The 230,686-nt window shown below is 58.9% G+C and carries 188 protein-coding genes and 4 tRNA genes (2 of these 192 running past the window's edge); 102 read left to right on the top strand and 90 right to left on the bottom strand.

Features of this window, described 5'->3' with window-relative positions; all coding sequences use genetic code 11:
* Nucleotides 1-861, bottom strand: partial view of a sugar phosphate isomerase/epimerase family protein gene (locus ACFQY0_RS06330; RefSeq protein WP_379710441.1) — the 5' portion only. The gene continues 192 nt to the left of window position 1, outside the view; 861 of the gene's 1,053 nt are visible here — the first part of the coding sequence; the start codon lies at nucleotides 859-861; its stop codon lies beyond the left edge, outside the window.
* A gap of 121 nt (nucleotides 862-982) precedes the next feature.
* Nucleotides 983-1,810, bottom strand: a complete 828-nt coding sequence (locus tag ACFQY0_RS06325) for an aminotransferase class IV (protein ID WP_379710439.1) — start codon at nucleotides 1,808-1,810, stop codon at nucleotides 983-985.
* 279 nt (nucleotides 1,811-2,089) lie between these two features.
* Between ACFQY0_RS06325 and ACFQY0_RS06320 the strand changes: the two genes are divergently transcribed.
* Together ACFQY0_RS06320 and ACFQY0_RS06315 are read left to right on the top strand one after the other, a co-directional pair.
* Nucleotides 2,090-2,710, top strand: a complete 621-nt coding sequence (locus ACFQY0_RS06320; RefSeq protein WP_379710437.1) for an acyl carrier protein phosphodiesterase — start codon at nucleotides 2,090-2,092, stop codon at nucleotides 2,708-2,710.
* Between the two features lie 16 nt (nucleotides 2,711-2,726).
* Nucleotides 2,727-3,095: a hypothetical protein gene (locus ACFQY0_RS06315; protein ID WP_379710435.1), complete on the top strand. Its 369-nt coding sequence runs from the start codon at nucleotides 2,727-2,729 to the stop codon at nucleotides 3,093-3,095.
* Between the two features lie 96 nt (nucleotides 3,096-3,191).
* Here the strand turns inward: ACFQY0_RS06315 and ACFQY0_RS06310 are convergent, their stop codons facing one another.
* The 3 genes from ACFQY0_RS06310 to ilvD all read right to left on the bottom strand — a co-directional run bounded on the left by ACFQY0_RS06310 (nucleotide 3,192) and on the right by ilvD (nucleotide 8,050).
* Nucleotides 3,192-5,117, bottom strand: coding sequence for an amidophosphoribosyltransferase (locus ACFQY0_RS06310; protein WP_379710433.1), 1,926 nt, complete (start codon nucleotides 5,115-5,117; stop codon nucleotides 3,192-3,194).
* Between the two features lie 13 nt (nucleotides 5,118-5,130).
* Complete coding sequence (purM, locus tag ACFQY0_RS06305) at nucleotides 5,131-6,126, bottom strand: phosphoribosylformylglycinamidine cyclo-ligase (protein ID WP_379710430.1); 996 nt, start codon at nucleotides 6,124-6,126, stop codon at nucleotides 5,131-5,133.
* Nucleotides 6,127-6,349: 223 nt separating this feature from the next.
* A complete protein-coding gene (gene ilvD, locus ACFQY0_RS06300; RefSeq protein WP_379710428.1) occupies nucleotides 6,350-8,050 on the bottom strand; it encodes a dihydroxy-acid dehydratase in 1,701 nt (566 codons plus the stop codon).
* 180 nt (nucleotides 8,051-8,230) lie between these two features.
* On the opposite strand from ilvD, the gene serA reads away from it, so the two are divergent.
* The 3 genes from serA to ACFQY0_RS06285 all read left to right on the top strand — a co-directional run bounded on the left by serA (nucleotide 8,231) and on the right by ACFQY0_RS06285 (nucleotide 11,386).
* Entirely contained in the window at nucleotides 8,231-9,844 is a 1,614-nt protein-coding gene (serA, locus tag ACFQY0_RS06295; protein WP_379710425.1) for a phosphoglycerate dehydrogenase, read from the top strand.
* A 154-nt stretch (nucleotides 9,845-9,998) separates the two neighbouring features.
* Nucleotides 9,999-10,430 carry an exosortase system-associated protein, TIGR04073 family gene (locus ACFQY0_RS06290; RefSeq protein WP_379710422.1) on the top strand — a complete coding sequence of 144 codons (432 nt, stop codon included), beginning with the start codon at nucleotides 9,999-10,001 and terminating at the stop codon, nucleotides 10,428-10,430.
* A gap of 206 nt (nucleotides 10,431-10,636) precedes the next feature.
* Nucleotides 10,637-11,386 carry a hypothetical protein gene (locus ACFQY0_RS06285; RefSeq protein ID WP_379710420.1) on the top strand — a complete coding sequence of 250 codons (750 nt, stop codon included), beginning with the start codon at nucleotides 10,637-10,639 and terminating at the stop codon, nucleotides 11,384-11,386.
* Between the two features lie 115 nt (nucleotides 11,387-11,501).
* Here the strand turns inward: ACFQY0_RS06285 and ACFQY0_RS06280 are convergent.
* Both ACFQY0_RS06280 and ACFQY0_RS06275 read right to left on the bottom strand, forming a co-directional pair.
* Nucleotides 11,502-11,587: transfer RNA gene (locus ACFQY0_RS06280), tRNA-Leu, on the bottom strand.
* 32 nt (nucleotides 11,588-11,619) lie between these two features.
* Nucleotides 11,620-13,074, bottom strand: a complete 1,455-nt coding sequence (locus ACFQY0_RS06275; RefSeq protein ID WP_379710417.1) for a hypothetical protein — start codon at nucleotides 13,072-13,074, stop codon at nucleotides 11,620-11,622.
* A gap of 232 nt (nucleotides 13,075-13,306) precedes the next feature.
* Between ACFQY0_RS06275 and ACFQY0_RS06270 the strand changes: the two genes are divergently transcribed.
* Nucleotides 13,307-14,011: a zinc ribbon domain-containing protein gene (locus tag ACFQY0_RS06270; RefSeq protein ID WP_379710415.1), complete on the top strand. Its 705-nt coding sequence runs from the start codon at nucleotides 13,307-13,309 to the stop codon at nucleotides 14,009-14,011.
* A 343-nt stretch (nucleotides 14,012-14,354) separates the two neighbouring features.
* Here ACFQY0_RS06270 and mutL read toward each other — a convergent pair whose 3' ends face one another.
* Nucleotides 14,355-16,085 (bottom strand): DNA mismatch repair endonuclease MutL, encoded by a 1,731-nt coding sequence (gene mutL / locus ACFQY0_RS06265; protein ID WP_379710412.1) that lies wholly within the window; start codon nucleotides 16,083-16,085, stop codon nucleotides 14,355-14,357.
* Nucleotides 16,086-16,402: 317 nt separating this feature from the next.
* Here mutL and ACFQY0_RS06260 point away from each other — a divergent pair, with 317 nt between their 5' ends.
* The 4 genes from ACFQY0_RS06260 to ACFQY0_RS06245 all read left to right on the top strand — a co-directional run bounded on the left by ACFQY0_RS06260 (nucleotide 16,403) and on the right by ACFQY0_RS06245 (nucleotide 19,612).
* Complete coding sequence (locus ACFQY0_RS06260; RefSeq protein ID WP_379710410.1) at nucleotides 16,403-17,245, top strand: PEP-CTERM sorting domain-containing protein; 843 nt, start codon at nucleotides 16,403-16,405, stop codon at nucleotides 17,243-17,245.
* Between the two features lies 1 nt (nucleotide 17,246).
* Nucleotides 17,247-18,389, top strand: a complete 1,143-nt coding sequence (locus ACFQY0_RS06255) for a glycosyltransferase (protein ID WP_379710408.1) — start codon at nucleotides 17,247-17,249, stop codon at nucleotides 18,387-18,389.
* 87 nt (nucleotides 18,390-18,476) lie between these two features.
* Nucleotides 18,477-18,854, top strand: a complete 378-nt coding sequence (locus ACFQY0_RS06250; RefSeq protein WP_379710405.1) for a HesB/IscA family protein — start codon at nucleotides 18,477-18,479, stop codon at nucleotides 18,852-18,854.
* Nucleotides 18,839-19,612: a hypothetical protein gene (locus ACFQY0_RS06245; RefSeq protein WP_379710403.1), complete on the top strand. Its 774-nt coding sequence runs from the start codon at nucleotides 18,839-18,841 to the stop codon at nucleotides 19,610-19,612. The genes ACFQY0_RS06250 and ACFQY0_RS06245 overlap by 16 nt, the downstream gene beginning before the upstream one ends.
* Before the next feature lie 18 nt (nucleotides 19,613-19,630).
* Here the strand turns inward: ACFQY0_RS06245 and asnS are convergent, their stop codons facing one another.
* A complete protein-coding gene (gene asnS, locus ACFQY0_RS06240) occupies nucleotides 19,631-20,998 on the bottom strand; it encodes an asparagine--tRNA ligase (RefSeq protein WP_379710401.1) in 1,368 nt (455 codons plus the stop codon).
* Between the two features lie 123 nt (nucleotides 20,999-21,121).
* On the opposite strand from asnS, the gene ACFQY0_RS06235 reads away from it, so the two are divergent.
* Entirely contained in the window at nucleotides 21,122-23,815 is a 2,694-nt protein-coding gene (locus ACFQY0_RS06235; protein ID WP_379710399.1) for a PVC-type heme-binding CxxCH protein, read from the top strand.
* Here the strand turns inward: ACFQY0_RS06235 and ACFQY0_RS06230 are convergent, their stop codons facing one another.
* Entirely contained in the window at nucleotides 23,816-24,928 is a 1,113-nt protein-coding gene (locus ACFQY0_RS06230) for a metal-dependent hydrolase (RefSeq protein WP_379710397.1), read from the bottom strand. It lies immediately after the preceding gene.
* A gap of 106 nt (nucleotides 24,929-25,034) precedes the next feature.
* On the opposite strand from ACFQY0_RS06230, the gene rpmI reads away from it, so the two are divergent.
* The 7 genes from rpmI to ACFQY0_RS06195 all read left to right on the top strand — a co-directional run bounded on the left by rpmI (nucleotide 25,035) and on the right by ACFQY0_RS06195 (nucleotide 30,728).
* A complete protein-coding gene (gene rpmI / locus ACFQY0_RS06225; RefSeq protein ID WP_379710395.1) occupies nucleotides 25,035-25,244 on the top strand; it encodes a 50S ribosomal protein L35 in 210 nt (69 codons plus the stop codon).
* Between the two features lie 146 nt (nucleotides 25,245-25,390).
* The gene (gene rplT, locus ACFQY0_RS06220) at nucleotides 25,391-25,768 is read left to right on the top strand and encodes a 50S ribosomal protein L20 (RefSeq protein ID WP_379710392.1); all 378 of its coding nucleotides are present in this window, start codon (nucleotides 25,391-25,393) and stop codon (nucleotides 25,766-25,768) included.
* A gap of 133 nt (nucleotides 25,769-25,901) precedes the next feature.
* Nucleotides 25,902-26,918, top strand: a complete 1,017-nt coding sequence (pheS, locus tag ACFQY0_RS06215) for a phenylalanine--tRNA ligase subunit alpha (protein ID WP_379710390.1) — start codon at nucleotides 25,902-25,904, stop codon at nucleotides 26,916-26,918.
* 31 nt (nucleotides 26,919-26,949) lie between these two features.
* A complete protein-coding gene (locus ACFQY0_RS06210) occupies nucleotides 26,950-27,345 on the top strand; it encodes a four helix bundle protein (protein WP_379710388.1) in 396 nt (131 codons plus the stop codon).
* A 37-nt stretch (nucleotides 27,346-27,382) separates the two neighbouring features.
* Nucleotides 27,383-29,758, top strand: a complete 2,376-nt coding sequence (pheT, locus tag ACFQY0_RS06205; protein WP_379710386.1) for a phenylalanine--tRNA ligase subunit beta — start codon at nucleotides 27,383-27,385, stop codon at nucleotides 29,756-29,758.
* Between the two features lie 44 nt (nucleotides 29,759-29,802).
* Nucleotides 29,803-30,267: a type II RES/Xre toxin-antitoxin system antitoxin gene (gene parS, locus ACFQY0_RS06200; protein WP_379710384.1), complete on the top strand. Its 465-nt coding sequence runs from the start codon at nucleotides 29,803-29,805 to the stop codon at nucleotides 30,265-30,267.
* 2 nt (nucleotides 30,268-30,269) lie between these two features.
* Complete coding sequence (locus tag ACFQY0_RS06195; protein ID WP_379710381.1) at nucleotides 30,270-30,728, top strand: RES family NAD+ phosphorylase; 459 nt, start codon at nucleotides 30,270-30,272, stop codon at nucleotides 30,726-30,728.
* Here ACFQY0_RS06195 and ACFQY0_RS06190 read toward each other — a convergent pair.
* The 4 genes from ACFQY0_RS06190 to ACFQY0_RS06175 all read right to left on the bottom strand — a co-directional run bounded on the left by ACFQY0_RS06190 (nucleotide 30,725) and on the right by ACFQY0_RS06175 (nucleotide 33,535).
* Nucleotides 30,725-30,958, bottom strand: coding sequence for a hypothetical protein (locus tag ACFQY0_RS06190; protein ID WP_379710378.1), 234 nt, complete (start codon nucleotides 30,956-30,958; stop codon nucleotides 30,725-30,727). The genes ACFQY0_RS06195 and ACFQY0_RS06190 overlap by 4 nt on opposite strands.
* 66 nt (nucleotides 30,959-31,024) lie before the next feature.
* A complete protein-coding gene (gene rpsT / locus ACFQY0_RS06185) occupies nucleotides 31,025-31,288 on the bottom strand; it encodes a 30S ribosomal protein S20 (RefSeq protein WP_379710375.1) in 264 nt (87 codons plus the stop codon).
* Nucleotides 31,289-31,395: 107 nt separating this feature from the next.
* Complete coding sequence (locus ACFQY0_RS06180; protein ID WP_379710373.1) at nucleotides 31,396-32,016, bottom strand: L,D-transpeptidase family protein; 621 nt, start codon at nucleotides 32,014-32,016, stop codon at nucleotides 31,396-31,398.
* Between the two features lie 7 nt (nucleotides 32,017-32,023).
* Complete coding sequence (locus tag ACFQY0_RS06175; RefSeq protein ID WP_379710371.1) at nucleotides 32,024-33,535, bottom strand: cellulose synthase family protein; 1,512 nt, start codon at nucleotides 33,533-33,535, stop codon at nucleotides 32,024-32,026.
* A gap of 229 nt (nucleotides 33,536-33,764) precedes the next feature.
* Between ACFQY0_RS06175 and ACFQY0_RS06170 the strand changes: the two genes are divergently transcribed.
* Genes ACFQY0_RS06170 through ygfZ form a run of 3 tightly spaced genes read left to right on the top strand, consistent with a single transcriptional unit; the run spans nucleotide 33,765 to nucleotide 36,294 of the window.
* Nucleotides 33,765-34,631, top strand: coding sequence for a hypothetical protein (locus ACFQY0_RS06170; protein ID WP_379710369.1), 867 nt, complete (start codon nucleotides 33,765-33,767; stop codon nucleotides 34,629-34,631).
* On the top strand, nucleotides 34,628-35,458 hold the full coding sequence (locus ACFQY0_RS06165; protein ID WP_379710367.1) for an NAD(P)-dependent oxidoreductase: 831 nt from the start codon (nucleotides 34,628-34,630) through the stop codon (nucleotides 35,456-35,458). The genes ACFQY0_RS06170 and ACFQY0_RS06165 overlap by 4 nt, the downstream gene beginning before the upstream one ends.
* Nucleotides 35,455-36,294 (top strand): CAF17-like 4Fe-4S cluster assembly/insertion protein YgfZ, encoded by an 840-nt coding sequence (gene ygfZ, locus ACFQY0_RS06160; protein ID WP_379710365.1) that lies wholly within the window; start codon nucleotides 35,455-35,457, stop codon nucleotides 36,292-36,294. The genes ACFQY0_RS06165 and ygfZ overlap by 4 nt, the downstream gene beginning before the upstream one ends.
* Nucleotides 36,295-36,364: 70 nt before the next feature.
* On the opposite strand, the gene bamA is transcribed toward ygfZ, so the two are convergent.
* Complete coding sequence (gene bamA, locus ACFQY0_RS06155; protein ID WP_379710363.1) at nucleotides 36,365-38,698, bottom strand: outer membrane protein assembly factor BamA; 2,334 nt, start codon at nucleotides 38,696-38,698, stop codon at nucleotides 36,365-36,367.
* Between the two features lie 215 nt (nucleotides 38,699-38,913).
* On the opposite strand from bamA, the gene tig reads away from it, so the two are divergent.
* The 9 genes from tig (at nucleotide 38,914) to ACFQY0_RS06110 (ending at nucleotide 49,692) form a co-directional block, all read left to right on the top strand.
* The gene (tig, locus tag ACFQY0_RS06150; protein ID WP_379710360.1) at nucleotides 38,914-40,257 is read left to right on the top strand and encodes a trigger factor; all 1,344 of its coding nucleotides are present in this window, start codon (nucleotides 38,914-38,916) and stop codon (nucleotides 40,255-40,257) included.
* Nucleotides 40,254-40,949, top strand: coding sequence for an ATP-dependent Clp protease proteolytic subunit (locus ACFQY0_RS06145; RefSeq protein ID WP_379710357.1), 696 nt, complete (start codon nucleotides 40,254-40,256; stop codon nucleotides 40,947-40,949). Before tig ends, ACFQY0_RS06145 begins: the two co-directional genes overlap by 4 nt.
* 77 nt (nucleotides 40,950-41,026) lie before the next feature.
* Nucleotides 41,027-42,304 carry an ATP-dependent Clp protease ATP-binding subunit ClpX gene (clpX, locus tag ACFQY0_RS06140; protein ID WP_379710355.1) on the top strand — a complete coding sequence of 426 codons (1,278 nt, stop codon included), beginning with the start codon at nucleotides 41,027-41,029 and terminating at the stop codon, nucleotides 42,302-42,304.
* A gap of 125 nt (nucleotides 42,305-42,429) precedes the next feature.
* Nucleotides 42,430-43,641, top strand: a complete 1,212-nt coding sequence (locus ACFQY0_RS06135) for a S41 family peptidase (protein ID WP_379710353.1) — start codon at nucleotides 42,430-42,432, stop codon at nucleotides 43,639-43,641.
* Between the two features lie 130 nt (nucleotides 43,642-43,771).
* Nucleotides 43,772-45,418 (top strand): RNA polymerase sigma factor, encoded by a 1,647-nt coding sequence (locus ACFQY0_RS06130; RefSeq protein WP_379710351.1) that lies wholly within the window; start codon nucleotides 43,772-43,774, stop codon nucleotides 45,416-45,418.
* 230 nt (nucleotides 45,419-45,648) lie between these two features.
* On the top strand, nucleotides 45,649-46,677 hold the full coding sequence (locus ACFQY0_RS06125) for a hypothetical protein (protein WP_379710349.1): 1,029 nt from the start codon (nucleotides 45,649-45,651) through the stop codon (nucleotides 46,675-46,677).
* A gap of 66 nt (nucleotides 46,678-46,743) precedes the next feature.
* A complete protein-coding gene (gene tsaD, locus ACFQY0_RS06120; RefSeq protein ID WP_379710347.1) occupies nucleotides 46,744-47,769 on the top strand; it encodes a tRNA (adenosine(37)-N6)-threonylcarbamoyltransferase complex transferase subunit TsaD in 1,026 nt (341 codons plus the stop codon).
* A 63-nt stretch (nucleotides 47,770-47,832) separates the two neighbouring features.
* Nucleotides 47,833-48,468, top strand: coding sequence for an HAD hydrolase-like protein (locus ACFQY0_RS06115; protein ID WP_379710344.1), 636 nt, complete (start codon nucleotides 47,833-47,835; stop codon nucleotides 48,466-48,468).
* 54 nt (nucleotides 48,469-48,522) lie between these two features.
* Nucleotides 48,523-49,692 (top strand): OmpA family protein, encoded by a 1,170-nt coding sequence (locus ACFQY0_RS06110; RefSeq protein ID WP_379710342.1) that lies wholly within the window; start codon nucleotides 48,523-48,525, stop codon nucleotides 49,690-49,692.
* Between the two features lie 269 nt (nucleotides 49,693-49,961).
* Here ACFQY0_RS06110 and ACFQY0_RS06105 read toward each other — a convergent pair whose 3' ends face one another.
* The 3 genes from ACFQY0_RS06105 to ACFQY0_RS06095 form a co-directional block, all read right to left on the bottom strand.
* Complete coding sequence (locus ACFQY0_RS06105; protein WP_379710339.1) at nucleotides 49,962-50,963, bottom strand: HupE/UreJ family protein; 1,002 nt, start codon at nucleotides 50,961-50,963, stop codon at nucleotides 49,962-49,964.
* Nucleotides 50,960-51,745 carry a peptidylprolyl isomerase gene (locus tag ACFQY0_RS06100; RefSeq protein WP_379710337.1) on the bottom strand — a complete coding sequence of 262 codons (786 nt, stop codon included), beginning with the start codon at nucleotides 51,743-51,745 and terminating at the stop codon, nucleotides 50,960-50,962. Before ACFQY0_RS06100 ends, ACFQY0_RS06105 begins: the two co-directional genes overlap by 4 nt.
* Nucleotides 51,746-51,919: 174 nt before the next feature.
* The gene (locus tag ACFQY0_RS06095) at nucleotides 51,920-60,613 is read right to left on the bottom strand and encodes an SUMF1/EgtB/PvdO family nonheme iron enzyme (protein ID WP_379710335.1); all 8,694 of its coding nucleotides are present in this window, start codon (nucleotides 60,611-60,613) and stop codon (nucleotides 51,920-51,922) included.
* Nucleotides 60,614-60,840: 227 nt separating this feature from the next.
* Between ACFQY0_RS06095 and ACFQY0_RS06090 the strand changes: the two genes are divergently transcribed.
* Nucleotides 60,841-61,785, top strand: a complete 945-nt coding sequence (locus tag ACFQY0_RS06090; protein ID WP_379710333.1) for a helix-turn-helix transcriptional regulator — start codon at nucleotides 60,841-60,843, stop codon at nucleotides 61,783-61,785.
* A 141-nt stretch (nucleotides 61,786-61,926) separates the two neighbouring features.
* On the opposite strand, the gene ACFQY0_RS06085 is transcribed toward ACFQY0_RS06090, so the two are convergent.
* The 3 genes from ACFQY0_RS06085 to ACFQY0_RS06075 all read right to left on the bottom strand — a co-directional run bounded on the left by ACFQY0_RS06085 (nucleotide 61,927) and on the right by ACFQY0_RS06075 (nucleotide 64,060).
* A complete protein-coding gene (locus ACFQY0_RS06085; protein WP_417398462.1) occupies nucleotides 61,927-62,994 on the bottom strand; it encodes a prepilin peptidase in 1,068 nt (355 codons plus the stop codon).
* A 132-nt stretch (nucleotides 62,995-63,126) separates the two neighbouring features.
* Nucleotides 63,127-63,588, bottom strand: coding sequence for an SRPBCC family protein (locus ACFQY0_RS06080; protein WP_379710330.1), 462 nt, complete (start codon nucleotides 63,586-63,588; stop codon nucleotides 63,127-63,129).
* A 64-nt stretch (nucleotides 63,589-63,652) separates the two neighbouring features.
* Nucleotides 63,653-64,060, bottom strand: coding sequence for an NINE protein (locus tag ACFQY0_RS06075; RefSeq protein ID WP_379710329.1), 408 nt, complete (start codon nucleotides 64,058-64,060; stop codon nucleotides 63,653-63,655).
* A 265-nt stretch (nucleotides 64,061-64,325) separates the two neighbouring features.
* On the opposite strand from ACFQY0_RS06075, the gene ACFQY0_RS06070 reads away from it, so the two are divergent.
* On the top strand, nucleotides 64,326-64,487 hold the full coding sequence (locus ACFQY0_RS06070; RefSeq protein ID WP_379710328.1) for a hypothetical protein: 162 nt from the start codon (nucleotides 64,326-64,328) through the stop codon (nucleotides 64,485-64,487).
* Here the strand turns inward: ACFQY0_RS06070 and ACFQY0_RS06065 are convergent.
* The 3 genes from ACFQY0_RS06065 to ACFQY0_RS06055 form a co-directional block, all read right to left on the bottom strand.
* A complete protein-coding gene (locus ACFQY0_RS06065; RefSeq protein WP_379710326.1) occupies nucleotides 64,484-64,681 on the bottom strand; it encodes a hypothetical protein in 198 nt (65 codons plus the stop codon). The two genes, ACFQY0_RS06070 and ACFQY0_RS06065, sit on opposite strands and share 4 nt — an antisense overlap.
* Nucleotides 64,682-64,740: 59 nt before the next feature.
* A complete protein-coding gene (typA, locus tag ACFQY0_RS06060; protein WP_379710324.1) occupies nucleotides 64,741-66,564 on the bottom strand; it encodes a translational GTPase TypA in 1,824 nt (607 codons plus the stop codon).
* A 131-nt stretch (nucleotides 66,565-66,695) separates the two neighbouring features.
* A complete protein-coding gene (locus ACFQY0_RS06055) occupies nucleotides 66,696-67,571 on the bottom strand; it encodes an NAD(P)/FAD-dependent oxidoreductase (protein ID WP_379710322.1) in 876 nt (291 codons plus the stop codon).
* Between the two features lie 231 nt (nucleotides 67,572-67,802).
* Here ACFQY0_RS06055 and ACFQY0_RS06050 point away from each other — a divergent pair, with 231 nt between their 5' ends.
* The 6 genes from ACFQY0_RS06050 (at nucleotide 67,803) to ACFQY0_RS06025 (ending at nucleotide 73,405) form a co-directional block, all read left to right on the top strand.
* Entirely contained in the window at nucleotides 67,803-68,336 is a 534-nt protein-coding gene (locus tag ACFQY0_RS06050) for a helix-turn-helix domain-containing protein (RefSeq protein WP_379710320.1), read from the top strand.
* A gap of 40 nt (nucleotides 68,337-68,376) precedes the next feature.
* Nucleotides 68,377-69,750: a glycosyl hydrolase gene (locus ACFQY0_RS06045; RefSeq protein ID WP_379710318.1), complete on the top strand. Its 1,374-nt coding sequence runs from the start codon at nucleotides 68,377-68,379 to the stop codon at nucleotides 69,748-69,750.
* Complete coding sequence (locus ACFQY0_RS06040) at nucleotides 69,747-70,553, top strand: sugar phosphate isomerase/epimerase family protein (protein ID WP_379710316.1); 807 nt, start codon at nucleotides 69,747-69,749, stop codon at nucleotides 70,551-70,553. The genes ACFQY0_RS06045 and ACFQY0_RS06040 overlap by 4 nt, the downstream gene beginning before the upstream one ends.
* A gap of 111 nt (nucleotides 70,554-70,664) precedes the next feature.
* On the top strand, nucleotides 70,665-71,816 hold the full coding sequence (locus tag ACFQY0_RS06035) for a Gfo/Idh/MocA family protein (RefSeq protein ID WP_379710313.1): 1,152 nt from the start codon (nucleotides 70,665-70,667) through the stop codon (nucleotides 71,814-71,816).
* Between the two features lie 109 nt (nucleotides 71,817-71,925).
* Nucleotides 71,926-72,693, top strand: coding sequence for a 3-ketoacyl-ACP reductase (locus tag ACFQY0_RS06030; protein WP_379710311.1), 768 nt, complete (start codon nucleotides 71,926-71,928; stop codon nucleotides 72,691-72,693).
* A 91-nt stretch (nucleotides 72,694-72,784) separates the two neighbouring features.
* Nucleotides 72,785-73,405, top strand: coding sequence for a C40 family peptidase (locus ACFQY0_RS06025; protein ID WP_379710309.1), 621 nt, complete (start codon nucleotides 72,785-72,787; stop codon nucleotides 73,403-73,405).
* Between the two features lie 29 nt (nucleotides 73,406-73,434).
* Here the strand turns inward: ACFQY0_RS06025 and ACFQY0_RS06020 are convergent, their stop codons facing one another.
* Nucleotides 73,435-74,733, bottom strand: coding sequence for a phospholipase D-like domain-containing protein (locus ACFQY0_RS06020; RefSeq protein WP_379710307.1), 1,299 nt, complete (start codon nucleotides 74,731-74,733; stop codon nucleotides 73,435-73,437).
* 83 nt (nucleotides 74,734-74,816) lie between these two features.
* Entirely contained in the window at nucleotides 74,817-75,173 is a 357-nt protein-coding gene (locus ACFQY0_RS06015; RefSeq protein ID WP_379710305.1) for a hypothetical protein, read from the bottom strand.
* 61 nt (nucleotides 75,174-75,234) lie between these two features.
* Here ACFQY0_RS06015 and ACFQY0_RS06010 point away from each other — a divergent pair, with 61 nt between their 5' ends.
* The 3 genes from ACFQY0_RS06010 to ACFQY0_RS06000 all read left to right on the top strand — a co-directional run bounded on the left by ACFQY0_RS06010 (nucleotide 75,235) and on the right by ACFQY0_RS06000 (nucleotide 76,835).
* Nucleotides 75,235-75,507, top strand: a complete 273-nt coding sequence (locus ACFQY0_RS06010; RefSeq protein WP_379710303.1) for a hypothetical protein — start codon at nucleotides 75,235-75,237, stop codon at nucleotides 75,505-75,507.
* Complete coding sequence (locus tag ACFQY0_RS06005) at nucleotides 75,504-76,307, top strand: TatD family hydrolase (protein ID WP_379710301.1); 804 nt, start codon at nucleotides 75,504-75,506, stop codon at nucleotides 76,305-76,307. The genes ACFQY0_RS06010 and ACFQY0_RS06005 overlap by 4 nt, the downstream gene beginning before the upstream one ends.
* 63 nt (nucleotides 76,308-76,370) lie before the next feature.
* Nucleotides 76,371-76,835 carry an MEKHLA domain-containing protein gene (locus ACFQY0_RS06000; protein WP_379710299.1) on the top strand — a complete coding sequence of 155 codons (465 nt, stop codon included), beginning with the start codon at nucleotides 76,371-76,373 and terminating at the stop codon, nucleotides 76,833-76,835.
* 8 nt (nucleotides 76,836-76,843) lie between these two features.
* Here ACFQY0_RS06000 and ACFQY0_RS05995 read toward each other — a convergent pair whose 3' ends face one another.
* Nucleotides 76,844-77,440, bottom strand: coding sequence for a GNAT family N-acetyltransferase (locus ACFQY0_RS05995; protein ID WP_379710297.1), 597 nt, complete (start codon nucleotides 77,438-77,440; stop codon nucleotides 76,844-76,846).
* Between the two features lie 107 nt (nucleotides 77,441-77,547).
* Here ACFQY0_RS05995 and creB point away from each other — a divergent pair, with 107 nt between their 5' ends.
* From creB to ACFQY0_RS05940, 11 genes are all read left to right on the top strand, one after another.
* Nucleotides 77,548-78,246, top strand: coding sequence for a two-component system response regulator CreB (creB, locus tag ACFQY0_RS05990; protein WP_379710295.1), 699 nt, complete (start codon nucleotides 77,548-77,550; stop codon nucleotides 78,244-78,246).
* Between the two features lie 162 nt (nucleotides 78,247-78,408).
* On the top strand, nucleotides 78,409-79,881 hold the full coding sequence (gene creC / locus ACFQY0_RS05985) for a two-component system sensor histidine kinase CreC (protein ID WP_379710293.1): 1,473 nt from the start codon (nucleotides 78,409-78,411) through the stop codon (nucleotides 79,879-79,881).
* A 434-nt stretch (nucleotides 79,882-80,315) separates the two neighbouring features.
* Nucleotides 80,316-82,019, top strand: coding sequence for a hypothetical protein (locus ACFQY0_RS05980; protein WP_379710291.1), 1,704 nt, complete (start codon nucleotides 80,316-80,318; stop codon nucleotides 82,017-82,019).
* A 42-nt stretch (nucleotides 82,020-82,061) separates the two neighbouring features.
* Entirely contained in the window at nucleotides 82,062-83,231 is a 1,170-nt protein-coding gene (locus ACFQY0_RS05975; protein WP_379710289.1) for a hypothetical protein, read from the top strand.
* A 19-nt stretch (nucleotides 83,232-83,250) separates the two neighbouring features.
* The gene (locus ACFQY0_RS05970) at nucleotides 83,251-91,194 is read left to right on the top strand and encodes a hypothetical protein (protein ID WP_379710287.1); all 7,944 of its coding nucleotides are present in this window, start codon (nucleotides 83,251-83,253) and stop codon (nucleotides 91,192-91,194) included.
* Nucleotides 91,195-92,031: a hypothetical protein gene (locus tag ACFQY0_RS05965; protein WP_379710285.1), complete on the top strand. Its 837-nt coding sequence runs from the start codon at nucleotides 91,195-91,197 to the stop codon at nucleotides 92,029-92,031.
* Between the two features lie 157 nt (nucleotides 92,032-92,188).
* Entirely contained in the window at nucleotides 92,189-92,653 is a 465-nt protein-coding gene (locus ACFQY0_RS05960) for a toxin-antitoxin system YwqK family antitoxin (RefSeq protein WP_379710282.1), read from the top strand.
* A gap of 7 nt (nucleotides 92,654-92,660) precedes the next feature.
* Nucleotides 92,661-93,353, top strand: a complete 693-nt coding sequence (locus tag ACFQY0_RS05955) for a hypothetical protein (RefSeq protein WP_379710279.1) — start codon at nucleotides 92,661-92,663, stop codon at nucleotides 93,351-93,353.
* A 78-nt stretch (nucleotides 93,354-93,431) separates the two neighbouring features.
* A complete protein-coding gene (locus ACFQY0_RS05950) occupies nucleotides 93,432-94,208 on the top strand; it encodes a hypothetical protein (protein ID WP_379710277.1) in 777 nt (258 codons plus the stop codon).
* A complete protein-coding gene (locus tag ACFQY0_RS05945; RefSeq protein WP_379710274.1) occupies nucleotides 94,205-95,002 on the top strand; it encodes a hypothetical protein in 798 nt (265 codons plus the stop codon). Before ACFQY0_RS05950 ends, ACFQY0_RS05945 begins: the two co-directional genes overlap by 4 nt.
* Nucleotides 94,999-95,199 carry a hypothetical protein gene (locus ACFQY0_RS05940; protein WP_379710271.1) on the top strand — a complete coding sequence of 67 codons (201 nt, stop codon included), beginning with the start codon at nucleotides 94,999-95,001 and terminating at the stop codon, nucleotides 95,197-95,199. The genes ACFQY0_RS05945 and ACFQY0_RS05940 overlap by 4 nt, the downstream gene beginning before the upstream one ends.
* Nucleotides 95,200-95,240: 41 nt before the next feature.
* Here the strand turns inward: ACFQY0_RS05940 and ACFQY0_RS05935 are convergent, their stop codons facing one another.
* The 16 genes from ACFQY0_RS05935 to ACFQY0_RS05860 all read right to left on the bottom strand — a co-directional run bounded on the left by ACFQY0_RS05935 (nucleotide 95,241) and on the right by ACFQY0_RS05860 (nucleotide 117,992).
* Nucleotides 95,241-96,218: a hypothetical protein gene (locus tag ACFQY0_RS05935; protein WP_379710269.1), complete on the bottom strand. Its 978-nt coding sequence runs from the start codon at nucleotides 96,216-96,218 to the stop codon at nucleotides 95,241-95,243.
* Between the two features lie 5 nt (nucleotides 96,219-96,223).
* Entirely contained in the window at nucleotides 96,224-98,515 is a 2,292-nt protein-coding gene (locus tag ACFQY0_RS05930; protein ID WP_379710267.1) for a hypothetical protein, read from the bottom strand.
* 8 nt (nucleotides 98,516-98,523) lie between these two features.
* Complete coding sequence (locus tag ACFQY0_RS05925) at nucleotides 98,524-102,429, bottom strand: coiled-coil domain-containing protein (protein WP_379710265.1); 3,906 nt, start codon at nucleotides 102,427-102,429, stop codon at nucleotides 98,524-98,526.
* Complete coding sequence (locus tag ACFQY0_RS05920; RefSeq protein WP_379710262.1) at nucleotides 102,426-104,432, bottom strand: BatA domain-containing protein; 2,007 nt, start codon at nucleotides 104,430-104,432, stop codon at nucleotides 102,426-102,428. The genes ACFQY0_RS05925 and ACFQY0_RS05920 overlap by 4 nt, the downstream gene beginning before the upstream one ends.
* Nucleotides 104,432-105,379, bottom strand: a complete 948-nt coding sequence (locus ACFQY0_RS05915) for a DUF58 domain-containing protein (RefSeq protein WP_379710260.1) — start codon at nucleotides 105,377-105,379, stop codon at nucleotides 104,432-104,434. The genes ACFQY0_RS05920 and ACFQY0_RS05915 overlap by 1 nt, the downstream gene beginning before the upstream one ends.
* A 4-nt stretch (nucleotides 105,380-105,383) precedes the next feature.
* The gene (locus tag ACFQY0_RS05910; RefSeq protein WP_379710257.1) at nucleotides 105,384-106,439 is read right to left on the bottom strand and encodes an AAA family ATPase; all 1,056 of its coding nucleotides are present in this window, start codon (nucleotides 106,437-106,439) and stop codon (nucleotides 105,384-105,386) included.
* Between the two features lie 21 nt (nucleotides 106,440-106,460).
* Nucleotides 106,461-107,318: a DUF4159 domain-containing protein gene (locus ACFQY0_RS05905; protein WP_379710255.1), complete on the bottom strand. Its 858-nt coding sequence runs from the start codon at nucleotides 107,316-107,318 to the stop codon at nucleotides 106,461-106,463.
* A complete protein-coding gene (locus ACFQY0_RS05900; RefSeq protein ID WP_379710253.1) occupies nucleotides 107,315-109,876 on the bottom strand; it encodes a tetratricopeptide repeat protein in 2,562 nt (853 codons plus the stop codon). The genes ACFQY0_RS05905 and ACFQY0_RS05900 overlap by 4 nt, the downstream gene beginning before the upstream one ends.
* An 84-nt stretch (nucleotides 109,877-109,960) precedes the next feature.
* Nucleotides 109,961-111,037 (bottom strand): alkene reductase, encoded by a 1,077-nt coding sequence (locus tag ACFQY0_RS05895; protein ID WP_379710251.1) that lies wholly within the window; start codon nucleotides 111,035-111,037, stop codon nucleotides 109,961-109,963.
* 82 nt (nucleotides 111,038-111,119) lie between these two features.
* Nucleotides 111,120-113,435 (bottom strand): Tex family protein, encoded by a 2,316-nt coding sequence (locus ACFQY0_RS05890; RefSeq protein WP_379710249.1) that lies wholly within the window; start codon nucleotides 113,433-113,435, stop codon nucleotides 111,120-111,122.
* A gap of 114 nt (nucleotides 113,436-113,549) precedes the next feature.
* Complete coding sequence (locus ACFQY0_RS05885; RefSeq protein ID WP_379710246.1) at nucleotides 113,550-114,404, bottom strand: endonuclease/exonuclease/phosphatase family protein; 855 nt, start codon at nucleotides 114,402-114,404, stop codon at nucleotides 113,550-113,552.
* A gap of 234 nt (nucleotides 114,405-114,638) precedes the next feature.
* Nucleotides 114,639-115,697 carry a CAP domain-containing protein gene (locus ACFQY0_RS05880; protein ID WP_379710244.1) on the bottom strand — a complete coding sequence of 353 codons (1,059 nt, stop codon included), beginning with the start codon at nucleotides 115,695-115,697 and terminating at the stop codon, nucleotides 114,639-114,641.
* An 89-nt stretch (nucleotides 115,698-115,786) separates the two neighbouring features.
* Complete coding sequence (locus tag ACFQY0_RS05875) at nucleotides 115,787-116,683, bottom strand: MBOAT family protein (RefSeq protein WP_379710242.1); 897 nt, start codon at nucleotides 116,681-116,683, stop codon at nucleotides 115,787-115,789.
* Nucleotides 116,680-117,123: a hypothetical protein gene (locus ACFQY0_RS05870; RefSeq protein WP_379710239.1), complete on the bottom strand. Its 444-nt coding sequence runs from the start codon at nucleotides 117,121-117,123 to the stop codon at nucleotides 116,680-116,682. Before ACFQY0_RS05870 ends, ACFQY0_RS05875 begins: the two co-directional genes overlap by 4 nt.
* Nucleotides 117,120-117,524, bottom strand: a complete 405-nt coding sequence (locus ACFQY0_RS05865; protein ID WP_379710237.1) for a hypothetical protein — start codon at nucleotides 117,522-117,524, stop codon at nucleotides 117,120-117,122. Before ACFQY0_RS05865 ends, ACFQY0_RS05870 begins: the two co-directional genes overlap by 4 nt.
* Nucleotides 117,525-117,536: 12 nt before the next feature.
* Complete coding sequence (locus tag ACFQY0_RS05860; RefSeq protein ID WP_379710235.1) at nucleotides 117,537-117,992, bottom strand: thiol-disulfide oxidoreductase DCC family protein; 456 nt, start codon at nucleotides 117,990-117,992, stop codon at nucleotides 117,537-117,539.
* Nucleotides 117,993-118,146: 154 nt separating this feature from the next.
* Here ACFQY0_RS05860 and gluQRS point away from each other — a divergent pair, with 154 nt between their 5' ends.
* The gene (gluQRS, locus tag ACFQY0_RS05855) at nucleotides 118,147-118,980 is read left to right on the top strand and encodes a tRNA glutamyl-Q(34) synthetase GluQRS (protein ID WP_379710233.1); all 834 of its coding nucleotides are present in this window, start codon (nucleotides 118,147-118,149) and stop codon (nucleotides 118,978-118,980) included.
* Nucleotides 118,981-119,180: 200 nt separating this feature from the next.
* Entirely contained in the window at nucleotides 119,181-119,681 is a 501-nt protein-coding gene (locus ACFQY0_RS05850; RefSeq protein WP_379710231.1) for a peptidylprolyl isomerase, read from the top strand.
* A gap of 163 nt (nucleotides 119,682-119,844) precedes the next feature.
* Here the strand turns inward: ACFQY0_RS05850 and ACFQY0_RS05845 are convergent, their stop codons facing one another.
* The gene (locus ACFQY0_RS05845; protein ID WP_379710229.1) at nucleotides 119,845-121,080 is read right to left on the bottom strand and encodes a hypothetical protein; all 1,236 of its coding nucleotides are present in this window, start codon (nucleotides 121,078-121,080) and stop codon (nucleotides 119,845-119,847) included.
* A 114-nt stretch (nucleotides 121,081-121,194) separates the two neighbouring features.
* Between ACFQY0_RS05845 and ACFQY0_RS05840 the strand changes: the two genes are divergently transcribed.
* Genes ACFQY0_RS05840 through ACFQY0_RS05820 form a run of 5 tightly spaced genes read left to right on the top strand, consistent with a single transcriptional unit; the run spans nucleotide 121,195 to nucleotide 126,780 of the window.
* On the top strand, nucleotides 121,195-123,174 hold the full coding sequence (locus tag ACFQY0_RS05840) for an ABC-F family ATP-binding cassette domain-containing protein (protein ID WP_379710226.1): 1,980 nt from the start codon (nucleotides 121,195-121,197) through the stop codon (nucleotides 123,172-123,174).
* Nucleotides 123,175-123,222: 48 nt separating this feature from the next.
* Complete coding sequence (locus ACFQY0_RS05835; protein WP_379710223.1) at nucleotides 123,223-124,065, top strand: transglutaminase-like domain-containing protein; 843 nt, start codon at nucleotides 123,223-123,225, stop codon at nucleotides 124,063-124,065.
* Nucleotides 124,062-124,973 (top strand): transglutaminase family protein, encoded by a 912-nt coding sequence (locus ACFQY0_RS05830; RefSeq protein WP_379710220.1) that lies wholly within the window; start codon nucleotides 124,062-124,064, stop codon nucleotides 124,971-124,973. The genes ACFQY0_RS05835 and ACFQY0_RS05830 overlap by 4 nt, the downstream gene beginning before the upstream one ends.
* 28 nt (nucleotides 124,974-125,001) lie before the next feature.
* Entirely contained in the window at nucleotides 125,002-125,493 is a 492-nt protein-coding gene (locus tag ACFQY0_RS05825) for a hypothetical protein (protein ID WP_379710218.1), read from the top strand.
* A 36-nt stretch (nucleotides 125,494-125,529) separates the two neighbouring features.
* Entirely contained in the window at nucleotides 125,530-126,780 is a 1,251-nt protein-coding gene (locus ACFQY0_RS05820; RefSeq protein ID WP_379710215.1) for a hypothetical protein, read from the top strand.
* A gap of 66 nt (nucleotides 126,781-126,846) precedes the next feature.
* On the opposite strand, the gene ACFQY0_RS05815 is transcribed toward ACFQY0_RS05820, so the two are convergent.
* A complete protein-coding gene (locus tag ACFQY0_RS05815; RefSeq protein ID WP_379710212.1) occupies nucleotides 126,847-127,281 on the bottom strand; it encodes a YlbF/YmcA family competence regulator in 435 nt (144 codons plus the stop codon).
* A 126-nt stretch (nucleotides 127,282-127,407) separates the two neighbouring features.
* On the opposite strand from ACFQY0_RS05815, the gene ACFQY0_RS05810 reads away from it, so the two are divergent.
* The gene (locus ACFQY0_RS05810; protein ID WP_379710209.1) at nucleotides 127,408-128,412 is read left to right on the top strand and encodes an alpha/beta hydrolase; all 1,005 of its coding nucleotides are present in this window, start codon (nucleotides 127,408-127,410) and stop codon (nucleotides 128,410-128,412) included.
* A gap of 51 nt (nucleotides 128,413-128,463) precedes the next feature.
* Here ACFQY0_RS05810 and ACFQY0_RS05805 read toward each other — a convergent pair whose 3' ends face one another.
* The gene (locus ACFQY0_RS05805; RefSeq protein WP_379710206.1) at nucleotides 128,464-129,240 is read right to left on the bottom strand and encodes a glycine-rich domain-containing protein; all 777 of its coding nucleotides are present in this window, start codon (nucleotides 129,238-129,240) and stop codon (nucleotides 128,464-128,466) included.
* A 79-nt stretch (nucleotides 129,241-129,319) separates the two neighbouring features.
* Nucleotides 129,320-130,042, bottom strand: coding sequence for a phosphodiester glycosidase family protein (locus tag ACFQY0_RS05800; protein WP_379710203.1), 723 nt, complete (start codon nucleotides 130,040-130,042; stop codon nucleotides 129,320-129,322).
* A gap of 251 nt (nucleotides 130,043-130,293) precedes the next feature.
* Between ACFQY0_RS05800 and ACFQY0_RS05795 the strand changes: the two genes are divergently transcribed.
* From ACFQY0_RS05795 to ACFQY0_RS05785, 3 genes are all read left to right on the top strand, one after another.
* Nucleotides 130,294-131,061, top strand: coding sequence for a succinate dehydrogenase/fumarate reductase iron-sulfur subunit (locus tag ACFQY0_RS05795; RefSeq protein WP_379710200.1), 768 nt, complete (start codon nucleotides 130,294-130,296; stop codon nucleotides 131,059-131,061).
* Between the two features lie 18 nt (nucleotides 131,062-131,079).
* Nucleotides 131,080-131,556: a hypothetical protein gene (locus tag ACFQY0_RS05790; RefSeq protein WP_379710197.1), complete on the top strand. Its 477-nt coding sequence runs from the start codon at nucleotides 131,080-131,082 to the stop codon at nucleotides 131,554-131,556.
* A gap of 164 nt (nucleotides 131,557-131,720) precedes the next feature.
* The gene (locus tag ACFQY0_RS05785) at nucleotides 131,721-135,065 is read left to right on the top strand and encodes a S41 family peptidase (protein ID WP_379710194.1); all 3,345 of its coding nucleotides are present in this window, start codon (nucleotides 131,721-131,723) and stop codon (nucleotides 135,063-135,065) included.
* Nucleotides 135,066-135,076: 11 nt separating this feature from the next.
* Here ACFQY0_RS05785 and ACFQY0_RS05780 read toward each other — a convergent pair whose 3' ends face one another.
* From ACFQY0_RS05780 to ACFQY0_RS05765, 4 genes are all read right to left on the bottom strand, one after another.
* Nucleotides 135,077-135,622: a TFIIB-type zinc ribbon-containing protein gene (locus tag ACFQY0_RS05780; RefSeq protein WP_379710191.1), complete on the bottom strand. Its 546-nt coding sequence runs from the start codon at nucleotides 135,620-135,622 to the stop codon at nucleotides 135,077-135,079.
* An 80-nt stretch (nucleotides 135,623-135,702) separates the two neighbouring features.
* The gene (gene cimA / locus ACFQY0_RS05775; protein ID WP_379710189.1) at nucleotides 135,703-137,268 is read right to left on the bottom strand and encodes a citramalate synthase; all 1,566 of its coding nucleotides are present in this window, start codon (nucleotides 137,266-137,268) and stop codon (nucleotides 135,703-135,705) included.
* A 112-nt stretch (nucleotides 137,269-137,380) separates the two neighbouring features.
* The gene (locus ACFQY0_RS05770) at nucleotides 137,381-138,583 is read right to left on the bottom strand and encodes a hypothetical protein (RefSeq protein ID WP_379710186.1); all 1,203 of its coding nucleotides are present in this window, start codon (nucleotides 138,581-138,583) and stop codon (nucleotides 137,381-137,383) included.
* Between the two features lie 66 nt (nucleotides 138,584-138,649).
* Nucleotides 138,650-138,721: transfer RNA gene (locus ACFQY0_RS05765), tRNA-Arg, on the bottom strand.
* Between the two features lie 56 nt (nucleotides 138,722-138,777).
* Between ACFQY0_RS05765 and ACFQY0_RS05760 the strand changes: the two genes are divergently transcribed.
* The 3 genes from ACFQY0_RS05760 to ACFQY0_RS05750 are packed head-to-tail and all read left to right on the top strand — an operon-like array spanning nucleotide 138,778 to nucleotide 142,180.
* On the top strand, nucleotides 138,778-140,163 hold the full coding sequence (locus ACFQY0_RS05760) for a lysophospholipid acyltransferase family protein (protein ID WP_379710184.1): 1,386 nt from the start codon (nucleotides 138,778-138,780) through the stop codon (nucleotides 140,161-140,163).
* Nucleotides 140,160-141,089 (top strand): mitochondrial fission ELM1 family protein, encoded by a 930-nt coding sequence (locus tag ACFQY0_RS05755; protein WP_379710181.1) that lies wholly within the window; start codon nucleotides 140,160-140,162, stop codon nucleotides 141,087-141,089. Before ACFQY0_RS05760 ends, ACFQY0_RS05755 begins: the two co-directional genes overlap by 4 nt.
* Nucleotides 141,086-142,180, top strand: a complete 1,095-nt coding sequence (locus tag ACFQY0_RS05750; protein ID WP_379710179.1) for a glycosyltransferase family 4 protein — start codon at nucleotides 141,086-141,088, stop codon at nucleotides 142,178-142,180. Before ACFQY0_RS05755 ends, ACFQY0_RS05750 begins: the two co-directional genes overlap by 4 nt.
* A 24-nt stretch (nucleotides 142,181-142,204) precedes the next feature.
* On the opposite strand, the gene ACFQY0_RS05745 is transcribed toward ACFQY0_RS05750, so the two are convergent.
* From ACFQY0_RS05745 to ACFQY0_RS05735, 3 genes are read right to left on the bottom strand one after another with little or no spacing between them, the layout of a single operon-like run.
* Nucleotides 142,205-142,708 carry a P-loop nucleotide/nucleoside kinase family protein gene (locus ACFQY0_RS05745; protein WP_379710177.1) on the bottom strand — a complete coding sequence of 168 codons (504 nt, stop codon included), beginning with the start codon at nucleotides 142,706-142,708 and terminating at the stop codon, nucleotides 142,205-142,207.
* Nucleotides 142,709-142,719: 11 nt separating this feature from the next.
* Nucleotides 142,720-144,906: an HAD family hydrolase gene (locus ACFQY0_RS05740; protein WP_379710174.1), complete on the bottom strand. Its 2,187-nt coding sequence runs from the start codon at nucleotides 144,904-144,906 to the stop codon at nucleotides 142,720-142,722.
* Nucleotides 144,903-145,670, bottom strand: a complete 768-nt coding sequence (locus ACFQY0_RS05735; RefSeq protein WP_379710171.1) for an HAD-IIB family hydrolase — start codon at nucleotides 145,668-145,670, stop codon at nucleotides 144,903-144,905. The genes ACFQY0_RS05740 and ACFQY0_RS05735 overlap by 4 nt, the downstream gene beginning before the upstream one ends.
* An 85-nt stretch (nucleotides 145,671-145,755) precedes the next feature.
* Between ACFQY0_RS05735 and trhA the strand changes: the two genes are divergently transcribed.
* Both trhA and mutM read left to right on the top strand, forming a co-directional pair.
* Complete coding sequence (gene trhA / locus ACFQY0_RS05730) at nucleotides 145,756-146,415, top strand: PAQR family membrane homeostasis protein TrhA (RefSeq protein WP_379710169.1); 660 nt, start codon at nucleotides 145,756-145,758, stop codon at nucleotides 146,413-146,415.
* Nucleotides 146,416-146,417: 2 nt separating this feature from the next.
* Complete coding sequence (mutM, locus tag ACFQY0_RS05725; RefSeq protein ID WP_379710167.1) at nucleotides 146,418-147,236, top strand: bifunctional DNA-formamidopyrimidine glycosylase/DNA-(apurinic or apyrimidinic site) lyase; 819 nt, start codon at nucleotides 146,418-146,420, stop codon at nucleotides 147,234-147,236.
* Nucleotides 147,237-147,281: 45 nt separating this feature from the next.
* On the opposite strand, the gene ACFQY0_RS05720 is transcribed toward mutM, so the two are convergent.
* Nucleotides 147,282-147,899 (bottom strand): RDD family protein, encoded by a 618-nt coding sequence (locus ACFQY0_RS05720; RefSeq protein ID WP_379710164.1) that lies wholly within the window; start codon nucleotides 147,897-147,899, stop codon nucleotides 147,282-147,284.
* 133 nt (nucleotides 147,900-148,032) lie between these two features.
* On the opposite strand from ACFQY0_RS05720, the gene rplI reads away from it, so the two are divergent.
* The 3 genes from rplI to ACFQY0_RS05705 all read left to right on the top strand — a co-directional run bounded on the left by rplI (nucleotide 148,033) and on the right by ACFQY0_RS05705 (nucleotide 151,285).
* Entirely contained in the window at nucleotides 148,033-148,503 is a 471-nt protein-coding gene (rplI, locus tag ACFQY0_RS05715; RefSeq protein WP_379710162.1) for a 50S ribosomal protein L9, read from the top strand.
* A 161-nt stretch (nucleotides 148,504-148,664) separates the two neighbouring features.
* The gene (dnaB, locus tag ACFQY0_RS05710; RefSeq protein ID WP_379710160.1) at nucleotides 148,665-150,101 is read left to right on the top strand and encodes a replicative DNA helicase; all 1,437 of its coding nucleotides are present in this window, start codon (nucleotides 148,665-148,667) and stop codon (nucleotides 150,099-150,101) included.
* A gap of 578 nt (nucleotides 150,102-150,679) precedes the next feature.
* Nucleotides 150,680-151,285, top strand: coding sequence for an LON peptidase substrate-binding domain-containing protein (locus ACFQY0_RS05705; RefSeq protein WP_379710157.1), 606 nt, complete (start codon nucleotides 150,680-150,682; stop codon nucleotides 151,283-151,285).
* 133 nt (nucleotides 151,286-151,418) lie between these two features.
* On the opposite strand, the gene ACFQY0_RS05700 is transcribed toward ACFQY0_RS05705, so the two are convergent.
* Entirely contained in the window at nucleotides 151,419-151,739 is a 321-nt protein-coding gene (locus ACFQY0_RS05700; RefSeq protein ID WP_379710155.1) for a bactofilin family protein, read from the bottom strand.
* 132 nt (nucleotides 151,740-151,871) lie between these two features.
* Here ACFQY0_RS05700 and ACFQY0_RS05695 point away from each other — a divergent pair, with 132 nt between their 5' ends.
* Nucleotides 151,872-152,510 carry an FHA domain-containing protein gene (locus ACFQY0_RS05695; protein ID WP_379710152.1) on the top strand — a complete coding sequence of 213 codons (639 nt, stop codon included), beginning with the start codon at nucleotides 151,872-151,874 and terminating at the stop codon, nucleotides 152,508-152,510.
* A 108-nt stretch (nucleotides 152,511-152,618) separates the two neighbouring features.
* Here the strand turns inward: ACFQY0_RS05695 and guaA are convergent, their stop codons facing one another.
* The 3 genes from guaA to ACFQY0_RS05680 form a co-directional block, all read right to left on the bottom strand.
* Nucleotides 152,619-154,142 (bottom strand): glutamine-hydrolyzing GMP synthase, encoded by a 1,524-nt coding sequence (gene guaA / locus ACFQY0_RS05690; RefSeq protein WP_379710150.1) that lies wholly within the window; start codon nucleotides 154,140-154,142, stop codon nucleotides 152,619-152,621.
* An 18-nt stretch (nucleotides 154,143-154,160) separates the two neighbouring features.
* Nucleotides 154,161-155,615 carry an IMP dehydrogenase gene (guaB, locus tag ACFQY0_RS05685; RefSeq protein ID WP_379710148.1) on the bottom strand — a complete coding sequence of 485 codons (1,455 nt, stop codon included), beginning with the start codon at nucleotides 155,613-155,615 and terminating at the stop codon, nucleotides 154,161-154,163.
* A 102-nt stretch (nucleotides 155,616-155,717) separates the two neighbouring features.
* Nucleotides 155,718-156,704 (bottom strand): PhoH family protein, encoded by a 987-nt coding sequence (locus ACFQY0_RS05680; RefSeq protein ID WP_379710145.1) that lies wholly within the window; start codon nucleotides 156,702-156,704, stop codon nucleotides 155,718-155,720.
* Between the two features lie 140 nt (nucleotides 156,705-156,844).
* On the opposite strand from ACFQY0_RS05680, the gene ACFQY0_RS05675 reads away from it, so the two are divergent.
* From ACFQY0_RS05675 to ACFQY0_RS05655, 5 genes are all read left to right on the top strand, one after another.
* Nucleotides 156,845-157,576 (top strand): ABC transporter ATP-binding protein, encoded by a 732-nt coding sequence (locus tag ACFQY0_RS05675; protein ID WP_379710143.1) that lies wholly within the window; start codon nucleotides 156,845-156,847, stop codon nucleotides 157,574-157,576.
* 42 nt (nucleotides 157,577-157,618) lie between these two features.
* Nucleotides 157,619-158,353: an ABC transporter permease gene (locus ACFQY0_RS05670; protein WP_379710140.1), complete on the top strand. Its 735-nt coding sequence runs from the start codon at nucleotides 157,619-157,621 to the stop codon at nucleotides 158,351-158,353.
* Nucleotides 158,354-158,394: 41 nt separating this feature from the next.
* Complete coding sequence (locus tag ACFQY0_RS05665; RefSeq protein ID WP_379710137.1) at nucleotides 158,395-160,338, top strand: Gldg family protein; 1,944 nt, start codon at nucleotides 158,395-158,397, stop codon at nucleotides 160,336-160,338.
* Between the two features lie 31 nt (nucleotides 160,339-160,369).
* Nucleotides 160,370-161,641 carry a DUF4340 domain-containing protein gene (locus ACFQY0_RS05660; protein WP_379710135.1) on the top strand — a complete coding sequence of 424 codons (1,272 nt, stop codon included), beginning with the start codon at nucleotides 160,370-160,372 and terminating at the stop codon, nucleotides 161,639-161,641.
* Nucleotides 161,642-161,776: 135 nt separating this feature from the next.
* Nucleotides 161,777-163,405 (top strand): NAD(P)/FAD-dependent oxidoreductase, encoded by a 1,629-nt coding sequence (locus tag ACFQY0_RS05655; RefSeq protein ID WP_379710133.1) that lies wholly within the window; start codon nucleotides 161,777-161,779, stop codon nucleotides 163,403-163,405.
* A 91-nt stretch (nucleotides 163,406-163,496) separates the two neighbouring features.
* On the opposite strand, the gene ACFQY0_RS05650 is transcribed toward ACFQY0_RS05655, so the two are convergent.
* Entirely contained in the window at nucleotides 163,497-165,863 is a 2,367-nt protein-coding gene (locus ACFQY0_RS05650) for an MMPL family transporter (RefSeq protein WP_379710131.1), read from the bottom strand.
* Between the two features lie 109 nt (nucleotides 165,864-165,972).
* Here ACFQY0_RS05650 and ACFQY0_RS05645 point away from each other — a divergent pair, with 109 nt between their 5' ends.
* Complete coding sequence (locus tag ACFQY0_RS05645) at nucleotides 165,973-166,608, top strand: LolA family protein (protein ID WP_379710128.1); 636 nt, start codon at nucleotides 165,973-165,975, stop codon at nucleotides 166,606-166,608.
* 94 nt (nucleotides 166,609-166,702) lie between these two features.
* On the opposite strand, the gene ACFQY0_RS05640 is transcribed toward ACFQY0_RS05645, so the two are convergent.
* The gene (locus ACFQY0_RS05640; RefSeq protein ID WP_379710126.1) at nucleotides 166,703-167,536 is read right to left on the bottom strand and encodes a hypothetical protein; all 834 of its coding nucleotides are present in this window, start codon (nucleotides 167,534-167,536) and stop codon (nucleotides 166,703-166,705) included.
* A gap of 108 nt (nucleotides 167,537-167,644) precedes the next feature.
* Here ACFQY0_RS05640 and ACFQY0_RS05635 point away from each other — a divergent pair, with 108 nt between their 5' ends.
* Both ACFQY0_RS05635 and ACFQY0_RS05630 read left to right on the top strand, forming a co-directional pair.
* The gene (locus ACFQY0_RS05635) at nucleotides 167,645-168,025 is read left to right on the top strand and encodes a BlaI/MecI/CopY family transcriptional regulator (RefSeq protein WP_379710124.1); all 381 of its coding nucleotides are present in this window, start codon (nucleotides 167,645-167,647) and stop codon (nucleotides 168,023-168,025) included.
* A 12-nt stretch (nucleotides 168,026-168,037) separates the two neighbouring features.
* Complete coding sequence (locus ACFQY0_RS05630; protein WP_379710122.1) at nucleotides 168,038-168,940, top strand: M56 family metallopeptidase; 903 nt, start codon at nucleotides 168,038-168,040, stop codon at nucleotides 168,938-168,940.
* A gap of 15 nt (nucleotides 168,941-168,955) precedes the next feature.
* Here ACFQY0_RS05630 and ACFQY0_RS05625 read toward each other — a convergent pair whose 3' ends face one another.
* The 5 genes from ACFQY0_RS05625 to ACFQY0_RS05605 form a co-directional block, all read right to left on the bottom strand.
* A complete protein-coding gene (locus ACFQY0_RS05625) occupies nucleotides 168,956-170,311 on the bottom strand; it encodes a hypothetical protein (RefSeq protein ID WP_379710121.1) in 1,356 nt (451 codons plus the stop codon).
* A gap of 80 nt (nucleotides 170,312-170,391) precedes the next feature.
* Nucleotides 170,392-170,883, bottom strand: a complete 492-nt coding sequence (locus ACFQY0_RS05620; RefSeq protein ID WP_379710120.1) for a response regulator — start codon at nucleotides 170,881-170,883, stop codon at nucleotides 170,392-170,394.
* Nucleotides 170,880-172,877 (bottom strand): ATP-binding protein, encoded by a 1,998-nt coding sequence (locus ACFQY0_RS05615; RefSeq protein WP_379710117.1) that lies wholly within the window; start codon nucleotides 172,875-172,877, stop codon nucleotides 170,880-170,882. The genes ACFQY0_RS05620 and ACFQY0_RS05615 overlap by 4 nt, the downstream gene beginning before the upstream one ends.
* 30 nt (nucleotides 172,878-172,907) lie before the next feature.
* A complete protein-coding gene (locus ACFQY0_RS05610; protein WP_379710115.1) occupies nucleotides 172,908-174,350 on the bottom strand; it encodes an SLC13 family permease in 1,443 nt (480 codons plus the stop codon).
* A 224-nt stretch (nucleotides 174,351-174,574) separates the two neighbouring features.
* Nucleotides 174,575-175,171: a hypothetical protein gene (locus ACFQY0_RS05605; protein ID WP_379710112.1), complete on the bottom strand. Its 597-nt coding sequence runs from the start codon at nucleotides 175,169-175,171 to the stop codon at nucleotides 174,575-174,577.
* Between the two features lie 237 nt (nucleotides 175,172-175,408).
* On the opposite strand from ACFQY0_RS05605, the gene ACFQY0_RS05600 reads away from it, so the two are divergent.
* Nucleotides 175,409-178,630, top strand: a complete 3,222-nt coding sequence (locus ACFQY0_RS05600; protein WP_379710109.1) for a DUF1553 domain-containing protein — start codon at nucleotides 175,409-175,411, stop codon at nucleotides 178,628-178,630.
* Nucleotides 178,631-178,693: 63 nt separating this feature from the next.
* Complete coding sequence (locus tag ACFQY0_RS05595) at nucleotides 178,694-180,160, top strand: DUF1501 domain-containing protein (protein WP_379710106.1); 1,467 nt, start codon at nucleotides 178,694-178,696, stop codon at nucleotides 180,158-180,160.
* A gap of 97 nt (nucleotides 180,161-180,257) precedes the next feature.
* On the opposite strand, the gene ACFQY0_RS05590 is transcribed toward ACFQY0_RS05595, so the two are convergent.
* From ACFQY0_RS05590 to ACFQY0_RS05580, 3 genes are read right to left on the bottom strand one after another with little or no spacing between them, the layout of a single operon-like run.
* Nucleotides 180,258-181,001, bottom strand: coding sequence for a prepilin-type N-terminal cleavage/methylation domain-containing protein (locus ACFQY0_RS05590; protein WP_379710593.1), 744 nt, complete (start codon nucleotides 180,999-181,001; stop codon nucleotides 180,258-180,260).
* A 23-nt stretch (nucleotides 181,002-181,024) separates the two neighbouring features.
* Nucleotides 181,025-181,711 carry a DUF4956 domain-containing protein gene (locus tag ACFQY0_RS05585; RefSeq protein WP_379710103.1) on the bottom strand — a complete coding sequence of 229 codons (687 nt, stop codon included), beginning with the start codon at nucleotides 181,709-181,711 and terminating at the stop codon, nucleotides 181,025-181,027.
* Between the two features lie 13 nt (nucleotides 181,712-181,724).
* Nucleotides 181,725-182,507, bottom strand: coding sequence for a polyphosphate polymerase domain-containing protein (locus ACFQY0_RS05580; RefSeq protein WP_379710100.1), 783 nt, complete (start codon nucleotides 182,505-182,507; stop codon nucleotides 181,725-181,727).
* Nucleotides 182,508-182,859: 352 nt separating this feature from the next.
* On the opposite strand from ACFQY0_RS05580, the gene ACFQY0_RS05575 reads away from it, so the two are divergent.
* Entirely contained in the window at nucleotides 182,860-183,774 is a 915-nt protein-coding gene (locus ACFQY0_RS05575) for a hypothetical protein (protein WP_379710098.1), read from the top strand.
* A gap of 9 nt (nucleotides 183,775-183,783) precedes the next feature.
* On the opposite strand, the gene queD is transcribed toward ACFQY0_RS05575, so the two are convergent.
* On the bottom strand, nucleotides 183,784-184,149 hold the full coding sequence (queD, locus tag ACFQY0_RS05570; RefSeq protein ID WP_379710095.1) for a 6-carboxytetrahydropterin synthase QueD: 366 nt from the start codon (nucleotides 184,147-184,149) through the stop codon (nucleotides 183,784-183,786).
* Between the two features lie 104 nt (nucleotides 184,150-184,253).
* Here queD and ACFQY0_RS05565 point away from each other — a divergent pair, with 104 nt between their 5' ends.
* Complete coding sequence (locus tag ACFQY0_RS05565) at nucleotides 184,254-185,030, top strand: glycosyltransferase family 2 protein (RefSeq protein ID WP_379710092.1); 777 nt, start codon at nucleotides 184,254-184,256, stop codon at nucleotides 185,028-185,030.
* Entirely contained in the window at nucleotides 185,027-185,677 is a 651-nt protein-coding gene (locus ACFQY0_RS05560) for a class I SAM-dependent methyltransferase (protein WP_379710090.1), read from the top strand. Before ACFQY0_RS05565 ends, ACFQY0_RS05560 begins: the two co-directional genes overlap by 4 nt.
* Here the strand turns inward: ACFQY0_RS05560 and ACFQY0_RS05555 are convergent, their stop codons facing one another.
* From ACFQY0_RS05555 to ACFQY0_RS05545, 3 genes are read right to left on the bottom strand one after another with little or no spacing between them, the layout of a single operon-like run.
* Nucleotides 185,678-188,233: a glycoside hydrolase family 2 TIM barrel-domain containing protein gene (locus ACFQY0_RS05555; RefSeq protein WP_379710087.1), complete on the bottom strand. Its 2,556-nt coding sequence runs from the start codon at nucleotides 188,231-188,233 to the stop codon at nucleotides 185,678-185,680. It lies immediately after the preceding gene.
* Nucleotides 188,234-188,250: 17 nt separating this feature from the next.
* Complete coding sequence (locus ACFQY0_RS05550) at nucleotides 188,251-189,399, bottom strand: cytochrome P450 (protein ID WP_379710085.1); 1,149 nt, start codon at nucleotides 189,397-189,399, stop codon at nucleotides 188,251-188,253.
* 19 nt (nucleotides 189,400-189,418) lie between these two features.
* Nucleotides 189,419-189,733: a 2Fe-2S iron-sulfur cluster-binding protein gene (locus ACFQY0_RS05545; protein WP_379710083.1), complete on the bottom strand. Its 315-nt coding sequence runs from the start codon at nucleotides 189,731-189,733 to the stop codon at nucleotides 189,419-189,421.
* A 167-nt stretch (nucleotides 189,734-189,900) separates the two neighbouring features.
* On the opposite strand from ACFQY0_RS05545, the gene ACFQY0_RS05540 reads away from it, so the two are divergent.
* The 3 genes from ACFQY0_RS05540 (at nucleotide 189,901) to ACFQY0_RS05530 (ending at nucleotide 192,868) form a co-directional block, all read left to right on the top strand.
* Nucleotides 189,901-190,746, top strand: coding sequence for a helix-turn-helix domain-containing protein (locus tag ACFQY0_RS05540; RefSeq protein WP_379710081.1), 846 nt, complete (start codon nucleotides 189,901-189,903; stop codon nucleotides 190,744-190,746).
* A gap of 197 nt (nucleotides 190,747-190,943) precedes the next feature.
* Nucleotides 190,944-192,050 carry a Zn-dependent alcohol dehydrogenase gene (locus tag ACFQY0_RS05535; RefSeq protein ID WP_379710078.1) on the top strand — a complete coding sequence of 369 codons (1,107 nt, stop codon included), beginning with the start codon at nucleotides 190,944-190,946 and terminating at the stop codon, nucleotides 192,048-192,050.
* 2 nt (nucleotides 192,051-192,052) lie between these two features.
* Nucleotides 192,053-192,868: an alpha/beta hydrolase gene (locus tag ACFQY0_RS05530; protein WP_379710075.1), complete on the top strand. Its 816-nt coding sequence runs from the start codon at nucleotides 192,053-192,055 to the stop codon at nucleotides 192,866-192,868.
* Here the strand turns inward: ACFQY0_RS05530 and ACFQY0_RS05525 are convergent.
* The 10 genes from ACFQY0_RS05525 to ACFQY0_RS05480 all read right to left on the bottom strand — a co-directional run bounded on the left by ACFQY0_RS05525 (nucleotide 192,865) and on the right by ACFQY0_RS05480 (nucleotide 204,131).
* Complete coding sequence (locus ACFQY0_RS05525) at nucleotides 192,865-194,052, bottom strand: polysaccharide deacetylase family protein (RefSeq protein WP_379710072.1); 1,188 nt, start codon at nucleotides 194,050-194,052, stop codon at nucleotides 192,865-192,867. The genes ACFQY0_RS05530 and ACFQY0_RS05525 overlap by 4 nt on opposite strands.
* Nucleotides 194,049-194,987: an LpxL/LpxP family acyltransferase gene (locus ACFQY0_RS05520; RefSeq protein ID WP_379710069.1), complete on the bottom strand. Its 939-nt coding sequence runs from the start codon at nucleotides 194,985-194,987 to the stop codon at nucleotides 194,049-194,051. Before ACFQY0_RS05520 ends, ACFQY0_RS05525 begins: the two co-directional genes overlap by 4 nt.
* A 61-nt stretch (nucleotides 194,988-195,048) precedes the next feature.
* Nucleotides 195,049-195,330 (bottom strand): hypothetical protein, encoded by a 282-nt coding sequence (locus tag ACFQY0_RS05515; protein ID WP_379710066.1) that lies wholly within the window; start codon nucleotides 195,328-195,330, stop codon nucleotides 195,049-195,051.
* A gap of 720 nt (nucleotides 195,331-196,050) precedes the next feature.
* Nucleotides 196,051-197,610: a hypothetical protein gene (locus ACFQY0_RS05510; protein WP_379710063.1), complete on the bottom strand. Its 1,560-nt coding sequence runs from the start codon at nucleotides 197,608-197,610 to the stop codon at nucleotides 196,051-196,053.
* A gap of 51 nt (nucleotides 197,611-197,661) precedes the next feature.
* A complete protein-coding gene (locus tag ACFQY0_RS05505; RefSeq protein ID WP_379710061.1) occupies nucleotides 197,662-198,912 on the bottom strand; it encodes a 3-deoxy-D-manno-octulosonic acid transferase in 1,251 nt (416 codons plus the stop codon).
* Between the two features lie 10 nt (nucleotides 198,913-198,922).
* Entirely contained in the window at nucleotides 198,923-199,480 is a 558-nt protein-coding gene (rsmD, locus tag ACFQY0_RS05500) for a 16S rRNA (guanine(966)-N(2))-methyltransferase RsmD (RefSeq protein ID WP_379710058.1), read from the bottom strand.
* Between the two features lie 1,012 nt (nucleotides 199,481-200,492).
* Nucleotides 200,493-201,965, bottom strand: a complete 1,473-nt coding sequence (locus ACFQY0_RS05495; RefSeq protein WP_379710055.1) for an AsmA family protein — start codon at nucleotides 201,963-201,965, stop codon at nucleotides 200,493-200,495.
* 4 nt (nucleotides 201,966-201,969) lie between these two features.
* The gene (locus tag ACFQY0_RS05490; RefSeq protein ID WP_379710052.1) at nucleotides 201,970-202,713 is read right to left on the bottom strand and encodes a hypothetical protein; all 744 of its coding nucleotides are present in this window, start codon (nucleotides 202,711-202,713) and stop codon (nucleotides 201,970-201,972) included.
* 267 nt (nucleotides 202,714-202,980) lie between these two features.
* Nucleotides 202,981-203,379, bottom strand: coding sequence for a YkgJ family cysteine cluster protein (locus ACFQY0_RS05485; RefSeq protein WP_379710049.1), 399 nt, complete (start codon nucleotides 203,377-203,379; stop codon nucleotides 202,981-202,983).
* Complete coding sequence (locus ACFQY0_RS05480; RefSeq protein ID WP_379710047.1) at nucleotides 203,379-204,131, bottom strand: peptidoglycan recognition protein family protein; 753 nt, start codon at nucleotides 204,129-204,131, stop codon at nucleotides 203,379-203,381. The genes ACFQY0_RS05485 and ACFQY0_RS05480 overlap by 1 nt, the downstream gene beginning before the upstream one ends.
* Nucleotides 204,132-204,666: 535 nt before the next feature.
* Here ACFQY0_RS05480 and mfd point away from each other — a divergent pair.
* The 12 genes from mfd to ACFQY0_RS05420 all read left to right on the top strand — a co-directional run bounded on the left by mfd (nucleotide 204,667) and on the right by ACFQY0_RS05420 (nucleotide 217,288).
* On the top strand, nucleotides 204,667-207,828 hold the full coding sequence (gene mfd / locus ACFQY0_RS05475; protein ID WP_379710044.1) for a transcription-repair coupling factor: 3,162 nt from the start codon (nucleotides 204,667-204,669) through the stop codon (nucleotides 207,826-207,828).
* A 120-nt stretch (nucleotides 207,829-207,948) separates the two neighbouring features.
* Nucleotides 207,949-208,389, top strand: a complete 441-nt coding sequence (locus ACFQY0_RS05470) for a host attachment protein (protein WP_379710042.1) — start codon at nucleotides 207,949-207,951, stop codon at nucleotides 208,387-208,389.
* A gap of 72 nt (nucleotides 208,390-208,461) precedes the next feature.
* Nucleotides 208,462-209,109 (top strand): phosphoribosylanthranilate isomerase, encoded by a 648-nt coding sequence (locus ACFQY0_RS05465; RefSeq protein WP_379710039.1) that lies wholly within the window; start codon nucleotides 208,462-208,464, stop codon nucleotides 209,107-209,109.
* Between the two features lie 463 nt (nucleotides 209,110-209,572).
* Nucleotides 209,573-210,022, top strand: a complete 450-nt coding sequence (locus ACFQY0_RS05460; protein WP_379710037.1) for a hypothetical protein — start codon at nucleotides 209,573-209,575, stop codon at nucleotides 210,020-210,022.
* Complete coding sequence (locus ACFQY0_RS05455) at nucleotides 210,015-210,758, top strand: metal ABC transporter ATP-binding protein (protein ID WP_379710035.1); 744 nt, start codon at nucleotides 210,015-210,017, stop codon at nucleotides 210,756-210,758. The genes ACFQY0_RS05460 and ACFQY0_RS05455 overlap by 8 nt, the downstream gene beginning before the upstream one ends.
* Nucleotides 210,759-211,061: 303 nt before the next feature.
* Nucleotides 211,062-211,904 carry a metal ABC transporter permease gene (locus ACFQY0_RS05450; RefSeq protein WP_379710033.1) on the top strand — a complete coding sequence of 281 codons (843 nt, stop codon included), beginning with the start codon at nucleotides 211,062-211,064 and terminating at the stop codon, nucleotides 211,902-211,904.
* 107 nt (nucleotides 211,905-212,011) lie between these two features.
* Nucleotides 212,012-213,316 carry a xylose isomerase gene (gene xylA / locus ACFQY0_RS05445; protein ID WP_379710030.1) on the top strand — a complete coding sequence of 435 codons (1,305 nt, stop codon included), beginning with the start codon at nucleotides 212,012-212,014 and terminating at the stop codon, nucleotides 213,314-213,316.
* A gap of 120 nt (nucleotides 213,317-213,436) precedes the next feature.
* Nucleotides 213,437-213,826: a fluoride efflux transporter FluC gene (locus tag ACFQY0_RS05440; protein WP_379710028.1), complete on the top strand. Its 390-nt coding sequence runs from the start codon at nucleotides 213,437-213,439 to the stop codon at nucleotides 213,824-213,826.
* Nucleotides 213,827-213,870: 44 nt separating this feature from the next.
* A complete protein-coding gene (locus ACFQY0_RS05435) occupies nucleotides 213,871-214,761 on the top strand; it encodes a glucosyl-3-phosphoglycerate synthase (RefSeq protein ID WP_379710026.1) in 891 nt (296 codons plus the stop codon).
* A complete protein-coding gene (locus tag ACFQY0_RS05430; RefSeq protein ID WP_379710024.1) occupies nucleotides 214,758-215,204 on the top strand; it encodes a GNAT family N-acetyltransferase in 447 nt (148 codons plus the stop codon). Before ACFQY0_RS05435 ends, ACFQY0_RS05430 begins: the two co-directional genes overlap by 4 nt.
* Nucleotides 215,205-215,210: 6 nt before the next feature.
* Nucleotides 215,211-216,680, top strand: coding sequence for a glycosyltransferase family protein (locus tag ACFQY0_RS05425; protein WP_379710021.1), 1,470 nt, complete (start codon nucleotides 215,211-215,213; stop codon nucleotides 216,678-216,680).
* Entirely contained in the window at nucleotides 216,677-217,288 is a 612-nt protein-coding gene (locus ACFQY0_RS05420; RefSeq protein ID WP_379710019.1) for an HAD family hydrolase, read from the top strand. The genes ACFQY0_RS05425 and ACFQY0_RS05420 overlap by 4 nt, the downstream gene beginning before the upstream one ends.
* 34 nt (nucleotides 217,289-217,322) lie before the next feature.
* Here the strand turns inward: ACFQY0_RS05420 and ACFQY0_RS05415 are convergent, their stop codons facing one another.
* The 3 genes from ACFQY0_RS05415 to fabD form a co-directional block, all read right to left on the bottom strand.
* Nucleotides 217,323-217,577 carry a GIY-YIG nuclease family protein gene (locus ACFQY0_RS05415; RefSeq protein ID WP_379710017.1) on the bottom strand — a complete coding sequence of 85 codons (255 nt, stop codon included), beginning with the start codon at nucleotides 217,575-217,577 and terminating at the stop codon, nucleotides 217,323-217,325.
* A gap of 973 nt (nucleotides 217,578-218,550) precedes the next feature.
* Nucleotides 218,551-218,627, bottom strand: a tRNA-Asp gene (locus tag ACFQY0_RS05410).
* A 122-nt stretch (nucleotides 218,628-218,749) separates the two neighbouring features.
* Nucleotides 218,750-219,676 (bottom strand): ACP S-malonyltransferase, encoded by a 927-nt coding sequence (gene fabD / locus ACFQY0_RS05405; protein ID WP_379710015.1) that lies wholly within the window; start codon nucleotides 219,674-219,676, stop codon nucleotides 218,750-218,752.
* Nucleotides 219,677-219,816: 140 nt separating this feature from the next.
* On the opposite strand from fabD, the gene ACFQY0_RS05400 reads away from it, so the two are divergent.
* Nucleotides 219,817-220,452 (top strand): methyltransferase domain-containing protein, encoded by a 636-nt coding sequence (locus ACFQY0_RS05400; RefSeq protein WP_379710013.1) that lies wholly within the window; start codon nucleotides 219,817-219,819, stop codon nucleotides 220,450-220,452.
* Nucleotides 220,453-220,690: 238 nt separating this feature from the next.
* Nucleotides 220,691-221,374 (top strand): PEP-CTERM sorting domain-containing protein, encoded by a 684-nt coding sequence (locus tag ACFQY0_RS05395; protein ID WP_379710010.1) that lies wholly within the window; start codon nucleotides 220,691-220,693, stop codon nucleotides 221,372-221,374.
* A 193-nt stretch (nucleotides 221,375-221,567) separates the two neighbouring features.
* Here ACFQY0_RS05395 and ACFQY0_RS05390 read toward each other — a convergent pair whose 3' ends face one another.
* From ACFQY0_RS05390 to rpoC, 4 genes are all read right to left on the bottom strand, one after another.
* A complete protein-coding gene (locus tag ACFQY0_RS05390; RefSeq protein ID WP_379710008.1) occupies nucleotides 221,568-225,671 on the bottom strand; it encodes a CotH kinase family protein in 4,104 nt (1,367 codons plus the stop codon).
* A gap of 23 nt (nucleotides 225,672-225,694) precedes the next feature.
* The gene (locus ACFQY0_RS05385; protein WP_379710006.1) at nucleotides 225,695-228,073 is read right to left on the bottom strand and encodes a LamG domain-containing protein; all 2,379 of its coding nucleotides are present in this window, start codon (nucleotides 228,071-228,073) and stop codon (nucleotides 225,695-225,697) included.
* 372 nt (nucleotides 228,074-228,445) lie between these two features.
* Nucleotides 228,446-228,533: transfer RNA gene (locus ACFQY0_RS05380), tRNA-Ser, on the bottom strand.
* Between the two features lie 151 nt (nucleotides 228,534-228,684).
* Nucleotides 228,685-230,686: the 3' end of a DNA-directed RNA polymerase subunit beta' gene (rpoC, locus tag ACFQY0_RS05375; protein WP_379710591.1), read on the bottom strand. The gene runs 2,264 nt beyond the window's last position; the window shows 2,002 of its 4,266 coding nt (coding positions 2,265-4,266); its start codon lies off the right edge, out of view; it ends in the stop codon at nucleotides 228,685-228,687.

Below are 230,686 nucleotides of genomic sequence, written 5' to 3'. Positions count from 1 at the left end.
ACCCCGCCCGACACTGCGGAAGTCCCAGTAGCGACGCGCATCGCAGAAATCGGTGTGACCGCCGAACACGCCGACGTCGCCATTTCCGTGACCCCACCAGGCATCCTTCATGTGCGCATGGAAAATGCGCTCGGAGAAGTGGCGGATGAACTTCACGTAGTCGACCCCCTGATAGCCGAGGTGCGAGGGATCGTAGTTGAAGCCAAAACGCTCGTGCCCTCCCACGGCTTCGATCGCACGTTCGGCACTCGCGATGTCGAACGCGATCTCCGTCGGGTGCACTTCGAGCGCAAAGTAAACGTCTTCCTTTTCAAAGGCATCGAGGATCGGGGCGAAGCGCTTGCCGAAGTCATCGAAGCCGGCCTGGAGGTACTCCTGACTGGTCGGCGGGAAAGCGTAGAGTGCGTGCCAGATCGAGGACCCGGTGAAACCATTGACGACCGCCTTGCCGGTGCCGGCTGGCTTGTCCGCCATGTAGTCTTTTCCTGCATCGAGGAATTTGCGACAGGCCTTTCCGGTATCGATCATTTCCTGCGCGGCACGCTGCCGCACGCCTTCCGCATCACCATCGCCCCACACATGGGGTGGCAAAATCGCCTGATGGCGGGCATCGATCGGATCACAGATCGCCTGGCCGACGAGGTGAGCGGAGATCGAATAGGCAACGAGCTCGTGCTTCTTGAGCAGGTCCCAAACGCCTTCGACATAGCCGTCCTGTGTCAGCGCCGACTGCACGTCGAAGTGGTCGCCCCAGCAGGCAAGCTCGACGCCATCAAAGCCCATGGCTTTGACTTTCGGCAGCAGTTCAGCGATTGGAATATCGGCCCATTGGCCGGTGAAGAGTGTGACGGGACGTGGCATGGTTTTACTTGGTTTCTTGAGTTAAAAAAGGATGCGTCAGCCTAGGGCGCAGTCTTTCAGGGAGGCGACGGCAAAATCCATATTTCACCCCGAAAATGCGACATGATCGCTGCGCAGGACCTCATTTCCCCGTGAAGACATCCCGCAGGCTCTTGGTGACCGTTCCAACCTCGATTTTCAATCCCTCGAGGCGCGTCAAAGGCACCACCCCCTGGGTTGCGGAGGTCAGGAAAATCTCGTCCGCGAACTCCAGGTCATCGCGCGTCAAAACCGCCTCCTCCGCCTCGACTCCGAGCATCCGAGCGACATTGAAAACCCGTCCGCGGGTCACCCCCGGCAAGCATCCCGAATTCAGTGCCGGTGTCCGGATCTTGCCGGCGTGCACGAGGAACAAGTTTGCCGTTGCCGCCTCGCACAGTTCGCGTCGTGTGTTCAGAAAGATGGCCGTCGTCACCCCTTCCTGCCTGGCCAGATCGAGAGCCAGCAGGTTTTCCGCGTAGTTCACGCATTTCAGCCCGACCAATGGTGATCGTTCATTGCGTGGCCACGGCGACCACACTGCGGAAGCCGCTTCCGGTGGAGCCTCCGCCTCAGAGATCAGCAAGCTCACGATCTCGCTTCCGCCACCCAGGCGATTCAGTGGTCCGGGACCTGCAGAGACCTGTAGGCGGACCCGCTGCCTCCCTTTTTTCTTCAGCAGTGTTTCAATCGCTGAATCCAATCCTTCCGGAAGAAGCAGACCTAGTCGCCCACAGCTCGCCTCCAGGCGTTTGAAGTGTTGATCGCGCGCGTCGAGATGACCGTCGACCGCCAGCATCGTTTCGAAGACCCCCAAGCCATGCGTGAAGCCACGAGCCTCAATCGGCACCCCTGCCGATTCCTCGCAAAACCTTCCATCGCACCAGACCCATCCCTGCATACCAAAACCCTGCCCCAGCGATCCCGCCACGACAAGCCTCTGGGAAGCTCCCAATCCCCAGCAACGAAGTCGCGCGAACCTTCGGGAAAATTTGAGGCAGGGAGAACCACGGAATACACAGAATACACGGAAAAAATCAGATGGATCCCGAATCTAAACTTCCGTGTGTTTCGTGGGTTCCGTGGTTTATCCATCATTCCTCAATAAATTTCGCGCGATTTGGCCTGCCGCTTCCATAGCTTCAGCCTCGGAGGGTTGCTCCGCGAATCCAGGCCGCCAAGTTTCGCTTCCCCCGCTGGCGAATCCAGAGTGCCATCACTCGTCTTGAACTACCTCGCCCATCTCTTCCTCGCAGAAAACAACGCCGCTTCACGCATCGGCAACTTGCTCGGTGACTTCGTGACCGGCCGGCCCGAGGAAATTCAACTTCCTCCCGAGATCGTCGCTGGCATCATCCGTCATCGGACCATCGACCGCCTCACCGACGATCATCCTGCCGTCATCGCAGCCCGCGATCTTTTCACCGACGAGCGACGCCGCTTTTCGAATGCCATCCTCGACATCTGTTTCGATCACTTTCTCGCCAACTCATGGAGTCAACTCCACCCGCTCCCGCTGCGCGACTTTCTCGATCAGTCCTACGACGATCTGCGCACCCATCGCAAGTGGCTCCCCGCCTCCCTTTCCGACACCCTCGACGAGCGAATTGCTGACGACTGGCTCGGCCATTACGCCACCGAAACCGGCCTTCAGAAAGTCTTCAACCGGGTCGCCGAACGCCGACCTGCCTGCGCTGCCGTTGCCACCGCGATGATCGACTTTCGTGCGAATCGCGAGGTCTTTGAAAGCGTCTTTCACACGCTGATTCCTGATTTGAGGGCCCAGCTTGTCGATCTTGGTCCCGAGCGGCTTGCCGTCGAGGCCCTCTGACCCCAGCATCCCGCCCATGCGTCCTCTGATTTTCACCGCCGGTTCCCTGATCTCCGCCCTCGGCTTCGTGGCCGATGCCAGGATCAGCGATCCCGCCCTCTTCCAGGGAGCCCTTACCCTCGGTGGCGGCTACATCATTTGCGGTCTCGTCTCGCGTATTCCTGATTGGAAATGGCACGGCATCATCACCGCCGGCGTGCTTTCGCTGCTCGCCGCTGCCCGTTGTGCGCCCGCCTTGCTTGAACTGCCTAACAAAACGAATGCCGCCCCGTATCAAGCGCTCGCCTTCCTCATTACTTCCATCGTCCTCATCGCGGTCATCCGCACGCTCAAAGCCGAACGCGCCAGACGCCAGATGGAGGAGTTCGAGAAGATGGATTCCTAGGCCTTCGAGCCCCTAGCTTGGAAGCAGCACTGGCACCCGAGGCGATGAATCATCTCACCGCCTCGCCCTATCTTGCGCCATATATCTGCTACTTGATTAAAGCGGCAGGTCATAGCTCCGACCGCCGATCCCATCGAACCAGCGCACGTAGGCAGCATTGACCGTCGCGTAACCGCCGGGTGTCGGGTAGTCGCCGGTGAAATACCAGTCGCCGCACGGCCCCTTCACCGCCGCATGGAGGTTCTCGATCGTCTGGAAGATCACCTGCACTTCACCGTCCCATTCGTTTTCTTCCGGCGTCACCATGCGGCTGATTTCCTCGGAAATCTCATCCGCACTGAAGGCCTCGTAGACGCCCTTCACGCGATTGACCATCTCACCAGCGGGCTTCTTCAGCTCCGCCTTGCACTCCTCATAAACCCGATCGAGAACGGACTGGCGCCCGGCCTTGCGGTGCAATGCAACTGCCGCCTGGAAAGCAATGAACTTCCCAAGCTCGGACATATCAATTCCATAACAGTCCGGATAACGAATCTGCGGAGCCGTCGAGCAAACCACGATCTTCCGAGGCGAGGTCCGGGAGAGAATCTTGAGAATCGATTTCTTAAGCGTAGTGCCCCGGACGATCGAGTCATCCAGCGCAACCAGTGCATCCTCCGGCTTCACCACGCCATAGGTGATGTCGTAGACGTGGGAGACCAGGAGATCGCGACCTTTCTCCTGAGCGATGAAAGTCCGCATCTTGATGTCTTTGTGCGCAATCTTCTCGCCCCGCGGCCAGTTGCGAAGAATCAGATCGTCGAGAGTCTTCTCGTCGAGCGTGCCATTCGCCTGCGCTTCGAGAATTTCCGATCGCACTTGCTGGCGACGGTAGACGCGAAGTCCGTCCATCAATCCATACCATGCGGTTTCCGCAGTATTCGGCACGAAGGAAAACACCGCGTTCTCCATGGGGCCTTCGATGGCTTCGACGACCTGATCGACAAGTGCCGCACCCATCGCTTTTCGCTCGCGATAAATCTGCGGATCGTTGCCGCGCGAGAAATAGATCCGCTCGAAGGAACAGGGCGTGTATTTCCTCGGAGCCGCGAACTGGCCATCGTGGATGGAGCCATCCGACTTGATCGTGACGACGGAACCCGGATCGAGCGACTTCACGTCCTTCTGATCCGCCTCGAACACCGTCATCAAAGGCACCCGCTCGGAGGCAAAGGCGATCACCTCGTCGGTGATCAGCATGTGACAGGGGCGGATTCCATTCGGATCACGCATCACGAACATATCTCCATTTCCGACGGCTCCGCAAATGGAGTAACCGCCATCCCAAGGGGCCGCGGATTCAGCCACGATGCGCTGCAGGTCGAGCTCCTTCGAAATAAGATCCGGCATCTCACTGCCGGGAACATTCTCATCCCGCAGGCGCCGATAAATGTCGGTATGCGCCTCGTCGAGGTGGAAGCCAATTTCCTCAAGTACCGTCTGGGTGTCCGTACCGAAGACCGGATGCTGCCCACGCTCGATCAGCGCATGGTTGAGCGTCCCGGTGTTGGTCATGTTGAAATTGCCCATCACCATCAGTGTCCGCGTCGGCCAGTTGCTGCGGCGCAAGTACGGGTGGCATGAACCGTCGTCAAATTCACCCGATGTTCCGTAGCGCAAGTGCCCCATCAGCACTTCACCTCCAAAATTGAAATGCTCGCGAACCACAGCGGGATCTTTGGGATCCAGACCGGTCTTGCGGCCCATCTTGAAGAGCCCTTTGATCTCCTTGCGGAAAATCGTTGAAAGCGCATCCCGCTCGCTGCTGCGGCGGCGGAATACATAGGGCTCCCCCGTCGGCACATTGAGCTTGTTGCAGCCAATCCCGATGCCGTCCTGACCTCGGTTGTGCTGCTTTTCCATCAGCAGGAAAAGCTTGTTGAATCCCCACAGCGCGGAGCCGTAGCGATCATAATAATATTCCAGCGGTTTGCGCAGGCGAACGGCAGCAATGCCGCATTCGTGGGTGAGAAAATCGCTCATGAGTAACAGCTGATCATTCGCCGCGGACTTTCACCCGCACGCCTTCGGTCTCGACCATGGTTCCAATCACCATTCCACCGGGACCCGCCTTTACCGCAGCATCGGCATCTTCCGGCGCAACGATGGCAACCCAGCCAAAGCCCATGTTGAAAGTGTTGAAGCGGTCATCGCCATCGACATGAGCCAGCAGCTTGTCGATCCCCGGCAAATCCCACTTGGGAATCTCCAGATCAGCACCGCATCCGCGGAAAAGTCGCTCAAGGTTCTCAGGAAGACCTCCGCCCGTGATATGGGACATCGCCCGCGGCTTGATGCCCGCCGCCTTGATGCCGGCGACCACGTCGTGATAGAGCCGCGTCGGCTTCAGCATCGCGGAAAGTTCTTCTTCGCTGATCTCACCCGGGAAGTCTCTCAAAACCCGACGGGCGAGACTCCAACCATTGGCGTGAAGGCTGTCCGAGGCGTAGCCAACCAGCACATCACCGACCGCAATGGTCGTCGGATCGATCAGGTCAGCCTTCTCCGAGCAGCCAATGCAGAAGCCGGAGAGTTCGATCACATCTTCCGGAACGATGCCCGGCATTTCCGCCGTCTCACCACCTGCCAGAATGCAGTTACATTCCTCCAAATAGTCGGCCATCCCCCCAATCAGGCGGGTGATGCGAGCCTCATCGAGCGCTGCAATCCCAATATAATCGAGGAACATCAAGGGATCCCCCCCGGTGGTCAGGATGTCGTTCACGCTCATCGCCACCAGGTCCTTACCAGCGGTTTCGAGCAAATCGCGCTCCAACAGGAGCTCGAGCTTCGTTCCCACGCCATCACAGCCCGTTACAATAACGGGCTCGCGGTAGGCACTGAGATCGTAGCCAGCTGCGAAGAGCCCAAAGGCTCCAAGAAGCTTACGATTCTTCTGGGTTCTGGCCACGTGGCCCCGAATATCCCCCACTAGTGCGGCCGCTCGTCGCGTATCCACTCCAGCCTGCTGATAGGTCAGTTTTCCGGCCATGTTTTCGGTGTGGCGGGGTTGTAACAGCCCGCCCCCACCCGTCACGCAGAAAAGACCCGAATCCCCCGGAAGTGGAAAATTAGATCCAAAATCCCGAGATTCCCCCATGGATGCCGGGCTCGGGCACCGTAATTCCACGACCTTTCAACCGCTTGTGACGGAATCCGGATCGCCCCCAGGCCCGCCGCCCGGCATCCCCAGGGATCCGGGCGGCTTGGAGGGCTCACAGATTCTTATCCGTCACAGCGCCTTCGCTCGCGCTGGTCACCAGCTTGGCATACTTGGCGAGCACCCCGCGGCGGTAATGCGGTTCCGGTTGGGTCCAGTTGTCGCGACGCGCCTTCAAAGCGTCGTCATCAAGGTCCACCGAGATCGTGTTGTTCTCCGCATCGATGGTGATGACATCACCATCGACCAGCAGGCCGATCGGCCCACCTTCGAATGCCTCGGGCGTGATGTGACCCACCACGAATCCGTGGCTACCACCGGAGAATCGACCGTCGGTAATCAGAGCGACCTTCTTGCCAAGTCCGCGCCCCATGATCGCGCCGGTTGGCCCAAGCATTTCGCGCATACCGGGACCACCCTTCGGACCTTCACGACGGATGACCACCACGTCGCCCTCGACAATCTCGCCACCGAGAATCGCCTTCATGGCAAGACCCTCGGAGTCGTAGACCTTGGCTTTGCCGGTGAAGGTGGTGCCCTCCTTGCCGGTGATCTTTGCCACAGATCCACCTGGCGCGAGGTTTCCGTAAAGAATCCGCAAGTGGCTGTCCTTCTTGATCGGATTGTCGAGCGGACGGATCACCTCCTGCCCTTCAGGATAATAAAGCGGTGAGTTGGCGAGGTTCTCAGCCATCGTCTTCCCGGTCACCGTCATGCAGTCGCCGTGGAGCAGCCCGGCCTCAAGCAGCATCCGCATCAGAGGCACCGTGCCGCCGATTCTAACAAGCTCGGCCATCACGAAACGACCGCTTGGCTTGAGATCCGCAAGCAGAGGAACCCGCTTGCCGATCTCCGTAAAGTCATCGATCGAAAGCTCAACCTCCGCTGCGCTCGCCATACCTAACAAGTGAAGCACCGCATTGGTCGAACCACCGAGCGCAATCACCACCGTGATCGCATTTTCAAAAGCCTTACGCGTCATGATGTCGCGCGGCTTGATGCCCTTCTCGATCAGGTTCAGCACCGCCGCTCCCGCATCAAAGCAGTCCTGCATTTTCTCATCGGACACCGCCGCCTGAGCCGAGCTGTTAGGCAGACTCATGCCGAGCGCTTCAATCGCTGAGGCCATCGTGTTCGCGGTGTACATGCCGCCGCATGATCCCTCACCGGGAATCGCGCAGCTCTCCACTTTCTCGAGTTCCTCGTCGGAGTACTCGCCCGTGGCGTGCTTACCCACCGCTTCGAAAATCGAAACAATATCCAGATCCTCTTCCTTACCCTTGATCGTCGCGCAACCTGGAAGAATCGTGCCGCCATAGGCAAACACACTCGGACGGTTCATCCGCGCCATCGCCATCACGCAGGCAGGCATGTTCTTGTCGCAACCACCGATCGCCACAAACCCGTCCATTCCTTCGCAGCCAACCACCGTCTCGATCGAGTCGGCGATCACCTCGCGCGACACCAGCGAGTACTTCATCCCTTCGGTGCCCATCGAGATCCCATCGGAAATGGTGATCGTATTGAAGATGACAGCCTTTCCACCGGCGGCATCCGCACCCTTCGCCGACTCCTTGGCCAGACGATCGATGTGGATATTGCACGGAGTCACTTGCGACCAAGTCGAGGCGATCCCGATCTGAGGTTTGGCGAAATCCTCCTTTTTGAACCCTACGGCATACAGCATCCCGCGCGAGGGTGCGCGATCAGGACCATCCAGCATTGGTGATGAAAACGGGCGACGTTCGTCTGACATGCCCGGACTGTGTTTTTCCGAAACGCCAAGGTCAAGGCAAGGAGAGGCACATTGAAACTATCTCCACACCCGAAAACTCCAGGGCTCGTTTCCACAAATAACGTCATTTTCGCCAATCCGCCCAATTCCCCCTCTCCCACACTTGCCAGCGCGCCCGTCTCGTCCTATGCCCTCCTCCGCATGGCCAAATACCGCGTTCTCGTCTCGGACCCCATTTCGGAAATCGGAGTCGCCGCCCTTGAATCCCACCCCGACATCGATGTCGACTTCATCCCCGATCTTGGCTCCAAGAATGCCGATAAGATTCCGGGCATGATCGCCGACTATGATGCTTGGATCGTCCGCTCCCAGACCAAGCCGAATGCCGAGTTGATCGCCAAAGGCACCAAGCTTCGGGCCATCGGCCGAGCCGGCGTCGGCGTCGACAACATCGACCGCCAGGCCGCCACCGATCACGGCGTGATCGTGATGAACACGCCGACCGGCAACACCATTTCGACCGCCGAGCAAGCCTTCACCCTGATGCTCGCCACCGCGCGCAACATCGGCCCGGCCCACGCCGAAGTCCTCAAGGGGAACTTCGTCGCGGCGCGCAAGGCCTACCAAGGCATTGAGCTCAACGGCAAACGTCTCGCCGTGCTCGGCATGGGCCGCATCGGCAGCGAATTCGCCAAGCGCGCCCAGGCTTTCAACATGCAGGTGGTCGCCTACGATCCCTTCCTCACCCAGGCTCGCGCCGACCAACTCAAGGTTGAGCTCGCCGCAACCCCGGAAGCAGCCCTCACCGGTGCCGACGTCGTAACCCTCCACGTCCCGCTCACCGATGAAACCAAGCACATCCTCGATGAAAAGAGCCTCGCTCTCATGAACAAGGGCGCCCTGGTCATCAACTGTGCCCGTGGCGGACTGATCGACGAGCCTGCGCTCAAAGCCGCCATCGAAAGCGGTCACATCGCCGGCTGCGGACTCGACGTCTTCGAAGACGAGCCCCCCTCCGCCGACCACCCGCTCTTCAGCCTCGGCAAGCACGTCACTTTCACCCCGCACCTCGGTGCCTCGACCAACGAGGCTCAGGAGAACGTCGGCATTCAGGTCGCCGAGCAGATCCGCGATTTCCTCACCACCGGGGAAATCCGCAACGCGATCAACATGCCATCGCTCGATGCCGCAGCGCTTGCCGAAGTCGGCCCCTATCTCGACCTCGCCGCTTCGCTCGGCAAGCTCCTCGCCAAGCTTGGCCCGGAGAATCCCGACTCCTTGCGGGTTTCCTACCACGGCCCGCTCGCCCAGAAGGACACCGCCCTCGTCTCCCGCACTGCCCTCACCGCATTGCTCGAGGCTTCCCGCCCCGACGGACAAGTCAACATCGTCAACGTCACCTCGATCGCCGCGCAAATGGGGCTCGACCTCATCGAGAGCACCATCAACGCCGCCACCGAATACAACGAACTCGTGGTCGCCGAGCTCCGCAAAGGCGATGTCCGCTACCGCGTCGCCGGCACGATCATCGGAAAAAGTCCGCGCATCGTTGAGATCGACCGACTCTACGTCGACACCAACATCAAGGGTCACTTCCTCATTGTCAGAAACGACGACCGACCTGGAATTGTTGGCGCGCTCGGCACACTTCTTGGCAACTCGAACCAGAACATCGCGAACCTCTCGCTTGCCCGAAACAAGTCGGACGGCAATGCCCTGACAGTCATCGAGGTGGACGCACCACTCTCTGAAGAGCTCATGAGCTCGATCCGCGCGACCCCGGGCGTGCTTTCCGCCACCGGAGCAACCCTCTAAACATCAGAACCTTAAGCAACCAAGCTCAAAAATGGAGCCCGCGCACCGTGAATCAAAGGCCTGGAGATGGGGATATTGAATTTCAACTTTCTCACTCTGCCACACTTTCACGTTGCCAAGCCCTAGGGCTGGCTCCTACTTTCTCCACATCGACATGAAAAAACTCCTCATTGCAGCTACCGCCATGCTTGCTCTCGGAAGTATCGCTTCCGCCGACATTCAGGCACCTCCAGGCCACGCCTACACCTCAACTCGTAAGCTCGGCCGCGCCGTGAGCAACATTCTCTACGGAGTCATCGAGATCCCTGAGCAGATCGTTCGCAAGAACGAAGCTTATGGTCGCAAGGCAGGCTGGTCCTTCGGCGTTGTCGACGGCACCAACCGTGGCCTTCAGCGTCTCGGCTACGGCTTCTACGAGCTCTTCACCTTCACCTGCCCAACTTACCGCGGCACCTTCAAGCCTCCTTACGAATCCGGTGGCATGGACAACCGCATTGAAATGAACCCGACCGACGGCCTCTCCGAGTTCCCACCTGAACTTGGCTTCGAGACCTACTTCAGGCACACCCGCTCCCAGAAGTACTAAGTCGAATCGACTTTCTCGCCTTTCAAAGAGCCCCAGCTGCGGAATCCGCAAAGCTGGGGCTTTTTTGTGCCCGGTTCCGAGCGATTTTTTCCCTCGTTCAGCAAAGATAGCGGCAAGTTGATTCCGTCATCCTACGTATCTTCCTATCAACTGCCGAAGAATCCTTCTAAGAAAACAGGTCCCATTTGTGTCGATGCCCTATGACTATGCCAGCCCGCCTCCTCTTCATCTCGCTTTTCCTTACCGGCATCCTTCATGCCGAAAGCCGAAATTGGAAAAGCGCCGCCGGAGAATCCACCTTCTCCGGTGAGTTCATTTCACACGATACCCAGCGTGTCACGATTCGCCGCGAGGACGGTCGGGTCTTCACCTTCGATGTCGCGAAACTCAGCGAAGAAGACCGGAACTGGCTGGCGACAAAGGATTCAATCGTCGTAGATGACGCCGAACCGGCTCCCGATCCCAACGCCGTCTTTGACACCCTCTGTTTTGGCGACAGCCGCAAGGAAGTCGAAGCCAAGCTCAAGGCCAGCAAGAACGTCGAAACCCTGGTGGACGAGACCTTCTTCGGTCGATTCGGTCTCAACGGAACCTTCAGAACCAAGCAGAAGATTGGCGGCCTCTATTGCGAGCTTTTCTTCGACTGGTCGAAGGGCGGAAACCTGAAGGAAATCTCACTTCAGACCCAACCCAAGGATGCAGGCACTTACGATGACCTGCTCCGCAACAACTGGAACCAACTCTCTGAGCTTCTGACCATGCTCCATGGCAAGCCGCTTCAAACAGCCGGCTACCCCGAGATGGGAGATCTTCAGAACGACCTCTTCCTCGGCTCCCACATCTGGCGCCTTGAAGGCGGCGGCACGGCGATGCTCGGCACCTCCATGCAGGCCAATAAATACATGGTTGTGGTCCGCTTTACGACCGAGAGGATCAATCCGGTGGTCGTCCCGTAATACCTTGCGGCCACCAAAGCCCTTATTGTGAGCCCTGCATGGCCCAGCGAAATGCGGGCACTGAAACTCGCTTGAATCGTTGCAGGCCAACTGAGATCCCCTTCCCCCAAGCAAGTGCCACCGGGGGGACTCGAACCCCCACGAGGGTTACCCCTCAACGGATTTTAAGTCCGCGGCGTCTACCAATTCCGCCACGGTGGCTTGTTGCTTCTCCCTGATCTCTGAAATCGCGATCAGCGGCGGCCTTCAATAGCATCAATTGCGCGTCCGACAACTACAGCTGTCTCTGATTTGGCGCTTTCTTGCGCCTTTCTCAACGCCGGGAGACTTTTCGCCGTCCCCACCTTGGTCAGAAGTGTCGCGGCAGAGATCTTGATGGTCGGCGAGCCGGTGTTGAAATGTCCCAGCACGAGATCTTCAATCGGTGAACCCATTTCACCATACAGGTTCTCCCAGGCACCCGGATCACCCGCCCACAATTGATCGAGAATCGGAATGACCTGCTCGTCCTTCTGCTTCACGAGAAATTCGATGATCGGCCGCGGCACGGTCTTCTCTTCCGCCATCAATCCCGCTGCAGCTTCCCGCACGACATCCACCGATCCATCCCCTGGTTCCGACCAGACCCCAAGCGCTTTCGCCAAGTCGCTCTTCATCTCCGTGTCGGCGAGATCATATAACTCCTGCATCCGCCGGACGACGTCCTTGCGATAGAGCTTCGGCTCGGCCGTTGCGAGCCTCCTAACAGCTTCCTCAACCCGACGCAGGTCGATGCTTTCCAGTTCGCGACGGTTCAACTCGTAAAACGAGGGGTTTTCGAGATCCGACAGTGCATCCAGAGAGCCCTGAATGAACGACTCATTCGCGACCTTTACCTCGATCACCCGCAGCTCCTCGATCATCCTGGTGACTTTGCCGAATCGGCCACAGAGCTGGGCAACCTTTTCCATATCATCATCGATATCGATGAGCACCATAAGGAAGTCATCGGGGGGGCGCGGATAAAGCCAGGAGGCTTCCGACGCATTCGTCGAGCGAGTGAGGTATTCGACCACCTGAAGTTTGTTGAAATCCCGAAGATCTCGCAGCCAGATACCCACAGCGGTTTTCCCCTGAGCGGAGAGCGTTGGCCCATAGGCAGCCAAGGCTTCCTCCACAGGTTCGTAGTGCATCTCTTCCTTGAGGGTCTTCAAAGGATCTTCCATCGGTTCCAGAGCAGGTGCCCCGCTGAGGTCCGGCATGTCACCATCGATCGCCGTCGTCACCTTGCTCGTCCCCTCCTTGAAGAAGAACGGCAGCGTCAGGAGACCAGCGGCGAAAGCCAGCCCCACCATGATGGCTTTCAGGCGGCCATGAGGGTTCGCAACGACGAGAAGCACCAAGGTCAGGACCGCCGTGAAGGAAGCGAGGATGAGCCGCTTGGACTGCGATGCTCCATCGAGCAAGCCTCCCGCGCCTCCTCCGAACATGAGGATCAGGATAACGATTACTGCCAGCAGCACGCCGGCGCCCCCAAGAATGATCCGAAATGGCGAGGTAGGCTCGACCGAGATCGGAGGGGGTGCTTCCGATTCGTAGTAGACCGGTTGAAACGTCGGCGTCACCGCGGACTTTTTGGGAACGCGGCTAAAGCGATCCAAGGAGGCATTCTGGCGTTCGCCGGGATAGATTTTCCGTTGCCGAACCATCACCTCGTCCTCGACTCGGAACCTTTGGTCGCAGCTTCCACACTCCACCATTCTTCCCCGCAAGTCAGGGCCAACCTTGAATCGCTGGCCGCAACCAGGGCAGCGGATGGCTATTTCGGCTGATTCAGAGTGGGTGTCGTCCATGTGCGGGTGGATCATTGCCACGAGCTTTCCGTAATGCAATACCCGTCCCGGGCTTGCTCGTCACCTTTCTCCAAGCTAAAGCACCTTCATGCTACCGCAAATCGAGGACCTGCTGGTCCTACAGGACAGGGATCGCCGCATCGCGAACCTTGCCGCCCAACTCGAAAAACTTCCCAGTGACGAGGCCCGCGCTAAAACCCGCCTGAAGTCAGACACTCAAGCGGTCGAAGTAGCTCGCCAGGCCATTCTCGCCAATGAGGTGGAGATCAAAAAAGTCGAACTGGACGTGAGCACCCGTAAAACCTCGATCACCCGTCTCAAGACCCAGCAATTTGAGACCCGCAAGAACGATGAATACACCGCGCTCGGTCACGAGATCGAGCGTTATGGCAGGGACGTCGACAACCTCGAAACCAGGGAGCTGGAGTTGATGGAAGTCGGCGATTCCTTGCGCACTACCCTGAAGTCAGCGGAAGACGCTCTGGCCAAAACTCAGCGGGTGGTGGATGAAGAACTTCAATCGATCGCCGAACGCTTTCAAAGAGTTCAGGCCGACCTCGATGAGACACGAGCCGAACGCCAGAAACTTGCCGAGAAGACAGACGCAGAATTCCTTCATCTCTACGAACGCTTGCTCAAAACCAAGAACGGAGTCGCCGTCGCCCCCGTCAAAAATGGCCAGTGCGGCGGATGCCACGTTCGCTTGATTCCCGCAACCCTGATCAAGGCTCAAAGCGACAAGGAATTCGCCCAATGCGAAAATTGCGCGCGAATTCTCTACATCGAGCCCTGAGGCATGGGACTTTGATGAGCAGAGAAATTGGCGGGACACCCCCGCTTTTCCAAAAAATCATCGATCGCTTCGAACGAGCATTCCGCCCCGGAGCCAGTGAGCCAAAGCGCCGCATTTCGCGGAAATTTCGGCTCAAGCCCCGGAACGGATTATCGAACGCTTAGCCTGATTGCCGGACTTCGAGAGCTTTCCCCTCGCTGGAAAAAAACGAAACCAGCGAAGACTCACAAAGTCCCAATCAAAACCACTCAGACTAAAGCAGCCTGAGAAATCTCGCTCAATCATATTTTTTGTGATTTCGAGAAGAAAAGCACCTTCAACTCTCAGGAAAGCTAAAATTTCCCTAATCGAAACTTTTCGTCCCACCTCCACCGAAGCGCTTCTCCAGCTCGCGGAGCGAGAATTCCGTCAGGGTTGGCCGCCCATCCGGGGCACAGTAAGGCAGGTCGCACTGAAACAGGCGATCCAGCAAAGCCTCAGCCTCCTCCGGTCGGGGAGCTTCCTGAATCGCCGCTCGGCGGGCCAGCGAACGGGCCAGACGGTCCAGCGCAAACCGCGCGGAAGGGCTGGCACCTTCGGCAAGGTCATCAATGACACGGGTCAGAAAGACGCCGACGTCCTCGGCCTCGAAAAACAACGGAACGGCGGTCACTTGGAGGGTGCCTCCGCCGAAGTCTTCCAATTCGAACCCGGCATCCGCAAAGGTCTCCCGATGCCTGAGCAGAAGCTCCACTTCCCGCGGCCCCGGTTCGAACAGCGCGGGAACCAGAAGGTTCTGGGTCTCGAGCGATTTGCCCTCGCAGCCAGCCAGCCATCGTTCGTAGAGGATTCGCTCACGCGCAGCGCGGGGATCGAGCAGCACCAGTCCATCCTCCGATTCCAAAACGGCATAGCGCCCGAGCAGCTCGCCGATCCGGCGGAATCGACTCGGCGAGGGAAAGACCGGTTTTTCCTGAGCCGGCATTTCCAGCGGCAATGCCGGGGCCTGCACCGTGTTTGCCAGCGGCCAGACCCTGGCGGGCTCGGGTCGTGGTGGAGATACTTGCGGCTCGGGCTTCGGCGCGACTGGTCGGCGCCGCTCATCTTCCGCCTTTAACGCCTCCCGCACCGCCTCGGCGATCGCTTCGCGGAGTTCATGCGGCCGATGCAGACGGATCTCGCGTTTCGCCGGATGCACATTCACATCGACCAGCTTCGGCTCCATTTCGATCCACAGCCACGCGGCAGGATGCAAGCCTTCCGTGAGTCCCCCGCGGAAACCTTCGAGAAGCCCCCGCGAAATCGCCGCATCTTCCACCGGCCTTCCATTGAGAAAGACGCACTGATGCTTGCGTCCCTTCCGCGCATGCCCCGCAGGAAGCAGGAAGCCCTCCACGCTCAGACCATTACCATGCAGCGTCGGCACGGACACCAACTCCTTGCCGACGTTTGTGCCCAGCATCCAGCGAACCCGATCGAGCCGCGACATGCCGGCGGGCAAATCGAAGACTTCGCGCTCATCCTTGCGGAAGCGGAATCTCACTCCGGCAGACGCCAGCGCATGCAGCCGAAGCTGATGCTCGATGTGCGCGGACTCGGTCGTTTCCGCTCGCAAGAACTTCCTTCGCGCCGGTACATTGAAAAACAGATCCCTCACCTCCGTCATGGTCCCGGGAGCGCTACCCGCTTCCTTGACCTCCTTCACCACGCCTCCTTCGAGGACGATCTCCGTGCCTGAGATCGCGCCGCTTTCACAACTGACCAGCCGAAAGCGCGAGACACTTGCGATGCTAGGCACCGCCTCACCCCGAAATCCAAGCGTCCGAATATCCTGCAAACCCTTGGAATCGACCAGCTTGCTCGTCGCGTGCCTTTCCAGAGAAAGCAGCGCATCCTCACGCGACATCCCACAACCATCATCGGTCACCCGCAGCAGAGCCGCGCCACCCCGGCGGATTTCGACGAGCACCTCGCCTGCTCCGGCATCGAGGCTGTTTTCGACCAGCTCCTTCACCGCGCTGGCCGGCCGCTCGACCACCTCACCCGCCGCCACCTGGCTGGCAAGAACATCGGGAAGGACACGGATTTGCGGCACGCCCACGATGTAATCCCAGCGTCGCGGCTTCCCAAGCGTCAAAGGGAGAAAAATTGTCGCTTCCAAGGAACTCAAACATTTCCCTGCCAGCCAATCCAAGGCTAGCTCACTTTGAAAGTGCGGATTCCAAGGGATCTGCCGATTGGAGTGTCGGCTTCAGCCGTCTGCAGCCGGCTCGGAATCGCACGGTGTGAAGCCAGCTGAAGCCGGAGTTTCCATGAGGATTTGCGCTCTTCCAAGCCGCTTTAAAGCGAGGTCGCCCTGCCAGCCAATCATTCTCAGCTTGACGCCTACTTCCCCGCAGGATTGAAAACGCAATGCCTTCCCCTCAATCCCTCCTATCGCGCGCCAAGGCGCTGGCTTCCGCAAGCAAATCAATCCTCCCCATCGCGCTGGCGAGTTCGTCTCCAGCCGCCTCTCTCAACTTCGATTACTTCGGCACGGCGATGTTTGATAATTCGGGGTTCTTCGTTTCCACACTGAGCACGCCGGCAAATGGTGGAGGCATCACCCAGGGGACCGGATTCAAGCTCTGGGGCAGTGATTCAATTCACGACTCGGCCTTTTATCGCTTTGACGAATCTCGGCAAGAGACCTTGGCCATTTCCGACGGTGACGGCCTTGGAATGCTCTGGGGCGGGTCGATCAACGGCTCGCTTCAAGCTGGTGATGTCATCTCGGCCCCGTATGAATTCGACTATTCATTCACCCAGACACCAGGTTTCGCCGGAGACGATTATGTCAGCAATCCATGGCGTATCTCGATTGGCCTCATCGACCGGACTGACGATCCAATCAACTGGTCCCAGGATGCTGCCTATGGTCAACTTTCGCCCATCACCACCGCGGCTGAGAATGGTTACGAGAGCGTGGACGGCGAATTCCACAGGACAGGCACGATATCATTGACCGTCGAAGATTGGATGCTTCAGAGCTACTCGCCAACCCACTGGTTTGTGCAGCTTGAGGTTTTGGTCGAACATGAAAACAACTTCTTCGCCTACAACGGACCATTCCCTAAGCTCAACGGTGATATACTAGAGGTGAATGTTCCTCAAAACTCCATCGATATCTCCTACACACCCGTTCCTGAGCCCTCAGGTCTCCTGATCGCTCTAACAGGAGGACTGTTCATGATGCGTCGCAGGAGGAATGCGTGAGATGCGGGACCAAACCCGCATTCTCATCGCCATTGGTCAGACGCCCTTTGATCCCACGAGCGGAGCAGCCCAGGCGACCCTGCACCTGGCAGAAATGCTGGCCGCCCACGGCCACCAAGTACGTTCGCTCTCGACGACAGGGACGGAAGGCGAGTTCGCAGGTACGCTTCCCTCTGGAAAATTCGTCGAAGCTCAGGTTCACCATCACATTCTACCCGTCCCAGCCGCCGAAAAGCATTCGTGGCATCATCTTGTTGGAAAGGAATACGACTCGATTTTCGACCAGGCTCTGAAGGAGTTTCAACCGGACCTCTTGCTGACCTTTGGCGATGAGTTCCCTGATACCGCCAGACGCCAGCGAGCCGTCGGCGCGGGGACCAAGGTCGTTTTCTGCCTCCACAACCATCACTATCGATCCCGGCTTCCGCTTCATGTCGATGCCTTTCTCACGCCCTCGACCTTTCTGGCTGAGGACTATCGGAAGGCATGGGGCAAAGGCCCTGAAATTCAGTCTCTCCCCACTCCCGTTTCTCCTGAGCGCGCTCGTGCGGCACAGCATGAGCCCGTTTTCACCACCTTCATCAACCCCCAGCCGACGAAAGGCCTGTGGTTCATGATCCGGTTGGCGGATTATCTCGGGCGACATCATCCGGATATCCCGCTACGCATCGTTGAGGGCCGGGCTTCAGCGGCGGCCTTCCTCTCGACCGCCAGACAAGCAGGGATTGAACTTCAGCAGTTTCCCAATCTGTTTTTTTCGCCGAATCTTGCCGATGTCCGGGAAATCTGGTCGACCACCCGCATCCTGCTGGCCCCCAGCACCTGGCAAGAACCTGCCGGACGAGTCGCGGTGGAAGCGATGCTCAATGGTGCGGTGCCAATCGTGTCCGATCGGGGTGGCCTGGCGGAGCAGGTTGGACAAGGCGGCATCGTCCTTCCTCTCCCTGAAAGCCTCACGCCCACGTCCCGAGTGCTTCCGTCCCTTTCCAGCATTCGCCCCTGGATTGATGCCATTGTTCCGCTGTGTCACGACGACTGCGAATTCTCCAAGCGGTCTGAGCAAGCACGGACCCAGGCAGCTTCGACCGCCCCGGACCGAATCATCGGCGACTATGAGAATTTCATGCGCCGAATCCTTTTCTGAGCCAGCCTCGGCAAGCACCGCTCCGCTGCGGTTCGCGGACCGCACATTTTTACTTCGCAGTCGGGCCATGCGCCCTTATCAGTCCGCATGGACATGGTCACCATCTCGGAAGAAGCCGCTGACGCCCTGCGCAAACTGCTCGCCAGTAAAAATGCGGGCCCTCAGACCGGACTGCGCCTCGGCGTAAGCCGCGGAGGCTGTGCAGGCTGGCAGTATGAAATGCAGGTCGCCGATGCGCAGGAAGGCGACACCGTCGTCGAATTCGATGGCGGTCGCCTGATCGTCGCCGCCGACAGCCTCGAGCGACTCAGCGGCTGCCGGGTCGAGTATTCGGACTCACTCTCCGACGCGGGTTTCCGGATCATCAACCCACGGGCGGCCCGCTCCTGCGGTTGTGGCACCTCCTTTGAGGAAGTCGACAAGCCGCTTGCTCCGGAAGAAATCGAAGATTGCGGAAACTCCTGATGGCGCAGGAGAAGGAAAAGACCTGGAAGCGCAAGCCCCACTTCTACTGGTGGACGCTCGCCAACACCTTGGCTGCCTGCCTGGCTGTGCTCAGCTGGGTGCTCTGTCTCCATGTCTTCGGCCATCCGGAAATCCCGAAAAACTACGAGATCCTCGAAAAGCTCGGCCGGACGGATCCCCCTGTCGGCTTCAGTCTCCAGGAGGCACCTCCGGGTGACGCCGCCGACCCCCGCGCGCTTTACCGCCGCTATGCCGAACTCGATCCGAGTGCCCTCGCGAGCCTGAACTCGGCATTGTTGCGCAACTACCTCAAGAGTCTCGGCGAGCCGGGCTTGATCCAGTACGTCGAAGGTGACTTCATCATCACGGATGTCCGCAAACTCACAGAGAACGATCTCTTCCACCCCGGCTTTGCGGTGCGCGGCCAGGCGATGATTCAACCCGACGAGTTTTCGGAAGCCGCACCCTGGCCCGTCACCATCGACTATCTTTTTCCAACCCAGAACCAGGCCGCCGAGACCTGGTTCCAACCCGGCGATCAGCTTGCGGTTTCCAAAGTCCCGAATTGCGCCATGGTTCTCCGCGTGGCCCGCGACGAACGAGGCGACACCCCGGTCGTCCAGATGACCGTCGTTCCCATCGCCATGGGTGAGTATCAAGTCGGCAAAGACAACGTCTTCACCGTCTCGACGCCGGAGAAGCTGAATCCTGCCGCAGAATTTCCGGTATTTCCCGATAGCGACAGCCCCGTCGAATAACGAAGTAGCGGGCGCACATCAGAACTCACACGACCCGGGAGTTCGCGAGAACGGGATCACGTCGCGGATGTTGTGCATCCCCGTGACGAACATCAGCAAACGCTCGAATCCCATCCCGAAGCCCGCATGAGGCACCGTTCCGTATTTCCTAGTATCGATATACCAGTCGTATTCTTCGGTCGAGAGCCCGTGCCTTTCCATGTTTGCCAGCAGCACATCGAGGCGTTCCTCACGCTGACTTCCCCCGACAATCTCGCCGATTCCCGGAACTAACAGATCCATCGCCGTCACCGTTTTGTCATCGTCATTGAGCCGCATGTAGAAGGGTTTGATCTCCTTCGGGTAGTTATAAACCGTGAGCGGCTTCTTGAAATGCTCCTCAGTCAGCCAGCGTTCATGCTCGCTCTGGAGGTTGTGACCGTATTCCACCGGGTAATCAAATTTTTTGCCGGACTTCTGGAGGATCGAAACCGCCTCCGTGTAGGAGACTCGCTCAAAAGGATTCGAGACCACCGCCTCAAGCCGCGCGCGGAGTCCCTTGTCGACGAATCTCTCGAAGATCGAGAGGTCGCCATCCTGATTTTCCAAGGCTTCAGTGACGAGATACTTCACCATCTCCTCCGCCAGATCCATGTCGCCTGTTAGATCGCAGAAAGCCATCTCCGGCTCGATCATCCAGAACTCCGCCGCGTGGCGGGAAGTATGGGAATTCTCCGCGCGAAAAGTCGGCCCAAAGGTGTAGATGTTTCCGAGAGCGCAGGCAAAGGTCTCGCCTTCCAACTGACCCGAAACCGTGAGGTGCGCGGCTTTCTCAAAGAAGTCATTCTCAAAGGCCTGCTTCTTTCCCGAGGTCGGGTCGAGCGTCGTCACCCGGAACATCTCCCCCGCCCCTTCGCAATCGCTCGCCGTGATGATCGGCGTGTGGATGTAGTGGAACTTTCGTTCGGCAAAAAAACGATGCACCGCATAACTCATGCGGCTGCGCACGCGGAACATCGCACCATACAGGTTGGTCCGAGGACGGAGGTGGGAAATCGAACGCAGGAACTCGGGCGTATGCCCCTTTTTCTGAAGGGGAAAGTCATCCGGTGCCTCGCCAAGGAGGCGAACCGAGCTCGCCTGAATCTCCCACTTCTGTTTCCCACCCAGCGACTCAACCTGACGGCCGACGACCGAAACCGACGCTCCTGTCGACATCTTATGCAAAGCCTCCGATCCCGGAGTGCCCTGATCGACAATCACCTGAAGATTCCCGAGGCAGGAGCCATCGTTGATTTCCAGAAAGGAGAATGCCTTCGAGTCCCGGCGGGTCCGGACCCAGCCAGCGGCTTCGATGGATTCCGCTGGCAGCTCGGCCGCCAGCAAGTCACGGATCAATGTTCGCATGGCGGTGATTAAGACAGGGCAGACTTCTGCCGCAAGACCCGGGTATGATCAAATGGAAGACTTGTGGCTTGAGGGACAGTCCGCAAGATCGCCGCGCGCCCGCACGTAACCCCGCCGCCCGCCATGACCCATCGCCTTTTCACCCTCTCATTCGCTGCCACCGCATCGCTGACTGCCGCGGACTGGGAAGCTCCAAATGCCCCGGAAGCCGTCGGCACCCACGCGTTCCAGGTGCCCGAGGGCCTCGAAGTGACGCTTTGGGCCGCGACGCCACAGCTCTACAATCCGACCAATATGGACATCGATGCCGCCGGTCGCATCTGGGTCGCGGAAGGCGTCAACTATCGCCGCCACAAGGGCCGCCGCGAAGGAGGCGACCGGATCGCCGTGCTGCAGGACACTGATGGTGATGGCCAGGCGGACAGCTCGCACACCTTCGTTCAGGAAGAAGGCCTCGTTGCTCCGCTCGGTGTCGGGGTGTTCGACAACGTCGTCGTGGTTTCCCAGCCCCCTGACCTGATTGTCTACACCGACGTCGACCGCGATCTCGTGTTCGATCCCCTGGTTGATAAACGCGAGGTCATTCTAACAGGCTTCAACGCCCGCAACCACGACCACTCCCTTCACTCCGTCACCGGTGGTCCTGATGGGAAATGGTATTTCAACAACGGCAACTGCGGCGCCCTTTTCACCGACAAATCCGGCAAGACTTTCCGCATGGGCGGAGGCTACCACAAGAACGGCGGTGGGGATTGGTTCATCAACAGCACCGAGATCGCAGGAAAGAAAAGCGACGATGGCTTTCTGTGGACCTCAGGATTTTCCGCCCGCATGAATCCCGACGGCAGCGATGTCGAGATCATCGGTCACGGCTACCGCAACTCCTATGAGCACGCGGTGAATTCTTTTGGCGAACTCTTTCAGAACGATAACGACGACCCACCGGCCTGCCGCAACTCCTACGTGCTCGAGTATGGCTCTGCCGGCTATTTCACGCGTGACGGGAGATTCTACAAAACCGTCAAACGGCCGAAGCAGGATCACGGTCGCGCTCACTGGCGCCAGGATGATCCCGGCACCTTCGATGCGGGAGATATTTACGGCGGCGGCTCACCGACCGGTGTCGTCTTTTACGAAAACGGAGCGCTGGGAGAGAAGGCTGGAGGCACTTTCCTCAGCTGCGAAGCCGGGCGCAATGTCATCTTCAGCTATCAGCCCGAAGTTCTGGGAGCCGGCTACCGAATGGAGCGTCACACCTGGATGAACTCGAATCACGATGGCCAGTTCGTTGGCTCCGATTTCGTCGGCGGAGGAAAAGCGGAACAGATGGCCGACACCGACCCGGATGAGGTGAACCCCAAACTCTTTCGTCCATCCGACGTCGCCATTGGCGCGGACGGAGCAATCTATGTTGCCGACTGGTTCGACCCACGCGTCGGCGGCCATGCCGACCTCGATGACTCCTGCTCCGGGGCCATTTATCGGATCGCCCCCCAGGGCTTCAAACCGAACAACCCGGAGATCGATCTAACAAGCATTGAGGGAGCCATCAGCGCGCTGCGCAGCCCTGCTCCAAACGTGCGCTGGACAGGCTTCAATGCGCTTAGAACCAGAGGCGAAAAAGCGCTCCCGGCCGTGCTCGCGCTGAGCAAAGACAGCAACCCATGGATTGCCATACGCGCCGTGTGGTTGCTACCCCACCTTGGAGACGAAGGACTCGCCGTCTGCAACCAGCTCCTCCAATCCGCAGACGAACGCACTCGGCTCGTCGCCTTCCGCGCCCTGAAGCGGGCAGGGAAGGATGTTTACCGCTCCGCCCAACAACTCGCCATCCACCCTTCCGCAGCACTGCGCCGGGATGCCGCCCTCAGCATGCGCGGCCTCCCTCCCGAGCTCGCCTCGCCCGTGCTGATCGAGGTCGCCAAACGCTGGGATGGCTCCGATAAAAACTACCTCGAATCCATCGGGCTCGGCGCCGAGAACCACGAAGCGGAAATCTGGACCGCCATGCGCGATGCTTTCGCTCCAGGTGATCCATTGAAATGGTCCGATTCCTTCGCCAGGATCACCTGGCGTCTCTGGCCCAGCACCGCCATCGACGACTTGAAAGCCCGCGCCAACTCACCAGAGCTCACCGTGGAGCAGCGCGACTTCGCCGTGGAGTCCCTTTCATTCATCGATGACCAAGGTGCGGCGGATGCGATGTTCGAACTGGTCACCCGCGATGGCCTATCGAAGAACTCCGCCACGAGTTGGTTGCTCATGCGCGGAACCGGAGCATGGGCAAAGTTCGGGCTGTCGAAAAAGCTGGCAGAAACCGGCATTTACGATCCCAGGAAAATCGAGCCGATCGAAGTCACTGTTCACAAAGCCGACAAGACCACAACGTTCACCGAAGCCGATGTCCTCGAACTCCAAGGCGACGCCGAACGCGGCAAACTTGCAGCGGCTCGCTGCGTCATGTGCCACCACCTCAACGAGATGGGTCCGCATTACGGCCCCGACCTGAAAGGTTGGGTCTCCCGACAAGGCGCGGAAATGGCCGTTCGCTCGATCGTCGATCCGTCCGCCGACATTGCTCACGGTTTCGAAGGCTCCACCCTCCTCCTCAAGGACGGCAAGAAAATCGACGGGATCCTCATTTCCGAAGGGAATCCCGTCGTCATGACCTCGACCGGCGGCCTCACCCAGATGCTACCCACAGGCCGGATCAAATCCCGCAAGAAAATGAAGCACTCACTGATGCTCAATGCCGACCAACTCGGGCTGACTGCCCAGGACGTCGCCGATCTCGTCGAGTATCTGAAGTCCTACTGATCAGCGCACCGTTCCCAGGTACTCCTGAGGTACGGCGGGGTTTCCGATCAAGCGGGGTCGGTCGCTCCATTCATCCTGAAAGCCCCAGATCCGCCCCCACATCCGACCCAGCATCGGCTTCATTTCCTTCATCTCACGGTCAGCCTTTTTCAAAGGATCGCCGCGTCCGTCGATCTGGAACTCCCAAGCAAAGCCCAGCGGCCTGAGCTCCAGCCCACGCTTGTCCCACTCGCGGTACTCGCCAAAGCGCAGATCCACCAGCCAGACACCTTTTCGAGTCTGGCGGGCGATGCACCAGTCTTTGGAGAAGCGACGGACTTCCCTCACCTGCCACGCGTCCGGATTCTCGCACCACTGATCCAGCACCTCCTCGTGCCTGGGAAAAATCGTCCACACCAGTGGTTCGTCCCCATCGAGCAGCGACCGGTAGCTCATCCAAATTTCGCCATCGCGCTCAATCAGGCAGCGCCAAAGGAGAATCCCAAAGGGTGCCGGGGCCTCCATTTTTCGCTCATACGTGACCCCACGCCGAACAAGGTCCTGTTTCACGGCGCTCGACACCGCGGACTTCGCCCCAAAGCTCAGCCCGACATAGACGCAGGAAATCCCCAGACAAATCGCCGCCATCCTGACTCCCAGCCCCTTCTTCCACTGCGGCGCCTTGATAAAGAGTCCCCAGATCACCGCCACCAGCAGCGGAACCGTAAAGAGCGGATCGATGATAAACAGGTTGTCGAAGGACACCGAATCGCCGGGAAATGGCCACAGCACCTGAGTCCCATAGACCGTGAAGCAGTCGATCAGCACATGCGTCGACCAAACCAGAAACACAAAGCACCCCGCCCGCTGAGGCGTCACCTTCTGCTTCTTCCAGCGCTTCGCGAGTGGTTTGGCCAGGGCGAAGGTCAGGATCAACGTCAACAAAAGCGAGTGGCTGAGCCCGCGGTGAATCCGCAAATCCCAAGCTGTATCAAGGAAGGGAGCCAGAATGGCATCGGAATCCGGGAGCACGCCAAACAGCGCCCCCCAGCCGATTGCTGATCTTCCGAGCTTCTTGCCGAGCACCAACTCGCCCACTACTGCCCCCAAGGCTGCCTGCGTGATCAAATCCACTCCGGAAGCTGTCCGTCCCACCACTCCGGATGCCAAGAAAAAATGCCACGCAAATCTCTCACTTTTCCCTTGCCAAGCCGGTTCCGGTGCCTAGGTTCGCCGCCCCATGGCTCGGACCTCAGGAAAAGCAAAGACCCGGAAGGCTGTCGCCAAACGATTCAAGGTGACAGGTACTGGGAAGGTTCTGCGCCGGAAACAAGGCAAGCGTCACTTGTTGCAAAACAAGAACCGCAAGCGTAAGCGCAATCTCGGAAGAGTGGCGCTCGTTTCCGATGCTGACATCAAGAATGTTAAGGAAAACCTTCCTTTTGCCTAATCGACGAATCGTAGCGACATACCGCGCTTCCACCCGCATCTCGGGTGGCCTTCATCGTAGCCTGGTCCTCACGGACACGAACCAGACAAGCGAGACTACGGAAGGAAGAACATAACCAACGGCCTGTCTGACCCCATAAAGAAACAATGCCACGCGCAACTAACAGCCCGGCTTCACGTGCCAGACGCAAGCGTGTCCTTCTTCGTGCAAAGGGTTTCCGCGGATTCCGCTCGAAACTCTTCCGCTACGCCAAGGACGCCGTCCGGAAGGCACACCAATACGAATACCGTGACCGCAAAAAGCGGAAAGGCCAATTCCGTCGTCTCTGGATCCAGCGTATTTCCGCTGCGACCCGCAACGAAGGCCTGACCTACTCCCGCTTCATCGAAGGACTCAACGCAGTGGGCATCGAAGCCGACCGCAAGATCCTTGCCGACCTCGCCGTGACCGATGCCGCCGCTTTCTCGGCCATCGTCGCCCAAGCGAAAGCCGGTCTCGAACAGAAGAAGAACGCAGCCGCTTAAGCGAGCTCGCCAACTTAATCTCAAACGCCGTCCGGTCTCGCACCGGGCGGCGTTTTTGCGTTTCGCCCCCTCGCAATTGCGCCCTATCCATTGACCTCCCGCAGCTCACCCGCTATCCCCTCCCCGCCATCCCATGAAGGACCAGATCGAAACCATCCAGACCGAGGCTCTCGCCCGGATCGAAGCCGCCAATGACGCCCGCGCCATCGAAGACGCCCGCGTCGCCATCCTCGGCAAGCAAGGTTCCCTCACCAAAGTCTCCGCTGGCATGCGCGACGTCCCCAAGGAAGACAAGGCCCTCGTCGGCCAGCTCCTCAATGCCGCCCGCCAGGCGATCACTTCCGCTCTCGACAGCAAGAAGACCGCCCTCCAGGACGCGCAGGATGCCGAAGCCCTGAAAGGCATCGACCCCACCCTCCCCGGCCGCAGCGTCCATCACGGCTCGCTCCATCCCCTGACCCACATCCGCCACGAGGCAATCAGCATTCTCCGCCGCATGGGCTTCGCCCTCGCCGATGGACCGGAAATCGAAGACGAGTTCCACTGCTTCGATGCCCTCAACACTCCGGAAGATCACCCGGCACGCAACGAAAAGGACACCTTCTACTTCGACTCTGGCAAACTCCTCCGGACCCACACCTCCAGCGTCCAGGTCCGCACCATGGAAGGCCAGGCTCCGCCGGTGCGCATCATCGCGCCCGGCTCGGCCTACCGTCGCGATGAGATCGATGCCACCCACCTTTCCGTCTTCAACCAGCTCGAAGGTCTTTACGTCGACACCGACGTCTCTCTCGGCGACCTCAAGGGAACGCTTGAGTATTTCCTCCACGAACTCTTTGGCCCCGAAACCGAAGTTCGTTTCCGCCCGCATTTCTTCCCCTTCACCGAGCCAAGCTTCGAGATCGACGTGAAGCTTCACGCCAAAGGTCAGGCTCCGAAATGGATCGAGGTCGCCGGCTGCGGCATGGTCGATCCCGCGGTGTTCGATCAAATCAACGGCTCCCGCAAGGACGAGGCATTCAGCCCTGACCAAGTCACCGGCTTCGCCTTCGGCATGGGTCTCGACCGCCTTGCGATGATCCGCTGGGGCATCCGTGACATCCGCCTGCTTATCGAAAACGACAGCCGCTTCCTTCGTCAGTTCGGCTGATGGCAGATGGTTGATTTTAGATGCTTGCGCTATGGATGACTCAAATTTCGGCTACAAGAAGCTGAGGGTTTGGCAACTCTCGCGTGGGCTCGTCGCTGACATCCATCAAATGTCGCTGACCAAGCTCCCGAAGTGGGAACTCTACGAAGAAGGCAGTCAGATTCGGCGGAGCATAAAGTCCGTAAAGTCGAACATCGTCGAAGGCTTTGGCCGGCGGCGCTACAAGGCGGATTATATTCGATTTCTGGATTTCGCCTATGCCTCCCTTCTCGAAACCATCGATCATCTCGAAACACTCCACGAAACAGAATCACTAAAGGACGAGGATCTATTCAATTCGTTCCACGAGCGTCTTACCCATCTTTCCAAATCCCTCTACCTCTTCATTAGAGGCGTCGAAGAACATCACGACCCCGAACGGATCTGATCCGTCATCTTCCATCTCCCATCCACCATCTCATTCTATGAACGTTTCGCTCAATTGGCTCAGCACTCACGTCGACCTCAAAGGCAAGTCGCCTGAGGAGCTCGATAAGCTTCTCACCTTCGCAGGTGTGGAAGTCGAGGACATCAAGACCACCGGAGTTCCTTCGGATAAAATCGTCGTCGCCCAAATCAAGGAAGCCGTCCAGCACCCGAATGCGGACAAACTCAAGGTGACCCAGGTCGATGCCGGTGAAGGACAGCTCCGCCAGATCGTCTGTGGTGCCAAGAACTACAAGGTCGGCGACAAAGTCCCCTGCTGCCTCCCTGGCGCGGACCTTGGTGGCTTCGTGATCGGCGAGACCAAGATGCGAGGCGTGGAATCGAAAGGCATGCTCGCTGCCGCATCGGAGATCGGCCTCACCGACGAAGCTGACGGCCTGCTCATCCTTCCCGAAGACTTTGAGATCGGGAAACCGGTGAAGGATCTTTTCGACAGCGACGTGCTGCTCGAAGTCGAAGTCACGCCAAACCGTCCCGACCTGCTCAGCCACTACGGCATGGCCCGCGAAATGGCGACGCTGCTTGAAGTGCCGCTCAAGCCCCTCGAAGTTCCGGCACGGAACACCGCCAAAAGCGAAGGAGTTCGCATCGAAGCCTCCGATGTGTGTCCGCTCTACACCGCCGTCAAAATCAGCGGCGTCAAGGTCACCGAAAGCCCTGCTTGGCTCAGGGAGCGCCTTGAAGCCATTGGTCTTCGGCCGATCAACAACATTGTCGATATCACCAACTTCGTCCTCCACGAAACCGGCCAACCACTTCACGCCTTCGATGCCGCCAAGGTGTCCGGCTCGATCGTGGTGCGCACGGCCAAGGACGGCGAAACGTTTCTCGCGCTTGATGACGACACCTACGAACTCGCGGCCGATGACTGTGTGATTTCCGATGAGTCCGGCGCCGCTCTCGCCCTCGGTGGTGTGATGGGTGGAGCCGACAGCGGCGTCACCGAAGCGAGCACGGATATCCTACTAGAGTCGGCGTACTTCACGCCCTCACGGATCCGCCGCACCTCACGCCGCACGGCATTGATGTCGGACTCGTCCTACCGTTTCGAACGTGGAGTCGATCCCGCAGGTGTCGCCAAGGCATCAGCACTTGCCGTGAAGCTGATATTGGAAATCGCAGGAGGAAGCGCCGAAGCCGAAACCATGACTGCCGGTGAAGCCCCCGTGCTCACTCAAGCCGTCGCTCTCGACCTCGCCCGCCTCGACCAACTCACCGGCTCGAGCATTTCCCACGACGAAGCCGCCTCGATCCTCACGCGCCTCGGACTCAGTCAGAACGCCGATAGCACCTGGGACGTCCCCTCTTTCCGTGCCGATCTCCAACGCCACATCGACCTGGTCGAGGAAATCGTGCGTGTCAAAGGTCTCGACGCCATCCCCTCACGGCTCCGAGGCACCTTTGTTCCCTCGTCGGACGTCGATCACGCCTACGATGCCGACATGCGGCTCCGCGAGCGTCTCGCGGGTCTCGGTTTCCACGAGTGCCAGACGATCAAGCTGATTTCCGATGCCCAGCTTGCCGATGTCCTCCCGCTCAAGCGTCTGATGGATGGCGACACGATCCGTGTCAGCCTTCCGCTCAGCGAAGATCACGCCGTCCTGAGACCGAGCATGACTCCCGGCCTGATCGCTTCCGCCGAGCGAAACATCCGGCAGGGTGCCAGCGCCCTGCGCCTGTTCGAAATGGGCCGAGTCTTCCGCAATGCAGGTGGCGGCAAAGCCAAGGACCTGGAAGCAGAAACCCTCGGCATCCTTCTTTCCGGCCATGCCCATCCCGCAGGTTGGGATGCCAAGGCCCGCCCCGCCGATCTCCACGACTTGAAGGCGATCGTCGGAGCCCTCGCGCCATGCAGCGACCTCCAGTTCAAACCCAAGGAGCAGGAGGGCTTTGCACTGGGATGCGACATCATGGTGGACGGGCAGAACATCGGAAGCTTCGCGATGCTCAAGCCATCGCGTCAGCGCCAGATCGATGCCACCCAGCCGGTCTACGTCGCCGAACTCGACCTCAGCAAATTGAGGAAGCTGTCGGCCGTCTCCCGCGATATCGCCGACTTGCCGCAATTTCCGGGATCCACTCGAGACGTGGCCATGGAAGCCCCAAGCGAACTCCTCAATTCCGAGATCGAAAAGGTCCTCGGGAAGATCAAGGAGCCTCTCCTTACCGGATTTGAGTGCTTTGACCTCTTCCGTGATCCCAGCGGCGAGAAACTCTCGGCCGACCGCAAGTCGATTGCCTATCGGATCAGCTACCGCTCCGGAGAACGCACCCTCAAGACCGAAGAAGTCGACACTGCCCATCAGGCAATTCTTGCCCAACTCAGCAAGAGCCTGGGGATCAGCTTCCGATAGGAATCTACTTGCACCTATTCATGTGAGACTATATTTTGTCTCACATGAAATACAACGAGCCAGTCAACTACGTCAGCTACCTGCGGGAGAGTTGTCGGGAAGTGCCTGGGGGCATTCGTGAGGATTCCGTCGTTGAGGATCATCCGAGTGCCGTCATTCGGCGCATTCGCAAAGGCTTGCCCATGGCGGAGTTTGAAGCCCTCGCGGCGTGGCTCAAAGTCACCGACGAGGAATTGGCACCGCTGCTGGGGATTTCCCGGGCCACGTTCCATCGTCGCCGCAAGGCCGGCCATCTTGAGTCCCCTGAAAGCGAAAAGCTCATCCGCTTTGCCCGCTTGCTCAGGCGTGCCACCGAAGTGCTGGAGGAGGAAGACGCCGCCCGGGAGTGGCTCAAGACACCCGCCGTCGCCTTTGCCGGGGAGTCGCCGCTATCCTTTGCGGATACGGAAATCGGTGCCCGCGAAGTTGAGTATCTGCTCGGCCGCCTCGAACACGGTGTCTTTTCCTGAGCATGCGCTGCTATCGGATCGTCCGGCCTGCCTACGCGGCCTCGGCTCTATCAGGGGAAGGAGCCCGACTCTACGGCGGACGCTGGAATCCTCCCGGTTGGCGCTGTGTCTATGCCGCAGAAAGTCGGGCCTTGGCCGTGCTTGAGTTGCTTGTGCATCTTACCGGACACAGCCGACGCCTCAGTTACCGGCTTCTGACTCTGGAAATCGGCGAGACTACCCCTTCAGAAACTCCAGCCCTTCCCCCAGACTGGTCGGCTCATCCAGCGGGAACCTCGTCCCAGTCCATCGGTCTCGAATGGCTCAAGTCCACTCAAACCGTTGCCATGCGGGTTCCTTCCGTTTTGATTCCTGAGGAATACAACCTGCTGCTCAACCCAGACGCAGCCGGATTCGAAAAAATCCGGGTGATCGAAGAACGCGAGTTTCGCCTCGATCTTCGGTTGTCTGTAGACGCTTAGCTCAAGTCACTGCTGGTGACCGAGGTCTGCTCGCGCGAACCCAGAATGTTCGCCTGCTCGATCACCCGCTCTGGCGCATCGTCGAAACGAAAGCTGTGGCAGTTCGGGCAGAGCATGGTGGCCCCTCCGACAATGGAGTCGCACCCTTCACAGACCTTGTATCCCGAGGGATTGGAAGCGATCCGGGCTGCGGTGGCTTTGCGCGATTCGTTGGATGACTTGTCAGGCATGGGCAAAAAAGAAGCGGCACCGGAATCCGGAGCCGCTTCGAAAGATTGAAATTTTCGAGTCTCGGCTCAGCCCACGTTGGCAATCGCCTTGGCGGCCTTGCTCTTGAGGTTGGCAGCCTTGCTCTTGTGGATCAGGCCCTTTTTGGCAGCCTTGTCCACAGCCGATGAGAACTTCGAAAGCGATTCGCTGGCAGCTTTGGCATCGCCGGCAGCCGCCGCGCCGAGAGTTTCCTTACGAAGCGTCTTGATGGTGGTCTTGCGCTGACGGTTCCGCTCGGTGCGGACCTTGGTCTGACGGACTCTCTTGAGGGCTGACTTATGGTTGGCCATGGTTGGGAAATTATCGGGAAAAATCGCGCCTTCAGTGGCGCGGGGGCGGAAATCTAGGGATTCACTCGGGTCTGTCAAGCTTCTCTGACCGGAGTTCGTCGGGTTTTTTAGCGAAAACTGACGTAATTGGTGCGCGAGTGGAGTCTTGCATACTCCCTTCCGGCCGAAGTCTCCATCAGAGACCCGCGGAAAACCTGAACTTCCGCGCCCTCTCCGACCCGATCGTAGAGATCCGTCACATCCTTCATGCTCATGCGAATGCAGCCGTAGGATGCGGGAGTCCCCAATCGCCATTCCTCGGGAGTTCCGTGGATGTAGATACAGCGCCCGTAGGTGTTGCGGTTATGAGGCTGCTTTCCGCTCAACCAAAGAATCCGCCCCACAATCGGGTCGCGCCCAGGAGCATTCGGCTTCAGGATCTCCCCTGTCGGCCGGCGGCTCTTGAAGACCATTCCTTTCGGATATCCGTCGCCAATCTTCCGGGCGACTTCCATTTTCCCAAGCGGGGTGTGGTTACTGCCGGAGCGGGACCCCAAACCGAACTTTGAGGTCGAGACGGTGTACGCCTTCACCGGTTTTCCATCCCTAACAAGAAGCATGCGTTGATCCCGCACACTGACGAGCATCTTATTGCGATCGTCCTTGCTGGTGCCGCAGCTACTCAGACTGAGCCCTGCGGGGATGATGAATAAAGCGGCGAGCGCCAAGCGGATCAGCCGATGTTTCATGATGATTTCAGGAATCCTGGTTGGGTGGTTCAATGGCATCCTCCGCGGAGCCTCCTGATGGAAGCATTCTCAACAAGGATGATACGGAAGTGTAAAAGAATCCGACCGGGAAGGGAAGCAGAAGAATTGCGGAAGCCCAGCGATGATTCAGGGCGGCCTCGACCACCACAAAGAGGAAGAAGAAACCGAAGAGCAGTTCGACGACCGGCGTAAGGGTTTTCATGGCCTTGTAGCTGCTCTTTTTCCAGTCGCTCTTGCGCTTTTGGTCGATGCCGTATTTCGGCGTCCGGACGAAGCCCGTCTCGTGGTTGAACACCGCTTCGAGCACGGCTTTGGCATTGTTGATCGACATGCCGATGCCCAATGCGAGCAGCAATGGAAGATAGGGAATTTCCTTCCACCAGGTCTTTGGACGAAGCGCCTTCTGAGATGTCAGGTAGAACAAAATGACCGATACCGAAGCAAAGAAGAAGATCGGCACATTGACGATGTAGTAGGTCCAGCCACCGAAATCAGGTGCCGCGTGCTGATTCGGATAGATCAGGAAACACAGGCAAATGAGCATCAGGTAGGCGAAATTCGAGGTCAGGTGAGCGGTTGCCTCCATTTTCACATACAGCGGAGCTTTGCTCTTCCAGATCGCAGGAAGGACCTTCTTGCAGACCTGGATTGAACCCTTCGTCCAGCGGTGCTGCTGGCTCTTGAAGCCATCCATATCGACCGGCAGCTCAGCAGGAGTTTCCACCTCCTTGAGGAAAATGAATCGCCAGCCTTTCAGCTGCGCGCGGTAGCTGAGGTCCATGTCCTCGGTCAGCGTGTCGTGCTCCCAGCCGCCCGCATCCGCGATGCAGGATTTCCGCCAAATCCCGGCGGTGCCGTTGAAGGTGAAAAAGCGGCCGCTGCGGTTGCGTGCGGTTTGCTCAAGTTCGAGGTGACCGTCGAGGAACATCGCCTGCACCCGCGTCAAGACATTGAATGTCCGGTTCAAGTGACCCCAGCGGGTCTGAATCATGCCGATCTTATCATCGGAAAAATAGTGAATCGTTCTCTGAAGAACATCCGGATTTGGCACGAAATCCGCATCCAGAATAAAGAGATACTCCCCTTTTGCAAACTCCGTGCCATGCTCAAGTGCTCCCGCTTTGTAACCCGTGCGATCCGTGCGGTGGATCAATTCGGCGTCGAATCCCTGAGCCTTCAAGCGCTCGACCCCTGCACGGCAAATTTCCGTGGTCTCATCCGTCGAGTCATCGAGCATCTGGATCTGAAGCTTGTCCTTCGGGTAGTCGAGCTTCGCGACGGAATCCAAAAGCCGATCAACCACATGGAGCTCATTGAACACCGGCAACTGAACCGTCACCAAGGGAAGCTCTTCGAACTTCTTCAGAGGCTGCGGCATCTTGCGCGAGTGCTTGAGATACAAATAAACGATCGTCAGTCGGTGAAATCCGTAGCCGGACAGACCGATCAGAACGAGGATGTAAGAGACATACCAAAGAGGCGAGGTCCAGAGTTCCATAAATTTTTAAGCGAGATACACGTTCGGATAGATGGGCGAACCCTAGTGCGATGAGCGAAGCCCAGCGCGAAGCCCCGAATCGTTCAATGAAATCGGCTGAACAGGCCAATCCGGGTGGCCGGAGGCGACCACTTATCATCTTTCCAGTCAAGCCCTAAGCCGATCGAGATCCATCGACAAGCCCCTCATTCCCATTGCCCTAGGGGCAAGTAAGTGCCAGATTCCCCCCGTGCTCACCGTCAAAAAACTGCTTACCAGCCTGCTCACCGTCTCCCTGACGCTTGCCGCTGCCGAGGACCAGTCCGAGGCACCCCCAGCCCAGCCAGCTCAAACGCCTGGAGCTCCATCGATCCCGGCGGACCTCCTCGAGGACGAACATGTGCGTGAAGAACTGGCAATCAACGAATTTACTGCCCCTTCAATCTCCCGTATCTTCGATTCACTCAAATCTCTGGCGCCCCTTCCCCTGGCCGACTATCCCCGGGAGGTCCCGGAAAGGATGCCTCTGGATCGCGCCGATCTTGCGGTCGAACTCGGATTTCTCATTGCGGACGGCTTTCTCGTCGTGCAGGTCGGGGAACTCGGCAAAGTGGAAGAACTTGCCGGCCAGCTCACTCGATACGCCAAGGCCCTGGGTGCCGGGGACCGCGTTACTCGGCATGCCGCGAGCTTGCTGGACAGCGCCAAGAAGGGAAACGTCGAGCAACTGAAGAAGGAGCTCGCCGCCACCCAGAAGGACGTCGAACTTGAATTGGTCACCCTGCGCGATGCCGATCTGGCTCACCTCATTTCAATCGGAGGCTGGATTCGTGCCTTGGAGGTCGCCTCCGGCGCCGTCGACAAACAATTCAGTCCCGAGCGCGCCCGCCAGATCATGCGTGAGGACATTGCCGATTACTATTCGGCAATCATTGGCTCCCTCGAACCTCGTATCGCCGAAAGGGAGAACTACATCGAGATGCAAACGGTGCTCTCCGGCATGCGCCTCGAGATGCTGATCGAAGAAGGTCAGGAACCGACACCTGAAAAGGTTGCGGAGATCCGCAAGCAAGCGAGCAAACTCGTTGAGCTCTCCCTGATGCGTGCAAAGCCATGAAGATTGCAGTCCTGGGATTAGGAATTATCGGCTCCCGCGCCGCTGCGAATCTCCGCAAGAATCCCAGCCACCGGGTTCGTTGCTGGAATCGGACTCCTCGGGGGAACGAGGGCGAAGTTTCGGATCTAACGGAGGCTGTCTCGGAGGCCGAAGTCATCACCCTCTATCTCAAGGACGGCCCCGCTGTCCGGGACGTCGCCAATCAACTTTTCCGATCGATCAGCCGTCAGGTGACCTTGATCAATCACTCCACCGTGGACCTGGCATCTACTCGCTGGTTGGCGGACGAGTGCGCGAAACGCGGCTGGAACTTTCTCGACGCCCCTTTCACGGGAAGCCGGGATGCTGCGGCTGAGGCTCAGCTCGTGTACTACGTGGCAGGCGAGCCCGAGCTTGTGGAATCCTTCAAGCCACTCCTCCTGGAGACCGGTAAGGCCATCATTCCCTGTGGTGACCTGGGACGGGCCACCATTATCAAGCTGGTCACCAATCTCGTTTCGGCCTGCACGGTCCAGGCCCTGTCCGAAGCGCTCGCAACCGCAATGCGTCACGGCATTGAAGCCGAGACCTTCACGGCAGCCGTCGCCGGAAACGCCTGCGGATCCCCTCTCGCAGCCCTCAAGCTCCCCACCATGGCGAGCGCCGATTTCGAACCCCACTTCTCGCTGCACAACATGCTCAAGGACAGCCGCTACGTTCTTGATCTCGCCGAAGGCCTCGACACGCCGGCAATTCAGGCCGTGTCCGACCGCATGGCGCAGCTCTGCGACTCGGGATTTGCGGATCAAGATTACTCATCCCTCGCCGCCCCGTATCTCCATTCATGAGCGATAGCCTGAACCTCCCAGCCCAACGTCCATGCATCCTTTCGTTTTCAGGTCCGGATGCCGTCCGCTTTTTAAACGGTCAAATCACTCAGGACGTCTCCCGAATGTCCTCGCAAGCCCTCACCGCCTGCGTCACCGATGCCAAAGGTCGGCTTCAGTATTTCATCAAGGTCTTCGCCGGACCGGATGACTCATCGATCTGGGTGAGTTGCCCGATGGACGAGAGCGAGGGCCTTCGCGAGCGCCTAGAACGCTACCTCATCGCCGACGACGTCGAAATTGAAGACCTGAGCGGGCAATGGGTGACGCAGCACGCGTCCCGGCCCATGACTTCGTCCACCTTTGTTAGAGACTCAAAAGGATGCTTCGGCGATGGCTTCGATTGCTGGTGGGACGCGACGACCGCGCCCGAGATCGACTCGCTTGATGAGAACCAGGCCGAACGCCTGCGCATCAGCCAGCGAATCCCACGTTGGGGGCACGAGCTGACAGCGGGAATCCTCCCGCCCGAAGCAGGCCTCGATAAGACCTCCATTTCCTATCACAAGGGCTGCTACATCGGCCAGGAAGTGCTTTCACGCCTCAAGTCCGCCGGCAAACTCAATCGCAGACTCGCCGCCTTCGAAATCGAAGGAAACGCCGCCCCGGGAGCATCACTCACCCTCGAATCCGGTGAGGTCGGTCAACTAACAAGTTGCGCTCCCCCCAACCCGGCCGACTCCCGCATCGGCGCGCTCGGTTACCTCAAGAAGAAGGGCTTCGATCAGCGTGAGTTTCAGGTGACCGATAGCTCGGGCCATGTGACGGGGCTCGCCACATTCTCCGGCTGGGTCTGAAGAAGAGACTCAAAAAAAAGAGGGGCAGCGGTCAGACCGTGCCCCTCAGTAGAATCGTTGCGAATCAGGATCAGTACTCGTAGTTCAGCGAGAAGTTGAACTGACCGCCCTTGTCCGCGATAGGATCCGGGCTATCGATCGGAATCGCGTAGTCAAGCGCCAGTGGAACCGGGCTGATCGGAAGGCGAAGCCGGACACCGATACCTACGTCGTGATAAAGCTCGCTGGCATCCAGGTCCCAGGCGCTCGCGTTGACGAAACCAAGGTCATAGAAGGCGGCGAGACGAACGTTATCCACCACCGGCACGGTGTATTCGAGTGAGAGGAAACCGAGGGATTGACCACCGACGACTTCACGGGTCACCGGATCACGAGGACCAACGTCGCGGAATTCAAAGCCGCGCAGCGTTTGTCCCCCACCGAGGTAAAGCCTGTCGAAGATCGGAACAGTGCCGCTCGTCGCATCCACAAAGGCCATCTCACCCTTGATCGAAAGGATCGAGTCCCACTTGAGGTTCCAGTAATGGGATCCCTGCAAGGTGACACCGTAGGTATCGACGTCGCCACCGAGGAAAGTCCCCGCCAGGCTGACTCCAACATCAATCTTGGAACCTTCGCGAGTCTCGACCACCGAGTTGCGGGTGTCGTAAATCCAGTTCGCGCCAAGCGCCGAGCGGATGTAGTCGCCCGCCTCAGGAATGAGCAAGGAGGGGGGGCCTGGCGGGATGGAATTGACCGACTTGTCCGAAAGCACATACACCGAGTTGTCGAGATCGATGTTCACCTTCTCCAAGCGATACTCACCCTTGACGTAAGAGTTCTCGGTGAGCGGCTTGCGGAGGGTGATCGCACCACCGGCATTGGTCTGCTCATAGAAGTCCGAGTAATACTGGGAGTCACGATAGAAGAGCTCGCCGCCAAGCGCTAGCTGCTGCCCCAGGAACCATGGCTCAACCAACGAGATCCCTGCATCGATCCGCTCGGAGCCCAAGCGGAGGTCGGCACTGAAACGTTGACCCGCTCCCGTGAACGACCATGGGTTCATGATGTCGAAGTTCGTTTGCTCAAGACGAACAAAGCCGACAATGGAGTCGATCGAACTGAAACCAACACCGCCACTGATCGAGCCTGTGCGGCGCTCGTCGACCAGAATGTCCACGTCACGATAGCTTCCGCCACGCGCGCTCGTTGAGGAATTCACCTGCACGGTGTTGAAATACTGCAGACCTTCAAGACGGGCCTTGGTCGTCTCCATTTCCACCGAGTTGAAGTAATCACCAGGCTTCAGCGGAACTTCACGACGAATCACGCGGTCCTGTGTCTTGGTGTTTCCTTCGATATTCACTTCTCCGACACGGTAGCGGGAACCTTCGGTGATGCGATAGACCACCGATACCTGATTCGGTCCGGCATCGCGGATGTCGGGTGTCACGGTCGCATCCGCATAACCACGGGAACCATAGTAGCTGCGAATCGATGTCATGTCCGCCCGCATCTTTTTCGAGTTGTAGGCGTCACCATCGTTCAAAGTCAGCACCGGATAGAGTTCCTCCGGCTTGAAGACCGTCATCTTTCCGAAACCCACACCCTTGACGGTGTATTTTTCGCCTTCGTTGATCGGGATCACGAGATCCACACGACCATCGCCCACCGGCTCGCGGCGGATACCAGGGCTGTCAGCACGCAGGTAACCTTTGGTGCGGTAGTAATCCAGGACCGACTCGAGATCCTGATCGAGCTGGCTGACTTCGAAGCGACCCGACTTGGTGAAGATCGACCAAAGACCCTTCTCTTTCACACTCATCTGGCGAATCAGGGTGCGACGATCGAAAGTATGGTTTCCTTCGAAACGAATGTCGCGAATCTCGTTCTTGCCACCTTCATCGATGATGAAGATCAGGTCCGCTCCCTGCCCGGTCTCGGAATCCTGAAAGCGGTGAGTGATCGTCACATCCGGATAGCCGGCGTCAGTGTAAAGCTTCTCAATGTTCTGCCTCGCCGTGATGACCATCTCGTCGCTGAGGGCGCCGCCCGCCTTGAGCTTCGACTCCTTGGCGAGCTTGGTGTCCTTGAAAGCGGTGTTTCCGACAAATCCCACGGCGACAAATCCCGGGCGCGTGGTCACCGAGTAGATCACCCGCACGCTCTCCCCGACCGGCTCGGCCAGGACCCGCACGTCGTTGACGAGGCCCGATCCGTAGAGCGCCTTGATGTCGTTGTCGATTTTGTCGGTGCGGTACGGAGCTCCGGCAGAGAGCTGGATGAAGTTGCGAAGTCTTGCTTCATCCACGGTCTTATCCCCCTCGTAGCGGAAATCGACCGCCGAGACGTTTTTGCCCTCAAAATCCTGAGCACTGAGTGAGCTTATCGAAAAACCGAAAACCACCAGTGCCGCCAGAACCACTTGGCACGCCCAACGAGACGCGCATTTAAAACCAGAGAAGGATGAAAGACCCATATATATTAGCGACTGCCGGGGATAAAACCCGCCAACCGCCTTCCCCGTCAAGGACCATGTCGGCCTAACGACCGCACCTTCGCTTTGACAAGATCACCCCCTCCTCATTAGTTTCCCGCCCCCGGCCCGGCAGCGAGCCTGCCGGATACCCGATTTCAATCATGAACATCACCGTCGACAAGCAGCCAAACTGCACCGCCACCCTTCGTGTCGAAGTCCCTTCGGACGCCGTTAACTCCGAACGCGAGCGCATTCTCTCCGCCTACGCATCGCAAGCCAAGATCCAGGGTTTCCGCCCCGGGAAGGCCCCGCGCAAGGTTATCGAAGCCCGCTACAAGAACTCCATTTCCGAGGAACTTCAGGAACGTCTCGTCCGCAAAGCCTTCGATGAAGCCCTTCAGAAAGAAGCCCTCAAGGTGCTCAACTTCGGCAATCCCGCCGATTTTTCCGAAAATCCCGATGGTTCGGTCAGCTTCAATTCCACCCTCACCCTCGCTCCTGAAATCGAACTCCCGGAGTATAAGGGCGTTGCCGTGAAGGAGCCTTCCGCTGAAATCAGCGACGAAGACATCAACAAGAACCTCGAATCACTGCGTGAACGCTTCGCTGAGTATGAGGACATCGAAGACCGCGCCGCCGAAAACGGCGATCTCGCCGTGCTCGACTACAGCTCCACACTCGACGGCCAGCCGCTCGAAGAAGCCGTCGGCAAGTCCGTTGGATACCTTTCCAGCCGGGAAGGTTTCTGGATGAAGCTCGACGAACAGTCCTTCCTCCCCGGATTCACCGCCCAACTCGTCGGCGCCAAGCCAGGCGATGAAAAAGAGATCACCGTCACCGTTCCCGAGGACTTTCCGGTCGCCGACCTCCGCAGCAAGGAGCTCGTCTTCGCCGTTACCGTAAAGGAACTCAAAAAGGCCGTGCTTCCCGAGCTTGACGACGAACTCGCCGCCAAACTCACCGGCGGAAAGAGCCTCGAGGAACTCAAGTCGCTTCTCACTCAGCAGATGAGCGCCGAAAAGCGCCGCAAGATCGATGACTACAAGGTCAACCAGATCGTCGAGCACTTCAACAGCCAGGTCGATTTCGAACTCCCCGAAGCACTCCTTCGTCAGGAAACCCAGAGCCAGGCTGACAGCCTGGTCCAGCGCGGCGCCCAGTCAGGCATGAGCGAAGAGGAACTCGCCGCCCAACAAGCCGAGATTTTCGCCACCGCCGGCGTCCAGGCTCGCACCAACCTGAAGACCAATTTCATCCTTCAAGAAATCGCCCATAAGGAGAACATCATCGTCAACGATCAGGAACTCGTCCAGCACCTCGCCAGCATCGCGACCCAGCGGAAAGAGAATCCCAAGAAGTTCATCAAGCAGCTTCAGAAGGAAGGTCGCATCCCCGGCATCCGGAATTCGATGCTGATCGGCAAGGCCATTGACTTCATCCTCGAGCACGCAACTGTTGAGGAAGTTTCCGGCGAGCCGGAAGAAATCGAGTCCACCGAGTCATGAGCCACTTCCCCACATCCATCCCCACCGCGGGAGGCCCCCAGAATAATTACTACGTTCCCACCGTCATCGAACAAGACGGCCGTGGCGAGCGCGCCTTCGACATCTATTCGCGTCTGCTGAAGGACCGCATCATCTTCATCGGCACGCCGATCGATGATTTCGTGGCCAACTCGGTGATCGCCCAGCTGCTTTTCCTGCAGATGCAGGACAACAAGAAGGACATCCACATCTACATCAACAGCCCCGGTGGTTCCGTAACCGCCGGACTGGCGATGTATGACACCATGCAGTTCCTTACCTGTGACGTGAACACCTACTGCATCGGAATCGCTGCCTCGATGGGCTCGGTCCTGCTCACCGCAGGAACCAAAGGCAAGCGCTTCTGCCTTCCGAACTCCCATGTCATGATCCACCAGGTCTCCGGCGGCGCTCAAGGCACCGCTTCCGACGTCGAACGGACCATCGGCTTCATGTTCAACCTCAAGAAGCGCCTCAATGGCATTCTCGCCAAGCACTCGGGCAAAACTGTCGAGGAAATCGAGCGGGATTCCGACCGCGACAACTACATGTCCGGCGAAGAAGCTGTCGCTTATGGCCTTGTAGACAAGGTTCTTGAGAGCCGAAAGGAGCTCCCTGACGCCGTCAAACAGGCCGCTGCTGACGCGGATGACGGAAAAAATGACGACGCCTGAGGAAAATCAGGTTATTTTCAGGCGTCGGAGGGACATTTCTCTCCGACGCCTTTTTCTTCCCCTACCTACTGACAACGATGGCACGCGCCTCCAATCTCACCATGTGCTCCTTCTGCGGAAAGAGTCACTCCGAAGTGAAAAAACTCATCGCCGGTCCCGGCGTCTACATTTGCAACGAATGTGTCGACGTCTGTGCGAACATTCTCGAAAAGGAACTTTCCAGCTCCGAAGCCAAGCCGAAGAGCGCCAATCGCAGCAGCAGCAAGCGCAAGCTCCTCGCGCCTGCCGAACTCCGTGCCAAACTCGATGACTTCGTCATCGGCCAGGAACAGGCCAAAAAGGTCCTCTCGGTCGCCGTCTACAATCACTACCAGCGCCTCAATCAGAGCGCAGCCCTCGAAACCGACGAATTCGATGAGGTCGAGATCGAGAAATCCAACGTCCTGCTGCTCGGCCCCACGGGCTCCGGCAAAACCCTGCTCGCACGCACCTTGGCGCGCCTGCTCGACGTCCCCTTCTGCATCGTCGACGCCACCACTCTGACGGAAGCCGGCTACGTCGGTGAAGACGTGGAAAACATCATTCTGCGGCTCCTTCAAGCTTCCGATTTCGATGTCGAACGCGCCGAACAAGGCATCATTTACGTCGACGAGATCGACAAGATCGGACGCAAGACCGACAACGTCTCGATTACCCGCGACGTCTCCGGCGAAGGTGTCCAACAAGCCCTTCTGAAGATTCTTGAAGGGACCGTCTGCAACGTGCCACCTCAAGGCGGGCGCAAGCACCCTCAGCAGGAATACATCCAGATCAACACCGAGAAGATCCTCTTCGTGTGCGGCGGAGCATTTGTCGGCCTCGAAGACATCATCCAGCGGCGACTCGGAGCCAGCACGCTGGGCTTCCACCAGATCGAGGAGGACAAGAATGCCGGATCAGGTGACATTCTCGAAAAAGTCCAACCGGAAGACCTCCTTCACTTTGGTCTGATCCCCGAATTCATCGGGCGTCTTCCTGTCATTTCCTCACTCCGCAAGCTCACGGAAGACGAACTGGTCAACATCCTCACCGAGCCAAAGAACGCCCTCGTCAAGCAGTACGGCAAGCAACTCGCGCTCAACGGGGTGAAACTCCGCGTCACCCGCGACGCCCTCCGCGCCCTCGCCGAGGAAGCGGTCCGCCGCGGTACCGGTGCCCGCGCCCTGCGCTCGATCTTTGAGCGCATGATGCTCGACATCATGTACGACATCCCGTCGCGCGACGACGTCGAGGCCGTGACCATCAACCGGCAGGTCGTCAAAGGGGAAAAGCCGCCAGGCATCCGGAAGCGCCGCAACAACAAGGACGCCGCTTAATTGGACCCTTCTGGAGCCCCCCGGCTCCGGTGCGGGACCAGCACCCCAACCCAGATCGCGATTTCAGTGAGCAGCTTCTGACTTTTTGGTTTAACCTTTGGAAGACCACGGGTCAAATTTACCCAATGCGCGCGCTCACTCTGCTAGTACTTCCCACGGCCCTTTTCGCGCAGTCGCCAATTCTCCCCGATCCCGAGGAAGCGGCTTATCCCGCGATCGAGCGCTTCGTCGAAGTGCTCGAAGAGGTCCGCCAGCGCCATCCGGACGCCGACAAGCTCGCCTACGAGCGTCTCGTCAACCACGCGCTTGAAGGCATGCTTGCCTCCCTTGATCCCCATTCTTCGTTCATCCACCCGGAGATGGCGGCCATGATGAAGGAAAACCCTGACATCGATCCTCATGTGGCCTCGCTCGGTCTGACACTTGGATGGCGTGACGATGGCCCCTACCTTGCCAACGTCCTGCCAGGCTCTCCGGCCGCCGAACTATCACCCGGTTCATCGATCCTGAAACTCGATGGTCTGGACATCGCCAGCCTTCCTCCCGCCGACCTGCTCTCCCGTCTTCAACGCCTCCCGGGACAAACCAGCACCTTCCTGCTCAAGTCTCCAACAGCGCCGCAAGCCATTGAGGTCCCACTCACCCACCGCGCGGTCGAGAACCGCGCCGTCACGCAGGCAAACCTGATCGAAGGAAGCAGCCCGCTTACCGGCTACATCCGCTTGGCCTCATTCACGGACGCCTCCCCGCGGGAAATCGAAGCCGCCTTGGACGAACTCGAGGATGCCGGAATGAAACATCTGATCCTGGACCTTCGTGGAAATCCAGGTGGCTCGCTTGCTGCCGCCATCAAAATCCTCGGATTATTTCTCCCTCCATCCACCGAAGTCGTCACCACTCGAGGGAGAAGCAACGACTTCGACGCCGAATCGCTGAAAACGCCCGAACGCCAGCGCCGCAAACGTGATTACCCGATCGGAGTGGTGATCGATAAGGATTCAGCCTCCGCTTCCGAGCTGACTGCCGGCGCACTCCAGGATTTGAAACGCGCCACCATCATCGGCGAAAGATCCTACGGAAAAGGCTCGGTTCAGAACATCATCCCGATGGGAGGCGGCACCGCCCTGCGCCTCACCATCGCCACCTATCACACCCCCAGCGGCCGGACACCCCACCTCCGCGGCATCACCCCCGATGTCGAAATCGAGTTCACTGACGAGCTTCGCGAAAAATTTGCGCTCTCCCTTCGTCGCGACTCACTGAGACCCGAAGAATCCGCCAAGCTCAAGGACTGGCAAGATCCCGTGATCCAATCCGCGCTTGAGGTCACTCATTGACCCGCTGATCGCCGAACACGAACAAGACGACGGTGCTATCCGGGCCTTCGCTCCAAAGGAATAATCAATCCTCGATTATTTTCGCACCGCGTGTCTGATTCCGTCATCCTGCGGACGTGAGACTGTGAACATGCCCGATCTCAAGGAAGCCCCCAGCACCCGCGACGAAGCCCTGCTGCGGCGATTTGCCGACCACCGCCGCGACGCCGATTTTTCGGAAATCGTCCGTCGCCACCTGCCGCTGGTGCTCACCATCACCCGCCGACGCCTGGGCAATTCCGGCCTCGCTGAAGACGCCGCCCAGCAGGTTTTCATCGCGCTTTCCTCCAAATCCAAACAGGTCAGCCAACTGCCGTCGCTTGTCGCCTGGCTTCAAAAGGCAGCCGTTTTCGAAGCCTCCAACCTTGCTCGCAAGGAATCACGCCACCAGAAACGCATCGAGCAAGCGGCGGACCTTTTGCAGGAAAGCACCGCATCCCCCGATCTGCAGGCGCTCGACAAAGCCCTCGCCTCCTTGCCCCAAATCGATCGCCAGATCCTCGTCCTCCATCACTTTGAGAAACTCACCTTCGCCGACATCGCTCGTCGCCTCAACCTCAACGAAGCCGCCGCCCAACGCCGCGGTCATCGCGCCCTCGCCAAGCTTGCCAAACGCATCAGTGCTCAAGGAAAGGATTCCGACCATGCCTCTTGCTCCACCCTGATCGCCAGCGCATTCCTGCCCGCCGACATCTCGCTTTCCCCAGCTCTTTTCAGCCGCATCTCAACGCTCAAAAAATCCGCTGCCCTGCCGTGGATTCCCCTCTTGATCGCCACCGGCTTCACCGGGACCGCTGCCGTGGCAATCAGCGCGTATCACAAGCAACCCCCACCGCCTCCGAATTCCACCGCCGCACCCCTCACCCGCGAGCCAGCTCTCCGTCGCCCCTTCAAACCCCAGATCGCCGACGACGATCTCAGCGATGTGCTCCGCGAGTTCATCGCCCTCGCCAAGACCGACTCGATCGCTGCCTGGGAGTTTGCCAAACAGCAACCTCAGGGTGCCGCAGACTTTCTGAAAAGCGCCGTCCGCGCCCTCGCCGACCGTGATCTGCCCGCCGCCGACCGCCTTCTCGAAGTCATCGACGGGGATAGAATCCGCAGTGTTGTCATTGCCAGCATTTTCAATTCGCGCGCCTCCGGAAACTTCGAATCCGCCATTCTCTGGATCGATGCCCTGCCCGATCCGGTCGATCGAAAGGTGATTTATCTCAGTAGTTGCGCGTGGGTCAACACCGAGCATCTCGATCACGACTACGCCGGAGCCCTCAACCTTGCCCGCCATCCCGAAGTCCGCAACTGGTTGCTCACCGAGGCCTGCGAGAAGGCCTCCGATGTCGATGAAACCCAGATCGAAACCCTCGCCACCACGCTCGAAGGAAACGAGCGTCGCCTCGTTCTCGGATACTTCACCTCACTGCTTCTCCAACGGGGCGACCCGCGCGCCTACGAATGGCTCGAGGTGGTGAAACCCGATGACACTCAGTCATTCGACATGCTGCCGAACATTGATCAAATCGCCCTGCGCGATCCCCGACCGCTGCTCGAATGGATCAGCGCCCAAAACGACGGCAACGATCGCAGCTACATGGCGAGAAACCTCTGGCACCAGTGGGGGCGCAGCGACGCCCAAGCTGCCGCCGCCTGGTGGCATGATCTAACAAAGGCGCAACGCCACCAACTCGGGCTCCGTGCCACCTCCCTGCCGACCCTCCAACGCCTCATCGATCAGCCATGAGAGCGCTTCTTCTTATCGCTGCATGTCTCGTCGCCTGCCGGTCCGAGTCAGACCATCGCCCTCCCTCGGACCAAACGGTTCCCGAACGGCCGTCGCGCCCCCAACCATCCCCACCCCCTTCCAGCACCGAGCGTGAGCCGCTGCTTAAAACCGATCGCATCACGCTTTTCTCGAAAGGCTTCCTTTGTCAAAGCCCCATCAAAAATGCCGATGATGCTCGGGCCATTCTCATGGATCTTCGAAGCCTTCCTCCCTCCGACGCCCGAGATTTCGGGATCGCAGGCGTCATTGGGGATTTGGCGGAAGTCGATCCTCAGCACGCCCGCCTCCTTCTCGATGAATGGGACGACGCCTTGATCGAAAAATGGCTCAATGCCGCCAAGGATGTGGTTCGCGCTCTCGCGCCATCCAGCCCCCACGCCGCCGCCTCGTTCATTGAAGAATCCGTTCCGAGGACAGCCCAAGTCGAGATTTGGGCTCAGTTCCTCAACGAACTCCCTCCGAACGACCGCATCGCCTACTTTGATCGAATCCCCGAAGGCGAAAAAAAGCTCACCATTGTCGGCGACCTTCTCCATGTCTGGTTGGCAGAGGATCCGATCGCCTGTGCCCACTGGTTGGATGCCTTCGCCGTGGGACGCCGTGCGGAGGTGCTGGAGATCCCTTCCTGGTCGATTCGAAGTCCTTCGAAGCCTTCCGCAAAGACCTCACAGCGACTGCTCGCCGTGAATACCGCCACCAATCCGGTCGTCCGCCGTTTGCTCGCCAAACAACTATGGGAAAAGGCCGACAAAACCGAACAGGCCGCGCTCCTAACAGAACTCGAAACGGTGCTTCCCGAGATTGCCGAGCGTGATCGGGAGAGACTGATATCCCAAGCTCCGGCCGAATTCGCCGCCTCACTCAGCACGGCCGAGATTGCCTCCCTCCCCGCCATCGAAGCGAGAACCCTGATCGATTCCTGGGCAAACAAGCACCCCGAAGCAGCCCTTGAGTGGGGCGTGGAAAACCACCGCCCGGAAGCAGCCCAAGCGCTGCGCTCGCTCTACGGCCAGGAAGCGGAAAAAGCACTCGAGCTCGCTGCCACCCTCACCCCCGGCAGGGATCTCGATGACGCCCTCTCATCCCTTTGCAGCATGGCCGCCTTCGATGGACGTGTCGAAGAAGCCCGCAAGCTCATCCCGCTCATCCAGAATCCCGACCTGCGAACGGCCACCATCAACAACGTGGAGAAACACGCCACCAAGCCAAGCCGCTGAAGCTCGACCCGCACTGGCCACAATTTCCGCGTTTGAACATCGGAGATAAATCCATATGCCTCCGGCGTGCTCCTTCTCGCCATCGAATCCTCCTGCGACGAAACCGCCGTCGCCATCCTCTCCGGCTCACCGGGCGAACCGGCACGCATCCTCGCCTCGGAAATTTCCAGCCAGATCGAGCTTCACCGCGTCTACGGCGGCGTCGTCCCCGAACTCGCCTCCCGCAATCACTCGCTTCACCTGCGCCCGCTCGTCGAACAGGCCCTCGCCACCGCAGAGCTCACCCTCAAGGACATCGACTGCTTCGCCGCCACCTCCGGCCCCGGCCTCGCCTCTTCGTTGCTGATCGGTGCCACCGCCGCCAAAGCCCTCGCCGTCGCCGCCGGCAAACCCTTCATCGCCGTCAACCACCTCGAAGGCCACCTGCTCTCGCCATACGTCGGACAAGGAACCGTCCCTCCCCACATCGCGCTGATCGTTTCAGGCGGCCACACGCTGCTTCTCGATGTCGAAAATCCCGGAAGCTATCGCCGCCTCGGATCCACCCGTGACGATGCGGCTGGCGAAGCCTTCGACAAGGTCGGCAAGATGCTCGGGCTCCCCTACCCCGGCGGACCCGAAATCGAGAAAACCGCGAAAGGAGGTGACCCGAACGCCTTCAGGTTTCCCCGCTCGATGCTCAAGGACCCCGGCTTCGACTTCTCCTTCTCCGGCCTGAAGACCGCCGTGCTTTACACCCTCACCGATCAGAATCCGGGCTACGGCACACCTCGTACTTCCGACCTGCCCGACCTTTGCGCCTCTTTCCAGCAAGCGGTGATAGACGTGCTTGTCGTCAAAACCCTGCGCGCCGCACGGCATACCGGCCGCAGCACCATCGCCCTCTCCGGTGGAGTCTCCCTCAATCAAGCCTTGCGCGACGGCTTTGCCCGGGCCTGCGAAAAGGAAGGTCTCAGCCTGCTTACCGCTGACTCCGGCCTATGCACTGACAACGCCGCCATGATCGCCTTTGCCGCCCTGTTGCACCACTTCGAGGGCCGCCATTCCCCGCTCGACGCGGACATCGATCCCAACCTCGCACTCGCCCCGTGACACCGATGCCGTGATTTATTCCTTGGCGCATGAGCCATCTTGACGGTTCTTTGGTGGCACGCGATGGCATACCGCACGATTATCTTCGACTTTGACGGCACCCTCGCGGACACGCTTGAGGAGAGCCGACAGATTTTCAATCGGCTCGCGCCCGACTACAAGCTGCGAGAAGTCAGCGCCGAAGAGCTTCCGGCGCTCCGTCATTTTTCTCTCAAAGAGCTTCTGAATCACCTCAAGATTCCGAAACGCCGGGTGCCAGGCTTGATTGCCCGCGGCACCTCAATGATGCGCGGAAACATCACGAAGCTGCCCATCATTCAGGGTGTCGATGAGATCCTGCCCCTGCTTCGGGACCGTTGCGATGCCTTTGGCGTTCTGACATCCAACGCCCCGGCCAACGTCGACCTTTTTCTGCGTGCCAAGGGCCTCCGCGGGCACTTCAATTTCATTTCATCGACCTCAAAACTCACGGGAAAGGCCAAGCACCTGCGGGCGATCCGAAAGACCTTCTCGCTGAAATCCGAGGAAATGCTCTACGTCGGCGACGAAGTTCGCGACATCAAGGCCTCGAAAAAGGCGGGCATTCCCGTCGCAGCCGTCACCTGGGGCTTCAATTCCCCCGAAGCTCTCGCCGCAGAAACTCCGGAACACCTGATCTCGTCCCCGGAGGAACTTCTCGCCCTGCTGCCCCCGGTTTAACTCGAACGCAATCCGCATTCGACAAACCCGGCCGAACCCTTTCAATTCGTCCGCATGAGCGACGAGCCAAAAGATCTTCCCGATTCCGAGTCCACCGAACCTGAGCTCGAGAGGACCGAGAAAAGCACCACCAAGAACCGCGCCCCCTCACCGGTGATCCTTGCCTTCTGCATGGTCATCGTCGGACTGCTCGTTGTTCTCATCATCCAGGGCATCCAGCCGGGAGGCGCTCTTGCGTCCAAAGACAGCCCAAGCATGGACGCTCTGAAGGCCGATATCGAAACGCGTCGCACACTCCTCAACCGTGAGCGCATCGCCATGGGACTCGAGCCGATGGCCGGAGCCAGCGGCACCGAAGCGGCGGAGGAAGTCGCCGCCCGCCTGAAGACCGATGCCGATACCCTCGCGTCGCTTGCCGGCAGCTTTCAAGTGCTGCTTGAAGACAAGGACCGCGAACTCGACCTCGCTCGCAAGGAAGCCATCGACTCCCTCAAGGAAACCCAGCGCATGCGTGAGCTCCTCGAAGCTATCCGCATCGAGCGCGACAAGGCTCTTCTCGAAGCCACCCGTAACAGCACGCTGCAGGGCCAGCTCGACGCCGCCAACAACCGCATCGCGCTGCTCGACGCCGAGCTCGTCCGACTTCGTGAAGAACCCGGCCGTCTTCAGCAGGAACTCCTCGCCTGCCAATCAGAGCGCTCACAATTGCTCAATCGCATCGCCGACCTCGAAGCACAACTGGCTCAGTTGAGTCAGGCGGACCTCTTCGCCACGACCGAAAACGCCATTCTCAAAGAAGCCATCGCGCTGTTCCGGGAACTTCGCAAACTCGAAGGCAAGGCCGATTCCGAAATCATGAGCGCCTACTCCAGCTTCGGTGCCAAATACGGCGCAAGCGTCCTCAAAAAATGTGATTTTGCCACCGGGTCCTCCGAGATTGCACCGGAACTCAACGCAGGGCTCATGGCCACGATGAGCGAAGTTCCCGATGGTGCTATTATCTTCGCTGTCGGTTACGCATCCCGCACCGGCAACGCCGATAACAATCAAACCCTTTCCTCTGACCGCGCTACCGCCGTCGCGCAGTTGCTCGATTCTGCAAAGCAGCCGAACCAACGCGTCCAAGCCGTCTATCTCGGCCAAACCGACCGCTTCAGCTCACGCGTTCCCGAGCGAAATCAGATTGTCGAAATCTGGCAGATCGTCCCGCCTAACATGCGCTGATCCGCCGAGCCCTCCCTGCTGATTTTCCCGATCATCGCTCTAGCTCCGGTGATCGGGTTTCTTTGGCTCCTCGTCATTCGCCCGTACTGCATCAAGCACAAAAGGGGCTACACCCCGGGATTCAATATCGGCGCAACGATGGGGATCGATTGGCAGATTGCCAAGGAGATCGCCGATGCGCGCTCTTTCCACGGCAATCGCGACTCTCCTCGCTTCCATTGGTCGCGTCGATCTGACAAGCAATCAGGACCGTCAACTTCTTAGCGCTCTCACATCGCAATCCCGATCTCCATTACCCGCTCGAGAGTCCAGACTGCTGCAATCGAACCGAGCACGTAGGGAGGAAGAACGCCAAGCTGCTCCGGAACCCGAAGTTTCAGGCGTCGAACCATCATCAGAAGCGACCAGCACACGATCACGAACAGAATCTGTCCGAGTTCCACTCCGAGATTGAAGAACAGAAGAGCTTGAGGAATCGATTCATTCGTCAGATTCATCTCCGCCAGAACACCGGCAAAGCCCAGACCATGAAACAAGCCAAAGGCGAAGGCAACGATCCAAGGTTGCTTCCAGGCTAGGCCGTGGTGGCCTTGTTTCGCCATGAGAATCTCTTTCGCAAGGAGCACGATGCTCAGGGCGATCAGAACCTCAACGACTCCAGAATCCAGTTGGACCACTCCGAAAACCGACAGGGCCAGCGTCACGCTGTGGGCCAGGGTGAATGCCGTGACAGCCAGAATTAACTTGCGACGGTCGGCAACCAGCAGAATCAGTCCGACGACAAAAAGCAGGTGGTCGATACCTCCGAGGATGTGGTGAATTCCCAGTTCCGTAAACCGCCGGGCAGTCCGTCCCAAGGTCCCGGATCCGGCATGCAGCTCCTCGAGAGGAACCTTGATGCCTGAGCGTGTCGCGGGGAAAAACTCGCGCGCAAAGGTCCCATCGCTCCAAACCATACTCACCAACGCGCCGTTGTCTTTCCACGGAAGAAAGATCGAATCACCGGCTGCAAGTGGACGACCTTCGGAGGCGAAACGCAGCCGGACAAGCCCGGCAGATTCCGCAGGCTCATCCACCCACCGACATTGCTCAGGGAGTTGCGGCAAATGCCCATCCTCCATGCCGGTCAGGGCCACTTCGTAGCGGAGCACATACTCGGTCTCGCCCAGTTGCTCGATGTCCAAGCGGGCGGCTCTCGTGTTGTGCCCATGGCAGAGCGGCACGAGCATCCCCAAAAAAAGCAGAACCCACCCAAGCCAACGACCTTTCATGGTACCCATTTCTGATAGGAGTCAGGAACTTCAAAGCGATAGCCGTTCGCCATCTCCCGCACGGAATCATCGAGCGTTTCGTCGATGCGCTGCTGCGCCCAGTTGCTCCTCAAGGTATCGCGCACACGGTCGAAGGGGATCTCTTGCTGACTCTCCTTCTCGATTACTCGGATGAAATGAACCCCTTTGCGGGATTCCACCGGGCCGGACCACTCACCGACTGGGAGAGAAAAGACCCACTCGCTGGCTTCGACTCCGAGAACGCGGTCAAGCTGAGCCTTGTAGGTCGGCGGAAGAGGGTTCGCCAACGCGACACGCTCTCCATGCCCTGCCGGGTCTTCCCCCTGTTTCAGTTGACTCAGCAAATTCTCGGGAACCGACTTCGAACCCACTGAATAGGACACATGCTCGAAGGATATTTTCGGAGGATAGAGAAACTCCTCGGAGTTTTCCTTTCTCAGAGCGAGAAGTTCCTCGTCGCTTGGCTCCCGAAGCACTGGCGTCAGCTCCGACTTGAGCACGTGGATCAAAACTTCGCGAACCTCATCTCGATCCGTCAGTCCCCGATCAAGCGCCTCGCGGTAGAGGACTTCATCGCGAAGATAGGAACGCACGAGCTGCTCGGGCTCGGCCTCAGTTTCTGGTCGGGTGCGATCCTTCTCCACCTCAATGACGAGCGCCTCGACCTCCGACTCATCAAGCGAGATCAGCGGCTTCGTTCGCGACCGGACAAGCGCGCTCACACTCAAGAGGACGGCCGCAATGAGAAAAAAATGGACCATGGGTTCTCTCACACAAGAACGGATGATCGTTGCTAGACGGTTATGCATGTTGCTTTTGTATCACTAAAAATCAGTCGCGCAGGCCGAGGGGGAAACCAATATCCCCGATCCCTGCAGACCATCCTTCCGGGCTTTCTTCAAGCCCGGAACCCTGCTGTTCATTCGACAGGCTCGTTACCGCTCTGTTGGGTTAAGACTCCAGCTGATCTGGATGGTCGCCGGACCAGCATACCGGGAGGCGGTGCGAATGAAGAGACCGTCCGCTCCCTGCAGAGCAGCACTCGAGGCATTGCTCAAGGTAGCACCCTCGATCAGCACCGTTTCGCCCTCATCCGTGAGGTCCACCAGAGTCGCTGTTCCTGCTTCGAGATCGACATCCACTCGGAACGTTCTCGTTGTGTCGGAGGTCGAAGCGCCCCCGCTCTGCTCAACGGTTGTGACTCCGTCACTCAGGTAGAGCTCGCCGTCCTTTTCGAATCCCAGTCCCAAAAGCAGGCTCGAACCCGAGGCCAGGCCAACTTCCCAATCGTTATTGCTATGCCTGACGGTAGTCTGGAGACTCACAAACTTCGCGGTAGCCGGGATTTCATAGGCGAAACCTTCATCGTTACTCCGGTAGATCGCATCATCACCGTCGTTGGTGTTCCGAGCGTAGGTCAATCCTTCGAAACCCTGGATCACCCAAGCTTCAAGATCATCACCAAGCCAGCCGCTCTCGGATAGCTCGGTGCCGGATTCACCAATATTCTTGAACTCGTAGACATGCTCTCCGGAGACCTGAGGTTCGTCGGGATGAACCGGACGGACGCAGCGGAATCCATTGACTCCATAGGGGTCATCGCTTTCCGGCGGGAATCCGGTGCGGAAGAACACACGGGCGTCCGCACTATTGTTGAACCAGCTTCCACTTCGCAGGATACGATTCGACGATTCATTCGCGTAGGGTCCGGTCGGTCCGAACTCTTCAAGGGACGAATAGTCGCCTGCCAGGTCGAAGACCCACTCGAACACGTTCGCTCCCATGTCATAGAGACCGTAGCCATTGGCCATATCTTCAGCGGTGTAGCCATCGGCGACTGGTTGAGTGCCGTCGAAATGTCCCACCGGACGCGTGAAGGGATAACCCCCGATGTGGGCATTGAGTGATTCAAGATGCTGCCACGTATTTGCCCGGCTGACAGCTGTTTCATCGCCCCAAGGATAGTCCTCGTTCACCCTTCCACCACGGGCGGCGTACTCCCACTCCGCCTCGGTCGGCAGGCGATAGCCGTTGCCACTCCAGTTCACGTTCGCGGGCGTCAGATCAATCTCGCCGCTACGGTAAACCGTCGAACCATCACTATCAGTGTAATAGGCCGGCGTCAGTCCTTCCATTTCACTGCGGGCGTTGCACCACTTTACCGCTTCATACCAGGTGATCGGCACGGCTGGGTGACTATCGTCGGGAACATGATCATAAACCTTCAACGTGGTCGGCAAGTCATAGCCATGATTGACCGCCCAACGGGCCACCGTCTTCCAGTCACCTCGAGTGACCTCGAACTTATCCATGTGGTAGGCGCCGAGATTTACCGTGTGCTCCGGACGGACAAGATCGATGCCTTCATCCTCTTCTCCCATCACAAAGGAGCCGGCAGGTATCCGAACCATTTCGCGTGCAAAGTTGAATTGCGCCGTTCCCGGTGACGTCACCGCATCCTCCAAACCCGATGCCAGATCGGCCTCGACCCGGAAGAATGCACGAGTGACTCCCGAACCTGGACCAGGGACCGGCACTTCGATCCTCGATCCCGTGCCAACCGCGGTTTTCACCGTGTCGTAGCCCTTCAGGTCATCGCTTGATTCAAGCGTATAATGTCGGCCCAACTGGCTCTGCCAACTAACCTCCAACGTCGAGGCGGCTGGATCAGGAATGTCGAGAGTAGCCAAAGCCCCCCCACCAACTGGAAGTCCCGCAGCGAATTCTTCCGCCGCACTCAGCCCATTCCCATCAGGATCGGAAAGCTCCGCGGCATCATAGTTGCCGTCCTCGACGATCCCTTGATTCTCCAACCACCAATGGGGAGTTCCATTCGCCGCCAGGATGGGAGCAATGTCAGCCACGAGCGCGCGCGGTTGATCCATGGTCAAACTAAGGACCGACTGAGACGCATCGGCTTCACCGAGATCACCGCGCCATCCAGCAAAAGTGAAGAACGGACCAGGCACGCACTCGACGGTCACCACGCTGTTGAGCGGGTGCCACTTGCTGCTGTCCAACGGAAGCAGTTGCCCCTCTGCGCCGCTCTCCACTTGAAGAAGCACCTGGGTCTCCCAGTTCCACGTCAACGTGGTGTCGCCCTCAATCGTCAAGCGGGTTGCCGTCTCGTCACCTTCCGACTCATCCGCACCGGTGGTGCTCCAACCGGTCACCACGCGACGGGTTCTTCCTTCGCTGATACTTTCGGCGGCGACGTCGACCTCCTTACCATATTCGTAGACATGGCTGCCAACTTCCGGAACGGGCGAGCCATACTCGGAAACCACGGTCAGATTATGTTGGTTGATCGTGAAGTCCGCTACCACCGGACCAACCGGGGCGTCCATCGAGGCGATCGAAAGAGTTGGGCCGCTGAGGCTCACTCCGTCGGTTTGACCACTCCACCCAGTGAAGGAAGCGTTCGCATCGGCTGAAGCTTGAATGGTCACGCCCGTGCCCTCGGCAATCCAACCGCTGCCACTATCGAGGGAGCCTGGACCATTTGCAGCCACATTGAGGAAATGCTCCGTCTCCCAATGCCAAGTGAACTCGATGTCTCCGGTCACGGCGAGTTCCACCGAAACACCCGACCCTTGAACCGGGCTACCATCACCGATGGTATAGGTGTAGCCTGTCGGCGTGTGACGCGTGTTTCCTTCCAACTGCATCGTCGCCGCGAACATCACCGTCTCGTCGACTTCATAGACATGAGTGCTTGGCTGTGGGCTGACATTGCTCTGCTCGGAATTCACCACCACCGAATGCAAGGTCTCGGTGCCGGAGAACTGGGCAGTCACAGGGCCACGTGGACGGTCCATGGTGAAGGAAATGGTCGTCCCTGAAATGGTCGCCCCATCGGTATCACCCAGCCATCCCACGAAGCTCGCGCCAACGTCCGGCTGAGCCTGAATTGAGACCGGCGCATCGACATTCTGCCAACCGCTAGGGATCGATACGATGCCATCGCCGAGCGCTTGGGTCGTCAACTGATACTGCGTTTCGTAGGTCCACGTCAGGGTCGCAGGACCATCCATGGTTAGAGTAGCGACCTTACCGTTCCCCGAGGTGTTTTGCTTCGCGCCCACCAGTGTCCATCCGACGACCTTCTCCCGGACACGGCCGTCAACGACATCCTCAGCGTTGATCACAAACGGCGATGCTTCAGCGATCTCGTGAGTCCCCACTGCCGGAGTCACCGTCTCCTGCGGGGAAACCACCGTGAGTGTCTGATCAAAACGGCCGTCGAAATCGACCTCCATCTCAAAGAAGCTTCCTCCCCAGCGATCGTGGAGATCATACATCCCCTGAGAGTCTGCGCTGATATTCGGATCCCAGTCCCGTCCAAGGTACGGCGAATACGTGCTATGAACCACCTTCCCTTCGGACGGGCGGTATTCCATTTGTCTCAAGAATCCGTTCCCTCCGTTAGGCAAGGTCTGATAGTCGACCAACACTTCGTGCACGACATTTCCCGCCTCGTTGGTCTCCTCAAGGTTGTAAATCGCGAAGGCATGACCGCAGATCACCATGTAGATCTGGTTGTTTGGAAAGACCAGCTTCTGGAAAACCTCCTCAGGCGTATTTCGGTCCCCATCGGGATCACTCATCCACAGCACTTTGGGACGACCGCCTTCACCTGTGCCGGTGCCCGATTTTCCGCCCCCACCGGATTCCGCGAGATAGTTGTGAGTGGTCAGAACGGTAAGGGTGGTCGGGTGAGCATCGAGCACTGCCTGTGCCCAGATAATTTCTGAATCCCAAGCATCAATATTAAGATGAAGGAACATCCAGTCGCGACCATTTACATGGACGACCTGGTAATCACTCCAACCACGCGGCGAAGACCCCTTGTACCAATCATACACCTGGCCGTCAGACGGATCCACCCAGCGAGCGGCCTCCGGGCCATAATGGGTGATGTACTTTTCACTGTAGTCGTGGTTTCCGGGACAGGTTCCATAAGGAATCCTCTGATTCAAGACGTCCATCGCCGTATTTGCCCGCAGCCAATGCTCATCACTGTACTGGTTATTCACGATATCCCCTAGGTGGGTGACAAACTTGATGTTCTCCGTCTCCAGGTTGTCGACGACCCAATCCGTCTGCGACTTGTAAATCAGGGCACGGGTGTCGTTGTTGCAGTAGTTCTGCGTGTCCGGCAATGCGATCACCGAGAAGATCTCCTCCGAGGTGAAATTCGCCGTCACCGTGTCGTGGGCGCGATCCATGGGCAAGATGATGGTGTTGCCTCCGATCAAGGCACCGGACGTATCGCCAGTCCATCCACTGAAGTAATAGCCTGCTTGAGGAGTTGCCGTGATGGTAAGGGGCATGGCCGCATTGTACCAACCGTCAGCAATATCCACGCTCCCTCCAACCGTCGATTCGACGTCCACCAGGTATTCGGTGAGAAACTGCCACGTCAGCACGGTGTCCCGAGTCATCTCGAAACTTGCGCTGGTTCCCGACCCTTCAACCGGCGCACTACCAACTGCCGTCCACCCGATTGGGGTGTAGCGAGCATCATCCGAGCTTTCACCGCTCACCGACACGGTGACTTCGGTGCCGACCGCGTAACTGTGCTCACCTGCCGCAGGCGTTGCGGAACCGTGCGCCGACTCGATCGTCAGTTTCGGATCGGCATCGGGGTCAATCACGCTGACAGAGACCGAAATCGAGTCGCTCAGGAATCCATCCGTGACACGAATGACGAAATGGTCGATCCCCGAAAAATCCGTGTTGGGCAAATAGTGGATTACCGCCGCTCCATCACCCTGCGAATCGACCGATGCAATTCCGTTCGATGCTTGGGCATCCACCGACCAATCGAGCACCTGACCCTCGTCCGCATCCGTGGCATGAAAGGTGACCATGGCAGCCTCGCTCGGATTCATCGCGGCATTCAACGCAAAGTTGTCGCCCTCGGTGATCGTGGGTGCCGTGTTTCCCACGGTGACATGGATCACGATGCTATCGCTGTCCTCCCCGTCCGAGGCCGTCACCACAAATTGATCTTCACCGGTGAAGGCATTCGAGGTGTAGCTGATGACCGCTTGATCATTCGCGTCCTCCGTCACCAGCGCCACGCCATTCTCCGGCCCCTCGCTGATGCTCCAGCGAATGATGTCGCCGGTATTCTCATCACTCGCATGAAGCGTAATGTCCTCACGGACATTCATGCGTGCGGCGAGACTTATCACCTCACCTTCGGCGATCACTGGAGCCTCATTCGGCTCAGGGACCATCGCGCCGAGAATGGCCGAGTCAACCACCCCAAGACCTGCAACTTCATTCTCACTCAGGGCCTGGCCCCACATGGCGAATGTGCTCACGTTCATGGATGCATTTTCACCATTGTTATCGGCAAACAGCAGAATCTCAGACTCCAGCGCATACCGTCCGTCGACCGATTGATCAGAGTGGACATGGAAAAGTTCTCCGTCGACGTAAGTTCTGAAGCTCGTGAGGTCCGCGACAATGACGACCCGCTTCCAACTTGCCTCATCGAGTCCGGCACTGGTGTAGCCCAGATCAGCCGTTCCCATCGTGTTGTTGTTATTGCGAATGAAGTATTCTCCGTCATTGCCATTCCCAGGGCTGACCTGGAAGAAGCAACGCCAAGACCCACGACTCTCAGCTGGGGAGAACACATCGAACAAAAGTGTGTATTCGTTCACAGCACTGCCACCTCCATTGGCGGAAATTCCGTGAGCCAGCTTCAGATGATTTCCGCCACCACCCACGGTCGTGATCACTCCTTCGGCGAGGGTCGCGTTGTCATCTTCCAGCGATTCAGAGTGCGTCGGAATCGCCCCTTCCACCGTCATGGAAAGCTCCGCGCCAAGTGTCGCTTCGACTAGATCGGAGGCGTTGCCGAACTCCCACAAGCCAACCGGTTCTGGAACCGGAAGCAGATTCACCAGAGACGCCCCTGCCCCTCCGAGTTCAGAGAGCTGTTCAGCACTCAGTGCGGAATCGTAGAACGCAAGGTTATCCAGCCGCAGCGATCCCGTCTCGCTATTGTTGTCGGCAAACATCAGCACTTCACCCAATCCATCCGCCGGCAAAGACCAACGATCGTCGGCCGTCCGCGGACCAGCATCGTTCACCCAAGTCCCATCAACATAGTAGCGAAGAGTCCCGGCCGCGAGATCACTGACGATCGCAATCCGATACCAGGTGTCCGCTTCGATCGCTCCGGCATAGTCGTTGCTGACACCAATCCGGCCAGACGGATTCAGGAAGGTCTCGCCATCCGTGTCGTTGGCAGCATCCGTTTGATAAATCGATGTCCACCCCAGCGCGTCGAACTTCACATCCATGAGAATGGTGTAGTCGTTGACGTTCGTTCCTCCATTGGCCGCCATACCGTGAGTCGCCGCGGCAAGCCATTGGGTCTCCGAGAATGCCGGCACCACCAACACGTCCTCTCCACTGGCTCCTTCCGTTGACTCAAAGTCGACATCCCATCCGCCAACCGCCCCCAAGTCGCCCGCACTCCCAACCGTTGGCGAAAGGGTTCCGTTCAACTCCCAAAGGGTAACCGGAGTAATCGGCACCGGTGAGGCACTCATCCGAATGGTGACAACAATCGTGTCGCTTTCCTCACCGTCGGAGACCTGAATCTCAAAATGATCGGTGCCGGAAAATTCCGGATCCGGAGTGTAGGTAAAGGTCGCCTGGCTGTCAGTACTCTCCGTAATGGCTACCGTGCCTCCCGTGGCTTCAGCGATCACACTCCAGGTCAGCGCGTCGCCATCGGCATCGGTCGCATGAACGGTGCCGGAAACCGCTCCACCATTGAGATCAAATGGACTCATCTCATAAGAGCTCCCTTCCGTGATGACTGGAGCCTCGTTCCACTCAGGAAGCGGAGCATCCAGCACTGCCGAACCCGCGAGTCCGAGCCCCGCAATCTCCACATCACTTAGGGGTTTGTCCCAGACGGCGAAAGCGCCGACATTCAACGGATGATTGTCTCCATCATTGTCGCCAAAGACAAGAAGGGCGCTATCGAGAGAGAACTTGCTGTCATCCAAACTCCGATCCGAATAGGCGTGAAAGAGCTCACCATTTACATAAACCCTGTAACTCGGCAAATCCGCCACCACCACAATCCGCGTCCACGAAGAGTCGTCAATTCCAGCAGCCGAATAGCCTAATCCGGCCAAACCGAGTGTGTCGTTATTATTACGAATCCAGTACGTTCCATCGACATCATTATCGAGTTCCGTTTGAAAAAGGCATCGCCATGAGGAACGACTGTCCACGGGAGAAAAGACATCGAACATCAGAGTGTATTCATTCACTCGGCTCCCGCCTCCATTTCCACCGGTGATACCATGCTCCAGGCGAAGGTGATTGGCTCCTCCGGCGACCGTCCTGATGACGCCATTCAAATCATTCGAGTGATCATCGGCGAGGGATTCAAAATGCTCCGGATCGCTCCCCACCACCGTAAGGCTCACCCCCTCATCAGCCGTCTCGGCTTCTGCCAGATTCGACCCATTATCGAATTCCCAGAATCCAATCGGAGCGGTCACCACAGGACCGGACACCACAACCGTCACCTCAATCAGGTCTGAACTTACGCCGTCCGAGGCCTCAATCTGAAAACTGTCTTCACCTGAAAATCCGGCACTCGGCGTATAGGTAAATGAGACATCGGAGTCGCTACTTGAGGTAATTTCCACTGATCCACCTGCAGCCGACGTCGCCACGCTCCACTCGATGGCGTCGCTGTCGCTATCGCTCACGTGCAGTGTTCCGGTAACGGCTTCACCTTCATATGAAGCATTCGGCAATGCATAGGTCTCGCCTTCGGAGATCACTGGAGCGGCATTGGGCGCCAGAGTCGTCGGGCTACCCACCGACCCCAGTGCGCTGATCTCTTGATCCGACAGACGGCCGTCATAGAGTGCCACGGTCGTGACGAGGGATCTGGATTGCTCTCCGATCGTATTATCTTGAAAGATTCCAAAGGATGACGAAAGCGACCCTCGAGCAAGATCGATCGTATTATTGCCATTGTTGTCGCCGATCTTGACGCCATTCAAGTAAGTGCTGCGCCCAGTTCCGCCGCTATCGACCGCATAGACCCAACGGTACCACGTGTTTGACCGAAAGGTCCCCGAATCCCCGTCGCCGGAACTATCTGGCCCCGTCCCGGTATAATCTACCGTGGCAACTCCCAGCTCAAGGGCGCCCCCTTGCTTGCGAATGAAATAGTCACCATCCCCCCCGCCATTGAGTTCGAGAATGCCCGTGAAGTTTCCGTTGTCATCTCCGCCGTCGGAAAAGTCCGGCACCATGAAGTCGATGAGCAGCGTGAACTGATTAGTCCGCGTGGCACTTGCTGAGCCATTCGGACCGATCGGATTGGTGACGGTGAGGAAGGAAGTTCGAGCCACATCAGCCGCACCACCGCCGGAAGCATCCAATGCCGCAACAACCGCCCCCTCCAATACAAGAGGACTACCAATGGTGGCCGCCCCAAGGTTTTCGGGGTTCTCGAATTCCCACAGTCCGGCAGGCTCCGCCGCCATCGCAGCGGTCGGCAACATCGCCGCCCCCAAAAGTCCGTAGTACGACCGCAGGCGTCGCGCGAACAGATTCAAATTCGATCTCATCGTGGTATGCAGAAAAAGTGGTGGAGAAAAAGTTGTTAGCGGAACTCCGCGGAGCCCCCCGAGAAGGCGAGCGGGACTAAACGCGTCCCATCAATCTCCCGCTATGCAGATCCCGCACATTTCTCGCACTTCACGTGGCAATACCGTCACATTGCCTTCCGATCTTGATGGAGCCCGTCGACGAGCCTACCCACCACCTGACCATTCATCCCCAACCGACTCACGTGATGCTTCATCATCCGAACAATCAACCGCTCACAATGACCGCAACTGATGTCGACGAGTGGGCAGAGATCCACGCGCCCCATTGGGATTTATATTACGAGCAATTATCCAGTGGCCAGTTCGAAGCGCGCAAAGAGATGAGACATGATGGTCAGGGAGTCATCTATCGCGAATCCGTAAACCAAGAAGTACGAATCGCAGGAGAGCTCAGAGAAGACTCGATCGCTTTCGGGATCTTCAACGAAGCAGGCATGTCGGGGAGTTTCTGGGGAAACACCCTCCCTTCCAATGGGCTTGCGTATCTAACTGACCTGGGTGACGTGGATGTCACCTACAAATCTGGAACTTTCGGCATTCTCGCGATTGTCCCCCGATCTGCCTTCCTGCAATTTTTCACCGCGACTGATGGTCTGAACGTCAGACCTCTCGAGACCCCAAATTGCGTTGTGGAGGTTAGCGAAACATCCCACAAGAGATTGGCTCAGATCCTGAACTCACTCCTAGACGAGCCGAGGAACGGAGCATCTCATCGACACTTCACTTCGGTCATCATTACAGAGGTTTGTGAGGCATTGCGCAGTCCTGAACATCGATTTATCGAGCCCAGTTCGCGTCGCTCACTATTTCAACGAGCGGTCGACTTGGCGGATGTCGGTGATCATCCTCTTTCAATCCCGGAGATCTGCCTCAAACTTACTGTCAGCCCACGCACCTTGGAGAACGCATTCCAGTCTCAAGTGGGTATCTCTCCGCGTCGCTACCTCAATCTTCGCAGGATGAACAAAGCTTACGTCCTGCTCAAACGAGGTAATCCCGAGCACAACTCAGTCACCCAGATTGCGACCTCGTGCGGCTTCACCGAACTCGGCCGTTTTGCGGTGAACTTCCGCAAGCACTTTGGCATTTCCCCTTCAGAACGTCTACGGAATCGCGGGAATTCTCACTGAAGGAATAGACCCGCAAAAAGGAGGATGAGTCTGCGCCAGCTCCATCACGCCGTTCGCAAAATCCCCCTGTCGAATCTCCAACTTACCGAGAGTTTCGGAGCCATCTGGCAAGCGCCATGGGAAACCGTTGATTCGAGAGGCTCAACGCAGGGCATCAAAATACCACTCCGCCAGCTTCCAGCCGCCTAACAGCCACGTTATTGCTCCCAGCACCAGGAATGGTCCGTAAGGAAGTCTCATTCCGAATCCGACCCGACCCAGCGCTGCGGCAGCGATCGCGTAGAGCGAACTTGAAAGCAGCGTGAACAACACGCCGGACCAACCGAAAAAGGCGCCGATCATCCCCATCAGATGAACGTCGCCCATCCCCATCGCCTCGCGCGGAATCACCGCACTGGCGGAGGTACCTCCCAGCGAGTCGACGGCTTCCAGCTCGATTTTCCTTCCATCAGGCAACTCGATTTCATTTTCACGGATCACGATCTTTCCGGCCTCGATCTTTTCCCCGTTCAACATGATGGACTTGGCATCGATGAGCAATTTGTCGGACTTCCGGAAAAAGATATCCCACCACTCGATCTTCTCCTCTCCCATGTGAAATACGATCGTTTCCTCTTCCGTTTTCGGCTCCTCCAGGTGCCAGTCGACCGCTTCGTCGAATTTCAGCTCCTTCCGACCGAAGGCAAGCTTCCCGAACAGCACCACTGCCCACAACCCGAAAAAGCCGATCACCCAACCGATCAGAGATTGATAGAGTCCACCTGCCCAGCTCGGGGCCGGTGATGTCCACGCCACCATATCCGGCAAGCTCGGCATCAGAGCCGCCGCCATGAAGCCGGCAAGAGTTCCGCTGACCGTCAGCCCTAGCGGAATAATCATGTGCTCGGCATCAATGAACGTCATCGCCACGAAAGCCGCCATCATGAACCAGAGCGGTAGAATCGCGAGTTGTTCGAGACTCCACGCGCTCCCTCCGGCACGCTGAATCACCACCCAGGCGACGAGGGTGAAAAGAATGGCCGTCATTAACTCGACCACGAAATAGCGGGCAGCAATCGGAGCCTTGCAGTTTCGGCATTTGCCTCTCAGAGCCAGCCAGGTGAACAGCGGGATGTTCTGACTCATCGGAATCTCATACTTGCAGGTCGGGCAAAACGAACGCTTCGGATGGTTCACCGAAAGCCCCAAAGGCAGGCGGTAGATCACCACGTTCAAAAAAGATCCGATGCAGGCACCAATCAGAAAAACAGGAACCAACCAGAACGGATGATCAAGTGGCGGATAAATCACGGGACCGAGTGAACACGAATCCAATCATTCCGGAAATCCGAAATTTCGAGCTCAGCCCGTCGAACCAAAGCGCCTTTCCAAAACCTCCCGCCGGAAGCCAAAAATCCGCTCCAGCTTCGGCCTCACAAAAATCTCATGCCCCAACTCACCAAAGGGCCAGAATGGCATCGCATAGTGAACCAGATCCTTCATCAGCACGCCACCGTCCACTTCCTCGAACCAGTGCCGATGATGCCAGAACTTGTAGGGCCCGAAGCGCTGTTCGTCGATGAACGACCTTCCCTCATCGACCGACTTGATTTCGGTCACCCAGGGAATCCAAACCCCAGGCAAGACCTTCACCTTGTAAGTGATGATCTGCCCCTCGTGAACGACTTCCGATCTCAGGCTCTCGATTCTGAAACCCAGTTCGGGCGGCGTGATTTCATCCAGATTCCGAGGCGACGAGAAAAACGCCCAAGCCTCCTTCATTGAAATCGGCAAAAACTGTTCCTGTTCGAGCGCGTGAATCATAAGCGCTCGATAGTCCCACCGCTTTTCGGTTCGTCAAATCGGACCTCGCTGAGGGGCTCTAACCCTAGTTGCCGACACCGCGATTATACTCGTCCACCTGAGCATTTAGCGTGAAGTAATCGTAGAGGTATCCGATACCCACCAAGCCCCCGGTCACCAGCCAGAGCAGACCCGTCCAGATCTTCCCAAGGTAAAATCGGTGAATGCCCAGCGGCCCGAGAAAGGTCTGAAGAATCCAGGCCACCGAATAGTCGGCACTGCCCGAAGCATACTTCTTCGCCGCATCCCGCTCCATCCCGGGAATCAGGAACAAGTCGATCAGCCAACCAATTCCGAAAAGTCCCAGCGTGAAAAACCAGATCACTCCGGAAATCTGCTTTCCAAAATAAAAGCGATGCGCCCCGAGGAAGCCAAAGATCCACAGCAGATAACCGATCGTCTTGCTGTGTGTGGGTTGAGTCGTTTCAGTCATGGCTCTATCATCCTCGAAATCACCTCCCCTGCCATGGAAAATTTGTGAGGATTGAGGAATCGCAGGACGACTATTCCTTCTCCGGAAAAACGATGGGCTCCGGAGAATCCGGCAATTCATCCAGTTCTTTCTCGGAAAAGGGCCCAACAGAATTATCAATCCTGAGAACGAATCGTTCTCCGTAAATCGGCGGAGACACAAGAATTGGTCTCGACGGATATCCACAATGGTTCGAACCCGGCCAATAGATCCAATCTCCATCCTCGTGCCCGATCACGTCGATCACTTCCGTGGATCGGATGCCAAAGGCCTTGAGTTGATTAAGAACATCCTCCCCGGTCAGCGGCAAATCACTCCCGGTGCCCTTCGCCACATCACCAGCAGTGTCATCCGAAGGAAACGCCCCAAACTCCTGATCGAATTCTAACAGTGCCAAGCCAACTGCTTCATCGCGTTCACGACTTCGCCGCGACGCGCGTCCTGCTTCTCCTTGATCCAATAAATCGTCGTCGCCAGGACGACAATGATCAGCAGCCACACGAATCGAGTCTGCCGTTGGCTCCGCCCCGCCCGAGCAACCGAGGAAACCTCATCCGATTCATCGCCACAGCAGGCATTCATTTGACCGGAAGCTTACACCTCCAGCCATATCAATCAACCTGCTTCAGTGAGGCTTCGGCTCAAGCCTTCGCCGCCTTCTCCATCCGCTTGCGGACGTTCGGGTCGAGGATGCGCTTGCGCAGACGGATGTTGCTTGGAGTCGCCTCCACGAGCTCATCCGCTTCGATGTATTCGATCGCCCGCTCAAGCGAGAAGTCGACCGGTGGCTGAAGCTTCGAAGTCTTGTCCTTACCGGCCGAGCGCATGTTGTCGAGGTGCTTCTCCTTCACAGGATTCACCGGAAGGTCGTTGGAGCGCGGGTTCTCACCGACCAGCATGCCGACGTAGATCTTGTCGCCAGGTCCCACAAAGAGACGGCCGCGATCTTCAAGGGCTTGCAGTGAGTAGGTGGTCGCCGTGCCCGTTTCCATGGAGACCAGCGTGCCGGTGATCCGGGTCACGATCTCGCCGGCGTGCGGACCGTATTCCTTGAACAAGTGGCTCATGATGCCGTGACCGGATGTCAGGTTCACCAACTCGGTTTCAAAGCCGATCAAGCCCCGTGTCGGGATGTTCGCCTGAATCAAGCTGCGACCGCTCGCCTCGACATCCATGTGCTCAAGAATGCCCTTACGATTGGCGAGGGCCTTGAGAATGCCCTGGGTGTATTCGTCCGGTGCTTCGACGTAGAGAGTTTCGAAAGGCTCCTGAAGCTGACCGGCATCGTCACGACGGAGAATCACGGTCGGACGCGAGACCAGCAGCTCGTAGCCTTCACGACGCATCGTTTCGACAAGCACCGCAATCTGCATCGCGCCACGTGCGGAAACCGTGAACACACCCGACTGATCGGTGTCTTCCACTTCGATCGAGATGTTCGTCTTGGTTTCCTTCATCAGGCGGTCGCGGATCGCACGTGAGGTCACGTGCTTGCCTTCCTTGCCAGCCATCGGACCGTCGTTGATCGAGAACTGCATCTGCACGGTCGGAGGATCGATCGCCACGAATGGAAGCTGCTCGGCATCTTCCTTCTCCGCGAGCGTATCGCCGATGTCGACATCTTCAATACCCGCCGCAACGCCCACGATACCGCCGGCACCACAGCCTTCGGAGTCGGTCGTATCGAGACCCGAGTAAGTGAAGGTCTTCATCACCTTGGAGCGGACCTTGGTGCCGTCCTTGCGGAGCAGCCAGATGTTGTCGCCCTTCTTGACCGAACCACCGAGCACCTTGCCGATCGCCACACGACCGACGTAGTCATCCCACTCGATGTTGGAGACGAGCATGGTGAAGGGTGCGTCTTCCTTCGCTTCCGGCTCGGGGATGTATTCGATGATCTTGTTGATCAGCGGCACACAGTCCTTTCGCTCACCGTCAGGCGTATCCATGAAGTAACCATCGCGCGCCGAACCGTAGAGGAATGGAGCTTCGAATTGGTCTTCTGTGGCATCGAGATCGAGGAAAAGTTCGAGTACCTGATCATGCACCTTTTCAGGAGTGGAAAGCGGACGGTCGACCTTGTTGACCACCACGATCGGCTTCAGGCCTTCCTGCAGCGCCTTGCGCAAAACGAATCGGGTCTGAGCCTGTGGTCCACCGGTCGCATCCACGACGAGAAGCACTCCGTCCACCATCTTCATCACACGCTCCACCTCGGCACCGAAGTCGGCGTGGCCTGGCGTGTCCACGATGTTGATCGTGTAGCCTTCCCAGAGAATTGCGGTGTTCTTTGCTTTGATGGTGATGCCCTTTTCTTTTTCCAGGTCCATCGAGTCCATCGCACGTTCCTGCGTGGCCTGGTTCTCACGGTAGGTTCCTCCAGCTTGGAGAAGCTGGTCCACGAGTGTGGTCTTCCCGTGGTCAACGTGAGCAATAATGGCGAGATTTCGGACTTTCAGAGACATGGTGGCAGTTCCCGGATTGGACGGGCGGCGGGGCTATGCATCCATTTTCCTCACATGGCAATAGCGGAGTGGCGATTTGATGAGTGACACATTGCACAGGCGTTGCGGCAGGAGTGACGGCTTCCAGCGGCTCAGCGGGGATTCAGCCATCTCTCGACATCCAGATCTTCGTCGATCTCCCGTCCTTCAAGCATCCATTCCACGAGTCGTCGCGCCACCCCGGGCGCATAGAGCGAACCCTTGGAACCCAGCCCATTGAATCCCAGCGAGCCGTCCGGCAGACGCCCGATCAGAGGCATGCTGCGCCTTACAATCGGTCGGATTCCCGCTTCATGGGACACCAATTCCCACGTCTCGACCCCCAGTCGGCCTAAAATTTCGCTCACCCGCAGGTGCCCCGCTTCCGTTGGCTCCCCGTTCAGTTCATTCCACTCATAGGTCGCGCCAACGCGAAAAACCCCCTCTCCCACCGGCACCATCCAGCCGCCACCCCCAATAAGAATCCGCGACTCATCGCCCCCCGGGATCCGTACCGTCAGAATCTCCCCTTTGGCACAACGGTGCTCCCCCATCGTCCCTCTCATCAGCCCGAAAGCCCCTTCGCATCTGACCACCTCCGCTTTTCCGGACGGCAAATTTCCGGTTCCAAATATCCGCCGGCTCTCCTCGCAGAATCCCTTCACGTCCACCCGCCCGCCCCCACGCAGGGTCACCGCCGCCCGCCAGCCATCGAGGTGTTCTTCGACCCCCTCCACCCAGGGAGCCACTTCCGGTCTTTCCAACTTCCCCGAAACCTTCCGCCATTCCTTTTCAGAGACCAAGCGGACTACCGGCAGTGGAAACCACAGCTGCCTGCCCTGCTCCGCCCCCACTCGCTCGAAAAACTCCACCGCCTCAGGCAGAAACTCCCCAATCCGCCAACTCGGCTCGAAATTTTTTCCCGTGACCGGATTCAGGAGACCCGCCGCCACCGGCGACGCGGCGCCCTTCCGAGCATCATCCCGCATTCGGAAATCCGCACCCGCCCAACGCAAATGCCAAGCCAAAGAACAACCAGCCAGGCCCTGGCCCACAATTTCAAAACCCGATCCCTGTGACATTCGCCAAGTTCTACATCTTCAATCATCAGCAGCCTAACTTTTTCTCCAGAAGAGAAATTCAACCTAAAACTTCCCCTCAGGGAAACTTTTCTCTTTATTCTTTTCGTTTACCCCCCATAGTCCCCCGCAAACATTCCCATGTCCGAAGGCCCACCCATTGATTTCTCTGTGCTTCGCGATGTCCGCAAGCAGGCGGGCATGACACTCGATGAACTCGCAAAGCGCTCGAAACTCTCGATCGCCAGCCTTTCCAAGCTGGAGCGCAACCAGTCGATGGTCGGGATCGACACCCTGTTTCGCATCGCCCGCGTTTTCGGCCTCTCCGCCTCGGACCTGCTCTCCCTCGCGGAGTCCCGCACCGCTCACATCAAGCAAATCGAACGCTATCAATCCGGCCCCTTCGATTTCGAGAAACTCTCATGGCAAGGCGTCGACCTTTTCCATGCCTCCGGGAAAGTCGGTCACTCGCTCAAGCATCCCGAAGCCCACGGCGATGAACACGAAATCTGTTGGGTTCGCAGCGGCCGCGTCCACATCGCCTTCAGCCACGAGGAACACACCCTCAGCCCCGGCGAGGCCATCAAGTTTGATGCCGTCCTCCCGCACACCTACGAAATCCTCGAAGACGCCCAACTCATCATCGCCCACCTAACAAAAACCCACAGGTTCTAACCCAATCCCTCAATCTCCAAATTTCCGAATCTCTTCAGTCATGATCGACCTCAACTCCGCTCCCGCACTCGACTCCCTCAAACCGAAACTCGACCAATTCTTCGGCCTCGCCAAACAGAAGGTCGAATCCATCGACCGCGAATACGACGACGCCAAAGGCTCGCCCGTTTTCACCGTCGGCGGCAAATACACCACCCGCGGCTGGACCGAGTGGACCGAAGGCTTCCGCTACGGCATCTCGATCCTCCACTTTGATGCCACCGGCGACGAGGCTTCGCTGAAATCCGGCCGCGATCGCACCGTCGCCGCCATGGCCAGCCACGTCTCACACATCGGCGTCCACGACCACGGCTTCAACAACCTTTCGACCTACGGCAACCTCCGTCGCCTGATGCTCGAAGGCCGCATCGCGGAAAACGAATGGGAGAAGAACTTCTACGAACTCGCCATCAAGGTCAGCGGTGCCGTTCAGGCCGCCCGCTGGACCGAGCGCCAGGGTGGCGGCTTCATCCACTCTTTCAACGGACCCCACTCGCTCTTCGTCGATACGATCCGCTCCTGCCGCATCCTGATGCAGGCCCACCTGCTTGGACATTGCCTCATGGGTGAAGGCGACAAGGCGATCTCACTCCTCGAGCGCGCCCTGCTCCACATCGAGTCCACCGCGAAATTCTCCGTCTTCTACGGCGAAGGCCGTGACATCTGGGACGTCGCCGGCCGCACCACACACGAAGCCATCTTCAACACCAAGGACGGCGCCTACCGCTGCCCTAACAGCCAGCAAGGTTACACCGGTTTCTCCACCTGGACCCGTGGCCAGGCTTGGGCCGCCGTTGGATTCCCCGAAGAACTCGAACTGCTCGCGGAAATGCCCGACGAAGCCTTCGAGCCCTTCGGAGGGAAAGCCAAGTGGGAAGCCCTGATGCTTCGCGCCGCCACTGCCCTTGCCGATAACTTCATCGAGAACACACCCACCGACGGCATCAGCTACTGGGACCAGGGCGGACCGAACATGCACAAGCTCGGCGACTACCTCAACAAGCCCGCAGACCCCTACAACGAGTTCGAACCCGTCGACTCCACTGCCTCCGCGATCACCTGCCAGGGCCTCTTCCGCCTCGCCCGCTATCTGCGCAGCAAAGGCGACACCGCCAACGCCGATCGCTACGAGAAAGCCGGGCTCGTCACCGCCAACAGCCTCTTCAGCACTCCTTACATCAGTGAAGACGAGAACCACCAGGGACTCCTTCTTCACAGCATCTATCACCACCCGAATGGCTGGGACAACCGCCCCGACCCGAGCAAAGCTCCCTACGGTGAATCGAGTATGTGGGGTGACTACCATGCCATGGAACTCGCCGTCTACCTCCAGCGTCTCATCAACAAGGGCCCTTACCTCACCTTCTTCAAATGATGGACCGTCTCGCCATCCACACCATCACCACCAAGGCCTGGGACCTTCCCACTGCTGCGAAGAAATACTCCGCTGCAGGAGTCCGCGGCATGGGCGTTTGGCGCCAGTGGCTCGACGGCCGACCGCTCGCGGAATCCCGCCAAATCCTCGACGACCACGGCATCACCGCCGTCTCGCTGGTGCGCGGCGGTTTCTTCCCTCATCTCACTCCAGAGGAAAAGCAGGCCTCCCACGACGACAACATCAAGGCCCTTGATGAAGCCGCCGCCATGGGCGCCTCCCAGGTCGTGCTCGTCTGCGGGGCCAAGCCCGAGCTCTCCCTAACAGAGTCGCGCAAGCACATCACCGAAGGCATCGCCGCCTGCATCCCGCACGCGGAAAAGCTCGGCGTCAAACTCGCCATCGAGCCGCTGCACCCGATGTATGCCGACTGCCGGAGCGCCGTGAACACCATCGGCCAAAGCACCGACATCATCGGGCAACTCGGCTCCGATAAAGTCGGCATCGCCGCTGACGTCTATCACATCTGGTGGGATCCGAATCTCGAAAAGGAGATCGAGCGCGCCGGAAAGCACATCTGCGGTTTCCACGTCTGCGACTGGCTCACCCCGACCAACGATTTCCTCAACGACCGCGGCTTGATGGGCGAAGGCTGTATCGACATCAAAGGCATCCGCCAGCAAGTCGAAGCCACCGGTTTCAACGACTGGATCGAAGTCGAAGTCTTCTCGGACCGCTGGTGGGCCCACGATCCCGACGACTACCTCGCCAAAATCATCGAAGCCTACCAAACCCACTGTTAACCACCGGACCGCGTGGCGCTGCCGCGCTTTTCAACCCCGGCCAATGCGCGGCAACGCCGCGCGCTCCCATCTCATCCATCCTATCCATCCTGGTCCAATCTCTTTTAAAAAATGAAAACACATCGCATCGGCATCATCATGAACGGCGTCACCGGACGCATGGGCACGAACCAGCATTTGCTGCGCTCCATCGACGCCATCATCAAACAAGGCGGCGTCAAGGTCTCACCCACCGAGACCATCATGCCCGACCCGATCCTCGTTGGCCGCAACGAAACCAAGCTCAAGGCTCTCATCGACCAAACCAGCGTCGAGAAATACACCACCGACCTCGACTCGGTGATGAAGGACCCGGCTTACGAAATCTACTTCGACGCCCAGTCAACCCTGCGTCGCTTCGAAGCCGTCAAACAGGCCGCCGCCGCCGGCAAGCACGTTTACTGCGAAAAGCCGACCGCCATCAAAACCGAGGACGCTTACGAACTCTACAAGATCTGTCGCGATGCCGGCGTGAAAAACGGTGTCGTGCAGGACAAACTCTGGCTCCCCGGTCTCGTCAAATTCAACCGCCTCAAGGAGAACGGTTTTTTCGGCGACATCATGTCCGTCCGCGGTGAATTCGGTTACTGGGTCTTCGAAGGCCACACCGTCCCGCCCCAGCGCCCGTCGTGGAACTACCGCAAGGAAGACGGCGGCGGCATGATCATCGACATGCTTTGCCACTGGCGCTACGTCATCGACAACCTCTTCGGCAAAGTGAAGAGCGTCTCGACCCTCGCCGCCACCCACATTCCTGAACGCATCGACGAGCAAGGTCAGCCGTACAAATGCACGGCCGACGACTCCGCCTATAGTACTTTCGAACTCGAGAACGGCGTCATCTGCCACTTCAACTCCTCGTGGAACGTCCGCGTCCGCCGCGACGACCTACTCACCATGCAGGTCGATGGCACCAAGGGCTCTGCCATCGTCGGCCTGCGCGACGTCTGGGTCCAGCACTACGGCAACACCCCCCGCCCCGTCTGGAACCCCGACATCAAGCAACCGATCGACTTCTACGAAGGCTGGAGCAAGGTTCCCGAGCAGGAAACCTACGACAACGCCTTCAAGATCCAGTGGGAGATGTTCCTTCGCCACGTCGTGCTTGACGAGCCATGGGAATACAACCTCCTCGAAGGCGCCAAGGGTGTCCAACTTGCCGAGCTCGGCCTCGAGTCCAGCGAAAAGCGCGCCTGGGTGGACCTCCCCGAACTCAAAGCCTGATCCCTTTTTCACCGCCAAGACGCAAAGTTCGCCAAGTTTCTGATTCATCCAGACCAACGGAACCCCAGCCTTGGCGTCCCTGACGTCTTGGCGTTTCCATTATTCTAACATGACAGCTCTAATCACCGGCGGATCCCGGGGCATTGGCCTCGGTTGCGCCCTTGCACTTGCCAAAGAGGGACACCGCATCGCCATCAACGGCATGCGTCCTGAATCTGATGTCACCGACGTCCTTGAGCAAATCAAGGCCGCTGGAGCCCCCGCGGTCCTCTACTGCCAGGGCGATGTCGGCACCGAAGAAGGCCGCGCCGCCATCCTCGAGCTCATCCACTCCGAGTTCGGCTCGCTCAACATCCTCGTCAACAACGCCGGTGTCGCACCTGCCGAACGCAAAGATGTGTTAGAGACCACACTCGAAAGCTATCGTCGTCTGATGTCGATCAACCTCGAGGGCCCCTACTTCCTGACTCAGGCGGTGGCCAACTGGTTCATCGAGCAACGAAGCACCGATCCCGACTTCCAGGGCTGCATCATCAACGTCAACTCGATCAGCGCCACCGTCATCTCCACCAACCGCGGAGAGTACTGCGTTTCCAAAGCCGGTCTCGGCATGGTCACCCAGCTCTTCGCGGCACGTCTCGGCGAATACGACATGCCCGTCTACGAAGTCCGCCCGGGCGTCATCAAGACCGACATGACCTCCGGTGTGACCGACAAATACGACAAGCTCATCGCCGAGGGACTCTGCGTCACTCCGCGTTGGGGCTTTCCCGATGACATCGGCAAAGCTGTCGCCAGCCTGGCGCGCCGCGACTTCCCGTATTCCACCGGGCAGACGATCATGATCGATGGCGGTCTAACAACACCTCGATTGTAAGGATTGGCGCCCGTCCCGGGCGCCATGGGGCTGGAAGGGGCACCTTCCAGCCTCTCCTTGCGCTCCCCCTGCTCCGCGCTAGGTTTGCTCCATGCGCTGGCTCGTTTTCTTCATCTCCCTCCTCGGCCTGACAAGCACTCAGGCCCATCCACTCCCCGGTTTCCCCGCCTTTGCCGATCTCGATCTCCCGGAGGACACCAGCCCCAAGCGCATTGCTTTCATCAAGCTCGCCCTGGAGTCGGCTGCGGAACTCAAGCTCAACAAATACATTTTCGGCAGTGCCGACCCCTCACGTGGCGGATTCGACTGCTCCGGATCCGTCTTCTATCTTCTCGAAAAAAGCGACATTGATCCCCCTCGCTCATCCGCTGCTCAGTTCGATTGGATCAAAAAAGCCGGCAATCTAACCGAGGTGCCAGTCGGCACCAAATCGCTCGACGCGCCTATCTTCGACAAGCTCCAACCCGGCGACCTTCTCTTCTGGTCAGGCACCTACAATCCCGCAGACGGCCGCACCAACAAGATCACCCACGTTCAGATTTATCTCGGACGGGAAAAGAAGGACGGGCTGCAGGTCATGATCGGGTCCACCGATGGACGCAGCTACCGTGGAAGCCAGCGCACCGGTTTCGGCACTTACCAATTCAAACTCCCCAGCGCGTCTTCAAAGTCGAGATTCGTGGGTTACGGAACGCCACCGGGAATCAAATAGGGCGCCCGAGGCCTTCACCGCCCGGCCTCCTAGAACTGCTCGTTGAATAAATGGAGGAACGCGTCGATTGCACGCTTCCATGCGGGCCTTAGTTTCCATTCCTCATAATGGCGCTCGCAGCAGTGTTTGAGATCCTCTTCGAAGATCTCATCAAGCTCAGTCACCGCATCGATATCCGCAATTCCAACAGTAATCTCGTCGTTGATTTCAAACGAGCGGTCATCGAAATTGCTTGAACCAATTCCCGCCCAGCGTCCGTCGATCGAAATGATTTTCTGATGGAGCAGGGTGTTCTGGTATTCGAAAATTCTGACCCCGCCCTTGAGGAGCCGACCGAACACATGTCGGCTGGCATACGCGACCACCTTGCTGTCGGTCGCCGTGACTGCCGGAGTCATCACCCTCACATCCACGCCCCGAGCCACGGCATCGACCAATGCCTTGACCCCACACGAATCGGGGAGGAAGTAGGGATTTTGAATGCGGATTTTTTCCTTCGCCAAGGCGATCGCCATGTAGTGCAGGACCTGCACGGAAGACGGACAACCGTCGGCCCTCATCGAGGCCACATGGACTTTTGCCCCACCGGTTTCCTCAAGTTCGGGAAACGTGGCATCATCGGTAAAAACCTCTCGGGTCTTCTCATTCCAGTTCTCCAGGAACGTGGACTGGATCGCCGCGACGACCGGCCCCGTAAACCGCGCCGTCACATCACGGTAGCGTGGCAAGAAGTCGCAATCCTTCAGCCATTGGTCCGCCACGCAATGACCACCCACATAGGCAAGTCGCCCATCGATCACGACGATTTTCCGGTGGTCCCGGAGGTTCCACCGTCCGAAGTTGCGAGGCAACCATCGGTGATGTCTCGTCACCCTGCACCCGGCCTCTTCAAGACGTTTCCGTGCTTCTGTCGTGAAACCCAGTGAGCCGTGGGCATCTGCGAGCAAACGCACGTCCACCTTTCTCCTCGCCGCAGCGATCAGAGCCGCCACGATGATCTCGGACGCTTCGCCACACTTCCAGAGAAAGGTTTCAAAGTGAACACTGCAGCGCGCCTGCCCGATATCGGCGGCAACGTTTTCGAAGTACTCCGCGTCCTGAATGAAGCTGACCGAATTCCCCGCGCTGACCCATCCATGGGTCGAGCCCGCCAAGGCCGGGAGAACCTCGTCGATGCGGCCGTCGAGCTCCTGATTGTAGCGGAACTCCTGATGCCGGGTCAGCACCCGAAGCATCAGGCAGAGCAATCCGACGACAACAAGCAGTCCGATCTCCAGCCCAGTCAGGGAAGCGCAGTACGAAATCATGGCAGTGAGGTTCGATATCATGAACCATGCGCCAGCCTGATCGATACGTCCCAAGGTCCCTGTGTCATCGCAGGGATGGTTGGAGAGGAGGTCCCGATCGTGGTTCAGGGCTCGCGACTCACAATCTTACCACCTCTCTCCTTCACCGCCACCATCAGGTCCCCGTTCGGATCCTCGAACTCCGCACTGTAACCTTTGGCGTAGTTGAAAAGGTGCTTGTGCAGGTATTCGAAAAACACCTCACGTTCTTCCAGGTTCAGACGATACCAGATCGCAATGTTCAGGGTTCGTGTCACTTTCTGCATCATCGCCAGCGTCAGGGTTCGACCCTTCCGGGCCCGTTGGACCTGCTTGTGCGTCAATTGCTCCGGTGAAGCGTCCACCATGTCGTGCACGCTCAGACTCCAGGCATCCATCAGGGCTGCGACGGGTTGCTCTCCGTGCTCACGCGTTGTTTCCATCCCCCCGCATAACCTCCGCTTTCCCACTGGCAAACACAAATCACGCGGGTATCCTCCATTCATGCCCAACAAGAAGGACATTCTGGACCTCCATTTCATGGATGCCCGCTGCAAACTCATCGATGTCGCGGCCTTTCTCGACCGCATGGAACGCCACAGCGGAGAGGCCGACTTCCGTCTCGCGGCCTTCAAAAAGGCCATTCCAATCCTTCTTTCCGAACAGCCAGGCCGCGCCAGAGCGATCCTCGAGTCGCTCTCCGACCACTCCACGGAACCCGCCGAATCCGCCTCCACCCAAGGCGCTTCCGGAGCCCCTCTCCCCGCCGACCAATGAAATACATCGAGCCCCACGCCCACATGGTCAGTCGCTCGACCGACGACTATACCAAGCTCGCTCTCGCCGGCTGCGAGGCGATCTGTGAACCCGCCTTCTGGGCAGGATTCGATCGCTCGTCACCCAAGGGATTCTTCGACTACTTCCGCCAGCTCACCGAGTATGAGCCGGCTCGGGCCGCCAAGTTCGGCATCCCGCACTTCTGCTGGCTCTGCATCAATCCAAAGGAAGCCGAGGACCCCGTCTTCGCCCGTGAGGTGATGTCGCTCATTCCCGAGTTCATCGACAAGCCGACCGTCCTCGGCATTGGAGAGATCGGGCTGAACAAGAACACCCGCAACGAGCTCGCGATCTTCGAAGAACACGTCCAGATCGCCCTCGATCGCGATCTCCCGATCCTCATTCACACGCCGCACCTCGAAGACAAGCTCAAGGGCACCCGCCTGATGCTCGACTCACTCGCGAACTTCGGGAAGCTGAACCGCGAGAAAGTCATCATCGACCACGTCGAGGAACATACGGTGGATCTCGTACTTGATCAGGGGTACTGGGCCGGCATGACGCTCTATCCGGAAAGCAAGTGCACCCCGAACCGTGCCATCGACATCCTCGAAACCCATGAAGGTTCGAAACTGTGGCTGAATTCCGCCTGCGACTGGGGCGTCTCCGATCCGCTCGCCGTGGTAAAATGCGGATTCGAAATGAAGAAGCGCCAGCACTCCGCAGAGGCCATTGAAAAGGTGCTCTTCGAGAACCCGAAACGCTTCCTCTCCCAGTGCCCGAACTTCAAGTTGGACTGAGCATCCTTCCACCTGGATGGAGTTGAAAAGCCAGCCCAAGCATTCGTCATCCTGAGCCTACCCATGGACCACCCCAGCCAGGTCAACCGACATCAAGCTGCTCATGCAAAGCTCATCCTTGAAAGCTATCGACAACTCACCGGCCGGGAACTCATTCCCTCCGGCCCCGATCCCGCACAACGGCTTTTCGTCGCTCCCATCTTCGTCGCCTCTCACAGCTCCGCCGAGGATCCCATTTTCACCTACGGCAACAGGACAGCCCTCGATCTGTTCGAAATGACCTGGGAGGAATTCATTTCGACGCCTTCCCGCTTCACCGCCGAAGCACCGCTCCGGAGCGAACGTCAACGACTGCTCGACCAGGTCGCCGAGCGCGGTTTCATCGACGATTATTCGGGCATCCGGGTGTCCAAAACAGGCCAACGATTTGAAATCCAGCGCGCCACCGTGTGGAATCTCATCAGTGCGACAGGAAAGCTCGTCGGTCAGGCAGCGACATTCAAAGAATGGACACCTCTCGAGCCATGAGCGGTCGCTCAACTTGCGGAGTCCCCATCAAGAAGTTCCTCTGCCAATTCAGCCAATCGCTCTGCCAAAGCGATTCCGGCATTTGAAGCTGGAAGCTTGTCGAGATTCGCAAGATCCCACCGAAAGATCACTTTGTAACCGTCCCACTCGGCTTCCGCTCCCGTATCGCGCATCCAGCGGATCGCCGAGCTGTTTTCCGGCATCGTGTAGCCCGTGAAACGGCGAATCCCCTGCCTATAGGCGACCAGCCAAAGTACCGCTAACAGCAAGGTCCCCACACCCCGCCGCTGATCCTCATCCAGCACGGTGCAGGAAAATTCCGCATCCTCGCCATCTTCATTGGATCTCCAAAAGCTCGCCGCTCCCAGTCCTTGAAAATCCCGGGCCGGATCCAGGACCGCCCACAATCCGTGCTCCTCCACCGATCCCGCCAGCATCCGATCGAGCATCTTGTCGCCGATCACCCCGCCCGTCCGCACCCAGAAACGCTGATAGCGCGACTCAGGTGACAGCCGGCGATAACCCTCGGCCAGCTGGCTTCGGTCTGCCAAACCCAAGGGCCTCGCCATTACCAACGTGCCATCCGCAAGTCTCGTCTCGATCATTTCCTCACGATTCAACACCAAATACCGACAAACTCCCGCCTGTTTTTTCACTCCTTCCCCACCCATCTTTCATCCAGACTTCACCCCAGAATCTCAATCTCCATCCCATGCAACGCATTCTCCTCGTCGAAGACGAACCTGCCATCGCCGACACCCTCGTCTACGCCTTGAAGACCGAGTGCTTCGACGTCGAGCACGCGCTCACCGGTCATGACGCCCTCGCGCTTCACTCCGAAAAGGCATTCGACTTCGTGATCCTCGACATCGGGCTGCCCGACATCACCGGTCTCGAGGTCTGCAAGCAGCTTCGCGAAAACTCATCCGTTCCCATCCTTTTCCTCACCGCCCGCGATGGAGAAGTCGATCGCATCCTCGGCCTTGAACTGGGCGGCGACGACTACGTGACCAAGCCTTTCAGCCCCCGTGAAATCGTCGCACGCGTGCGCGCCATCATGCGACGTTCATCCAACGAGATCGGTGAAGCCCATGCCGAACCTAACAAGGACTCTACGACGAAATCCCTTCTCGCCCACGATGAGAAATCCATGCGCATTCTTTGTGCCGGATGCCCGCTCGATCTCACCGCCCACGAATACAAACTGATCCTGGTCTTCCTCCGACAACCGAATCGCGTCTTCACCCGCGACCAACTTCTCGACCACGCCTGGCAGGATCCGGGCGCCGTTACCGACCGCACCATCGACGCTCATATCAAAACGATCCGCGCCAAGCTACGCACCATTTCTCCCGGATCCGAAGACCTCATTCAAACACGCCGGGGACTCGGCTATGCTTACGTTCCGTGAGAGACAAAAGACCTTCAGACACAAGAGCGAAGATTTGAATCTCTACTCGAACCATCCCTCACGGCTTCAAGAATCTCGCGCATTTGAAAATCGGTTCATCCCCGGCACCTCAGTTCCACGCAACCAAGTGAGCTGACCATCCTCCTCTAAGTCTAGCATCTCGTGTCTTCTCGTCTTTTGTCATTTTCCCACATGCGCCTCACCCGCGTCACGCTCTTCGTCATCGCGCTGATCATCGGCTCAGGCTTTTACCTGCTTGTTCGCCGCCAGCTCGATGAGCTCGAGCCGCGGACTTTCCAGGCCACCGAGGAATCGATGGTCGACGCCGCCCACATCTTCGCCGCCCTGGTCGAAGGAGACATCCTCGACGACCAGTTCAACCCCGAACGCTTCAGAACCGCCTTCAACAGCACCGAAGAGCGAAGCTTCGAAGCGAAAATTTACAACCACCTCAAGAACAGCGTCGGCATGGGGGTCTACATTACCGACATCGAGGGAAAGGTGGTCTTCGATTCCGACAGCGGCAAACGCGAGGGTGACGACTTTTCCTCCAAACGCGATGTCGTCCTGACCCTTCGCGGCGAGTACGGTGCACGTAGTAGTCGCGACAACGAAAAGGATCCCACCTCGTCCATCCTCTACGTCGGCGCCCTGATCGGCAGCCTCGAGCAGCCGTGGGGAGTCCTTACCGCCTACAAACCCCAATCCGACGTTCTCCCGATCGTGCGCCGCCGCGAGTTCGAAATCTGGTCCGGCACCTGGCTCATCGGCGGAGGGATCCTGTTTCTCGTTCTCGCCGTCTTTATCTGGCAGTACCGCCCGATCAGCCGCCTCACCGATTACGCCCGTGCCATCGAACAGGGAAAACGTCCCATCATGCCGAAACTCGGTGCTGGCCGCGAAGTGAACACCCTAGCTCATGCTCTCGAGTCCATGCGCGAAGCCCTTGAAGGCCGTCAGTATGCCGAGCAGTATGTCCGCACGCTTACCCACGAAATGAAGAGCCCTCTCGCTGCCATTCAAGGTGCCGCGGAACTCCTTTGCGAAGACATGCCCATCGAGGATCGACGACGCTTCCTTTCCAACATCCACGCCGAATCCGTCCGCGCCGAACGCCTCCTCAACCGTCTCCTTGAGCTTTCCGCCCTCGAAGGAAAATCGCGCCTCGAGTCCACCGACATCTTCGACTTCCGCGAAACCGTATCTCGCGCCGTCGATCAGGCGAAGCCCATGGCCGAACTCGCCGGAGTCCAGCTGGAATTCACCCCCACGAACCTCCCACTCATGGTCCTCGGCGACGCCTTCATCCTCCGTGCTGCCGTCACCAACCTGCTGGAGAATGCCATCGACTTCTCGCCGCGCGGCGAGACCGTCGACATCACGCTTTCCTATCAGAATGAGCAGCACACTCTCCAGATTCAGGACCGCGGCCCCGGCATCCCCGACTACGCTCAGGCGAAAATCTTCGAACGATTCTTCTCCCTTCGTCATCTCAAGGCAGGCCGCAAGGGCACTGGTCTTGGACTCACCCTGGTCAAAGAAGCCGTCGAGCTCCACCAAGGCAGCATCAATCTAACATCCAGCGACTCGACCGGCACCCTCGCCACCCTGAATCTCCCCGAAGCCACAGCTTGAACGAGTAGCTGGGCAGGACAACGGGGTGGAGCCAATCAGGATAAAAACTGATAGAGCGACTCCATCGAGGCGCGGCTCTCCACCCCGGTGCCTCGATAACGATCATATCAGAAGTGTACCAAATGATCACAACAATCAACTGATCATGACCTACATCTAATCAGAACAAGTTAAGCTTATATCTTTATACAGCTTTATTTCTGGACACCCCCCATCGAAAGGAACTAGAAAGCTGATCACTGGATCAGCACCTGATTGCTGTGTTTGACTTGGAACAACTCCACCCTCGAATTCACTAGGCCGACCCTCCATCCCACTCGGAAAGTTCCCTATTAGTCGACATTTCACTCCTTATTTGATTGGGAAGAATGCTGATTGGCAGACGGGATTCGACGATTTCCAGTTCAATTTCGATCATCCAACTCCTGCAATTCATGCACCGGACCATCCTTCGCTTGAGGAAGCGCACACTATTATCCTTCATGGTCGCGTGGCTCACAAGCTCCTCGATCCACGCTCAATGGGTCCGCGAATCCTATCCGCTCAGCGTTGGCTGGAGTGGCATCTGGCTATCCCAGGATTGCAGCCATACGGATATCTCCACCCTGCTTTCGAGCTACCCGCAGATCCAAGAAGTTTGGCAATGGAACCCGCTTGGTTCGACTGCCCAGTTTTCCCAGTCTCCCTGGCTCCCCCTGCAGGCCGACACCGCCTGGAAGGTCTGGCATCGAAATAGCCCGGAGAATTCCACACTCGGGCACATGAGTGGAAACATTGCTTATCTTGTGCGGGTCTCTGAAGGGAGTGCACCCTTCAACCTGGAACTCACCGGAAAACCGCTGTTACCTCGCTACGAATTCTCCACCCTCGGCTCGAACTTCGTAGGATTCCCGATGCAGGAGCCCTCTTCTGCAGCGGAACGAAGCTTCGAGAAATTCTTTTCCTATAGTGAGGTCTTTAAATCGAACCCACCGGTATTCACCTATCGCAATGGCACATTAAGTGCTCAGTATCCGGTCCAAACCCTACCGCGGACAACCTCCGTCCAACGAGGCAAGGCATACTGGATCAAGAACGATACGTATGCCGACTATTATGGACCGGTGAAAGTTAGCATGTTAGGAACCGGCCTGCATTTTGGAGCCACGGGAAACATCCTCTCGCTGCGTTTGAAAAACGTTATCGATCCCGCCAAAAATCTGCCGGTAACCGTGACCTTGAGCCCAGCCGCGTCGTCCGAAGCGCCCGAAGGGCAACCGGCCTCCGCGGGTGCCGTCCCCCTGCAAGTGAGGGGCATGCTCGACCCCTTGAGCTTGAACTTCGCGTATGAGAGCATACCCGCCGAAGGGATCAGCCGCACCCTTGCCCCGGGAGAAGAAAGCGAACTGCTGATTGCGATCGACCGTTCGCTGATGGGCGGATCACCAGGTGCCGTCTTTCAGAGCCTTTTGAACATTACGGACTCGTTCAACCAATCAAAAATCGTCCTACCGGTCACGGCGGAAACCACCTCCTACGAGGGACTATGGGCCGGTGCCGCCGTTGTTTCGACCGTCGATCAGGTGATCGGCCAGTCGATTGAAGCCGATGCAGCCGCTCCCTCACAATTCACGATTCGGCTACTCGTCCATCGCACCGGCAATGGCACCACCACGCTGCTACAGCAAGTCTATCAGGGCTCCAGGGATGGCGTTGCGATCGCAGGGACCGACGAAGCCGCGGTAACCGCAGCCTCCAGCACTTCCCTTACCCGCATTTCATCGGCCTCCTTCCCGCTTTCCATGGCGGTGGCCGGGACGGGTTCCTTACAGAAAGACGGACTCGTGCGCTTTGCCGTGGATCTCGCCCACAACGCGTCGACCAACCCGTTCGTCCACACTTACCACCCGGATCACGACAATCTGGACGCCCGCTTTGAGCAGTCCCTGCCTGCCGGTGTCGAAAGTTATGCCGTCAGCCGAGGCGTGGCTCTGGATTTCGACTCCTCACTTCCTGGAGTCTCTGACCCCGGATGGGGCAGCACCCTGCTGGGCGGTCACTACAGTGAAACGCTCACGGGATTGCGAACAACGCCGCTCCGAGTCACCGGCCAGTTCATGCTCCAACGTATTTCCGACGCCCCTGTTCTCACTCATTGATCAGAAATTTCCGTTCTTCCTCATCTTTTCCATCGTACCCGTATGAAAGCATTTCGCACCTGCCTGTTCAGCTCCACCTTGCTAATTTCCCTCATTCCAGGAGGCGCATTCAGCCAGATTGAAGGCCCACCCGATCGTATCGATTATCAAGGACTCGTCCTTGATACCAATGGCAATCCATTGGCTGCCGACGCGGCCACTAACTACTCGATGTCATTCCGTCTCTACGACTCCCAGACGGCCGGCACCTTGATCTGGTCGGAGTCCCAAACGGTAACCGTCTATCAGGGGGCATTTTCCGTCCGCCTGGGAGAAGGAACCGCCATTGAAGGAGACAACCCCTCCGTCAGTAACGCTTCCGGCCTGCTTCATGCGTTCGCCCAGAAGGACCGATATCTCGGTCTAACAGTGATCCAGTCAGGCGTGACCACCGCTGAAATAACTCCGCGTCTCGCCTTCCTTGCCAGTCCCTTCTCCTTCAATTCGCACAAGGCCATTGAAGCGGACAGCATGACGATCCTCGATGCAGGCGGTAATAATCGCGTCGGCAGCCTGAAGCTCGATCAGATCTTCAACATGTCCACCACCAGCCAGGAAGATCGAGCGAATCCATCAAAATGGACGATCAAGGAGCAGAACATGCCTGCAGGCGTCTCTGTGCCCGTTGGTGGGGTGATCATGTGGTGGGGGTCCGCCAACGCGATTCCCCCTGGATTCGAACTCTGCAGCGGTGGGACGCCAAGCACAGCAGGGGCGCTCATATCCACCAAACCGGATTTGCGTGATCGATTCGTAAAAGGATCCGGATCCACCAATGGCAACGTGGCATCCAACAACTCCACAGGCGGGAGCCACACGATCGGGACCAGAAATGGCGGAGGCACGGCCCTCGCGCCCTCCCAACTCCCGAACTACACATTGCCCCATAACCTCGCCACCGCGGCGGCAGGCAACCACTCTCACACCATCTCCGACGCCAGAAACGACGCTGAGGATGATGATGATGGAGACAACGGAAAGCTTGCCACTGGTCAGGGAAATGGTCTGCGTCCCTTTCCTACCCTCAGGTCGGACGATGCCGGAAATCACACTCACGCGATCACCGGAAGCGTGACGAGTGGCGGCGGCAACCAGGCTCATAGCCACACGGTTCCCGGGCACGACAACCGTCCCGCCTATCTCGAGATGTTTTACATCATTCGGGTGAAATAACCTAACAGCTCGTATCCGAATGAAATCAATGTTTTGCCATATTCGGGTACGGACCCCGCAGATCATCACCGCCCTCTGCGCTTTTCTCGTTGCGGCGCCGGTCTCCGCCCAATTTCAGGTCAAGGAAGGGTACCGCAACCGTTTCAGCATCCAGGGAGCTCCTCAGGTGGCAATCACCGATCCCCTGATCCCCGGCGCGAATGACAGCCTCAGCGCTGCCTACTTGTTGCAATGGCGGAGCGGCACCGCGCTCAGCGGCACCATAAGCACCCGGATCTACGAAGGTGGGAACGTCGTTTCAGGGCTCCCTTCCACCGTCGTCGGAGCCTCCGGTGAGCTCATTCTTCCCTCCGGAGGCGGGGTGAAACTTGCTTCCGTTTCAATGGGGCGCCCCCTCTCCGTCCTGAATACCTCGTTTTCCCTCGGTTCGGTCATCCCCACTCCGATTGGTCCAACTGGCGAGGCTGATTACTACCTACCGGAACCCGGCAACCAAACCGTGGAAGGCCGGCGTAACGATCATTTCTACTGGAGTCCCCACGCACGCAAAGTCTTCGCGACCCAGCCGGGGGTGATCGAGATCATCTGGAAAGCGCGTAGCGGTGGAGCCGACTTGAGTCTGAGTTATGCCATCTCAACATCAGCGGCAAAGCCCGAGCGCAAGATCTACTGGACCGAGAATGGATTTCTTGGTCCGAAAATCGAAGTTCCGACCTCACGGGTCAGCGCGGTCAACTTCGTTTACAACTCGCTCGTTCCCGCAGTGGTTCCCGACGCGGATGTCTTCGTTTCTCCCTACGAAACCTCCAATCCCAACATCACCCTGCCAAAGGAGGTGCGCACCATCTGGTATGAGCCTCTTGATCAGCAGATCCACGCCTATAACCGCGAAGGCCGGGTCTTCCTGGAGTATCTGGGAAATCTGAATGCCGACGGGACCACCCGGGAACATCTCGGCTACGAAATCGTCAGCATCAGGAAGGAAACCCGTCCGATCACTCTCAGAGTGGATATCGGCAACGTCATCGAACCACCCAGCGACATTCCACTTCCCACCGGCGGCTTCGGACCAGATCCCGCGCTCGCTTTCTCGGTCACCGCCGGCGGCGGCCTCGCTAACGATCCGTTTGTTTACGAGCACCTTTCGCTCGGTGGGTCGAAAAAAACCCTCTATGCCATCCGCAAAACAGCTCCAGGCGTCTATGCCAACGGCCAGTTGCAACAAAGCAGCAATGAGGTGCTCATCTACTGGAAGGAGGAAGGCGAACGGGGCATCTACTGGCCGAAGTACTACGCAGGTTATATCTTTGATTGGCCGACATCGGAGGATGCCTACTCGCTTTACGCGCGGCAGCATCAGTCTCATGGCGATGCCCAGGACACCGCAGTCGTTCTGGACGCTGCCAACAACCCCGCTCTGGTCTATCAGGACGACCCGGGCAAGCAGCAGGCCGTCCTTGCTCCAGGAAACCTTTTCTACACTCACGTCACCGGACCCGACGGACGGGCGCTCATCCGCTACACCAATGGCGATGACATCTGGTTCGAACGCATCCTCTCGCGTCTCGATACATCTTACCCCTCGTTTACCCAAACCATCTCGACCGACATCGGCACACGGATCCTACCACCAGTCGGAGCTGACAGTCAGGTGGGCTACATCCGCCAAACAACCGGTACGGCCTTTGACGTAGATGCCTACATCGACCCCTTTGTGAATGGCTTTGAGGAAGCCGCAAAAGGAGCCATTATCGGCATCAATGCCCTTCCCGGCAAAAACGACCTGGAGATCTGGTGGTATAAAAAGAGCACGCCGCCCGGCTCGAAGCTGAGACCCACCTACTGGCCATCCTATGTCAGCGTTCACAAGCTCCGCTGGCCGAGCTCGCCGGCCGAGATTGTCATGGCGAGCAATGCCGGCAGCAATGCGCTGCCCAGCATCCAGGCGAGCGGGAAAATCTACTACCAGAACGATCCCGCCAAGCCCGGCTACAATCCAAACGAAGAGCACGCCCTGATGCTCAATGGACGGGCGTGGGCACTTCGCAACGACCTCAATCAGGCCGATTCGTCGGAACCCTACGTCCTGCTTTCCTTTGAAGCGATTGACGGGAGACCGGATATGAAGGTCTTCAAGCTGCTGCGTGAGAACGAAACCTGGAAATTCCACTATCCCGCCATTGCCGGGAAGATCGTGCAGTCTCCCATGCCCCTTCCCATCCTGCCCGCTCCACTCAAGGAAGATGGCTCGCTGGCAAGTTACGAATTCCAGCAATCGGCCGTGGACATTCCGGCCGGATTTGACATGCAGCGTGATTCCGAGTTCCTCCGCTACCGGCGCTTCACCTGGACGGACCGTAAAGGCAGCGTATGGATGATGCGCGGACCCCACGCCGGGAACATTGCGCCACCCGCCACCGCGCCCCACTTGCGAATGCGTTATTTCTATAAAACGCTCGAAGGATTTCACTATCCCGGCATCTCGGGACAGCCGGCGATCGGCACGCTCACTCCTTACCTCCGCGCCTATCTGAATCCCGCTGACCCCACGGCAGGTTATCTCGGCGACGCCGTGTCCGGCGAGGTTCACGACGAGGAATTGCCACGTCCGCTGGACATCGTTTTTGTTCCGACCTGGCCCGCCAGCGCTCCGGAACTACGCATCGGCGAAACTCTAACAGCTGCCAAGCTCGGGCTACCCGGCGTTCGCGGACAAACCAGCGCCCAGATCCTCTATGAACAATCGATCGCCAATGATCCCGATCACTCCAAACCGATGGCCGCGCGCCAACGTAGCGCCCGATTGTTTGATCCAACCCGCGCGAAAACCTTTAACCTCGGGGGCGACGGAGACTTGAGCGAACTGCCTGCGAGCATCAAGACCAGCAACTATCTCGGGAGAACCTACTTCCCGAATCTTCCGCCTCACCTCAGCCAGCGCTTCTACTTCGATCCAGCAGCAGGCGGATCCGGAAGTGGGGCCGGCGTCGGACTCAAAGGACAATTGGTCTTCCATGGCTCATTCATCGATGAGGCAGCCGGCGAAAAGTATCTTCAACTCAATATCCTCGGCGCGGCCGACCTTGCCTCTATCATTGGCCTGTGCGACTCCGAAGATGCGGAGTTCGAACATTGGCAGGACGCCATCAACTCCCTGTCCAGCACCGTCGAAACCTTCAAGGAAGACCCCGCAAAACGGGGCACCTACATCATCGACAGCAGTGGCGCTGGCACGACTGATCCCGACGAAAAGGGACTCACCTATTTCCGTCCAGGGGACAGCAGTCTCCCCGACCGGCGTCCCCAGACCTTCGGTCCTGGCGAGCCCGCCGAGATCAGTTTCAGCGATAGCGCCGTGGACTCCTATGCCCTTGCAGCAAGCGGCGGTGGCCAAGGTTTCGTGGTGCTCGCCGTGGGAAATGGCGTGGCCTTCACGCCCCCTGGCGAACCCGTCTCCCTTCATGTCGTCAAGATCACCGCTCCCCTCTATCGCGGTGAAATGAAGGTGATTGCCTCGGCCAATCCACTGGATGAGAAGCTAACCTTCCAACACTCGGGCGACTTCTCCGGCCACCCTGAGGAATACGACTTTGAATGGCGCTACGCACCACCGGTCGATGGTGTTCCGCCGCAGATTTACACCCTTGAGCGCAGCCTTATCATGGGCGATAGCAATGGCTCCATCGAGACGCAGTGGTTGTCGTTCATGAACCCCGGCGACGACTACGCCCAACTTCGAACCGCCGATGCCGATCTCGGAGACGGAAGCGTCGTCAACCTTCCCAGCTCGCTGGAGATTCCTCCTTCAGACGATGCTTCGAGACCTACTCATATTCTGCGTCGCACCTTCACTTCCGACGGGGACCCCTTGCGGCTTTATCTCAGCCTCGACATCGCGGCTCATTGCGGAGCCACCGTTTATCTCAATCAGGCACCCGTGGCATCCTGGAACATTCCGGGGACCAGCAATACACCCCGGAGTTCCTCTCCCGGATCCTCCTTCTCCCCGCTCTCCCATATCTTTGAGATCCCGCCCTCGGTGCTCATCGCTGGTGAAAATGTCGTGACTCTGGAGTTGGTCTCGGACGCCGACCCCGGCAGCCTGCTGTTCGCCAATGTTCGGCTTGAAGGGACGGTCGAAACCGAACATCTCAGTTCGTGGCTCAGCGTCAGCCCCGGCCCCTATGATACGCCGCAGGGCGAGACCAGCGGATCCGTCACCGGCAAGTCGCGTCACGTCCTGGAGGGAAGCAGCATTCTCACCCTCACCGACAATTACTTCATCGTCCGCTACCGCGCAAAATCGTCCGCCAATGCAGCGTGGCAAAGTGTCGTGGGTGGTGGTGGCTGGTCGAAGTGGACGAACCCTCAACTCGGCGAGGGATGGATCAAACGCGTCCTGGCGGGCATCAACCCGTTCCAACAACGCGTTACCGATCTCTTCAATAATCCCGTCAACACGGATACCAGCATCCTCAGTCAAGCTGGCAAACGATGGGAAGGCGACATCGCCTTGAACCTGGAGAACATCAACAATTTCGGCCTCATCGAGATATATGAAACCGTCCTCCGTCGCGGAAAGATGCTCAGCATCGAAGGCACGCCGCCGATCAACTACGATGCAGCGAATGACGCCCTCCTCCTAGCAGCCGGCTATCTCAACGATCTTTACATGCTCGTTGGCAACGAGGCCTTCGCGGATGCGGCCAACCCGACGATTGCTTTCAGCGAAGTGCTGGGGGGAAATGCCGGCTCCGTAGCCACCTCGCTCTATGCCTTCAAAGGTCAGGAGCCCTCGGTCCTGGACGAGGAACTCGCCCTGCTCCGCGGCCGCGACGACCTGCTGCAACCCGGCACTCGTGTCGCTCCAGCCTACAACCGCCTGTTCTGGAACTACACCCGAGGCATCGATTCCGGTGAAGCGATCTATGCGCTCAACTACAACATCCGTGACATGGATCTCGACGGCACCGTCTCCGCAGTGGATGCGACCCAGCTTTATCCTCAGGGTCACGGCGATGCCTACGGTCACTATCTCACCGCACTTACCAACTACTACGGCCTGCTCAACAACCCGAACTTCGCGTGGGTGCCCCGCACTGAAGCCGTTCTCGTTCTTGGACAACCGGTACAGGTGGACTACACCGATGAACGCAAGTTTGCGGCCGCCGCCGCTGCCATCGCGCGCAGTGCCAATCTCATCACCGATCTCAGCTACCGGCAGCAGTATTCTGCCACTGCCCAGTCCGGCTGGAGCCAGCTCAAGGACAACACCACCAATCCGCAAACCGGCAACGTTCGCCACTGGGGATCCGACGAGTGGGCTTCGCGGGGCGGTCAAGGTGCCTATTTCCATTGGGTCACCGCCAACTCACTGCTCCCCGCGGTGGATGAGGATCCGAGCCATCAGGGTATCCGGAAGATCGATCGCACCACCGTCCCCGAACTAAGCGAAATCGCCGCCCAGGCTGTCAGTATTCAGCAGACTCTCGACAACGCCGACGCCCAACTCAACCCGCTCGGCCTTAGTCCGGGAGCCATGCAATTCGATCTCGATCCGACCTTTCTCGACGTCGGCTCATCTGCCCAGAACGGCAACACCTTCATCCAGGGGCAGACCCACTACGATCAGATCTATCAGCGGGCGCTCAAGGCTCTAACAAATGCTGCCACCGCCTTCTCCAATGCGGAGGACTCCACCCGCTTCCTGCGTTCACAGGAGGACAGCCTATCCGAACAAAGAGCGGCGATTGCCGAGCAGGAGCAGGCTTACACCAACCAGCTCATTGAAATCTACGGAACTCCCTACCCTGATGACATCGGTCCGGGCAGAACCTACCCGCAAGGCTACGCCGGTCCCGACCTCGTGCATCCGATGTATGTCGAGATCACCGAAAACCTTGCAGGCGGAGGATTCACTCCGATCGAAGAAAGCAAGTACACCATCTACACCACGCTCGATCCCTCGATTCTCTATCAGATTGCCAGCGAGGGAATCGACAGACTCGATCCATCCGGCGAGATCGACGGCGCCTCCGATCCCGTGACTTACACGCTGGGAGCGATCAGCGGACTTTACCGCAGACCCGACAACTGGAACGGGCGCCGGAGCAGCCCGGGACGGATGCAGACGGCGATCTCCAATGAGCTCATGGCTCGTCAGGTCCTCTTCGGCGCGCTGTATGATTTCGACAACCTGAGAAACGTCATCCAACAACGGATCGTCCTCGCCCAGTCGGCAGTCCGAGCCCACCAAAAGACTCTGTCGCTGACGATGCAGAATCAACAATCCCAGGAGAAGATGAGGAAGCTTGAGCTCGCGATGGGGATCCTTTCGATGAGCATGGAAGAATTGCAGGACTCTCTCGGAGATCTGGCCGGTGCTCTCGCCGAAGCCCCACCCGAAGTTGCAGGCCTGGCCTTCGATCTCACTTCCGGCGTGCGAGCTGGATTCTACGCCGCCAGCCTCGTGACAAAGGCCGCGGCAGGCATCGTGAAAATAGGAGCCTCGTCAGAGCAGATTGCCTCGGAACTTGCCAGGGAGAATCTCGACCAGCTGTTAGAAATCGATATCGATAATGCCAACTGGACCCATGAGAACCTTCAGTTGCTCATGGAGCTGCGCCAATCTCTTCAGGATTATGTCGACTCATCCGGATCGGTGGACGCGACCATGCGTCTCTACGATCAGGCCCAGCGGGAATTGCAGGCCGTTCAGGCCGAGGGTGAGCGACTTCAGCGGCAGCGTCTGGTCTTCCGTCAGCGTGCCGCCGCCCTGGTTCAAGGTTACCGCACCCGCGACTTCGCCTTCCGCGCCTTCCGCAATGAAGCGCTCGAAAAGTATAAATCCCTTTTCGACCTTGCCTCGAAATACACTTATCTCGCCGCCTCATCCTATGATTACGAAACCGGGCTGCTCGACGCAGAAGGCAATTCCACGGCACGGGGCTTTCTCGAGCAGATCGTCAAATCCCGTGCCGTCGGCACGCTGATAAACGACGTTCCACAGATCGGGGGATCATCGACGGGAGACCCCGGCCTGGCAGGCATCCTTGCCCGGATGAATGGAGATTGGAGTGTGGTCAAAACACGCTTCGGGCTCAACAATCCCGACCCGGCACTCACCACCTTCTCCCTGCGCTCGGAGAATTTCCGCATCGTCAACGGGGCCACCGGCGACCTCGCCTGGCGTGACATTCTCAGCGCCGCAAAGAAACGTGATATCATGCAAGATTCCGATGTCCGTCGCTACTGCCTTCAGGCCGCCGATGCGAACGGGCAGGAGGTGCCTGGCTTTATCATCGAGTTTTCGACCTCGATCAGTGATGGCTTGAACTTCTTCGGCAGACCGCTGGCGGGTGGCGATCACACCTTCACCCCGACCGCCTTTGCCACCAAGATCCGCTCGTCCGGCATCGCTCTCAAGGGTTACATCGGCATGGACTCCCCGAGTACTACTGGCACCGTAGTCAGTGAAATCGGAGGAACCTCCCCCGCCGATCCATCGACCGCATTCACCAGCTCAAACGCCCTCAGCGCCACGCCCTACGTCTATCTCATTCCAGCCGGTGCGGACTTCATGAGATCGCCTCCCTTGGGCGAATCGAGCTTCATCCGATCCTGGCAGGTGACTGATCAGGCAATCCCCCTGCCCTTCAACATCGGAGGAACGGGTTATGCGAGCGATCCTCAATTCGTTTCCGGGCATTCTCTTTCGGAAGCAACCTCCGTGATCCGCAAGCATCAGGCCTTCCGTGCCGTTCCGGACGGAACCAACTTCCCCTCGTCACGCGCTTACACCAACACCCGCCTGATCGGCCGATCGGCCTGGAACAGCCGCTGGAAGATCGTCATCCCCGGCCGCACCCTGCTGGCAAACCCCGAGCAGGGATTGCAGGTCTTCCTCGAGACCGTGAAGGACATCAAGCTGCACTTCGAAACCTATTCATACTCCGGAAACTAAATGAAGAACCAACTCAATTCCTGGCTGATTGCCTTCCTGTTTCTGAGTCTCGGATCCGCCTTTGCCTATCCACCGGCACCCTTCCACCGGATCTATGGTGTGGTGCGTGATGACCACGGCAATCCACTAGGAAGTCAGGATGCGATCATCGTCCTTGATGGCATGAACAATGAGATTGTCCGGGGTCCCACGGACCCGAATAAAGCCATTGGATTCAACTACAGTCTATCGGTGCCCATGGATTCCGGAGTGACCGAGCAGCTCTACGATATCAACGCCATGCGGCCGTCCTACCCTTTCACCCTGCGGGTCCTCTACGGAGGAGAATCCTACCTGCCGATCCAGATGCAGGGCAGCACCTGGAACATCGGACTTCCGGCGGGCAGCACCCGCATCGACCTCACCATCGGCATCGATAGCGACCACGATGGATTGCCCGATGCCTGGGAACTGGAAGCCATTCGCAATGACCCTACGGGCCGCTACACCACCCTCGCATCGATCAAGCCTGATGAGGATGCCGATGGCGATGGACTCACCAACCTCCAGGAGTATATCGCCGGCACTTATGCCTTGGATTCCGGAAACGGCTTGTCCTTGGATATCATCTCCGTGGTCGATGGCATGGCCATGCTGGAGTTTCTCGCCGTGGACAAGCGCACTTATCATCTCGAGTCGAGCGACGATCTGAGCAACTTCAGCAAGCAGGAGTTCTCTCTGGCCAGAATCGGCAAAACTTTCACCACTGCCTATCTCGCCAGCGACACCCGGGTGATCAAAATCTACGTCAAGGTGGGTGAGGTAAAGAGTAAGATCTTCCGTCTTCATGCAAACTGAACCGATACGCATCGCAATTCGGAAAGGACTCAAGAGCCCTCTTCTGATTTCAGCAGCGCTGCTCGGAATGTTCCTCTTGAGCTGGATTGCGTTCCATCGTCCCCCTCCCGAGTCCAACCCGGGTCTTCCTCCGCTTGCAGAAATTCCACGCTCATCCGTGGTCCGAAGCAATGGTCAACTGGTCATCAAAGACCACTCGCAACCCTTCACCGGACTTCTTTTTGAAAACCATGCGAACGGCCAGAGAAAAGTGGAGATCGAAGTTCGCGCGGGACAACTGAATGGACTAACACGGGGCTGGTATCCCGATGGGCAACTTGAAATCGAAGAGAGCTTCATCGCCGATCTTTCGAATGGATCACGAACTCGCTGGTATCCAAATGGCCAGAAGAAGAGCATCGCCAGCATTCGACAAGGACGCTTGGATGGACCCTACACCGAGTGGCACGACAACGGTCAGAAAGCCGTCGCCATGACGATGATCGACGACCAACCCCACGGCCTCGTAGAAGCGTGGCATCCGTCGGGAGCGCTTAAGTCGAGATTCCGCATGGAGCATGGAAAGTCCGTCACCAGCGAGTTCTTTGACGATCACTCCCCGGCTCAGGCAACCACTCGCTAAGCGTCACGTGCACACCATCCACTACCTCACCGCGATTCTGGGATGCAGTCTTGCCGCAGGACAGTTGCACGCCAGCGTCCTGATTCAGAACGGAGCCTTCACCACCTCTCTCGAAGGTTGGAACGGAAGCGGTTCGTGGAGTCGCTATGCCATCGGCAACAATGGCTTGGTCGCCCTTCAGGCCGATAACCTTGCCCCGTTCTATTCGGCATCCGGCGGCTCGAACACAACTGAATCAAGCATCTCAACGCTTATCACCGGCCTGATACCCAACAGTCACTACGAGGTGAGTTTCTCCATTGGATCCGTTGTCGGAATCAGTGAAGCAGGCTCCACCCTCCTGAGATTTAATCCTGGGGGAATCCAGCTCCTTGTCGACGGCGTTGCCCTCGCTCCCGTTCAGATGGCGAACGAGGTCCAGCTTCTCGATCCAAGCACATCCTCGTCCCACATCTATGACGACCTCGCTGGAACGCTCGGCCACCTAAGTCTCGATTTTTTCACGGCAAACGACTCGATCACACTGAGTTGGCGCGCCGTGGAAGGTCTTGCTTCGGACCCGGACAACGCCGACGTCACACTTGCTATCGTTCTGCTCGACGATGTTTCACTAATGCGGGTCCCGGAACCGACGACCAGCGCTCTCGCCCTCGTCGCATGCCTGATGACGCTTACCATCCGACGGCGAGTTCCAGGATGAAGTGGGCGAAAAAGACGCGCATATTCATCTCCCATTCATTCTCTCTTCATCGGCCGGGTCTTTCATGACTCCAGTCCGATGCGTGAATTTCTCAGCCCCAATCCCGAAACCCTCGATCAATCGAGCGGGGATGCGATTGCCCGCACGGCTCTTATCACCACTCTTGGATTCGCACTCTACGGCTTCACCGTGGGCTACTGGCGTTCTCCACTGATGGGAGTCTATGTGGCGGTCAAAATGCCACTCCTGATTGCCTGCACCCTCGGTTTCAACAGCATCCTGAACGGTCTCCTCGGCCTCCTTCTTGGCAGCGGCCTCGGATTCAGGCAATCGCTCCATGCACTGCTCAGCGCCTTTGCGATCTCCGCGCTGATTCTCGGCTCCATCTCGCCGGTCACCTTCTTCTTTGCGTTGAATGCTCCGGCGCCGGATTCCTCCTCAGCCATCACCGCGCACGCCACCTACCTGCTCTTTCACACCGCACTGATCGGCATCGCCGGAATTGTCGGCGTGCTTCGTCTCTCGGGCCTCCTTCATCGCTACTGCGTTTCTAGTAGCATTGCCCGCTCAACACTCGCCGCATGGATTTTCGGCAATGCCTTTCTCGGCATGCAGTTTTCATGGATCTTCAGGCCATTCTTTGGCTCGCCCCACCTCGAAGTCGCGTTCCTTCGCGAAGACCCCATGAAAGGCAACTTCCTCAATACGGTCTGGAAATCATTACTCAGGATCACGGAAGCCATCCCCCCGAGCAACATTCCCCTCGGCGCGATCCTTGTCTGCACCGGATCGATCATCGCCGTCATTCTTATTCATGAAACACGAAAGGCCAATCTAACCACCAAACAGCCATGACCAATCCATCACCGCCAACGCCAAGCGCTCCGTCGCGCAACGATCACCCCCTTCCTCCTCTTCCCGAGAACCCGAATCTTCGCGATCTCTTCGAAGCCTTGCTCCGCCGCCCAGCTGAACTCGCCGGTCATCAGGCCTCCGGGGGCACGCGGGCGCTCAAGAGCTTCACCCTGCTTGCCATCATCTCGATGCTCGTTTTCGGCTTTGTGCTCGGCACCTTCGCCTACGGCACCCAGCTCTGGGCGGCCCCCTTGAAAGTCGGACTCGGACTGGTCTTCGCCGGCATCATCTGCTTCCCCAGCCTCTACATCTTCTCTTCGCTCGCCGGCTGTCAGGCCTCGGCCACTCGCCTCGCCGCCACCCTCGCCGGCATGCTCGCTCTCGCAGGACTCCTTCTGTTAGGATGTGCTCCCGCCATCTGGATTTTCGCGCAAGGGACCGGTTCGTTTGGCTTCATGGGAACCCTATCAATTGGAGCCTGGCTGATCGCCCTCGTCTTCGCCTTCCGCTTCATCCGCACCGTGCTTGAGGAACACGGCACTACTCAGAAAAGCCCGATGAGAATCTGGTGCGTTATCTTTTTGCTCGTCACCCTCCAACTCACCACCTCGCTTCGCCCGATCCTCGGTCACTCCGACAAACTTCTGACCGATGAAAAGAAATTCTTCCTCGCCCACTGGAGTGAAACCTTCGCCGAGTCGCTGCCGACAGATTCCGATGCGCCTACCGCGCAAACCGAGAGCAGCTCGGACGCTGATTCCTCGACCGTCGAGAACCCCTTCCTCAAGCCATGAAGACCACCCTCGATCTCCCACGCCCCTTGCTTCTGCGCATCGCCGCACGGGCCGCCCGGATGCGCGTCCCCGTCTCCCGCTATGTCGCCGAGTCCTTGGAAAAGATCATCCCCACGGATCTGCCCACTCCCACACCACCACCCGGCAAAGGCGACGACCCGCTTTTCGAAGAACTCCGCCAAGAACTCGGCCTCTGAGCTGAGATCGGCGCTCAGCATCTGGCTCACAGCTCAAGGCATCACGAATCCTCATCCGCGGCCTCATAGATCGCTCCGATCTCCAGCAGGAGTCGCTCAAGCTCCAGAAAATAGGCATCTTCCTCCAACTCATCTTTCTTTGCCCGCAAAGCAAACAACTCCTCTTCAAGGGCATTCCTCCGAGCCTGAGCCTCCGGGTCGAGGCGACGTTCCTCGTCGCTCGGGACAAGTTGCAACTGATGAGCCCGCCTTCCGTCGGGTTCGCTTCCCTCTTTCGCAACCTTCACCGCCCGGACTCCACGGAACCAGTCGGCAGGCGTTCCGAATCCGTCGCCGTTGTCATCGATCAGCGCTTCTTCAGTCACGATCCTGCCCTGCTGTTCGTAGAATTCACGGACCGCCGTCGAAGCCGCAATAAAGCTTTCTAACAGCGAAGTGGAACCATCCTGATCGAGGTCGGCCTCCGACGAGTCGATCGAACGGGCGAGGAACTCACCGAAGCGCGCGTAGGAATCTTCGGCACTATTTTTCGTCGCCGTCACGATCATCCGACCTGGAGCGGAAAGGGTGCTCAGAAATGGTGCGCTCGAAGCGCTGCCATTCACCACCACGACCTGTCGCTGGGAGCCATCCAGCCACTTGTCGAGGGTAACCGCGTCGAGATCCGGACCACGGAGATTGAATTTCGCTTCCCGCCCGTCGAAAGTTCCATGCCCAAGCAGTACGATCCACAAGGAGCCTTTCGGCTCCTCCACCAGCTTGGAAATCGTCTGCTCAAGCTGCTCCAGATCGGAGTTTTCAGCAAGGTCCGTGCCTACCACATGCAGCGCCCCACCGCCACGGCGGCCAGCCGCCTGCCACTCATCCGAGGCCTTTGAAAAATGAGGGGCGAACTCTTCTGCACCCGCCGCGCCCACGACAACGACCAGATCCACCGACTCTGCAGGCAACCCGGCCACGGCAGCAAACCATGCCACCAACAGCAACGCCTTTAATCTACGATGGATGGAGTAGTTCATGAATTCTATGATAGGCCACGTCGACGTCGCAAAATCCACTCGCCCGCGAAACAGGCAAGCACCAGCAGAAACACGATGGGGGTATGCCACAGAGAGCGCGACCATGTCCGGGTTTCGGGCAGTTCCATGCGTGGCAGGTCCTTGGCAAACCCGGTCAGATCGGAAGCGTCGATCATCTTGCCCCCGGTGGCCGCGGCGATCCGTTCCAGCAACTCCCGATTCGGTTCGAGGCGCCGAAACTCATCGGCGTCGCCATTTGCCACCCAGCCGTCCTCGGCAGCCCCGAGATGGAGTCCGGACGAGTCGCTCGCCGAAGCTTCAATCAAGGTCATCGCACCTGATTCCGGAAGAAAGGTCACTTCATAAACCCCGGCCTCGCTGTCGGACGGCGTCGCATTCAACTCGACGGCATCCGAGCCCTCGCCTCGCACTGAAATTTTTACCCGCGCGTCGGACAGCGGCATGAAAGAGGGATCAAGCACCCTCAGCCGAGCCTTCACCGCGCCCTCGCCAGCCGCCTTGAGCTCGAGGGAAACCCGATCCGGCACATCGGCCAGCATCCAGCGGGTCAATTGCCGCCACGCCTTTTCCATGTCCGGCCGGTTGTCGGGATTGTGGAAACCCCAGCGCCAGAAATCGCCAAGCATCATCGCGGCGACCCGACCGTCACCGTAGCGTTGCACGGCCAGCGCAGGGCGTGAGCTTCCTCCGTCACGAACCTGAGCCAGGACCGTCGCACCGGGCTTGATCCCGGCCACACGATTCAGACTGTGGAAGCCGCTCATCCCCGCCAATCGATCGCGCTCCTCGAGCTCGCTGCCACGCAGCCGCATCCACGGAGAAAGCCAGCCGTCGCGAGTCAAGTCGAGAGCCAGATCATCGCCCGGCGGCACTTTGCTCACGCCGCCCAAATGCACCGGCAACATCCTTTCAACAGGCGTTTTCCCATAGCCACCGTTGGCAAAACTTTCGACTCCTCCGAGCATCAGCACGCTCCCTCCACGACGAGAAACGAAAGACTCTAACAACTCAAGTTGATCGATGGTGAAAAACTCACGCTCGAGGTCATCGATGATGACCGCCCGGTATTCGAAAAGATCTTCAGCCGTCCGAGGAAAGCCCGCGGCCAACTCCAGATCATCACGGGTGTTCAGCCGGACCATCACCGGCTGATCGTAGTCCGCACTGTCGTCGTCCGGATTGAAACCACGAAACAAGGGATTCGCGGAATCGCCTTTCCCGGAACGCCACTGAAACTTCGGCTCACGGCGGGCGACCCGGATCAGGCCGACAAGTTGCACCTCCGGATCTTCGGCCAATGCACGGTTGAGAAACTTGAACTCCCAATTGGGCCGGCCGGAAACGTAGAGTATCCGATACGGACCATCACCGCGATTGACCGTCAGCAATCGGGAATTGTTGGCCGTCGTCGCTTCATTCCCTTCCCCCCCTTCGACCACGATTCGAAAGAAACAAACGCCGCTTTTTTCGGGTCGATGCTGGAAGCGCACCGCGCGGGTGTCGTCGTCCGAGTCTGGGGTGTAGCTGAGGCTTTCGACTTCTCCGCCCGATTCATCGAGCAGACGCACCGTCACTTCACGATCGCGGTAGCCGAGGGCGACCACATCAGCTCGAAAGGTGAGCGGCGCATCTTCGAACGCCGACTCGGAAACCACAGCCGTCGACAGACCAAGGTCGCGTTCAGGGGCCTCGCCGCCGATCAGGACTGGATAAATGGGTGGAAGGCCCTCAATCAATCGGGGGTCGATTTCGTCCGTCGCGATGCCATCGCTTAGCAACAACACGCCCGCTACCGGGCGATTGGCGAAGCGCCGACGGATTCCTTCAAGCGATGCTCCGATCGTCGATGCCGAGCCTTCAAAATCGAGGTCCTTGAATTGATCGACCCGTCGCAACCCTCGATCCATCGCAAAGCGTCGCAACGCGAAAGTCGACTCGATCTCAGCGAGCCACTCGGCGTCCCCGCCGGCTGGTTCGCTCAGCAGTTCGTGCAGTTTCTCAGCCCGCGTCGATGATTCGCCCGCATCGACGACCTGCATCCCCTTGCTGTTGTCAGCGATCACTGCCACGAGATTTGCGCCAGGTTCCGCCTCCTCACCCACCCACGACGGCTCGGCCAAACAGAGCGCAAGCAAGGCCAGAGCCACGATCCGCAGGCACAGAGGCAAGCGGGCGCTGCGACCCTGGCGCAATGCCGCCACGATCGCCCCGGCCATGCCGAGGACGGCAAGCGCCGCGCCGTAGTATCCCCAGCTTCCTCCTTCGAAAATGATCATGGCTCCATTCATTCGCCGCTTCCCAAACGTTCGTAGTACTCGCGCACCAGTTCCTCGTAGGCGCCGGGAACCGGATCCCGATTCAAGGGCAAACGCGCTTCCGGCCGCTCGCGTTTGGCAAGCTCCTCATCGACCCGCTCCCGCAATTCTCTCAAGGGTTCCATGATCTGGTCCTCCATCAGGCCCCACCTGGGTCGCTCACCTTCCCGGTTGAAATCACGGCGCATCTGCCGGGCACGATCACGTACCCTCGCGGCTTCTTGCTGAAGGTCCTCGTCCTGCAGCATTTCCTCGACGTCGCGCAATCGGTCCGACCACTCGCGATAGCCTTCACCAAGGATGGGTGCCTCTTCCTCGCCCGTCGGACCCATCTCTCCCTGATCCGTCCACTCCTCAAAAAATCGAGTTCCACCAGTGCCACCCCGATTTTCACCGGCGGATCCACCTGCACCATTCCCTGTCTGTTGACCTTGTCCCGGTTGTTGACCTTGTCCGGGTTGTTGGCCTTGGCCGGGTTGCTGGCCTTGGCCCGGCTGTTGACCTTCGCCCGGTTGTGGACCTTCGCCCGGTTGTTGACCTTCACCCGGTTGTTGACCTTCACCCGGTTGTTGGCCTTCGCCCGGTTGTTGGCCTTCGCCCGGTTGCTGGCCTTGCCCCGGTTGTTGACCTTCGCCCGGTTGTTGACCATTGCCCGGTTGTTGGCCTTCGCCCGGTTGTTCACCTTGTCCCGCTTGCTGGCCTTCGCCAGGTTGTTGGCCTTCGCCCGGTTGTTGACCATTGCCCGGTTGTTGGCCTTCGCCCGGTTGTTGGCCTTCGCCCGGTTGTTGGCCTTCGCCCGGTTGTTGGCCTTCGCCCGGTTGTTCACCTTGTCCCGCTTGTTGGCCTTCGTCTGCTTGCTGGCCTTCGCTGAGCTCTCCTTCTTCACGTTCTCGGCGCTCTTCTTCCTCAACGTCGCGGAGAAGATTTTCGATCTCGTCACGAGCCATTCTCAAGGCCGCTTCCTCGTCTCCCAGAATACTCTCGGCAGCACTTTCAATCCCATCGCGGAACTCCTCAATTCCGCGTCGTGCCGACTGCTCGAACTCCGAGGCATCTCCCACTCTTCCGAAACGTGTTAGACGCCCCGCCGCATCCAAGTCCTCGTCCACGCCTTCGGTCTCACTATCCCGTAGTTCGTCGTAGAGTTTCCGAGAAAGGATCGGTTCATTTTCCGCTGCCTCCTCGCTAAGTTCACGGAGGGATTCTTGCAGTTGCCTCAATCTTTCCTGCTGAGCCTCAAGTTCGGTCGCCAGCGCTTGCTGTCGCTTTTCGTCCTCAAGCGGGTCCGGCTTCTCCGCCTGTGCGCTTCGATGGGTTTCCATCTCATCCGCAATCTCCGACTGCCGTTGGGCGAGATCGCGCGCCTGATCGCGGGCGGCGCGCATCTCATCGGCAAACTGATTCGACGTCCGTTCACGAAACTCATCCGCAAGTTGCTCGAGCTGCCGCTCGGTGCGGGTCCCGGCGTTTGCCGCCTCATCCAGCTGTTCGATTTCGAGCCCCTCTGCCGCCTTGAGGGCATCCTCGCGTGCTTCCTGAAGTTGTTCACGAGCTTCCGCCGTGCGGCTCCGGTTTTCCTCCGACTCCATGCGCTCGTTCAGCTCGTCCAGATCCTCCAGCATCTGCCGCTGTTCTTCTTCGAGACGTTTCAGTTCGTGGCGAAGCTCTTCCTTTTCTTCTTCGCTCTCGGCCTCCTCAAGCATCGCCTGAAGCTCCTTTGCCTTCTCGGTAATCCCTTCCTGGCGGCGTCCCAGCTCCTTGAGTCGATTGAGCATCTGCACGTCCTCGCGGTTCGCCTCTCCGGCCTGATCCTGCTGCTGCTCCTCCGCAAAGCGCTGCGTTTCATAGCGCCGCTCCTCCTGTTTCAGCTCCATGTTCTGCAACTGCCGCTGCTGGCGCTGCGAGGCACTGCCTTGACCCGCCTGCTGCTCGGAGCGTCCCACCTGAAACTCCCGCTCGCGCATCCTGACGAGGTGCCCCATCGCCGCCTGCTCATGCAGCCGTGCAGGCCCGAGACGTTCCGCATCCGTCTCGACCGCCTCCAGCTCGACCGCCGCCGCGCGCATTTCTTCGATCGCCCGCTCAAGATGAGTTCCGGCTTCGGCATCAGTCACCATGGCGGACGCCGATTCCGCGGCCTGAATCACGCTCGTCTGTCCTGCTCCGACGATGGCTGCATCGTCCCCCAAGGAATCGGAACTGCCGCGTCGCATCAGCCTCCACGTTGCATTGAGAACTTCCTTCTGCTGCTCGATCAACTCTTCGCTTTGGCTCCCCTGCGGCTGGCCGCCGGACTGCTGGGATTGTTGCTGCTGTTGGGCAGCGGCGGCACCACCTGGTGCTTCCCGGTAGATCTGCTCGAAGTGACGCACTTCCGCAAATCGCAAATCACTCTCGACCCGACGTCTCTCACCACGTGCATCCAGATCCTCAGCCCAGAAGGAATAAATCATCAAGTCGGTCGGCTTCGCCCCCCATGACTCGAAGTCCAACATTGCCGCAACCGTCTCCCGTTTGTCCTCTCCGAAGTCTTGCGTATCGAAAACCAGCTCCCGGACTTCCCCGTTCATCTGCAGGGTCGCACCCGCTGCCACGATACCGACATCATCCCACAGCACCGCTTCCGCCTCGAGTTCCTGAAGCGGTGAAACGTCAACATCGCCCCCGGGAAATGCCAACTCGATGCGTGGCGGCAAGTTCCTCCTGACAACCACTCGAAACAGCGGCGGCCGGCGATTTTCACGCCCCTCAGCATCCGCCAGATGAACCCTGAAAAGTCGGTCACCTTCCGCCGAAAAACTCGCCGAGAAAGTGCCCTCCCCGCCCGGCTTGAGCGGAATCTCAACACCGTCCTCGTCATCCTTCCCCTGAGCGACCAGTCGTCCCGCCACCGCAACCTCGTTTCCTCTCACCGTCAGTGTTAGAGTGGAACTCTCAAGCACCGTCACCCGCCAGGTGTCTTCAATGACCTCGGTCTCAACATCAATCCCTTCCGGTGGATCGATCGAGGCATCGACGCCCACGACCTTCGGCAATTCGTAGGTCTTCACCTCGAAGTCGCGCGTGGATCCACCTGGAAAGCTGATCCGATAGCGACCGTCGCTCTCGACTCGTGGAATCTCACCTACAAAAATCGGGTCGGAGAGATTTTGACGCATCTCGATGGATCGCGACTCGTCACCCAGCTCGGCCACCAATTGCGCTTCCGATGGCAGGCCACTCTCAAAGCGCGCGGTCACCAAAAGTCGACTGCCGCGCTCGAGTTCGACGTCGCCGGGTGTCACATCGACCACCCCATCATCGCCCGGTTTTTCGAAAACCATGCTGCCCGATTCTTCCGCCCGTGGACCCACCCCTTTCACGTCGAAATTCCAACGCGCTCCGAGCAGAAGCACTCCGGCAGCCACGAGCGTCAGCAGCGCGGCACGCTCAAGACTCCGCCAGAGCTTATACCCCCGGTCCCCGACCGTATCACGCCAGTGCCCGATGATCGCCGATTCCGCAGCCTTGTAGATGAGTTGCTGTTGGAGGAAATCGAGTTCCCTGCCCCCGTTCCGTTCCTCCTCTTCAACAGCTGTTAGCAGCATCGCCCGGAGTTCTGGGTTTGTCCCTTCGATCTCCTTCGCCACCGACCGAAGATCCAGTGTAGGCGGTTTGAGAAGAAAGCGGCAAAGCAGCCATCCTGTCAGAGCCACCAGTGTCGGAGCGCCGATCAGCCACCACCCAGGATCGCGGCCAGTCCTCAGCAGTAACACAAGCACGAATCCCGTGATCGAAGTTGCCGCAATGACAATTGCGCGGATCCGACTCCGATGTTCCGCGACATGTCGCTCCGCGATCGGGCCAAGATGGCGCTGCAGAATGGATTCGATCATGATGGCACTCCTTCCCTTAAAGATCTCGCATAACTTCCACGAGAAGCCACCGCAGATTCGACGACGAGCAACACCAGCAAGCCCATCGCCGCCCAGCGCCACAGGTGCTGGTCCTCTTCGGCCTCACGATTGCGCAAACGCCGCTTGTCCGATTCTTCAGCCGGAACTTTTTCGACCCCACCGCCAGCCAAGGGCACTCCTAGAGCGATCAACGACTCCCTCGAAAGCGGTCGAAACAGTGACTCCGACTGCCGCAGGTTCACCGCATAGCGCCGGCCCCGACTTCCACCTTCGACTCGGTAGACCCCCGGTTCGTTTGCCCGAAATTCAGCGCCATCGACAAGCTCATGAATCCCGCCATCGGGTAGTATGAGGCGGCGGTCGGAGGCCTCGACTGGAAGCGAGTCGCCAACAAAAAACTGCCCTACCTCCCCCACTCGCGGACCTTGTTCCGCGAAGATCGAGTAAAGCAAAGGCACGAACTTCGACGACAAAGCCAACTGGCTGTCACCCGGATGCCAGCCGGATGACATCACGACCAAGCTCCCCGACCCGACCGGCATCTCCAACCATGCAGGATCTCCATTATCAAAACGAGCAATTACCTGCGTCCCCGGCAGCGCTGCCGGGTCGAGCTTGCGGTGATGCCAGAAATGCACTTCGGTGAAATCACGCCATCTCGGATCACTGAAACCGCTCAACAAGGGATGATCAAAGTCGATCCCTTCAAGCATAGCGTAACGCCCGCTGGATTCTTCCAGCGATGGACCATCCTTGACACCCGCCAGGCGAGCCAGTGTCTCGGCCATCGACGTCGAACTCAGAAGAAGCAGAACCCGCCCTCCCTGTTCGAGCGCAGCGTGGACTTTCTCGGCTTCCGCAGCTGCGAGCGGTCTCGCCACTGTGAGAATCGAGGCCACTTCATCGGTGCCCTCAATAAAGCGCGGATCTAACAACTCCGACCGCCCGAAGGCACGACGGAAATAGTATTCCGGACCATCGGCATCGTCCGCCTTACCATCGCCAAGGAAACCCAGAGTCACCACCGCAGCTTCTCGGGGAGCCAGAAATAGTCGGTTATCGAAGTCCTGGGCGTCACCCGCGAGCACCACTTCCTCGGTACCCGCAGGAAGCTCGAACACCCGACTTTCGCCCGGCGGCACCAAAGCGGAGATCTCATCGTCGTCAACCTTCAGAGTAAAGCTCCCGCTTTCCGAAACCTCGTCGTTCGAGACCCTGACCATTGGTCGCGCAGGATCCTGGCTGGGAGCGACGGCAAGCGTGGCGTTGGTCGAGGCATCGGCTTCCACCGGTCTCAATTCGACTTTCAGGCCATCCTGCCAGGTTGCCCCAGCCACTGCTTCGAGATTCGCGCCTTCCTGCAGATCACTGACGACGACGATTCTTCCCTCCAATGTCATTTCCTCATCAGCCACAGCATCGGCAAGCAGATCTGCAGCAGCCAACAGACCCAAGCCGAGGTCGGTCCCTTGCCAACTCGGTTCAAGGCTCTCAATCGCCCCCATCGCGAGATCCTCGCGACGACTTTCAGCGGCTTCCCGCCAGTCGTCGAAATTGACCAACGTTCGCGCCGATCCATCGACTGTTAGAATGGCCACCTCGTCGCCCGACTCCGCTTCAGCCAGAACCTTGGCGACCTCAGCCTGAGCCATTTCCCACAGACCATCTCTGCGCATCGAAGCACTGGTATCGAGGAGCAGCACCGTTCGAACCTGACCCTTTTCGATCGACTCCTCCCCCCCGCTGAAGAAGGGTCGGGCGAACAACGCGGCGAGCAGCAGCAGAGCCAGACAGCGCAGCAGCAACAGCGGAAGATTTTCAAGAAGGCGGCTGCGCTTCACCGGCGGGTAATCCGTCGAATTCAGGAACATCAACGAGCTGAATTCGACCGAATCCTTGGGCGGCTTCCGACGCAGGTGCAGATAAATCGGCACCGCCACTGCGAGCGCTCCGAGAAGATAGAATGGAACGAGAAAGTTCATCACTTCGCGCGACGGAGGTTCGCCCGGCTACGTCCGGGGTCCGGTCCACGGCGGGAGCGGCTACTGAGGAAATCGTACAAGGCGAGATCGAGCGACAGATCCGTCGGTGTCACAATGAGCTCGATTCCCCCCTGCTGGCAGATCTGCCGCAACTCGATTTCGTGGGCGTGAAAACGTTCAAGATAATCGGCGCGCGCCCTGCCCGGATCGATGAAGTGATCCCGACCCGATTCCAGATCGGTGAATCGCGCGGAGTCATTGAAATCAAAATCGAGTTCACGCCGGTCCAGCACCCGGAACACGACCACTTCATTCCCCCGTGCTCGCAGCAGACCCAACTCGCGCTTGAGTTCACCGAGCGGTGCCAGGAGATCCGAAAACAGGATGAACAGTCCGCGCCGGTCGTGCATTTGAGCCACCCGCTCGATCGCCGCACCAATATCGGTCGCCCGCCCCTCAGGCTCTTGCTCGAGACTCAGCATCAATCGCCGCAAATGGCCGGGGCGGTTCCGAGGCGGCAGGTAATCCCGGATGTGGTCATCGAAGCGGGTCACCCCCACGGCGTCACCCTGCCCTGTTAGAAAGTAGGCGAGAGTCGCCGCAAGGGTCGCCGCGTAGCGATGCTTGGTCAGCTCCGGATTCGAGCCGTAGGCCATTGATCGACTTCCATCGACCAGCAACTGACATCGAAGATTCGTCTCATCCTCATATTTCTTCACATAATAGCGATCACTACGCGCATAGACCCGCCAGTCGACATGCCTGATATCATCTCCCGGCACATACTGACGGTATTCGCTGAACTCCGCAGAGAACCCATGATAAGGACTGCGATGCAGACCGTTCCTGAAACCCTCGACCACAATCCGCGCCCGCAACTCAAGCGAGCGAATCCGCATCAGCGCGGTCGGCTCGAGAAATCGGTTTGCAGGGGTCGCGCGCTTCATGATGTCAGAGCGTCGCCGGCACGCTTTCAATGAGGTGGTCGATGATATCGGAAACGCCAATCCCTTCAGCTTCCGCGCGGTAGTTCGGCAGAATCCGATGGCGAAGAACCGCGGCCGCCAAGGCCCGCACATCCTCCATCGCGACATGGGTCCGACCTTCAAGGAGCGCCCGCGTTTTGCCGCCCAGAATCAAGAACTGTGCCGCCCGGAGGCCCGCGCCCCAGTTGACGAAATCATTGATGAACTCGCTCGAGCCCTCGCGTCCCGGTCGGGATGCGGCGGCGAGTCGCACCGCGTAGCGCACCACCTCTTCAGCCACCGGAACCTTGCGCACCACGTCCTGATAGGCCATCAGTTCCTCAGCCGTGAATAGCGGCTTGATCTTCTCACCCCTGGCTCCTGTCGTCCGCATCACCACCGTCACCTCGTCATCCTCGGGAAGGTAGTCGATGACGACGTTGAACATGAAGCGGTCGAGTTGCGCTTCCGGCAAAGGATAGGTGCCTTCCATCTCGATCGGGTTCTGTGTTGCCAGAACAAAGAACGGTTCCGGCAGTGGAAAGGTCGTGCCCGCCGCGGTGACCTGATGCTCCTGCATCGCCTCAAGCAGCGCCGACTGGGTCTTCGGAGGCGTGCGGTTGATCTCGTCCGCCAGGATCATGTTTGCAAAGATCGGACCTTTTTGAAAAACCATTTCCCGCCCCTGCCCCGTCTCACCCACCATTTCGGTGCCGGTGATATCGGATGGCATCAGGTCAGGCGTGAACTGAATGCGGTGGAAACTCAGATGGAATAGTTCGGCCAGTGATTTAACCAGCAACGTCTTCGCCAGTCCCGGCGCGCCGGTGATCAGGCAATGCCCGCCACTGAGCAAGGCGATCAGCATCTCGTCGATCACATCTGCCTGTCCGATGATGACCTTTGACAACTCGGAGCTGATCCGTGCGCGAGCCGATGCCAGCTGATTGACCGCATCACGATCCCGATCATGTTCATTCGGCGCATCGAGTGGGGGGAGATCCCTCGGAAGGGCCGGCGGTATCGGATCGGGATGGGACATGACTGGATATAAGAAAGGGGTTCAATGGGTCAGGGCGTAGAACACGATATTAATACCCATGGGGTAGGACTTCTTTTCGGAAAATTCCCGGAAATACCATTCGTTCTCTCCTTCTCGTTCCCAGCCATCGCCGAGATCGGTATTGAAGCAGATGATGCACATCATCCGCCCCTGATCGTCGAACAGAGCCTTGTAGGAAACATCACGCGCTCCGGTCTTATACTGCTCCCAGGTGATTCCCTGATCCCTCCCTCGAATCGCATTGTTGATCGCCGGCACCTGCGGCTTCTCTTTCAGGTCGAATACACAGTGAAAGATCGGATGTTCGAGCGGCAATTCCTGCAACTCCCGGTCGAGATCACGGTCGGGGAAGACCTGACGGAACTCGCTCATGAAGCCCTCCCACTCCTGATCGCCCCAAAAATCATCCACCATCAGAAAGCCACCATTTTCAAGATACCTCCGCAAGGCCACCCGCTCCTCATCACTCAGCCAGATTGCGCCGGGCTCGATCATGTAGATGAACGGATAATCGAAGAGTTCGGGGTCAGTCAGGTCGAGGATTTTCCCGTCGGGATCGACTTCGATCGAGCTCAACTCCTGAAGACGATAGGAAAAGTTCAGATCGCTATCAGGATAGTCGGTCCGCCATCCACCCCCCCGCCTTCGCCCGCCTCCACCCGACGAATATCTTATTCTAACAAATGTGAACAGGTCATCGGGCATGTGAGGCTTCACCTCCCAATCGGGCACGCCATTTCGCGAGGGTACACCGTCAAAATCATTGTAGTGATCACGTCGACCACCGCCGAATTGAGCCAGGGCAAACCCCGTTGCCAGCAGGGCGACCAATGCAATTGCATAAGCCCGTAATTTCATCGTTCGATCTCTGGTTCGGATTGTCGCTTGAGTTCGCGCAGCAGTCCGTGAGCCGCCCGGAAACGTGGAGCTTCTTCAAGTGCCAGCAGGACGTGGCGACGCGCCTTCGCTTCGTCCTCATCGCGATAAAGCCCGGCGAGCCGGAAATGGATGTCGGCGGGATTGATGGGATCAAGTTCCAGCAAGGTTTCGAACGCATCCATGGCCCCTTCATCATCGCCCCGCTGCTCCGCCGCCAGCCCGAGTGCCTGATGCGGCGCGCGCAGCAGTGGATTGACCGATAGGACTCGGCGAGCCGAATCGTCCAGCGCCTCCCAATCGCTGGCTTCGAGGTCCAGCTCGACCAATCGCAGGAATGCGTCCGTCGCCTCTCCGTCGACTTTCGACCACTCCCGCAAGGCCAAGCGTTCCTCCTCAGTATCGCCGAGATTGCGATAGGCCCTGGCAAGGATTGAGTAGCCATTCGAGGCTCCGCCGTAGGAGGGAAGCAGCATCACCAGCCTTTCACCGATCTCCTTCGCCTCGTCCCAGCGACGCTCACCAAGCAACCATTCGGCCCGCATGGTCAGCGCCCAGAAGTTGTTAGGATGTTCATCGAGAATTTCCGAGACCGATTCCGGATCGCGGGGTGACGCCGGTCCGGGCATCGTCCAGTCGACATCCGGAGCCAGACCTTCTGCACGTTTTTGGGCGAACGCGGCGAAACCTTCGTCGAGCTTTTCCACCGCCGCCATGCGCCGCGCCAGCACCTCCTCGATCACCCCATTTGTCCGCAGGTCATCGAGCACTTGCTGGAAGCGGTCTTCGCCATAAGTCTCGATCAGATAGCCGACAAGCAGCGAGGCTTCGAAATAGGCAAAGCCAATCGTCTCGGGTTCCGCGAAATTCGTTAGTGCGGCACTCAGTCCGGAAATCGGAATCAAGCCATCGACTTCAAGGATGCGCTTGCGGAATTCCGGAGTCATCTGGCCGGCGCATGACGGATCACGTCGATGCTCCTCGTAAACCGAAATCCCTTCAGTCAGCCAACGTGGAATGCGGTTGGCGGTCGCGCCGAGGGTGATCGTGTGGCAGAACTCATGCCACAGCGTCGACTCCCAATTGGTGCCCATCGCGCCCGGGCTACCCGGACTATTCATCGCGATCACATTCCCGAAACAGGCTCCGAGAATTCCGAGCCCCCCTGGAATCCCGAGGGTCCGCACCGCGAAGTCCTGCTGATCCGGGAAGAAATCGACCACCACCGGCTCCACGGGTCGGTAACCATAGCGAGCGCCGAGATCCCGTTCCGCCTCTTCAAGAAGTTCCAACACCCGTTTGCCATACACCGCGGCCTCGGTCGGTCGCATGCGCACCGCAAAACTTCCGGAGCTCAAGGTCACGAATTTTTCCAGCTCGTCGTGCAGCAGCATCAGGTTGAAAACCTCCACATCATAGGGGTCCGCCTCCTGAACCTCGCGGATCATCGCCCAACCTTGCTGGTCATTTCCTAACCGCAACAAGTTCTGACCGAGCGCCTTTTTACTCGGTAGATGGCTGGGATCAGCTTCAAGCGCCCGACGCAGAAAGTCGGAACCCTCTGTGAAACGCCGCATTTGCGAGAGCTTCTCTCCGATCCAATAATCGACTTCCGGATTTTTCGACCAGGGTTCCAGCGCTTTTGACCTCGCTCGTTTTCCCTCCTCGTCCTGATCCAGACGATAAGCGATCGCCGCCTCCAGCGCCCATGCCTGCGGGTGCGCTGGATTGGTTTTTCGCACGTCGTCGAGAATCGATCGCGCGCTGTCGTAGTCCTCGACATCGATTGCGTGGACGGCGCGGAGAAGATGCGCCGGCAGATGCCTGGGATTCGACTCCAGGACCTCGTCGAGAAAACGCTCGGACCGCACGCGATCCGACTGCGAATAAGCTTCCGCCTGCAAATACAGGAAGTCCGGCACCGGACCGACGCGGGTGCGAACCTCGTTGAGCACCTTGGTGGCCAGCGCATAGTCCGCCTTTTCGATCGCCAGTTCGGCAGTCGCCAGGGTGGCCTGCCAGCCGGCTGTCTCGAGTTTGCGGGCCCGATCGTAAAACTGCTTGAGCACCAGCTTGGGTTCGGCCCCCAAAAGCAGGGCGGCCCGCCCCAGCGCGACCAGCTCGACGGCATTGAGCGTGGCGGGGTTCGACTTTTTCGCCAGAGCATCGAGTCCCTCGAGCCGCTTTTTTGACTCTGCCTCGCGCCCTGTCCGGCGCAGCACTTCAATGGCTTGAACCTGAATCGGAATGTAGCCTTCAAACGCCGCCGCAGCCTCAGCGGCACGCTCGCCAGCGAGCTCGTAGCGACCCAGGCTCATCAAGGCGTTCAACTGAGCCTCAACCACTTGAGGGTCCCTGCGAGCAAACTCGGAAATCTGCTCGGCGAACTCCAGAGCGGACTCATACTCGCCCGAAGTCACCAGTCCCCAGGCCTGAAGCCCCGCTCGAGACCAGCCTTCCTGAGCTCCCAGGGGAGACACCGGAGCCACCGCCAGGAGGACGGCGGGCACGATGATCCGGACCGGAAATGGAAAGGGCATTAGTATGAGAAAACCGCCCAAACATCAGGTTGTGGGACAAAATGTCAAAACCGTGTCATGAGCCCTCCTCCGGAATGCCGGATCCTAGCCTGGAGAATCGGCGTCGACCGTCGGGTAATCCGTGTAGCCATGCTCGATTTCACCATCTCCTAGAAAGTAGAACGTCGAGGGATCCGGCTCGTTCAGAGCTGCCCCGGTGCGGAATCGTTCCACCAAATCCGGATTCGCGATGAAGGCCTTCCCAAAGGCCACCGCATCCGCATCGCCCTCATGAACCGCCTTTTCCGCAGAAGCTTGATCAAATCCCTGATTGGCGATGAAGGGTCCGCCGAAAGCCTTTTTCATTTCCGGACCGATCGCCTGACCGTCGTGCTGCTCCCGAGCGGAAATGTAAGCGACCGACCGATTTCCAAGCTCCTTGGCCACATGCGTGAACAAGGCCAGTGGGTCCGAGTCTCCCATATCATGTTCGTCACCCCGCGGTGCCAGATGCACCCCGACCCGTCCCGACTCCCAGACCGTCGTTACCGCATCGACAATCTCTAACAAGAACCTCGAGCGATTTTCAATGGATCCCCCGTATTGATCATCGCGATGGTTCGCCGAATCCTGAAGAAACTCGTCGATCAGATAGCCATTTGCTGAATGGATCAGCACGCCATCGAATCCCGCTTTCTTCGCGTTTTCAGCGCCCACTCGGAATTCTTCGACCACCGACTTGATCTCATCGACGGAGATCGCTCGCGGAACCACATAGTCCTTCTTCGGACGTACCAGACTGACATGTCCCTTTGCCGCGATGGCACTCGGGGCAATGGGCAGCTCACCATCGAGATAACTCGGATCCGAGATCCGGCCAACATGCCACAACTGAAGATGAATCAAGCCCCCCGCATCATGCACCGCTTGGGTTACCTTCTTCCATCCCTCGACCTGATCCTCGGACCAGATCCCCGGAGTATTCGGATAGCCAACGCCCATCGCCGAAACCGACGTTGCCTCCGACATGATCAATCCCGCAGTGGCACGCTGGACGTAGTACTTCGCCATCAGATCCGTCGGCACCCGTCCCTCACCCGCACGACAGCGGGTCAATGGAGCCATGATGATGCGATTCGGCAGCGATAGCGCGCCGAGTTGGAGGGGTTCGAAGAGTTTCATACGTTGTTCGATCGGCGATCTTGCTCGGCAGTCCCTCGCCACGGAGTCCACCGATGTCAAAAGGAAGTTCGGGGCGGTTCGCTCACTTCTTTTTCGCCTGACTCATCGCCTGGCTGAACCAATCGCCGCCACCGCCACCACCCTGATTCTGACCGCTTCGTGCCTGGCCGCGGCGGGGCGGACGCGAGTCGCGACGATCCGCTGGACCACCGCGCTGCTGACGTGGCTCGAAGTCGGGCGCTGATTTCATGGAAAGCGAAATGCGGTTCCGCGCGATGTCGACTTCCATGACCGTCACGCTGACTTTTTGGCCGACCTTGACCACTTCGCTCGGGTCTCTAACAAACTGATCCGAAAGCTGGCTGACGTGGACCAGACCGTCCTGGTGCACCCCGACATCCACAAAGGCACCGAAGGCCGTCACGTTGGTCACGATCCCCGGGAGTTTGAGCCCCTGTGTCAGATCGCTCGGCTTTTCGACGCCTTCGGCAAAGGAGAACAACTCGAAGGCTTTCCGCGGGTCACGACCTGGCTTGGCCAGCTCGTTCATGATGTCCTGCAGGGTTGGCAGACCGACGTCATCGCTCACGTAGCGCTGCAAATCGATCTTCTTTCGCGCAGCCGGATCACGCAGCAGGTCCTCAACGCCGCAGCCGGCATCCTTGGCCATCTGCTCGACCAGAGCATAGCGCTCGGGGTGGACCGCCGAAGCGTCCAGCGGATGAGCCGCTCCGCGAATCCGCAGGAATCCTGCGGCCTGTTCGAAGGCCTTTTCGCCAAGTCGCGGGACACTCTTCAGCTCGGCCCGCGATGAAAACGCGCCGTTCTCGTTGCGCCACGAAACGATGTTTTCCGCAAGGCTCGCATTGAGTCCGGAAACATAGGCCAACAGCTGCTTCGATGCGGTGTTCAGTTCGACGCCCACGCCGTTCACGCAACTTTCCACAATATCATCCAATCCGGCCTTCAGTGCCCGCTGATCAACATCATGCTGATACTGTCCCACACCGATGGCTTTCGGGTCAATCTTCACCAGTTCTGCCAGGGGGTCCATCAGCCGGCGGCCAATGCTCACCGCACCACGCACCGTCACATCCTCGGTCGGGAATTCCTCACGCGCCGCTTCGGAGGCCGAGTAAATCGACGCACCGCTCTCGTTGACCATGATCACCGGAATGGAAGCGGGAAGCTTGAGCTTCTTCACAAAGGTCTCGGTTTCACGGCTTGCCGTGCCATTGCCGATCGCGATCGCTTCGATGTCAAATTTCTTGATCAGTCCCGCCAGCTCAACTGCCGCTTCATACTGCTGACTGTTAGAACCTGCGGTGGCGTGCAGCACGGTGTGATGCAGCAGCTTGCCCTTGTCATCCAGGACCACCGTTTTGCAGCCGGTGCGGAAAGCCGGATCGATGGCAATGGTCCGCTTGCGACCGAGCGGCGAGGCCAAAAGCAATTCACGAAGATTGTCCGCAAAGACCTGAATTGCGGTGGCATCCGCCGTCTTCTTGGCCGCGAGACGCATCTCGGTTTCCATCGAGGACATCAGCAAGCGCTTGCAGCCATCTTCCACCGCCTTGCGAACTTCTTCCGCCGCAGCTCCCGAACCCGTCACCCATTCCGGCACGGCCAGCGGCACCACACGTTCCAGCGGCACTTCGATCCGCATGATCAGGAAGCCTTCCTTCTCTCCCCGACGGATCGCCAGGGTGCGGTGCGATGGAATCGTCTGAAGTGGCTCACTCCATTCAAAGTAGTCGCGGAACTTCGCCGCCTCAGGATCCTTGTCCTTGCCATACATCACCTTGGAAGCCACCACCGCTTCCTCTTCGTAAAGCTTCCGGGTCCGACCACGCAAAGCCGCGTCGTCAGCCACCTGTTCGGCAATGATGTCGCGCGCCCCGGCGAGCGCATCTTCAGCCGTCGCGACTTCCTTTTCCGCATCGATGAACTTCGCCGCTTCCTCCGCAGGGTCCGCATCTTGGTTCGCCAGCAGCCATGCCGACAAGGGCTCCAGGCCCCGGTCCTTTGCCTTCGTCGCACGCGTCTGACGCTTCGGCCGATACGGTGCAAAAATGTCTTCCAACGCGCTCACCGTCAGCGCCGCCAGAATCTTTTTCTTCAGCTCTGGCGTCAGAAGAGTTCTCTCCTCCAGTGATTTGAGAATCGATGCCCGACGGTTGTCGAGTTCGGCGAGTTGCAGCATGCGGTCGCGCACCGCCTGAATCTGAACTTCATCCAGCGAACCGGTCGCTTCCTTCCGATATCGGGAAATGAACGGCACCGTCGCGCCTTCTGCGAGCAGCTTGGCGGTTGCCGTTACCGAACTGAGCGGAATGCCAAGTTCGAGGGCAATGGTTTCAAGATGGGCGGCAGCAGGGTCGGCAGGAACGTCACTCATGAATGGAGGGAGCTTTCTGAACGATCCCCCTTTGTCTGGCAAGCGGCGGCCACTACAAAAGCATCCCTCTCACGACATCTCACTGAGCTTCAGGCGCTCCGCAGGACGAGTCCATCACGGAATCCGGAAATCACGGACCACTGCCATGTGCTGCATGTGCTTCACCTCGCTGTCGCCTATCTGGGCAGGCGGGCACTTTTCCAAGGCGCTGAAGACCCGCGTATCGAACACCAGTCCATGGGGAAAGCTCTTGCCCGCCAGCAGCACCGGCGTCGCCAATTGGTCCAAGGCTGCATTGGCAAGCACCCAGTCATACGGCCGATTCCGTGGCACATTGGTCGTGATGTCCCCATGTTCATCCGCTGGCGGCTTCTCCGGACGGAGCACCACTTCCTTCAATTCCGCAAAGCAGGCTTCATCGATGTGGCGCGTGTTGAAATCTCCACCGATTGCCAGCAGCGCGTCTGCAGGGACCTTCGCTCGGACAAAGCGCGCGAGAGCCGCCGCCTGAAGCGTCCGCGAACTTGCTCCCTTCGAGTGGAAATGCACGCTTACCACCCAAAGCTCCCGCTCTTCCGGCAAGCGCAGTCGAGCCCAGGCAAACTCACGATTGTCGAGTTGCGGATCGTCCCAGGATCCCGATTCGATAATTGGAAAGCGGCTGATGATCCCATTCGGGATCTGCTTGCCTGGCTCCTGATAGAACGCGAATTCCTTTCCAAACGTCCGGTTCACCCACTGACGGGTTGGCATCGTCGTGTTGAATTCCTGAATCATCACCACATCCGGTTTCAGCGCCATGAGAATCCGCGCGCCCGCCCCTTCCGGATTGCTGTGATTCCCGTTATCCGCCGACCATGCCTGCGTGCTCACCGATGAAAGATTCGCCGCCACCAGGCGCAGCGTCACCGCCTCCTCAGCAGCGAGAGCAGCCGTCAGGAAAAGCGCGGCAATCAGGCGGATCAGCATCGTCTCTTCGTGTAGCAGGCTCCCTTCCCCCAACCAGTCATTTCATCCAGAGCCCAGGGTAACCTCGCTTTGAAGCGGCTTGGAAGACCGCAAATCCTCACGGGAACTCCGGCTTCAGCCCAATGCCTTTGAGGATTCGATGGTCGGATCTTGCATCTCGATCCCGGCAAGGGATGTCGATCGGAATCCGCACTTTCAAAGTGAGCTAGCCCTGATCCAGAGCCCTTGTCGCACTCACGGCTTCCCCGTCATCATCGTCCAGTGATTCCCGGCGATGCCCACCCCGAGAAGCTTCGGTCCCGATGCCATCATGATAAAGCGATGACCGTCAGAAGCGAACCACGCATCGTAGGCTGCCTGAGCACTTGCGGAACCCATGTAGATGTTCTCGCCGCTGAGACTACCGGTAAAGCCGGCAAGCTTGGCACGATCGCGTGGGCTCTTCTTCCCAGGCACCGGCGACTCGTGGGCGAAGAAGCCTACTCGGACCATATCTCCTGAATGCCCCTCCGCCGCTGCCGAGAGTTTCTCTTCCAACACCAATGGACGCAGCCCGAGCAGGTTCCGTTCGGCATTGAGTAGTTCCGCAAAGTTGATCATCGAGCCACTCGCCCACGGACCCATCTTCTTATTTTGCTCATTCGTCGCAGCCAGTAACTCCACCGCTTCCCGACTCTTCTTGAAGCGCTCCTGCTGGGCTCTCAAATGTGAGCCTTCGACATGCAATCGAGTGATCTCACCAAGAATCTCATCGTCAGACCTTCCGATCGAGTTTGCTTCCTCATCAAATCGTTCCAGCTGTCGGGTAATCTCTAACAAAGCCGCGAAGTGTGACTCGAGCGCCTCGTCGAAGGCCCTGGTATCCACCTTTGTCAATCGGGCCAACCTCTCATTGATTCGCGCCAGCTTCTCCATGTTTTCCCGAAGCTCCTTGATCCTGCTCCCATCCTTCTTCCAATCCGTTCGGATCAGCGGAAGGATTCTCTTCCGTTCCTCATCGATCTCCGATGCCAGATCGGCGTGTTCCGAATAGGGATTCTGGATCGCAGCCGTGCCCTGCCCCAGTTTGTCGATCGCCTGGTCGTGAAACTTCCGCGATGCCTCAAGGGATTTTTCATACTCCGGCATCGCCTCGGGACCCATTTGAAGCCAGGTCCGGTAGGCCGCCTGACGCTTGGAGGCATCCGTCGATGCCATCCACTGATTCGCCTTCCGGGAAAACTCCGCAGCAGGGCCAGACACCTGAGCTTGAAGCGATGAGATGAGAAAAAGCAGAACCCACAGAGCCTTCATGGGGAGGCACCCTAGTGGAAACCCCGGCCGATGCATCGTCAAAATCCCGCCATCCCAATCGAAGCTCACTTCCGTCGCTTCACCCCGGCTCAGCTCCCGAACACCCCAAGGCACTTCGCAATCACTTCGCTCTGAAACGCGGGAGGAAACAGCACTCCCAATGGCACCGCCACCGCCAACAGCGCAGGCACTTTCCCCAGCGACCGACCAGCCCATTTTTCCAGAAGGGTCAGCAGTCCATGCACGGAGAAAAACAAGGTCGGCATTCCAAATCCGGATCCTACCGGCAGCGTGATCGCCAACTCATGGAGCAACCCCGACCCCACAAATACCGCCATCACTCCGGCGCTACCCCCCAAGAGCTTCTCCACCGGTCTCCCCACCAGGCGCTGCATCATTTGCGAGTATCCGACATTCCATCGCCGACTCCAGAAATCCGCCACTCCCCGCGCCCTGAGCAGATTCGGGAACAGCGTTCTAACAGGATAGCCTGCCGCCCTCAGACCGGCTTTCAAGACACGCAGTGCTCCGAAGTGAAACCCGAGACTCATCGGCAAAAACATCACGAAGATCTGTCGCCACCCCATCCACCAAACCAGCCACGCACCCAAGGTTCCGGTCCCCATCAGGGCGAGCCCCTCAAACAGGTCCCGTTTCCAGCTCAGCCCCTTCCTCTTCACCCGAAAGCTCTCGGGATCCATTCCGAACCAACAGATCGAGAAAACCAGGTAGCGACTCAATGCCAGTCGCCGCCGACCCGCCCACTCGGCATAGACCAGTCCTTTCATCCCACCGAGCAACACGCAGCAGATCCCGATCATTCGGAACAAGGGCTCCTCCTCGGCAAGGACTCGATCCGCCATCCACACCGCCGCGCCGAGGAGAAGCCAACCCAGGAGTCTCCGCAGCCAAGCCATCTTCACTCTAACAAGCAGCGGCCCACTCGCGATTCCCGCCGCCACCAAACCGAGAATCCACCCGATCACCCCAGACCTCCCTTCTCGAAAAACCCGAGATTCCACCCCAGCAACAAACCGTAAAGCACCACCAATCCGGCAAACAGAAGGGTCAGCAAATGCTTTGCCAGGCGGTTTGCTGCGCTTCCCTCGATCTCCCGCAGATCAAAGCCGAAGAACTGAATCCCGAGTCGCGCCGCCCACCACAGAAGCATGAAAACGCTCATCGCCATCGCCGCTCCCGTACCGCCCATCAGCCACTCACCAAAGCCCAGGGCCAGCACCGCAAAGAAGAGGTGGCTGCTCCAGACATAGATCGAGTAGGTCCACCACATCTCCCTCATCAATGGCGTCAAACCCGCCAGCTTCTCGGACCATCCCAGCACCTTGGGAATCCAGAGACTTCCGATACAGAGGAGGACCAGCGACCACCCACCCACTGACAGACCGATCTGAATGAGCTCTTTCATGGAAAAAATGCGGCGAGGAAAAACACCAGGCTGAGGTAGCCGAAAACTCCGAAGAAAAAGACATCCCATGCCCGGTCCCGACGACGCGTCTCCTTGTCGTAGTAGCTTAGTTGCACCAGCACCCGGCTGAGCCAGAACAACCCGAAGAACCCACTCAGCACCCGACCCATTCCCTCTTCCCTCAACAAATCCGGCCAACCGAGGCAAAGCATCGCAAGCGCCACAATGATCGCCACGATATAGGCGCAGTGCACATGGAACACCTGGCGCACGATCACTGCGGAACCGGCGAGATTCCCGGCATAGTTCCAGCGCTTCGCCGCAACAAAGTTGGCAGCTGTTAGACCGATCAGCATCACGCCTGCGATCCGCAGCGCGATTTCATGATAGAGTGGATTCATGGCGGGGGATTTCTATTTCGCTTCACAAAACTCATCATCGCAGACCAACGCATCCATTCGGTGCAATTCCTCCCGGACCTGCCGGTCCTTTTTACGGAAGAACACCTTGCTCAGCGCATGGCGGTTTGCTGCGAGCACCCGACACGCCTTCACCGCCACCGGCAGCAAACCCGGGCCACCCAGCCTCTTCGCGGTCCCCTGATGATTCGCGCAACTATAGAGGCACCACACCCAGGCCTCTGCCCCCCGATAGATCTCTCCCGCGTGGGTCCTCACGACCATCTCCCGCGCGGGATCCAGCGTTCCCAATCCCGGAAACACCCGCTCCGCCTCCGCCGCCTGATACGGCACAAACGCAATCGCAAAGGCCCGCGGTTGCCTCGCAATCCATTCATGAAAGCTGCAGCACATCCCGCAGCGACCATCGTAGAACACTTCAATTCCTTTGACTTCTTCAGGTAGTTTCATGGCTCTTCGGTTTCTTTTCTTTCAGTTTCTTCTGAAACTTCTGGATAGCAAGAAATAAATGAAGAGCTCTTTTTGGGTATCGGAGCGCCTGAGAATTTCGCGGATGATCGCCCGCTTGCCGCATCTCCGAATATCTGCATCTTGAGCGTCCTCCGTGACCGTTACCCGCTTTGCTCCCAGCCCCACCGGACTGCTCCACACCGGCCATGCCTACGCCGCCAAGGTCGCCCATGATTTGGCAAAGGAATCAGGCGGACAATTTCTCCTACGCTTCGAGGACATCGACTCCACCCGGGTGCGTGAGGAATACTACGAAGCGATCGAGGAAGACCTGCTCTGGCTCGGTCTGGAGTGGGACGATGCGCCCCTCCGGCAGTCGGATCGCCTGGAAGCCTACGGGGATGCCCTCGATCGGCTTCGCGAGCTCGGCCTCGTTTATCCCTGTTTCTGCACACGGCGTGAGATCGAAGAAGAGATCACCCGCATGGCCTCGGCCCCTCACGGACCGGAGGGGCCACTCTACCCCGGCACCTGCCGTGCCCTGACGCTCGCTGAAAGCCACGACCGGATCGCCAGCGGAGAGCTTCCAGCCTGGCGGCTCCACGCCACAGCAGCCGCACGCGTAACAGGCCCACTCACTTTTTCCGATCGCCGTTTCGGCAGCGTCCAAGTCGATCCCACAGCCCTCGGCGACGTCGTCCTCGCAAGGAAGGACATCGGCACCTCTTATCACCTCGCGGTGGTTGTCGATGACGCGTTTCAGAAAGTGACCCGGGTGACGAGAGGTGAGGACTTACTCGCATCCACCCATATTCATCGGATGCTTCAATCGCTGCTGGAATTTCCCGAACCGGAATATTTCCACCACGCCCTGATCACCGATGAACATGGTCAGCGCCTGGCGAAAAGAGATCGGTCCCGGACGATCCGCAGCCTGCGGGAATGCGGCGACTCTCCATCCAGGATTTTCGCCAGCTTTCCGAAATAGGAGGAGGATCTCGCTTCTCCATTGACTGGGGAGGCATGGTGGGTGGGGTGTGGGAAAGCTACCGCCTCGCCAGTCAGCCCGTTTTTCAAGGCATGTACGCTCAGGATCGACTGCTGATCCCGCCCGCGGAGTGCCACCACGATTGCCGATCCCTGCATTTCCGCTCGCCACCCGCCGCTACCTCGCCAAGGCTAGCGCCCATGTCTGATATCAAGATCACACTCAAGACCGACAAGGGCGACATCGATGCCACACTCTTTGCATCCAAGACCCCCATCACCTGCGCCAACTTCCTCAACCTCGCCAAGCGCGGTTACTATGATGGCATCACCTTCCACCGCGTGATTCAAAACTTCATGATTCAGGGTGGCGACCCAACCGGCACCGGCCGTGGCGGCCCGGGGTACAAGTTCGGCGACGAGTTCCACCCGGACCTCAAGCACAGCAAGGCGGGCATCTTCTCGATGGCGAATGCCGGACCAGGGACCAACGGCTCCCAGTTCTTCATCACCCACGGTCCCACCCCCCACCTTAATGGCAACCACTCTGTTTTCGGTGAAGTCACCAGCGGCCAAAGTGTCGTCGACTCCATCGCCCAAGGCGACAAAATCGTCTCGATCACCATTCACGATGACATCAGTGGATTGCTCGAGGACCAAAAGGACAACGTCGAACACTGGAACTCGATTCTCGACAAGTAAGACCGGAGCCTCGCGTGGCGGATTGCTTGACTTTGTCCGGTAAGAGGTCGCATTCGACAGCCGCTCTCAAAAACCCACCCATTGACGCCAGGAGCCATGCTTCTGGCGTTTTTTCGATCTTTCAGAGCGTGCGAGAGCCCAGCGGCCTTCATCCCGGATCCTCTTAACTTTTCCACTCGGGAAGCGTCTCATCGAGAATCTCACGGATTCGTTCCTTTTCCGAGACCTTCAAATGCGGAGCCACTTCGCGATCTTCATCCGAGAGCGCGAGACGCAGTCGGGCCAAGACCGCCTTCTTGACCCGAGCCGGCAGGGCCCGAAATGGTTTGGAGTAAATCATGTACGAACACGGATTTTTGAAGATCCTTCGGTAGAGTTTGAAGTCCGCCAGCGAGTCGCCCGACTTCGTCCGCGGGTAGGCGGCCTCGAAATCCCGTTGAAACGCCCCATCTCCTTCAAGCCCGTCCCCCAAATCAGCTTCATCCTTGAAGAGCAACTCATCCACGACGCGCTCCGCCATCTGGTCGGCGATGCGCCCCGCCTGCCCGTCGTCCGGATTCCCCTCGGGATCGATCACTCGACCGAGAAATTGCGCGCGCCGGTAGCGCATTGATGCCGCGGTCAGCAGGTTGTGCATCCTGCACTGATGCTCAATCACCACCAGCGCCACCACGTCACTCGTCTTTCGCAGATACTTGCGCGGATCGATTCGGTCCGAGAGATCCACCAGCGATTGATGCTCGGGCTTGGTCGATGCCTCATCGACATAGGTGCGGTTCCCGAGATGCGGAAATGCACTGTTGCCGGTGACGTAGTATCCACCCCAGCGAAGTTCGATCGGCGTTGAGTGGGTCACCGCTGTCGTTCCCAAATGGAGCAGCGAATGCCCGCTCTCATCCGGAAACACCGAGCGAACGACCAATCCCGGCACGTTCTCCGTACGCGTCGTGCCATGACAGGACATGCAGTCATTGGTATCCCGCATCACTTCAAAACCCGAAGCATGGTCCAGATCGATCAAATAGAATATCGGCCCCAGCACCGGATCCTCCGCAATCACCTCGATCTCGCCACCCGGCACGTAGCCGACATAGGTGTCGTCCGAAAAATAGAGGCTGCGGGGATTGCTCGGCGTGATCTTGCCGATCTGCTTGCTGGTCTTGGAAAAAACGAGAATCTGTGAGGACTCGGGCACCCCCAGCGTCTCCAGCACGAACTTCAATTTCTCCAGCGGCGTCTCGCCCTCGAGCGCGATTTCGCCATTCTCAAGCTTCGCGGCCAGCGTCGCCAGCGGGTCTCCCGCCGGAGTGTCCGAGTAGCGTATCGGCGGCAAATCCCAAACATCCACCTGGCCTGCGGCAAGCTGGGCAGCGAGGAGAATGGTCCACCAAGGCTTCATTGGCGGATAGAACGTGGTCGACCCTCTTCTTTCCTACGCAAATCCTCTGATTTCTTCCTCTAAAGCTTCTAGGGTGGACCTTCGCGTCAGGCTGTACATTCTCCGCGCCCGCCGATGCTTTCCATCCAAAATCTCCGCGTCGAATTCGGCGCCCGCGTCCTCTTCTCCGATCTGACCTTCGCTGTGCAGCCGAAGGAGCGTATCGCCTTCGCCGGTCACAACGGTGCCGGCAAGTCGACCCTCATGAAATGCATTGCCGGCGTCATCGAGCCCTCCGGCGGCCTCATGTCGACGCCGAAAAACTTTCGCATCGGCTACCTCCCCCAGGAAGGCATCCACATCAAGGGCCGCACCCTCTGGCAGGAAACCATGTCCGCCTTCGGCGAAACGCTCGAGCTCCAGAAAAAAATCGACCGCCTTTCCGCTGAGCTTTCCAAACTCGATCCCCGTTCCTCACCCTACGGTGACCTGTTGGAGGAAATCGGCGAGCTCGAACTGCGCCTCGACAACAACGACCCGGCGCAGATGAAGCCCAAGGTCGAATCGGTGCTCCAGGGGCTCGGCTTCAAGCGCAGCGACTTCGAGCGCGACTGCGGTCACTTCTCCGGCGGCTGGCAGATGCGCATCGCCATGGCCAAGCTCTTCCTCCAGGAGCCCGAAGTCCTCCTGTTAGACGAGCCGACCAACCACCTCGACATCGAATCCCAGCGCTGGGTCGAGCAGTATCTCATCGGCTACCCCGGGGCGATCCTGCTCATTTCCCACGATCTCGCCCTGCTCGACACGCTCTGCACCCGCACCATCGCCTTCCACCACGGACGCGCCGAAGAGTATGCCGGAAACTACTCCTACTACCTGCGCGAATCCGTTCACCGCAAAGAAGTCCAACTGCGCCGCTATGAAGCCCAGCAGAAAGAGATCGCCGAAACCCAGCGCTTCATTGATCGCTTCCGCGCCTCCGCCAACAAAGCGACGCTCGTCCAATCGCGCATCAAGCTGCTCGCCAAAGTCGAACGCATTCCCAAGCCGGAAGCCGACGACGCCGTGATGAACTTCCGCTTCCCGCAGCCACCGCAGTCCGGCCACAGCGTCGCCAAGCTCGAAGGTGTTTCCAAGACCTACGGCGACCTCAACATCTTCGATAACTTCGACTTCGAAATCACCCGCGGAGAAAAGTTCGCCATCGTCGGTCCGAACGGCGCCGGCAAATCGACTTTCTGCCGTCTCATCACCGCCCAGGAATCCCCCGACAAAGGCGAGCATGCCTTCGGCCAGAAAGTCAGCGTCGCCTTCTTCTCGCAGAACCACGCCGACGAACTCGACCCCGAGCTCACGATTCTCGAAACCGTCGAGGAAACCGCCACCCGCGAAGCCGCCGCCCAGTGCCGCAACATCCTCGGCTGCTTCCTTTTCCGTGGCGACGACGTCTTCAAAAAAGTTGGCGTCCTCTCCGGCGGTGAGCGCTCGCGCGTCGCGCTCGTGCGCATGCTCGTCCAGCCCTCGAACTTCCTGATCCTCGACGAACCGACCAACCACCTCGACGTTCAGTCCCAGGAAGTCCTGCTCAACGCGCTCAAGGAATACGAAGGCACGATCCTGATCGTTTCCCACAACCGCTCCTTCCTCGACTCCCTCGTCACCAAGACCCTCGAATTCCGACCCGGCGAAAAGCCACGTCTCTTCGCGGGCAACATCAGCTACTACCTCGACAAGACTGCCGAAGAGAGCGCCCCGAGCGCCTCGCCAAATCTCCCCTCGGCTCCCAAGGGTGGCGATACGAAGGCGGCACCCACCATGTCCCGGAAGGACCAGAAACGACTCGAAGCCCAACAGCGCAAGCTCCGCTCCGACGTCCTCAAGCCCCTGGAAGTCGAACTCAAGGAACTCGAAAAGCGCATTGCCGATCTCGAAGCTGCCCAAACCAAAGCGACCGACGACCTGTCCAAGCCGGAAGTCGTTGCCTCGCCGGCCAAGTTCCGCCTCGCCACCAACACCGTCGAGCAACTGACCACCAAGCTCGAGAACGCCTACTCCCGCTGGGAATCGCTCACCGAGGAGATCGAGCAGGTGAAGGTCAAGCTGGGGGACGCCTGATCAAGATCCGGGGAAATAGCGGCACGGTTTCTGCAAAGCATCGCCACCATGCCATTTCAAATCGCCGCTGAACTCCGCTACTCGGTGATGTGCCGGAGCACCATGCTCTTGAGCCTTCATGCGCTCTCGACTCCCAACCAGTCACTCTACGACGAGTGCTTCACCGTTACGGAAGGGGCCACCTGCGAATTCTTCCCAATCCAGACGGGTATGAACCGCTATGTGCGCATCGATACCGGTGATCTGACCGAGATGCTTATCACCTACAATGTCACCGCGGAAACCAATCCAAACGCACGGAAGATCCATCAGATCGACCGAGTTCCGGTAGGATCACTTCATGCCGACTCTCTCCGCTACCTGTTTCCGAGTCGCTATTGCCAATCAGATCGCCTGGGCAAGCTCGCCGCGAAGCTCTTCGGTCACCTGTCCCATCCGCTTGCGCAAGCGACCGCCATCTCCGACTGGATCTTTGAAAACATCGACTACATTCCCGGCTCTACCGATGCCGCGACCTCGGCCCACGATACAGTGACCGAGCGACAAGGAGTCTGCCGGGACTTCGCCCATCTCGGCATCGCGTTCTGCCGGGCTCTCTCGATTCCTGCACGATATTTCACGGGTTACGCCTGCAATATGCAACCTCCCGACTTCCATGCCTGTTTTGAAGTCTGTGTTGGGAACCAGTGGTTCATCTTTGATCCCACCAGGTTGTCATCGCCGAATGGATTGATCCGCATCGCGACCGGACGAGATGCCGCTGACTCGTCGCTCGCCACCATTTTCGGATCCATGGCCATGGAATCGATGATGGTTTCCTGCACTTCGGATTCCTTCACTCCCATGAGTCGCGAAGAGCTCTCCGGTAAAGCCGTCCTTCTCGAACCATGAGTCTCCAGACTCCGGACAGCCACTTGCTGAGAATTCGGCATCGCACCCACTACAGCTACCACTTCCCGGTCACCTTCGAACCTCATCGTCTCGTTATCCGGCCGCGGGAGGGCCACGACCTCAGAGTTGAGGAACTGACGATGACCATCGAGCCACAGGCCACCTTGGTCTGGACTCGCGATCTTTTCGGAAACTCGATCGCCCACGCCCATTTCCAGGAACAGGCGTCCGAACTCGTCATTGAGTCTGACGTCACCCTGCGTCGCTTCTTCAATCCGAATGAGCCACCCCACCTCGCCACCAGTGCCAGCCCCTATCCGCTCCAATATGATCCGCTTGAGCAGGGCATCATCACTGGCTACCTGAGTCCCGTCTTCCCGGAGGAAAGCGCAAGTGTTCAGCGTTGGATTGGCTCCCAGCCTCCTCCCGGAGATTTCCCCAGCGCCGAGGCCTACGTGATCGCGATGACGAGGATCATTCAACAAAGCATCGGCTATCAACGGCGCGAGCAAAAGGGCGTCCAAAGTCCCGACACCACACTCTCATTAGGCACCGGATCATGTCGCGATGTGGCCACCTTGCTGATGGAGGCCCTGCGTCATCTCGGGATCGCCGCACGGTTTGCGAGCGGCTACCTCGACTGCCCGAATACCCGTGCCGCCCGCGGATCCACCCATGCCTGGACGGAAGTCTACTTTCCCCGTCTCGGCTGGAATGGCTTCGATCCGACAATCGGTGAGCCATGCGACCACCGCCACATTGTCACCGGCACCAGCCACCATCCGCGCGGCGTCATGCCGGTCAGCGGACGGATCTTCGGCCCGGGCAACTCGTTTCGAAGCCTGACGGTAGGCGTCGAATTCTCTTCACCCCCCTTCGGGCTTCAGCAGTCCCAATTCCAGTCTTGAACCGAGCAAATAGCGTGTAATCTCGTGCATGCCATTTCATCCAACTCCGCCCCAGCTCTTCGATGATTTCGAAGAAGGCCGGATCACACGCGCTCAATTGCACGCGGGACTCGATTGGCATGCCCGCGGTCTCGTCGAGGAAATCATCGAGGTCCACGAAAACCCGATAGCCGCCTGGTGGGACACCATGCTCGCCAAACGCGCCGCCGAGCGATGGTCGAGCCGCCACGGCATCTGGCGCATCCGCCACATATTTTTCGCCCTTTCGAAGGTTCCCGAATTCGAGCCCGCCAGCTTGTTATGGAACGCGCTCCATCCCGACGTCCCTTTGCACTGCTTCTTCCGGATGCGCCGGGAGCCGGTCTTCCGCCTGCTGAAGATTGAGATCCGGAGCGGCATTCTTCACGTCCGTGTCGCGCATGGCTCCACCACCGAGGGCGTCACCAAGGAAAACTTCATCCTCGAGCACATCGGCAACAAGCTTGAGGCTCACCGCGCCCCTTCGAAGAAAAATTTCTGATAAGAAGCGGGACCTGGGAACGTTATTAAAGAGATCATGAAAAAACTGCCGTCTTGGACCCTGACCGCCACCTCTGTGCCCCTCGCTCTCATTGCCGGGATCATGCTCGGCCGTTCAAGCTCGGGAGAATCCGACGCGACTGCGAGCTCAAGCGACGCTCCCAACCGGAATATTCCAACCCGCAGCGGTCTCTCTGGAGACGATAGCGGCAGCGCTTCAAAACGCGACGGCAGCTCACGCTCCAGCTCATCGGATGACAGCACCAGGCAGCAACTCACCGCGATTCTGGAGTCCTCAAGCCGTCTCGAGCGCACTCAGCGGCTTCTCGCCTTTCTCGACCGGCTCTCGACCGATCAATTTGCCTCCGTTTACGAAGAGCTCTCCGATTCCCCGATGGCCAACATCCGCGGCTCGGAGCGATCCCTGATTCTTCAGGCATGGGCCGAGCGCGACCCGATGTCTGCCATCGCCCACCTGGAGGAAAATGGAGCCGACGATTGGGAAAGGGAAACCACTCTCAGCACCTGGGCCGCCATTGATCCTGCCGGAGCCTTTGCGTGGGCTGCCTCATCTGAAGACGACGGGGGAACCAACAACTGGATGGTCGGAACCATGCGAGGCATCGCCGCCACCAGCCCTGAACTGGCCCGCGATTTCCTCACGCAAATGCCGGATGACCGCACCCGCAGCCGGTCGCTCGAAACCATGCAGGGTTACGTCATGCAGTATGGCTCTGAATACGCGGAAAACTGGATCGCCGGTATTTCCGATTCCGATCTCAAGAACCGCGCCTCGCGCTACCTTGCCAATGACCTGGCACGGCTCGATCCTGAACGTGCTGCCCAGTGGAGCGCCACCATCACCGACCCCAATACCCTTCGTGAGGTGTCGGAGGACATTTCCGAAAGCTGGGCACGCCAGGATGTCGAAAGTGCCAAAAGCTGGGTCATGACCCTTCCAGACGGCGCTCGCGGCGAGGCAGTCGAAGGAGTTGCCAGCCAGTATGCCCGCCAGGATCCGACGGCGGCAGCTGAGTGGCTCAATAGCTTGGGCAACAGTCCGGCCTATGACGATGCCCGCGAGGAAGTCGTCCGCGCCAGCTACCGCCAAGACCCTGCCACCTCGCTCAACTACATCTCCAACATCGCCAGCGAGCGCGAACGCAATCGAAATTACGAACGCTACCTCGGAGACTGGATGCGTCGTGATGCCGACTCGGCCCGGGATTGGGCGTTGAACAACCAGACCGTTCTTCCGCAGAACGTCGTCGATCGCTACCTGCGCTGATCCAAAAAAATTGCCCGTGTCCTGACGAACACGGGCAATCGAAAATCTGTGATCAAGCCAGCGGCATCAGCTACAGCAACCGCCGCCTTCTCCACCACCGCCACAGCAGCCACCACCACTCGCTTGGGCGATGTCGTCGGCCGTCGGCACACGGCCCAGCTCAAGAGTCATTCCGACGTACTGGCCGATCGTCTTCTGAAGCGCTTCGAGTTCACCTTGGGCGTCCATGAATGAACGGGCCACATCGTTTTGCATCAGCGCATCACGAGCCGACTCGAACTCCTTGATCTCGCTCTCACCGAGCTCGACACCCGCGTGCTGCTTCTGATGAAGCTCGCTGCCGCGTTCGTGCACTCCCTGGTACATCATCCGTGCGGAATCATCCTCAAGGAAAGTTTCGACCTTCTTCTGAAGTGCCTGAAATTGGGCGTCTTCAGCAATTGCCGCGCAAAGTTCGCGGGCCTTGGTCATTACGGCAGAGTCATCGGAAAGAATCGACATGGCCAATCCCCTAGGCTGCGACGACCGACTTGGCAAACGCTTTTCCTTCGCAGCTCAGCGGCTGGAATTCATTCGCTCTCCATCAAAACTTCAAATAAGTCGAGGATCGTCGACCCCATCAAGCTCATGCCACGACTTCGACGCTTTCTCATCCGCTTTCTCCTCAGCCTCAGCATCCTTATCCTTTGTGCGCTGATCGGCGTTGCATGGTACGGCTCGGAACGACTGCTTTCCCCTCCCCGCCGGGGACTCCAGTCCTACCACCACGAAATTCTCGATCATCCCGCCCACTACGGGCTCTCCATCACCTCCTTCACCGGAGCCTCCGACACCCCCTGCCTGATGGTGCTTCCCGCCACCTCACCAGGCGAAGCCCGCAAGTCTCACCAGGTCCGAGCCGCGCTCAGCAAGCGCGGAATCATCCTGCCCGCCTGGGGTGAGATCCGCGGCACCATCGTGCTTCTCCACGGCCACACCGGCCGCAAGGAAGATCACCTCCCGATCTGTGAACGCTTCTGCGCGGCAGGCTTTCGCTGCATCCTCGTCGATCTCCCGGGTCATGGTGACAACCCCTCATCGATCGCCACCTTCGGCAAAAACGAAGCCCAGCTCGTCAGCGACATCATGGAAGGCGCGCAGATCACCTTCGGGTTCCCCGCTCAGCCCGCCCTGCTCTTCGGCATCTCTCAGGGAGGCGCGATTGCGCTTCAAGCGGCGGCACGACATCCGGAGCGCTGGGACGCCGTCGCCAGCGCCGCCGCCTTTTCATCGCTCGACCGACCGATCCTCCACTCTGCTGAGACTCTCCACGCCCGCCTCCGCCCGCTCGCTTCCGTCAATGCCTTCGCCGTCGGTTGCGGTGCCTGGTGCCGTGGCGGGATGTGGCCCGCCCGGATCAGCCCGCTTCACGCCGCCCAACACCTCACCATGCCCGCCATGATCATTCACGGCGAAGAAGACCGCTTCATCAGCATCGAGCAGGGCCGTCAGATCTTCGATGCCATTCCCTCTAACAGCAAGATGTTCCGCCCCGTCAGAAACGCCGGCCACAACCGCGTCCTCGCCGAAGACGCTGACAATCTCTACCCCGACCTCTGTGAGTTTTTTCTGAAAGCCATCGCCCCCCAGTGATCCAACAAGCGCGGACCCTGTCTCGAGGGATTGAAATGCTCATCTGCGAATCTAACTCCCGCATCCCCCACCACAACCGCCACCCCCGCATCCAGAATCACCGCCGCTGCTACACCCGGAGTCTCCGCTCCCGAACCAGCCCCATCCTCCACCGCTTCCTCCGCCGCAGCCACCACCACCTCCTCCTCCAATTCGGGAAATGGCGTAGATGATCGCCACCAGCACCACCACGGCAAAGAGGATGAGGAAGAATCCTTCACCGACGCTCACCTTCGCCACCATCATTCCCGCACAACCTGCCGTCGCGACGCTTAGCAAGCCCACGCATGCCAAGGTCCCTGCCCGCTTCGCCGACGGCTTGCGGACCAGCCAGTAGTCCGACGGGTTCACCCATCGACCCGCCCCCGCGCTTGCGAAGCGTTCCTTCACCGACGGCCAGATATCACCCGGCGGATCCTCGCCGATGATTCGACGGTAGCTCTCCAAAGTTCGCTCATACCAATCCTCGAACTTTTTCCCCTCTTGCTCGCCGCCTTCCGTCGGCCCGTGATGAAGCGGTCTTCCTAACAACTCGCGACACATTCGATCCCAATATGAGCGCGTGTAGCAAAGATGCAGGTGCCATGCCTGATCCACCTGCTCGGACGGTGTCACCGGATGACCCGCCCTCATTGCCAAAAATACAAAGCGAAAGTATTCCTTCATCACCCGTTCGGAAAACTCCTCGCGCCACCCGTTCTCCCGAGCCAGACGTTTCGCAAAGGGAAGGGCGATTCCAGAGCGATCCACTTCGAAGTTTTCCAGATCGTGCAGCAACGAGTCTTTCATACCCGTCCACTCCAGCAGCCAGCCCCCACAAGCGTCAGCTACAATTCCCAGTTGATCTTCTCATCCGTCCGGCCCGCGCTCACTCCACCACCACGAACATCGCCGCGAAGCGATTGCTCTTCACCGCCTGCTGCGGATTCACCGCCATCTGCGAGATATCCCCATCGAGAAACAACGCATCCTTGCAGCCCAAGCTGAGAAACAGCCCGGCAAAATCCCAGAAGTTCACTTCCTGGCGCTTATCAGTCATCGCGAAAACCACCCGCCCTTTTCCGTCGACTCCTACTCCATTGCGATGCTTCACGCTGCGTGAGCCATCCCGAAATGCCCGATGTCGCTGCCCCTTTCTCAGAAGAATCGGCCCCGACTGCACCGCCACCCGCAAGGCTACGCTGCGGGTCTGATGCTCGACGGCACTCCAGACCCTTGCCTCGCCGTCAACCGTCACCGCAAACACACCGTTGGGTTTGAGGAAAAAGTTGCCCTTCCCCTCGCGAAGATTCAGCGGACGCAACTCCTTCGTCTCCTCGACATGCAGCCCACTCGGCACCAGCCCTGGCTCGAAAATTCCCGCGTTCATCAGGAAGGAAAGCGTCTTCCCCTGATCCGCGAGCGCTGACTGCACCCGATCAAAAGTTTCATAGGGTTTGCCGTCGTCCCCACGCCACACCACTGCCACTCGTGCCGGTTCCAGCCTCACCACGCGAAAAACAGCTCCGGCATGTTCGACACGTTCTTCCTTCACTTCCGCCGCGAGCGAGCCCACCGAAAGGATCAAGACCCCCAAGCCTTTCATCATCATGCGCGATGCTAGACCTCCCCCCAACAGGCTACAAGCGCGCTCCGATGTTAGATCGATACTTGACCGTCGATGCCTAACCGTCGCCTCGCTGAAACCCAGCCATCGATCTGCTGGGCACAGATGACCCATCGGAGCCACCGCCACCGCTGCGCAGGATCTGTCACAATTACCCCCAATCCTGTGAAATGACCGATTTTTCCTAGCGGTGACGGACATCTTCCCTAGACTCGGCTCCAGCTAAGCGAAGTTTCATGTCCAATCTGAATCTCACTCTCAAAGTCTGGCGTCAGGCCCATGCCAATGATCGAGGCCAGATCGAAACCTACGACGCTCCCGGGATTCCCGAAGAAGCCTCGTTTCTCGAAATGCTCGACATCGTCAACGAGCGTCTCGTCGAGAAAGGTACCGAGCCGATTCACTTCGACCATGACTGCCGCGAAGGCATCTGCGGGACCTGCTCACTGACCATCAATGGCATCCCGCACAGCAAGGACCGCGGCATCACGACCTGTCAGGTCCACATGCGCAAATTCCGCGATGGCGATACCATCTGGATCGAGCCCTTCCGCTCGCGCGCGTTCCCCGTCATCAAGGATCTCATCACCGATCGCACCTCGCTCGATCGCATCCAGCAAGCGGGAGGATTCATCTCCGTGCGCACCGGTGGCGCCCCGGACGCACACGCCGCACCGATCGGCAAGGAAGAGGCCGACATCGCATTTTCCGCCGCGGCATGCATTGGCTGCGGTGCCTGCGTCGCCGCCTGCCCGAATGCCAGCGCGATGCTCTTCACCGCCGCAAAGGTTTCCCACCTCGCCCACCTTCCTCAAGGTCAGCCCGAGCGGGACAAGCGCGTTCTTTCGATGGTCCGCCAGATGGACGACGAAGGATTTGGCGGCTGCACCAACCACTACGAGTGTGAAGCCGCTTGTCCGAAGGAGATCAGCGTCGACCACATTGCCTTGATGAACCGCGACTACGGTATCGCCCTCCTCAAGGACGAGTTCGCACCCATTTAGGCCGCCTTCGCGGCGTCCATGCGCAGCTTCTCCGCCAAAGTTCTAGCCGACGCCCTGGCGCCCACTCTCGCGCGGTGGAGTCAGTCGCGTGAGCGTTCCATCCTCAGGTCCGGCGAGCGATTGCCGGAGGCTTCGATTCAGTTCGCCACTGAGCTCGGTATTCGTTCGCCGGAGTCACTCCGATTGGAAATCTCGGAGATCATTCCCTCACCCATTCCCCCTGCCCTGATCACGCTCGCCAGCAGACTCGGCATCCCACTTTTCTCTCCTGCCGGCATGTGCCTCGGGCGCGGCATCTCCGCCACCTCCCGCGATCCCGGCCTGATCCGTCACGAACTCGTCCATACTCTGCAGTATCAACAACTTGGTGGGCATCGGCCCTTCATGTGGCGCTACGTGTATGAAATACTGAAGGTTGGCTATGTCGCCGCCCCTCTCGAGATCGAAGCCAGGAACCGATCGGCGCCAAATCCGACGCCATCAGGGCCCACCTAATTCCCTGATTTCCAAAGATCAGGCTTGCCGAACACCCTGCCTCGCCCCATCTGGCCCCGTTCCTGCTCACCGTTCGAAGTGACAGCTTGCCTAATTCCTTCGGATTAGTTAAATATCTTCGACAGAAGCCCTTCCGTTCCAGCGTATTAGTACCGTTCACCCGTATGTGGTCCGTTTCTCTTCGCTATCTCCTGTTCCTCGCCCTTTCTAGCCTGCTCCACGTAGCGCCGGCGAATGACGTCGTGCCTGACGGCGCCGGCGTCGTTCAAATGACCAGCTGGCCCTGCCTCTCGCCTGACGGGAAAACGGTCGCTTTCGAATGGCGGGATGACCTCTGGGCCGCGCCCTCCGACGGGGGCCGTGCCACCCGCATCACGGCTCATCCGGCCCGCGACAGCTACCCGCAGTTCTCTCCCGACGGCAAGACCATCTACTTCTGCTCGACGCGTGCAGGGGCCCTTCAGCTTTTCTCGATGCCCGCCGACGGCGGACCGGCCACCCAGCACAGCTTCCACTCGGAAGGCGGCACGCTCGAGTGCATCACCCCTGATGGCAGCACCGCCATCCTCCGCGGCCTGCGCGACGAACCCGGCTTCCGCCCCTATCGGCTGATTCAGATCAATCTCCGTCGTGAAGCTCCGGAAACCTACGTCTTCGACGAGAAGGGCAACTCCTCGATGTGGATGCCCGATGGCAAGAAGGTTCTTTTCTGCCGAGAGGGTGAGCAACTCTACCGAAAAGGCTACAAAGGCCCGCGTGCCTCGTCGATCTGGTCCTACGAACCTAGTAGCAAGACCTTCACCTCCCTGATCAAAGAAGAGGAAGAGGCCCGCTCGCCCATGCCATGGCCGGACTCGAAAGGCTTCTACTACATCTCCGAACGCGATGGCACCCTCAACCTCTGGTCGCGCAAGCTCGACGGGAGCGACGACAAAAAACTGACCGATTTCAGCGACGACGGCGTGATGCTGCCAGCACTCTCCCACGATGGCTCGACGATCGTCTTCCGTCGTGGCTTCGACCTGTGGCGCTACCTTCCGGGAAAGGAAGCGAAACCTGAGAAGCTCGTTATTTGGCAAGCTGAGGATCTTCCGGAAACCACCAGCGAAGTTCGCCACATCACCGGCACCGTCGATGCCGATTTCTCGCCCAGCAAACTTGAGATTGTCTTCAAGGCGGAAGGCGAACTGTGGGCCATGGACACTGTTCTTCGCGAACCGAACCGCATCACCCAGACCGACGGACTTGAAGACGACCCCGCCTTCACTCCCGATGGCAAATACGTTTACTACCGCTTCGACGACGGCATCGAAGCCAACATCTGGCGCATCTCGCGCAAGGATCCGGATGACTTCTGGTGGCGCACCGAATCCTTCGAATTCGAACAGATCACCTTCGGCCCGGAAAACAAACGTCGCTTCTCGATCAGCCCGAAAGGAACCCATCTCGCGTGGATTTCCGGCAGCGGTGATCTGACCATCGCCGACATCAATGGCAAAAATCCCCAGGTTCTTTTCGAGTGCTGGGATGCCCCGACATTTGACTGGTCGCCCGACGGCCAATGGATCGTCTTTGCCGCCCAGGACCAGAATTTCAATCGCGACATCTACGTCATCCCCATCGACGGCTCGCTGGAACCTTTCAACATCTCACGTCACCCGGATTTTGAAGGATCGCCCCGCTGGTCTCCGGATGGCCGCAAGATTGCCTTCACCGGTCGCCGCCTCAACAATGAGATGAGCCTCTTCTACGTCGACCTCCGGCTTGAAGAAGCCGTCCGCAGCACCCGGACCCGTCGCCAGCTTGAAGCCGAGGCGATCATGCGGGATGACCCTTACTATCAACAGGAGGCCAACTCCGATTCCGAAGACCGCACGGATCCGGAGGATCCTGCCACCAAGGAGCCCAACGAAGAATCGGCAAGCGCCGAATTGCGAGAAGAGCTCCACGCTCCACTCCCCTCCGCCACGAAGAAAAAAAAGAAGACCAAGCGTCTGAATATCGACTTCGAAGGATTGAGTGAGCGCATCGTCCGTTTGAATACCCGAGGCATCGAGCCGGAGCGGGTGATCTGGTCCGCAGATTCCGGCTCGATCCTCTTCCAATCAAAGAATAGCTCGAACGATACCCTCTACAGCATCGATGCCCGTGCCACCGCGAAAATGGAGGACATCTCCGGCAACCGTGGTCTGCCCATCCGCATGGAATCCGATGGCTCGCTGCTTTGGCTGGTCGATCGCGCTCCCGCCGTCCTGAAAAACGGCAAGCTCTCCAAATACAAGCTCTCCACCCGCATGGTGCGTGACCGCGTCGCCCATCAGCGGCTCTGCTTCCGCATCGTCTGGCGCACCCTGCGCGATCGTTTTTATGACTCGTCGATGAACGGGGCGAACTGGGACAAGATGCTCGCCAAGTATGAGGAAACCGCTGCCACCGCGCCCGACTCGCGCACCTTTGACCGCGTCGTCGCCATGCTGCTCGGCGAACTGAATGCCTCTCACCTTACCTTCCTGTCCACCGAATGGCCGGAAGCCTGGGAAAACGAAGGAGCCGAATTTCAAACCACCCGCCACCTCGGCATCCGCTTTGGTCGCAAAGGAGCGGGCGATCCCCTGTTCGTCGAAAACGTTATCGCCGATAGCCCTGCCGCCAACTGCATCCCACCGGTTCAGGCAGGCGACACCATTGTTCGCGTCAATGGCCGCCGCGTCGATGGCTCCACTCCCCTTCACCGCTTCATGAATGGCCGCATGGACCGCCGCATCGACATCACCGTTCGCGATGCGGAAGGTTACGAGTACTCCCACGAACTCGAACCCATTTCCTACGAAAAGGCCACCGAGCTGGCCGAAGCCGAACTGGTCGTCAAGAACCGCGACCACGTCGAAACGCTCTCTAACGGCAAGCTTGGCTACGTCCACATCGCCCGCATGTTCTGGGACGAATTCGAGCGCTTCGAACGCGAAATTTATGCGGCAGGTCATGGCAAGGACGGGCTCATCATCGATATCCGCGACAACGGTGGCGGCATGATCACCGACCACCTTCTCACCGTGCTCTGCCAGCCACGCCACGCCGTGACCATCCCGCGCGACGGCGGCCCCGGCTACCCGCAGGACCGCAAGGTCTACGCCTCCTGGCACAAGCCCCTGATCGTGCTCTGCAACCAGAACTCCTACTCAAACGCCGAGATTTTCGCCCACGCAATCAAGACGCTCAAGCGGGGAAAAGTCGTCGGAGTGCAAACAGCAGGCGGCGTCATCTCCGCCGGCAAAGACCGCATTCTGGATGCCGGCACCCTTCGTGTCCCGTTCCGTGGTTGGTTCCTGCCGGACACCGGCGAGGACATGGAAATGAACGGCGCCAAGCCTGACATCGTCGTCTGGCCGACTCCCGATCAACTCGTCGCCGGCCGCGACCCCCAGCTCGAAGTCGCCGTTTCAACCTTGCTTGAGGACGTCGCCACCGAAGATCACACGCCTTTCAAGGTCCACTACCGCAATCGCTGACCAGCGAACCATCAATCGCCCAGCGGTCGATTGATCAAAGCCAGGGCCATCTCCCGATCCGGGTGCTCTGCCAACTCTCGCCTCAGCGCGTCGATTCTCGACACAAGCGCCGCACCCAAGCGCTCTTCATAGCGCAGCTTCTCGGCCTCCACCCACTCGAGTCGGCGGATCTCCCGCTGCCATGGTGCCGTGAAAACGAGATGGAGTTCATCATGAAACTGACGATTCCTGAGAGCTTCCCACTCACCCGCATCAAGCCAGATTCCACCCGACGGAGATCGATCAATCGCGAACCCAAAACCATGCCCTACCCGATACCGGGTCATCAGCATGCCACTCTCGGGACAAACCAAAGTCCGCCCCGAAGACTCCTCCTTGGGAACCTCCTCCGACGGCATCGGCAATTGAGGCAAGCGCTCGGTAGAACGTGACAGCCAACGCCAGTAGGAGTCGGCCGGAATATAGATTCCGCCGGACTCACCACATCGATAGGCAAGCAAACCTTCCGCAAGCGCTTCGCGCTGCATGACTCTCCCGGTGACGACTGGACTATTCATGAGCCCGATCTAACAGCAGTCGCACCGTTAGCCGCAGCTACAATCCGGCAACGAATTTACCAGTGCCCAAGCTGTTCCACTCAGCCCCTCCGACGCTGCAGAAACAGATCGATACTATCAACGATCGCGATCCACGAAGCCTCGATGATGTTCTCGGAAACGCCAATCGTGCCCCAGCTCTTTTCACCGTCGGTCGATACCACCAGCACGCGGGTCTTCGCCGCCGTCGCATCGTGGCCATCAATGATCCGCACCTTGTAGTCACTGAGCGAAACGTCCTCGATCTCCGGATAAAATGGCAGCAGAGCCTTGCGCAGAGCCTTGTCGAGGGCGTTCACCACTCCGTTGCCCTCGGCCACGGTGTAATGACTTTCCTCACCCACGTGGACCTTCACGGTCGCTTCGCAAACCGGCTGATGGCCGTCGCGGTAGAGACGGTATGAGGTGTGAAATTCCTTCAGGTCGAACGGCTTCACATGCTGCCCGAGTTCCTTCCGGATCAGCAGCTCCAGCGAACCACCGGCGGCTTCGAACGAATAACCTTCGTTCTCCAACTCCTTGACCCGACCCAGCACGTTCTTCGCCTCCTCCGATCCCTTGTCGAGCTTCATGCCGAGCTGCTCGGCCTTGATCAGGATGTTCGATTGTCCGCTCAGTTCGGAAACCAGGATCTGCTGGGTGTTCCCCACCAGTCCCGGCTCAATGTGCTCGTAGCTGCGGGCGATTTTCTGCACCGCATTCACGTGCATCCCGCCCTTGTGCGCAAAGGCCGTTCTTCCGATGAAAGGAGCCCGGGCAAAGTGCGGGTTGTTAGATACATCATCGACGAAGTAGGAAAGCGTCTGCAGCGCCGAGAGATCATCGATCACCTTGATTCCCATCTTCAGCTGGAGAATCGGGATCACCGAAGTCAGGTTGCAGTTTCCGGTGCGTTCCCCGTAGCCGTTGATCGTGCCCTGCACCTGCACACCGCCCGCCCTCACTGCAGCGATGGCATTCGCCACCCCGAGTTCGCAGTCGTTGTGCGTGTGAATCCCGAACGGTGTGCCCGGGATCGCATCCTTCACCGCGGCCGAAATTTCCATCACTTCGGAAGGCAGCGTGCCACCATTCGTATCGCAGAGCACCAGCACAGCCGCGCCACCCTCCGCCGCCGCCTTCAACGTCGCGATCGCATGCTCCGGCGAATCCTTGTAGCCATCGAAAAAGTGCTCGGCATCATAGACGACCTCCCGCCCCTTGCTCACCAGATACTCCACGGTATCGCGGATCATCGCCTGGTTCTCTTCGGCCGTCGTCCGCAGCACCTCCGTCACATGCAGCTCCCAGCTCTTGCCGAAGATCGTCACCACCGGCGTCTCCGCCTCGATGAGAAGTCGCACCTGCGGATCGTCCTCGACCTTCAGATCCGCCCGCCGCGTCGAACCGAAGGCCGCCAGCTTCGCGTACTTCAGCTCCAGCTTTTTCGCCTCTTGGAAAAACTCCACATCCTTCGGGTTGGAACCCGGCCAGCCCCCTTCGATGTAGTCCACACCGAACTCATCAAGACGCTTGGCGATCCGCAGCTTATCGAGCATCGACAGCTGAAATCCTTCGCCCTGCGTTCCATCGCGCAGGGTCGTATCGTAAATGGTGACTGGTTTCATGGTCCGTGGCAGGGCGCGGAGCCTAGGACCAGCTCCCGCATTGGGCAACCCGGGAAACAGGCATTTCGACGCTCGCCTGGTCCGCGCCAAAATCCCCTGAAGTACCTGACAGTCAATCCCCCTCGCCCAAAACCTCCCGCACCTCGCGGATCAAGCCATTCACGGCATCCAGCATCTCGCCAAGCTCGTGGCGGATCTCCGACCGCCATTCCGGCGTGCCCAATCCCCCCTCGTCTGCCGAATCCAGCCCACTCAGGGCGTCGCGCAGATAACCCCGCGCCTTCTTCAGCCGCACCAGCACATTGCCCGCGAACAGCTTGTCCGGCGGCCATTCGTTTTCCTCACTGAGCGCCCCGCCCAGCTTGGCGCTCGCCGACGACGCGGAATTCACGATCTCCAGAAGCGGATGCTCCGCCTGCACGTCGTCGGGCAGCCAGTCCGCAACCTCTTTGAAAAGTCGCACTGATAGATCCAGGCCACGATCCACCAGAGGATGGCGATCTCTTGTGTTTCTCTCCCCGTCACCCTTCCACTTCTCCGCCTCTAGCTCACTCGCCGCCTCCTCGGCCGCCGCGTTCAGTTCCTCGATCCACTGCCTCCGCTCCTCCTCCATCTCCGGCGTCACCACCTCCTCCGGCTCACCGCTTTCGCGCTTCATCCGTTCACGCTCTTCCTTCAGCACTTTCTCAAAATTTTCCGCGCCTTCCCGCTCCAGCCTCGCCGTCACCCGATCGAGCAAAAGATCCATCCGCGCCGCCTCCGCATCCGCTTCCGCCTCGGCCTCACTCTGCGCTTCGTCGTCATCGTCCCCCGCTGGGATCTCCGCCAAGGTGTTCAGGATCGCCAAGGCACTCTCCTCCCGTTGCGCCGCCTCGTCCTCCTCACTCATCGTCCAAGTCGCCTCGCTGCTCACTTCCAACTCAAATTCCGCCGATTCGATCACCACCCGACCGTTGAGCTCACTGTACCATTCCAGATAGATCGTATTTCCCCAGTGCCAGGGAAACGGCTCTTTCCTCCGGTAGTATTCCGCCACTTCTTCCATTGGAATATCGGGCACTTTGGCCTTTCTCGAGGCCGTCATATCGCCCACCGCGCCAGCCTGTAGCGCCGCGAAGCCCTCTCCCAACTCGCCCTTCGGGTTCGGATTGGAGAAGCTCAGAGTATGCCCCGCCAGATCCCGCCCCGGATACCCGTCCAGATCTAGAACTACCGGCTCCTTGCGCCCCAGAAACCAGATCTTCCCCGTCACTTTCCCCCTCGCGCGGCAATCCACTTCCCCACGAACCACCTGCTCATCAATTCGCCATGCCATAACCCCACAAAACTGAATCCTCCCCCGCCCCTTGGCTAGCCCCCGCCCCGGCAGCAGGAGAAAAAATGATCCCGGCAGGAATCGAACCTGCATCTAAGGTTTAGGAAACCCTTGTTCTATCCGTTGAACTACGGGACCGGCGGGCGGAGGCTAGGCAGGATCTTGGCCGACAGGCAAGCCCGAGGCTTGCGATCATGCGTGTCAGCATCAAGCATGGCGACCGAATGGCCGCACCCTCCTCCGACAACCCGACTCTTCTCCACCGTCTGGAGTATGGTGCTTTCCGCACAGTCGAGGGGATCATGGGACTGCTGCCAATGGATTCCTGCGCGCTGTTGGGACGCCTGTGCGGCCGGATTTTCCAGTTTCTCAGCCCGAAATACCGCCGTCTCATCCGCCGCAACCTCCGCATCGCCACCGCAGAGAACCCTCTCCCGCCTCGGGAACTCGACCAGCTCATCGACGAAACGTTCCGCCGCGTCGGAGCCAATTTCCTCAGCAGCCTGAAAAGTGCGACGGTGACCTCCGAGGAGCTCTCAAAAAGCATCGAGATCTCCCGCTGCGATCTGCTTTCGCGGGAGGAAGCCGGCAACGGACTCGTCGTGATCATGTCGCACATGGGCAACTGGGAAATCATGGCCAAACTCAGCGGACTCCACTCCGGCATCAGCCGCTTCGGGGCGATCTATCGACCGCTGGACAATCCGCTGATGGACAGGCTGACCAACAAACGCCGTGCCGCCGATGGCTGCCAGCTGTTCAGTCGGCACGACGGCTTCCACGCGCCGATCGCCCTACTTCGTTCTCCCGGCCCGTTGGGCGTGCTCTCCGATCAACGCGCCGGCGCCCAAGGCGTCGTGCTTCCTTTCTTCGGGAAGCTCACAACCAGCACCCCGCTTCCCGACCTGATGGCGCGACGCGCCAAGGCCGAGGTCTGCACCCTGGCCATCACAACCATCGGAAATGGCCGCTGGCGGGCGGAAATGCATTCGTTGGGGAAATCTCCCGGAGTGGCCGGAATGGTTAAAGCGATGGAGTCCACGATGCGCAGCAGCCTCGCGGACGTCTTCTGGTTTCACGATCGTTGGCGCGCGGACCGGATTCGCCCCTTGAGCTTCTACACCAAGTTCGATCCGGAAATCGCCAGGCAGGCCAGCGTGCCAATGCGGGTGCTTCTCACTCTCCGCGACGACAGCCAGGAGGATGCCGACGTCCTGTTCGAGGCGCTCTTTGCCGAGCGGCCCGACCTTCGCATCGAATGGCTGACCTCATTGCCCGGTGAGCATCCCGATCCACGCGTCGTAAAACACGCATGGGACCATTCCGCTCCGGATGAGCATGCTTCGGGTGCGCTTGATCGCATCGACGACTCCCATCCGGCACCGCTTGATGCCGCGCTGCTTTTCGGCGGCACGCCCGTGATTGCCAAGGCTGCCAAGCGTGCCGGCCTGCGCTCAATCATTGGTTGCGATGTCCAGGGAAAGCCATGGACACGCAGCTTTCCCTATCCGAAATGTCCTGACGAATGGAGGGACATCGCCTCAAAACTTGCTGAAGTCCCCAACCCCAAGAAGGCATGAGCGACGCACTTCAAATACTCCTTCTCACGGATGGCAAACCCGGTCACGAGAATCAATCCCGCGGCCTGGCGGAAGCCCTGGGCCGCCTAACAGAGATTCACGTCACCCTGCTTCCAGTCAAAAGGCAGCACCTGATTGCCAGCCTCTTCACTTCCGGAAAGCTCCATGAGGATATTCCGAAGCCCGACCTGATCATCGGTGCCGGACATGCCGTGCACGGACGCATGCTCGCCATCTCCCGCACCAGCGGCGCGCCCTGCGTGGTCATGATGAAGCCGACGCTTCCGAGCAACTTTTTCAGTCTCTGCGTGATCCCCCGACACGACCTCAAGGGCAGACCGCCACGTCCCAACATGATCGCCACGCGAGGCGCGCTCAACCGTGTTCCACCTCCCGGGGAGCGCCCAAGAAATGGAGGACTCATTCTCCTTGGGGGGCCATCATCCTCCTACGCATGGGACTCCGACAGCATCTCCAAGGCGATTTGCTCGATCGTCGAAGCCTGTGGCGAGCGGCCATGGCGCATCACCAATTCCCGCCGCACGCCCGAAGGCGAGCTCGAGTCTCTGGCGAAGGCGTGCCCGGCGCTCGTCACCCATCCTCACGCCACCACCGGTCGTGACTGGCTCCCCGAACGCCTCGCCGAAGCCGCCGAAGTCTGGGTCAGCGAAGACAGCGTCTCGATGATCTACGAGGCTCTTAGTAGTGGCGCCCGCGTCGGACTCCTGCCTGTTCCGCGGCTCAAGCCGAATGGTCGTGTTGCACGCGGCATCGATGAGCTCATCGACGACGGCTACCTAACCCCCGTCAGCAAATGGGAGCCATCCAGCATCCTGCCCGAGCCACCTGAAGTGCTGCGTGAATCCGAGCGCTGCGCTGCCGAGGTCCTTCGCCGATTCTTCCCGGACCTCGCTCCATCCAGATGAAAGTCCTCCAGGTCCTTCCCGAACTGAATTCCGGCGGTGTCGAGCGTGGCACTCTGGAGCTCGGTGCTTACCTTGTCGAAAAGGGACATGAATCCCTGGTTCTTTCCGGAGGCGGCAGGCAGGTCGCCGAGCTCGAAGCCGCAGGCAGTCGTCACATCACCCTTCCCGTCGGAAAAAAGAGCCTCGGCACCCTCTTTCTCGTCAAACAAGTCCGCCAACTCCTCATCGAGGAGAAGCCCGACATCCTTCACCTCCGTTCGCGAGTCCCGGCCTGGCTGCTGTGGCTTGCGTGGCGAAAGCTTCCTGCTGAATCCCGCCCGAAACTCGTCACCACCGTTCATGGCTTTTACTCAGTCAGCCGCTGGTCAGAAATCATGTGCCGCGGCGAGCGCGTCATCTGCGTATCGGAAAGCATTCGCGACTACGTTCGTAGTAGTTACCCGAAAACACCCGACGAGATCCTTCGGGTCATTCCGCGTGGCGTCGACCCCGCTGTCTACCCTTTCGGATTCAAACCAGGTCCGGACTGGCAACAGGCCTTCGACGAAGAATTTCCCAACACCGTCGGCAAGCGGCTCATCACCCTGCCCGGGCGCATCACTCGGCTGAAGGGCCACAGCGACTTCATCCAGATCTTCAAGCAACTCGCCGAAGACCCGAGCCTTCACGGTCTCGTCGTCGGTGGTGCGCACCCGCGCAAAAGGGAATACGAGAGCGAAATCCATCAGGCGGTCATCGACGCCGGACTCAGCGATCGCATCACCTTTACCGGCAACCGCTCCGATCTCCGCGAAATCCTCTCGATCTCGGCCCTCGTCCTTTCTCTAACAAGCCAGCCCGAATCCTTCGGCCGCACCACCATCGAAGCCCTCAGCCTCGGCATCCCCGTCGCGGGCTACGCGCTCGGCGGCGTGAAGGAGCAACTTGAGATCCTCTACCCGCAGGGGCTCCTCCCTGCGCTCGAGCCTGATGCCGCGCTCCCCATCATCAAGGAACTGCTCCGCCATCCCCCCGAAGTCGTCCGAGAGAATCCCTTCACGCTCGAACGGATGCTCTCCGGCACGCTCGACGTCTATCGGGAATTGATTTGAAGAAGCGCAGGATTCCCGTCGGGATCAGGTATCGCTTGTGTCCACGAAATGATGCGGCCAGACCGGCCGATCTTCACGGCAGAGTTTCAGGTAGTCATTCCACGCTTCGAGCTTCGGGCGGTCGCGAGCTTCCCCTCGATCCACGATGCGTTTCTTCCTGGATGCCGGATCACACCAGATGAAATGCGCCAGGGGTTTCACACCGAGTCGATCCCCCAACTCGTCGAGCCAGCCTGCCTCACCGCCCTCTCTCGTAAAGGGTCCGGCAAGCACCACCGGCACCGTCGCAAGATTGCTACGGGCGACATCGTACATCGTTTCGTAGACCACCTGACGGTAGGCCTGCTTGTAGGCCGGAGAATCCCGGTCGTCGGGATCCATGCCCGCGAGCGCAAGCCCCGCACGGATCAGTCGTTCGCTCAGTTCATCGCTATCGATCAGACACCCGCCGATCTGCATCGCAAGTTTGCGGGCATAGCATGTTTTCCCTGAAGCCGGCGGTCCGCTGACCAGATGGCACTCCTTCATGAAAGCTGCGATCAGGAAAGGATTTCTCCAACCGGAACCGATTCATCATCATCGGTATCCTGGGCATCAGGAAGTGGCGGCGGTGCCCCTTCGAGAATCCTGTAATGATCGAGGCCTTCAAAGAATCCTGCCAAACCGCTCTGTTCACATTTGTAGAGCCGCGGCCTGGACCTCAGCCGACGGAGCGCGGCATCGGAATCCTTTGCAATCGCACTGAGGTTCCGACCGCGAACCACTGAGATATCATTTCCGTAAGTCCCGAAACAGTAGATCTTCGCCGGGTCGATACCCCACTTGTGCTCGAGGTAGCGCAGTGCCACGTCTTTTCCGGACCGGACCGGCACGACGTCGACAAAACATCCGGCCGTCACCATGACCTTCGCCGCGACCCCATGCTCGCGCAGCCTTCCCTGGATGTTTTTCGCCACAGCCTTCCCTTCCCCTTTCCAGAAATAGGAAACCTTGAGGGGGTGCTGTCGTTCTTCTGGCTGAAGTTCGATGCGCTCATCGCCATCCAGAGCGGCAATCACGCCGTCATGGTTCCAGTGCATCTTCACCTGCTTCTCCCAGACCTCATCTCGGACGCCCGTTTTACCGTAGCGGATGTTCGCACCAAGTCCTGAGATAATGAAGGTCGGCTTTGGCATCTGGAGACGTTCGATCACCTCTCGTGCATCATCATAAGTCAGACCCGTGGCAATCCCCAATCCGATATCATTCTTGCGAAACAAGGCACGCCAGCGTTCGACCAATTCCGCAGGTTCATCTTCCAGGTTCGGCGGAAGATCCATCACCACCCAGTGCTCGGCTTTGGCAAGAAGTTGTCGCGAGCCCTCCTCATTCGGACGACCTTCCTTCGGAAGAATCTCCTCGAGTTGTTCGAGGTAGCGGCGGACATGGGCGTCCCAACTGTAATATTCCCGCACCTTGCTTGCGCCGGTTTTCGACAACTCCGCCTGACGCTCCGGGTTCGACAGAATTCCCTCGATCGCCCGTCCGATCTCGTCGGGGTCCAAAGCGTTGACCAACTCGCCATTCTCGCAATTCGCAAGAATGTCACGTGGCCCGCCGTCATTCGTCGCCACCAGAGGCAGGCCCGCGGCCGCCGCCTCCAACAAGGTCAACCCGAAGGGCTCGGTGAATGCCGGATTCACGAACACACCTTTCCGTTCGGAGGTCCAGCGATAGAAGCCGGCGACTTCCGGTGCCTCGTGCTTCTTGGGAATTGCGCAGACCCCATAGAGGTCGAAATCGTCGATGGCCTTCAGCAACTCATTCCAAACTTTTCTCGCCCCAGGAGGCAATTGGGCGAGCTTGTCGCGGTTTCCACCGATCAGCACGAGATTGGCATTCTCCCGCAGCCACTCGTTGTTTCCGAACGCTCTAACAAGTCCTATCAGGTTCTTTCGTTCATCCGCACGCGCGATGGCAAAGACGGCGGGCTTCGAAGGATCCTTGAGAAAGCGGTCCAGCTTTGCTGCGACGCTGCGAATCACCTCAGGATTCCCCTCGCCATCAAAGCGGCTGAGGTCGACACCCGGAGGAATCACCCGCATGCGCTCGGCCGCGTACTGATCGTAGAGCGAATACTGGTCATCGACTTCCTGCTGGGTGCTGGTGCACACGATCGATGCGGCATCCAGACTCATCTCTTCCGCTTCGATCCGCGCTTCAAGGTTGTAGCGACGCTCAATCTCCGCCGAGTTCACTCCCCCGTCTCCCAAGCGCTGACGTTTCACGCGTCCGAGCGAATGCCCGGTGAAGGCAAACGGACAACCGAGCACTGCCGCGACCTGCCTGCCGACATACCCTGCATCGCCATAATGCGCGTGGATCAGGTCCGGGACGCGCCGCTCCCGGCGCAGCCATGCCAGTGTGCCATCGACAAAGGCGTCGAGATGCCGCCACAGCACTTCCTTCCGCAGGTAGCGCCGCGGCCCCGCTTCGATCCGCCGGATGTCCGCGCCATTTCCCAGATCCTCGACCGCTTCCGCGTAGTCGCTGGAGATCTTGTCATCGAAAACCCGTCGCGTCACCAGACTGACCCGCCCCACGCGTTCGTCACGAGCGAGCGCTTTCACCAATTCGAGAACGTAAAGGCACTGCCCTCCGGTGTCAGGGTCGCGTCCGAGCTCAAGATTTTCTCCCCGGATCAGGCCGTGGATTGAAAAATGGAGAATGTCGATGTTGTCCCTCATGAGTTTGAAATATTGGTGTCCTCGATCACGCCGAAGGCCTTCAGTCCCTCGATCACGCCGGCCGCGCACTTGCCTTTGGCCAGGTGGGCATCGGTGCCCCTAACAGCCTCCAACAATTCCGGCTCGGCATTGCCCACCGCGATTCCCCGCACCCCCGGAACGAGAAACATCGATGCATCGTTGCCGGTATCACCGCAAACCACGGCTTCATCGAGGGAGATGCCCAGTCGCTGGCAAATCCAACGGAGCGCATTGCCCTTGTTCGCCGTCACCGGCAGCACATCGAGATCGCGTGCCGATGAATAAATCACCTGAGCTTCCAGCCCGGCCTCTTTGAGCGTCGAGCGCAGACGATCCAGGTCTTCCTCGGCGGCATCGTGCCAGAACCAACTGCTCTTCCACTCGTGCTGCTGCTCGTCGGCCTGCGCTTCGATGCCTTCGATCCCCCGCACCAACTCGTCCACTTTCCGTCGATCCCAGTTCTGGTCGAGCACGTGGGAATATTCCTTCAGCACTTTTCCGTCCTTCACTTCCTCGACCATCGTCCCGACACCTCCGATGAAATATTCCGGCATCGGCAGCCCACCTTCCCGGATCACCCGCTTGGCGTCTTCAAGAAGCCGGCCGGTGCTGTAGATCAGAAGCGGCCGATCTCCGGACATGCCGTCCCAGATCCGCCGAAATTCCGTCACTGCTTCCGGCGCTCCCAGCACCGTTCCATCGATATCCGAACAAACCAACCTGACCTTCTTTCCCCTCCGCATGATGCCAGCCTAGCATCGATCATTCACAGCTCAAGGAAAGCATCCCGACGTGGACAGAGTGGCCTTCGCCCCCTAGCTTCGCCGCGTGGCCGCCGTCCCTTTCCGCCCCCGTTCTCCGCTGTGCGACAGTCGGGAGGAAGAATATGCCAGCCAGGTGACTCACGCCATTGGCGCGTTGTTTTCCATCGTGGCGCTCGTGATGATGATTCTCGCCTCGGGTTCGGATCCCTATCGGATCGTTGCCTCCTGTATTTTTGGCAGCACACTGGTTCTTCTCTACACCTCCTCCACCATCTACCACAGCGTCTCTTCGCCCGGCCTTCGCTCCTTTTTCCAGATTCTCGATCACGCCTGCATTTATCTCCTGATCGCGGGCACTTACACGCCGGTCACCTTGATCACCTTGCGCGGCCCCTGGGGCTGGTCGCTCTTCGGATGTGTCTGGGGCCTTGCCATCGCCGGAGTCGTTCTGAAATCCGTGATGCGAAAGAACCGTGAAGCCTGGTGGTCGACCGCGCTGTATGTCGTGATGGGCTGGCTGGTGGTCATCGCCATCGTCCCACTCGTTCGCAATCTCCCCGGCGCTGGGCTCGCCTGGCTCGTGGCCGGTGGTCTTTGCTACACCTTTGGCGTGATTTTCTTCGCCTGGCAGACGCTCCGCTTCAATCACGCGATCTGGCACCTCTTCGTGATCGCGGGAAGTGCCTGCCACGTGATTGCCACGATCTTTTACATTCTCCCCTGAGCATGCCCGAGCTTCCCGAAGTCGAAACCACGCGCCGCGGCATCACTCCCTACCTCGTTGGTGCCGGCATCGCCGAGGTGGTTGTTAGAAACCACCGGCTCCGCTACCCGGTTTCGCCATCGCTCGATCAGATCAGCGGCGACCGCTTCGTCGATGTGCAGCGACGAGCCAAATACCTCATCCTGCGACTTGAGAAATCCGGCTCGCTGATCATCCACCTTGGCATGTCCGGCAGTCTGCGGCTTTCCGATCCGGCCGCCGACCTCAGGAAGCACGACCATATCCTTCTCGATCTAACAAACGGTAGGCAACTGCGTTTTCATGACCCCCGCCGCTTCGGGATCTGCCTTCACCTGCCGAACGAAGATCCGCTCACCCACCCTCTCCTTTCAAAGCTGGGTCCCGAACCCCTTTCCGACGACTTCACTGCGGCGCGACTCAAGGGCGCCTGCCGAGGTCGGAAGCTTCCGATCAAGCAACTGATCATGGACAACAAGGTCGTTGTTGGAGTCGGCAACATCTATGCCAGCGAGTCGCTCTTTCGCGCCGGCATTCGTCCGACCACTGCCGCAGCCCGACTTTCAGGTCCGAAACTAAGCCGCCTCGTCGAAACCATTCGTCAGGTGCTCAGCGAATCGATCGAGCAGGGTGGCACGACCCTCCGCGACTTCGTCAACTCCGACGGCCAACCCGGCTACTTCGCCCAGCGTCTCTTCGTCTACGGTCGCGAAGGCGAGCCCTGCCGCCATTGCCAAAGCCCCATCCGTCAACAGGTCATGGGCCAGCGCGCCACCTACTGGTGCCCGAAGTGTCAAAAGTAAGGATCGCGGATTCGTAAACCCGCCGACGACGGTCCGGCCACCCGATTATGGCTCTTCTGGGAGTTCTTCCTCTGGCCGCCAGACGATCACCCTGGTTTTTACGAAGTCGTCACCGAGGCGCATGCCCTTCTCAGGTTTTCCGTCACGGGAAATCAGCACGACCGCCTCGATGAGGGGGCCGAAAATTGGAATCACCATGAGAATGTTCCGAATCACTCCGGTCTGCCAGTCGTTCACCAGATCCGAGCCATCCTTTTTCACCACCTTCAGTTTCATGGCGGTCTTTCCGACGCTCTGCCCCTTGAGGAAGGGGAGGCAATCACGGACCATCATGTAGGCGATCCAAACCAAGGTCGCCAATTGGGATGGCAATATCAGAGAGACCACAAATCCCAGTCCCCCGCCCACCAGGCCATCGATCAGGCCGGCTAACAAACGGGTATTCAATGGGGCGGGCGCTTCGTGTGCCAGTTCCTCATCTGCTGCTTCCTCCGGAGTATTGACCTTTACGGGCTTCTGGAGCACCGGTGGACCGGGTGAGCTCGAGGCAGGCGGCATTTCTGGGGCCGGCTCAGCCTTGCTGAGGCTCGGCGGCGGCGGAACCGGCGAAGGTTTGCTCAAACTCGGCGGCGGTGGATCCTTCTTTTCCTCATCTCCCATCATGGAAACTACAGCTATCACACGATCCGGCCCGGTCGAGCGAGATTCCCTAATCCACAAGAGTTTCCTGCATTTTCCTTGACTGAGCCCCTCAGGATGCCTACCTCCCCGCCCCCAAGCAACGCTCAAGCAAGCCATGGCCAACGCTCAAGTAATTCTCCGTGAAAAAATCGCCGGTCTCGGTGCCGAGTCCGACGTCGTCAAAGTTCGTGCAGGATATGCACGCAACTTCCTTGTCCCCAATGGTAAAGCCTACGAGGCAACCAAGGGCAATCTCCGTCACATCGAAAACCTGAAGGCTGCCCGCGCCCGTCGCGAAGCTGAAGAACTCGAAGACGCTCAGGCCATCGCAACCAAGATCTCCAAGCTCCGTCCGAAGTTCGTCCTCGAGCTCGGCCAAGGTGGCAAGGCATTCGGTTCGGTCACTTCGATCGACATCCACAAGGAACTCGAAGCAGCTGGCATCGTCATCGATCGCCACGCCATCGAGCTCGACAAGCCAATCAAGAAGTCCGGCAAGAACGACGTGACCATCCGCGTTCATCCAGACGTCACCACCACCATGACGATCAACGTCGAGGCGACTGGCGAAGAGGAAGCTGAGTAAGCGACTTATTCACAAGTTTTTCGCAAGCGGGCGGGTTCTTCGGAACCCGCCCGTTTTGTTTTGCAAGGGATATGCACCGGCTCGTGAATAGTTATTAACAGGCAATTCACAGCCTACCAAGATTGACCCCGGTCTCCCGAGCCAGCAAGTTCGTCGTCCCGATGGCCACCGACGTAGACTCCAAAAAGCCTTTCAACAGCCCGTCCCTCCAATCGAGCGGAGATGACATGGCGAACGATGTTTCCCGCACCCTTCCCCACGCCCTCGGTCCGGAGAAGAGTGTCCTTTCCTCGATGCTCAAGGACCCTGAGCAATGGATCGGTCGTGCGCATGAGGAAGGCCTGACCCGCGACCACTTCTACCTGCCGGGCCACGGGCTCCTTTACGAAACGCTCTCCGACCTCAACGCCAAGGGCACCGAGATCGAGCTCGTTTCGCTCGTCCAGCTTCTCCACGACCGCGCCATTCTCGATCACGTCGGTGGTCCATCTGCGGTTACCGACATCTACACTTACGCACCGAACGCCGCCCACTTCATGACCCACCTGGGGATCGTGAAGGACAAGTACACGCTGCGCTCCATCATCCAGACCTGCACGGAGTCGATCACCGAGGCCTACGACAACCCCGAGGAAACCCACCAGCTCCTCGACCGTGTCGAACAATCCGTGCTCGGCATTCGTCAGGGCAATGAATCGGCCAAGAGCTTCGACATCAAGGAGTCTGTCGGCGAAGTGATGACCCGCTTTCAGGAAATCCTCGCCGGAGAAATGGAAGTTCAAGGCGTCGCCACCGGATACCCCGACCTCGACCGCATGAGCAAAGGCCTGAAGCCGGGTGAAATGTTCGTCGTCGCGGCCCGTCCATCGATGGGTAAGACCTCTTTCATGATGAACCTGGTCGAGCACATGGCCGTGGATCAAAACGTGCCTTCGTTGGTCTTCTCCTGCGAAATGACCGCATTTCAGATTGTCCAGCGTCTCGTATTCTCGCGTGCCCGCTTTGCGCTGAGCCAACTCGGCAAGGGCTTCAAGCCGAACAAGGAATCCCTCATCAAACTCAAGCGAGCCGCTCAGGAAGTGGCCTCGGCGAAATTGTGGGTCGATGATACCGCAGGCATCGCCATCGAAACTCTCCGAGCGAAAGCCCGGCGGCGCAAGCGTGAGGACAACATTGGATTGATCGCGATCGATTACCTCCAGTTGCTCAAATCCAACTCCAAGCAAGCGGCCAATTCGCGTGAGCGTGAAATTGGTGAGATCTCTGCCGGCATCAAGGCTTTGGCCAAGGAGCTGAGCATCCCGATCATTGTCCTCGCCCAGCTCAACCGTGGACCTGAAGGACGAACCGGAAAATCGCTGGGTGTTCCCCGCATGTCCGACCTTCGTGAGTCCGGAACGATCGAGCAGGATGCCGACATGATCGGCCTGCTCTACCGGACCGCCTACTACGCCGAAACCGAAGAAGAGAAGGAAGAGGAAGCCGGCAAGGCGGAACTTGTCCTGGCGAAAAACCGTAACGGCGAAACCGGCCACGTTCCCCTGACCTTCATTGCCGAACTGATGCGCTTCGAGACAAGGGCTCGGGAAGATACGTAGTATGCGAGGGAAATGAGCGAAGTTATGTCGTGATCATAGGGCATATCCCAACCTTCTGCGACCGAGCATGAGGTATGTCTGAAGATCAACAACTTTTGACTTCTCCTACGCCGGTAGAATCAATAATTTCCCGGGTGCACAAATTTCGGTCCGGCAAGACCCTCTTCAAACTCAGGCTCGGCAGTTTACTGTTCGTTCTTCTATTCTTCGCCCTCGTTCTCCTAGTCCCTGCGATCGTTTGGGAGGTTCTTTTCCATTCAGGGAAGGATATGCGCTTCACTGTCATTCTTCTTGGCACCGCTTTGGCGAGCGGGCTGGGCTATTTGGTGATCGGCTTGGGGATTCGCTGTCCGCTCTGCCATGGCCCGCTGATCGGCAAACCCAGCTGCAGCCGGAACCACCGCGCTGTTCGCACCTTGGGAAGTTACCGGCTGGCGGTGGCTCTCCGGGTGCTATTCCTCGGTCGCTTCCGCTGCCCGTGCTGCGGGGAACCGTGCAAGTGCGAGACGCGCCCCTGAGTCCTGGTAAAAGCCAGGATTTGGCGTTGCGCCGCGCCAAATTCCAGCTTCCCTCCCTCCATGTCCTCGCTCCACATTCCGGAAATTTGCGGAGCCATGCTCCTCCCGGACTGCACCCTTTTTCCGCATGGCGGTCTGCCTCTCCACATCTATGAGCCCCGCTATCGGCAAATGCTCCATGATGCCCTCGAGGACTCCTGCTTCTTTGCCGTCGCTTGCCTCACCGGCGAGGAAACAGACGATCCCGCCGAGTGCACGGCTCCGGTCGGCACGGTCGGCCTGATTCGCGCCTCGCGGGAAATGGAAGACGGCAGCTCAAATCTGCTGCTCCACGGGGTCATTCGCGTGCGATTCACCGAGTGGATTCAGGATGCCTCCTATCCGAAGGCGCGCCTGTCTCCGCTCCCCGCGATTTTCGAACCGGAATCCCAATCGGAAGCCGCCATCGAATCGCTGCGGGAGGCCGCAGAGTCCGCCACCCGACAGCTCCCCGAAGAAGTTCGGAACACGGTCATGGAAATGAGCCAGCAAATCGACGATCCTGCGATCCTTGCCGACGTCATCTGCCAACAGTTCCTCCATCAACCGGAAGAACGCCAGCAGATGCTCGAGACCGAATCCGTGGCCGCCCGCATTGCCTGGCTCTGTCGGGAGCTGGCCTCCTGAGCTCTCTCCGCCCTCCCTGTTTCCCCCATGAAGGACCGGTGATCGGGGTGCGGAGCGGGCCCTCAGAGATTTCCGATCACGAAAAAGGGCGACCCCAGTGGGCCGCCCTTTGGGAAGTTCTTGAGCGAAGGGTTCAGCCACCGATTTCGGTCTTACCCGAGAGCGAGGCCCCTTCTTCCATCGAGAGATTCTTCGTCTTGATGTCGCCTTCGAGACGGCTCTTTGCCTTGAGCTCGCAGCGTTCGGAAGTGATCTTGCCTTCGACCTTGCCGAAAACCTTCACTTCACCGGCGGTGACGTCGCCCTTGACGTGGGCATTTTCACCGATCGTCACGCGGCCCTTGTCCGAGAGGATTTCCCCCTCGACTTTGCCGTCGACAATCATGTCGTTAGAGAAACGGATCGACCCGTTGATTTCAATCCCGCTTGCGAGAACGTTTGTAGCGCTGGCCATGGTCCGGCCAATCCAGCAGAGCCGGAGCCGCTTGGCAATCGGGATTTCCTGCGATTCTCTGCAATCGAGATTTTCCGTGCAGATTGACACGCTTTTCCGCTAGAAATCGGCTGCACTCTCCGTTTTCACCATATGCCACGCGTCACCATCACCGTTCCGGACAAAAAGTCCCAGCCCTACCGCTTTGCCCTCGACCGGAAGAGCGTCACCCTCGGCCGAGGCAGCGAGAACGATATTACCGTCGACTGTGGCTCGGTTTCCGTCCGCCACGCCGTCATGGAGCGCGTCAAAGGCGGCTACCAGCTCCGCGATCTCGGATCGACCAACGGCACCAAACTCAACGGCAAGGCTCGCGACATCATCGAACTCTTCGACGGGGCACCGGTCAAAATTGGCGACGTCGAGTTTGGATTCACACTCACGCCCGAGGAAATTGCGGAAATGGCCAAGGAAGGTCCTGCGGATTCCCCGATCGTCAAGGAGGACTCTGGAAGTCCGCGCCGCAAACCGGAATCCCGTCGGTCAGCTCAGCCATCGCGTCCGCCAGTCATGGTCAGTCAACCGAGCGGCGGCGCCAGTTTCCTGATGACCCTGCTTTTCCTGATTCTCGCGGCCGGATCATTCTACGTCGGACTCAGCATCCGCCACAGCAAGGAAACCGGACGATCCCTCACTCAGGACATCAAACACGGCGTTCCGCAGGCAAGCGAGTCGGACGAAATGCTCATTCCAGGCGTCGCCGATGGCGATTCCCCGGAGGCCTCCGAATAGCCGCCCAGCGAAGCTTGGAAGGGTCGGCTTTGCCAACGAATCCCCCCTCGGCAATCGAGTGGGGAAATCATGGCATCCCCATGAGATCAGCCTCTCGAAGGCGGCTCCTTACTCCCACTCGATACTTGCTGGCGGCTTTGTCGAGACATCGTAAAGCACGCGATTGATCCCCTTCACCTCGTTGAGGATCCGGTGGCTCGTCTCGCGCAAGATCGAGTACGGAAGCTCCACCCAGTCGGCGGTCATCGCGTCTTCACTGATCACCGCGCGGAGCGAAATCGCCCACTCGTAGCTTCGCTCATCACCCTTCACGCCCACCGTTTTCACGGGCACCAGTCCGGCGTAAGCCTGCCACACCTTGTCATACCATCCCTGCTCCTTGAGCTGGTTGATGAAAATCGCATCGCACTCGCGGATGATGTCCAGGCGCTCCTGAGTCACGACACCCGGACAACGCACGGCCAGCCCCGGTCCCGGGAAGGGATGGCGATTGAGAATGTCCGCCGGAATCCCCAGCGAGATCCCCAGCGCGCGCACCTCGTCCTTGAACAGCTCGGCCAGCGGCTCAAGCACCTTGCCTTCCGCCTGCAACTCGAGAATCCGAGCGACGCGGTTGTGGTGCGTCTTGATCACCGAAGCCTTCGACTTGGCATTCGACGCGCTTTCAATCACGTCCGGATAGAGTGTCCCCTGAGCGAGCATTTCCGCGTCGCCCACGGCATCCCAGAAGACATCGATGAAGAGGTTTCCGATGATCGATCGCTTCTTTTCCGGATCATCCTCACCATCGAGGGCGACAAGGAAGCGTTCGGCACAATCGACCGTCTCGATCGGCACACCCATGCGGTGAAAATTATTGCGAACCTCTTCGCCCTCATCCTTCCGCATCAGGCCGTGATCGACGAAGATCGCACGGACATTCACGCCCGCTTCGTGCAGAAGTACGGCAAGCACCGTACTATCCACCCCGCCGGACACCCCGCAGACCACCTGGCGGTCGCCCACCGTCTCACGAATGCCATCGACGATCTCACGCTTGAAATCCTCGATGCGGAATGCCACCAGCTTTTCCGCGTGAAGCAGGAAGTTGTGGAGAATCCGCGTGCCTTCGTGACTGTGCGTCACTTCCGGGTGGAACTGGATGCCGAAATAGCGATCACCAAACTGCAGCGAAACCGGTGTTCCGTGCTGGTTTGAGGCCAGCACCTTCGCGCACTCAGGAAGCTCGCTCACCGTATCCGAATGGCTCATCCAGACCTGCGACTCATGGTTGATGCCCTCGTAAAGTCCCTCGTATTTTTCAGGGCGCAGCTTGGCCGGGCCATACTCGCGACGATCACTCGGATGCACCTTACCCCCGAACTTGATGTTCATCAGCTGCATGCCGTAGCACACCCCGAGCACCGGAACTCCAAAAGCCTCCAGCTGATCAAAATCGAGATCAGGGGCATCTTCATCCGCTGTGCTTTTCGGGCCGCCCGAAAGAATGATCGCGCCCGGCTTCCCGATGTTCGGGAAATCCTCGAGGGCGTAGAGTTTCGCGAAGTATCCCAGCTCGCGGACGCGGCGAACGATGAGTTGCGTGTACTGTGAACCGAAATCGAGAACGGCAACGTGTTGAATTTCTTCCATGATCTTGGGAAATGAAGCTCAGCTGATGGGCTGATAATTGGTGGGCTCTTCAGTGATGACGATGTCGTGAACGTGGCTTTCACGAAGACCGCCCGGAGTAATGCGAGTGAAGCTGGCGCGCTCGCGGAGCTCGGCAAGCGTCGAACCACCGACGTATCCCATGCCGGACCGAAGTCCACCCATGAGTTGGAAAATCACATCCGCCAACGGACCCTTGTAGGGCACACGGCCTTCGACACCTTCCGCGACCAGCTTGCCCGACGAATTCTGTGAGTAGCGGTCGCCCGCACCCTTCTGCATCGCGCCAATCGATCCCATGCCGCGGTAGGTCTTGAATCGACGACCTTGCGAGTAAACCGTCTGCCCGGGACTTTCGCGAGTCCCCGCGAGGATCGAACCGAGCATCACCAAATCCGCTCCAGCCGCGATCGCCTTCACCACATCGCCGGAGTAGCGAATGCCACCGTCGGCAATCACCTTGACCCCGTGTTCCCGGCAGTAACCCGCAACATTCTGAATCGCGGTGAACTGGGGCATGCCGACACCGGCAATCACCCGCGTCGTGCAGATCGATCCCGGACCGACGCCGACTTTCACCGCACTCGCACCGGCAGCCACAAGATCCTTCGCACCCTGTTCGGTGACGACATTTCCCGCCACCACCGGACGATCGGAGAGACTGCGGAGCTGCGAGATGACATCCATCACGCGAGTCGTGTGGCCGGTCGCCGCATCGATGAAGAGCGCATCCGCACCTGCATCGATCATCGCCTGACCGCGCTCAATGCAATCCGGGCCGACCCCCACCGCCGCACCACAGCGCAGACGACCTTTCGGGTCCTTCGCCGCATCGAGGAAAGCCTCACGCTTTTCCAAATCCGCGCCGGTGATCAAGCCGGCAAGCATGCCATTGTCATCCACCAGCGGAAGCTTCTCAATCCGGTTCTGGTAAAGAATCCGGCGAGCTTCATCGAGCTCAGTTGTCGGCGGTGCCGTCACCAGTCGCTCACGTGGTGTCATCACATCGGAGACCTTCGAATCAGGGCGATCCAGGTAGCGGATATCACGTCCCGTGATCATGCCTTCAAGGCGTCCATCGGAATCAATCACCGGGAATCCGGAAAATCCGTATTCGGCCATGATGTCCACCACTTCGGCCACGGTCTGATCCTTGCGGACGGTCAGAGGCTTCTGGATGACCGCGTTTTCCGAACGCTTGACCCGCGAGACCATGGCCGCCTGCTGGTCAATCGGGCAGGCTCGGTGGATCACCCCCATGCCGCCTTCACGGGCCAGGGCAATTGCCAGTTCCGCCTCGGAAACCGTGTCCATCGCTGCAGAAACCACCGGAATCCGCAGAGGAATTTCCGAAGTCAGTTCGGTGGAAAGATCCGTCTCAGCTGGGATGACCCCGCTCAATCGAGGCACGAGAAGGACGTCGTCAAAAGATAGTCCAAGGGTGATGTCCGCCATGGCGGAGTCAATGGAGGAGACCGCCCCAAATCAAGCCCGAATCGGCGATCGGCGAATTTTCCCGGAAACCGCCGCCCATTCGACCCTTTCCGGAGGCCTCCCTCAGTCCGAGACCCCTTCCAACTCCTCCCCACGGTGCTGTCGATAAGCCTCAATGATCTTACCTACGACCGGATGCCTCACCACATCCTCCCCGCTGAAGCGCACGAAGGCGATGCCATCGACACCCTTCAGCGCCCTCTCGGCCTCGCTCAGGCCCGAGCGCACATTCGGCTTCAGGTCCACCTGCGAAGCATCCCCCGTCACCACCATCCGCGACTCCTCTCCCAACCGTGTCAGCGCCATGAACATCTGCTCGCGCGTGGTATTCTGCGCTTCATCCAGAATCACGAAGGACTTCGCCAGCGTTCTTCCCCGCATGAAAGCCAGCGGCGCGATCTCGATCGTCCCATCCTCCAGATAGCGCTCGCCCTCCTCCATGCCAATCATGTCGTGAATCGCGTCATAGAGTGGACGCAGATAAGGCGCGACTTTCTCGCGCATGTCTCCCGGCAGGAAACCGAGGGCCTCGCCCGCCTCCACCGCCGGTCGCGTCAGCACCACCCGGTGAACCGTCTTCGCCTTCAGCATCGCCAGTCCCATTGCCATTGCCAGGTAGGTCTTTCCCGTCCCGGCTGGTCCAAGACCAAAGCACACATCATTCTTCTCGATCGCCTGGAGATACTCCAGCTGCCGCGGGGTCTTCGGCACCACCGGCCGACGGCCTCGCAAACCTAACAGGCGGAACTCCGACAACTTGCTCACCCCCGTCTCCCCGCCCTTCGCCGCCACATCCACCGCCATCCGGAAATCCCTTGCGGAAATTTCCGCGCCTCCTCTGCGGGCCTGTTCCAGATCGGAAAACACCTGCCGGGCCTCCTCGACTTTTTCTTCAGCCCCTGTCAGCAGCAACCATCCATCGCGGGTCACCGTTCTGACCTCCAGCTTATCCTCAAGATAACTCAATTCACGCGTATCCCCGGCAAACAGCGAATGCAGGAACGCTGCTGTCTCATACTCTAGTTTTAGCTCGACCTTTTCGGCACTCACGTCGTCGATCTAACCACCCAAATCCTATCCGAACAGCCCGAAAAACCTCGTTTTCGCTTGCCTTCGCCCCCCGCAGTATTTTTTCAAACACGCGGACGCTGGCTTGTCGCTATTTCGTCCGAAATCCATTTCTACACACCATGATCGAAGTCGAAAACCTAACCAAGAAGTTCGGCAGCAAGACTGCCGTCGATCACCTGACTTTCTCAGTCAAAAAAGGCGAAGTCCTCGGCTTCCTCGGGCCGAACGGCGCTGGCAAATCCACCACCATGCGCATGGTCACCGGATTTCTTCCCCCGACCCATGGCGACATCCGGATCTGCGGCACCTCCGTGGTCGATAGGCCCACCGAAGCCAAGCAGCGCATCGGCTACCTTCCCGAGTCCGCCCCCCTCTACAACGACATGACCGTGGCCGGCTTCCTCAAGTTCGGCGCCGAGATCCGTGGCCTTTCGGGATCCGATAGAAAGGATGCCGTCGAACGGGCCATCGAAACCTGCTTCCTCCAAAACGTCGCCCATCAGTCCATCGATACCCTTTCCAAAGGCTACCGCCACCGCACCTGTCTCGCGCAATCGCTGCTCCACGATCCCGAAGTCCTGATCCTCGATGAACCGACCGACGGACTCGACCCGAATCAAAAACACGAAGTCCGCCAGCTCATCCGCCGCCTCGGCGAAAGCAAAGCCATCCTCTTCTCCACCCACATCCTCGAAGAAGTCGAAGCCGCCTGCACACGCGCGGTCATCGTCGACCGCGGAAAAATCGTCATCGACGGCACCCCGGCCGAACTCATCGAACGATCCGGCACCGGTTCTCTAACAGACCTGTTCCGCAACCTCACCACCGGCGACACCGAAGCCGCCGCCTGATTCAAGTCTTTCATCTTCTGTCTCCAAGTCTTCTGTCTTAAAATGAAACACGTCTGGACCATCTACAAACGCGAACTCAGCAGCTACTTCAGCCAGCCGATCGCCTACGCCATCATCGTCATTTTCCTGCTTCTCGCGATGGTGCTCACCTTCACCCTCGGCAGCTTCATCGAAGTCGGTGATGCCTCGCTGAGCTACTCCTTCTTCACCTTCCTGCCCTTCGTGCTGATGGTGCTTGTTCCCGCCGTCGGCATGCGTCTCTGGTCGGAAGAACTCCGCTCCGGCACCATCGAGCTCATCGGCACCTATCCGATTTCGCTTTGGTCGGTGATCGTCGGGAAATTCCTCGCCGCCGCCACCGTCTGGCTGCTCGCGATCATCCTCACCTTCCCGATCTGGATGACCGTCAACTGGCTCGGCTCACCCGATAACCTCGCGATCTTCTCCGGCTACATCGGTGCTTTCCTTCTGGCCTGCACCTTCCTCGCCATCACGCTGCTGGTCTCGGCCTTCACCCGTGACCAGGTCGTCTGCTTGATTGTTTCATCGGCGATCTGCATCGCCCTGGTGCTCGCCACCTTCGAGCCCTTCGTGCGGCAGTATTCGAAAGTATTCTCACCCGAAGTGAAGGACGCCATCACTTCGCTCGGCGTCTGGGATCACTTCCTCTCCCTCGCCCGCGGGGCCTTCCGTGTCCAGGACATGGTCTGGTTCGCCTCGATCATCATCGCATCCCTCCTCGGAACCAGCGCCATCCTCTCCGCGAAGCGCGCTTAAGTTTCCCACTTATTTCACAACCACCATCCATCATCTAAACCATGAGCAAGGAAGGAAAAACCATCCACCCCGTCACCCGCGCGGTGCTCGCCATCGTCGCACTGATCGTCATCGTCGTCGCAGGAAACATGCTCGTTTCCACCCTTGGCGTCGGTCACAAGGCCATCGACCTCACCGAGGACAAGATCCACTCGCTCTCACCGGGCACCGAGGCGATCCTCGAAGAACTCGCCGCTCCCGTCGTCATCCGCTACTACGCCACTCGTAGTACCGACTACATGCCGGAAGATCTCAAACTCCACATGCGTCGTGTCGACGACCTCCTCGCCGAATACGAAAGCCTTTCCAACGGCAAGCTCCAGGTCGAGAACCTCGATCCCGAGCCTGACACCGATGAAGAAGACGCCGCCAACCTCGATGGCATCGCCGGCCAGAGCATCAACAACGAAAACCTCTACTTCGGTATCGCCATTTCCTGCCTCGACCGGACCGCGAAGATCCCTTTCCTCGACCCGAATGACGAAACGATGCTCGAGTATCAAATCTCGCGAGCCATCGCCGATGTCAGCGCGACCCGCAAGCCGACGCTGGGGTTCATGTCCGCCCTTCCGATCGCCGGAGCCTCCGGCGGCATGCCAGGCCAGGGCGGCAGCCAGCCATGGATCATCTACAACCAGCTCAGGCAGTCCTACGACATCGAGGACCTGACGATGACGCCCGAATCGATCGACCCGGAAAAATACAAGGTCGTTCTTGTTCTTCACCCTGCCGACATCACGCCGGAAGCGGAGTTCGCGCTCGACCAGTACATCCTCAAGGGCGGCACCGTGATCGCCTGTGTTGACCCCTTCTCGGTCGCCGCTCAGATGAGCAATCCCGGCAACCCCATGATGGGCCAGCAAGGTGCTCCGACGAGCTCAACCTTGCCCACTTTGATGAAAGCCTGGGGCGTCAGCATGCCAACCACTCAAACCGTGGGTGACAGCAAGTACATAACCACGGTCAACACCGGCAGAGGCCAGGCTCCCGGACTCGCCGTGCTCACCGTCCCCCAGGAAGGCATGCCGCAGGACGACAGCATCGTCACCCGCGACCTCGCCAGCGTCACCCTTTTCCTCCCCGGCGGCATGAGCAAAACCGGCGGTGCCGGTGTCGCCATCGACAGTCTGATCCAATCCTCCAACAAGTCCGGTCTTCTCGACAATGGACCTGCCTCGCGCCTCGATCCTTCCCTGATCACCAGCTTTCGTCCGGACGGTCAGCGTTACGACCTTGCTCTTCACCTCCATGGCTCCTTCAAGTCCGCCTTCCCCGATGGGAAACCGGGCGAGGAAAAAGCCGACGAATCCCAGGAAGAAGATGAGGGGGACGACGCCGAAGAAGAGAAGAAGGATGAGGAACCGAAGAATGACTTCCTCACCGAAGCCAGCGCCGAAGGCAATGTCTTCATCATCTCGGATGTCGATGCCTTCTTCGATTCATTTGCCTACTCAGCCCAGCACCTTGGAAACATGCAGATCGTCAATGCCATCAACGGCAACTCCAGCTTGCTGATGAACTTGATCGATCAAGCGGCATCCTCCACCCACCTGATCGGCTCCCGGAGCCGCGCGGCCACCAGCCGCCCCTTCACCGTCTTCCAGGAGCTCGAAGCCGCCGCCAATGAAAAGGTCGGCGCCAAGATCATCGCCTATGAAGAAGAAGCTCGGAAAGCACAGGTCCGACTCCAGGAACTCCAATCGCAGAAGGCACAGGGCAGCGAACTTTACCTCAGCCCGGAACAGGAAGCCGAGATCCGCAAGCTGAAGCAGCAGCAGGTCGATGCCCGCCGGCAAATCCGCGACCTGCAGAAGGAACTGCGCCGCGACAAGGATGCCATCTCGGGAAAGATCATTCTTCTGAACATTTTCGGTGTCCCATCGATCGTGATTCTCGTCGGACTCGGCCTGTTCACCGCCCGCCGATTCAAAACCCGCGCCCGCTGAACCATCTAACAACCCTTCAAAACATCAGACCATGAACAAACGACAAGTCATCGTCCTGTGGGCTATCGCCCTGCTTCTCGTCGTCGCCCTGATCGCCGTGAAATCCACTCGTCAGGATGGCTTTCAAAGCGCCACCGAAAGATCACGTGGCGACACCTTGCTGTCCGAATTCGAGCCCGCAGAAGTTGCCAAGCTCGAAATCAGCAACGGCGACAACTCCGCCACCGCCGTCAAGAAGGACGGCAACTGGGTGATCGCCAACCGTGACGACTATCCTGCCGACGCCGCCGCAATCAACGAACTACTGCGCAAGTTCGATGAAGTAAAAGTCATCGAAGGCATCGAAGCCGATCCCTCCTTCGCGCCCCGCTTCGGCATGGATCCAAAGGCCACCGAAGACAACGAAAAGGGCACCGAGGTGGTTCTTCTCAACGACGCCGGCACCGAACTCGCTCGTCTAACATTCGGCAAGAACAGCGAGGGCGAATCCAATCCCATGAACCCCATGGGAGGCGGCGGAGCCAACGGACGCTATGTTAAGAATGCCGCCGATACTTCGGGCATCTACAAAACCAGCGAACTCTTCCCGACCCTTAGTGCCGATGCCAGCGCATGGCTCGACGAAGATTTTGTCAAGGTCACCAGAATCAAGTCCGTCACCGTCAGCGAAGCCGGTAAGCCCGACAGCACCGCTTGGAAGCTGAGTCGCGAGGACGGCAGCAAGGACTTCGTTCTTGAAGGAAAGAAGGATGACGAGGAGATCAATAGCTCCGCGCTCAGCGCCTACAAGAATCTGTTTTCCTATGCCCGCTTCGAAGACGTCGTGCCTGCCGCCGATGCCGAGAAAGAATGGCAAGCTGATCAAAAGCAGACAGCTACGATCGAGACCTTCGACGGCTTCACTTACACCGTCGACTTCGCCCCAGTGAAGGACGACGCCGAAAGCTACCTCATGACGATTAGCGTCGATGCCAAAATCGCCGCCGAGCGCGAGAAGCCGGAGGGTGAAAAAGAAGAGGACGCCAAGCAAGCAGACGAAACCTTCGCAGCCGACAAGAAGGCCCTCGAAGAAAAGCTCGCCGCCGAGAAAAAACTCGAAGGCCGTACCTTCAAAGTCGCCAAGTACACCGTCGACTCCCTTCTGAAGAAACGTGCTGACTTCATCCAGGAGGCGACCTCGACGCCTTCCGCCAGCACGTCGCCCCAGGGCAGCATGCCGCCCTCCTTCAATCCCGGTCAAACCCGACCACGCACCCAGGCGGTCACACCTCCGATCGCGATTCCTCCCGCCGCGGAAGAATAAGCGGAGCGAGGGCATCCCGCCTTCCGGAGCTCCACGGGATTTCACTCAATTCGAGCCAAGCATCGGGGACTCAAGTCTCCGTTGCCTGGCATATCCGTCTCTTGCTTAACTCAGGATCCTCCCTACTATCCGGGCATGGTCCGCCCCGCCGATAATCCCGACACTGATCACTACGACCTTGTCGTTCTGGGAGGTGCATTTTCCGGAAGTTCGCTCGGCCTTCTTCTGAAGCGGAAGCGGCCCGATCTGCGCATCCTGATCATCGAAAAATCGACGAAATTCGATCGCAAGGTTGGGGAGTCCACCTCGGAAGTCGCGGGCTGCTTTCTCACCCGCATCCTCGGGCTCAGCAACCATCTCGCCGGCAAGCATTTCCAGAAGCACGGTCTCCGCCTGTGGTTCAATGCTCCGGGAAATGACTGCCCAAGCCGCTGCTCGGAAATCGGCCCCTACTCGCAAGCCCGCTTCCCCACCTACCAGCTCGATCGCGAGATTCTCGACCAGCACCTTCTCGACGAAAGCGTCAAAGCAGGATGCGAACTTGCTCGCCCCGCGACCATCAAATCCTTCGAGCTCGGCGGAGTCGGCAGGAATACCGTCACCTACAAGCAGGACGGCGAAACCCGCAGCGTCACCGCAAATTGGGTCGCCGACTGCTCGGGCAAGGCGGCACTGATCGCCCGCCATCGCAAGACGCTTCACACGCTCGATGATCATCCGGTCCACTCCATGTGGGTCCGCTTTCGAAATGTCCGCTGCCTCGATTCCCAGGAAGCGCGCAGCATGGGCTTGCCTGCCGGTCCTTTTGTCGCCAGGGCGAGTGCCACCAATCATCTCATGGGCCGCGGTTGGTGGTGCTGGATCATCCCGCTTTCCAATGGCGACTTCTCCGCCGGGGTCACCTGGGACGAGCGCCTCTTCACTCCGCCTTCGGAGGGACCGATTGGGCAGAGACTCAAGGAGCACCTGCTCAGCCATCCGATCGGGAAGCTGATGTTCGAGCCTGCCGAGCCTATCGAAAACGACGCCCGCATCTACAAGTATCTTCCCTACTACACCTCCGAGGTCTGCGGAGATGGCTGGATCTCGATGGGCGATGCCGCCGGCTTCATGGACCCGCTCTACTCGCAGGGTCTCGACTACTGCGCCCATGGTACTTACGCCGCTCACAAGCTCATCCTTCGCTCGCTCTCCGGTGAGTGCGTGAAGGAATCGACCGCCCAACACGACATTCAGTACCGCCAATCCTACAACCGCTGGTTCAAGTCCCTTTACCTGAACAAGTACCAGTATCTTGGCGACTCCGACCTGATGCGAGCCGCCTTCCTTCTCGATCTCGCGACCTACTTCGTCGGTCCCGTCCAACTCGTTTACAAGTACACCGACAAGGAATTCACTCACATGCCCTACTTCGGCCCCATCGGTGGTGGCTTCGCCAAGTTCATGGCATTCTACAACCGACGCCTCGAAGTCATCGCCCGCAAGCGCTTGAACAAGGGAACCTACGGCAAACACAATCTCGACCACCCCTACTTCATCCGGAAATCCTTCGAAGGAAGCCCCCTTGCTTTCGGTCACTTTTTCCGGGGCGTCCGCACCTGGCTGAAACTCGAGATCGAGAATGCCTTCACCAGCCCCGTCCCGAAATTTACCGACGCCGGGTCGGGAGAGACACCCGTCACCAGTTTTCACAAGCCCATGGAGGCCTCGAGCGAGGATTCGGCTAGTGGCGCGCCGAAAGCAGCAATGGAAGGAGCCAAATAGTCCATCAGTCGGCGACCATTCCGCATCCCCAGCATAGAATCTCCACAGCCGGATCGAGGTCGCTCGCTGCGGCCTTTCCGTCCCTAGCCACTCACGCCCTCCGCCCTCGGATTCCCGGCAGCAGCACGATTGAGACTGCCATCGAAATCAGGATTCCCAGGACGGCCACCTTTCCCAGACTGGCGAGTGCGTCATTCGAAGCAAAGGCCAGCGAACCGAAGCCGATCGCCGTGGAAGCGCCACAAAAAAGCACCGCCTTGCCCGTGCCATTCCAGACGTCCTTCAAGTCACCGCCTGTCCGACGCACCGCCAGAAGAATGTGGATCGTGTAATCCAAACCGGTGCCTAACAGAAGTGGTGTCGCTGCGATATTGAGGAAGTTCCAGCCGATCCCCAGCAGCTTCATGGCAGCCAGCAACAAGCTCCCGCTGAGCAACATCATGCCCAGCGACAGCGACACATCCCAGACATTGCGGAAAACCAGCGAAAGCATCACAACCATCAGGACCGACATCGGCAGGAACACCTCCACCAAATCCTTTTTCACCAACGGCAGCACTGCTGGCTTCAGCAGGGTCCAGCCCGCAAGATGAATCCCCTCGTGGCTGAATTTCCTCAAGCTCGCGAAATCTTCCGGCGACAGATCTTCCGGATGAGCAATCTCAACTGTCCCTAACAGCGTGCCACCCTGCTCATTTTTGAAAACGTAAGCCCTCAGGATTTCCGCCGCCGCCTCATCATCCGGAACGCGCCTGGCATTCATCTTCAGAACTTCAGGCAAGCGCTCGAGCACCGACCTTCCCAAGGCCGTTCCTTCCTCAGAAAACCCGATTTCCTCTGCCGCCGCGAGGATTCGCTCGCGGTCTTCTACCAAGCTCTCGATCAGCTCGCGGTTTTCCGCCACGCGAACGGGCGTCGGCCACCAGCCCGACGGCAAATCCACGCTCTTCACCAGCCCGGGGCGCTCCGTCTTCAGGACTTCGAGACGCTGACCCGCCTCGATCACCCGAGCTTCGACCTCGGCATCGCTCGCTCCCTGGATCACCAGCTTCAGGGAAGGTGCCTGCCAGGCAGGAAAATGACCTTGAATCGCTTCAAATGCCGCCATCGCCGGACTGTTCCGCGGCCTCAAGAGCCCATTGTCGAACTCCACTCCCGGCGCTCCTTTCCAGATCAAAGTTCCGCCCGCCAGTAACGCCAGTCCCAGCGCCATGATGGCAGCTCGCCCCCGGCACGGCACCCACGATGCCTTGTGCGTGATCGGCGGCCTTCCCGCCCCCCTCCACGCCACCCACGGCACATAAAAACTCAGCATCAACACCGCTCCGGCAATCACCCCGAAAGCCACGATCGTTCCCAGCTGCGCGATCCCCGGAAGACCGCTCAGATTGAGGGCGAAAAACACCGCTGCCGTCGTCGCCGCCGCCCAGCCGATCGACTTCGTCGTCGATTTCCGGATCGCACCCACATCGTGCCCAGCCAGCTTCGCTTCCTGACAAATCAGCACACCATAATCCACCGTCAGACCAATCAGGATCGCCGCGAAGCCCGCTGCCATGATACTAAGCTCCCCGTAGACCCAGCCGGCGAGACCCATCGCCGTTAGAAACACCAGGCCGATCACTCCGGTCATTCCCACCAGCAGACCCAGCCGACGCTGCATGAGCAGGAAGAGCAAAGCGATCAGCGTGGAGGTCACCCCGATCGTCTTGGTCATGTCATTCTCCATCGCCGTGCCGATCTCCGCCTGAAACGCCGGCTCACCTGTCCAGCTCAGTTTCAATCCTCGTTCCGCCGCCCACGGCTCCGCCACTTCCTTGACCTTGGCGATCCAGTCAAAAGCTTCCTTGTAGCCGTGAATCGGACCCGGAGCATCGACGAAGAACAAGTGGGCGGATCCATCCGAACTCTCAAAACCTTCGCCCCCCTCACCCGCCGATTCGAACACGGCGGCCATCGAGGGATGCCCGAGAAAACCAAGCGGGTCATGAGCTGACATCATCATTTCTCCGCCGTCGAGCGAGGTCGCCACCCGCTCCAGCGCCTCACCCATTGTCGTATCGATCTGTTCTGGCGAAAGCGAGCTGACCAGATTCTCCGCATCCTTCTTTTCGCCATTCAGCCACAGCCAGCCCAACAGCTCCGCCATTCCTTCCGGCTGATCCATCCAGCGCGGCTTCCATCGCGCGTTCGAAGCCACCCCCGCCTGCGTGAGCAGGCCGGCCAATTCTTCCGACGCCGCCCCCAGCGTGCCCGCATCATCGTCGCTTCCCTCGATCAGCACCACCAGCTCCTCGTCCACTGAGAACACCTCGTAGTAAGCCTTCAGTCCCGCCACCTCCGGCATTTCACCCGGCAGGATCGATAAAATATCCGTGTCAAAGCGAATACGGCTCAGCCCAAGTCCCGCCACCGCGACCATCAACAAGAGCACCGCATGCTTCCACCATTTCCCCATGCCCGAATCCTGTCCGTCTCCTCGCAAAAATCCCAATCTCAAATTTCTCAATCCCCCGATGTCGGGAAATAATCCTTGGCAAATCACCCATCCGGCGCGGACTTAGGTCATGCGCCTCATCGCCTGCCTACTCGCCACCCTGACGACCCTCGCCACCGCTGAGCTCGATACCGCTCCGCTCGAAGCCTGGCTGGCCAAACAAAGCCGTGTGCGTTCCCTTGAGGCCGACTTCATTCAGGAGCGCACGCTCCCGGCCCTGCGCAAACCGGTCAGCACGCCCGGCACCTTCAGCATGCAGAAGCCCGGCAAGATGCGCTGGGAACTTGGCGAACCCGTCAAAACCCTCGCCGTCTCCGATGGCACCACCATGACGCTGGTCGACGTCGAGAAAAAGCGCGCCCGCCAGATCTCGGCCGACTCTGCCCGCGCCAAGCCCTTCACCCTGCTCGCCGACGGTGCCCTCAATGGCGACCTCGAAGGCTTCAAGAAGACCTTCGACCTCATCGAGTCCCGCGTCACCAACGGCATCTATCAGCTCACCGCCCGCCCGCGCGACCGCAATCTGCGCGACAAGGTCCAATGGGTCTTCCTCGACATCGATCCCAAGACCCAGCTCCTCCGCGCGATGGAAATCCAGCTCGACGACAAGTCTCGGATCCGCACGATTTTCTCCAACTCCCGGATCAACCCGAGAATTCCCGCCGAGCGTTTCACCGCCGATCTAAGCGGCTACAAGGTGCAGTAGTCCCAGCAGTCGTGGGCTCTGTCGTTGCGGCTCCGGGCGATCCCTCCGCCTTGCTCCCGCTCCGCCGGACAGCAGACTGGCTTCGGTGCCGGGCTCAGGGTGCCTGGGCAAAGGGAGTGGCGGTGTGTCGCGTATCAAGCTCGCGCGGCATCCACTTCCAAGGGTCCACCCCCTCCTCACCAAAAACCGCGAGACCGACGACGCCGACATTGCGGGCATTGCCGTGCCGTTGGTTTGCATAGGATCCCCCCACATCCGAGAACTCAAAACGGGCCACCGAATCCCATCCCGTCCTCCAGCCTTTCACCTCCAGCGTGTCACCCGGCGCGATGATGTATCCGCGTTTCGAAAAGGACGCCGATCTGCCGTCGATCACATCGAGCCCATCGACACTCAGCACCACTTCCACATGGCTGCGGCAACGGTTTTTCACGACCAGTGAATAGTCCGAACCGGCCGAACCGACAACGAAGCGCTTCCGTCCCGACTTGTAGGCCGGCAAGTAACCAAAGCTTCCTTTGATCCCCCACTCCTCCATCTCGCCGGCAGCTGTTTGGAGAGCCTCGGTCTTGTAGCGATATCCCGTCATCGCATTCACCCCTTCCCGATCGTTGTAGTAAATCACGTCCGTCCCCTTCGGCTTCGGCGAGTCTCTAACAAAAGACTTCCTGTGCCACTCGTCCCGGAGCTGTTTTCCAAATCCCGTCGCCAGCCCCGGCCGTTCCTCCGCTGGCTTTGCCTCACTTTGAGCACGGGGCGCCGCGCTGTTCAATTCTCCCGACCCATCCAATGGCGCGGAAGGAGCATAGCCGGAGCCTGGCACACCACCCGGCGGCGAGCAGCTGCTCAACGCCCAGACCAGCAGTGACGCGACGCCCACCAGCAGCACTCCAAGAGCCTCGCCCTCCCGCTCATATCGAAAAGCCATCTTCATAGTGCTAGAAATCCAGCAGTTAACCTTTGGATCGTCAATCCTATTGTGCTATTTTTTCAGCATTTAAATTGCAGCTTTTCCAGCAATTGCTATTTTCCCCTCATGAGCAAGTCACCCGATACCGCCCTTGCCCGTCGTGAGAGGCAGGTTATGGACATCCTCTATCGTCTGGGTGAGGCATCGGCGCAGGAGATTTTGGAAGCCATGCCCGATCCACCGAGCTACTCGGCAGTCCGGGCCCTACTGGCGACGATGATGGAAAAGAATCTCCTGAACCACCGGAAGCAATCGCGTCGCTATCTCTATCGACCCGCGGTCTCCGAAGCCAAAGCCAAGCGCTCCGCCTTGAAGCAACTGATCACCACCTTTTTCGACGGGCGGCCTGAGAAGCTCGTCGCCTCACTGCTCGACCCCGCAGATCAGAACCTCGACAGGGCTGAGATCGAGCGGATTCGTGAGCTGATCGACGGATCTGAAAAGTAGTTCCACTCCGCCATGCCCCTGACCGCCATCGTCTTTTCGCTCATCGCCTCGCTCCTGGTGTGGCTATGCGGTCGGCGTGATACGGTGCGTGCTCCTCAGGTCACCGCCGTGACGATCACCTTGCTGCTCGCCTTTCCGCTGCTCTCGCTGCTGCCGAAGTTCGCGATTCTTCCGGCATCGGAAGACGTCGTTTCGCGCCCTTCGGAGATCGGCAAGCATCTTCAAGTCCTTTGGATTTCCGGCGCTGCCTTTCTCTCGCTGCGCGTGTTTCTTGCCACGCTCGCCATCGAGCGATGGAGATCCGCTTCCCGACTCATCGAGTCCATTCCATGGGGTCGCCGAGAGATCGAAGTGAGAAGCCTCGCATCGATCCAAAGCCCGGTCGCGGCCGGAGTCCTTCGTCCCGTCGTCCTCGTCCCTGAGAACTGGGCATCCTGGCCTGATGATGTGCGTCAAATGGTACTCGCCCACGAGCTCGCCCACCATCGTCGCTTCGACCCGTTCTGGCGGTCTCTTGGAGCCATGGCTTGTGCCCTGCATTGGTTCAATCCACTTGTCTGGTGGCTTGTCCGTCACCATGCGGTGCAAGCCGAGTTTGCCTGCGACGCGATGGTGATTCGCGAGGGCATCAAGGCCCCCTGCTACGCCTCCGTGCTCTGCGATCTCGCTTCATCACAGTCGTCTCCCATCCCCGCCGCCGCCCTGTCCGAGCGAAGGTCACTTGCTCAGAGGGTCCACCGCCTGATGCACCCGAGTGGTGGCATTTCCCCCGCCCTGACAGCGCTTCTCATCGCGGCCATCGTCCTGGCAGCCATCGGCATGGCCGTGCTTCAGCGTGCGAACCAAAGCAGCTCCCCGGTGCCGGTCATCGAAGTCCAGACACGTCTCAGTGCCGACCCGTTCCCGGGAAACTGAACGACGGCGCGGAGCCTACTTGTTAGGCACCATCGCGTAGAGTGCGGTCGTCATGCAGTAGGCCTCATCAGCGCGCATCTTCTTCAAACTGTGGCCCTCACCCCATGAGTCCGTGTAGTAGATCATCGGCACCTCGGGGTCCTCGAAATTATAGCCGATGATCAAGCGCATGTGCCCTCCCCAGCTCTGGGGCATGTCGCCCTCCTTGTACATCCCGAGAAAGAGCGTCCAGCAAAGCGGCACACCCTGATCGACGTACTCCTTGATCTTGCGGTTGAAATGATCGTAGCGGTTCTGCTTCGCCTTGATCTCACGAAAAATGTCCGTGTCCGCCTTCGACCAGAACATTGCCGGATGCACAATCCACTCGTCGAGATCGACATCGAAGGTCCACTTCTCCGCCTTCTTCGCGGCCCTGTTGTAGCTTCTGACATCCCGTTCGAACTGTCGGTCATCGAACTCGATGAGCTTGAGAGTTCTGACGTGGATTCTTCCCGTGATTTTCTGGAACGCCTTCTCCATCACATCGCCCCGCGTTCCGTCTTCGGTTGTGTCAGCGAGTTGGGCCATCTCATGTTGATCCATTTCCAGTCCGTAGTATCGACCGACCCGTTCGATGGATGCCACCACGCAGTATCCCTTCTCACCCTGATCCACCATGGGAATCCCGTCGATGACGGTGAAGCCGTCTTCATCCTTTTTCACGTTGTCCTCCAAACTCGAACGCTTCGCCACCTCGCCGCTGCGGTTCTTGGCTGCGGAAATCGAAGCCATTCTCAGGCGGATGAACTCAGGACGTTTTTCAGACCGATTCACGCTCGATTCGAGCAAGGTCGCGGTATCTCCCTTCGTCCACATCCACCCGGTCACCGCCACGGCTCCCTTGGAATTCCGTTCCACGGATTCGACCCCCAACTTCTCATCGAGCTGTGATTTCCACCCGTCGAACTGCTTATTGAATGTCGAAAGCGGCAGGACCCCATTGTCGCCGCGGTTGTAGAGGGAAATGGTAACGGTCGAAGCCTTGCCGTCCTCCGCGCGGATCACCACCTCGCCCGCTTCCTCGCCGAGAAACTCAAACACTCCCGGCCTGGCCCGCAGGCCTTCCTTTTTCGACGAGAGCCACTCAAATCCCGCACTCGGTCCGGATCCGATCTCAATGCCATCCAGCGCGAGCTTATCACGAATCTCCTTTGGAATCTCTCCATTTTCCAGCTCCTTCTGTGTCCCTTTGATATCTTCAAGCGACTTCTCCCACAACTTGGCATCGAAGACGATTTCATCCAGATTCGGCGGACTTTCGACCTTTCCCTCCTGAGCTGAAGCGGAAAAAACCAGGGCCGTGAAAACGAGAGAATGAATTTGCTTCATGCTGAAACTACTACTACGCCAAGCGGATGCAACCTGTCGATGCTGGTTTTCAGGCTGGCACGCCATTCTCTGTCAGCCCTTCAATCGACATTCGGGCCTTTGGCAATCCGCTCGAACAATCGCGGATCATCGAGAATTGAGAGATAAGGGATGGGATCAATGTCATGGTCGAGCAGGTAACCTGTGAGTTGCTCGCGGACAATCGACTGGAGTTCCTCAGCCTGCCAGGGTTTGGCGATGTAATGATCGAGCCCTCCCGTATTGATCGCACGGATGGTGTCCTGCTGGTCGGCCTGGCCCGTCACCAGGACCTTGCGAATGCCTTTGTGATTCTCCTCGGCTTCAAGCTGGATGAGAAATTCCACCCCGCTGGTTCCCGGCAGGCGGTGATCACAAAGAATCAATCCCAGCGAATCACCGTCGTCATCGATGGAACGAAGAACATCCCGGGCGTCTTCCACATCTTCCGCCACTTCGATCCGGAAGAGCTTCGCAAAGGGTTCAAGATCCCGAGTGATGGCCTGACGAACCTCGGGTTCGTCATCGAGCGAGAGAATGGTGATTTGGTTCATAGAGCTTCAGGTGGTTGAGATATCTTCGGTGGATTTTCGGGAAGATCGACCGTGAAAACCGTGCGTCCCGGCTGGGATTCGAAGCGAATCTCTCCCCCATGCTGCAGAACGATGTTCCGTGATATCGGAAGTCCAAGGCCAAGCCCGAACTCGACCCTGCCCTTGCGAGTGGTGAAGCGGGCCTCGAAGAGACGCTCGCGGTCTTCCTCACGGATGCCGACGCCGTTGTCCTCGACTTCCACCCGCTGCCAGCCCGGCCGCGGAGAGCAGGTGGAAACCTTCACCGTGCCGCCCGGCCCGATGGCCTGGGAGGCGTTCGATATCAGATTCGTCCAGACCTGTTGAAGCTGTGAGGGGCTCGCCAGAATTTCGGGCAACTCCGCGTAATGTTTCTCGAGATCGATCTCGCGCAGGCGGTTCGCCAAAATGAGCAGCACATCGTCGATGGTCCCATTAAGCTCTACTTTCTCGAAGTGGTCTTCATCAGACCTCGCATAGATCTTCAGGCTGCGGACCAGCGCGGCCACCCGACTCGAGCAATTCGAACAATTGCGCAATGACATCCCGATCTGGCCGGCGAGGTCGAGCTGGCGGAGCACTTGTTCGTCACCGATTCCCCCTGCGAGGGCACGATAGCGCTGGAAATCAGCCCGACATTCGACCCCGGCAGCAACGAGCCGGGCCGCCTTGTTGGGATCCACCTTCAAGTCCTTGGCAAGTGCATCGCGCAATCGCCGTTCGTCACGCGTCGAGCGCGGCGGAATCTTCTTTGCCACCGGGATTGCTGCGGCGGCAACTGCCAGATCCGGCGTCATTCCCAAAAGTCTTTCAAGGTCCTGCTCCAGATGCTCGGTCGCATGGAGAATGGCCCCGATCGGGTTATTCAGTTCGTGGGCCATGCCCGCGGCGAGATTGCCGAGCGTGGCCATCTTTGTCGTCTCGACCAGGCGCTCCTGAGTCGCACGAAGCTCATCAAGCGTCTCCGCAAGTTCGTCCCGCTGTTCAGCCAGCCTATGATTGAGCGTGCGGACTTGAACCAGCAATTGCGCCGACCGGCGGTTCCGCCGGGCCATCGACCGGAGGATCACGGTAATCAGATAGTTCGATAAACTCGGGCTTTGATGTATCGCCTCGCGAACCTGCTCACTGCCGAGGACAAGCGCCGTGGTTGGGGTGACCGCACGACAGGAAAAGAAGACAGGACTCTGCAGTGAGAGGGACATCAAACCCACAATCCGCCCGGCACTTTCCGAGTGAAAGGTGACATCATCACCGTCGATCGTCCGATACAACTTTACCCGTCCTTCAATAATGATCCAGATGGTCCCGGCCTCGTCGCCTTCATTGACCAGCACATCACCCGGTGCGTAGTGCTTCCGGTCAGGATGCCCGAGAACCTTGTCGAACTCATCGATCATCGAGGCCTCGATCTGATCGTCGCTCAGTTCATCAACGGCGATGACCGAGCGTTTCACCTCATTCAGCTTGCTGTTGAGCTGCTGGTAGTTCTTCCGTGTCGAGGAAAACCCGCTCGCCAGGGATCGAAGGTCAAGGAGGGGGTGAAGCTCATGCAGGAGGTGCGGCGCGCTATGGACCACATAGTCCGTAAGCAAGCTCTTCATCAGGCGTCTGAGTGCCTCCTCGTCGAACTCCGGGTCGAGACGGCCGTGGAGCGCGCCCAGCTGGAGCAGCGTGTCGGAATCCCCGGTGTCGTCCGCTTCGGCCAGCAGCACCTTACGACAATCCCGAAGCGGTGGCACGTGGTGGAGCTGGCGGAGCAACTCAATGCCGTCCAGTTCGTCGAGATCAATCCCCGCAAAAATGAGCGGCAGGTCACGCTTTTCTGCAAGCACCGCACCGGCTCGGTTGGCGAGCTCGGCCCCATTCGTAAAAGCCTCAACGTCGATCATGCCCGGCACCGAGGTCGCAAATGACGCGCGCAGTCGCTCGGGGACCGAGGGATCTCGATGAGCGCAGAGAACGAGACTTGGCATGACGGCTTCGAGTTTGATTCTTCCAGCTGCCTATCCAAGACCAGCCATTTTCAACAGCACCGGAAGGAGGAGATAAGTGAGGCCCACCCCCACGACCGCGACGATGATCCCACTGGTTGCCATTTGTTTGGTGCTGATGATGCCCGCTCCATAGGCAATGGCATTTGGCGGCGTGCTGATGGGCAGCGCCATGGCCAGCGAGGCACCAATGGCGACAAACACCAGGATGATGACCACATTACCGCCGGCAGCCGACGCGACCGCGATCGCGATGGGGGCCAGCAGGTTGCTCGCAGCACTGTTGGAAATGAAGGTGCTCATCAGCAGGGCTGTGCCACAAATGGCAATCCCGACGAGTCCCACATTCATCGCGTTCCAATCAATCAATCCCACAATCCACGCATCAAAACTCGTGGCCGACACCCCGACCCCCAGAGCAATCCCCCCGGCGACGAGCCAGAGCACATCCCATTCAAGCATCCGGAACTCCTTCGATCCCACGACTCCCGTGGCCAGCAGAATTGCCACAGGAAACATCCCCACGACATAGGAGTTGATGCCGTGCAGTGAGCCCGTAATCCACATAAGGATCGTGAAAACTGCGGTCGCATAATAGATTGCCGCCTTGGATGACTTCACCCATTTGACATTCATATCGATCTCGATGGATTTCTTGGATGCCGGAAAAAGCAGAAGCACCATCACCCATGCCAGCAGGAGCAGCAGCATGGCGAGAGGAACGGCGAAAATCATCCACTGAAGAAACGAGCACTGACCCACCGGCTGCCCCGTCTCCGGATTAATTTTTGCAAGGGCCCCGAGAATGATGGCGTTCGGCGGCGTCCCGATCGGCGTTCCGATGCCACCGATATTTGCGGCGAAAGGGATCCCAATCGCAAGTCCGGCGCGAAGTTTGTCGTCCGCATCAAGACGGTGGATGATCGGAAGGACGACGGCCATGATGGTGGCGGTCGTGGCCGTATTGCTCATCCACATCGACAGCACTCCTGTGATCAGCATCAACCCTAACAGAACCCTCGAGGGCTTGCTTCCAAATGGCTTCAACATGATCGCTGCCAGATTGCGATCGACACCGAACTTCGCCGCCCCAAAGGCAAGAAAGAAGCCACCCAGGAAGAGGATCAGCACCTGATTGGCGAGGGTATCAAAGAAGACCTTGTACCTTGGCGGACCCTCTTCTCCGAAGCCCTCGGCGACGCCCCAGGCCCAACCAAGATCGGCCGACACATCGCTGAGGAACAAGATCAGCAACAGAATCACACAGGCCGAGGTGGCGAATAAGGGAATCGCCTCACTCACCCACAGCACGACGGCGAAGATGAAGATCGAGAGAAGCCGATGACCCGCTTCAGAAAGCCCTTCTATCTGGATGAAGAAGGGCAGCAGAAAGCCGATGAAGGCGAGAATGAGGGAAATGGTTTTGCCAGACAGCAGCGACTTTAAAGCACTCATTGGTCATGTCTCGTTTAGCTCGTTCTCCCTCCAAGCAGCAAGTGAGCAAGAGAATGTGCGTAGCCATTCGCAGCAGGCGATCGAACCCCAGCTTGATCGTCCTCCAAGAGCCGAGGTCAATGGCTCCGAAATCCTCACCATCCTATCCAGCTTGGTCCAAATAAACCGAGATGGAGCCGATTCGCTCCCTAGCTTGACGTCCCTGCCATCGCTTTCTGGAACCATCACTCGATCAATTTGCTGTTGGAATTCGACACCTCCCCCATGACCACTGCGAGCCATTCGCTCTCTCCCTTCGTTCCCCGCTGCCGGATCTCCTCGATCACCTCTCGGATTTCCGGCACCACGATCCCCTCCCTTTCGACCTGCTCCATGTCGGGTGGAAAGTCCGCATGATCGAGCACCGCAGCTGATAGATGATAGCACGCCCAGGCTCGCCACGAGCGCAACTCGACATTCGCTCCGCTCACGCGGGTTGCGAGATGCTGGAAATGCCTCACGGGATTCCCGAGAAACCCCTCCTCCGGCGCCTGTTCGAGCATCCAAATCAGAGCTCGGTAGGGAAGCGGCCAGCGTCTCAGGATCTCCTCATCTCCCTCCAGTTCGGCCGACCATGCCTTGTTCAACTGAAGAATCGCCTGAGCTGGCTTTCCCGCCATCCAGAGCGATTGGCCATACTCGAGCGACGCCAGATAGAAGCCAGCGTCCCGACGCCCGCGGTGCCCTCGCACCCAATCCGCCGTCAAATGCTGATCAACCATCGGCAGATAGGGGCAGCGAGGCTGCCTGATCCAGAAAGTTTCGTCCGAGGTGCGGGCCATCGGAGCAAACCTGCAGGCTGCCTCGTCGTTTTGAAGATAAAAGCACCGCAGAAAGGACCCTTCAGCAACATATCCCCGATAAAGGGGATGAAATCGAGATCCCTCGTCCCCCGTTCCAATGCTAGGTTCGCCACTTCAGACCCGCTTCCGGAGAAGCCCTGATGCCAACAACCTGCAATGACTGAAAAGTTGTCCGACAACCCTGCGTATCACCCGACAGCCCCTCGGCTTGAACCCATGCGTTTCAAAACCTTACTCTTGCCTCTGATCCTCTCGCTGCTGCTAAGCCACTGCCGGGATTCGTTGCCGATGCAAGCTGATCCCAGCGCCGGAACCCCCGACGAAGTTCCAGCCCAGGCCAGCATCTCGATCCCTGACGAGGTCACTTTCAACGAACACATCCAGCCGATCCTCTCCGAGTACTGCTACCACTGTCACGGCCCCGACGAGAAGACGCGGGTCCCGGAGGATGCCCCTTACCGCCTCGATATCGCCGAGGAAGCCCTCGCCCCGCGCGAGAACGGAAAGCCTGCGATCATCGCGGGCGACCCTGACGCCTCGCTCTTGGTGAAACTGATCCGCTCGAAGGACGCGGACAGCATCATGCCTCCGCCAAGGTCCCACAAAGAGTTGAAGCCGGAGCAAATCGCCCTTCTGGAGAAATGGGTCGAGCAAGGTGCCGAATATCAGGATCACTGGTCGCTGATCCCCGTCGAACGCCCCGAACCACCAGCGGTCGGCGAAACCTGGGCCTCCAACCCCATCGACCCCTTCATTTTCGAGAAACTCGAAGCCCATGGGCTCGCTCCCAATCCCCAAGGCGACCCCGAGCGCTTCTATCGTCGTCTCCACCTCGATCTCACCGGTTTGCCGCCAACGCCGGAAGACATTGCCGCCTTCTCCTGGGAAACGCTGGACGCCGAGGTCGACCGCCTTCTCGCCACCACTAGCAGTGCCGAACATTTCGCTCGCTACTGGCTGGATGCCGCGCGCTATGCCGACACCCACGGCATCCACATCGACAACTACCGCGCCATCTGGCCCTATCGCGACTGGGTGATCAACGCCTTCAAGGCTAACATGCCATGGGACCAGTTCACCATCGAACAGATCGCCGGTGACATGCTCCCCGACGCGACCCTCGATCAAATGGTCGCCACCGGATTCAACCGCTGCCTTCCGACTACCGGCGAAGGCGGAGCCATTGCCGAGGAATACGAGGCCATCTACGCTCAGGACCGCACCGACACCACTTCAGCCGTCTGGCTCGGTCTGACGATGGGATGCGCCGCCTGCCACGACCACAAGTTCGATCCCATCAGCCAAAAGGACACTTACTCGTTCAACGCCTTTTTCCGCAACACCCCCATGACGGCTCTCGACAAGAACAATGCCGATCATCCTCCCAACATTTTCGTTCCTCACATGGACGACCGCACACGCTGGGCATCCCTTTCCCATGAGATCAACGAGGTTGAGAAGGAACTGGAGGAACGGAGAATGGCAGCACATCCAGACTTCAAGATGTGGCTTGCCTCCGCCAAACCCGAACCCACCACGGATATCGACTCCACCCTGTCCGTCCACCTCCCCCTCAACGATTCGGATACCATCATCCGCGGACGGATTGACGGGGAAGCCCGTGAGTGGCCAAGTGACCTTCCGCGGGTTGCGGGCCCGGCGGGCGATGCTCCCCTCGTGAGTGCCCACCCTCTCGAACTCGGCGACCTCGCCTCATTCTCTCGTTCCGATCAGGTCACCTACGGAGGCTTCATCCGCATCGAGGGCAAACCTTCCGGTGCGGTGATCGCCCGGATGAACGCCGAAGAAAATTTCCGAGGCTGGGATATCTATCTGGAAGGCGGAAAAATCACCACTCACGTCATCGACAGCTGGAACAAGTCCGCCAACAAACTGGTTTCTCCCCGTCCGCTCAAGCCAGCAACCTGGCACCATGTGATGTTCACCTTCGATGGTAGCGGAGCGAGCCACAAGGCCAGCGCGCTCTTCATCGACGGCGTCAAAGTCCCCGCGAAGCTGAACCCTAACACCGTTGGAGGAAACATTTCGACAAAAGTCCCGCTGAGCCTCGGATCGCGACACAAGCAGGCATCGAAGCTCCACAACGGAAAAGTCGCGCTTCAGGATTTCCGCTTCTACCGTCGATTGCTCGGACCAGCCGAAATCAAGGCCCTGGCCGAACGAGGACAGATCCAGGAGATCCTCGCCACTTCTGAAGAACAGCGTAGCAGGAAACAAATCAACACCGCATTCTCCTACTATATCTCCAGTATCGATAGTCCCTCGCAAACCATTCTGGCTCGGCTCAACAAACTCAAAGCCGAGCAAAGACAGCTCAGCAAACGCGGGTCCGTATCGCTGATCATGAAGGAGAAGGCAGACAGCGAACCTTTTGCCCACATCCTGAACCGTGGCATCTACTCCGATCTCGGGGAAAAGGTATCTCCCAACACGCCTTCGGCCCTGCCACCGATGCCCGAGGACGCTCCGCGCAACCGTCTTGGCCTGGCAAGGTGGCTCGTGTCCAAGGATAATCCGCTGACCGCACGGGTCACCATGAACCGCCTGTGGTATCAACTCTTCGGCAATGGCATTGTCGAAACCGTCGGCGACTTCGGCATCATGGGAGCCCGCCCAAGCCACCCTCAGCTACTCGACTGGCTCGCCGCGGAGTTCATGGAATCGGGCTGGGACCATCGCCACATGGTCAAAACCATCGTCACCTCCGCCGCCTATCGCCAGTCGGAAACCATCACCGCCGGGAAACTCGAAATCGACCCCGGAAACCGCCTCGTTTCCCGAGGTCCACGCTATCGGCTCGATGCCGAACAGATTCGCGACCTCGCCCTCGCAGCCTCCGGCCTGCTCACCGACAAGTTCGGAGGACCTCCAACCAAACCCTACCAACCGGAAGGCGTCTGGGAAGCGGTCGCCATGCCTCAATCCAATACCAAAAACTACCAGCAGGACAGCGGCAAAAACCTCTACCGTCGCTCCATTTACACCTTCTGGAAACGCACCGCTCCTCACCCCGCGATGGAGATTCTCAACGCTCCCGCCCGCGAAGTCACCTGCGTCGCCCGCGAAAGAACCAACACGCCCCTGCAGGCCTTCGTCACACTCAATGACCCTCAATTCGTCGAGGCGTCACGCGTGCTGGCCGAGCATGCCGTCCATGATTCAGTCGACTTCGGCTCACGACTCGACTTCATCGCCACCCGGCTTATCGGGCGGTGCTTGGCCAAAGACGAAAGCGTGATCGTCAGGACCACCCTCGAACACGCCCTGAGCAGCTTCAAATCCAATCCCGATGCGGCCAGATCCTTGATCGCCACCGGCGCAACCAAGCCCGACGCATCACTCGACCCTGTCGAACTTGCCGCATGGACCTTGATCGCAAGTCAGCTCCTCAATCTCGACGAAACCCTAACAAAGTGATCATTGCTTAACTGGAAATCAGACATGGTTTTCAGAAAACCGATCCCAATTCCCTCCTTCCCGATGTCTTCCCCATTTCTTTCCATCTCCGATTACAATGCCGCGATCAATCGGCGCCAGTTCTTCCGCAAGAACGGCACCGGCCTGGGGGTTGCCGCTCTTACCTCGCTGCTTGGTAAAACAGGGCTCGGCTCCGAAATCGGTCTACCTGCTTCCGTCAGCCACTTTGCCCCGAAAGCCAAACGTGCAATCTACATCTCTCTGATCGGAGCACCCTCCCAACTCGATACCTTCGACTACAAGCCAGAGCTCAAAAAGCGATTCAAGGAAGACCTCAAGGACTACCTCGCCCAGCAGGGAGAGCGTCTAACAGGGATGACCTCCGGTCAGGCGACATTCCCCCTCGCCCCCTCCATCTTCCAGTTCAAGCAATACGGACAGTCCGGAGCCTGGGTCTCCGAACTCCTTCCCTGGACCGCCAGGATGGTCGATGACCTTTGCATCGTGAAATCGATGCACACCGAGGCCATCAATCATGAACCTGCCAACCAGCTCATTTACACGGGCTCGATGCAAGCTGGCAAAGCCTCCATGGGTTCATGGCTTTCCTACGGCCTCGGATCGATGAACGAAGACCTTCCATCCTTCGTCGTCCTCCATGCCACCCACTCATCCCCCTATGCCAACGTCCAGGCCATCTCGTCTCGTCTTTGGGGTGCGGGATTCCTTCCAGGAAAGTACGCCGGCGTCGCGTTCCGCTCAAAAGGTGATCCGGTGCTCTACCTCAGGGACACTGACGGCATCTCGCGCAACCTCCGCCGCAACATGCTCGACGGCCTGAACGCCCTCAACCAGAGGTCCTACGACGCCGTCGGCGACCCCGAAATCCAAACCCGCATGCAGCAGTATGAAATGGCTTTCCGCATGCAGGCCAGCGTTCCCGAACTCGCCGATCTCTCCGGAGAACCCGCACACATCCACGAACTCTACGGCGCTGACAGCAAGAAGCGTGGCACCTTCGCCAACTCCGCCCTGATGGCCCGTCGCCTCCTCGAGCGCGGCACCCGCTTCGTGCAGATTTTCCATCGCGGCTGGGACCAGCACAACAACTTGCCCCGCGATCTCACCTCTCAGTGCAAGGACGTCGACCAAGCTTGCTACGGCCTCATCCAGGATCTCAAGCAGCGCGGCATGCTCGAAGACACCCTCGTCATCTGGGGCGGTGAATTCGGCCGCACCGTCTACAGCCAAGGCGCCCTAACAGAGACCGACTACGGTCGCGACCACCACCCACGCTGCTTCTCCATGTGGATGGCTGGCGGCGGCATCAAAGGCGGACAAGTCTACGGAGAGACCGACGACATGGGTTACAATATCGTCGAGAACCCCGTCCACATCCGCGACCTGCACGCCACCTTGCTTCATCAGCTCGGCCTCAACCACGAACGCCTGAGCTACAAATTCCAAGGCCTCGACCAGCGACTAACCGGCGTCGACCCCGCCAAGGTCGTCACCGACATCCTGGCCTAGCCGGAACCCCGAGGATTCACCGTGCGATCGCCGGCATTGAGGTGACATATCGATCGATGCATGCCATCCGTTTCTGCCATGCCGCCGAAAGCGCGGCTCAGTTCGGATCCTCATCGGGATCGTTCGTCCAGACCACCGCATTTTGGGGAACCTTGATATCCCCTGAGGTGGTGATCAGGTCGGAAGGTGCGAACGGCTCCACGTGGCCGTCGACGAATACCAACATGCCCTTGCCATTGTAGCGTCCGACAAAGGCACGGGCGTTTCCTTTCGGTGAAGCATCGAATCCACGTTGACCTGGCACGGTTTTTTTGTCTCCCGGCATCCCTGCTTCGAAAAATGCCACAGTGCGCGACGGTACCTGAATCTGACTGAGGCGCCCCTGAAGCTTGATGCCTTCGTCGTTCTTCCGCTGCAATCGGCTATTCATGGCGATCGCAAAATACGGAGTTCCGAGCTTCTTGTCACCGCTCGGATAAGGAGCACCGGGGAGATACAGGGGATAGCTCTCTTCGTAGAGGCGGTCTGGACTGGAGGCCAGGGCGCCGAGCGACTCGTAACCGATCAACTCGGGCAAAACATTGTACCAGACATCCTTGTTTTCAGGCTGCGCTGCCGCCTGCCAATCGTCAGAGCCTGGTGCATCCTCCCACGGCAGAGCGCCCGCATTGTCCGAGGTGTAGGATGTCAGGGCCCCACCCAGTGCTTCCAGCTTGCTGATCGCGTGCGCGCGGTAGGCCCTTTGCTTCATCGAACTCATGATGGGCACGGCAATCCCCGCCAGCACCACAATGATCGCCACCACCACCAAGAGTTCGGTCATGGTCCATCCCGACGGCATTTTTTTCGCATTCACCCTTTTCATTACATGCCTCCCTGCTTGGTCGTTACAAGAATCCGATCATTTCCGTTTGCGAGCTGAAGGCGTTCGACAAACGCATGCAGTTCGGCGCCTTCCTTGAGCCGGACACCGTAAGTCAATTCCGTCATCATTCCGGCTTGAACCGTCTCAACGCTAGAAAGTTCTGCAGTTTCGGTGAATTCTTCGAAAATGGGCAGAAACACGACGTCATAGTTGATATCGTTCGCGACCCGAATGCGAAGTTGGTGGGAAAGCGACTGGGGAGCGAAGGCGTTCATGCGGGTCAGAATAATGATCATCGCTGAGGTGATCAGGGTGGTCAGCACGGCCATCGAATAAAACCGCGCTCCGACCACCATCCCGGTCGCCATCGCGAAAAGCACAAAACCCAAGTCCCGTGCCTGTCCGAGGTTGCGGCGAAAACGAATCACCGAAAAGGCGGCAAACATCCCGAAGGCGATGCTCATGTTTCCACTGACCACCATGATCAGGATCGTGGTCACCAAACCCATGATGACCAGGGTCTGCACATAGTCCTGGGAATAACGAGTCCCTCGGTAGGTCGATTTATAAACCGTGCCGATCGTCAGATTGAGAACCAAGCTCAGAACCATGGCGAAAATCACCTCGACCTCCGTCGGCCGATCCTGTCCGAGCGTTTCCTTGAAAGCTTCGAATATCGAATCCATTGTGTGATGAATGTTAGATGGCGGGTGCGGCCAATCGACGAGTCATTCTCCCGACGATCGGCATGATGATCGGATCGAAGAACTCGAGCGCACTGCAGTACTTGCTGAAGGGCGTTTTCAGAAGCCCGTGCTTCGCTCCAAGTTCCCGCAACCAGTAAGGTGCCGAGCCAAACAACTTCAGTTCCAGCACCCGCTCGCCCGGAGGCATCACAACATGGGGAAAATCCGGATCATCCGGCAGGAGTGCCTGCCTGACCGTCCGGCACTTGATCGCAGTGTCGAATGTCACCCGGACATTGTCAGGTCCCTCGAATGCCAGTCGGTCGTATCGCATCTGCATCGCCGGTTTCACCCCCTTCACCTCGACTAGGCGGAGCACCTCCTCGGCCAGCAGGATCTCATCACGCCGGGTGAATTCCCGGCGCATGCCGCGCATCAGCTCGGCCACGTCAAAGCCTGGCGTGCTTACCACCTCAAGCGGCACGCGGATCCGCCGCTTCACCCCGACTCCGTCGCACTTGTGTTTCACTTCCAGAAACGCCGAGGGAGGAATCACTCCATTTGAAGTTCCATATATCCTAACACGAAGTTTCCGACGGTTGGGCTGCCTGCGATTGCGCTCCCAGTAGGCATCTCGGTCATCCGTATCATAATACTCCGAAATGATCGGATAAGCACCGCCCACAGCACCATTCGCATCCCCGGGAAGCATCGCCTTAATGGCCGCAAGCACGGCCTCCCCCTGCTCTGCTTTCAAGTGGAACTTGAGCTCTCTTCTCGCTTGCCGAATATCCATGGGTTTTTGGGTTTTTGCTCGATTCCGTCACGAAAACGTCACGTGAATCATTTTTACAAACCACCATCAGAAACAATCAGCGCCAAAATTCCGAATTTTATTCGTGTCAACGCCACCCTGCCCCCGGAAACTCAGGGAATCGGCTCGGCAAAGGCGCCTCCTGTCCTGCCTCTCCGACAAAATCCTACGGAGTGGAGCCAATTGGGAGCTTCAATCCCGTGCCAGCGATCGAGCTCCTGAAGGGCCCACCATCCGCCAGATGACGGCCGAATCATCAGCTCGGCAATTGATGATTCCAATTTCGCTTGTATGCTACTCGAACTCCGCCCATCAAGTATTCGAGAAACCCAATATGAACCGAAACACCACCCTGATCGCCACCGCTTCCGTCCTCATCGCGGGCGTCGCAGCATTTGCCTTCCTTCGCCCCGGCAGCACCGACGAAAGTTCAAGCGTCAGCCAGGACCCAACACCTCGTCCCAGTGCTTCCACCGGCGACTCGGTCTCTGCAGACCTGAAGCCAACCCGGAAACTCGTCCGCGAAAGCAAGGAAGACGAAGCCGCCGCGTTGATCGAACAGTATGGCGATTCCCGCACCGCCCTCTCGCGGCAGGTCGTCGACAACGTCACCTCCCTTCTGGATGACGTCCTCGAAATGGGTGACATGATGACCAGTGGTCAGGGCGGTCAATTCGGCGGTGGCGACCAGGCGCTCCGCGGCGTCCTCCGAGGCACCGGCGTCGAACTCGACGAGACTCAAAAAGAGGCCGCCTCAGAACTTTTCCGCGAGTATCAGAAGCGGGAACTCGAGAAAACCCGCAACGCCGTTGAAAGCCTCAAGGAACAACCCGTCACCTTAATGAGTCTGATGCTCGCCAGCGATGCCCGCTCACGCGATGAAATCAGCGAGGAAGAATACAAGGCGCTTCAGGAACAAAGCAGCGGCGAGCTCGAAGGCATCCTCAACCCCCTCGACCGCAACAACTTCCGTGGTGGTCAGCCGATGGAAGACCCCGCATTCCGCAGTGGTTTCGAAGCGCTTCTCAACGAAGATCAGTCCTCGAAATTCGATACCGCCATGAGCGAGCGTGAAGCTTCCGAAGACAACAGCCGCCAGCAGACCAGCATCACCGAAATGCCCGTGATGGATCTCGAGTCGCTCGACAAATCCATTTCCTCCGCCAAGCAGATGACCACCGGCTTCAAGAGCATCATGCAAGGCATGGGCAACCTTCAGGAGCTCGAGCAGCAGCGCCAAGGAGAATAAATCTCCCGCTTAAAACTCGCCCTTGAACGAACAACGGGCCGTCGGAGTTTCGTAGATCACGATCTCCGCGAGCCCGGGAAGCTGGGACTCGAGCTTGCGCCAAAACCAGGCGGCCATTCTTTCAATCGTCGGACTCTCCAGTCCCTCGATGTCGTTCAGGTAGCCGTGGTCCATCATTTCAATCAGAGGATTCATCGCTTCGGAGATCCGCTTGTGGTCGTAGACCCAGCCGATCTTTTCATCGATTTCCCCTTCCACTGAGATCTCCACCTTGAAGCTATGACCGTGCATCTGACGGCATTTGTGGTCATCGGGCAAACTTGGCAGGGTGTGGGCAGCTTCAAATCGGAAGTCCTTGGTCAATCGGGCACGCATGGCGGCCTGCAAACTGACAGCCAATGCCCCACTGCGCAAGCCGGGTGAATCGAACGCTCAACACTTGTCCCCCCTCCCATCCCTGCCTACAAATCGGTTCCCCGATGCCAGATTTCCGCCCGACCATCCTCATTCCCACCTACAATACCGGGCCGATTCTCAGGGAAACGGTGAAGTCGGCCATTGCGACAGGCTATCCCGTGAGGGTCGTGGTCGATGGATCGGACGACGGCTCCGATGCCTGCCTCACGGAGTTCGAGGGACTCAAGGGCTTCACCCTCCACCGCCTGCCCGTCAATCAGGGCAAAGGCGCCGCCATACTTTTCGGCATCCGAGCGGCGGAAAAAGACGGCTTCACCCACGCCCTCGCCATGGATGCCGACGGCCAGCACCCGGCGGATCGCATTCTCGACTACTTCCGCGTCGGAAGCGAACACCCGCAGGCCGCCGTGTTCGGCTCCCCGATTTTCGACGCCTCAGCCCCCGCTCTGCGCGTCGGTGGCCGCAAGATCTCCAACTTTTGGGCGAACCTCGAAACCCTCGGCTGGGGCATCGATGACTCCCTCTTCGGCATGCGTCTCTATCCGATTCGCGAGCTGATCAGCGTGCTCGAGGAAACCCGCTTTGCCCGCCGTTTCGACTTCGATCCCGAAGTCGCGGTTAGACTTTGTTGGAAAGGCGTCCCCGTCATCAATTTGCCCACGGCCGTCCACTATCCCAGCGCCGAAGACGGCGGCATTTCCCAGTTCCGCTACCTGCGCGACAACATCCTGCTCACCTGGATGCACGCCCGGTTGATGATCGGGTTCTTCATCCGTGCGCCATGGCTCGCCTTCCGTGGCGATAATCCCCTTCTCCATCTCAGCCCCTCCGTCCGATGACCAAGGAACAGATCAACAAGATTGCCGGCTACTTCCCGAGCCGCTGGTACCGTTCCTATCTCAAGAGCAAACTCAACTCCGACCCGCTCTATGATGCGGTCTATCATGAGTTGAAGGACTCGGAGCTCCCGCTGCTCGACCTCGGCTGTGGACTCGGAGTGCTCGCCTTCTATCTGCGCGAACGCGGCATGACTTTCCCCATCCACGGCCTCGACTACGACAAGCAGAAGACCGAAAGCGCCAACTTCGTCGCCAACAAGATCGGCGATCAACACAGCACTTTCGCCGAACATGATGCCCGCCAGGGAATTCCCGAGCACCACGGCAACGTCACGATCCTCGACATCCTCCAGTTCTTCACGCCGGAGGAATTCGACAAGCTCGTCACCGCCGCCGCCGAGCGCGTGGCTCCCGGCGGCAAGCTCGTCATCCGCTCTGGCCTGAAGGACCATTCGACTCGCTTCAAGATCACCGTCGCCGGTGACTTCTTCGCCAAGGCCACCTTCTGGATGAAGGCCGCCCCGATCCACTACCCCACCGCCGACGACTTCGAGCGAATCCTCGCCCGGCATGGGAAAGTCGACATCAGCCCGCTCTGGGGGCCCACGCCTTTCAACAATCACCTGATTGTGATGCAGAAAGCCTGATTACTCGGCACTCACTTCGAAGGGCGGACTTTGTATCCCCTCGCCCTTGCACTGAATGCGGATCGTCCCGCCTTCCTTCAGCGATTGCACGATCATCAGCGCGCGGCCTTGATGAGTCTTGATCTTCGTCGACTGGAAATCCTGCACGTTGCCCGGTGAACCATTGTCGACACCAAGAATCGAGCACGGTCCGCTGACCTCGAACTCCAGACTCTGCTCGTCCTTGACCACCGGAACCCCCTTCTCATCGACCAGCTGCGCCACCACATGAGCCACATCGTAGCCATCCGCTGCAAGCGATGTCTCATCAATCGAAAGCTCGACTCCTGCCGCCTTGCCGTGGCTCCGAACCCGGGCCTCAGCCCCCTTCCCGACCGCCTTGAGCTCGCCACCTGCAAAGGGCAGCTCCCACTTGACCACATGGTCTTCAAAGTCCGCCAGCTCTCTGGTTCCGAGACTCTCCCCATTCAGGAAAAGCTCCACTTCCGGGCAGTTCGTATAAACCTCGGCAATCACCGACTCGCCCTCGGCGTAGTTCCAGTGCTCGTTCGTCTCATGCCAGTACCACAAGCGCTTTTCCCAAGCCCACGGCTCCTTCTCTAACACCTCGCCATTCTCCCCGACTTTATAGGGCGACTTCTCCGCCGTCTGAGAACAGAGATACACATGCGGCGCCTCGTTCCACAGCGACTTCATCATGTGAAACGACGGCTTCCGGAATCCGGCAAGGTCCAGCAAGCCCGTCGCCTGCGCCTTCACCGGCCACTTTTCATTCGTCTCACCCAGGTAATCGACGCCCGTCCACAAGAACGTGCCCGCCACAAACGGACGATCCGCCACCGCCTTCCATTCGTGATACTGACCAAGGTTCTCGGTCCCCATGATCATCTTCTCAGGATAGTGCTCGCGGCAGTAGTCATACATGATCCGCCGATAGCTGTAACCGACGATATCCAGCGCATCCGTGTAGCCCGATTCATGACTCGCCGACGGCAAAATCATGTTCGCAATCACCGGCCGCGTCGTATCCATCTCACGCGTCCACTTCGCCAGCTTCGCCGCCGTTTCCGCGATGCGATACTTCCCCGTCTGAGTAAACTTCAGTCGCTCCTTGATCACCTCGCCGGTATTCGGTGGCACGGTCCAGAAGTAGTTTCCATCGGCGTTCGCGCTGAAATAGCCCGTCGCCTCCTTCTGCCCCGGATAGGTCCACTCGATCTCATTGCCGATGCTCCACATGATCACGCTCGGATGATTCCGGTCGCGCAATGCCGTGAGCTTCAAATCCGATTCGGCATCCGTCTGGAAGTGCTCGGTGTAGCCGCGGGAGTTGTAATCGACGAACTTCTCCCAGGTATTCGTCCGCTTGTCCTTCGGCAAATCCCATTCATCAAAAAATTCGACCTGGACCAGAAAGCCCATCTCATCACAGAGCTCGGTGAAATCACGGGCACCCGGCTGATGCGAAATCCGAATGGCATTGCAGCCTGCTTCCCGCAGTTCCTTCAAGCGACGCTCCCACACCTTGATCGGCACCGCCGCCCCGACGAGTCCTCCATCATGATGGAGACATACTCCCTTGATCTTCATGTTCTCGCCATTCAGCCAGAACCCCGTCGCCGGATCAAACTTCAGCGTCCGAATCCCGAAGCGCGTCACATAACGATCCACCACCCGATCACCGAGTTCGATCGTCGTGACGAGCTGATAGAGCTGCCCCTGATTCACCGACCAAAGCTTCGGCGACTCGATCCTCAGATCGCTCTTTAATCGAGCATCTTCCTTCGCTCCCACCGACCCTTCCACGACCGTCGAGCCCACTTCTTCACCTGATGGATCGAGCACGGTATTCCTCAAAGTGAACGACTTCTCCTCACCAAACAGATTCGAAACCGTAATCTCCACCGCAACGGAAGCCGCATCCTCCGTAACCTCCGGCGTCGTCACGTAAGCGCCCCAAAGCGGCGTGTGAAGCTTGTCGGTGACCAGCAGCTTCACGTCACGATAGATCCCGGAACCCGTATACCAGCGACTGTCCACGATCCGGCTCCGGTCCACCCGCACCGCGATCACATTCTCCCCGCGTTTCAAGTGAGGTGTCAGGTCATGCACGATCGGCGTGTAGCCGTAGGCACGAAAGCCAAGACGCTCACCATTAAGCCAGATCTCCGAGTTATTATAAATCCCATCAAAGTAAATCGAGCAGGCCTGATTGTCCTTCAGCTCGATTTCGAAGGTCTTGCGATACCATCCCATCCCACCCGGCAGATAGGCCGTCGCACCCTCAAGCTTCTCATCGAACGAATGCTCTACACTCCAATCGTGAGGCAGCCGGATGTTTCGCCACTTGCTGTCGTCAAAGTCCGGCGTGGCCGCCTCCGCCACATCCTTCTCAATGAACTTCCACCCGAAGTTGAAATCCACTTCGCGATCCTTGCTCGTCCGGATCACTTCCGCAGGCAGCGCCTCAGGCGCACGCGAACTCCCCATGAAGGGTTCCGCTTGAATCGAGCAAAGAGAAAGCATTCCAGCGGCAAGCACCGGATGAAATTTCATGACCTGCATCGGATTCATCAGTTGCGTGGTTTCACTTCAACCCGAAGCTCATGATAAGCATTGTGGCGCTCGTAAGCTGCCTCCCGCTCGATCTTCGGCTTGGCTTCCAGAATGGTGATCGATGAAGTCAGCTCGCACAGCTTCTTCAAAAGCGATCGCACGATCAGCCGCGCATGCGGCGCACCTAGGCAGTTGTGAATGCCATTGCCGAAAGCAATGTGCGGGTTCGGCTTGCGGTCGAGCTTCACCGTTTCCGGATCATCAAAGACCGTCTCGTCAAAGTTCGCCGACGCCCAACCAAGCGAGATCAGCTTGTTCGCCTCCACCTTCACCCCGTGGACATCCGTCGCCGCCGGACAAAGCCGTCCGATATGCGTCAGCGGCGTCGCAAAACGGATCAGCTCTTCCGTCGCCACCGGAATCCGCTTCGGATCCTCCCGCAGGAAATCCAGAGCCTCGGGGTTCCGACCGATATACGCGATGATCGTTGCCACCGTGTTGATGATCGTATCCCGACCGCCGGCGAAGGCGATGTTGGCAAAGCCGAGCATCTCCTGGCGCGTCAACTTCCGACCCTGGAACTCCGCCCGCGTCAGCGCGGAAAAGAAATCATCCCCCGGATTCGCCTCGGCCTTGTCGAAAAGCTCGTTGCAGTAGGCCTCCATCTCGTACCCCTTCGAAACGCCGCTTTCATCGCGGAAAACGTGTGTCCCCCACTTGATCCAAACGTCCGCCTCGGACTCCGGCATGTTGAGAAGATAGGTCAACGCCCGCGACTGCAGGGGAATCGCGAACTCCCGCACGATCTCGATCGACTCCCGCTGAGACGCATCGCGGATCAGCTCATCTAACAGAGCCTCCATCCGCTCGATGTAGTCGGCTTTCAGCGGCCGACGAAAGTAAGGCTCGGCAATTTTCCGATACTCGGCGTGCACCGGCGGATCCACCTCGAGCGGATACTGCCTCACCGTGCGCACGTCCTCTTCCCGCGGAATCGGCACGCGGAACGGCGCATCCGAACTAAAGGTCTCGTAGTCCCGCGCCGCCGTCTTGACTTCCTTGAAGCCGAGAATCATCGCAACGGGTGCGCCATCAAACTCGGTGGCAATCACCGGAGCCTCCTGACGGGCTTTCTTGAACGGGTCGTGGTAAGGGCACTGGGACATGATCGTGGGTCTGTTAGATTCAGTTTAGCGGCGCGACTTCCACCACCAGCCCATCGAGCTCGTCGCTCATCTCGATCTGGCAGCACAGACGGCTCCGCTCATCGCTCTCGGTCTCGAAGCTCAGAATATCCTGCTCGGTCTCATCCGGCTTGCCGACCTTCTCCAGCCACTCGGCCTTCACCCGCACGTGGCAGGTCGCACAAGAACACACCCCGCCACAGGCTCCATCAATTCCCTCGATGTCATTCTCGGTCGCGATTTCCATCAGCGTGCCGCTGGCATTCTCGATGACGATTTCCTCGCCGTCAGGTTTGATAAAAGTGACTTTCGACATGGTTGGTTTGGATCGGATGGAAATGGACGGAGCCCCTCGCGAGCTCCGCGTATGAACCTCCACAAATGCCAGCTCCCCGGGAAGAATGCCACCGACCCGATCACCAAAACTGGTATTATCTTCACATCTAGAAGCAACTCCACCACCATCCTCGCGAAGAAACCCCCATGAAGCCCACTCTCGAGAACGTCCAACCCGCGCAAGGCAGCTCCATCGCCTGCCTCGATATCGACGTCCCCGAGTTCGATCACCAGTACCACTACCACCCCGAAATCGAGCTCACCTGGATCCTCGAAGGCGATGGCGAGCGCCTCATCGGAGACTCCATGGAATCCTTCGGAAAAGGTGATCTCGTCCTCATCGGCGCCAGCGTCCCCCACCGATTTCGCAACTGGCAACGCGCCCGCGCCCGCTCCCGGGTCATTCAGTTTCGTCGTGAAATCTTCGGCGATGCCTTCCTCCAGCTCCCCGAGTTTGTCGACATCAGTCGCCTCCTCGACGAGTCCCTTCGCGGCCTCAGTTTCTCACCAAGCACTACCGCCAAAGTCCAAGACCAGATGGCCGATCTGTTCAGCAGCGAGCCCGGCCCCCGACAAATCACTCAGCTCTTGGACATCCTCCACCAACTGAGCGAAGACCGCGAACGAAAGCCGCTCGCCAGCCTCATCTACAACCACCCGATCAAGCTTCAGAAGATCGATCGACTCGAGCGCGTCCTCAATTTCCTCGAACAAAACTGGCAGGACAACATCACCCTCAAGGACGCCGCCGAAGTGGCCGCGCTCCACCCTCAATCGGTCAGCCGATTCTTCCGACAGCACCTCGGCATGAGCTTCCAGGACTACCTGATCCGCCTCCGTCTCGCCCGCGCGGCCCGCGACCTTCTCGAAAGCGATCGCACTGTTGCCGACATCGCCTTCCACTCCGGCTTCAACAACCTCACCAACTTCAACCGCCACTTCAAAACCATCTATCAGCAGTCCCCCAGCCACTACCGCAAGCTCGGGAAGTAGGGCAAAATAATGAAATGCCAAGACGCCAAGGCCGCCAAGAAAACCTCATAATTCAAAACTTGGCGAACTTGGCGCCTTGGCGTTTCAAAACCTCAATCTCGCAGATTCAGCCTCCAAGCTCCGCAAAGGTTTATGTTGATTGTATCCAACTTCTCTGTTCGACATGATGCCAGTCACAGCGATCAACCCATCACAACATGAGCATTTCCGCCCAAGCCGCCGTCACCGACGCCAAAGGTTCCTTCACCATCGAAGACATCATTGTCAACGACCCCAAACGCGATGAAGTCCTTGTGGAAATCAAGGCTTCCGGCGTCTGCCACACCGACTGGGACACCTTGAAAGAGAGCTCGAATTTTGTTCTCGGGCACGAAGGCGCAGGCATCGTTCTCGCAGTTGGCGAAGGCGTCACGCACGTCAAAGCAGGCGACCGCGTCATCCTCAACTGGGCCATCCCCTGCAAGGAGTGCTTCCAATGCGAACACGGCAATCAATCGATCTGCGAGAAGAACAACCCGGTTACCGGCGTCGGCGACCACGGCGCGGCGCACTCCGGATCGAGCGAGTGGAAAGGCCAGCCGCTCGGCCGCTCCTTCCACCTCGGCACCATGAGCAGTCATGCCGTTGTTAGAAAGCAGGCGGTCATCCCGATCAGCGTCGACATCCCTTTTGCCTCGGCCTGCATTGTCGGCTGCGGCGTGATGACCGGCTACGGCTCGGTCGTGAATGCCGCCAAACTCGCCGCCGGCAGCAGCGCGGTGATTCTCGGCACCGGCGGGGTCGGACTCAATGCGATCCAGGGTGCCCGCATCTCCGGCGCGGCGAAGATCATCGCGGTCGACGCCAACCCCGAACGTCTCGAAATGGCCAAGCAGTTCGGCGCCACCCACACCATCCTCGCCTCGCGCGAAGACAAGGGACTTCTCAAGGCTGCTGAGGAAGTGAAGCAGCTCTGCGGCGGACGCGGGGCCGATTACTCCTTCGAATGCACCGGCGTTCCCGCGCTCGGTTCCGCCCCGCTCGCCATGGTCCGCGATGCCGGCACCGCGGTGCAGGTTTCCGGCATCGAGCAGGTCATCGACTTCGACATGAACCTCTTCGAGTGGGACAAGATCTACATCAACCCGCTCTACGGAAAAGCCATGCCCGAGCACGATTTCCCGAAATTGTTAGAGCTCTACTCGCGTGGCCTTCTCAAGCTCGATGAGATGATCACCCGCACTTATAAACTCAACGATCTTCAACAAGCCTTCGACGACATGATGGCCGGTCGCAATGCCAAAGGCGTGATCCTTTTCGATTGATCATGAGCAAGGAAAAGACATCCCACTTCCGCACCACCGAACTCGCCAACCTGCCCTCGCAAGTGGGCACGATGAAGGCGATGACCGTGAAAAGCCCGGCTCTTTCGGCCCGCGCGGACCTCAGCATCTTCATTCCCGATCAGGCGAAGGATCTCAGCAAGGTCCCCGTCGTCATCCTGCTTCACGGCGTGTGGGGCAGTCACTGGGTTTGGTCGCTGATGGGCGAAGCGCACCTCACCCTGCAGCAGATGATCGATGCCGGCGAGCTCCCGCCGATGATCCTCGCGATGCCATCCGATGGCCTCTGGGGCGACGGCAGCGGCTACCTGAAGCACGCCCATCAGGACTTCGAAAAGTGGATCGTCGAGGATGTCCCCCACGCCGTTTCCGAGGCCACCGGCAACGCCCTAACAGCCCCTCACTTCATCGCCGGCCTGTCCATGGGCGGCTTCGGCGCGCTGCGTCTCGGTGCCAAACACCCCGACCGCTTCGCCGCCTTCGTCGGCCATTCTTCGATCACCGACATTGCCCAGTTGCCGCTCTTCGTTGAGGAAAGTCTCAGCGACTACACCCAGGAAGATCCCAGCGATCACTCGGTCCTCGAAACCATCCTCAAGCACCGCGCATCGCTCCGCCCCTTCCGCTTCGATTGCGGCGTCGACGACCTCCTCATCGAGCACAACCGCGAACTCAAACGCGCCTTCGACGAAGCCGGCATCGATCACGAATACGAAGAACATCCCGGCGGCCATGAGTGGCCTTACTGGGTGACCCATCTCCGGGAAACCCTGCGATTCTTCGCCAAACAGCTCGCTTAGTCTTTCAAAGGTGCCACTTCCTCCAGCACCCGCTTCACCACCTGCGGCGCTTGCTTGGTCGATTCGTGGAGCAGCAAAATTTCGCCGTATCGGAGATTGCGGGTAAGATCGTCGACGATCCCCTCGACCTCGCGATCGAGCGTATCGAAGCCCCTACGGCTCCACACCACCACCTCCATCCCCAGCTCCGCGGCGATCGGATGAGTGAAGTAGTTCCGATGACCCACCGGGGCCCGGAACCAGCGCGGACGCTGACCGCTCATTTCTTCGATCACCCGGCTGCACTCTTCAATCTCACGCCGCATCCTCACCGGACCCGCACTCCACATGCTGTGCTGCGGATGAGTCATCGTGTGATTTCCCAGCTCATGGCCCCGCGCTACAATCTCCTTCGCCAATTCCGGGAAACGTCGTACTTTATCGCCGATCACAAAGAACACCGCCTTCACGCCATGTTTATCGAGCAGATCGAGAATCACCGGCGTATCCTCGGGATCAGGACCGTCATCGATGGTTAGAAGCGCCTGCCGCTGGTCGAGACGCATCGGCATCGGTCCGAAAATTTCATTCGTCGGATTAAAGGTCCCCAGCGCCCAGACAGCCACCATCCCGACAAATGCCGACGCTCCCCAAGCCGCCCCGAACTGCCACCAGATCAGCGCGATTCCGAGGTGAATCAGCACCGCCAGAACGATCCTTAAGGTAATCCCTTTCGGTCCCTCCACCCGCATCATCCGCTGCCAGACAAGACCGATCATCCCGAGCACCTGCAAGGCAATGAAGCCCAGCCAAAGCCAGGCGACCCAGACCAGCGGCGTCTCGCCGCCCCAGCGCAGCAAGGCCAGCGCCCAGGCGGTTAGAGCACCCGACCAAACCAAAAAAGTCCCCCGCGGCGACCACGCCCCCAGCAAAAACCCCAAGACGTGCAGAGCAATGAAAGTCATCGGCAGCAAACCAAGCCACGCCGCCCAGCATCCCCCAAGCCGCCACAGCCCATCAAAGACCGCAACGCCCACGACTCCTGGAACCAGGGTCGAAAGCACGGCCCACTCCAAGGAATGATTGCCCACCGATTTCCCCATCGCGACCGCATCGCCATCCGCGACCTTGAGCCTCCCACCGAAGACCCGGAAGAAGGGCGAAGCCGCACGATTGTCGCCGCTCTTGATCGTCTCGCCGATCACTCCTCACCTCCTTCCACGCGACGGAATACCGGCTCGAAAACAAACCACTGGTCCCAATACGGCATCACGCCCTGAAGCAGCGCCTCCGTCCAGGCCGGAAGCCCCGGATCGTCGCCCGGACCGCGCTTGCGCGGCGGCAGCTTGACCGGCGGATACACCTTCACCCGATAGCGACGCCAGCCATCGCGGATGATGAACAGCGGAAAGCACTCCGCCTTGGTGATCCTTGTTAGAAACAGCGGACCCTTGGGGAGTCTCATCATCAGCCCCGGCTTCACTTCCACCTCCACCGGAGACACATCGAAAATCACGCGATCGCCCTGAATCGCCACCACATTCCCTTCATTGAGAAGCCGCGCCAGCTCCACGCCAAGCATCTCGCCACCGTCATTGTAGAGCGTTTTGAAATAAGGATTGAGTCGTTCCTTTTCGCGAAGCTCGGCCTCCTTGATCGCCTGCATCTCCGCCTCGCGTTCCTTCGCGCGCACCGCATAAACCGTCTTGCCGAATTTCGAGGAAAACAGCGGCGCGGCCATGTCATAATTCCCCATGTGCGCCGTGAGGATCAGGCAGCCGCCCTCATGCGCCGCCATCTGATCGAAGTATTCCAATCCCTCAATCACCCAATCCACTTCCCCCGTCCCTGTCTCACTGCGCATCGCATCGACGTAAGTGCCCGCAAAATTCCAGAACACCCGGTAAGCCCCGCACAATGCCCGCATGCCACCCCACTCCGGGAACATCGCCCGCAAGTTCGAAACCACCGCCCGCCGCTGCTCCCCAGCCACCCCGAAAAACACCAGTGTCCAAGGGGCGATCAGAATCGGTTCCAGAAACCACGGAATCACCTTCAGACCACGCATCAACAGTCGCGTCGGCAGATCACCGAATGCTCCAACCCTCCGAGTCCACGATGTCTTCTCTTCTTCCTCCACTTGCCTCGCAAAGGAATGCCCGCCCCACCCGGCAATGGCAAGCGCGGGGTCATCCCCTCAATCAATCCTGCTTGGACCCAGAGTCATCATCTGACTGTCCCCACCGCCATTTCGCGGGCTCGCCCTTTTTCCAGCAGACCCACAAAAAGATCGTTGTCGCCCCCATCACCGCAGCGACGAATGGGAAAACGTTCTCAACGGAGTCGAACATAAATGCCAGCGCCACGACCGCGGCGAGATAGATGATCATCACCACCCATCCTTGCCACGAACACGGCAGTCCCCAGCCCCAGCCATAGCGCTTGGCTGGAAACCAGTAATTCTCTCGTTCGTGACTGGCCATATCTCGAATATAGGTTCAGCACATCGTTTACCAAGTCCATTCTTGCCGATCACGACAAGGCCCGCCTCCCATCATGGCAAGCGGGGGCTCATTGCGGAGCATCGACATTCCTGTCGATGGACCTCGCAAGCGAATCACCCAGAAGGCTAGTGCCAGGTCAATTCAGGTTCGACCACCGCCACACTCAGATTTTCAATTCTCGCTCTCTCCATGCATTTCGTGAGTTCGACGAGGTGCCTCGCCGAAGCATTGGCAGGAATCCGCGCCCGAACACTCCCCAAGTATCCCAGGTCATTGCATCGCTCGCCGAATTCCTGCAAATAAGACTCTAGTTTGTCAGACTGAATCTGCATCCCTCGCTCATCGACCCAGGAATCATTTCCCATCCAGCTGAGCTCCATACCGGGCCCACAATGAGTAATCTTTGACCCATTGGTCGCCGTTCCCAACTGACTCCCGGAGAATCCGTGATCGTTGGCAAGAAAACGGAGACTTCGAGTAGGCAAATGCATGAGCTGCGCAAGCATCAGCGCCAGAACGACAATCAATCCATACGACTTCATCACGAAAGTCGTAACGACTGGTACATCCCTTTAATTAGGCTAACTCTGGAAATTGGTGCGCGGGCTCATTGCGGAGCATCGACATTCCTGTCGATGGACCTCGCAAGCGAATCACCGGACCAGCCCATCGACACGAATGTCGATGCTCCGGAAACCATCACTCCTCCACCATCGACTCAACCCGCCCGGCTCTCACCAGTCGACGTGCCCAGATCTTGGCAGGACCGCGCAGCGCTCTCACGCCACCCGGTTTCAGTCGAGTGATCGTGCGGATCATCTTCGCCGGGCTCGTGTGGCGGGCCTTGAAGACCTTGCGCTTGCGCTTCTTCCGCTTGCGCTTTTTGCCCGTGCCTTCTTTCGGCGCAGCCGCAGCGGCCTGCTGGGCACGGCGCTTCGGCAGCACCAGCGTGTCATCGGCAAAGAGCAGCAAGTGCCCCTGAGTCAGCAACCAGAACATGTCGACGAGCCACTCCTTCGGCGCTTCCTCGCTGCCTTCCGGCAAGAGGGCTTTCCACAGGTCGCCAAGCGTTGGCTTCTCCTGCGCATCCACCCACTCGACAATCTTCGTCGGACGCTCGGCGAGCTTCGTATCATCCGGGATCGGATGCGGACGCGAAGGACCACTGAAGAGTTTCCCCTGACGCTTGAAGACGGCGAGATGCTCGGCTTCGAGAATGCGGCAGATCGTCGGAATCAGCATCGCCGGATGGCGGCGCGTGTTCGATCCCGCAATCCGGATCGAGGCCAGCAGGCCGATCGAAAGATTCGCCGGTGGCACATCGCCGGGCAGCTCGGTCTCGCGAACCTCCTTGAAGGCTTCGCCAAAATGCTTCGTCGCAAAATCGCGCTCGACCACACTGCGGTCAAAGGTCCAGTCCTCATCGGAACCACCCTTGACCCGCCAGCGACGACGAATCTTCATCGTCTCCAACCAGGCATTCACCGCCTCCTCACCCCGCTCGGTTTTCACCCGCGAGACATAGCGATCAAAGTCCATGTTCGAGAACTTCTCACGATGCAGGCGACGCAGTGTCGTCTGATAGGCATGGAAGTTCGGCGGCCCAAGCCACTCACCCGAAAGCCCGCACTTCGCCACCACCTGGAAGTTGCCCGATGGTGCCTCCGTCTCGGTGTCCTCGACATCGTAAAGCTCTTCAATCGGACCAGACTGCCAGAAGTGCGCGACGGCTTCTTCCTTCGTCACGAAAAGCGAGTTGTCCTTGAGCCCGCGGTACATCACCGGACCGCGTTTCTCATCGGACACGATGCTTAACGTGCAGCGCTCGCGCTTATCGAGTAGGATCTGGGCGATATCAAAAAGCGAGTAAACCCGGGCGACCTGATGGATTTCCTTCACCACGAGACGCACCGCTTCCACGGCCGGGCAGATCGTGACCTTCACTCCAGGCGCTGGTGCCGGCAAATCACGGCCGCCATCGCGTTGCTGGCGGTCATCGCGACGTCCACGGGGCGCTCCGCCACCGCGCTGTCCACCGCCGCGAGGCGCTCCGCCTCCACCGCGCGGACCACCGCCGCCTCGCTGACCACCACGGTCAAAACTTCCACGACCACCACCTTGTCGGCCACCTCCGCGCTTATCATCACGGGTGTCGCCTTTGTGGTTTTCGTACTTCTTTGCCGGCGCGTCGTCGCGGGCCCAGGCGGGTCCGAGATCGAATGCGGAAAGCAGACTCTGCTTGTCTAGAGGGTCACTCACGGGCGCCACCCTAGCGGACGATTTTCAAATGACAAACAACTCGTTGCGCATTCATTCGTCATCCAAATGATCCAGAATTCGCCCGGTCGCCCCCCGATGACCGTCCAGAACCGCCTTCGCGGCCGCAGTGCCATCCGGATCAGCCATCACCTCCTTCAATGCCTGCGCCAGCTCGGACTCATCGGCCACACGGCGCGCCCCGCCGCATTCCACCAGACGCGTCGCCAGAGGCTCGAAGTTTTCCATATGCGGGCCAAAGACCAGCGGCTTGCCCGCCGAGATCGCCTCGGCCGGATTCTGCCCACCGATCCCCAGAAAACTCTTCCCGATCACCACCACATCCGCCGATGCCGTCCAATCGCGCAGCTCGCCGGTGCTATCGACCACCAGCGTGGCAGCACCAGGCTCATCCGGCCGACGGAACTCTGAGCGCAGCACGACATCGAATCCCGCCGAACGCAGCGCCTCCCTCACCTCCGCCCGCCGCTCGGCGTGTCGGGGCACGCAGAGATAAAATCCACCCGCCTCCCGCACCGCGCGACCGATCAGCGACTCTTCCCCATCATGCGTGCTCGCCGCCAGAACCACCGGACGTCCCGCCGCACAGGCATCGATCATCGCGACAAATTCCGCACGCGGCGTCGGCAGCCCACCCGCTCCCGGATCAAACTTCAAGCTACCCGTGACCTTCACCTCATCCACCCCGAGATCCTTCCAGACCTCCGCATCCTCCGCCTCTTGCACCGCCACCCAGTCGAGCTTCGAGAAAATTGGCCTCACCCACGGCGCCATCTTGCGATAGCGGCGCTTCGATCTCGGTGACATCCGCGCATTGACCAGACGCGTCGGCACCCCGCGCCGCGCGCACTCCAGCATCAGGTTTGGCCACATCTCCCCCTCCACCAGAACGATCTGCGAGGGCTGAAAGCGATCGAGGTAGCGACGTACCATGAAGCGAAAATCCACCGGCTGATAGACCACTCTAACACCCTCCATCTTCGCCTCAACGGCCACCGCGTGACCGGTCGCCGTGCCCACCGCCAGCACAAAGTCCTTCGCCCCCTTCCGCACCCGCCACGCGCGGATCAGCTTCATCGCCAGCAGCGTTTCCCCCACACTGACCGCATGCACATGCACCGCCCCGCATGGCTCGAATTCCAGCTCGTCTCCGTAGAAAGACCCCCGCTCGCCCAGCCCGCTGCCAAAGCCACCGCGCCGCGCGGTCTTCATCAGCCATCCCGGAAGCGCCACCAGCACATAGATCGGGAGCAGCACCCGGTAGAGCAGAAGCGTGGGAGACATCGCCGCGATGTTAGGAAGCCTCGGCCTTGGCGTAAAGCAGGATGGCGCTGCTGCCATACTCGCGCCGCTCCAGGAAAGTCAGCCCCGCCGCTTCGCGCACCGGCTCACCGATCGACTGCTCGGCAATCAGCAAACCACCCTCCGCCAGCCGCTCGGCCAGCGCGCCTTTGGCGAAAAGCTCCTTCAAGTGATCCCGATCCGTCGGATACTTCGCATACGGCGGATCCACGAAAATCAAATCATAGCTACCCACATCGCGCGTCACCCACGCATGCACATCCGCCTTCGCCACCCGCGCCCCATCCAGACGCGCCTTCGCCAGATTCTCATGCAGCACCTTTTCCACCCCGCGATGCTCATCCACGAACACACAGCTCACCGCCCCCCGGCTCAGCGCCTCCAGCCCGAGCGCCCCCGAGCCCGCGAAGAGATCAAGAACTCGCGCGTCTTCCACCCGCACCCCGAGAATCGAGAACACCGCCTGACGCACAAAATCCGTCGTCGGCCGTGTCACCCCCTTCGGCACCTTGATCGCAATCCGCCCCGCTTTTCCCGCAATGATCCTCATCGCCGCTTCCCATGCCACCAGACCAAGCCCCCGGCAATCCCAGAGTCATCGTCCCTCATCTCGCCCCCTCGATTTTTTCACCGCCAAGCCGCCAAGATCGCCAAGCCCACCAAAAAACCCGAGATACCTTCCCCAACCCGGTCCTCAATCTGACTTACCATCGCGTCCTTCGCGCCTTTCTGGAAAACTGCCTTTCGGTTCATCGCAGAAGAAGGGTTCCACAGAAGATCGCAGAGACCGCAAAGGAGATGCATGTCTGAAGCCCACACCCTTAAAAAGCGATCAACCACAGAGCCCACAGAATTCACAGACGTCAGAGTCTCCATCAAAGTAGGCTGGCTTGAAATCCCACTCCAAACTTCGCGTCCCTCGCGCCCTTCTGTAAAACCGCCTTTCGGTTCACCGCAGAAGAATCCCACAGAAGATCGCAAAGAACGCGAAGGAGGTGCATGGCTGAAAGGCGATTAACCTCAGAATACGCCGAATCCCCAGAGTACAGAGCGTCCGTCAAAGTCAGCTGGTGCAAAATCACACTCTCCAATCTTCGCGTCCTTCGCGCCCTTCTGTAAAACTGCCTTTCGGTTCACAGAAGATCGCAAAGAAGATGCATGACTGAAAAGCGATCAACTTCAGAGTTCACAGAATTCACGGAAGGCAGAGCCTCCGTCAAAGTCAGCTGGTGTAAAATCCCACTCTCCAATCTTCGCGTCCTTCGCGCCCTTCTGTAAAACCGCCTTTCAATCCTCCGCCGCAGATGAATCCCACAGAAGATCGCAAAGAACGCGAAGGAGATGCATGACTGAAAAGCCATCAACTTCAGAGCTCACAGAATTCACAGAGTGCCGAACCAACGCTCAGGATTCATGAGAAAAATCCAAGTCCGTGTATTCCGTGCATTCGGCCAGCCCTTCGTAGCTGGAACGAAGTCTCCAGCGAAGTAGGGTGGTTGAAAATCCATAAACCCCGGTGCCTTTCCTTCGTTCCCTTCGTTACCTTCTGTAAAACCTGCCTTTCAATTTCCCTCACTAACCTTCCCTCTCAAAACCCCATCCAAGGGCGCGACCGATCCGCCCTCTCCGAAGCCGACCATCCAGCCGGTCTTCTCCCGCCAGATCGAAACATCGGAGAACCATCGGTTGTCCGGCTTCAGCGGACGGAAGGCAAACACCCCCTCCGGCACCCGCTTGACGAACTGGCCATTGAGCATCTCCACCGCGGTGGGCGGCACAATCAGCCTCGCGACCACCGCCCCATCGTGCGAGTTCACCCAGCCGTTCCCTAACACCGACGCCATATCGCCGAGCAGGCGAAAGTCCGGCGAGTAAATCACCCCGCCCGCCAACTGCAGCACTGCCGAGGCCGAGTCGAATGGCATCATCGACCCATCAAGACTCCCAACCCCGCCCATCGGGTTCCCCGCCTCGATAGCCGCCACTCCGCGCCATGATCCCGGCCCCTGCAACCATCCCCCACCCTGAATGCGCGCCTGCAATTCGTCGCATTCTCCGACGAGCCTATCTGAAAGCATGAGCCTCTCGACCTTCGGCAGCCGCAGCGCCATGTCCGTCTGAAATGGCAAGCCGTGACTCAGCGCGATCTCCATCCGCCCAAAGATCCCAAATTCCTTCGTCGGATCGCCCGGAAAAATAAACGCGATCCCGGTGTCTTCCGTTTTCACCTCGACCACCAACTCTTCCACCAGCGTCTGACCGAGACACTCGATCATCCCAAGCGATTGGCTCGATTCCCCCGCCTCACCGAAAAGCGGCAAATCGAAATTCACTCCCTCGACTCCTGCCAAAGGCCTGGCCATCCCGGCTTTCACCAACTCAAAGCTCCCATCATCCACCACCACTCGGACACGCTTCCGGTGAGGCTTCGCGACGGGTTGCGGTGCAGGAGCAGCCGCGGTATCCGGCTTCGCCACCACTGCCGGTGCCTCCTCGGATCCACTACTTGTTAGAGGACCTTGCCCCGCCCCTTGCGGAGTCGCATCCGACGTCCCTCCCACCGCAGATCCTGGCGCAGGAACCACCGCCGCGATCGCTGGAGGCCTGGCTGGCGGCATGCTTGCCGCTGCGATTGAGATCAGCATGTCCACGGTGACATGAAGCTTCGGCCGCAACACCTTCAGCTCATTCACCGACAAGTTCCCTTTCAACGCCGCTTTGTAGTCGGGCCGGATATGGATCTCCTCCACGGCTAACAGCGGCGTGGGAACCACCTCTCGCAGCGCCCCTGGCTGTTTCACTTCCAGCCTTTCAATCTTCACGCCATTCCACGGCGTCCAGCTCAGCGAGCCGATGACCACCTCCAGGCCACCGATGCGTTGCGAGAGTTTTCCCGCGACTTTCCCCCGCATCCACGGCGTGGCCAGCAGCGCCTGCAGCAGCAGAAAGCCAAGTAACAACAGCGCGAGCAAAGCCGCCGCAGCTCTGAGGAGGTATCGACTCCAGCGACCTTTGCCATGCCGCTGCCGAGTCATCGCATTACTTCTGCGTTGGAGCTTGAGGCTTCAGAATTCCGGCATCCCCCATCGGGAAACGCAGCACGATGCTCTTGTCATAGAGCCTGGTGCCCTCGCTGGAGACTTCCTGCATGCGGTAGATCATCAAACCCATCTTGCCATCGCCCGTCTTACCGATCGCGAAGTTTTCCTTGGTCTTGCCGAGGGAGGTTTCCTCTTCGTAGCGCCACTCGCTTCCGGCCCATTCACCGAGGATGCTGCGCTTGTCCGCCTTGACGTCTTCCAGACGTTTGAGTGTGCCGTTCGGGGAAACAAAGACATCCTTTTCGGCATCATACTTGAGCGTGGAGATCGGCAGCGATCCGCCACCTTCCTGACCGCCGCCCAGAGCGGTTGTGATCGTCCACATCTTGTCGCTGCCCTGCTTGAGCTGAATGATTACGGCCTCCACCGCCTTGAATTCGCGGGAATCCCACAACTTGAGATACTCGTCGTATTCCGCCTGGGTCAAACCGAGCTTCTCATCGAAGGGAAGCGGCACGCCCGGCGATGACTTCTTGGCGTGTTCCTTGAACCAAGCGGGGTTTTCAAGGGCCGCGGCTTCGACCTTCGCCACGTACTTATCGAGCTCGGCCGGCGGCACCACCACCGTGATCGCTCCTTTGACAAAAGCATCCTGCGGGAGGAAGGCAATCGGCTTCGGGACATCAGCAGCAAAAGCGACAGGAGCGACGAGCGCAGCGAGAACGGGGAAAAGGTAATTCATGGGACGTGCCGCGAAACTGCCCCCCAGATAGGCGAAACTCAAGCGACAATCCTCGGCGAATCGTCCCCTGGGGCACAAATGTCGCGAATCAAGGTCTGGACTCCTCCATCGGGATTCACGGCCCAGAGTTCCTCAGGGATGGCCGGATTTCCCAACGCCAAGGCGCAAAGATCGGCAAGTATGGAGGGCTATGTGAAAAGCGTCCCGAGCTCCGGTTGCCGCCGGGAGGATTCCTGGAGTGCCTGGCGCGCTCGGCAGTTCGGGATTTCAGTCTGCCAGCCCCGCGCGTCGCGCCTCATCCATCGGCATCGGCGCGGCCTCGCACTCACTCTGCCAGCCGGGGAAGTTCCACTTGTTTGGAAAACCCGCGCATTGCTCCGGCTTTACTTCATGGATCCGGCAGCCGCCCTTCTTCAGCATGATGCACTCGTGATTCTCCTTTTCGATCAGCGAGAGCCCCTGACGGTTCATCCGCAGGCGCGTGTATTTGTCCAGAAAGGCCTGCTCGCTCATCCCAAGATAGCCGGCGATCCGCGGAATCTCGTTATCTTCCAGACGCACATCGCCCGGCCACTTGCAGCAGTTGGTGCAGCGCTGGCAGACATAAAAGGTATCCGGGTCCAGATACACATCCCGGTTCCCCGGGCTTCCGTGGTGCAGACTCATCAGCGACTCGCGACCGCGCTGGATTGGATTTGCTTGTAGTAGCCATTCACCCGCGCTTGGAAGGCTTTCCATTTCCGGCCAGGGCGACCGTTGTCCAAGAGGAAATGCGGGCAGTCCTTGTGCGGCCTGCTCGTTCCCTTTCGGGGCCAGTGGTAATGCGGCACCACTCCGCTCAGAGGGATTCCCTTCGTATACATCAGATAGGCCGCGAGCTTCGCCGTCCGGTCAATCGTGGCATTGATGTTCGAGCCGCGTTGTTCACACATCTCGATGCCGATCGAATAGTTGTTTCCCGGACCATCGAAGTCCGCGTGTTCGCCCTGCTCATTGGTCGGCATGTGCTGCACCGCATGGCGGTCATCCACGGTGAAGTGCCAGATCAGGTAGCCGATTCGGTTTCCCCCCTTTCGCTTGGCCGCCCGCAGCGCGCCCCTTTTCAGCGCCAGCGAATGCCGATCGGCATCTGCCGTGTAGTTCTGGGTCGAGTGAATCGTAATGTAGCGCGGCTTCATCGGCCGGATCACCTTCCGTCCATGGGTCCCCTTCGGCACCATGTCCACCTTCAGGTTCACCTGCTTCAAAAGCGCCGAAGCACTCGTCGATCCACTCACCGGCGTCCGGCTGGTCCCAGATGAACCACTCCCCCAAACCGCCACCGGCTGATCGGAGAGTCCTCCCGCCGGACCCATTTTCATGCAGGAAATCATCAAGACCGCAAACGCGAGAATTGGCGGAAGCAAAGGCCATTTCATGCGCCCTTGCTATCACATCCATCCCAGCAGGTGAAGGATGGAAAAATCCTAGGGAAAGCAAAGTCCCAAACAACTTCACCAGGGCATCGACACCTGAATCCGATCTCTGACTAACGAGGGATACAACCGCAGATGAACGAGATGGACACAGAATAAGAATGGATGGTGGCATCCAGGTTGTCTGAATTGGCAAAACCCCCATGAGAATCTCTCCGATAATCAAAATTGGGACCTCCTTATCTGCGTTCATCCCGTCCATCTGCGGTTGAAAAATTTTCTGATGTCGACGCCCAGCAAAGATCCTTTCGCGACCTTGGCGTCCTTCTGTAAAACCTGCCTTTCAATTCTCCGCAGAAGATCGCGAAGGCCGCGAAGGAGCAACGGAGCGGGGACATTCTTGTCCCCATCCTTCTCACCCAAGGGGGCAAGAATGCCCCCTCTCCTTTCCTTGGCGTCTTGACGTTTCTATCTTCTGAGCCTTGCCCTCCCCACCGCGCCACTTGCCAAATCCCGATCCGCCGCTCACCTTCCGCCCGTGCCGAAGACGGCGCATGACCCCACCCCCTGGCTGAATCGGGCTTCCCGCCAGCCAGATTTCGCGCAGCGCCTGGAGCAAGTCTCCGCAGGCGACGGCCCCATCGTGTTTGATCACGTCAGCGAAGCCGCCACCGCCTACCTCATCGCCGTCATCCGCCGCACCCTCACCCGCCGCAAGCGCGTCTGGATCAGCGCGGGTTCGCCGAAACTCCGCGAGCGACTCGCCGTCGAGCTCGAGCTGTGGAATGTCGACTCGCTCATCCTCTCCGAGCCTCCTTTGGAAACCGACGGCGAGCTCACCGATGCCGAAGGCGCCGCCGCCCGCATCGACACCCTTGATTACGCGGCCGAAGCCAAGTCCTTCACCATCCTCACCCACCCCGCCGCTTTTTCCGATCCCGCCCCCTCGCCGGCCACCCTCAGCTCCGGGCGCATCGTTCTCAGCCCGGGAAAAACCTGCGACCCCGAAAAACTCGCCGCCCAACTCGCCGAGCACGGCTACGATCGTTCCCACCTTGTCCAAGGCCGCGGACAGTTCGCCGTGCGCGGCGGCATCCTCGATGTTTTTCCCTGGCAAGGCGCCGCCCCCTTCCGCATCGAGTTCTTCGATACCGACGTCGAGTCCATCCGCGAGTTTGACGTCGATTCCCAGGCATCCACCCGCAAGGTCCCCAAAGCCGACCTTCTGTTAGGCGACCCGGGAAACGACGCCACTGTCGAAGCCTATCGGCAAAAGAGCGACCTCGTCATCGCCATCGGTGAAAGCGACGAACTCACGCCGGACCTCCTCATCACCGAGAACGCCGCCGACGCCTCCGGCGAAGAAGACTTTTCCACCGCCTGCTTCGCCAATCCCCTCGGCCATTTCGAAGCCGGCGACTTCGTCCTCGAACAATCCCGCCGCGATCACTTCTTCCGCCAACTCGCCGACTGGAACCACGACGACTGGCAAGTCGGCATCGTCTTCGCCAACAAAGGCGAACAGGAACGCTTCACCGAACTCGCCGGTGAGTCCTCCCACTTCGTCGCCCTGCGCGGCGAGTTGATGGAAAGCTTCACCATCCCCGCCGCCAAGCTCGCCCTCATTTCCTCCAGCGAGATCTTCGGCCGCTACCGGAATCCCGCCGCCACCCGACGCAGCCGGCTCGACCGCCAACGCATCGCCACCGCCCGCGCCTCGCTCGATGACATTTCCGAAGGCGACCTCGTCGTCCACTCCGAATACGGCATCGGCCGCTTCGTCGGCATCGAGCAAGGCGACGACGACGAGCACATCAGCATCGAATATCGCGACGGCGGCCTGCTCTCCGTCCCCATCGACCAAGCCCACCTGATCGGCAAATACGTCGGCCTCGGCGGCAAAGCCCCGATCCTTTCCAAACTCGGCGGCACCGCCTGGAAAAACGTCCGCAAGACCGCCGAGAAGACCATTCTCGACTACGCCGCCGTGATGCTCCGCATCCAGGCCGAGCGACAGTCCGTCCCCGGCTTCGCCCACCCGCCCGACTCGCGCTGGATGTGGGAATTCGAAAACTCCTTCCATTTCACCGAGACCGCCGACCAGCGCCGCGCCATCGAGGAAGCCAAGCGCGACATGGAATCGCCGCGCCCGATGGACCGCCTCGTCTGCGGCGACGTTGGCTTCGGGAAAACCGAAGTCGCCATCCGCGCCGCCTTCAAGGCCGTCACCGGCGGCAAACAGGTCGCCCTGCTCTGCCCCACCACCGTGCTCGCCGAGCAGCACTGGCGGACCTTCCGCGAGCGGATGTCCGACTACCCGATCCGCATCGACCTGCTCAACCGCTTCCGCACCCCCGCCGAGATCCGCAGCACGCTCAAAGGCCTCGCCGATGGCTCCGTCGACATCGTCATCGGCACCCACCGGCTCATCTCCGGCGACGTCGCCTACAAGGACCTCGGCCTCGCCGTCGTCGATGAAGAGCAGCGCTTCGGCGTGAAGCATAAGGAGAAGTTCAAGGAGCTCTTCCGCCAGATCGACGTTCTAACACTATCTGCCACCCCCATCCCGCGCACCCTCTACATGGCCCTCATGGGCGCGCGCGACATGTCGACCATCGACACCCCGCCACCCAACCGCGTCCCCGTCCACACCTCAGTCACCCCCTACGACGAACGCATCATCCGCGATGCGATCCAGCACGAGATGAAGCGCGGCGGTCAGGTCTTTTTCCTCCACAACCGCGTCAAATCCATCGAGATGATGCGCAACAAGCTCAGCGAGCTCGTCCCCGATGCCCGCATCCTCGTCGGCCACGGCCAGATGGACAAGGACGAGCTCGAAGTCGTGATGCGCATGTTCGTCCATGGTGAAGCCGACATCCTTCTCGCCACCACCATCATCGAGACCGGCATCGACATTCCGAACGCCAATACCATCCTCATCGACCGCGCCGACCGCTTCGGCCTCGCCGATCTCTATCAGCTTCGTGGCCGCGTCGGCCGTGCCGGAGAAAAAGCCTACGCCGTCCTGCTCCTTCCCCGCGACCAGGCCACCGCCGGCGACGCCCGCAAGCGCATCCACGCCATCAAGCAGTACACCGCCCTCGGTTCCGGCTTCAAGATCGCCATGCGCGACCTCGAAATCCGTGGTGCCGGCAACCTGTTAGGCACCAAGCAATCCGGCCAGATCGCCGCCGTCGGCTTCGACCTCTACTGCCAGCTCCTCCGCCAAAGTGTCGACCGCCTCCAGGGCAAGACTCCCAAACAACGCGTCGAGACCACCTTCCGCAGCGACTTCGTCGCCTTCTCGGAGAACGAATTCTCAAGAGGCAGCGCAGACGTCGAAATGCTAGCCGCCTACATGCCCAGCGACTGGCTTGCGGAGACCCGCCTGCGCATCTCCGCCTACCGCGAGCTCGCCGAGACGCTGACCGTCGAGGACCTCGACAAACTCGCCGCCAGCTGGGCCGACCGTTTCGGCAAACTCCCCCAGCCCGCCGCCAACCTTGTGGACGTCACCCGCCTGCGCCTCATCGCCGGCGCCAAGGGCGTTTCCTCCATCGAGATCAAAGGCCAGCGCCTCATGCTCCAGCGCAACGGCGACTACATCATGTTAGAAGGTCGCCGCTTTCCCCGTCTCGCCAGCGAAAAGCCCGACGAAAAACTCGCCGAGTCCATCGCCATGCTCGAGTCGCTGTAAAGCTTCCCAGGCCTCCACCGCCGACACGACTGGCCGCCCTCCTGACCTTCACAAGTTCATCCATCAACCGTTTCCACAAATTCTTGCATCGACGCGCATCCGTGTGAAGGTGGGAGATCCATGAACGCATTGATTATTGTCGCAGACCTCGGCCGCATGAAGAGCTATCGCATCACCCGTGACGACCTCGATCCAACGACCTCTCCCGCCTTTACCGACATCGCCGATGTCGACCTGGCCAACCAGCACAGCAAGGTTTCCGATCGAGTGACCGACAAGGCGGGCCGCTTTGATTACGGCCCGGGGAGCCAATCGGTTGGAGAACGTCAGTCCGAACAGGACGAAGCGGAAACCCGGCAACTCCACAGCATGGCCGAAGCGATCAACCGCACCGCCGGATCCGGCAACGAGGACATCTACCTTGCGGCGCCTAAGGAAATCATTGCCAAGCTCGTCAACTCGCTGACCGCCGGCGTGGGCAAACGCATCCGCAACAAGCTTCCCCTCAACCTCGTGAAATCTCCCAAGCTCGAATTGCTCGATCGCTTCGGCATCAGCTAGGCGCTGGCCACTCACACCGCCGCAGATCGACTTCCGACTTCCGACTTCCGACTTCCGCGGCTACGCTCCCCCGTGCTCCAACGCTTCCTCGACCCCAAACTACCCTCGCTGAAAATCTGCGGCATCACCCTGCCTGCCGACGCAGAGCGTCTGGCCGTCATGGAGATTGATGCTCTTGGAGCCAACTTTTGGCCGAAATCGAAGCGCTTTCTCAACCCCGCCGAAGCCGACTTTCTCAAAGCGCTTGCCGGCAGGATCCTGCGCGTCGGCGTCTTCGTGAACGCCGGCCCGGATCATCCGCGCGAACTCATCGAGCGCGGCCTCATCGACGTCGTCCAACTCCATGGCGACGAATCCCGTGAGGAATCCCAAGCCTACCTCGACGACAAGATCCCCGTCATCAAAGCCCTCGGCATCCGCAACGATGACGACCTCAAAGCCGCCGCCGACTTCCCCGCCGACGCCCTCCTGTTAGACGCCCACGCCCCAGGTCTCTATGGCGGCACCGGCCAGACCATCGACTGGCTCGCCGCCGCCGACTTCATCAAGTCGCACCCCACTCTTTCGATCATCCTCGCCGGCGGCATCGTCCCCGAGAACGCCGCCGAAGCCCTGGCCACCGTCCACCCCGCCGCGCTTGATACGGCATCGGGTTCCGAGTCGGCACCGGGGATCAAGGATTTCGAAAAAGTCGCAGCTCTAAAGAAGGCGACAGCTTAGACTGACAGTCGGGACTGGGATATTTCGACCCAGCCACTGCCACCCGCGCCGGAGGGAGTGAATGGACCCACCAACCGCTTTTCGCGCCGGTGGCGCTTCAGATAATAGCGCGGGGTAAGACCGCGAGCGGGTGCCACCTCGGGTACCCCCCTCAAATCCCCGCACCCCGGAGGGGTGCCAGAAAACGGCGGATCTCCTCCCTCAACTCCCGCCCCCCTCGCGACAACCAAGCCTGCACTCAATCCGCATCCGACCTTTGCTCAGATCTCCCAATCAGGCCGCAAAGCTACCAATTGGATGCAAATGGATCTAATTGGATGGAATTGGAGCCATCATCCCCTCATGCAAATTCCGATCTCGCCTGAGATTCACCCAACGAACGAGATGCTGGCCGACCACCATACCACCCCTAACGCAAACCTCTTGCATCTGCACCCTGCCTGCGTGAAGTTCCGGCGCGCCCATGCGAGGTTCTCCACTTATCCGCACACTCATCGTCCTGATCACCTTGCTGGTGGCAGGGATCGGTTTGAGCGCCCTTGGATCGCACCGTTCAGTCGACGAGGGAAACCAAGCCACGACGCCATTGGCGCCTGAAGCCGACCCGACGAGCGTCACCTCCCCCTTTGTCCTGACGCTTTCAGCCCCTGCTCAATCGGTCGCCGTCGAAAGCCTCGGCCAGACCTACAGCTACGACTCCAGTTCTCAGACCATCTCCGGCAGCCTCCCCGTCGAACTCGGCCACCCGACTCTATTCATCGACATCGAATGGGCCGATCCCCAACCGTCCCCGCGCTTCGCCAAGCTCGTCCTCGAGCCCGCCGGTTTCGCGACCCAGACCAAAATCTTCGACGCCACCGGTGCCATTTCCGACGTCTGGGAACTCCACCTTCACCATCACGATCATGAGTGAGCCGCACCACGATTGCTGCGAGCACCACGACCACCATCACGAATTGGTGATCGAAAACCTCTGCGTCCACTATCGCAACATCGTCGCGCTCGATAAGATCAACTTTGCCACCTCCTGCGGCAACCGCGTCGCACTTATCGGTGCGAATGGCGCCGGCAAGTCGACCTTGATCAAAGCCATCGCCGGACTCGTCCCGCGATCCTCCGGGAGCATCATGTGGCGTCGAACGACGGTGAAAAAATGGTCGCGCGAGTTTGCCTATCTTCCCCAGCGCGAGGAAGTCGACTGGTCGTTCCCGATCACGGTTCGAGGCCTCGTCGAAATGGGGCGCTATCCTCAGACCGGCATGTTCGCCCGCTTTTCAAAGAGCGATCATGATGCCGTCGACGCCGCCCTCGAAACCCTTGACCTCGTCGACCTTCAGAACCGTCAGATCCGTGAGCTCTCCGGCGGCCAGCAGCAACGCAGCTTCCTCGCCCGCGCCATTGCCCAGGAAGCCCACGTGCTGCTCCTCGACGAACCTTTCACCGGCCTCGACCGGCGCGCCTCCACCCAACTGGCAGAGCTGTTAGAACGTCTCGCCCAGGAGGGCCGGCTCGTCATCGCCTCCCATCACGACCTCAACAGTGCCCCCAGTCTTTTCGACGAAGCCCTGCTTCTCGCCACCCACCAGATCGCCTTCGGCCCCGCCAAGGAAATCCTTTCGGAAACGAACCTCAACACGACCTTCGCATGAATTTTGAGTGTCGAGACGTCTGCACGGAGCTTCCGGCCTTTGGGGGTCAGGATTCAGGGGGCAGGCGTCAGCTAAAAAAAGACGCTGCCGCGTTACCAATTGCCTTTCTGTCTTTCTAACCCCCGCCCCCTGAATCCTGTACCCCAAAGCCGCTAACTACTGCCCCGCCTTACCGCACCCTGAGCCCCCATTGCCTTTTGCTTCTGCCTTTCTGACACCTGCCCCCTGAATCCTGACCCCAAAAAGCCGCTAACCACTCACCCACCTCACCGCACCTCCCGCCCCCCAAACCACCCCAACAACGTGGACTTAATCTCCAACCCCTTCTTCCAACGCGCTCTCGTCGCCGCGCTGATCATTGGTTTCACCAATGGCTTCTTCAGCGGCTTTGTCGTCCTGCGGAGAAATGCGCTTTCGGTCAGCGCACTGTCCCACACCATGCTTCCCGGCATCACGCTTGGCATCGTCGTGGCCGGGTCCCTCACCCAGGTCAGTGCGTTTCTCGGGGCGCTCTTTGCCGCTCTGATTGTCGGACTTGGCTCCGTCGCCGTCGCCCGTGGAAACCGCATTTCCCAGGGCACCGCGCTCGCCGTCATCTACACCTCCGCCTTTGCCGCCGGCGTCGCCATCCTTCCCCGTCTTGATACCCGCCAGGAACTCGAGCACTGGCTCTTTGGCGACATTCTCGCCGTCGGTCAATCCGACCTATGGGTCACCTTCGGCATCGGAGCCGTCACTCTGTTAGTCGCCAACCTCCTGATGCGGCCGATCCTTCTAACACTTTTCGAGCCCAACGTCGCCGCCGCGCAAGGGGTCCCCGTACGATCAATGCAGTACTTGGTTTTCGGAATGCTGGTCCTCTCCCTCGTCGCTTCCCTGCAAGCCGTCGGCTGCGTCCTTTCCGTCGGACTGCTCGTAGCTCCTGCGGCAACCATTTCCCTGCTTACCGACAGAACCTCCGCGCTCTTCTGGGGTGGTGGCCTGCTGGGAGCGGCTGGAGCAGTCGGCGGAGTGCTGCTTTCCTCCACGCTGAATCTCAGCGCCGGCCCCACGATCGTGATGCTCCTCGGCGCACTGTTTTTGGTCGCCTGGTTGTTCGGGCCGAAATACGGACTTTTCGCGAAAAGCGCGCCAAAATCCCACTGATCAGGCTATTTTGATGCCTGAGGAGGATTTGCCGACAAACTAAATGTCGCATTCCATCAACAGCGCATGTTGGACTCCGACCCCATGACCGATTAAAACGGGGCCCCATGAGTTACTTCCCAGACGTTCCGAAGATCAAATACGAAGGTCCTAGTTCCAAAAACCCTCTCGCCTTCAAGCACTACAATCCTGACGAGGTCGTCGAGGGCAAGACGATGCGCGAGCACATGCGATTCGGCGCAGCGTATTGGCACTGCATGCGCGGTGGGCTTTCCGATCCATTCGGTGGTCCGACCGCCCAGATGCCTTGGGACGACATGAGCGATTGCATCGACAACGCCAAGAAGCGTGCCGACGTGTTCTTCGAGTTCCTCGAAAAAATCGACATCGACTACTACTGCTTCCACGACCGCGACATCGCTCCCGAGCTCAACGACCTCGCGAAATCCACTGCCGCTCTTGAGGCCGTTGTCGATCACCTCGGAGGCCTTCAGAAATCCAGCGGTCGCAAACTTCTTTGGGGCACCGCCTGTCTCTTCTCGCACCCCCGCTATTCGCAAGGTGCCGGCACCTCTCCCGACGCCCGCGTCTTCGCCTACGGTGCCGCGCAGATCAAGGCAGCGATGGATGCCACGCACAAACTCGGTGGTGAAGGTTACACCTTCTGGGGAGGCCGCGAAGGTTACGCCACGCTTCTCAATACCGACATGAAGCGCGAACTCGATCACCTCGCCGCGCTGCTTCACATGGCCGTCGAGTACAAGAAAGCCATCGGCTACACCGGTCAGTTCTACATCGAACCCAAGCCGCGCGAACCCTCGACACACCAGTACGACTCGGACTCCGCCGCGTGTTTGAACTTCCTGCGCGAGTATGGACTGATGGATCACTTCAAGCTGAACATCGAAACCAACCACGCGACGCTTGCCGGTCATACCATGCAGCATGAGCTCGCGGTGGCGATCGGGTCGAATGCGCTCGGTTCGATCGATGCCAACCAAGGCGACACGCTCCTCGGCTGGGACACCGACCAATTCCCCTCCGACCTCTACGGCACCACGCAGGTGATGCTCAAGGTGCTCGAAATGGGCGGATTCACCACCGGTGGTCTGAACTTCGATGCCAAGCGTCGTCGCGAATCCCACGAGCCGATCGATCTTTTCCACGCCCACATCGGCGGCATGGACGCCTTCGCCCGCGGCCTCAAGAGCGCGGCCGCGATCCGCGCCGACGGCCGGATCGACGAGTTCGTCAAGAACCGCTACTCGACGTGGGACAGCGGCATCGGCGCCGTCATCGAGGGCGGCACCGACCTCAAGACCCTCAGCGATTGGGCGCTCAAAAACGGTGAACCTGTGGTCGCATCGGGCCGTCAGGAACTGCTTGAGAACATCCTCAACGAATTCATCTGATCGAACGATCACCTTCCCATGGGCCGCCCTGTCCTCCACGGACTCGGCGGCCCGTTTTGCATGCTGAAAAAAGTTGGTCCGGGAGCTTTAGCTCGTTCGTTGAGCCGCTACACTTCCGGCATGTCGACCGCGCTTCTCGTCTTCCTTGGAGGTGGCCTTGGTGCAGTCTCCCGCTGGGGCCTTGCTGCGAGTGTTCAGTCCTTGGCGGATAAGACCGCCCTCAAGGATTTCCCCTGGGGGATTCTCGCCTGCAATCTCTTCGGCTGCTACCTGGTCGGCACGCTCTTTGGAGCCTTCGCGCATCGCGAGCATCCCGCATGGCTCTTCCCGCTCGCTGTCACGGGATTCCTCGGCGGTTTCACGACCTTTTCCGCCTTCGGAAACGATACCCGACAACTCTTCTTCGAAGGCTTCAGCGCCCTGGCCTTCACCAACGTCCTCGTCTCCACCATCGGCGGCATCGCCCTCGTTTTCCTCGGCTACAAGATCGCCGCCAGCATCGCATCCTGACTCTTCGTTTTGACATTGGTGCCTGATCATCGAAAATCCCTATCGTGCGCTCCTTCCATCATCACGACTTCTCCGGCCTCGACGCACTCGTTTCCGAAAAGGAAACCGCCGGCCTAACAGTCTCCCTCTGCATCCCCACACTGAACGAAGAAGGCACCATTGCCCGCATCGTGGAAAACATTCGTCACAGCCTGGTCGACACCCATCACCTGCTTGACGAGCTGGTGGTCATCGACTCCGGCTCCACCGATCGCACCCGCGCGCTCGCCGCCGAAGCAGGTGCCGAAGTCATCGAAGCTGCCGACATCCTGCCCTTTCAGGGAAAGCGCATGGGCAAAGGTGAGAACCTCTGGAAAGCCGTGCACCACTGCCGCGGTGACATCATCTGCTTCGTCGATGGAGACATCGGCAACATCCATCCACGCTTTGTCTACGGCACCGTCGGCCCGCTGGTCCGCCATGCCGAGCTCGGCTACGTCAAAGGCTTCTACGAGCGTCCCCTGCTCGCCACCGAAGGTGTCGACCCCCGTGGCGGAGGACGAGTCACTGAGATTCTCGTGCGCCCGCTCTTCGCGCGCTTCTGCCCCGACCTAACAGCTCTTCACCAGCCGCTCGCTGGCGAGTATGCCGCACGCCGCTCGGTTCTCGAAGCCATCCCCTTCCCGACCGGCTACGGCGTGGAGACCGCCCATCTCATTGACGTCTGGCGTCTGCACGGCATCGAGGCCATCGCCCAGACCGATCTTGACGAACGCATCCACCGCAACCGCTCGCTCGCCGACCTCGGCCGCATGTCCGGTGAAATTCTCGATGCCTTCTTTTCCCGCCTGCCGAATGCCTCGCTCAGCAGCACCGAGCGACCGCCGATGAATTCTCTCTCCGAGTATCGCGAACGCTTCCCGGCGAGTGCCCAACCGGTCAAAAGAAACGCATGAGCGAGCCTGTTGTCAGAACCCTGAGGAAAAACGAGTACCGGGCCGCCACCCGCCTCCTGGCTTTCCTCAACCCCGAGTGCAGCCGCGAGGTGCTGTTAGAGCGCTTCGACACGATCATCGCCGAGCATCCTCACTACCATCCGCTCGGAGTTTTCAAAGGTGATGAGATGCTCGCCTTTGCCGGTGCCTGGATCTCCACCAAGATCTGGTGTGGCCGCTATCTCGAAGTCGACAACATTGTCGTCCACCCTGACCACCGCTCCAGCGGACTGGGAACCCTGCTCATCAAACACTGTGAGCATCTTGCTACGGAAAAAGGCTGCAATATTCTGGCGCTCGACAGCTACACCTCGAATCACCCATCCCACCGTCTCTACCATCGTCTTGGTTTCGAAATCTGGGGATTCCATTTCGTCAAACAGATCGCCTCCCTTCAACGCTGATCCGCCATGAACCATCCCCCCGTCGCCATCGTCCACTACCACCTGCGTCGGGGTGGCGTCACGAGAGTGATCGAAACGGCATCTGCCTGCCTCACCAAAGCCGGCATCCCGCACGTGATCCTCTGCGGATCCCCGCCCGACAAAAAGGGCAAGCTTCCCATTAAGGTCGTCGAGGACCTCGGGTACGACGACGAGCGCAGCGGCAACACCTCCGGCATCAAGATCGTTCATGCGCTGCGCGCGGCCGTTAGGGAGAGCTTCGGATCGGGAAAGGTGATCTGGCACCTCCACAACCATTCGATCGGAAAAAACCGGGCTCTCCCTGACGCTGCGGGGATCCTCGCCGAATCCGGCGATGCCATGATTCTCCAGTACCACGATTTTGCTGAGGACGGTCGACCTGGAGCCTACCCAAAACTTGCCGATTCCGAATCGCTCTACCCTTTTGCCCCGCAGATCATCCACACCTTCATCAACTCGCGGGACCGTCAGTTCCTCATCAATGCCGGTCTTCCGGCGAGTCATGGTTTCCTCCACCCCAATGCGATCACTCCGCCGGCCAAGGTCAAAGTGCTTCCACGCCGTCCCGACCACCCGCTTGTTCTTTATCCGGTCCGAGGCATTCGCCGAAAGAACCTTGGCGAACTTTTTCTGCTCGCCGCACTCGCGCCAAAGGGCACGCGTTTCGCGGTCAGCCTGAAGCCCGACAACAAACGCTGGATCCCCGTTCATGACGAATGGACTGCCTTCGCCAGCGATACCGAATTGCCGGTCATGCTGGATGCCGTGGGCAGGGTCTCACCCGCGCCGGGAGCGCCGAAGACTTTCGCCTCGTGGGTCCGTCACGCCACTCATTTCATCAGCACCGCGGTTGCTGAAGGTTTTGGTCTCGGGTTTCTCGAACCCGCAACAATCGGCAAACCTCTCTTCGGACGAAATCTTCCGATGGTGACCGACGACTTCGCCGCCGAAGGCATTCATCCGGGCCGACTCTACGATCGCCTGTTGGTGCCGGAATCCTGGGTCGGGCTCGAGACCCTCCGCCAGAGCCTTATTCGCAGCATGCGCGCAACTCTCGAATCCTACGGCCACCCGATGTCGAACCAGCATCTTGAGAGCTCATTTGTCGCGATGAGACACCATGGCTATCTCGACTTCGGAAACCTTCCGGAGGATCTCCAGCGACAGGTCATTCATCGTCTGCTCGTCGGAAACGAGGATGATCAGATCCTGGCGCAGAGCGGCGATTCCACCCAATGCCTCGTCGAGTGGCTCGCCGAATCCCTCGCCATCACCCAGCCGGGTGTTAGATCCGATCAGCTGGGACCTTACAGCACCAAAGCGTACGCCGAGCGCCTGAAAGAACTGTATGCCCGGGCTTCCGGCGCGACTCCGGAGACTCCCGGCCATCTTCTCAAGCACAAGGTTCTTGGCGAGTTCCTTAAACCCGGATCCTTTCACTTCCTGCGCACGTGAAGGCGGTTCTTTTCGACGTCTACGAAACGCTGCTCACCGGGCATCGATGCCGGGATCTCGATGGCCCCCTTCGAGAGGTTGCCGCGAAGTTCGGAGTGAGCTTTCCTTCCGATCAGTCGCTGGCAGATCGGCTCGAGCAGGAGATCCGAAGCGAGCATCAACGCTCGAATCATTCTTACCCCGAAGTCGATATCCGCGAGGTCTGGAAACGGATCTTTCCCGGCCTTTTCGATGCCGACGCGTTTGCTCTCGCTGCCGAGGAAGCGGTTCACCCGGTGACACTCATTCCCGGAATGGCGGAACGCATCCTCAAGTTCCGGGCAGACGGCCTGAAACTCGGGATCATCTCAAATGCCCAGGCCTATACCCGAACCCTTCTCGAGAGGCACCTCGGAGAGGCCTGGCAGTGTTTTGACAACGAGCTCCTCTTCTTCTCCTATGAGCATCGTACTTCGAAGCCGGGACATGACTTGTTTCAGTTGGCGATCGATCAACTCAGCAAGTGTGGAATATCACCGCATGAGATTCTGATGATTGGCGATTCGATGAAGAACGACATCGAACCCGCGCGGGGTTTGGGGATGAAGGCTCGGCAAGCGCCCCTTTAAAATCCATCGACATCGCCACCGCACTCGCTTTTCTTCAGACAAAATCAGAGATCAGCCGCTTTCTTGCAAATGCCTTTCCAGATGCTGTTTTCAGATATCGCTCGAACTCGCGTGCTTCTCCTTCGTTTGCGAAGCCACCGTACCATATAAGTTTCCAGGGCTTCGAATCCTTCGTCGTTAGGTTCTTACCTGAATTATGATCCCTGATCCTTCGGCGAAGATTGTCCGTGCTCCCATAATAGAACTTAGAGTAATCCATTTCTGACCTGATGATGTATGCGTAGAACATTTGAATCTCCTCCCAGCCTGAGCGCCTGCCCTACTTCGCCAAGAGAAAATCGAGGTGGCTCCTTTGCACCGATGTCCAAGTTATGATTGGAGTTCCGAGGCGATTCATACGGCTACGAAGGGCATTCTTCGCTTTCGCCTTCGATTCTTCGGGTCAGATCGGTTTCAAATTACCGTGGGGATGGCCTGCCATTCGTAGCTTTCCCGAAGGCGATTCGGTCGAACCAAACGATCGAATGCTTCCTTGCGATTGACCCACTCTCCCAGCCTGAGCGCCTGCCCTACTTCGCCAAGAGAAAATCGAGGTGGCTCCTTTGCACCGATGTCCAAGTTATGATTGGAGTTCCGAGGCGATTCATACGGCTACGAAGGGCATTCTTCGCTTTCGCCTTCGATTCTTCGGGCCAGATCGGTTTCAAATTACCGTGGGGATGGCCTGCCATTCGTAGCTTTCCCGAAGGCGATTCGGTCGAACCAAACGATCGAATGCTTCCTTGCGATTGACCCACTCTCCCAGCCTGAGCGCCTGCCCTACTTCGCCAAGAGGGAATCGAGGTGGCTCCTTTGCACCGATGTCCAAGTTATGATTGGAGTTCCGAGGCGATTCATACGGCTACGAAGGGCATTCTTCGCTTTCGCCTTCGATTCTTCGGGCCAGATCGGTTTCAAGTTACCGCGGGGATGGCCTGCCATTCGTAGCTTTCCCGAAGGCGATTCGGTCGAACCGAACGATCGAATGCTCCCTTGCGATTGACCCACTCTCCCAGCCTGAGCGCCTGCCCTACTTCGCCAAGAGAAAATCGAGGTGGCTCCTTTGCACGGATGTCCAAGTTATGATTGGATTTCCGAGGCGATTCATACGGCTACGAAGGGCATTCTTCGTTTTCGCCTTCGATTCTTCGGGCCAGATCGGTTTCAAGTTACCGCGGGGATGGCCTGCCATTCGTAGCTTTCCCGAAGGCGAAAGCGAAGAATGGCGGAGCGGACGGGACTCGAACCCGCGACCTCTGCCGTGACAGGGCAGCGTTCTAACCAACTGAACTACCGCTCCAAGGTAGTTGCGCCTCGCGGCGTGCGCGGACGCTATGAGCCAACCGACCTGCGTGCAACACCATTTTTGAGAAAAATTAACATTTCTTCGCTTCTCTCAGAATGGCCTCGCCCGATGCCTCTTCATCCCAGCGCTTCGACCGCTTTTTCAAGGGATTCCAAGTCTTCAACACTGTGAACCACCACGTCCTTGGCAATCTTCGAAACGAGTCCGGCAATCACTTTTCCCGGGCCAAGTTCGATGAATGTCCGATGCCCCTGCGAAACCAGCAACTCAATCGACTCCGTCCAACGCACCGAACCCGTAACCTGCTTCTCAAGCATGCTGCGAATCTCCGCCGGATCCTCGACGAGTGATGCACCAAAGTTGCAAACCACCGGCAGCTGGGGTGCCTGCATCTCGGCTTCCGCGAGTTCCGCCGACAGCTTGTCCTGCGCACTCTGCATCAGACGACTGTGATAGGCTCCCGCTACATTGAGTTTTACGGCTCTGCGGATTCCACTGTCGCGAGCCTTCGCCACTGCGGTATCGATCCCGGCTTCTGAACCTGATAGCACGATCTGCCCAGGGGCATTCAAGTTGGCTACATCGATGTCGCACTCGCTGGCCAGGGATCTAACCGCAGCTTCATCGCCTCCGATCATCGCGGCCATCGATCCGGTCGTCGCTTCACAGGCTTCCTCCATAAACTCTCCACGACGGGCAACGAGCTTGAGGCCATCGACCCGCGAAAAGGTGCCTGCGGCGGCATGCGCAGTGAATTCACCAAGCGACAATCCTGCTGCCGCCACCGGTGTGAGATTCGGCAATCTCTCCTGAAGCAAAGCCGCGGCCACCAATCCGTGAAGATAGAGAGCAGGCTGGCAACGCGAGGTCCGGGTGAGTTCGTCGTCCGGTCCCTCAAACATCACCTGGCTCAGCGACATGCCCAGGGCGTCATCCGCTTCGGCAAACATCGCTCTGGCTGTTTCGGAAGCTTCATGGAAGTCCTTGCCCATGCCCACTTTCTGGGCGCCCTGTCCGGAGAATAGAAAAACAACATCACTCATAGCGGCCCTCACGTAGACAGGCCCACCCACTCGGATCAAGCCCTACCCGTAGCGGGGTCCGCTGACCATTTTCATGCCACTATTGCCATGGATTTCCTCTCGGCATGCTCGCACCGGCCTTTCAAGCTGTCCCTTCCATCGTGCCACTCCAGGAATTCACACTCAAACTCGATCCCTCCAGCATGCCGGAGAAGGTCTCCGATCTCATCGATGAGGCCGACAAGCGCGACGCTGCGTTTTATGAGGCCGGCCTCGGGAAAAAATACTCCCGCTACGTCCCGAGCGATCCCACCGTCGTCCACGCTGCGATGGCCTACCTCCAGCAGGAAAACATGCTGCGTGGAAACACCTTCTGCGAATGGGGTTGCGGATTTGGCGTTGCTGCATCGATCGCCGCCATCCTCGGCTTCGAGTCCTACGGCATCGAATTTGTTCCGGAACTCGCTGATCTCGCCTCTCAACTCGCCGAGGACTTCGAGCTCAAAGTCGAGATCCTCAACATCGACTACCTCCCCGATGGTTTCGACGACTGCGAAGGTGTAGGCGGAAAAGACCTCGTTCCCCCCGATCCGCCAAGCGATCCCGACGTGTTCGTCCCCCACCCGGAATACGACGGGCTTGATCCGAGCGAAGTGGATCTCTTCTACGTTTTCCCCTGGCCTGGCGAAGAACGCCTCATGATGGACCTCTTCGAGGCCATCGCCACCGAGGGCGCCATCCTGCTTATCTACTTGGGAGACGGCGAAATCGCAGCCTATTTGAAGGACGAGGACTGAGATCCTACCGGGGTGCTTCCTCGATACGGCCGAGTGAGTCGTCGATTTCCCAAACTTCTATTTTTTGTCTACAATCTTCTTTTTTGAAGTTGACTCTACGCATCGCTGAGCCAGCATTTCGACGAGCCTAGCAAATTGTCGACAGCCTACCTTTCAAAACTGAGGGGGTGGAAGCCGATCGTGATGCGTCCATGCTCGATAGAACGAAAAACCAACTCACCTAAAATTTGTCCAATCGATGAAAATTCCAACGCTCGTAGTGGCGACTCTGGCCACAAGTCTCTCCGCAGAGGCGGCCGTCGTCACGATTACCGCCCTTGATGTTCGAGGGACCGGTGTTTTCGGTCATGACGCGAACGTTTCCTCCGTCACGATCAATGGTGCCACGCCGGGAACCCTGACGGCTGACCCGGTGAACGTCCGCTTGACTTACTCCAACTTGAATTTGGATGGAGATGCGACGGCGAATGATTCGGTGACTTTCACCCTCACTGCGGCGGGAGGCGGAGCTGCTCAAAGAATCTGGGGTCAGGGAATCGATACCGGGTTTGGCAATCTGAACGATGTGACGATGACAGTTTCCGCTGTCTCCGGAACGACCACGGATTCCGGGCAGATCATCGTGTTTGATGGCTTTACCGGAGCCAACGCGGGCACGGGGGGCGACGGTATCTTTGCCAACACCGTGCAGATCAACGGAACGACCGTCAATCTGGCCACTACGGGCAGTGGATTTCAATTTGTGGTAGCGGGAGTCGATTTTGCCCCCACGCCAGCCGTGCTATTTGACAACTCGGTAGGCACGGGTGGAAGCATTGTGGCCCGCTCCTATGACCTCCAGTTCAGCACCATTCCCGAGCCATCATCGCTCAGCCTGCTCGCCTTGGCAGGTGGCCTCCTCGCAAGTCGGCGGAAACGCTGAGTGACTCAGGGCCGATGGCTTTTCGAAAGGAAGCGCAAGTCGTCCGACTTGCGCTTCTTGTTGTCCAAAAGGGCGGATCCTACGGCGAAGGTGGCGCCCCCTGACAAACTCCAGAGTGGGACCTCGGTGGCAAAACTTATGAATCCCTCCCCTGGTTTTAGCGTCTCCGCGAACCGGCGGCAGCGCATTCCCCTCAGTTCTCACGAATGCGAAGCCTCATGAAGTGCCTCGCTTCCGCAGGCCCAAGGGCTTGATAGTGGCGCTCCCCCGACCACTCGCCCAGATACTCCACCACCGAGGCATCCGACTTCCAAACATTCAGGTCATCGGAAGCTTCCACTTCATACCCGACCCCTTCTGCAGTGGAGCGGATTCCGAAGGAGAAGGTTTTCCCATCGCCCCGGTAATGAGTCGTCGCGTACTGGACAAGATCGCCACCTGAGAAAGCGACAGTCTCACCCTTGCCGCCGGGTGACGGAATGCCTGACTTCCAATTCGATGCCTCGTCGTAGGAAGCCAAACCAGAGGGGTTGATGCGAAGCAAACTGGAACCGCCACCATCGGCGTCCGTCGGCCATGGCATCTCATCATGATATGTTATGTCCTGAATGAGTTGGCCGTTTGAAGCGGTGATCACGATTCGGTCGCCCCCGTTGCCAAGGTTGCGATCGCCGTATTCTCCGGCGATTGGCCAGCCTGTGCCGTAGCGAAACTCAAAAGCAGCCCTATCACGAGCGATGACCACCCGTTCTCCCGGAGCCAACCCGAACAAGCCGAAGGTAAAATCGATGCCGTCACTCACCACCACATTCGCCAGCTCGATGGAAGAGGCGCTGGTATTCATGAACTCTAGAAACTCAAATGCCTCCTCATCCGCAAAGCCGGCTGCGATCTCCGGTCCACTAGCCTGAGGGGGATGATACATGATCTCACTCACGACGAGATTTCCGGCAGCAGCCGGCTCACTGAAAATATAATCGCCGCTCAGAGGGCCACTCCATTCGCCATCGTTCAGGGCGCGGGCGACAATACGGATGTCCGATGATATCGCAATCGGTCCGCGGTAAAGCTCACCGGCTATCTCCCCTCCGGGAGCCCGTGGGTCTGAGCCATCCCGTGTAAAATAGATGGTTCCAGCCTCAGTCGAAAGCGTGACCTCCAAGGGTTCGCGATGGACCCCCGGATCCCGTCCGAACCGCGGCTTTCTGGTGAATTGGCTGCCTACCCAGCGCATACGGTCGCCGATCCACTCCTTCAAATACTCCACATGCTCATCGTAGCTGGGAAAGACCAGATGGGAACGGGTCACGTTCGCCAGTGGCCATGGGCCGACAGGTTCGAAATTCCGATCCTTCGCTTCATTAACTTCGGCCGCCATGGCGTCTATGACAGGGAACAGGAATGATTCGTTGAGAATGCTCTCACTGAGTTCCTGCCATCGGTCGATATAGAGCTGCATGAAGTCCGGATCCTCGAACAATCGCGCCCAGAACTCACCACGTTCCCCCAGTCCTCCCCCATGCCAACCTTCGGGAAGATCTTCGCCGGAGGCATTGGTGTTGCCAAAGGAGCGATCGAAATCCCAGAGCGGTCCACATGCGATTTTTCCATTCCTATCTTTATAGTAGAAGGTGCTGAAGCGAAAGGAATCGACCTCCTTGGTGAACTCCTGCACCACGTGGAAATCCACCCAGCTCTGCACATCGATGTAGGCCGCATACCCCAGTTCCGGATCGGTGAATCGAGGACCGTTGAGCGCCGCCTCAAACTCACGAAGATAGTCCTGCAGATAGGCAACCTGCTGAGGCGTGACATCTTCCTCATTGGGATAAGTGATCGCGAAGCTCCCCGACTCAAGGGTGCTCACCTTCACATCCCCCGGGTCAGGCTTATCCTGTTTGAAAATGTACCCACCGCTAAGGTCCGGCAGTTCGTTCTGATCCGAATCGAGCTTTTCGATATCGACCCTATCCCCGCTTCGTCGGATTCGTTCGACCACCAAATACACGCCCCGATAATCCGCAGGGCTCAGGGCGCCCCCGTCTTGATTGAGAAACACTTCCACCGGGCGCGTGCGGGGCGAATAGCGACCGATGGAATTGTAGAGATAATGCGGAAGCCGCTCGCGAATGAAGGTGCGATCGATCTCGGAAGCATGTAGCGCCCAGTCCGAACCCGACGGCATGCCAAAGAGCGGAACGTCGCGGTCTTCACCTGCCGAATCTCGCACCTCCATGGCGAAATTGAGCTTATTGAAACCGTTAAGTTGTGAACTCTCACCGCGGACGTGGATGCCGGAATTTCCTCCCACTCTCGGCAGATCGCTCAGCTCTGTTCGCCCGGTCGAACCTGAGGGATCGAGCGCGAAAAACGTCGCCTCGCGATGAGTCGTATCATTTCGAGGAATCTCTGAACCAAAGGTATCAATCACCAAAATTGGCAAGTCACTATCAAAACCACCCAGCTCACTGTCGGCAAAAATATAACCTTCCTGCGTCACGGGTCCGGGAAGAAATCCGGGCCGAAAAGCCCGAGCTTTCAGTCGGGAGGTCGCTGAAATAACCACGGGGTCTTCATAAACCATCGAGGTTTCATCAGGCATTGACCCATCGACAGTATAACGAATCGTCGCCAGAGGATCTTCATGCTCCAAGCTCACCTTCACCATCCCGCCGAAGAAAAGTCCACCGGCCACACCGAAGCTCACTTCACCATCCAGAATCCCATCAGGAACCGCCGGACCATTGACCGCCCCTGGGGTCGGAATCGCGTGAAACCCTTCGCTACTGTATGAGACGTCCGCACTCTGAACCGGGAATGCCGGAGCGAACTCATGGACAATCGTATTTCCATCCGGTTGCACCAGAGCAAGATATTCGCCCCCTACGGCGATCGCGAAATTGGTATGCAGCTCATCTCCTTTCCGATCCTTGCTGGAGGCCCAGACGATAAGACGTTCGTCCACTCCGAGAATCCGCGAGGGAAACGACCACATCGCGAGCGAGTCGGGATCATCGGTCAGTGAGTAGCCTTCGAGATTCATCGCAAAAGCGCTGTGATTGTGAATCTCGATCCAGTCGGAGTGATCACCATCTTCATCGGTGATGCCGTCATCGTTCCTGGCCAGAAATTCTGAAAGACGGGGGTTCACTGCAACTGCCGAAACCGTCACCTCAAGGGCCTGCATGATCGTTTCCTCCCCGGTTGAGGCGCTCAAGGTGTAGGTTGTGCTGGTGCTGGGGTACAACTCGATCGAGCCCGCTTCTGAATCCACCACTCCGACCCCGGAAATCGAAACCTCCTGCGCATTGAAGACCCTCCAAGAGAGGATCACCGGCACTCCCGCCACAATGGATTCATGATCCGCGCTCAGCGACTCAATCTGAAGTTCGTGGTGTCCTCCCATGCTCATTCCGTTGCCCCGGTCATCGAGCACGACAAATGCGTTGCCCGCGTGGACGCTCCCGCCGGTTTCTCCAGCTGTCCCCCTCAAGCCACTCGCATAAGCCCAAGTCTGGCCCCGCAAATCTACGGTTCCCTTGGCATGAAATGCCGTCATCAAGCCATCAAGCTCACCTGCATTCCCGGCTCCCAATCGAGTGATCCCGCTGAGGGCATGCACATCTTCGGTGGTGAATGGGCGATCCCACAAGGCCACCTCGTCGATTTCACCAGTGAACAAGTCCACCGGATTATGGGGGGTGTTCCGAGTCAAGCCTCCGATCCCAAAACGGTTCAGCTGGAGCTCATCGACACGCGTCGAGCTGCTCCCCTCGAGCACCCCATCCACATATATCCGACGACTGTTAGAGCTTGTATAGACTCCCACCAGATGATGCCACTGACCGTCGTCAATCCTGCTTGTTCCACTGCAAGAGACCTCCGAACCGTTCCGAGCGTTGGCCTTGGCGATCCCGTCCTGCACCCGTATCACGTAATAATCGGACGAAGTGTTCCCATTTCCCAGATAGACCACCGCCTCGTTAGATGACGATTCCGTCTTCACCCACACGGAGATGGTGAATGGCAGATCATCGATCGCATCAAAGGACGAGGTGATGAAGGAATCCTTGTTCGCTCCTGAAAAGAGAACCGCTCCTCCATCAATCCCACCGGCGGTTTGCCATTCCGCCACCCCACCGGTTCCCTCCCAATTCCCCTCGATGCCGTTTCCCGAATGATCCTGCGCCAGCTCTCCGGAGCTGGCATCCAGGGGCCAGTGGACCACCAGTTCAGCGCAGGCGGGATGAAGCACGCCGCAGAGAACTGCGGCGCCGAGCAAGAGGGTTTTCAACATTCAGTTGGGAGGGCTGGAACCGCTCAACGCAGCACCCGGTAGAATCCCCTGGATTCGTTCAAGCGGTCACTATCCGTGTCCTTGTAGCTTGTCGTCTCTCCTTGAGATGCCACACCGCTTGCCACGACATCACTCCAGTCAAGAAGGTCCGTGCTGAATTCGATGGAGTAGACATCATCGGCCGCACCCGTCCAGACGAGGGTTGTTCCGCTGAGGTCACGCTCGATGCTGATGATGTGGAAATCTTCTTCAGGAACCACCGTGCCCGTCATCATCCCATTTCCGAGATCATCCATCACGATACTTGCTCCGCCTGGCAGGGAACCTGCCGTAGCACCGGCAATCCCCGTCAATTCGCTCACTGGAGTCCACACCACACCGGCCACCGTGACAGCCTGCTGCTCGTCGAAAGCCGTTAGAAGGGCAGCGACTTCGCTTGCGTTCAAGCCGAGCCCTGCGGCACCACCGTGCAGGACCGCCACCTCCGAAGCACTCAAAACACCGCGCCAGAAACTGACATCGTCGACACTGCCGTTGAATCCATCCACCACGCTGGTATCACTTCGGTCGAGCGCTCCGATGGAGAAGCGGTCCGTTAGATTATAGGCGCCACTGTCAGTGGTCCGCTCGCCCGCGAATACCCCGTCGACGTAAAGACTGAGGGAGCTTGGATGACTGTAGACGCCGACAATCGAGTGCCATTGGCCGTCGTTCACATCAGGTCCGAACTGTTCGAAGCTTCCACTGTTTCGTGTCATGACCCCGCTGGTGCCGTTGAATACGCGCATCGATTGATACTGAAAATTGCTTCCCGTTCCGAGGGTTGCGAAGGTCTGGTTTCCGATGGCGTTGACCTTGATCCAAGCACTCATCACGAACGGGTAGCCTTCCACCAACTGGGTGTAGGCCCGGACAGCGACATCACTCGCACCAGGGAAGGTCACCGCACCGGAACCGATCAAACCACCGGTTCGGCTGATGGTTCCACCCGTCTCAAGAAAGCTACCCGGATTATCGCCCGCCAAGTCTGTCGCGGAACTGCCCTCCGATTCATCGAGGGGCCAGTGAAGAAGCAACTCCCGCGGCGGAAGAGCCGGGTAGACGGTGACCTCGACTTGTGCAGTGGACTCCGCTTGGTCGTTGTATGCCGTCAGGGTGTAAAGCGTCGTCTCACTGGGGGAAACCAGGGTATTGCCGACAGGATCCGTGAACGCCCCCACCCCTTGGTTGATGTCAATTTCCACGACATTCTCCACGTCCCAGTTGAGACTGATCTCTTCCCCATCGAAGATCACGAGTTTCGAAGCCGTAAAACTGTGAATGATCGGTTCGGGAATCACCGTCACTGTGACCTGGCCAAAGGAGGTGCCATTTCCATTAGTCGCCTCCAACGTGTAGGTCGTCGACTCCTCTGGCGAGACAATCAGCGATCCGCTTGGATTGGCAACCGAGCCGATCGATTGATCAATCGAGATCGCCGTCGCGTTCTCCACGTCCCACGACAAGGTGACATCTTCACCAAAGAAGATCGTTTCTTCTGACGACTCGAAAAGTGTCACGACAGGATTTCCGGGAATTCCTGGGACCTTCATCCCATTACCTTCTTCATCGAGGACGATGAAGGCATTGCGCCCAAGAATGCTGCCTCCGGTTGTTCCGATAGGGCCTTCCAGACCCGTCGTGTATTCCCAATCGATCCCTCGGATCTGGACATCACTTTTTGCCGCGAATCCATCCATCAATGTGTCGAGATCAGCGGCATTTCCGCCGCCATGGGTCCCGAGCCCGTGAAGACCGGCCACTTCAGCCGCAGAGAGTGCCGAGTCCCACAGGGCCACGTCGTCAAGTTCACCCGTAAACAAGTCCACCGGAGCATGGGGCGTGTTGCGGGTCAGGCCTCCGATTCCGAAGCGCGTCAGCGTGACTTCCGTCACTTCGCTGGCCTGGGTTCCCACGAAGATTCCGTCCACATACAAACTGCGCTCGGTAGGACTGGCATAGACGCCAAGAACATGGTGCCACTCTCCATCATTGATCACCCCGCCGCTCAGTCGCTGTTCAGTGGTATTCCGGGCACTCAACCGGGCTGCCGTATCAGCAGTCCTCATGACATAGTAGGAATTCCCGGTCGCTCCGTTGCCAAGATAGACGAGGCCGGCGCTCGCAGATGCCGTTGTCTTGACCCACACCGAAATCGTCAGTGGGGTGCTGGTGACCTGCGAGAAGGTGTCGTTGATGAAAGTATCCGCATTGGCACCCGAAACGTAGACCGATCCTCCGTCCATTCCCTCTCCCGGCATCCAACCGGGACTGCCTAACACCCCCGCCCAGGTGCCATGAATTTCGTTTCCGGAAGAATCGTAGGCTTCCAGGCCTGAGGCTTCGTCAAGTGTCCAGTGCAAGATTGGGGCAGCCCCTGCAAATGAGCTGCAGGCCGTCACGATTGCAGCCGTGATTGCTTTCAATTTCATCATGAGAATGGGTCAATTTTGGTTTTTCCAGTGCTGTACGGCATACGACTTATCGCCGTATACCATTCAACATTAGCATTTAGCCGAATGGCCTGAGGGAATACCAGCCCAATTCCAGATTCGCTTTGAAAACGCCCCTCAACTTCCCGGCAACCCACAGTTATCTCGATAACCTCGGCGCGTCGAACCGCGCCCACAACCCATCCCCTGATGAGATGACCGATGGGTCGTGTCCGAGGGGAAACCACTCAAGGACCATCGGCCCCATCTGCCGGCGCTTGCCAATCCAGGCTCTAAGAGAAATGGCGGAGGGGGTGGGATTCGAACCCACGGTAGGTTGCCCTACTTCAGTTTTCAAGACTGACGCGATAGACCACTCTGCCACCCCTCCGGTGCGCTTGGCCGACGGAGATTTGCAACGTCTCAGCCCAAGCTTCAAGTAAAACTCGTCCCCGGGGCAAAGGTTTAGCCCATCATCTCTCCATAAAAAAAAGCCGGCCCCGTTCTCACGAGGCCGGCTTTGGAATATTCTAGCAGGGCGATCAGGCCGTCTCTGCCGAGTTGCTGGCTTCAGCGGCAAGTCGAGCAGCTTCGTCAGATGGCAATGGAATCTCGATTCCATCGTTCTCATCAGGCTCGATGATGATCGGCTCGGGCTCTTCCACCGTGAACTCGATCTCGCTGTCGCGGTGACAATCGAAGCCAGTGCCGGCTGGGATCAGGTGACCCATGATCACGTTCTCCTTGAAGCCGGTGAGGTAGTCGACCTTACCGAGGGTTGCCGCTTCGGTCAGCACGCGGGTGGTGTCCTGGAAGGACGCCGCGGAGATGAACGAGTCGGTTTCAAGCGAGGCCTTGGTAATACCAAGAAGCACGGGCTCGGCTTCGGCCGGCTTACCACCGTTGGCGACGATCTCTTCGTTGACCTTGATGAAGGTCGAACGATCGACCTGGTCACCCCAGAGGTACTGATCGGCATCACCAGGATCGGTGATCTTCACCTTGCGAAGCATCTGGCGAATGATGATCTCGATGTGCTTGTCGTTAATTTCCACGCCCTGGACGCGGTAGACCGACTGCACTTCGTTGACCAAGTGCTCCTGAAGTTCCTGCGCTCCGCAGGCTTCGAGGAGATCTTCCGGAGACACGGGGCCTTCGGTGATCTGGTCACCACGTTTCACCTGATCACCTTCGGTGACGATGATGTGGCGGCCCATGGGCACGAGGTGATCGACGCTTTCGCCGCTTTCCGGATCGGTCGCGATGACCTTCTTCTTACCGCGGACGGTGCCGCCGAAGGAGATTTCACCGTCGATCTTGGCGATCACGCAGGCATCCTTTGGCTTGCGGGCTTCGAAAAGCTCGGCAACCCGTGGAAGACCACCGGTAATATCCTTGGTGCGGGCGACCTTACGTGGCGTCTTGGCGAGCTGCGTGCCCCCGGTGATGGTCTCATTTTCCTTAACGGAAAGGTGAGCACCGACGGGGATCGAGTAGCTGGCGCGGACTTCGTTGGTCTTCGGATCAAGCACGACAACCTGCGGGTGCAAGTCCTCTTTGTGCTCGGTGACGACCATCCCCTTCTTGCCCGTTTCCTTATCGGTTTCGGACTGAACGGTGATGCCGGCGATCATATCGCGGAACTCCACCTTACCAGCCTTCTCGGTAATGATCGGAACGTTGTAGGGATCCCAAGTGGCAACCGTGTCGCCCTTCTTGACGTCTTCACCATCCTTGATCTCGATTTCGCAACCGATGACGATGTTGTGGCTTTCGAGCTCGAGGCCGTCCTTGTCGCGAACGGAAAGCGATCCGTTCTTGTTGAGAACAACCCACTTGCCGTCGGCACTCTCAACCGTGCGGAGGTCCTTGTAAACCACGTGACCGCTGTTACGAGCCTTGATGATCGGCTGTTTGAAGGCCGATGTCGCCACACCACCAACGTGGAAGGTACGCATGGTCAGCTGGGTTCCCGGCTCACCGATCGACTGGGCGGCGATGATGCCGACAGCTTCACCGATCTTCACACCCTTGCCGGTGGCAAGGTTGAGGCCGTAGCACTTCGCACAGCAACCACGCTCCGCTTCGCAGGTGAGAACCGAGCGAATCTTGAGCTTCTCGTAACCGATGCGTTCAACCGCTGAGGCCATCGTTTCATCGATGATCTCGTCGCTGGCGAGAATCACTTCACCCGAAACCGGATCCTTGACCGTCTCGCAGGAGACTCGGCCGTAGATGCGGGTTGCGAGCGAGGCGGACTCTTCGTCACCGTCGTAGATCGGCTGGACGAGGATTCCGTTGACGGTTTCGCAGTCATGCTTGGTGACGATCACGTCCTGAGCCACGTCGACGAGCTTACGGGTCATGTAACCCGAGTCGGCCGTCTTGAGCGCGGTATCCGCGAGACCCTTACGAGCACCGTGAGTCGAAATAAAGTATTCAAGCACCGTCAGACCTTCACGGAAGTTCGAGGTGATCGGACGTTCGATGATTTCACCGGATGGCTTGGCCATCAGACCGCGCATACCCGAGAGCTGCTTGATC

The sequence above is a fragment of the Haloferula chungangensis genome (assembly GCF_042664875.1).
GTDB classification, from domain to species: Bacteria; Verrucomicrobiota; Verrucomicrobiia; order Verrucomicrobiales; family Akkermansiaceae; genus Haloferula; species Haloferula chungangensis.
The sequence above is the reverse complement of the archived record's forward strand: the minus strand, read 5'-3'. Positions and strand labels throughout refer to the sequence as shown.

What these genes read in the sequence shown, in the direction of transcription:
- ACFQY0_RS06315 (WP_379710435.1), top strand. Translation starts at nt 2,727, where the DNA reads ATGCGTCCTCTGATTTTCACCGCCGGTTCCCTGATCTCCGCCCTCGGC.
- ACFQY0_RS06310 (WP_379710433.1), bottom strand. Translation starts at nt 5,117, where the DNA reads ATGAGCGATTTTCTCACCCACGAATGCGGCATTGCTGCCGTTCGCCTG.
- purM (WP_379710430.1), bottom strand. Translation starts at nt 6,126, where the DNA reads ATGGCCGGAAAACTGACCTATCAGCAGGCTGGAGTGGATACGCGACGA.
- ilvD (WP_379710428.1), bottom strand. Translation starts at nt 8,050, where the DNA reads ATGTCAGACGAACGTCGCCCGTTTTCATCACCAATGCTGGATGGTCCT.
- serA (WP_379710425.1), top strand. Translation starts at nt 8,231, where the DNA reads ATGGCCAAATACCGCGTTCTCGTCTCGGACCCCATTTCGGAAATCGGA.
- ACFQY0_RS06290 (WP_379710422.1), top strand. Translation starts at nt 9,999, where the DNA reads ATGAAAAAACTCCTCATTGCAGCTACCGCCATGCTTGCTCTCGGAAGT.
- ACFQY0_RS06285 (WP_379710420.1), top strand. Translation starts at nt 10,637, where the DNA reads ATGCCAGCCCGCCTCCTCTTCATCTCGCTTTTCCTTACCGGCATCCTT.
- ACFQY0_RS06275 (WP_379710417.1), bottom strand. Translation starts at nt 13,074, where the DNA reads ATGGTTCGGCAACGGAAAATCTATCCCGGCGAACGCCAGAATGCCTCC.
- ACFQY0_RS06270 (WP_379710415.1), top strand. Translation starts at nt 13,307, where the DNA reads ATGCTACCGCAAATCGAGGACCTGCTGGTCCTACAGGACAGGGATCGC.
- ACFQY0_RS06260 (WP_379710410.1), top strand. Translation starts at nt 16,403, where the DNA reads ATGCCTTCCCCTCAATCCCTCCTATCGCGCGCCAAGGCGCTGGCTTCC.
- ACFQY0_RS06255 (WP_379710408.1), top strand. Translation starts at nt 17,247, where the DNA reads ATGCGGGACCAAACCCGCATTCTCATCGCCATTGGTCAGACGCCCTTT.
- ACFQY0_RS06250 (WP_379710405.1), top strand. Translation starts at nt 18,477, where the DNA reads ATGGACATGGTCACCATCTCGGAAGAAGCCGCTGACGCCCTGCGCAAA.
- asnS (WP_379710401.1), bottom strand. Translation starts at nt 20,998, where the DNA reads ATGCGAACATTGATCCGTGACTTGCTGGCGGCCGAGCTGCCAGCGGAA.
- ACFQY0_RS06235 (WP_379710399.1), top strand. Translation starts at nt 21,122, where the DNA reads ATGACCCATCGCCTTTTCACCCTCTCATTCGCTGCCACCGCATCGCTG.
- rpmI (WP_379710395.1), top strand. Translation starts at nt 25,035, where the DNA reads ATGGCTCGGACCTCAGGAAAAGCAAAGACCCGGAAGGCTGTCGCCAAA.
- rplT (WP_379710392.1), top strand. Translation starts at nt 25,391, where the DNA reads ATGCCACGCGCAACTAACAGCCCGGCTTCACGTGCCAGACGCAAGCGT.
- pheS (WP_379710390.1), top strand. Translation starts at nt 25,902, where the DNA reads ATGAAGGACCAGATCGAAACCATCCAGACCGAGGCTCTCGCCCGGATC.
- ACFQY0_RS06210 (WP_379710388.1), top strand. Translation starts at nt 26,950, where the DNA reads ATGGATGACTCAAATTTCGGCTACAAGAAGCTGAGGGTTTGGCAACTC.
- pheT (WP_379710386.1), top strand. Translation starts at nt 27,383, where the DNA reads ATGAACGTTTCGCTCAATTGGCTCAGCACTCACGTCGACCTCAAAGGC.
- parS (WP_379710384.1), top strand. Translation starts at nt 29,803, where the DNA reads ATGAAATACAACGAGCCAGTCAACTACGTCAGCTACCTGCGGGAGAGT.
- ACFQY0_RS06195 (WP_379710381.1), top strand. Translation starts at nt 30,270, where the DNA reads ATGCGCTGCTATCGGATCGTCCGGCCTGCCTACGCGGCCTCGGCTCTA.
- ACFQY0_RS06190 (WP_379710378.1), bottom strand. Translation starts at nt 30,958, where the DNA reads ATGCCTGACAAGTCATCCAACGAATCGCGCAAAGCCACCGCAGCCCGG.
- rpsT (WP_379710375.1), bottom strand. Translation starts at nt 31,288, where the DNA reads ATGGCCAACCATAAGTCAGCCCTCAAGAGAGTCCGTCAGACCAAGGTC.
- ACFQY0_RS06180 (WP_379710373.1), bottom strand. Translation starts at nt 32,016, where the DNA reads ATGAAACATCGGCTGATCCGCTTGGCGCTCGCCGCTTTATTCATCATC.
- ACFQY0_RS06175 (WP_379710371.1), bottom strand. Translation starts at nt 33,535, where the DNA reads ATGGAACTCTGGACCTCGCCTCTTTGGTATGTCTCTTACATCCTCGTT.
- ACFQY0_RS06165 (WP_379710367.1), top strand. Translation starts at nt 34,628, where the DNA reads ATGAAGATTGCAGTCCTGGGATTAGGAATTATCGGCTCCCGCGCCGCT.
- ygfZ (WP_379710365.1), top strand. Translation starts at nt 35,455, where the DNA reads ATGAGCGATAGCCTGAACCTCCCAGCCCAACGTCCATGCATCCTTTCG.
- tig (WP_379710360.1), top strand. Translation starts at nt 38,914, where the DNA reads ATGAACATCACCGTCGACAAGCAGCCAAACTGCACCGCCACCCTTCGT.
- ACFQY0_RS06145 (WP_379710357.1), top strand. Translation starts at nt 40,254, where the DNA reads ATGAGCCACTTCCCCACATCCATCCCCACCGCGGGAGGCCCCCAGAAT.
- clpX (WP_379710355.1), top strand. Translation starts at nt 41,027, where the DNA reads ATGGCACGCGCCTCCAATCTCACCATGTGCTCCTTCTGCGGAAAGAGT.
- ACFQY0_RS06135 (WP_379710353.1), top strand. Translation starts at nt 42,430, where the DNA reads ATGCGCGCGCTCACTCTGCTAGTACTTCCCACGGCCCTTTTCGCGCAG.
- ACFQY0_RS06130 (WP_379710351.1), top strand. Translation starts at nt 43,772, where the DNA reads ATGCCCGATCTCAAGGAAGCCCCCAGCACCCGCGACGAAGCCCTGCTG.
- ACFQY0_RS06125 (WP_379710349.1), top strand. Translation starts at nt 45,649, where the DNA reads ATGGATCTTCGAAGCCTTCCTCCCTCCGACGCCCGAGATTTCGGGATC.
- ACFQY0_RS06115 (WP_379710344.1), top strand. Translation starts at nt 47,833, where the DNA reads ATGGCATACCGCACGATTATCTTCGACTTTGACGGCACCCTCGCGGAC.
- ACFQY0_RS06110 (WP_379710342.1), top strand. Translation starts at nt 48,523, where the DNA reads ATGAGCGACGAGCCAAAAGATCTTCCCGATTCCGAGTCCACCGAACCT.
- ACFQY0_RS06105 (WP_379710339.1), bottom strand. Translation starts at nt 50,963, where the DNA reads ATGAAAGGTCGTTGGCTTGGGTGGGTTCTGCTTTTTTTGGGGATGCTC.
- ACFQY0_RS06100 (WP_379710337.1), bottom strand. Translation starts at nt 51,745, where the DNA reads ATGGTCCATTTTTTTCTCATTGCGGCCGTCCTCTTGAGTGTGAGCGCG.
- ACFQY0_RS06095 (WP_379710335.1), bottom strand. Translation starts at nt 60,613, where the DNA reads ATGAGATCGAATTTGAATCTGTTCGCGCGACGCCTGCGGTCGTACTAC.
- ACFQY0_RS06090 (WP_379710333.1), top strand. Translation starts at nt 60,841, where the DNA reads ATGCTTCATCATCCGAACAATCAACCGCTCACAATGACCGCAACTGAT.
- ACFQY0_RS06080 (WP_379710330.1), bottom strand. Translation starts at nt 63,588, where the DNA reads ATGATTCACGCGCTCGAACAGGAACAGTTTTTGCCGATTTCAATGAAG.
- ACFQY0_RS06075 (WP_379710329.1), bottom strand. Translation starts at nt 64,060, where the DNA reads ATGACTGAAACGACTCAACCCACACACAGCAAGACGATCGGTTATCTG.
- ACFQY0_RS06065 (WP_379710326.1), bottom strand. Translation starts at nt 64,681, where the DNA reads ATGAATGCCTGCTGTGGCGATGAATCGGATGAGGTTTCCTCGGTTGCT.
- typA (WP_379710324.1), bottom strand. Translation starts at nt 66,564, where the DNA reads ATGTCTCTGAAAGTCCGAAATCTCGCCATTATTGCTCACGTTGACCAC.
- ACFQY0_RS06055 (WP_379710322.1), bottom strand. Translation starts at nt 67,571, where the DNA reads ATGCGGGATGATGCTCGGAAGGGCGCCGCGTCGCCGGTGGCGGCGGGT.
- ACFQY0_RS06050 (WP_379710320.1), top strand. Translation starts at nt 67,803, where the DNA reads ATGTCCGAAGGCCCACCCATTGATTTCTCTGTGCTTCGCGATGTCCGC.
- ACFQY0_RS06045 (WP_379710318.1), top strand. Translation starts at nt 68,377, where the DNA reads ATGATCGACCTCAACTCCGCTCCCGCACTCGACTCCCTCAAACCGAAA.
- ACFQY0_RS06040 (WP_379710316.1), top strand. Translation starts at nt 69,747, where the DNA reads ATGATGGACCGTCTCGCCATCCACACCATCACCACCAAGGCCTGGGAC.
- ACFQY0_RS06035 (WP_379710313.1), top strand. Translation starts at nt 70,665, where the DNA reads ATGAAAACACATCGCATCGGCATCATCATGAACGGCGTCACCGGACGC.
- ACFQY0_RS06030 (WP_379710311.1), top strand. Translation starts at nt 71,926, where the DNA reads ATGACAGCTCTAATCACCGGCGGATCCCGGGGCATTGGCCTCGGTTGC.
- ACFQY0_RS06025 (WP_379710309.1), top strand. Translation starts at nt 72,785, where the DNA reads ATGCGCTGGCTCGTTTTCTTCATCTCCCTCCTCGGCCTGACAAGCACT.
- ACFQY0_RS06020 (WP_379710307.1), bottom strand. Translation starts at nt 74,733, where the DNA reads ATGATATCGAACCTCACTGCCATGATTTCGTACTGCGCTTCCCTGACT.
- ACFQY0_RS06015 (WP_379710305.1), bottom strand. Translation starts at nt 75,173, where the DNA reads ATGGAAACAACGCGTGAGCACGGAGAGCAACCCGTCGCAGCCCTGATG.
- ACFQY0_RS06010 (WP_379710303.1), top strand. Translation starts at nt 75,235, where the DNA reads ATGCCCAACAAGAAGGACATTCTGGACCTCCATTTCATGGATGCCCGC.
- ACFQY0_RS06005 (WP_379710301.1), top strand. Translation starts at nt 75,504, where the DNA reads ATGAAATACATCGAGCCCCACGCCCACATGGTCAGTCGCTCGACCGAC.
- ACFQY0_RS06000 (WP_379710299.1), top strand. Translation starts at nt 76,371, where the DNA reads ATGGACCACCCCAGCCAGGTCAACCGACATCAAGCTGCTCATGCAAAG.
- ACFQY0_RS05995 (WP_379710297.1), bottom strand. Translation starts at nt 77,440, where the DNA reads ATGATCGAGACGAGACTTGCGGATGGCACGTTGGTAATGGCGAGGCCC.
- creB (WP_379710295.1), top strand. Translation starts at nt 77,548, where the DNA reads ATGCAACGCATTCTCCTCGTCGAAGACGAACCTGCCATCGCCGACACC.
- ACFQY0_RS05980 (WP_379710291.1), top strand. Translation starts at nt 80,316, where the DNA reads ATGCACCGGACCATCCTTCGCTTGAGGAAGCGCACACTATTATCCTTC.
- ACFQY0_RS05975 (WP_379710289.1), top strand. Translation starts at nt 82,062, where the DNA reads ATGAAAGCATTTCGCACCTGCCTGTTCAGCTCCACCTTGCTAATTTCC.
- ACFQY0_RS05970 (WP_379710287.1), top strand. Translation starts at nt 83,251, where the DNA reads ATGAAATCAATGTTTTGCCATATTCGGGTACGGACCCCGCAGATCATC.
- ACFQY0_RS05965 (WP_379710285.1), top strand. Translation starts at nt 91,195, where the DNA reads ATGAAGAACCAACTCAATTCCTGGCTGATTGCCTTCCTGTTTCTGAGT.
- ACFQY0_RS05950 (WP_379710277.1), top strand. Translation starts at nt 93,432, where the DNA reads ATGCGTGAATTTCTCAGCCCCAATCCCGAAACCCTCGATCAATCGAGC.
- ACFQY0_RS05945 (WP_379710274.1), top strand. Translation starts at nt 94,205, where the DNA reads ATGACCAATCCATCACCGCCAACGCCAAGCGCTCCGTCGCGCAACGAT.
- ACFQY0_RS05940 (WP_379710271.1), top strand. Translation starts at nt 94,999, where the DNA reads ATGAAGACCACCCTCGATCTCCCACGCCCCTTGCTTCTGCGCATCGCC.
- ACFQY0_RS05935 (WP_379710269.1), bottom strand. Translation starts at nt 96,218, where the DNA reads ATGAACTACTCCATCCATCGTAGATTAAAGGCGTTGCTGTTGGTGGCA.
- ACFQY0_RS05930 (WP_379710267.1), bottom strand. Translation starts at nt 98,515, where the DNA reads ATGATCATTTTCGAAGGAGGAAGCTGGGGATACTACGGCGCGGCGCTT.
- ACFQY0_RS05925 (WP_379710265.1), bottom strand. Translation starts at nt 102,429, where the DNA reads ATGATCGAATCCATTCTGCAGCGCCATCTTGGCCCGATCGCGGAGCGA.
- ACFQY0_RS05920 (WP_379710262.1), bottom strand. Translation starts at nt 104,432, where the DNA reads ATGAACTTTCTCGTTCCATTCTATCTTCTCGGAGCGCTCGCAGTGGCG.
- ACFQY0_RS05915 (WP_379710260.1), bottom strand. Translation starts at nt 105,379, where the DNA reads ATGAAGCGCGCGACCCCTGCAAACCGATTTCTCGAGCCGACCGCGCTG.
- ACFQY0_RS05910 (WP_379710257.1), bottom strand. Translation starts at nt 106,439, where the DNA reads ATGTCCCATCCCGATCCGATACCGCCGGCCCTTCCGAGGGATCTCCCC.
- ACFQY0_RS05905 (WP_379710255.1), bottom strand. Translation starts at nt 107,318, where the DNA reads ATGAAATTACGGGCTTATGCAATTGCATTGGTCGCCCTGCTGGCAACG.
- ACFQY0_RS05900 (WP_379710253.1), bottom strand. Translation starts at nt 109,876, where the DNA reads ATGCCCTTTCCATTTCCGGTCCGGATCATCGTGCCCGCCGTCCTCCTG.
- ACFQY0_RS05895 (WP_379710251.1), bottom strand. Translation starts at nt 111,037, where the DNA reads ATGAAACTCTTCGAACCCCTCCAACTCGGCGCGCTATCGCTGCCGAAT.
- ACFQY0_RS05890 (WP_379710249.1), bottom strand. Translation starts at nt 113,435, where the DNA reads ATGAGTGACGTTCCTGCCGACCCTGCTGCCGCCCATCTTGAAACCATT.
- ACFQY0_RS05885 (WP_379710246.1), bottom strand. Translation starts at nt 114,404, where the DNA reads ATGCTGATCCGCCTGATTGCCGCGCTTTTCCTGACGGCTGCTCTCGCT.
- ACFQY0_RS05880 (WP_379710244.1), bottom strand. Translation starts at nt 115,697, where the DNA reads ATGAAGGCTCTGTGGGTTCTGCTTTTTCTCATCTCATCGCTTCAAGCT.
- ACFQY0_RS05870 (WP_379710239.1), bottom strand. Translation starts at nt 117,123, where the DNA reads ATGAAAGAGCTCATTCAGATCGGTCTGTCAGTGGGTGGGTGGTCGCTG.
- ACFQY0_RS05865 (WP_379710237.1), bottom strand. Translation starts at nt 117,524, where the DNA reads ATGAATCCACTCTATCATGAAATCGCGCTGCGGATCGCAGGCGTGATG.
- ACFQY0_RS05860 (WP_379710235.1), bottom strand. Translation starts at nt 117,992, where the DNA reads ATGAAACTACCTGAAGAAGTCAAAGGAATTGAAGTGTTCTACGATGGT.
- ACFQY0_RS05850 (WP_379710231.1), top strand. Translation starts at nt 119,181, where the DNA reads ATGTCTGATATCAAGATCACACTCAAGACCGACAAGGGCGACATCGAT.
- ACFQY0_RS05845 (WP_379710229.1), bottom strand. Translation starts at nt 121,080, where the DNA reads ATGAAGCCTTGGTGGACCATTCTCCTCGCTGCCCAGCTTGCCGCAGGC.
- ACFQY0_RS05840 (WP_379710226.1), top strand. Translation starts at nt 121,195, where the DNA reads ATGCTTTCCATCCAAAATCTCCGCGTCGAATTCGGCGCCCGCGTCCTC.
- ACFQY0_RS05835 (WP_379710223.1), top strand. Translation starts at nt 123,223, where the DNA reads ATGCCATTTCAAATCGCCGCTGAACTCCGCTACTCGGTGATGTGCCGG.
- ACFQY0_RS05830 (WP_379710220.1), top strand. Translation starts at nt 124,062, where the DNA reads ATGAGTCTCCAGACTCCGGACAGCCACTTGCTGAGAATTCGGCATCGC.
- ACFQY0_RS05825 (WP_379710218.1), top strand. Translation starts at nt 125,002, where the DNA reads ATGCCATTTCATCCAACTCCGCCCCAGCTCTTCGATGATTTCGAAGAA.
- ACFQY0_RS05820 (WP_379710215.1), top strand. Translation starts at nt 125,530, where the DNA reads ATGAAAAAACTGCCGTCTTGGACCCTGACCGCCACCTCTGTGCCCCTC.
- ACFQY0_RS05815 (WP_379710212.1), bottom strand. Translation starts at nt 127,281, where the DNA reads ATGTCGATTCTTTCCGATGACTCTGCCGTAATGACCAAGGCCCGCGAA.
- ACFQY0_RS05810 (WP_379710209.1), top strand. Translation starts at nt 127,408, where the DNA reads ATGCCACGACTTCGACGCTTTCTCATCCGCTTTCTCCTCAGCCTCAGC.
- ACFQY0_RS05805 (WP_379710206.1), bottom strand. Translation starts at nt 129,240, where the DNA reads ATGAAAGACTCGTTGCTGCACGATCTGGAAAACTTCGAAGTGGATCGC.
- ACFQY0_RS05800 (WP_379710203.1), bottom strand. Translation starts at nt 130,042, where the DNA reads ATGATGATGAAAGGCTTGGGGGTCTTGATCCTTTCGGTGGGCTCGCTC.
- ACFQY0_RS05795 (WP_379710200.1), top strand. Translation starts at nt 130,294, where the DNA reads ATGTCCAATCTGAATCTCACTCTCAAAGTCTGGCGTCAGGCCCATGCC.
- ACFQY0_RS05790 (WP_379710197.1), top strand. Translation starts at nt 131,080, where the DNA reads ATGCGCAGCTTCTCCGCCAAAGTTCTAGCCGACGCCCTGGCGCCCACT.
- ACFQY0_RS05785 (WP_379710194.1), top strand. Translation starts at nt 131,721, where the DNA reads ATGTGGTCCGTTTCTCTTCGCTATCTCCTGTTCCTCGCCCTTTCTAGC.
- ACFQY0_RS05780 (WP_379710191.1), bottom strand. Translation starts at nt 135,622, where the DNA reads ATGAATAGTCCAGTCGTCACCGGGAGAGTCATGCAGCGCGAAGCGCTT.
- cimA (WP_379710189.1), bottom strand. Translation starts at nt 137,268, where the DNA reads ATGAAACCAGTCACCATTTACGATACGACCCTGCGCGATGGAACGCAG.
- ACFQY0_RS05770 (WP_379710186.1), bottom strand. Translation starts at nt 138,583, where the DNA reads ATGGCATGGCGAATTGATGAGCAGGTGGTTCGTGGGGAAGTGGATTGC.
- ACFQY0_RS05760 (WP_379710184.1), top strand. Translation starts at nt 138,778, where the DNA reads ATGCGTGTCAGCATCAAGCATGGCGACCGAATGGCCGCACCCTCCTCC.
- ACFQY0_RS05755 (WP_379710181.1), top strand. Translation starts at nt 140,160, where the DNA reads ATGAGCGACGCACTTCAAATACTCCTTCTCACGGATGGCAAACCCGGT.
- ACFQY0_RS05750 (WP_379710179.1), top strand. Translation starts at nt 141,086, where the DNA reads ATGAAAGTCCTCCAGGTCCTTCCCGAACTGAATTCCGGCGGTGTCGAG.
- ACFQY0_RS05745 (WP_379710177.1), bottom strand. Translation starts at nt 142,708, where the DNA reads ATGAAGGAGTGCCATCTGGTCAGCGGACCGCCGGCTTCAGGGAAAACA.
- ACFQY0_RS05740 (WP_379710174.1), bottom strand. Translation starts at nt 144,906, where the DNA reads ATGAGGGACAACATCGACATTCTCCATTTTTCAATCCACGGCCTGATC.
- ACFQY0_RS05735 (WP_379710171.1), bottom strand. Translation starts at nt 145,670, where the DNA reads ATGCGGAGGGGAAAGAAGGTCAGGTTGGTTTGTTCGGATATCGATGGA.
- mutM (WP_379710167.1), top strand. Translation starts at nt 146,418, where the DNA reads ATGCCCGAGCTTCCCGAAGTCGAAACCACGCGCCGCGGCATCACTCCC.
- ACFQY0_RS05720 (WP_379710164.1), bottom strand. Translation starts at nt 147,899, where the DNA reads ATGATGGGAGATGAGGAAAAGAAGGATCCACCGCCGCCGAGTTTGAGC.
- rplI (WP_379710162.1), top strand. Translation starts at nt 148,033, where the DNA reads ATGGCCAACGCTCAAGTAATTCTCCGTGAAAAAATCGCCGGTCTCGGT.
- dnaB (WP_379710160.1), top strand. Translation starts at nt 148,665, where the DNA reads ATGGCCACCGACGTAGACTCCAAAAAGCCTTTCAACAGCCCGTCCCTC.
- ACFQY0_RS05705 (WP_379710157.1), top strand. Translation starts at nt 150,680, where the DNA reads ATGTCCTCGCTCCACATTCCGGAAATTTGCGGAGCCATGCTCCTCCCG.
- ACFQY0_RS05700 (WP_379710155.1), bottom strand. Translation starts at nt 151,739, where the DNA reads ATGGCCAGCGCTACAAACGTTCTCGCAAGCGGGATTGAAATCAACGGG.
- ACFQY0_RS05695 (WP_379710152.1), top strand. Translation starts at nt 151,872, where the DNA reads ATGCCACGCGTCACCATCACCGTTCCGGACAAAAAGTCCCAGCCCTAC.
- guaA (WP_379710150.1), bottom strand. Translation starts at nt 154,142, where the DNA reads ATGGAAGAAATTCAACACGTTGCCGTTCTCGATTTCGGTTCACAGTAC.
- guaB (WP_379710148.1), bottom strand. Translation starts at nt 155,615, where the DNA reads ATGGCGGACATCACCCTTGGACTATCTTTTGACGACGTCCTTCTCGTG.
- ACFQY0_RS05675 (WP_379710143.1), top strand. Translation starts at nt 156,845, where the DNA reads ATGATCGAAGTCGAAAACCTAACCAAGAAGTTCGGCAGCAAGACTGCC.
- ACFQY0_RS05670 (WP_379710140.1), top strand. Translation starts at nt 157,619, where the DNA reads ATGAAACACGTCTGGACCATCTACAAACGCGAACTCAGCAGCTACTTC.
- ACFQY0_RS05665 (WP_379710137.1), top strand. Translation starts at nt 158,395, where the DNA reads ATGAGCAAGGAAGGAAAAACCATCCACCCCGTCACCCGCGCGGTGCTC.
- ACFQY0_RS05660 (WP_379710135.1), top strand. Translation starts at nt 160,370, where the DNA reads ATGAACAAACGACAAGTCATCGTCCTGTGGGCTATCGCCCTGCTTCTC.
- ACFQY0_RS05655 (WP_379710133.1), top strand. Translation starts at nt 161,777, where the DNA reads ATGGTCCGCCCCGCCGATAATCCCGACACTGATCACTACGACCTTGTC.
- ACFQY0_RS05650 (WP_379710131.1), bottom strand. Translation starts at nt 165,863, where the DNA reads ATGGGGAAATGGTGGAAGCATGCGGTGCTCTTGTTGATGGTCGCGGTG.
- ACFQY0_RS05645 (WP_379710128.1), top strand. Translation starts at nt 165,973, where the DNA reads ATGCGCCTCATCGCCTGCCTACTCGCCACCCTGACGACCCTCGCCACC.
- ACFQY0_RS05640 (WP_379710126.1), bottom strand. Translation starts at nt 167,536, where the DNA reads ATGGCTTTTCGATATGAGCGGGAGGGCGAGGCTCTTGGAGTGCTGCTG.
- ACFQY0_RS05635 (WP_379710124.1), top strand. Translation starts at nt 167,645, where the DNA reads ATGAGCAAGTCACCCGATACCGCCCTTGCCCGTCGTGAGAGGCAGGTT.
- ACFQY0_RS05630 (WP_379710122.1), top strand. Translation starts at nt 168,038, where the DNA reads ATGCCCCTGACCGCCATCGTCTTTTCGCTCATCGCCTCGCTCCTGGTG.
- ACFQY0_RS05625 (WP_379710121.1), bottom strand. Translation starts at nt 170,311, where the DNA reads ATGAAGCAAATTCATTCTCTCGTTTTCACGGCCCTGGTTTTTTCCGCT.
- ACFQY0_RS05620 (WP_379710120.1), bottom strand. Translation starts at nt 170,883, where the DNA reads ATGAACCAAATCACCATTCTCTCGCTCGATGACGAACCCGAGGTTCGT.
- ACFQY0_RS05615 (WP_379710117.1), bottom strand. Translation starts at nt 172,877, where the DNA reads ATGCCAAGTCTCGTTCTCTGCGCTCATCGAGATCCCTCGGTCCCCGAG.
- ACFQY0_RS05610 (WP_379710115.1), bottom strand. Translation starts at nt 174,350, where the DNA reads ATGAGTGCTTTAAAGTCGCTGCTGTCTGGCAAAACCATTTCCCTCATT.
- ACFQY0_RS05605 (WP_379710112.1), bottom strand. Translation starts at nt 175,171, where the DNA reads ATGGCCCGCACCTCGGACGAAACTTTCTGGATCAGGCAGCCTCGCTGC.
- ACFQY0_RS05600 (WP_379710109.1), top strand. Translation starts at nt 175,409, where the DNA reads ATGCGTTTCAAAACCTTACTCTTGCCTCTGATCCTCTCGCTGCTGCTA.
- ACFQY0_RS05595 (WP_379710106.1), top strand. Translation starts at nt 178,694, where the DNA reads ATGTCTTCCCCATTTCTTTCCATCTCCGATTACAATGCCGCGATCAAT.
- ACFQY0_RS05590 (WP_379710593.1), bottom strand. Translation starts at nt 181,001, where the DNA reads ATGCCGTCGGGATGGACCATGACCGAACTCTTGGTGGTGGTGGCGATC.
- ACFQY0_RS05585 (WP_379710103.1), bottom strand. Translation starts at nt 181,711, where the DNA reads ATGGATTCGATATTCGAAGCTTTCAAGGAAACGCTCGGACAGGATCGG.
- ACFQY0_RS05580 (WP_379710100.1), bottom strand. Translation starts at nt 182,507, where the DNA reads ATGGATATTCGGCAAGCGAGAAGAGAGCTCAAGTTCCACTTGAAAGCA.
- ACFQY0_RS05575 (WP_379710098.1), top strand. Translation starts at nt 182,860, where the DNA reads ATGAACCGAAACACCACCCTGATCGCCACCGCTTCCGTCCTCATCGCG.
- queD (WP_379710095.1), bottom strand. Translation starts at nt 184,149, where the DNA reads ATGCGTGCCCGATTGACCAAGGACTTCCGATTTGAAGCTGCCCACACC.
- ACFQY0_RS05565 (WP_379710092.1), top strand. Translation starts at nt 184,254, where the DNA reads ATGCCAGATTTCCGCCCGACCATCCTCATTCCCACCTACAATACCGGG.
- ACFQY0_RS05560 (WP_379710090.1), top strand. Translation starts at nt 185,027, where the DNA reads ATGACCAAGGAACAGATCAACAAGATTGCCGGCTACTTCCCGAGCCGC.
- ACFQY0_RS05555 (WP_379710087.1), bottom strand. Translation starts at nt 188,233, where the DNA reads ATGAAATTTCATCCGGTGCTTGCCGCTGGAATGCTTTCTCTTTGCTCG.
- ACFQY0_RS05550 (WP_379710085.1), bottom strand. Translation starts at nt 189,399, where the DNA reads ATGTCCCAGTGCCCTTACCACGACCCGTTCAAGAAAGCCCGTCAGGAG.
- ACFQY0_RS05545 (WP_379710083.1), bottom strand. Translation starts at nt 189,733, where the DNA reads ATGTCGAAAGTCACTTTTATCAAACCTGACGGCGAGGAAATCGTCATC.
- ACFQY0_RS05540 (WP_379710081.1), top strand. Translation starts at nt 189,901, where the DNA reads ATGAAGCCCACTCTCGAGAACGTCCAACCCGCGCAAGGCAGCTCCATC.
- ACFQY0_RS05535 (WP_379710078.1), top strand. Translation starts at nt 190,944, where the DNA reads ATGAGCATTTCCGCCCAAGCCGCCGTCACCGACGCCAAAGGTTCCTTC.
- ACFQY0_RS05530 (WP_379710075.1), top strand. Translation starts at nt 192,053, where the DNA reads ATGAGCAAGGAAAAGACATCCCACTTCCGCACCACCGAACTCGCCAAC.
- ACFQY0_RS05515 (WP_379710066.1), bottom strand. Translation starts at nt 195,330, where the DNA reads ATGGCCAGTCACGAACGAGAGAATTACTGGTTTCCAGCCAAGCGCTAT.
- ACFQY0_RS05505 (WP_379710061.1), bottom strand. Translation starts at nt 198,912, where the DNA reads ATGTCTCCCACGCTTCTGCTCTACCGGGTGCTGCTCCCGATCTATGTG.
- rsmD (WP_379710058.1), bottom strand. Translation starts at nt 199,480, where the DNA reads ATGAGGATCATTGCGGGAAAAGCGGGGCGGATTGCGATCAAGGTGCCG.
- ACFQY0_RS05495 (WP_379710055.1), bottom strand. Translation starts at nt 201,965, where the DNA reads ATGACTCGGCAGCGGCATGGCAAAGGTCGCTGGAGTCGATACCTCCTC.
- ACFQY0_RS05490 (WP_379710052.1), bottom strand. Translation starts at nt 202,713, where the DNA reads ATGAATTACCTTTTCCCCGTTCTCGCTGCGCTCGTCGCTCCTGTCGCT.
- ACFQY0_RS05485 (WP_379710049.1), bottom strand. Translation starts at nt 203,379, where the DNA reads ATGAGTCTGCACCACGGAAGCCCGGGGAACCGGGATGTGTATCTGGAC.
- ACFQY0_RS05480 (WP_379710047.1), bottom strand. Translation starts at nt 204,131, where the DNA reads ATGAAATGGCCTTTGCTTCCGCCAATTCTCGCGTTTGCGGTCTTGATG.
- ACFQY0_RS05470 (WP_379710042.1), top strand. Translation starts at nt 207,949, where the DNA reads ATGAACGCATTGATTATTGTCGCAGACCTCGGCCGCATGAAGAGCTAT.
- ACFQY0_RS05460 (WP_379710037.1), top strand. Translation starts at nt 209,573, where the DNA reads ATGCGAGGTTCTCCACTTATCCGCACACTCATCGTCCTGATCACCTTG.
- ACFQY0_RS05455 (WP_379710035.1), top strand. Translation starts at nt 210,015, where the DNA reads ATGAGTGAGCCGCACCACGATTGCTGCGAGCACCACGACCACCATCAC.
- xylA (WP_379710030.1), top strand. Translation starts at nt 212,012, where the DNA reads ATGAGTTACTTCCCAGACGTTCCGAAGATCAAATACGAAGGTCCTAGT.
- ACFQY0_RS05440 (WP_379710028.1), top strand. Translation starts at nt 213,437, where the DNA reads ATGTCGACCGCGCTTCTCGTCTTCCTTGGAGGTGGCCTTGGTGCAGTC.
- ACFQY0_RS05430 (WP_379710024.1), top strand. Translation starts at nt 214,758, where the DNA reads ATGAGCGAGCCTGTTGTCAGAACCCTGAGGAAAAACGAGTACCGGGCC.
- ACFQY0_RS05425 (WP_379710021.1), top strand. Translation starts at nt 215,211, where the DNA reads ATGAACCATCCCCCCGTCGCCATCGTCCACTACCACCTGCGTCGGGGT.
- ACFQY0_RS05415 (WP_379710017.1), bottom strand. Translation starts at nt 217,577, where the DNA reads ATGTTCTACGCATACATCATCAGGTCAGAAATGGATTACTCTAAGTTC.
- fabD (WP_379710015.1), bottom strand. Translation starts at nt 219,676, where the DNA reads ATGAGTGATGTTGTTTTTCTATTCTCCGGACAGGGCGCCCAGAAAGTG.
- ACFQY0_RS05395 (WP_379710010.1), top strand. Translation starts at nt 220,691, where the DNA reads ATGAAAATTCCAACGCTCGTAGTGGCGACTCTGGCCACAAGTCTCTCC.
- ACFQY0_RS05390 (WP_379710008.1), bottom strand. Translation starts at nt 225,671, where the DNA reads ATGTTGAAAACCCTCTTGCTCGGCGCCGCAGTTCTCTGCGGCGTGCTT.